We start from the raw sequence: 230686 nt of genomic DNA on the forward strand, positions 1-230686 counted from the left end.
TTCGAGAGACCGCTGGAATGCATGCGCGGGAGCGGAGCGCAGTACGCCCGCGGCAGCCGCCACACCACCCAAGGCGAGCCCCTGGACGAAACGCCGCCGCGACATAACTGCCGCAGACGACGAATAAAGCGAATTCATGGGACAACTCCATGCGAAATGAAGCGGCCCGAATGAGCGCAGGCGCGCTTCATCCGGCGGACAAATCAAGCGGAGCCGTCAGACCGACGGTGGTCGCAGTGGAGGAATGGGATCGCGCGTAGGCGCTTCGCTGCGGGGCAGCGACGCATAGTGGGTACCGGCTGGCGAAGAGGTACGCGCGGCGAAAGGCACCGACGGCAACAACGCGGCACCGCACATCTCATCGCAATGACAAACACCATGGCTCGATTTACCGCAACAACCGTCGTCATCGTGGCCGTGAGCGACCGCCTGGCCGCTGACATGGTGCCCGGCCATGAATGCCTCACCCGCCGCTGGGCTCGTGTGGTTCACGTCGAGGGCGTTACCGGCTGATGTTGCATAAGCGGGCAACACCATCAGCAGCCACGCAAACCATGCCAGCACACGAACGCTTCGCGCGGCATATCGCTTGTGCGTGGAAGGCTGCGAACTCATGCAGCAAGCTTATCCTTGACATGCCGGGCAACTCAACATCCGAAAGTCACTTCACGACGGTCGCCATGCTGTAAGCCATGTAGAGGCCGATTTTGTCCCCGGCCTTCAGATTCGCCATCGAAGCCGGGGGAAAATGCACGCGTAAAGCCATGCCTTCGGTCGTCACGTCGACGATCCCTGTCTTGGAGTCGGCATGAGTAACCGTTGCCGGCATGGTGTGCATGCCTTGCATGTTGACCAGCGCATCAGTCTTGGGCGTATGTGTCATGTGTATGCCAGGCGCCTGTCCTGCGCTGGGCAGCGAACCGGGTGGCGTCGTGTCTTGAGCCGACGCCTGGACAACCGCCAGACATGCCGCAGCCAGCACAGAGACGAAATTCCTGATCGAAGACGCAATCATTACGACGACCTCCCCGCATGAAGACGGCTACCAGTGTCCGCATTATGCGGACCGGGATGTTCAGTTGTCCTGAAATGCGCGGTAACAAGGCGGGAATTCACCGGCCTCAATTCACTTCCGAATAGCGCTGCAGAAGCATGCGCATCTGCACTTCAAAATCGCGCAGCATGCCGGATGCCGCATCGATGCCCGAAGCGTCAACAACTTTTTCCATGGTTGCGCTTTGCGCAGCGATATCCTGTTCGCCCAACATAAGCAACGCACCTTTCAACGAATGAAGGCGCGCCAACATCGTTTCTTCGTCGTTAACATGTGCCGCGTCGAGAATGGCCTGCAGATCCCGAGTGCCTGATTCGACGAATACGCGGCATACCTTTTCCGGAAACTTGGCTGCCCAGGCGGGCTTGACCGGCGCCAATACCGGTTGAGCGACACTCGCAAGGTGGCGCGTCAAGGCTTCTTCAAGACGTTCAAGCGATAGCGGTTTGAGCAGAAGATCGTCGATACCCGCGTCTTTGCAACGCGCTTTTTCGCTGGCCAAAGCGGTTGCGGTGATCGCAAGAATGGGAACCGACGCACCGCGCTGGCGCAGTTCCTGCGTCAACTCGTAGCCGTTCATATGGGGCATATTGATGTCCGTGAGCACGACGCCATAACGACCGTCCTGCCACAGGCGCAACGCCACCGTCCCGTCTTCAGCGGCGTCGACGACATAACCCAGCGTCTCGAGCTGCTGCTGGATCAGTTCGCGATTGACGGGATTGTCGTCGACAAGCAACACCCTGGCACGTTGTTCGACGGCGTGCGCCTTCTGCGGGCCCTGTGCGACCGTTTCGCGCTCCGCGACATGATCGGAATGGGCTTCGAGTATGGCGGCTTGCAGTGCGGCACTCGAATAACAAGATATATACCAGGACCCATCGCGTAACTCAGGCAGCAATGGACCATCCGTCGTTGCGCGCACAACCCGCCCGGCGCGATCGATCAACGCTTTTTCATCATCGTCGGACCACGCACGCCATGCGCCGAAAATGACGAGTGCATCGGCGTTTGCAACGCCGTCAAGGTCAAGTTCGGAGGGCTGCGCGGCCACCACGACCTTTGCGCCCCACCCGGACAAAAGTGTTTCCACCTCGGTACGCCACTCGGCCGCCGCCGAAAGCAGCGCTATCTTGCGCTTGGCGAGCGGTCTGAGATCGGCAGGCGGGGCGCTGACATCTTCGATGACCGGCACTTCGAACGAGAAAACACTGCCCACCGCTGGCGTGCTTTGTACTTCGATATGGCCGCCCATCAGTTCGCTGATCTGTTGGCACAAAGTCAAACCCAAGCCGCTTCCACCGAAACGCCTGGAAATGCTGGCATCGGCCTGCGAGAACGGCTGGAAAATCTGTTGGCATTGCTCATCGGTCATCCCGATGCCCGAGTCGATGATCTCGAACCGCAAGCGCATGGTTTCGCCGGATGCTTCCACGGCGCGCCGCACGCGCAATACGATGCGACCGGACTCGGTAAATTTGACCGCGTTGCTGACCAGGTTGTTGAGTACCTGACGAATACGGTGCGCATCGGCCACATACGCCGGCGCCAAACCCGCTTCGACTCCGTAATAGAGCCGCAATCCCTTGCGCTGGGCAACGGGCGCATAAAGCAGTGCTGTCTGCTCCATCAGCGGGCGTAATTCGAACCGTATGGGGTCAATGTCGAGCTGCCCGGCTTCGATGCGCGAGAAGTCGAGTACGTCGCTGATGATCGCGAGCAGCGTATCCGCGGAAAGACGGATTCGATCGAGCCTTTCGTGCTGAGAGGGTTCCAGCTGCGAGCGACTCAGCAATTCAAGGTGTCCGAGAATGCCGTTGAGAGGGGTGCGGATTTCGTGGCTCATCATCGCCACGAACGACGATTTGGCCCGGCTTGCCGATTCCGCCGCCTGCCTGGCCGACTCGGAATCCTGCCTGGCCCGACGCAGATTTTCTTCCAGCTCGGTGCGCGCCGTCACGTCGCGAAGCACGCAGAACAGTGCCTGTTGATCCTGATAGATGATCGGCAGCGCGGCCACCAACAAATGTCGGCGCCCTTCCCCATTGCCGCTTGCCAGCGTATAGCCGAACTCCCGCGCCTCCGGCCGGCCATCCAGCGGGTGTTCCGCTTCGGCATAATCCTGCAGAAGTTGCCGGTAGAACGTTGTATCCGGATCGGGGATCTTGACCGCGTATCCGCGCACCAGATCGTTTTGAAGCAGCGGCGCCGCACTATCTTTGGCGATCACGCACAATCCAACCGGCGATGTTTCGATCATCGTCCGATTGAGCAACTCGCTCTGATAAACACGTTTGGCGCGCGCAAGCGCGGGAGCAAATACGCTTCGGTCTTGACGAATCAGCAACATCCACAATGCAATCAGCAGCACCACGGCTATGATGCAAGCCGTGAGCATGGACAGGCTTTCGTTGCGGAGAATGTCCATCCATGTGTACGAGCGAACGAGCGTCCATTGGGTACCGCTGACACGTTCCGCGATAAAGAAACGACCGTTCGATCGATACCGTACAGCGGTATTTTCAGCCCGCCGTATCCCGAGCCATGGTTTGAACGCGACCGCAACTTCCCGGCTATCTGCGGGCGGCCGGGTACTGAGGACAACCTGGCCATCCTCTGCGATCACGGTAAAGTCGTTTTGTGCAGCTTTGCGCAATTGGCTGATGAATCGCTCCAACGGCTCGTAGATCACGATGGCGCCGATCGGCGTATCGCCATCCATCGCAACCAGTGATCCGATGATCGACGGCTGACCATTCGACGGATTTTTCCCATATGACGAGAGCACCTGCGGCATGCCCACACCATAGAAGGGAAGCGTTGGGTTGCCCTGTCGCAAATCACGCAGAGCCTGGAGGTTGTCGAAATCGATATTCGGTGCCTTGAGCTTCGAAAAAAGAGCCGCTCGATCGGTTTGTTCCGCGGCCGCATGCAGCTGCGGACCGTTCAATCCGCTGCCAAAGGCAAACAGCGCTTCGCTGGGGTCGTAGAAATAACCCAGTGTTCCCGGTTCCTTGGCGCGCTCGGTGATCGAGATGCCGCTTATGACCGACAACTCATGGACAAGCCCCAGATAGCGTTCGACCTTGTCTTGCGGCCACGCATTGAGGGCGCTACCCAGAACCAACCATGGCATGGCTTCGTGGCTGGCTTGCACAACCGCCTGGTCGTCGTGTGCGGCAAAGCTCTGATAATCCGCCTGCCCTTTGGCGACCAGCTCGGCCGACCTGTTTCGCCAGACATACTCGATCATGTTCAGTGTGCGGATATACCCCGTATCGCGCTGTATGAACGCAGAATCGAGTGCCAGCTTGGCCTTGCGAAAATCGTCCAGCTGATCGGACTTGTAGTCGTTGATGCTGAGCAGAATCCACGCCAGCAGGACCAACAGGATGAGGAGCGACAGGACCGCCCCGCCACCGTATAGCAGTCGCTGCTGATGTCTCTCCAGCTCAGCAATATCCTGCTGACCTGTCGGAGTATGGGTGTAAACAGGCTCAGACATCGTTATCTCATCAGTCCGATGATTCGCTGGTAAGGCATTCAGTTCGATGCCTTGTGAAGAAAATGAAATGCAGCGAGACGGCAGAAACATCGACGCCATGGCATTCTAGACCCCTCCACAGGCCTGAGATGGCGCCCGGATGCTGAGACTGCCTGACGCGACGGTTCGCTGCCCGCCATCAGGAAAGCCCTCAATCCCCGCCGGCCGAAGCTAACTCCTTGGGAGAGGGCAACGCCGACAAGCGGATCGTAAGAGTCGTCCTACCGCAGAAATATCGGACTCGCCTTAAAAGCGAACACCAAAATGGCGACACGGTAGTTTGGAACGATCTATATTCCGACCTTTCCCATTCGTACGACCTCATGGCAATCCAAGGCATTTTTACGATCGACACTGGCTTCGTAAGGCCCCGGTTCGATGCGGCCTATCTGGTCGTCCAGGACGGACATGGCGCTTTCATCGATTGCGGCACCAATCACTCGGTACCCGCCCTCCTGAAGGCACTTGCCGAGGCGGATCTCTCGGCATCCCAGGTCGATTGGCTCATCCTCACGCATGTTCACCTGGACCACGCAGGTGGCGCAGGCGAGTTGATGGCGCAACTGCCGAATGCACGCCTGGTCGTTCATCCTCGCGGCGCACGGCACATGATCGACCCGTCGCAACTATGGGCCGGCGCCATGGCGGTGTACGGCGAGGAAGTGATGGAAAAAGCCTATGGACGTCTCCGGCCTGTGCCACAGGCACGCGTCGTGGAGGCACCCGATGGTCACGTCGTGGATCTGCACGGCCGGTCTTTGCGATGCATCGATACGCCCGGTCACGCCAAGCACCATATGGCCCTCTACGACAGTCGGGCGAATGTCTGCTTTACAGGCGACACCTTCGGTTTGTCCTACCGTGAATTCGATACGGATAACGGGCCATTCATCCTGCCCACCACCACACCCGTGCAGTTCGACCCGGACGCCTTGCACGATTCGATCAATCGCCTGCTCAAGTTGAAGCCCGCGGCGATGTACCTCACGCACTTTGGCCGCGTCGAAGACGTAGAGCGTCTGGCGATCAAGCTGCATGAAATGATCGATGCGATGGTCGACGTCGCCAGGCACAACGCCGACGCCACCGATCGGCATGCACAACTCACGCAAGGCCTGACCGAGCTCTATGCAGCGCGCACTGCCAAGCATGGCTGGCGCGGTGACCGCGATGAACTTCTGCATTGGCTAGGCACGGATATCGAACTCAATGCGCAAGGACTGGGTGTCTGGTTGGATCGAGAGCGCGGCTAAGAGTCGCTAACAAAACCACTGCGCGGCCGTCGGGCGGGATGCGTTTGATCTTTTCATGCGAGCCTGGTTCCGTTTGGCACTGGCCGTTCGACGGCGGTAATCACTACACCCTGCTCGGTGTGGAATCCCGTCAGCAGAAACTGCGACCGAAACGGACCTATCTGTTTTTCCGGAAAGTTGATGACGCCGACGATCTGCCGTCCGACCAGCGACTCCGGTGCATAGAGCGCGGCGATCTGCGCGCTCGTCTTGCGTTCGCCATAGGGGCCGAAGTCCGCCCATACCTTCAATGCGGGTTTGCGCGCTTCCGGAAAAGGTTCCACGCGTGTCACGGTGCCCGCGACGATCAACACCTTTTCAAAATCGGCCCAGGTGATTTCCTGCGCGGCTACTGCTTGTTCGCTCATCCTTCCAGACTCGTCTTGAACCAATCGTTGAATTCCTGCCACCAGTAACTGGCCTGTGCACCCAGGAAACCAAACGGTTTGTAGGCGCGGGCCAGACCGTAGTCGGCAAATTGCTTCCAACCCGTGTCGCCTTCGGCAATGGCCGACGCGAGCAACTCCCCGGCCACGCAGGTGGGGGCCAAACCATGGCCGCCGAACGCTTGTGCCCACCACAACCCATCGCCGCTGCTGCCGATCTGCGGCATCTGGTGGCGTGCATAGCTCATCAGGCCGGACCATGCGTAATCGATGCGTACACCCTTCAGCGAAGGAAAAACGCGCAGCAGATCGCGGGTCAACACGCGCTGCACCGCCGACGGTGAACGATTGCGGATGGAAATTCGTCCGCCCCACAATATTCGTTTGTCCGGCAGGGGACGGTAGTAGTCGAAGGCGAATCGCGTGTCGTAAACCGCAGCGCGCGTCTGAAGGCAATCGTCGAGCCGGTCGCCCAAAGGTTCGGTCACCATCACGTAGGTGGCAATGGGGAGCACCGAGCGATCGATCTGTTTGCGCAGCCCCGCGAGATAGCCACCACAGGCAAGCACGACGTGCTCAGCCTGCAATTCGCCCTGCGGCGTGCTTACCAGCCAGTGCTGGTTTTCCCGCCGTAAGCGCCACACATCGGTGTTTTCATGAAAGCGCACGCCCTGCTGTGCTGCCGCGCCGGCCAATCCGATCGCGTAATTAAGTGGGTGCAGGTGCAAGGCATTGCGTTCGTAGAGACCGTCGTAATAGCGCTGGCTGCGTACGCGTTCGCGCAGTTCTTCCTGCGGCATCCAATCCCAGTGCACGCCATAGTGGTCGGCGAGCAGGTGTTGCCGCCGGCGCAAAACGTCCGGATCGCGAAACCAATTGGCCCAGATGATGCCCTGGTCGACGATGTCGCAGGGAATCGCGTAACGCGCAACGCGTTCGCGTATGCGCTGTACTGCCGCGGTGGTCAACTGAAATACGTCGCGCGCACGCTGGTCGCCAAGCTGCTCGCGCAACGCCGTTTCGCCCAATGAGTAACCGCCGAATACGAACCCGCCGTTGCGTCCGGATGCACCGAAGCCAATCTGTTCGCGTTCCAGCACAACCACATCGCGGACGCCGCGCTCAGCCAGACTCAGCGCGGCGTTCAATCCGGCAAAACCGCCTCCAATGATGGCCACGCGCGCCTCTTGCCGCCCCTGCAGCGGTGCATAGGGCTGGTAAGGCGTCGCGGTGGCACGGTAGTAGGACGGAACTGAGGGTTGCTTCATGCCTGTGAATAAGCGGATGGACCGGGGCGGTTTGGATGCCGAGCATAACGCGGCTGCGCCCACTGCTGTCATTCGACCAGGGTGATGTCCAGCAGCCGTTGGTCCGCGCGGCCGTGATCGTCGACGACGCGAACGTTGTATTGACCTACGCTGCGCGGCTGCCAGTACAGCAATTCGTTGGGTGCGCTGCGCCCGATATAGGCGTCATCCACAAACCAATAGAGCGCATGCACGCCCGCGTCGCTGGTGGCCGTGAAGGGTATGCGCTCGTCAGCCAGCTGCTTCAGGCGCAACGCGTAGGTGCTCCCGCGCAGGGGGGACGTAATGCTTGGCGGCGTTCCGTCCACGCGTTCGTTGCCGCACGAGGGATTGGTCGGCGGTTTGCGCCGGGGCATGCCCGCCTGTTGAAACACCCGCTGAAGATCCGAGGGCCAGAATTCATACACCTCGACGTGCGTACGTTTTCCCTCGAAGGGCGGGCACGCCGCCGTTCCCGTGGCATCGTCGATCACGACCGGCCGGTAGATGTCGTCCACCCGGATCGGCGACTTGCCGGGGATGAACCAGGTGAATCCCTTTTGCGGGCACCACTGCGTGGGCAGGTTGCCGCTGGCAAGGCAAATCTGCACGCGCTTGAGGTTGGCCGGCATATGGCGGATGGGCTCATCCATGGGCACGTGCTCGGCGTGCAGGGCATCGATGATCTGGAAGAACAACGGCGCCGCTGCTTCCACGCCCACAAAGGCGGGATTGCCGCTGCCATCGAAGTTGCCGACCCACACCACCAGCACATAAGGCCCGACGCTGCCCGCCGTCCAGGCGTCGCGGAAAGCCCATGACGTTCCGGTCTTCCAATACACCGGCATGCGCATCGACTGCATGCCCAACGCGTCGTCGGGGCGAGGATTCTGCCGCAGGATGTCCATCGCCATGAAACTGGCTTCTTCACTCAGCAGACGCGTGCCCTGAACCTGCGGATCCGTGGCCCGCAACCGCAGTGGCCGCAGCACGCCCTGATTGGCGAGCATGGCGTAGAGCCCGGCGAGTTCCTGCATGGTGACTTCGCCACCGCCGAGTACCAGTGACAGGCCGTAGTGCTGCTCGCTGGCCATCCTGCTGACGCCGGCCTGCTGCAGAAAATCGTAGAGACTGGGCTGGTGCAACTGCGAGGCGACCCATACCGCCGGAATGTTCCGGCTGCGAATCAAGGCCTGCGTGGCGGTAATCGGCCCGAGGAAGTTTCCATCGAAGTTTTCCGGCGTATACGGGCCGAACGCGGTCGGCACATCACGCAACACGGTCTGCGGCTGTAACACGCCCTGGTCGAAACCCAAGGCGTAGATGAAGGGCTTGAGTGTCGATCCGGGCGAGCGCTTGGCCAGCGTTCCATTCACCTGTCCCTGGATGGATGCGTCGCGATAATCGGCGGAACCGACCATGGCCTTGATCCCCATGTCGCGCGTGTCGACGAGGATGGCGGCCGCATTGCGAATGCCGCGTGAGGCATTGCGCTTGACGTACAAGGCAAGCTGTCGCTCCAGGCTGTGCTGCAAGTCCAGATCGATGGTGGTGGACAGCACCGCGCTGCTGTCATCGGCATCCATCGATGAGCTTGCCAGTACCTGCTCCACGGCATGTGGTGCTTCGAAAGGCATGCGGTTCAGCGGTCTGAGCGTCAACGGCAACGCGAAGAGCGGCTTCAGCGATGCATCGCGCGGATGTGATGCAAGCCATTGCGCATACAAACGATTGCGCGCATTCGCCAGCCCGCTGCTGATGAGCGTGTTGGCGCCCTGCCCGTCTTGCAGGCGCCGCGATGGATCCTGCGGAATGACCGCCAGCGTCAACGCCTCCGGCAGCGTGAGCTGTTTGGCGGGCTTGCCGAAATAGATCAGGCTGGCGGCGCCCACGCCCTGCACGTTGGCGCCATACGGCGCGTCGTTGAGGTACGCCTCCAGAATCTGATGCTTGGAATAGAACAACTCCAACTGCTCGGCGCGCGCGATCTGCCGCAACTTGCCCAAGGGCGTGCGCGTATTGAGTCCCCACAACAGGCGCGCCAGTTGCATGGTGATGGTCGAACCGCCTTGAGGCGAACCGTGCCGCACGTAGGTGACCCAGGCGCCGCGCAACAACCCGTAAGGATTGACGCCGGGATGCCAGCGGTACCAGCGGTCCTCGTGCAACAGGACGCCATCGACGAGCTGCGGAGAAATATCCTTCAGCGGAACCCACAGGCGATACTGCTGATCGCTGGCCAACGTCAGCCGCAGCAGATGTCCTTTGTCGTCGTATACGGCCGTCGACGACGGCAGCCAGCCGCGCAGTGACGGATGGGGCCAGAGCCGGCAACCCGCCAGCACGGCGATGATCAACGCGGCAGCCACAAGCCAGTTCTGCCAGCGCCATATCCAGTGCGCCAACGTTTTCAAGATGGTTCGGATGAAAGCCGGCATATCTGTTAGGCGATGCCCTCTCGTCGATGACGAGAGGGCATCCGTACACCTCAAGGCTTGTCTGTCACGGTAAGCACGCTACCGCCCGGTGACCGTGCCTGGACGGCGCGGTCGTACATCGACTCCGCATACGCCGGCGGTATCGCGAACTTGCCCGCATTCGTGGCGCGGATGCGGTAGACAAACTCGTGCACATCCGGCGTCGCTGTGCCGTAGATCACCACGCGGTCCTCGCGGATATCGGCGTATTCCAGTTGCCATGTGGACTGCGACAAGCCGATCGGCGAACGCCATGCCGGCGTGGCGGGTTGGTTGTCATTGCCGCTGGACGAATTGTCGTCGCCGCTTCCGTTGCCACTATCGCCGCTGCCGCTATTGCTGTCAGATGCATTTGCGACCGGCGGAGGCTGGATCACCGGCTCGAAACCGCCCGGCAGCAGATCGACCACGGCAACGTTGCCGATACCCTGGTCGCCCGTCGCACGGATGCGGACGTGCACGTCGATCTCCTGCCCAAGGGTGACGGTATCGACAGGTTTGCCCTGCGCATCGGTGTAGTCGCGTACGACTTCGATGCCGTTCTTGATTGCAGTCGTCGGTTGCACGCGGTCGTAACCGCCCTGACTCGCCACATGCCACGCCGGCAGGCTGCTCTGGTTGATAAAGCGCAGCTTGCTGGCTGCCGCACTCCAGCTGCCGGCCTGCAGCAGATCGCCCTGGATGCTGGCAATGGGCTTGACGCTGCCATCCGCATGGACTTCCTGGATGCTCAGCTTGTCGAGCTGACTCGCATTCTGGTTGGCGTAGCTGTCGAGCGCCAGGATGGTCATGGCGGAAGACAACGTGTTGAAGTCCTCATGCCCGAGCGGCCATGCGATGTTTTCGAACACGCGCGGCGGCAATGCGTTCGCGCGCTCGGGGAAATGCTTGGCGAGCAGGTAAAGGACGGTCGCGTCGCGAACCAGCGGATCGTAGTAGTACCCGTAAATGAAATCCTCGCGCGCTTCCGAACGCGCCAACTGTTTTTCCGGGCCCGCTATCAGGCGATTGGCTTCATCATCCTGCTTCAGCAACTTGTAGGACGCCGCCAGCCATGCCGCAGCCAGGTCGTTTTTCCAGTCCTTCGGATAGGCATCCTGCAGGCGCTTCTGGATCGACGCCAGGGCATTGGTGGTGACGTTGCCCTGGCGCGTCAACAAATACGCCGCATAGGCACGCTGACGCAGCAAGTCGAGCGAATCCATGCCGTCGTTGCTGGCAAGCTGCTGCAGATACTTGTTGCCGGCATCGAGCATGTCCTGCGGCACGGAAGTACCGCGATCGCGCGCTTCGAGCAGGAAGTTCATCGCATAGTTGGAAACGAATGGCTCCGAATCGGGCGTTGCAGCCCACAAACCGAAGCCGCCCTCGCTGTTCTGCCGCGCATGCAGCACATCCAGCAATTTCGCCATCGCCTCGGCGTTGCTGATCTTCTTGTCGCCTTCATCGCCGAAGGCGGGCTGCAAGGCATGCGCGAACACCGGCACCTGCGGCCACTTGGCCACGATCAGGCGCGGCATCAGCATGCTGACGACCTGCTCGCTGCAATAGTTCTGGTAGTTGACCAGATAACTGGTGATGCCTTGCGCGAGCACCAACGGAAGCGGCGAAATGGCCGCATCGCGCGACGCGTACGCATCGAACATCGGGCGCAGCGGCGACAAATCGACCTGACTGCGTGTAGCCACTTGCCCCACGTCGACCTGCGTTCGATATGCGGCAGCAGGACGCACGGAGACATCCACCGCCTGGCTGGCCGACTTGCCGTTGTACGCCGCGGTAAAGGCCAAGTGGCCCGAACCGAGCTGTTCGGTAGCCTTGAGGTGGAAACGCACCACGCCTTCGCGCATCTCACCGAGGTTCAAGCTTTGCGTGGCCGATCCGACGACCTGCAGTTGCGGTCCCGTCTTCAACGTGACCGCCACCGGCACCTGCTTGCCGCCCAGGCCGGTGAGGTTGTTGGCCACGCCCACACTCACGTCGACTTCGTCACCGGGCGCCAGCGTCGTCGGCGCATTGGGCGAGAGCACGAAATCGCCGCGCACCGTCGTACTGCCTTCATAAGTACCGACACGATCCGGCGATACAGCCACCGCCATGACGCGCAACTTGCCGTTGAAGTAATCCGGCACCGTATAGGTGAAATCCTTCTCGCCATCGACATCTACGATGCCCGACCAGAACACCACGGGCTTGTCGCGTTTGCGCTTGAACGGATTGAGCTGGCGGCTGATGGCCGCATCCGCGTCACCGCCCGGCGCCGCGGTGGAAGCCATGAGTTTCTCGAAGTCCGGCAGGATCAGATCGAGAATCTGCGAGGTCTGTACTTCCAGCATCTTCTTGCGGAAGAAGAAGCCCAGCGGATCGCCCAGCTTGTAGCGCGCGACCTGCAGTATGCCCTCGTCCACCGCAAAGACCACCGCCTTGGCTGGATGATCCGCGTGCAGCTTGAAGGTAACGGTTTCACCAGGTTTGACCAAAGCCGGCGACTCAACGGTGACCGGATCGCGACGCGCATCCAGGTTCACCGAGAACGGCACGACGCCGTAGCTCAACGGACTCATGAAGATTTCATCCGACGACGGATCGCGGACGAACTGCACGTTGATGTAGCCGTTGCCTTCGAAGTCCTTGGGTAGGGTGATCTGCTGCACCGAGCTGGTGGTGTCCGCATGGAACCACGCATGCGCGTAGACCTTGTCGCGTTCGATCGTGATCAGGCCACTGCCGGCATAAGGCGCATGGATCGAAATATTGACCGTATCGCCCGGCTTGTAATCGGACTGCTGCAGGCTCAGCTGCAGCTCTGCATTACGATCCAGCGAACGCGACAAGTTGGCGGCACCCGCTACCGAGTACGTGACGCGGTTGACCTCGACGCGATCGCTGCCGCGCAGGACCACCAGCGCATAGTTGCCCGGCTTGTCGGTCGGCAAGGTGACATCGAGACCGCCGGCGGGAATCAGCAGCGGCTGCTCATTGATGGGAATTTCCTTGAGCTTGGATTCGTATTTGTAGACACCCGAATTCTGCTTGGTGAGCACGGAGACGTAGCGGCGTTCGATCAGCTGTGCTTTGAGACCATCCAGCTTGATCGACTTCGCCTGTGGATCGATCGCCACCAGATGCACTTTGCGAACGGCGTTGCGGTCCACGTAGTCGAGGTTGTCCTCGCTGCGGTAACCGACCAGCCATTCGTTGCTGGAGACCAGCGTCTGTGCGGCTGCCGCGACGGTGCGTCCGCTGTCGGCCTCATGCGCCTTGACCAGGAAATACAGCTGATAAGTGGCATCGGCGTATTTTTTCAGATCGAGGTCGAACTCGGCATGGCCTTTATCGTCGGTCTTGCCATCTTGCAAAGCTTCCTCGTAACCGTCCTTCGCGCGATGGACGTCGTAGAAGTGGTAATCGGACCAGCTGCGGAACGCGGGCCATGCGGGACGCAGCGTCAGCGACGCTTCCACGCGCCGATCCGCCGCCGGCGTGCCAAACAGGTTCTGCACATCCACCAGTCCTTTGAGACCATCGGGCTTGACCCAGCCCTCGGCCACCTGACTGGACAGCTTGGCCTCGACCTTCATGCGATCGGGCAGGAATTCCTTCACCTGCACCGTGGTGTTGCCGATCTGCGTATCGGCTTTGCCATCGCGCACTATGTACAAGTTCACCGCCCATGTACCGGTGGGCGAGGTTTCAGAGGTGGTGTAAGCGAGTTCGCCGAAGCCGGAGTCGTCCATCTTCAGCGGCACCTGCTTCACGGTGACGCCGCGCGGATCGACGATGTCGGCTTCGAGCGGAATGCCGGCGACATCGCGCGTCCAGCTCGCCGCCCTGACGATCAGGCCGATGTGAATCTCATCGCCAGGACGGTAGATGCCACGATCGGAGAACAGGTAACCCGAAAGCGTGCCCGGATTGACTGAGCTGGCTTCTCCGCCGATATCGAAACGCGAGTAGTCGAGCTGGCGGTCGTAGCCGCCGACAGGCAGGAACGAAAGATCTTCGCCCTTGCTGACAATGTAGAGCGCGGGACGTTTCTCGCGGTCCAATCCTTTGAACGTCGGGAAATGCACCACGCCATCAGCACCGGTGGTTTGCGTGTACAGCGTCTGACCGTTTACTGCCAACACCGATACGCTGGCATCCGTCACCGGTTGTCCATTGCGGATGGACTGCACGAATACATCCTGGCTGCCATCGAGCGCGCGCTTGACGAGCATGCCCAGATCGGTCACCACGATCAGACGGCTGTCTTCCGCTGCGTCGTTGTCATCGGCATTGGCGTTCGAGTCGTCGCTGGACGTATCGGAATCTGCCGGAGCGCCCGACGGTGGCGGTGCGATGCCTTGCTGTGCACGCGCTTTCGCCTTGGCGGCTTCTTCGGCCTGTTTTTTTGCCTCCGCAGGATCGAATGCATACAGATGGAGCAGAAATACGCCGCGCTTGTTGCCTTGCAGGTACTGGCTGAGATCGACGCCCTCGTAATGCGCATGCGCAGGATCGTCGGTCGGGAACGCGCGTTTGACCTGATAGCGCTCGACGATGTGCTCCTCGCCAAAACCTTCCACCAATTGCGGATGGCTGTAGTCGCCCTGGTTGAGGCTCACCAGATGCTGCAACTGATCCGGCAACACGCGCCCCACCTCCAGGCGCATACCGGCCATGTTGCGCGAAACGATAGAGATGCGCTTGCTGCCGCTCAGCGACAGCAGCGATCCGCTGGCCATGAAGTGCAGCAGCTTCGGATAGTCGGGCACGGTGATCACGTCTGCCACCGGCCTGCCAAGTACGTAGCCGCCGAAGGACTTCAAGCCCTTGTCGACGCGCACATAAATGCGCTGCCCAGGATTGGCGTGGAACTTGAAACTTTGCAGGGGCTGGTAGTCGTTTTCGGTAGGTACGACTTCAAGCGGGATCTGTTGCGATTTGCGCAAGGTGTCGTTGCCGACTTCGCCCGCACTCCAGTCGTAGTTGACGTCCTGCGCGTTATCCGCGTCCGATTCCTGAGTATTGTTCACGCCAGGCTTTTGCGCCGGCAGCACCCACGCATGGACCAGACTTGCCAGATCGCTATCGCGCACAGCCCCACTCAGGTTGATCACCATCACCTGTTCGGGTTCGTATTTGTCGTTGTCCACGAGTGTGGGACTGATGTCTTGCACGGCGAGGCTGTAGAGGCCTGGCACACGCACACTCGTGTTGAGCTCGTTCTGCGTTCCCTCGCCCCCGCGCGAGCTGCGTAGGCCGTTGTCTATCTTGACCGCTACGGAACCATCGTCACGCGGCAGATCCAACGGTTGGGAATGAATCCATGCATGGAGCTTGTACTGATCATAGGTGACGCTGAATTTCAACGGCGTGCCCGCGCTATCGCCCTTCCCGGCCAGCGTCAGCGCAATAAGCTTTTCAAACTGTGCCGTGTCGACCGGATAGTTGAAATTGACTGGAACGATGGTTTTCTTGGCGGTGGGATCCTGCGGATCCTGATAGAACTCACCCGCGCCAAAGGTTGCCGCGAACTTTTGCGTGTCGAACTCAAAGTGATCGTTGGCCATGAGCACGTGGCGCGCAAAGGCCTGCGGCACATCGAAACGCACCTTGTAATGCTGGCCGACCGGCCAGTCGGCGGCAGGCGTGAAACGCAGGGTGCGATCATCCACCCAGGTCCACTGCCCCTTGGTATCAGGCTGCATGGTGATGCCGGTCGTCACCGGCTTGCCGACGAGTTCAATCGGCGCGGCGGAGCCGGAAAAATCCAGCTCCAGCGGATGAATGACCAGCGGAAGCTTGCTGTAGTCGGTGATGTCGGGCGTGTTGACCTGCCAGGTAATCTTCACCGGCTCCTGCGGACGTGGGCGGTGCTTGTACCACTGCCATCCAAACCATCCGCCTGAAGCAACCAGCGCCGTCACCAGAACGACGGCAGCCGACTGCAGGGGGCGGCGGCGCACGACATGCATCCAGGCGGGCGCGGACCAACTGACCTGGCCTACCAACGGTGTGAACATCCACGCCAGGGCACTGAGAAGACCGGTTACCAGCCGTACCGGCAGCAAAAGCAGAAAGCGCAGCAAATCCATAATGCCTTCCGATGTTCAATCCGTGTGTGACCACGGCGTTTTGCGCGTCGTGGCGTTCTTTCACCTATGGGGAAGGGTCACGCCTGCCGGCATGACCGCATTACGAACACGATTCCCCATGCACATGCTGCTCGCGAAAAATGGCAGCTTGCGGTCACGATTCTGACACGCCCGGCACGCCTGGGGCAGCAGAATGACAAAAGGCGCCGGTTGCCCGGCGCCTTCGGAATAATTCAGCGTTTCAAGCTTAGAGTTGCGCGGTGAACTCGCGAACGGTCTGAGCCAATACCGAATCCTGCATGGCCATGTGCATGGTCGCCCGGACCAGGCCGGCCTTGTTACCGCAGTCGAAACGAGTGCCTTCAAACCGGTAGGCGAGCACCTTGCCCTGCTCCATCAGCAGAGCCTCGATGGCATCGGTCAGCTGGATTTCGCCGCCGGCGCCGGGCTTGGTCTGTTCAAGGAGCTGGAAGATGCGCCCTGGCAACACGTAGCGCCCCACCACAGCCAGATTCGACGGCGCGTCGGCAGGCTTGGGCTTCTCGACCATGAAACGGATGCGGGCACTGCGGGCATCGATCGTTTCGGCGTCGACGATGCCGTATTTGTCGGTTTGGTCGTGCGGCACTTCTTCCACGGCGATGACGCCGGCGTTCTCAGCCTGGCTCAGCTCAGCCATCTGGCGAAGCGCACCCTTGCCGCGGTTCCAGATCAGGTCGTCCGGGAGTACTACGCCGAACGGTTCGTCGCCCACGACCGGCTTGGCACACAGCACCGCATGACCAAGGCCAAGCGCCTCGGGCTGCGTGACGAAGATCGCGCGCACGTTGCGAGGCAGCGTTCCCTGAACCAGCGCCAGCAATTCGTCCTTGCCCTTTTCCTGCAGCTTCGATTCAAGCTCGTAGGCTTTGTCGAAGTAATCGGCGATAGCGTGCTTGTAGCGATTGGTGACGAACACCAGGGTGTCTGCACCGGCATCGACTGCTTCGTCGACGGCGTATTGAATGAGCGGCTTATCCAGAACAGGCAACATTTCCTTGGCGACAACCTTGGTGGCCGGCAGGAAGCGCGTACCGAGTCCCGCCACAGGGAACACCACCTTACGCAATGGCTTGCTCACTCACTTTTCTCCGATTTCGTTACGGCGAATTGAAACGACATTGTCAGGCTGGGGTGCATCGGTCCAGCAGAACGACGGAAGCAGGTTGGAAACGCAGCGCCGCAATTCATCTTCGTCAAAATTGCGAACCGCTTCACCGGCCTTGGCGATCTGGGCCTGCAACAGTTCCCAGGACACAGGACGATGCTGTGCAAGGAAGATCTTGTTGTGTTGGGTAGCGCTGTAGTTTTCCAGCGGGTGGAAAAGCTCTTCGAACAGTTTCTCGCCCGAACGCAACCCTGTGTAGACGATCGGAATCTCCGTGCCCGGCTTCTTTCCCGCAAGCCGGATCATCTGTTCTGCCAGGTCGCGGATCTTGACGGGCTCACCCATATCGAGCGCGAAGATCTCGCCGCCCTTGCCCAGTGCAGCCGCTTGCAGGATCAGCTGGGTAGCTTCGGGAATGGTCATGAAATAACGCGAGATTTCCGGGTGCGTTACGGTGACCGGACCACCTGCCTGGATCTGCTGGCGGAACAGCGGCACCACCGAACCCGCGGAGTCCAGCACGTTACCGAATCGCACCGTGATGAAATGCGTTTTCGAATGCGCGTTGAGATTCTGGCACCAGATCTCGGCAATGCGCTTGCATGCGCCCATCACGCTGGTGGGATTGACAGCCTTGTCGGTGGAGATGAGTACGAAACACTCCACCCGGACTTCGCTGGCAAGATCGGCCACCGTACGCGTAGCCAACACGTTGTTGCGTACAGCCGTACGCAACTGGCCCTGCAACATCGGCACGTGCTTATACGCTGCGGCATGGAAAACCACCTGCGGCATGGTCTCCGTGAACAAACGGCGCATGGCAATCGGATCGCCGCAATCGGCAAGCACACTGTTGAGCAGCAACTCCGGATACGCGGCGCGCAACTCTTGCGAAATCTGATAAAGGTTGTATTCGCACGACTCCACGATGGTGAGCGCGTGCACACCCAACCGCGCCACCTGACGGCACAACTCGGAACCGATCGAACCGCCGCCGCCCGTGATCAACACGCGACGACCTGTCAGCGTTTCGCGAATTTGTGTCCAGTCCAGCTCCACCGCATCGCGACCAAGCAGGTCTTCGATGGATACTTCCTTGATCTGATTGAATTGCGCGCGGCCGGCGACGACGTCTTCCAATTTGGGAACGGTGCGATACGGAAGACCGGTGCGATCGCAAAGTTCGACCACTTGCCTCATCTGTCGCGCACTCGCACCGGGCAGCGCAATGAGCAGCATCTGCACTGCGGCTTCCCTTGCGACATCAGGAAGCTGATCGAGCGTGCCGAGCACAGGCTTGCCATTGATGCGCGCACCGCGCAGGGATCGCTGGTCGTCCACGAACCCGACAACGACGTAGCTGCTGTCGCGGTGCAAATCGCGCGAGAGCGCCTCGCCGGCACGATTTGCGCCCACGATCAGCACACGCTGCGTCTTCGCCTGCATGAAAAGATCGATGCGACTGTCCTTCCAGAAGCGGTAGGCCAGCCGCGGCGTCCCCAGGAACAGCGCGAGGACGAACGGATAGAGCAACAAGACCGAGCGCGGCACACCTTCCAGACGGCCATATAGAAACAGCGCTACGCCTATGGCTACCGTGCCGACGATGGCGGCGCGCAGGATGTTCCAGAGGTCGGGCAGGCTGGCAAAACGCCATACGCCCTTGTAAAGCCCGGTCCACGCATAGACCAGGCCCTGGATCAGCAACACGATCGGAAATTCGAGAAAACCGAATGTCACAGGCAGTTGCGGATCGAGCGCGTAGCGCAGTTCCTTGGCCACCCACCAGGCAAGCGCCGTGACCAGCAGGTCGTGCAAGACCACTGCCACGCGTGGATGAACTATCCCGACCCATTTACGTATGGACATAACGAACCTTGTATCGATCTCGTCGGATCAAGCGACGTTTGGCCAATAGCCAGACAATCGCTGCGATCGCATAAGTGACGATGCAGGCAACCAGCCCCATCCCTGGCCTCTTGAATGCCATCGCCGTTAACGGCGCTGCCACCAGCAGGTTCCACCCTACATACCAAGCCGATCCCGCAGCATGCGTACAGCCCCTCCGCACGATCCATTGATACAGATGTTCGCGGTGGGCAGTGTACCAGCGGCGTCCTCGCAACATACGGTTGAGCAGAGTAAGGCTCGCATCCGTCACAAATGCTGAACTGAGGATCAGGGCCGGCCACAGCAGCCGCTCATCGACCCGCCAAAGCATGGCGCTGAGGGCGAAAATCAACAGGCCGACGCTCCCGCTACCCACGTCCCCCATGAAGATTCGAGCCGGCGGACGGTTGTAGCACCAGAACCCCAGGCAGGCCGCTGCGACGCACGCCGACGCGCCGGCCAACGCTACCTGCCCCACGCACCAGGCAAGCACTGCGAGACCACAGGCCACGAAAATCCCCTGCTGTGCAAGCAAGCCATCGATGCCATCCATGAAGTTGTGCAGATTGATGCTCCAGGCGCCTGCAAGCACCAGCAAGGGCAACCAGAACCAGCCCTGGCCATGGATCAAAAGTGCAACGGAAAAGAAGGCCACCGCCAGCACCTGGACCCCGAAGCGGGGAAGCACCGGTAGCGAACTGTGATCGTCCCACCACCCGATCAAGGCAACGAGAACCGTCGCAACCAACAACGTGACGGTGATGTGAAGAGTCCAGGAAGGCTGCACATACGCCAAGCACGCTGGCACGGTCGGCAATGCGGCAGCGATGATGCCAATACCGCCGCCGCGTGGCGTGGGCAGCTTGTGCGAGCGTCGCTGCCCGGGTTGGTCGAACATCCCACGGCGATGTGCATAGGCAATCGCCGCACGCACCACCCCAAAGGCAATGAAGAAAGCAATCAGGGCAGCGAACGCAATCGGGGCAACCGTAGCCACGACAGCATCACTCATTGGCGACACCGTGAATCGGCCTGATGGTGCTCCAGCCTTTGCAACTGGGACATTGCCAGTGATGCGCCTTGGTACCGAAGCCGCAATGACTGCAACGGTACATGGCCTGTCCTTCGAGCAACTTTTTCGTGAGATCGCGCAGGATCAGGAAATTCTCACGCGCCTCGCCTTCGATCTTGTCCATCGTGGCGTCGATCAGCGCCATGAGGCCGCGCACCGACGGACGCTGACGCAACTGTGATGTCAGGAATTCGATGGCCGGTTTTTCACCGTCGCGTTTTTCATAGAGATGCGTCAACGCAAGCACCGGCGATATGCCGTGATAGCGTGCCAGGATATCGCGCAGAAAACCCTCTGCGCGCTCCATTTGACCCGAGCGCGCATAGCTGTCGAGCAACGGCGGCAGAATTTCGGGCACAAAGGCGATATCCGCGTCCACTGCACGCTCATAGGTATCCACCGCTTCGGCGTGATTACCCTCTTCCGCGTGCAGTCGCCCGGTAAGCATGAAGGCACGCACGCAATCGGGCTGACAAGCGAAGGCCTGCTCAAGGTATTCGCGCGCTTCGGCGCGTGCACCATGCTGGCGGGACTGTTCCGCGAGCTCGCAATAGAACTGCGCGATGGTGGTTTCTTCCTCTTCGCCCGTCATGGTTTCCAGGCGGCGCGCATGCTCGATCGCCTTGTGCCAATCGCGCTCGTGCTGATAGATGGCAATCAGATGGCGCAAGGCCGACGGCGCATGCGCATTCATCGCCACCAGATCCGAGAACAGCGCCTCGGCGCGATCGAGCAGACCGGCGCGCATGTAGTCTTCGCCCAGCTCCAGCAACGCCACGGTCTTCATGCCTTCGGACAGACCGGGCCTGGAGACCAAATGTTGATGCAGACGGATAGCTCGATCCACTTCGCCGCGACGCCTGAAAAGGTTGCCTAACGCTAAGTGCGTTTCCACGGTGTCTCGGTTGTATTCGGCGAGCTTGAGGAACACCTCGATAGCTTTGTCCTGCTCTTCATTGAGCAGGTAGTTCAGGCCACGGAAGTAATCGGAGGACAGTTCGCTGACCTGCTCGCCAGAACGTCGAACACCTGCACGACGAGCAGTCCACCAGCCACTTAGGAAGGCCGCCGGTATGAGCAAAGCCAGCAGCGAGTAGAAAATGCTCATGATGTCTTCGAAGCTTTCGCGCCCTGGGTTTTCGCATGGCGCCGCACTTCGCGGCGATGCCGGGTGGTGACACCCAGCCACGCAGTGAGGCCGCCGAGAATCCAGCCTACCGCCAGCATGGCGAGCAAGGCGGCCCCTTTCGGGACCTGGACGCGTGCAAAGGCCAGGTCGTAGCCAACGAGGTCCGCATTGAGCGCCCCGAGCACCACTCCCCCGGCGATGAACAACAGCAATAGCAGCATCACGATCAGTCGCATCGTGCGACTTTAACCGATTGGCTGTAGGCGGCACAGACATCGATAAAGATCGATTCAGTTCCAGTCATCGTTCGCCTGCCGTGAAAAAAAGAAAGGCAGGGTCGGCCATCGGCCGCCTGCCTGTCGGAATAAGGATTGAGCAGTAAACGATCAGCCGTCGTTCTGTTCCAGATGCATGTTGACACGCTCGCGCAGCTCCTTGCCGGGCTTGAAGTGCGGAACGTGCTTGCCGGGCAATGCAACGGCATCGCCGGTCTTGGGATTGCGGCCCATACGCGGTGGGCGGTAGTGCAAGGCGAAACTGCCGAAACCGCGCACTTCAATGCGCTCGCCGGTGGACAAGGCCTGACTCATCTGTTCGATGACGTTCTTGACCGCCAGCTCGACGTCGCCAAACGCAAGATGGGTCTGGCGCCTTGCCAGCGCCTCAATCAGCTCGGATTTGGTCATGGGTCCCCAATGTCCGTGACGTGGAACGAGTTGGGGCGGCGTTCCCGCCGCCCCACTGCAAGCACTGCTTAGTCAGCCTTGTTGAGCTGCTCTTTGAGCAGCGCACCAAGCTTGGTCGTGCCACCGGACGCGGACGAGTATTCCGCCATCGCGTCTTGCAGCTCTTCCTCGTCCTTGGCGCGGATCGACAGCGACAACTGGCGACCCTTACGGTCCATGCCCGTGAACTTGGCTTCCACCTTGTCGCCCAGCTTCAGATGTTGCGTGGCATCGTCGATGCGCTCCTTGGCGATATCGCTGGCGCGCAGGTAACCCTCGACGCCATCGCCCAGATCGATCACGGCGCCCTTGGCATCGACTTCCTTCACGGTGCCGTTGACGATGGTGCCTCGCGGATGGACGGCCATGAAGTGACCGAACGGATCCTGCTCCATCTGCTTGATGCCGAGCGAGATACGCTCGCGCTCCGGATCCACGGCCAGCACCACGGCTTCGATCTCGTCGCCCTTCTTGAAGTTGCGAACGAGGTCTTCGCCCGACGCCTGCCAGGAGATATCGGACAGATGCACGAGACCATCGATGCCGCCGTCCAGACCGATGAAGATGCCGAAGTCGGTGATCGACTTGATCTGACCGGACACCTTGTCGTTCTTCTTGTGCATCGCTGCGAAGGCTTCCCACGGGTTCGAGCGGGTCTGCTTGATACCCAGCGAGATGCGGCGACGCTCTTCATCCACGTCCAGCACCATCACTTCGGTTTCGTCGCCGACCTGCACGACCTTGGCCGGATTGACGTTCTTGTTGGTCCAATCCATTTCGGAAACGTGGACCAGACCTTCGACGCCCGGCTCGATCTCGACGAAGCAGCCGTAATCGGTGACGTTGGAAACCTTGCCGAACAGACGGCTGCCGACCGGGTAACGACGCGAGATAGCAACCCACGGATCGTCGCCCAGCTGCTTCAGGCCCAGCGATACGCGGTTGCGCTCGCGGTCGTACTTCAGCACGCGGACGTCCAACTCGTCGCCGACGTTGACGACTTCGGACGGATGACGCACGCGCTTCCACGCCATGTCGGTGATGTGCAGCAGGCCGTCGATACCGCCCAGATCCACGAACGCGCCGTAGTCGGTGAGGTTCTTGACGGTACCCTTGACCACAGCGCCTTCGGTCAGACGTTCCAGCAGCTTCTCGCGCTCTTCGGAGAACTCGGTCTCGACGACGGCGCGGCGGCTGACGACAACGTTGTTGCGCTTGCGGTCCAGCTTGATGATCTTGAACTCGAGCGCCTTGCCCTCGAGGTAAACCGGATCGCGCACGGGACGCACATCAACGAGCGAGCCCGGCAGGAATGCGCGGACATCCTTGATGTCGACCGTGAAGCCACCCTTGACCTTGCCGGAGATCATGCCGGTGATGGTCTCTTCCTTGTCGAACGCCTGCTCCAGGTCGTCCCACACCATCGAACGCTTGGCTTTCTCGCGCGACAGCTTGGTCTCGCCGAAACCGTCTTCGAGTGCATCGAGGGCAACCTTCACCTCGTCACCCACCTGCACTTCCAACTCGCCCTTCTCGTCCTTGAACTGCTCGATCGGGACGATGCCTTCGCTCTTCAGGCCAGCGTTGATCACAACGACGTCGTTGCGGATTTCCACAACGATACCGGTGACGATCGCGCCCGGCTTCAGCTTGGAGATGGCCTGTTGGCTCTGTTCAAACAGTTCGGCAAAACTTTCAGTCATGTTGATTCCAGAAATAAGAAAAGGCCCGTAACCCTATGCGCGCCGTCGGATGTTTGCGCACGGGCGAGGCCCACCGGTTGTGGGTGTCTTTGGGATCGCTCCCTCGGCACCGTTGACCAAAACCCCATGCCGCGACATGGAGCACCAAAGCCGCCGCAACCGTGGTTACGGTTTGACGACGGCTAAAACCTTAGCGACCACATCCTCGATCCCCATGCCAGTGGTATCCACCAACACTGCATCGCGGGCGGGCTTGAGCGGCGCGACGGCTCGCGAGGCATCGCGGGCGTCACGCGCTTCAATTTCGCTCTGAAGGGATGAGAGTGTAACGCTTAGTCCCTTTTCCTTCAACTGCTTATAGCGTCTTTTCGCCCTTTCGGCGGCGCTGGCGGTCAGGAAGACCTTGTACGACGCATCGGGAAATATCACCGTTCCCATGTCGCGCCCGTCGGCCACCAGACCCGGCGCCTTGCGGAACCCGAGCTGCAGCGCGACCAAGGCCTGCCGTACGGAAGGCACCGAGGCGATGGCGGAGGCCGCCGCACCGGCCGTTTCGGTGCGAAGCTCGTCGGTGGCGTCGTGACCGTTTACAATGACCCGGGTTTCGCCGCCGTCCGGTGCGGCGCGAAACTGGATCTTGGTGCTCGCCGCACAGCGGGTCACCGCGTCCGTGTCGGACAGATCCAACCCGGCCATGCCTGCCGCATAGCCGACCGCCCGGTAAAGCGCGCCTGAGTCCAGGAGTCGCCAGCCCAGATGCTCGGCGACCAGCCGGCTGATCGTGCCTTTGCCCGACCCGGAAGGTCCGTCGATGGTGAGAACGGGCACAGGCGGACTCGTTGGCATGGACTGACCTGATGGCACGGGAAGTGCTTAGCTTAACGTGTTTCAAGGGGTTTCAGGCTCATGCTTACCAGCTCTCCATCCGTCACATCGCCGTACCAGCCACCAGCCATGAACGACCTCCAACGCGAGTTCGAGCAAGCCGCCACGGACATCAAGCAGCTTGGCGAACGTCCCGACAACGACACTCTGCTCCGCCTCTACGCGCTCTACAAACAAGGCCTCGACGGCGATGTCCACGGCGCGCAACCCGGCTTTTTCGATTTCATCGGCACCGCTAAGCAGGAAGCCTGGACGCTGCTCAAGGGCATGTCGCAGGACGAGGCGATGCGGCAATACATTTCACTGGTACGACAATTGCTGCCCTGAGGGTCACCTGCCCTGCCTGGGCCACTTGCGCCCACAGGGACTAGTCAGGCACATTCATACGATCGTTTGAAGACGGTCGCCACATGAACTATCCGCACCTGTTCGCCCCGCTTCAGCTGGGCCACGTCACGCTGCCCAATCGCATCCTGATGGGCTCGATGCATACCGGGCTCGAGGACAAAGCGTCCGACTTCGACAAGCTCGCTGCCTATTTCGCCGAACGCGCCCGCGGCGGGGTCGGCCTGATGGTGACCGGCGGCATCGCACCCAGCATCGAAGGATGGCTAAAACCCTTCGGCGGCCGGTTGACCTTGCCATGGCATAAGCCCCGGCACCGCAAAATCACGCGCGCCGTGCACGCGGAAGGCGGGCGCATCTGCATGCAGATTCTGCATGCGGGCCGCTACGGCTATCACCCGCTCTCGGTCGCGCCGTCGCGCATCAAATCTCCGATCACGCCTTTCACCCCGCGCGAACTCAGCACGCGTGGCGTGGAGCGCACCATCCATGACTTCGTACGCTGCGCAAGGCTGGCCCAGGATGCCGGTTACGACGGCGTCGAGGTGATGGGTTCGGAGGGATATCTGATCAATCAATTCATCGCGGCGCGCACCAATCAACGCCAGGACGATTGGGGCGGCGATGCAGACCGTCGCATGCGGTTCCCGGTGGAAATCGTGCGACGCATGCGCGAAGCCGTCGGTCCCGATTTCATCATCATCTACCGTCTGTCGATGCTCGACCTGGTGGAAGACGGGCAGGACTGGCAGGAAATCGTGACGCTGGCGAAAGCCATCGAACAAGCCGGCGCCAGCATCATCAACACCGGCATCGGCTGGCACGAAGCGCGTGTACCGACCATCGTCACCAGCGTGCCGCGCGCGGGTTTTGCGTGGGTGACGAAGAAGCTCCGTGGCGAAGTGTCGATCCCGTTGATCACGACCAATCGCATCAACATGCCTGAAATCGCCGAACAGATTCTCGCAAGCGGCGAAGCCGACATGGTGTCGATGGCGCGGCCGCTGCTGGCCGATCCGGATTGGGCGCAAAAAGCGAAGACAGGCAACAGCGAACGCATCAACACGTGTATTGCGTGCAATCAAGCCTGCCTCGATCACGTGTTCCAGAACCGGCGCGCAAGTTGCATGGTCAATCCGCGTGCCTGCCATGAAACGGAACTGCAGATTGTTCAGGCCAAGACGCGCAAGCGGGTTGCCGTGGTTGGCGCAGGCCCTGCAGGCATGGCATGCGCAACCACACTCGCCGAACGTGGCCATGACGTCACGTTGATCGATAGCGCGGGCGAAGTCGGAGGTCAGTTCAACTACGCCAAGCGCATTCCGGGCAAGGAAGAATTCCACGAGACGCTGCGTTACTTCCGCCATCGCCTGAGCGATCTCGGCGTGCGTCTACGATTGGGAGAAACTGCCGATGCCGCATCCATCACGGCGCAAGGCTATGACGATGTCGTGGTGGCAACAGGCATCACGCCACGCAAGGTGAGTTTTCCGGGCAGCAATCATCCGCGCGTTCTCAGCTATCTGGACATCCTTGCGCATAACCAACTGGTGGGACATCGCGTAGCCGTTATCGGAGCCGGCGGCATCGGCTTCGACGTCGCCGAGTTTCTTATCGAACACACGCCCTCACCGACCACCGACGTGGCGCGATGGACGCGCGAATGGGGTGTCGACATGCAACTGGAACAACGCGGTGGTCTGAAACAGGCGCATCCCGAACCTGCCGCACGACAAGTCTGGCTGTTGCAGCGCACGGAAGGTCGGCCGGGAGCGCGACTGAACAAGACCACGGGCTGGGTCCATCGCGCGACATTGAAAAACAAGAAAGTCACCATGCTCGGCGGCGTCAGCTACGACCGCTTCGACGATCAAGGACTGCACATCACCGTCGAGGGCCAGTCGCAGGTGCTGCCGGTCGACCACGTCGTGGTCTGTGCAGGCCAGGAACCCAACCGAAGCCTGGCCGACGCGCTTCTCTCGCAAGGACAGCGCGTTCATGTGATCGGGGGCGCCGATGTGGCGGCGGAACTCGACGCAAAACGCGCCATCGCTCAAGGCACACGGCTTGCTACAGAACTCTAAAAGAGTTCTGTAAGCCATTCTTTCGGAAGCAGAAAAGGAAGCGCCCCGCTAGCGACGCGTCGGTAGTGGCTCTGGGGAGGGAGACCGAATACCGCGGGGGTAGCGTCGCTGCGGGGCGAGGGTCAGCGGCACTCGGGGGGAGGGGGTCAGTGCCGCGACAGGGACTATATTATGATCGACGCGATACAGAATCAAATATATATTTGAAGCCCCATTTATACGAAAGTCATATATGTTTGATTTTCGCCAGCTGCGCTACTTCATTGCCGTCGCCGAGGAGCTCAGCTTCACCCGGGCGGCACAACGGCTGCACCTTTCCCAGCCTCCCCTTTCGCAACAGATCCAGGCGCTGGAACAGGATCTGGGCATCCGGCTGTTGGAACGCGACAAGCGCAACGTCGCGCTCACCGCCCCGGGCCAACTATTCCTCGAGCAGGCACGCAGGATCCTCGCGCTGGCCGACGAAACCCGTACCCGGGTGACCGAGGCCGCAGCAGGTTTCAGTGGGCACCTGAAGCTTGCCTACACCGTATCGGTGTCGTTCCACCCGGCCATGCCGCAAACCCTGCTCTTGCTAGGACAAAATGCACCCAACATTCGAGTCTGGCTCAGCGAGATGTACACCGAGCCCCAGTTCGCCGCCCTGCGCGCCGGCCAGATCGACGTGGGTTTTGTACGTGACGAGCCCAGCCATGAAGACGATGTCCGCGCCTTGCGGCTGGACGTCATCGACCGTGAACCGCTCATGCTAGCCCTGCCCTCCGGCCACCGCCTCGCGGACCGCGAGAGCCTCGAGTTGGGAGAAGTGGAAGGCGAACCCTTTGTGATCCAGCCGCGCGAACTGGCGGCGACCTTGTACGACCGGCTCGTGCTGCTGGCGGCTAAATCCGGATTCCATCCGGTGGTGAAGCAGCAGGCTCAGCAAATCAACGGCCTGATCGCCCTGGTCGCCGCGGGCATCGGCATGGCCCTGGTTCCCGCCAGCATGAAGGCGGTGAGGCTTGCGGGGGTGAGCTACGTACCGTTGGCCGATCCGGATGCCTATCTCCTCCTGGCGGTCGCCAGCCGCCTGGAAAACCCGTCTCCGGTGGTGCATCAGTTCCTGGAGACGGCATCCGAGGCCAAGACCGTGCTGGGCTTGTGATAAGTGGTTCAAATAGATATACTTACGCGCTTTCTTCGACCCATTTCGTTCCAGGAGCCTGCCGTGAAGGTGCTTTCCTCTTTGAAGACCGCCAAGCAGCGGCACCGTGACTGCAAGGTTGTGCGCCGTCGCGGCAAAGTGTTCGTGATCTGCAAGAGCAACCCGCGCTTCAAGGCGCGTCAGCGTTGATCTGCATCGCGAACGCATAAAAAAGCCGCTGCATAGCGGCTTTTTTTATGGCTGAATGACAACGCTACTTAGCGACCACCACTGACGTCGAGTAGCGAACCGGTGATGTACGACGCAGCATCGCTCAACAGCCACACGATAGCTTCCGCAACTTCATCGGCGGTTCCCGGACGACCAAGCGGCGTTTGCGCTCCAAGTAAGACGGCGCGATCCGGGCGCCCGCCACTTGCGTGAATCTCGGTATCGATGAGTCCAGGGCGAACAGCGTTTACGCGCACGCCTTGCCCTGCGAGTTCCTTGGCAAGACCGAGTGTCATCGTATCGATGGCGCCTTTCGACCCTGCATAGTCCACGTACTCGTGAGGCGAACCGAGTCGTGACGCCGCGGACGACACGTTGACGATCGAGCCACCATTGCCGCCGCGATCCTTGGACATGCGCCGCGCCGCTTCGCGTGCGCATAAATAGGCACCTAATACGTTGACGTCGAACACGCGCTTCAGTCGTTCTGCGCTCATGTCGGCCAATGGCATGGACGGAGCGACAATGCCTGCATTGTTGACGAAGGCGTTGATGCGGCCGAATGTTGACTCGACCGTATCGAACATGGCCATGACATCCGATTCGTCAGCGACATTGCCGCGAATCGCGCACGCCTTGCCGCCGGCCTGCTCTACTTCGGCAACGGCCTCCTGCGCGGCGTGCTCGTTTTGCGCGTAGTTGATGCCGACCGACCAACCGCGCGCACCGAGAAGCTTTGCGGTCGCTCGGCCAATGCCACGACTTGCGCCGGTGATCAAAACAACGTCTGCCATGTCAGATCCCCGCGTCCACAACAAGCGCGGGCATCACGCGACGACGCGGATGCCCGGCTTGGCTCACTGATAACTGACGCCGGTAATTTCGTAGCGCTTCACGCCGTTCGGCGCCTTGAACTCGAAGCTGTCGCCCGCGCTTTTGCCGATCAGCGCGCGAGCGATGGGCGACGACACCGCGATCAGGCGTTGCTTGATGTCCGCTTCGAGATCGCCAACGATCTGATACGTCACCGATTCGCCGCTGTCTTCGTCTTCCAGATCAACCGTGGCGCCGAACACCACCTTGTTGCCGGCGCTGAGACGCGACACGTCGATCACTTCCGCCGTGGACAATGCCGCTTCCAACTCGGCGATGCGACCTTCGATGAAGCTCTGCTGCTCGCGCGCCGCGTGATACTCGGCGTTTTCCTTCAGATCGCCGTGTGCGCGTGCCTCGGCAATCGCCGCGATGATCTTGGGACGCTCGGCCGATTTCAGGCGATCGAGTTCGCCGCGCAGTCGTTCCGAACCGACCTTGGTGATGGGGGCGCGACTCATGCGCTCAGCTCCTTGTGAAGTTCCTGCAGGCTATGCACTTCGCCGGTATCGTGGAAATCCAGCGAATGCACCAGCGCACGCGCGCCTGCGACGGTGGTGGAGTACGTAACACGATGTTGCAGCGCCTCGCGCCGGATCGAGAACGAGTCAGCGATGGCCTGCTTGCCCTCGGTCGTGTTGACGATATAGACGATCTCGCCGTTCTTGATCAGGTCGACGATATGCGGACGGCCTTCGAGCACCTTGTTGATGCGCTCGCAAACCACGCCGTGGCCCGTCAGATAGGTAGCGGTGCCGGAGGTCGCGACAAGGCTGAAACCACGCGCGGCAATATCCTTGGCGACCGTCAGCAAGCGATCCTTGTCGGCATCGCGCACCGACACGAACACCTTGCCCTTCGGCGGCGTCTTGATCCCGGCGGCATCGTGGCCGCGCGCGAAGGCGGCGCCGAAGCTCCGCCCCACGCCCATCACTTCGCCGGTGGAGCGCATTTCCGGGCCGAGGATCGGATCAACGTTCTGGAACTTCAGGAACGGGAAGATCGCTTCCTTCACCGAGTAGTAACCTGGAATGACTTCGCGCGTCGTGCCCTGCTCGATCAGGCTGCGGCCCGCCATGCAGCGCGCCGCGATCTTGGCCAGCGAAACGCCGGTGGCCTTGGAAACGAACGGCACCGTGCGCGAGGCGCGCGGGTTCACTTCCAGAATGAACACCGTGTCGCCCTGGATGGCGAACTGCGTGTTCATCAGGCCAATGACCTTCAACTCCTTCGCCATCAGCGCGACCTGGCGGCGCAATTCGTCCTGGATAGCAGGCGACAGCGAATACGGCGGCAGCGAGCAGGACGAATCGCCCGAGTGCACGCCCGCTTCCTCGATATGCTCCATGATGCCGCCGACCAGCACGTTGCCGGTCGTGTCGGCGATGATGTCGACGTCCACCTCGACCGCATGATCGAGGAAGCGATCCAGCAGCACCGGCGAATCATTCGATACCTGCACGGCTTCGCGGATGTAACGCGACAGATCCGCATCGTCGTACACCACTTCCATCGCGCGGCCACCCAGCACGTAACTGGGACGAACGACCAGCGGATAACCGATCTCGCGTGCCAGCGCCAAGGCTTCGTCGGCGTTGCGCGCAGTGCGATTCGGCGGCTGGGTGAGACCCAGCTTGGTGATCATTTGCTGGAAACGTTCACGGTCTTCGGCAAGATCGATCGAATCGGGCGACGTGCCGATGATCGGTGCGCCAGCCGCTTCGAGTGCACGAGCAAGCTTGAGCGGCGTCTGGCCGCCGTACTGCACGATCACGCCCTTGGGCTTCTCGAGATCGACGATTTCGAGCACGTCTTCCAGCGTCAGTGGCTCGAAGTACAGGCGATCGGACGTGTCGTAGTCGGTCGACACGGTTTCCGGGTTGCAGTTGACCATGATGGTCTCGAACCCGTCTTCGCGCAGCGCCAGCGCTGCGTGCACGCAGCAGTAGTCGAATTCGATGCCCTGCCCGATGCGGTTCGGGCCACCACCCAACACGATGATCTTGTCGCGATTGGTGGGGTTGGCTTCGCACTCTTCCTCGTAGGTCGAGTACATGTACGCCGTGGTCGTCGCGAACTCCGCCGCGCAGGAATCCACGCGCTTGTACACGGGGCGCACGCCAAGCGTGCGGCGCAGGTGGCGGATGGCCGCTTCGTCCGTGCAGGTGAGTTCGGCCAGGCGCGCATCGGAAAAGCCAAGACGCTTCAGCTCACGCATGCGAGGCGCATCGAGCGCGGTGAGACCTTGCTCGCGCACGTCTTTCTCGGTGAGCACGATGTCTTCGAACGCCGCCAGGAACCAGGGATCGACGCGGCTCAAGTCATGCACTTCTTCCAGCGTCAAACCCGCACGGAATGCATCGGCCAAATGGAAGACGCGATCCGGACGCGGTTCGCGCAATTCGCGCTTGAGCGTGGCCAGGCCGTCCTCGGTGCCAATGTCCAGACCCGTCGGATTGAGACCGGTCTTGCCGATCTCCAGCCCGCGCAGCGCCTTTTGCAGCGACTCGTGGAAGCTGCGGCCCATCGCCATCACCTCGCCCACCGACTTCATCTGCGTGGTAAGGCGCGCGTCGGCCTGCGGGAATTTCTCGAAGGCGAAGCGTGGAATCTTGGTGACGACGTAGTCGATGGTCGGCTCGAACGATGCCGGGGTAAGACCGCCGGTGATGTCGTTCTTGAGTTCATCCAGCGTGTAGCCCACAGCAAGCTTCGCCGCGATCTTGGCGATCGGGAAGCCGGTGGCCTTCGAAGCCAGCGCGGACGAACGCGACACGCGCGGGTTCATTTCGATCACGACCACGCGGCCCGTTTCCGCATTCACGCCGAACTGCACGTTGGAGCCGCCGGTGTCCACGCCGATCTTGCGCAACACCGCAATGGAGGCATCGCGCAGGCGCTGGTATTCCTTGTCGGTGAGCGTCTGTGCGGGCGCCACGGTGATCGAGTCGCCGGTGTGCACACCCATCGGGTCGAGGTTTTCGATCGAGCACACGATGATGCAGTTGTCCGCCTTGTCGCGGACCACTTCCATCTCGAATTCCTTCCAGCCGAGCACGGATTCTTCCACCAGCACTTCATGCACCGGTGAGAGTTCAAGACCACGCTTGACGATCTCTTCGAATTCTTCACGGTTGTACGCGATGCCGCCGCCCGAACCGCCGAGCGTGAAGCTGGGACGGATAATGGTCGGGTAACCGACAGTCGCCTGAATGTCCACCGCTTGCTCAAACGAACGCGCAACGGCGGCCTTCGGGCATTCCAGGCCGATCTCGGACATCGCGACACGGAACAGCTCGCGGTCTTCGGCCATGCGGATCGCTTCGCGCGACGCGCCAATCAATTCCACGTTGTACTTTTCGAGTACGCCATGGTCGGCGAGATCGAGTGCGCAGTTGAGGCCGGTCTGTCCACCCATGGTCGGCAGCACGGCATCAGGGCGTTCCTTGGCGATGATGCGTTCCACCGTCTGCCAGTTGATCGGCTCGATGTAGACGGCGTCGGCCGTCTCCGGATCGGTCATGATCGTGGCGGGATTGGAGTTCACCAGGATGACGCGGTAGCCCTCTTCCTTCAGCGCCTTGCATGCCTGCGCGCCGGAGTAGTCGAACTCGCAGGCCTGGCCGATGACGATCGGGCCGGCGCCGATGATGAGGATGCTCTTGATGTCGGTACGTTTGGCCATCTCAGCGGGCCTCCTGCATCAGCTTGGCAAAGCGGTCGAAGAGATAACCGATGTCGTGCGGTCCCGGACTCGCTTCTGGGTGGCCCTGGAAGCAGAACGCCGGACGATCGGTGAGTGCGAAACCCTGCAGCGAACCATCGAACAGCGAGGTGTGCGTGACGCGCACGTTGGCGGGCAGCGTTGCGCCATCCACCGCGAAGCCGTGATTCTGCGACGTGATCAGCACGCGGCCGTCGTCGTGATCTTTCACCGGGTGGTTGGCGCCGTGATGGCCGAACTTCATCTTCAGCGTCTTCGCACCGACCGCCGCGCCCATGATCTGGTGACCGAGGCAGATGCCGAAGAGCGGAATCTTCGCAGCGAGGAATTCGCGCGTGGCGGCAATCGCGTAATCGCAGGCCGCCGGATCGCCGGGGCCATTGGAGAGGAACACACCGTCGGGCTTCATGGCCAGCACATCGGCGGCAGGCGTCTGCGCCGGCACCACCGTGATCTCGCAACCGGCCTCGGCAAGCAGACGCAGAATGTTGCGTTTCACGCCGAAGTCGTAGGCCACCACCTTGAAACGCTTGGCAGGCTGATTGAAGGCCGTGTGATCGAGGTCGTACACGCCTTCGTTCCAGCCGTAAGGCTTGTCGACGGTGACTACTTTGGCCAGATCCATGCCGTTTAGGCCCGGGAACGCACGCGCCTTGGCGAGCGCTGCATCGGCATCCACCGATTCACCGGCCACGATGCAGCCGTTCAGCGCACCCTTGTCGCGCAGGATGCGCGTAAGGCGGCGCGTGTCGATGCCGGCAATGGCAACGATGCCATGACGCTTGAGATAGTCGGGCAGGCTTTCCGTGCTGCGCCAGTTGCTGGCCCGGCGCGGCACGTCGCGCACGATCAGGCCGGCGGTATGCACGGTGGTGGATTCGGCGTCTTCGGCGTTGCAGCCTGTGTTGCCGATATGGGGATAGGTCAGGGTAACGATCTGGCGGGCATAGGAAGGATCGGTGAGGATCTCCTGATAGCCCGTCATCGCCGTGTTGAAAACAACCTCGCCAACAGTTTCGCCAGTCGCACCCACGGCGTGGCCGTGGAACACGCTGCCGTCTTCGAGGGCAAGCAGAGCGGGAATGGGCATGGGGGCCGCCTTTTAGGTGCAGCAAGGTCCGCAAGCCGCTACGAAGCAGGCTTGTGGACCTTGGGTCAAGGAAAGTCTCGGGCGGGTTGAAATGATAGGCGGCAAGGCGCTTTCTGTCCACTCAAAACCGATACTGAAAAGCGAAACTGCTACACGGCACGTTTAGCACGCTCGCGCTAGACTGACAGCCACTTAGCTCGGGAACCTGCCAAACTTCATGAATGCGACCGTCCTGCTGGATCCCATCCGACTCGACCGTCCAGACACGGACGTACGGGAGAAACCCTTCCCGTTCATGATCGCGCACGGCCAATTGCCCGACGAGGCACGCGGCGAGCTGGAGCGCGATTTTCCCAAGTACGCCAGCGCCGGTTTCTTCCCCTACGACCCCGTCGACTGCGGGCCGTCGGTCAATGCTCTGGTCGCGCAGATGACCACGCCGCAATTTGCCCGCGCGATCGGCCGCTACCTAGGCATCGAGAACCTGGGCCAGTACCCCACGCTCGTCACGCTGTGCCGCGCACTGAACAAACGCCACGGGACCATCCACACCGACAGCCGTTCCAAGGTCGCCACGGCGCTGCTCTATCTGAACACGCAGTGGCCGGATACCAGCGACGGCTGCCTGCGCTTTCTCAACCGCATCGACAACATCGACGATCTGGTCGCGCCGGAACTCAAGCCGCTGTACGGCGAATTCGCCGTGTTCAAACGCTGCGACAACTCCTTCCACGGGCACCTCCCGTACGAAGGCGAGCGTCGCGTAATCCAGGTGGCCTGGCTCACCAGCGAAGAAGAAAAGCTGCGCAAGACCAAGCGCGGCAAATTCTCCCGGGCCTTCAAGAAACTATTCGGCGTGCTGGATCGCAAGCTGGGTGCGGATCGCGATCGCAACGCGTCGCATCGGGATTGATCGTCCGCCTCCCAAGCCTTCCACCCATGACGTAACATCGTCGCCTTGATCGCTTCGGGGGAAGCCATGTCTTTCGTGTTCCTGCTGTCTCTGGCCTTGCAGATCGCCTGCGCCGTGCACGTGGTCCGCAGCGGACGCCCGTTGTACTGGATATGGTTGATCCTGATCGGCTCCTACCTGGCGGTGCTGGTCTATGTGGTCATTGCGGTCATTCCCGACCTGCGTCACAACCCGGGAGGCCGCAGGGTCGCCAGCAAAGCCATGAACGTGATCGATCCGCAGCGTCGCCGGCGCGAACTCATGCAGCAGCTTGAGCTGAGCAATACCGTGGACAATCGCCGCAGGCTCGCCGGGGAATGTCTCCAGCAGGGCGACTACGCCAACGCGCAAGAGCTGTATCAGGAACTGCTGACCGGCATGTACGCCACGGATCCGGACTTCATGCTGGGACTAGCCCAGGCACAGGCCGGCAACGAACGCTATGCCGACGCGCGTCGGACGCTGGATGCATTGATGAACGCCAATCCGAACTACAAATCCAGCGAAGGACACCTGCTCTACGCACGCTGCCTGGAAGAACTCGGCGAAACCGAAGCCGCGCTGGAAGAGTACCGCGTGCTGGCCGACAGCTACCCTGGCGAAGAAGGTCGCTTCCGCTACGGCCGCCTGCTCGGCCGCAACCAGCGCCTGGACGAAGCGCGCAACGTGCTGCAGGGGCAGCTCAAACGCGCCAAATTGATGCCCGGCTACTATCGTCGCAAGGAACGAACCTGGCTCAAGGCCGCGCAGCTGGAACTATCCCGACTGGGCCAGCCTTGAGTTCGCATGGTGTGCCGCGACGCGCTGCCGCGTGCGGCCCTCGAGGAGCCTGAGTCCAGATCAGCTGTCACGCCACGTGCCAAAACACATACGCCGCGAATAGACCGTACAACCCGCCTACAGGCAGCAGCCAGCGCGCGTCGACCTTGCCGCGCCGAAACAACCGCCACAGATAAATAATCGCGACTGTTGTCACCACGCCGGCGACAATCAACGGCGTGTCGAACATCCACGGCGTCGCGAACAGCGCCAGCGCACTGGGAATGGTGGCCTGGATCATCATCGCACCGGAAATGTTGGCCAGCGCCAGCCGCTCCTTGCCCTGACGCACCCAGATAAGCGCATTCATGGTTTCCGGAAGTTCCGTCGCTATCGGGCTCAGCACCAGCGCTACCAGGTGCGGAGGCAGATGCAGGGCAATGCCGATCGTCTCGATTTGCGATACGAATACATGCGAGGCATAGGCGATGACCAGCAACGCCAATGTCGTTTGCACCAACACGGCCAATAGCGACGGTTTCGTCGCGCGTGGCTGAAATTTCAGTGGTTCGAGCAATTCTTCCGTCGGACTGGTGTCGCCATCCTGCAACTCCCGCCACACGTAAAAAGCGTAGGCGAGCAGAAACAACACGCCCAGCCACGGCTTGAAGGCGAAGGCGATCAGACCAAGCCCGCACTTCACAACAAAAATGGAAAGAAACCAGAACTGATCGCGCGAAAGTCGCGCATCGTCGACACGCACACGCGTGTCCGCACGCGCCAGTTTCCGCCGATTGCTCCATAGCGCCACGCCGACCACCGCATAGGCAATCGTGGCCAGCACCAGCGGTCCGCCCAACGCGGCGCCAACGCCGATATCGCGCACTTCCGGCGTGCGCCCGAGGATCACGGCGACGAAAGTAACCGCACTTTCCGGCAACGCCGTTCCGAATGCCGCCAACACCGTACCCGTGGCCGTCGCGCCAAGATTGAGCTTCTGCCCCAGCCACTCAATGCCGTTGACGAAATACTCGCACGCCAGATAGATGGCCCCGGCAGCCAGCAGGAACAGCGATATCGTGACTAGCATGAAGATTCCTGGCCGGGCGAGCGAAAACCGATGGCTCACGCACGCAGCTCGCCCGGCGGGGTGAGTCGTGTGTGGCCAAAGGTCTCGCCGGACCATCGCAGACAGGCATGCCTGCGATAACCATCCGTGCCATGAAGCGAGCGCTTCAAGTGTGTTGACACGGATTCCCTGACATACGAGCGATAGCTGCGCTCGATGACAGGAATGGCTACTCCCCAATGGGCAATGCGAGGAATGGTACATGCGGGTCGGCAGTGGAACAACCAGTGCCGGCCCAGACGGGATTACGGGACGGCTCTTGCCCGCCGCTCCAATAACATGTCGTCGATGCCATAGGCGCCCGGCTTGCGTCCGACCAGCCACGCGGCAGCTTCCAGCGCGCCACGCGCGAAGATGGAACGGTCGGTCGCGCGATGGCTCAATTCGACGCGCTCGCCCTGCCCCAGCAGCAACGCGGTGTGCTCGCCCACCACATCGCCACCGCGCACCACTGCGAAACCGATGCTGCCATGGCGACGCGCACCGGGACGTCCTTCGCGCACATAAACGCCATCCTTCGCGAGCGTGGTTCCGCGTGCTTCGGCAGCGGCATGTCCCAACGCGAGCGCGGTGCCGGAAGGTGCATCTTCCTTGCGGCCATGATGCGCTTCGACGATCTCCAGATCCCAATCCGGCAAGGCCGCGGCGGCTTCGCGCAGCAGGCGGGCAAGTACCGCCACTCCGAGGCTGAAGTTTGCGGCACGCAACACTGGGATGCGTTTTTCAGCGTCGGCGATACGCGCTTCCAGCGCCTCGTCGATGCCTGTGGTACCGGTCACCAGCGCGACGCCCCGTTCCGTGCAGTAAGCGAGCGCGGCAGAAAGTCCCTCCGGTCCGCTGAAATCGACGACAACGTCGACAGCCGGCGCGGCATCCCAGCCGTGCGCGTAGCGCAGTGATGTGGACAGCTCGCCGAATACGGGCGTGCCGTCGTGCGTAGATCCTGCCGATACGACGGCATGCACCAGCTCAAAGCGACGATCCTGGCGCACCAGTGCGAGCAGAGCATGCCCCATGCGGCCCGAGGCGCCGTTGATGGCAAGACGGATGGCTGATGTCATACGAATGTTCCCTCAATCATGGGAAACAGGTTAACGCGTTTGCCAGACCTGGCAACCAAAGCAGCGGCGCTTTTTTCCGATGAATTGACTGGCCGCGCGATCACTTCCCTCTCCCCGGGGGAGAGGGCGCATAGCGTTCCGAACAATCTTTGCGGCAAACCCGGTCGCCGAAAGGCCTTATGACGTGACGCGCGACCAGAACTGCTTGACGCCGTCCACCCAGGTTCTGGCACGCGGCGTGTGCGTATCGGCATCGTCGTCGGCGAACGTTGCGTCGAGCTGTTCCAGAAGTTCTCGCTGCTCGCGCGTCAACTTCACCGGTGTTTCCACCACCACGCGGCAGATCAGGTCGCCCATGCGACCGCCGCGGACGGACTTGACGCCGCGACCGCGCAACGTGAACTGCTGTCCGGTTTGCGTCTCGGGCGGGATCACGATAGGTACTTCGCCATCCAGGGTGGGAACCTGCAGCTCCGCACCCAGCGCTGCCTGGCCAAAGCGAATCGGCAGCTCGCAATACAGGTTGCTGCCGTCGCGCTGGAAGATCGCGTGCTCGCGCACATGCACTTCCACGTACAGATCGCCCGGCTCGGTGCCTGCGGGACCCGCTTCGCCCTGACCTGTCAAACGAATGCGGTCACCGTTGTCGACACCTGCGGGGATGCGCACGGACAGCGTGCGTGTTTCTTCCAGACGACCTTCACCATGGCACTGCTTGCACGGCTTTTCGATCGCGCGTCCGCTGCCGGCACAGTGCGGACACGTCTGCTGGATGGAGAAAATGCCGTTCTGTATGCGCACCCGGCCGTGCCCATGACAGGTCTTGCATTGCACGGTCTTGCCGTCGTCCGACCCCGAGCCGTTGCAATGATGGCAATTGACCTGGGTCGGGATATCGAACTTCTTCTCGATGCCGAACACGGCTTCCTCGAGATCCAGCTCCATGATGTAGCGCAGATCGGAGCCACGACGCGAACGTCCACGGCCGCCGCCGCCGAAAATATCGCCAAAGATATCGCCGAAGATGTCGCCCATGTCGCCGAAACCGGCGCCGCCGCGACCGCCCATGCCGCCTTCGAAGGCCGCGTGGCCGTATTGGTCGTACATCGAGCGCTTTTGCGCGTCGGCCAGGACTTCGTAGGCTTCCTTGGCCTCTTTGAATTTTTCCTGTGCGTGCGGATCGTCCGGGCAACGGTCGGGGTGATACTTCATCGCCAGGCGACGAAAGGATTTTTTCAGATCCCCTTCGGTAACCGTTCGTTCGACGCCCAGAATTTCGTAGTAATCACGCTTGCTCATTTCAAGATCCGCGATTCGATGCGCCGATCGGGAATGAACCAGATCGCAGCCACCGTGGCATAAAGTAAACACGACACCCACGGCGCCACGAGCGCCAGCAGGATGCCCAAAAGGTACATGGTGACGGCGAGCTTGCCTTTCCAGTCACCGCCGACCGCCTGCGCCAGCAGGGATTCCCGGCCGCCGTTGGCGGCGATCAGGTAGTACTGCAAGGGTCGCCACGCGATCGCGCACATCAACAGCACAAAACCGTACACCTGCACCGGCAGGCGGGCGAAATGATTCTCGCCCATCCAACCTGTCGTCACCGGCATCAGCGACAGCCAGAACAACAGGTTGAGGTTGGCCCACAGCACACTGCCGTTAATCTTTTCGGCGGCGTGCAGGAAGTGATGGTGGTTGTTCCAGTAAATGCCGACGTAAACGAAACTCAGCACGTAGCTCAGGAACACCGGCCACTGCTGGAATAGAACGTCCCAGCCGTCGCCGTGCGGCACCTTCAGTTCCAGCACCATGATGGTAATGATGATGGCGAGTACGCCATCGCTGAAGGCTTCGAGCCGCCCTTTTTCCATCGCCTCCCCTCCAAAGGCAACGAGCGCCTCGAAAGGCGCTCGTTTTCACAACCATACAACGGATCAGGACGACTTGCCGTCGTTCTTCACTTCCGTGAATTCGGCGTCGACCACGTCGTCGGAGTGCGCGGCCGCGCCCGGACCCGGGCCTTGCTGCTGCGCGCCGGCATCGGCGTGACCGCCCTGCGCGGCAGCGTAGAGCGACTGCGCCACCTGTTCGAGCTTGGAGATCTTCGACTCGATGGCCGCCTTGTCATCGCCGTCCTTGACCTTTTCCAGCTCCGACAGCGCGCCTTCGATTTCGCTGAGCTGAGCGGGTACCTTGCCGCCGTGCTCCTTCAGCGCGCTGCGCGTGGCGTGCACCAGCTGATCGGCCTTGTTGCGCGTGCTGACCAGCTCCTGGAACTTCTTGTCTTCTTCCTTGTTCGCTTCGGCGTCGGCCACCATGCGCTGGATCTCGTCGTCGGTCAGGCCCGAACCCGCCTTGATCTCGATGCGCTGTTCCTTGCCGGTTTTCTTGTCCTTGGCCGACACGTGCAGGATGCCGTTCGCGTCGATGTCGAAGGTCACTTCGATCTGCGGCTGACCACGCGGCGCGGCATCGATGCCGGCGAGATCGAACTTGCCCAGCGACTTGTTCGCACTGGCGCGCTCGCGCTCGCCCTGCAGCACATGCACGGTCACGGCGGTCTGGTTGTCGTCGGCCGTGGAGAACACTTGCGAGGCCTTGGTCGGCACCGTGGTGTTCTTCTCGATCAGCTTGGTCATCACGCCGCCCATGGTTTCGATACCGAGAGACAGCGGGGTGACATCGAGCAGCAGCACGTCCTTCACCGAACCGCCCAGCACGCCGCCCTGGATGGCAGCGCCGACGGCCACGGCTTCGTCCGGGTTCACGTCCTTGCGCGGTTCCTTGCCGAAGAAGTCCTTCACCGACTCCTGCACTTTCGGCATGCGGGTCTGGCCGCCGACGAGGATCACTTCGTCGATGTCGGACACGCGCAGGCCAGCGTCGTTCAACGCGGTGCGGCAGGGTTCGATGGTCTTCTTCACCAGGTCTTCCACCAGCGCTTCGAGCTTGGCGCGGGTGAGCTTGATGTTGAGGTGCTTCGGACCGGACGCATCGGCCGTGACGTACGGCAGATTCACTTCGGTCTGGTGCGAGGACGACAGCTCGATCTTCGCGCGCTCGGCGGCGTCCTTCAGACGCTGCAGCGCCAGCGGGTCCTTGCGCAGGTCGATGCCCTGGTCCTTCTTGAATTCCTCGATCAGGTAATCGATGACGCGCATGTCGAAGTCTTCGCCGCCCAGGAACGTATCGCCGTTCGTGGCCAGCACTTCGAACTGCTTCTCGCCGTCGACTTCGGCGATTTCGATGATCGACACGTCGAACGTGCCGCCGCCGAGGTCGTACACCGCGATCTTGCGGTCGCCGCCCTTCTTGTCCAGGCCATAGGCCAGCGCAGCCGCGGTCGGCTCGTTGATGATGCGCTTCACTTCAAGGCCCGCGATGCGACCGGCGTCCTTGGTCGCCTGGCGCTGGCTGTCGTTGAAGTAGGCCGGCACGGTGATCACGGCTTCGGTCACCGTCTCGCCGAGATAATCTTCGGCGGTCTTCTTCATCTTCATCAGCACTTTCGCGGAGATTTCCTGCGGTGCCATCTTCTTGCCGTCGGCCGTCTGCACCCACGCGTCGCCGTTGTCGTGCGCGATGATGCCGTACGGAACGATGTGCAGGTCTTTCTGCACTTCGGCGTCGGTGAACTTGCGGCCGATCAGGCGCTTCACCGCATAGAAAGTGTTCTTCGGATTGGTGACGCTCTGGCGCTTGGCAGGCGCGCCGACCAGCACTTCGCCGTCTTTGGTGAACGCCACGATCGACGGCGTGGTGCGATCGCCTTCGGCGTTCTCAATCACTTTGGTGGTACTGCCATCCATGATGGCGACGCACGAATTGGTCGTGCCCAGGTCAATGCCAATGATCTTGCCCATGTGTGTGCTCCGGAATCTCGTGTGGCGGCCCCTCAGCCGCGAATGGTGAGGAGATGGGGTTGCGCCGAAAAGCGTTCAATATCAGCTAAACCCTGCAGTACTGGAATTACAGGTGCCGTTCAGTCGTCCTTGGCCACGGCTACCAGTGCCGGACGCAGCAATCGATCGTTCAAAACATAGCCTTTCTGCAACACGGTGACGACGGTGCCCGGCGCCTTGCCCGGGGCCTCGACCATGCTCACGGCGTGGTGACGCTCCGGATCGAGCGGCTGGTCGACGGGATCGACCTGCACCAAGCCGTTATTGCCCGCAATGCGCAGCAATTCCTTCAGCGTGAGGTTCATGCCCTCGCGCACCGTATTCACGTCGCCGCCTTCGACCGCCAGGCCACGTTCCAGGCCGTCATACACGGGCAGCAGGTCGTTCAGCAGCTTCTCGTTGGCGAAGCGGCGGGCCTGTTCCAGGTCGCGATGCAGGCGGCGACGCTGGTTTTCCAGCTCGGCCTTTTCGCGCAGCACGGTGTCGCGCAGCTCTTTGTTGTTCGCCTCAAGCTCCGCGATCCTGGCCTTGAGCGCATCGAGATCTTGGCCCGATGACGCGTTTTGTGCGCTGTTTTCTGGCATTTCAGTCGGCGACGGTGAATCGCTGTTATGCATGAATAACTCCAAACATCGTCCAGGCCGGCACGTAGTGCCGACCATCTAAAACATGCGGGTAAATCCCGCCTCCCGAGGGGTTTATAAGGCCGTAGCGGCCCTATTCAAGGCTTCGCTCAACAACCCGGCGGTGGCCTGCACCACGGGAATCACCCGCTCGTACGCCATCCGTGTCGGGCCGATCACGCCCACCGCACCCAGCAATCTACCCTGGGCACCGTAACTGGCTGTGACGACGCTGCAACCATCCAGCGCGGCAAAACCCGACTCCTCACCGATGAATAATCGCACGCCGGGAGCCTTGGCGCAGATTTCCATGAGCTGAAGCAGCTCGTTTTTCTTCTGGAACGCCTCGAAAAGCTCGCGCAGGCGGTCCAGGTTGGCCAGTTCCGAATAGGCCATCAGGTTGGTCTGGCCGCTGATCAGCACGTCCTCGCCCTGCGGCGCGAACGATGCGGCCGCCAGCTCGACCGCGCTGGACAACATCTTGTGCAGCTCGCTGCTGGCTTCGCGCAATTCGCGCAACAGGTGCGAACGGATATCGTCCACGCGCAGGCCGACGAAGTGCTCGTTGATGTAGTTCGCCGCCTGCTCCAGCTCGCGGCCGTCCAGCGGCTTGGCAAGCTGGATCACGCGGTTTTGAACCTGATTGTCCGAAAACACCAGGATGACCAGCACCCGCGCATCGGGCAACGGCACGAAATCGATGTGGCGGAGCGGAAAATCGGTCTGTCGCGGCACCGTGACCACGCCCGCGAAATGCGTCATCGCAGACAGCAGCACGGAGGCATTGCCGACCAGATCGCGCACCGTGGCGGGACCCGGCGGAAGCTCGCGCTGCAGGCGTACCATTTCGTCCTGCGGCAGCGGCTGCAGTTCGATCAGGCTGTCGACGAACAGGCGCAGGCCGCGCGGTGTCGGGATGCGTCCGGCGGAGGTATGCGGCGATGCCACCAGCCCCGCTTCTTCCAGGTCGGCCATGATGTTGCGGATCGTCGCCGGGCTTACGTCCAGACCCGACGAGCGCGACAGCGTGCGCGACCCCACCGGCTCGCCATCGGCCAAATATTGCGCAATCAGCGTGCGCAGCAAACGCCGCGCGCGGATGTCAAGGTCGTGGCTGTGGTGACTGGGCATGCGCTGTGGCAATCCGTGAGACGCTAAAGAAATAAGGTTTAGCACGGGAGATTGCAAGAAAGCGGAAATAGTTGGCGGCTTCCATAGCCACCTCGCTACTCACCGCCTGCCCCTCCCCTTACAATCCCGCGAACCACTGCCGCCTGCACACATGCTTACCTCCCTCTACGTCCGCCATCTCGCAGTCGTCGAAGAAGCCGACATCACCTTCGGCCCAGGCTTGACCGTGGTCAGCGGGGAAACCGGCGCCGGCAAGTCGTTGCTGGTCGACGCCTTGATGCTGCTGGCCGGCGCGCGTGCCGACAGCAATATCGTACGTGCCGGCAGCGATCGTGCCGAACTGGTGGCGGAGTTCGACCTGAAAGGGCTGCCCGAGGCCCAGGGCTGGCTCAAGCGCGAAGAACTGGACGAAGACGGCGCCTGCCAGTTGCGCCGCGTGATCCGCGCCGAAGGCAGCTCCCGCGCCTGGATCAACGGCCGTCCGGCCACCATCGGCCAGATGGCCGACCTGGCGGCACTGCTGGTCGAGATTCACGGACAACACGAACACCAGGCCCTGCTGGAACGCTCGCATCAGCTGAATTTGCTCGATGCCTATGCCGAAAACGAAACGCGCGTCGAACAAGTGCGCGAATTTGCGCAGCAGTGGCGCGATCTGGGCGCACGCATCCGCAAGCTGAGCGGCGGCGACGATCGCGGCCATCGGCTCGAATTGCTGCGCCATGAACTGAGCGAATTGGAGAAATGGGCGCTTGCACCCGCCCAGCTCGCGGAACTGGAAGCCAGCCACAAGCGCCTGGCCAATGCCAGCAAGCTTACGGAAGGCATCACCGGCGTCGTCGAATTGCTCGACGGCGACAGCGAATTGGCGCTACGCCAGTCGCTGGGACGTGCGCACGCCGAACTCGGTCGACTCGCTGCACTCGACGATCGGCTGGTGCCGATGCTCGAATTGCTCGACAACGCGCAGATCCAGCTCAACGAAGCCGTCGACGGACTCGAACACTATGCGCAGGATGTCGATCTCGACCCCGAGCGCTACGCCGAAGTCGACACCCACCTCACCCGCCTGCACGAACTCTCCCGCAAACACCGCGTCCCCGTCGCCGAACTCGACGACAAACGGATCGCGCTGCAAACCGAATTGAACGAACTGGAAAACGCCGGCGAAGCGCTCGAACGACTGGCCTCGCAACGCGACCAACTCCAGCGCGATTACGCCCAGGTCGCCGAAGCCCTGAGCAAGACACGCCAGACAGCCGCCAAACGCCTGGGCAAGGAAGTCAGCGCACTGATGGGCGAACTGGGCATGGCCGGCGGCGTGCTGCAAGTCGCGTTGGAATCTGCGGAAGGAAACGACCCGGACCCGCAAGGCCGCGAGCGCTGCGAGTTGCTGGTAAGCGCCAACCCCGGCCAGCCGCCGCGCGCATTGCGCAAGGTAGCCTCCGGCGGCGAACTCGCGCGCATCAGCCTCGCGATCGAAGTTGCCACCCTGGGCAAGGACACCATCGGCTGCATGGTCTTCGACGAAGTCGATACCGGAATCGGCGGTGCCGTGGCCGAAGTGGTAGGACAGAAATTGCGCGCACTCGGTACGCGCTGCCAGGTTCTGTGCGTGACGCATCTGCCGCAGGTTGCGGCGCAAGGACATGCGCACCTGCGCGTGAGCAAGCACAGCGAAGGCCATTCCACGCAGACGCGCATCGAGTCGTTGAATACCGAAGGACGTCGCGACGAGTTGGCCCGCATGCTGGGTGGCGTGGAGATCACGCGCGAAACGCGGGCACATGCGAAGAAGATGTTGGAGCAGGCGCAGACAGCTTGAGCGTTCTGCGAAGAGCTTCGTTGGAAACCCTCTACCTCTGGCGATATTGCCGACTTCTACCTCACCGTCATTCCGGCGCAGGCCGAGGCGCTTTTCAACAGCGAAGCTGGTCAATCCAGTGTCAATATTGCATCCGAAGGACACTAAATCTTTTGGGGGTTCAGAGTGCTTCGCACTACGTATTAAAACTGGATTCCGGCCTGCGCCGGAATGACGGTGAGGCTAGATCAGGGCTCGCTGTTCAACAAACTCACCCGCGATTCGGCAACAGCCCCCGCTCACTGGCAATCCGATACAAATCCAATTCCGACCCCGCCCCCAGCTTGCCCATCAAACTGGCGCGGTGGATGTAAACCGTCTTCTGACCAATCCCGAGCTCCGCCGCCACCTGCTTCGGAGCACGCCCCGCCGCAAGCAGCAAAAACACCTCGTGCTCGCGCGCGGTAAGACGATCGATAGGGTCCAACGTATCGTTCGGACGCTCAGCGCGCCGCTGGCGCAGATCGGAACTCAAAAACTGCTCGCCGCGCATCACCGCACGCAGCCCCGCCACCAATTCCTCCGGCGCGGCTCCCTTGGTGACATAACCGCTGGCACCGCGCCGCAGGGCTTCCGATACGTAAGGCTCCCCGTCGTGCATGCTCAACACCACGATGCGCGTGCCCGTGGCGACGCTGCGCAAATGCTCGATCAGCGGCAGACCGCTGCCATCGGGAAGCGACAGGTCGAGCGCCACCAGATCCGGGCGCCGCTGGCTGATCGCCTCGACCGCGTCGTCGGCGTTGCGGCATTCGGCCACGACCTCGAGATCCGGCTCCATCTCGATGAGCCGCTTGAACCCCTCGCGAACAATGGCGTGATCGTCGACCAGAACAATGCTGTGCATGGGTGCACTGTATCAGTCTGAGCGACGGGTGGAAGCGGGCGACGTGTACCATTTGCCCATGCGACTCAAATCCGCCCTTACCTTCACTTCCGGCCCGCTCCTCGGCCTGGGTTACGCCATCCTGTGGGCCTTGCTCTGGCCCACCACGCAACCGGACTGGACACTGCAATTCGGCCTGCGCTTTGGCGTACTGCTGCTCTCGCCGGTGAGTTACTGGGGTTGGCTGATTGGCGGCGAACTGATGGCCGCCGGGCTGATCGATTATCTGCACGGCTACTCGCTGGGCTGGCGCATCTTCCTCTACGGCGACCTGCCCCAGCCGATCGTGGTCGCCATCTGCATGGCGCTGCTGCGCCGAGCCAACCTGCGGCCCAGCCTGCGCGATCCGGAAGAAGTCTCCCGCCTGCTGCTGTCGGCCGGCTTCACCGTGGTGGCCGCAACCGCCACCGACGCGATGATGATGGCGCTGATCCATCAATTGCCGCCCGCCGGACTACTGCACGCGCTGGGCGACGAACTGCTAGGCAACTATGTGGGCATGCTGCTGCTAGTACCGCCACTTATCCTGGTGTGGCGCGCACGACCATCGAAGCAGGAAATGTCGGAGCTGTTGATGGACGGCTTGCTGGTGATGCTGCCGGCCTTGATCATTCTGTTGATCCTCACCGAACAGGCCGCGCCGCAACGCGAATTCGCCCGCATCCTGTCGCTGGCCCCGGTGATGTTTTTTGCGTTCCGCCATGGTTGGCGCGGCGCGAGCTTGTCGATGCTGGTATCGAGCCTGGGCATGGCGCTCGTCGATCGCGTGTTTACGCACTCGGTTCCCGGCGCGTCTTCGCACATGTTTCTTGCGGTGGCAGGCACGGGGGCGTTGATGCTCGGTTCGGCCACCGATGCGCTTCGTCGCAGCAGCGCGCGCGTGGCCGAACAGAATGTCTATCTCGCGGCAGTGAATCGACGACTGGATCATCTCGCACGCCAGTTGCGCGACGCCGCGCGCGGCAACATGCAGGCGGAAGAAAATCAGCGCCGTCATCTCGCCGCCGAATTGCACGACGAACTGGGCCAGAACCTCACGGCCATCCAAACACACGTGAAGCTCGCTCAGAGCCGCTTGCAACACGCGGGCATGGAAGATATCAGCACATCGATCAACAGCATCCTCAGCCACATGCGTCGCGCATTGCATCGGCTGCTCGACGACCTTCGTCCCGCGGTACTCGATGAATTCGGCCTGATGCGTGCACTGGACGAAGGCCCGATCCGCGACCTGATGGCCACCGCCGGCATGACTTACCACACCGATCTGCACGGCGATCCGCGCATGCTGGAAGAAGACATCCGCACCGCGATTTACCGTCTTGCGCAGGAAAGCGCCACCAACGCCGTCAAACACGCGCAGGCCAGCGAATTCCGGCTGCGCCTGCGCATCGGCGAACGGGCGGGCTCGGCCCTGGCCCTGATGGATATTCGCGACAACGGCGTGGGCCTGCCCGAGCGCGTGCCACGCGGCGGACGCGGTCTGCAGGGCATGCGCGACCGGGTTACCTCGCTGGGTGGCCTTTTTCGCCTACGACCCGACCAGCAGGGCGTTCACCTGCGCATTTTGCTGCGTAGCACCATTTCACGTCGCGAATCCAGTGACTTGTGACACTGTAACTAGGAAATTTTCTAATACCGGACTCGTAAAAGGTTCGTTAGGATCGTTCAATCGATGTGGGGGAGCCGCCATCGCAAGATGGTGAGCACGGGTCAGCCGTGGGGACGGCGGGCCCGAAGAATGGCAGGACGCCATTCCGCCGGAGTCTGGACAAACGCACGTATCGCGAGCAACTCGGATACATAGCAGGTCAAGAGACAACGGTAAGCCGTAGGGTGGACAGGAGTCCTCCCGCGGCTTTTTTTATGCCCGGCGTTTGAACCCTGCCCGAGACGCAAACGGCCCCATGCGGGGCCGTGTCGCTGAACAAGGTGTCAAGGCAGCTTATTTCGTGCGCTTGGGGCGCACGTAAAGCACCAGGCTGTGATCCTGGATCTCGTAGCCATGCCTGGAGGCGATCTCGCGCTGCAGGCGCTCGATCTCCTCGCTGACGAACTCGATGACCTTTCCGCTGTCCACATCAATCATGTGGTCGTGGTGCTGACCGCGATCCAGCTCATAGACCGCCTGCCCGCCCTCGAAATTGTGCTTGCTGAGGATGCCGGCGGCCTCGAACTGGGTCAGAACGCGATACACCGTGGCCAGGCCGATATCTTCCTGGTAGGCCAGCAACTTCTTGTAGACGTCTTCGGCGGTGAGGTGCCGAACCCCGTCTTCTTCGAAGATCTGGAGGATGCGCATCCGGGGGTGGGTAACCTTCAACCCGGCTTTGCGGAGTTCTTGAGTTTCCTGCTCCATCGCAAGCTCCCGATACACGGTGGAATCAAGCGAGTAGTGTATCATTTGACCTCTTAACGATCCGGACGGACGCAATACGAATGCAAAAGCTGATTCGCACGCTGGGCTTCGCCACGCTGGTCATGTCTTTGGCCGGCTGCCATATCGTGTATACCCCCGACGTGGCCCAGGGCAATCTGTTCGATAAGACGATCGACAAGAACCTTGCCGATCAGCTCAAGCCGGGTCTGACCAAGCGCCAGGTGCTGGTGCTGATGGGTACGCCTTCCGTCGCCACCCCGTTCGACCAGAGTCGCTGGGATTACGTGTCCACCTATTCGCATCGCGGCGAGAAGATGAAGGTGAACACGATGAGCTTGTACTTCAACAACGACGTGCTCGTGCGCACCGAAGGCAACATCTACTTCCAGGACGCGCAGAAGCTGGTCCAGCAGAGCAGCAAGTTCAAGACCAACTACAACGTCAACGACACCTCGGGCGACAAGAATCCGGGCGCCGGCGACAGCAGCGGCGGCGATAGCGGTGGTGATAGCGGTAGCGACAACGGCGGCCACTGATCCTCGCCAGCCACGTTTCTACGGAAACGTGGCGAACGCCCCACCCTAACCTGCGCGACGACGACGCGCGTCCTTCGGATCCAAGATCAGCGGCCGGTAGATTTCCACCCGGTCGCCATCGTGCAAAAGATCATCCGGCGCCACGCGCCGGGAAAAAATGCCTAGCCGCGACGGATCGTAAGCAAGCTCGGGCATCTCCTTCAAAATGCCCGATTGCTCGACCGCCTCGCTGACCCGGCTGCCAACGGGCAAGGTCACCTGACGCAGCAACTGTCGTTCCGGCGTGGCGCAGACCACCTCCACGGTGATGCGATCAGCCATAGACGCGTTCCGCCTCGCGGCAGAAATCGTCGACCATCCGGTTGGCCAGCCCCTGGAAGCCCAGTTTCAGCGCCGCGCCACCGAGGCGTCCGGCATAATCGAAATCCAGCTCCAAAGCGACCTTGCAACCATCCGTTCCCAGCGGGATGAAATCCCAGAAACCATCCAGGCTGCGGAACGGCCCATTCACCAGACTCACCTGCAGGCGGCGCGGATGATCGATGGTATTGCGCGTGGTGAAGCTGTGATGGAAGCCTGCAAACTTGAGATCGAGCCGCGCTACCAGCATGTTCTCCCCGCGCTCGATCACCTCGGCGCTGGCACACCAGTGGAAGCGCTTTGGGTATGCTTCGACCTCATTCACCAGGTCGAACATTTGCGCCGGCGAGTATTTCACCAGGGCGCTGCGGCGGATTTCGATCACGGCAGCCTCTTTACATGACTAGGTTTGGCCCAGGCGGTCAAACCTGCAAGGGCTATAAGCCCGAAGTTTAACGGACATGGCAAAAGCGAAGGACAAAGAAAAAAAGAATGCCGGCGGCACCATCGCGCTCAACAAGCGCGCCCGGCATGAATACCACATCGACCAGCGCTACGAGGCGGGCATCGCCCTGCAAGGCTGGGAGCTGAAGGCATTGCGCGCCGGCCGTATCAATTTCGGCGACGGCTATGCCGTGGTGTTGAAGGGTGAGATCTTCCTGGTCGGCACCTCCATCCCGCCCTTGATCAGCGCGTCCACCCACGTGGTCGCGGTCGACCGCCGCACCCGCAAACTGCTCCTGCACAAGCAGGAAATCGATCAGCTCATCGGTGCCGTCGAACGCAAGGGCTACACCCTGGTGCCCATCGCCATGTACTGGAAAGGCAACAAGGTCAAAGTGGAAATCGGCCTGGCGCGCGGCAAACAGGAACACGACAAGCGTCACACCGAAAAAGAGCGCGACTGGCAGCGCGAAAAACAACGCACCATGCGTTCGCACAATCGCAGCGCTTGAATGAATCGGCCCTGCCCGCTTGATATCGCCAACGGCGGGCAACATATATACTTGTAACGCTTAAGCCATCTTTTCCCCGGGGGTGTCCTGGCTTCGACGGGGGTAGTGAGATAGCTTGGTGCATGCCGAGGGGGCAGCTTTCCTCGTAAATCCAGCCGCAAACTTATAGTTGCCAACGACGACAACTACGCTCTGGCCGCTTAAGGCCTAGCCCCGAACCCACGTGTGCCTGTGCTAGTGGATGTAGGGTCATTATCACGGGATCGCCCAAAGCTGCCGCCTGTCGGTCAGGGTTAAATCAAGCAGGCTGGTCCTTCGATGCGCCTCGCACACTGTGCTGTCGCGGGACAAGATTCAACAGTGAGCTAAGCATGTAGTACCGGGCGTCAAGCGCCTTCGGACGCGGGTTCGACTCCCGCCACCTCCACCAACAAAGCAAAACGCCCGGCGAGAAATCGTCGGGCGTTTTGCATTTGGGACTAGATTTCATCTGCTGCACTTGGCACTAGCGCCATTGCACGTCTCCGAATCAGTCACCCTGGTCCCGTTCCTTGCTCACTCTTTGCGAATCGCGGGAATCGGAGGTTCGAACACCGATCAGCGCATCGTCACCAACAAGATCGACACGGCGCAAGTCCAGTTGGGCGAGCTCAATCATCGATCGAAGACGGACGGCAACGTAGTTCTCATGGTTGCCTATCATCTAGAATTCCGCGCGAGCTTTGATGCTCAGGTGCAATTCCTTCCTTGCAGTGACATCGAGCGTAGCTGTGCGCCAAAATCGTTTTGATTCTTTGAGAAAACTTGGAAATGCAAAGGCACCAACCGTGAGAATGACGGCGCTCGTGGCATTTTTGTCTGTCACCGCCTTTATTCTAAGGTTCCATTTTACGGGCATTGCGTATAACCACTCGGATGAGCCAATCGCCGTCGGTGTGGTATCTGGCTTATTGCAACGTCATACCGTTGATACCAATTGGGCGCATTTCGACCTTCCGGCAAAATTTCATTACGCACAATTCAACTTTTCTTCGTACTATCTTGCGCTGGCGTTCTTTTGCGAATTGGCAAGGGACCATTCGATCAAAAGCATGCGACTTCTTAGCGCGTTGTTGGGCGCACTGTGTGTACCGCTCTCATTTTTACTAGGAAAGCGCTTACATAGTGCCAGGACTGGTTTTTTTGCGGCATTGATGACCGCATTCAGCCCTCAGCTATTCTTTGACAGCCTCTTCGCACGCCCGGATTCATTTTTTGCGCTAATTTATTTGATCGCAATTCTCGTGGCCATTTCCTCGCCAAGAAATGGGACCCGAATATTCATCAGCAGCTTGTTGTTCGGAATCCTGGCGGCATGCAAGATATCTGCACTTTTCGTTGCACCCATTCCGCTTCTTCTGTTCCTCGTCAACCGAGAGGCCTCTGATCGGTACTGGAGAATGTTGGCGCTGTCAGCGGCAGGAGTGATCGCGGGCTTTGCAGCGGGAGCACCTTATGCCCTATTAAATCCGGTTGATTTCGTCAATGGTGTTTTGTTTCTAATGGGGCGCTACGCGAGCGGCGGAGGTCCGCTGGGCTTGGGCGATGCCCCCTTATACGAACGGCTATGGTATCTAGCGAAATTCATCATTGCCTCTATTGGACCAATAGCCGTCCTTACATCCCTTTACGCGTATCGCCGTTTGTCAAAAGAAGTCCTCGTAATTGGCAGCCTTTCGATCATTTCCGTGTTGTATCTCGGCTCGCGAGGATGGTTTTACGAGCGCAATTTCGACCATTGTTTGCCAGTGATTTATATCCTGGCATGGATAGGGATCAGTCAATTAACAGAGTTGTTTTCGTCGGCTCACCGAGGCGTCATATTCGCCACGCTGAGTACGCTTGCATTAGTACCAACTGCGTATTTTAGCTATCAGCTGCAATATCAGATTCTTTCCGGGCGATACGAAAAGCGAGTTGAGTCCTACCTTGCGCGGCAGAGTGCAGCAGGTGCGAATGCGTTGGTTTGGCCCAGCATCGTATACGGCGATCCACTTAATGCTATTCGCACTTACATGAAAGATAAGCCGCTACCCATGACCGTTTCGTTTGCTTGGAGCGATGATCAGCACGCGGCCAAGAACATTAGCGAGTTTCTCAACGGCTATCACGCGATAAAGGTGGACGAAATCCACGATCCATTCTGGCTAATGCCGCCTTGCTCCATTCAAGCTTACGTGTCGATGTCGTACGTAACTTATAGGCTATCGGCTCGCAGATAAACACAATCAAAATTTGGAGCTGCTAACGGTATTTCATTCTTAAGCTGCCAGGCGGCCGGAGGATCCCGGAGCAGCGACTGGCGCAGCGCAGGAAGGCTGCGCGGATCGGTGAAGTTCATGTCGGTGCGCCTCAGGTCACGAAAAGCGCGCGGCTGGATGCGTTGCCAAGAAAACGGTACCAGGTTGACTTATGAGTGCTTCCAGTCAGTGAATGTGCGCTCGCATCTCGACGAGTCGATTGGAAACTCAACCCGGCACCGTTCTCACACGCAAAACATGTGCCCGGAGCAACGTTGATGCCACGTCACCGCCGGCATATCCAAAAAAAAAAGTCCAAATCTTCACCGCCCCCACACACCGCCCTGCCTACACTTGCATCACTAGGGGAAAACGCGGGTGCGTTTAGCAAAGGGGGGCGTATGCCGTACGCTTCGAACAACAACGCCGTTCTCATCGACGGCTGCGAGAACCTGCAGAATTTATCAGTCCTGCTTGAGGTTACCGAGGATATCGCGACCACCAACGGAGGGGGTTGGAGTCTTCAGCTCAATTGCTTTCCGCCACCGGGCGAGTACTGCCAGACCAGTCAGTTGAACTGGTTCCAATACGTTATATACGTCGAGGGCGGAAACCTCATCTACCAGATTCAGTACTGGTCGAACGGTACGTCCACGTGGCCCTCTGGTTACACGCCGGAGTCGCAGACGACGCCGTGGCTGCCCTGCTGGGCCAACGACTTCTCGAATCCCTTCACCACCTTCGCCAGCATCAGCGGCGACACGGTGCCACGCCAGTCGAAACTCCAGATCGCGCTAACCACCAACGATGCCGGCGGCGTCACCAGCGTTACGTTTACCTATACCGATCCGAACGGCAACGACCATCCCGCCGTGTACAAGCTGCCTGTCGTGCATCCGATCGTCGCCTGCACGTTGAACTTGGTTGGACCTGGCGGTCTCGCCAACGCCAACTTCACACAAGGGCTCACGAATTCTCGCGCCATCATCTACTACAGCGTCTCTTCGGGGCAGCTCGCCGTTCAAAACGGCGGGATCGGCGCCGCCTGCGGCGAGGCCGGCCCGCCCACTGGTGAGACGTCAAACATGACGTACTCCGACATCAACGGTGCGCCTGCCAGTACCGTCACGCAAATACTTCAGCAGCCCATATCGTGCGCGATCAACAACCTCTTCCAGGGTGAAGAGGTGAAACTTGGCGACATGCGGCAGGTTCGCGACTTGCATGTCGCTCGATATCCCGCAGGGCAATGGCTAATCGAAGTGCTTGATCGTCATGCCGCCGACCTCGCGATGCTTGCCTTGTCCAGCGACATCAGCCACGTGCGAACGGCGCGCCACCTTCTCACGGAAGCGACGCGCATTGCACGCGAGGGGCGAATCTTCGAAAGCGCCACCATCGACGAAGCCCAAAAACTGCTTCAGCACGTGTCGTGCAAACTGCCGCCGTCCATGATCGGAGCGAGTCAAGCCGGCACCACCGTGCTCGAATCACTACGGGGTCGAACGCTGGAGGACGGACTCAAGGCGGCTAGCAGGACGATCCGCCCACGCTTCCTGGCACCTTCTCAGCAGCCGTGTCAAAAGTGCTACGAGCGCTTGGCCCAGCGCGTGGCCGAGCTGGAAAAACGCGTCAAGCATCTGGAGTCGCGATGATCGGAGCACGCGTGGCGTGTTGACGCCGGTGAACGACATTCACCAACGCATCGGCCAAACAAAATGGTGCCAACAAAACGGCACCATTTTGACTAATGAGTGCTCTTGTGCGCGGATGCACGCCCGAATCTTGGCAAGCTCACAGAAAACTCAACCTGTTACCGTTTCTCGAAGGCGCAAGCTCGGCACCCCCGCCGTTTCCACTGTTTCCAACTCAGGAGCTAGCCAAGGCTGCCACTCGTCGTCAGTGCGCGCGCTATGGCATCTGGTGCAAGATCTGGTGCGATCGCAATTTGACTTTGACGCTTTAAGTCACGGATTGAAACAACGCCAGCTGCCAATTCGTCAGGACCAGCAATCACCACCATCTGCGCTCCGCTATCAATCGCGTACTTTAGTTGTTTCTTCAGTTTTCCACCCTCAAAAAAGACGTGCGTGCTGATATCCCGTGAGCGCAGCTTGGCGGCGATATCCAGTTGGACGTCTGTCGTTTGTTCATCAAGGCATACGATGAGAACCCGAGCCCCCGAATGGGCGTTGCAGGTGTATCCAATGTCTCGAAGCTGCCAAAAAAGCCGACTCAAACCTATCGATATACCGACACCTGGCAAGTGCTCCTTCGTGTACTGCTGCGCCAGGTTGTCGTAGCGTCCTCCAGAACAAATGGAGCCCAGCGCCGGATGTGCATCAATGAAGGTTTCATACACAGTGCCGGTGTAATAGTCCAAGCCTCGCATGACCGAGAAGTCAAGCGAGATGAACTCGCCGGGCACACCCATTTTTTCGATGGCCTTAAGAACGGCTCGAAGCTCGGACCTTCCAGCATGCAGATCCGGTGCGTTGCCTTCTAAGCCATCAAGAAGCGCATTCGCGCCCTGATAAGACCTTGAACTTCGTTGCGCGAAGCCAATGACCTGATTTACCACTGACTCGCCGAGGCCAAGCTCACTTGCCAAGACCCCCTTGACGTAGTCGGTGCCACGCTTAGCGAGTTTGTCTATCTCGCGTAAGACTAGTGCTTGTAGTTCCACAGGGAGACCAAGGCCATCGAGAAAGCCCCTAATGAGTTTTCTGTTGTTGATGTGAATCGTGAACTTGCCTATGCCAAGCTCTTCGAATATCCCGTAAATCGCGACCGGTAGCTCAGCATCATAGGCAATGGGCAAAACGTTATGACCGACGACGTCAATGTCGCACTGGTAGAACTCACGGAACCGCCCTCTCTGAGCGCGCTCCCCCCGATAGACCTTTTGAACCTGAAAGCGCTTGAAGGGAAAGCTAAGCTCGGAAAAATGTTCTGAGACGTATCTAGCCAACGGTACGGTCAAATCAAATCTTAGTGCCAGGTCTGACGAGGCATTGTTGGCCAAGCCGCCGGTAGATTGCACGAAATACACCTGCTTGGCCGTCTCACCCCCTTCTTTGGACAGCAATACCTCCGACAATTCAATGGCAGGCGTATCGATGTTGGTGAAGCCGTGCCGAATGAAGTGCTTTTCGATGACCCTCCGGACATGGTCGAACTTGGCCTGGTCTTTCGGCAGGAGCTCCAAGACACCAGACATTGTTCTCGGCTTAACAAGCATGAACGGCCTCAGGGTTGAGAATTTTGGTTACGGTATCGCGGCGTCAACCCTTATATGAGAGGGCTCCAGTCACAGTTGCAATTTAGTAATTCGATCGAGGCCTATCTGTAGGCATTATTCTTAGCTTTTTGTGCGGCTATATTGGGGCCTGACGTCCTCATGAAACGTTTTCGTTGACCGGCCGATGTTCTGTGAATTCAAGAGCGGACGCGGCGAATTTTACGATCAGAAGACATACAAGGGTCGAACCATCATGGTTCGCCAGGTCTTGTCGGACATCACTCTGACGTCACATCGTTTTGAACAGGTGTTTTCGGATGACGGTGGCAAGACCTTGGAGACCAATTTCAGGGCAACGCTTACGCGGGTGCAGTGAGTGCAGAGAAAAAGGTCTTAGTACTCTGTCAAAGAAAAAACGAAAATCGTACAAAATTGACTTTTGAGTGCTCTCCGTTAGTGGATGTGTGCTCGAATCTCGATGAGTCGATTGGAAACTCTACCTGATACCGTTTCTGTACCATTTCTGCGCACGCTGCGCTGTCGCGGGACGAGATCCAACAGAGAGCTAAGCATGTAGTGCCGGGCGTCAAGCGCCTTCGAACGCGAGTTCGACTCCCGCCACCTCCACGATCAAAGCAAAGCGCCCGACGATGGTTCGTCGGGCGCTTTGCTTTGTTGAAATTTTGTCAGCCGAGCTTGGCTATCAACGTGGCTGCCCTAAAGCATCTGAAAACAAGTCAACTTGGCACCGTTCTTGGTCCAACGCCTTGCGTGCCCGACATACGCTCCATCCATAACGAAGTCAGCGAACACTGTCACGCTCAGATGTATTCCCTCGCTAAGCTGAGTGACAACAGCCGATTCATAGAGACTAAAAGTAAAGCGCACTCTCATTTCGCCTGCCGGTGCCTAGCGATAGCACATCGCGATCAAACACGCAGGGGACTTCCATACATCATTCGAATGTGGGGCTGAAAATGAAGAGACGCTTTTATTGATTTCGAACCCATGGACTTTTACTGGGCCGAGGTGGGTTGCCTGTAAATCAATACAAAGGGTGAGCATTCAGCGCTCGCGCTTCAGGAAATCATGAAGGGACTCTATAGCAAGCGCACGCATTCTTGGCTCACGATGGGTGAAGGCCGGTTTTTTCCTAATATTGGCCGCGTATCAAGCCATACACTACCAAACACCAGCGTCTTATCTATTCGCTGCTGGCTGCCTGTGTATGGCATGGACCGACGCGTTCAGAAGGTATCCGCCGCCGGCGACACTAAACTCCACCATTGGGGGTATCTACCGAGGGTTTAGAAGCCCCGAGTATCGTCCAGAACCCATGATCCTCATCGTTGGCATCCTTGGCTTGATACTTTGGATTGTCAGCTTTGTGATGTGGTTGCGAGCCTTATTTAGCTAAGCTTGCTTAATAACGGTGTCAGGGTGGAGTAGTCCAACCTGACACCGTTATTGACCCCGTTATTGCCATTTTACCAATTCGAATCACCGGTCGACGCAGCCGCCTTCGATGCCTGGGCCTGTTTCGCGCGTGAAGAGTGCATGGCTTTGGCCGGCGACGAACCCGTAGGCGGCGTACTCAGCGCGAGCTGGCCACGGAGTTCAAGGCTTCCTGGCGTGTAAGGATTACCCAACTGCACATTATCTTCGACGATGTGACCGTAGGAGAGGTTTGGCGTCACCCGATCGATGGTGATGCTGCAGCAAGGCGTTTCCGTCGGACCGAGCGACTGACCAGACTGGGGGTCAACAACCGGCTTGCCAAGGGACACTGCTTGGTAAGTTGCTCCGTCCTGCACGGCCTCGCCACCCTGATTGATCACGACGTTACGCCCTTGCACTTGCAGAACCGAAAGCGGATACGTGCTTTGCAAGATGGATGCGACGATATTGCGATCTACGGCATCCATCATGTTGGACGCCAGGGTATTGCCATCGACGGAAATGCCCAACGTGGTGGGGCTGGTGGAGGGGAAGTCGTACTTGAAAGACTGAGACATCACCATCTGCCCCGTCGCTGCGTTGACCACCCGGAACGACACCTCACCGCCACCCGAATAGGAGACCAGTGTGCGGTTAGCCAAACGCAGAGGCTGTTCGTGGCGAACGTACTCGAAGCGATTGACCGTGGGAATCACGATCAGATCGGCAGCCAGTTGTTGACCGAGACGTGCCGTATCGGCAGCGGTCGCATTGCCCGACTGGATGAGGCCGATTTCCTGATCGATTTGTGCATTGGCTGTGCGATCGAGCACCGTAAAACGATGCGTTTGCGTGAGGGCCTCCGAGACCTTGGCCTGGATGGCAGAAGCGATGCCTTCTGACGGGATCGCGTTATCGCCCACTTGATACGTCTGTGTGCTGACTTGCGGTAACGCCACCACAACGCGTGTCAATTTGGCACTGGCGGCCTCACGATAAGTGGCCACATCGGCGCCAATGCGTACCTCCCACCGCGAGGCGTAATCGGTGTGTTTGCTTTGGTAGTCGACCTGAGTAGCTCCCTGGTGCTGATCCCAATTGCCCTTCACGCCTTCGCTGGTACTCGCCGAAGCGTCGCCGGCTGCGGCCGACGCATTGGCAGAGGCATCGACGCTACCTTTGTTCCAGCTGGCACCCTGGCTTGCTTTGAGGCTTTCCTCATCGGTGCGGGTGGGGACATTGACCTGCTTTTGCGAGATCAGTTGAAAGTGGCTCACCGCGCCGGACGTGACGCTCGCTACCCAGTTTGCATACGCGCTTGATGTCACGTCGACGCCCTGCCCGTCGGCGGCCACGGTCATGCCGGCATTCATTTGCAGGCTACCTGCATCGATCTTTTTGCCGTTCACCTGCTCGATCGCAAGTCGAATGGCGTTGTCGACGGCATTTTCAAGCGTGGTGCCGGTGGCCGTCACCTCAACGTGCTGGGTCGTGACGCCACCGAAATCAGGATTCGTGCGTAACGGCTGCGCAGCAGATGGAGCCGGCTTCGCTGATGTTGCCGACGCCACTGTGGCTGAGTGCGCTGGCGTCGATGCCGAATCATCGCTCTTTTGATGGCAGCCCGTCATGGACAGGGCTACCAGCAAGCTGCCACCAAGGAGTACGTATCGTGAGTGGACGCTCATAGTCATCCGCCGATTCAGAGGCCAGCCAGCGCTTGGGTCGCGTCGCTTGGCACTTTGACGCCGTTGTTCTGGCTGATCGTCATGGTCTTGCGGAAAACATCAAAGAGATTTTTGGAGTATGACGGTGTCGACTTCGCGACGAAGGCGCCGGCCTTGAGCTTCGTTAAACCGGTCGTCAAGCCGGACATGCCGGTCATCGAACCTTTCGCCGTCGCCGTGAACTTCTCGGCCTGCATGACGACATCACGCGTGCCCAGTACGCCCTTGGCAAAGTGTGGCAGGCTCTGCGCGTAGTATTCCTTTTCTTCGGCCGTCAGCGTCGTTTGCTTGGCCTGCTGTTCGGCAATCGCCTCGTTTGCACTATTGGACACATCCACTGTCTTCTGCAGCGCATTGGTGTCGGTACCTGTGCTTTGCAATGCCTTCTGCTGCGCATCACAGGCGGCCGCCTGGTCTTTCAGGCCATATGCTTGAGCCAGCAACGACTGCGCGTTCAACACTTCACTTTGCGATGCAATAAAAGACTTAACCAGCTGATCCTGAGCCGCCAACGCATCGGAAGATGAATTGGTTGTGCTTGCCGTACCCAGCGATGGCAAGTGGAACTGCGCATTCGCGGCGGATGCAGCGAAGAGAGCCGACACGATGCAAGCGGTGAGAGCTAATTTCGTACCTTTCATGCTATTCCCCTGTTCTGATTAGTGCTTAGTAGGCAAAAGAGTGACGATCAGCGAATACCTTTATTGCTGAGCTCGTCCACCATTTGGTGGGCGGCCTGACTGGCCGCTTCCTTCAGTGCATTGGTTCGTGCGACGGTGGCGTCCGGTCCCAGACCGGCGTACTGCACGGGTCCGATCGAGACCAGGGTGCGCGCAAAGCGCCCTTGGACATTGAGTACCTTGCCGGTGACAGTCACAAAGACGCGCACATTGCCGCTGACCGGGTCTTTGTCGGCCATGCCTACATCCAACGTGCCGAAGGCGAAGTAGCCGATACCCGCACGCTGCACGCCCTGGGTCGTGCTGTACATGATGTTCGAGGGAAGATCATTGCCGTGGCTATAGGCGTCGCGAATGTTCGCAATATTCACCATGCCACCGCTGGCCCCTTCTACCTGATCGGCTTCCACGACGTCATAGCCCGCGTCGGAAAAGATACCGGTCATCGCCGTATCGACTTCACTGGCGTTGGTCACCGACCAATCCACCTTGTCCGCTTTGCGCGTGACGCTTCCACCGCTAGTTGTCGCCTGGCTGGAGTGTTGTTGGGTCGAGTCCGACGTTCCGATGTTGTGCGCCTGAACGGACTCGCCCTCGTTGGTCGAGCTCGTCATCGAGCTGTCGGCGTCTGTGCGCTTGTAGACCTTGTCGTCGAAGCTTTGAACGCTCGACTGGCTACGTGCCACAAAGAGAAACGTCATCGTGTTGTGGCCAGCGGAGGCTACGTCCGTCGCAGATGACGCGCCCGTACCCAGATCGTTCATGAGCCGCGTGCTGTTGATGTCTGCACGAATCACGACCGAATAGGTTTTCGCTTGTTTGTCCTGATTTTCGGATAAAACGGTACTACCCAGGATGTAGTCGTCGATGTGAGCTGTAAACTGATCCTGCTTGGACTCGAAAATGCGCGAGCGTGCCGCATTGGTATCGGCGATGTAGCGCTCCAATGCATTCACTTCGGCCTTCTTCAACGCATCCTGTCGCTGGGGTGCACTCAACGACCAGCCTGTGTAAGGCACCGTTGCCATCCCCTTTTCCGAGACGGTTTGAGCGTTTACCGGTACAGCAAGCAACGCGAAGATACCGGCGATGGCGCCATAGCCCCAATGCTTCATCGACATGATTGAATTAACTCCCCTAGAGATTGGAACTGGCTCTGTGCCTGGGCGTCGCTGGGAAGCCCAGACTTCAGCCATGGGTTATGCGGATCCGACAGCGAACTGGTGAAATTGAAAAAGAGCGTTTTGAGCGTGTCATATGCAGGCGACCAGTCATCCACATTTGTCTGCGCAGTCGGCACCGTTTTGGTTTGGCCTTGCTTGATACGCTGTGAGAAATACACGTGATTGGAAAGCGGTTCTAAAACTGTCAGATCGACGAAAGCGCCGTAGAGATAGACCGTCGCCACGCTGGAACTCGACTGGTTAATCTTCTTGAAACCCGCCACGTTGATGCGAATGTCGTAGTCGGCCTCAGGAATTTTTAGGTCGTAGGACTCGCCCTCGATGAAACGAGCAGCCATGGACGATCCCAGTGCCTGATTGCTGCTGTAAGGCAGTACCGATAGACGCTGGTTGGATGCCAGATACGTTCCAAACGCCTGGGCGACTTGCTGGGGTATCGCCGCCGCATCGACTTGTGGCGCGTATTGATGAAGGTAGTCGACAGCCTTGGTATCCAGCGTGGACGATGTCACGCGCAAGTGTTTGCTGGATGCCAGCGGTACTTGTGCGCGGCTCAGCGTTTTGACGAATTCGCCCGTTAAGGAGTGCATGCCATCCGTGCCGAAAAGAAGGCCTTCAAATGCCTTTTGAATGTCGGCATCCGTCGGAGGCGTCGGACTCACCGTGATGAAATCGATGATGAAGGGAAAGCCCCCCAGCACCTGCTTTTCTTTGAAGTCAAAAAAGAGTGCCTCCGCAGAAACCTCTACGCGAAGCTTGTAGACATCGCCGATGTGTTCGACCGATGCCGACTCCGCATCCAGGCCGAGCGCAAGCGCGACGGACTTCGAGGCATCCTTGACGGAGCCTAACGAATCGAACGAAATGGTTTCCGGGAGTGACTGTCCTTGAATCGAACTACGGACACTGTTATCGAGCGTGGTGTTTCCGCCACTCGCTAAGGCTTTGGAAACATGGGGGAATGTCTGCTCGACATTTGAAGCATTGGAGGTGTACGCAATGCCCGCGAAATAGACCGTGCTTGTGGGCAGCGCCGTCGCAATGGTCGACTTTAAGAACAAGCCAACAGCAAGTACTGCGACGCCAAAACCCTTGCCGAGGAAACGTACGTGACCCGTGTACCCTGTATCAGAGAGAAGCATTCCAATTGCCCCTTAAATTCGCTTGATCTTGTCGGCTGTACTGTCCTTCATAAGCTCTTCAAGAAGGACGTTGCCTCCTCGATGAGCAACCTGAAGCTATGCCACTCAGTACGTCATGAGCGACAGCGGCAACAAAAGCAGGATCTGTGCCTACTTGGCGGCTATGTCGCTTACTGGCTGTTGTTCGATAGACAAAGGGTTCTTCAAGTCCCCTTTAATCAACCAGTTGGTCAAATATTTAGCAGGGGTGCGAGCGCCGCGATCGCAAGATCTTTCTAGCAGGTGAAACGATACCACCCTCCATTTTGTGACGTGGTTCGTCATATTTGGAAACAAGTGGAGCACCGGCTATTTGGCTGGAAAGAGTAAAAAAAGCGCAGGGCGAGCTGATCGGCAAACGAACCGGAGGTAGTTAATTCACTTATAACTACCTCCGGTTCGTTTTTTCGGTTCGTTTTTTCGCCCCCCAAAAGCAAACGCACATCCAAACTTACACCCGCTCCCGCAACGGTAACGAGCGACTTTTCGTTCGGCATATGACGCGGCACTCCTTATGATGTGCAACAAAGGGATTTGACAGTGTGAAAAGTGGCAAATGACCTGCCTCGGCCTAAAGCGTATTCGGTGCCGCCTCACCCGAAGAGACAATAGACCCGTGAAAAAATGATCAGTGCCCAAATGTCTGGCGGGGGGTGGCTCAGTCATTGTGACGGCTTGATCACGATCTCCGGAGTAGCCTCGACCGGCTCGTTGTGCGATCGCGGGTACCGCCATCACTTGAACTAATATCGGAGGCAACTATGAAACGCAGTGCGTTTGGCTTGTCGTTGTTAGTTGGCATTCCACTGCTAATTCCTGCCATGGGAATAGCGGGTTCACCGATGGATCAGCACCAAGATGCTCCAACAGGCATTCGAGACAACCTTATAAAAGCGCTGATGGATGGCAAATTTTGCGCTGTTTTCATCAACAAAGACGCGAAGGATGCACAACATCTGAGCGTGCAGCCTGGATCTTTGTACGGTGTCCAATACTTTCATGCCACGAATACCTGGGTGGCAATTGGACCCACTCCGCATAATCCCTCATTTCCATATGCGCATCCGTGGGACGCGTACAGCCAAGTACGCAATGGTCTCCCGCCTAATAAGGGTACGGGCCTCGTATATCTCATCGCTGAAGTCTTTGTGATTGACGAACACGGCTGGATATGGGATGCGGTAAGCAATGGCTACTCAGGGACTAGATATGACGTCAATGGGCGGCTGTATTGCGGCGACGATATTTACTATCCAAATCCAGTTCCGAAGCCGCCATCCGATAGCGAATCCAAAGCCGCAGTTCGTATAATCGAAAGTACCAGCCATTAACTTCGGCGCGTGACGACGACCAGCCACCCACAATTCGGGTGGCTGACCAAAATTAAGTCAACCAGGCACCGTTCTTGTTGGACTTCTCCAATTGTCAAAAGGGAAAAGGCATGAGCTTTCAAGGTCGTAGTGTCGCGGACCTCAGGGCGATTGCCTCCGCAGCGGCAGCTGGCAACGCGCGACTCGTATTTGCTGGCATCGCAGCTCTCCCATTGGCAGATCTTCGAGCTATCTCTTCAGCTGGAAACGGTGTTGTCTTTTTTGAGAGCCAATAGTCACTTTCTGGTCAAGCACAACCCTCAAACCGTTGGCGTATCTCAAAAAATGCGGACTCGACTCCAGCCACCTTCACCATCAAAGCAAAACGCCTGACGAGAAATCGTCGGGCGTTTTGCTTTGGTGCGATTTTATCGGCCAAGCTTGACTATCCACGTGGTTACGCTACTGAAAATAAGTCAACCTAGTACGGAGGCAGATGTCCAGCCTTTATCCGCGCAATCCGTAAAGAAGCACACTTAGGGGGAGCAGTCTAAAGTTTTGAGTTGCTGAGATAAGGGAGTCACCACACACAGGGGAGCACATGAGCAACCACGAGTTAGAAGGTAACGGTGAGGGTCCTGAAAAAAAGCAGGAATTATCCAAGGAGGAGAAGCTTGCGAAAGAAAAAGCCAAATTCCTGGAAAAGTTTGCGGCTGGCGACACCAACCATTTGCAAACGCGAGTTGCTTGGGTACTCAACCGTTACCCTTCGGCCAGAGACTCCGATGTCACCCTACAGGTTCAATACTGGCGAACGTTTAATCGAGATCTTCTATCTGGCCCAAACACGGTGACATTGGAAAATCTCTACCAACTCACCCGCTTGACGGACCTTGCAAGGGCACGAGCCAAGATACAAAACGAATATCACTTGTTCCAAGCCTCCGAAGGCATTCGCAAACGACGGGGGATCAAGGAAGGTGAAGAGAGGGCTCGCCAAATTGATGACCAACCACCACTTTCAACATTGACTGTCTACTCAGATGAAAGTGGTAAAACTGACAACTTTCTCATTGTCGGCAGTGTTTGGTTCCTCATAGGTGAAGACGTCTACAATGTGGATAACGCACTAAAAGAATGGCGAGAGCGCACTGGTTTCAAGGAAGAACTTCACTTTACAAAAATCAGTGACCGCAATGCTGACCGCTACATGGAGGTCATCAACATTCTTGACGCCTTTGCCGCAACCATTAGTTTCCGTGCCATTACGATTGAACGAAGAGGACATGGTGACATTCCTAGAGTCCTCGATGACTTGCTGCTTCACCTTCTTGTACGTGGCGTCCGTCATGAACATGAAAGTGGCCGAGCCCCACTACCCCGTTCCATAAGTATCTTCAAGGACGCCGAAGAAGAAGCACGTGACAAACTCTCTGTTGCGAACCTAGAACTCGCCTTGGAAAATGTTTCTAAAGCACAGTTTAACAACCAACTTCACGTATCGCTCGTCCATGCTATTGATTCGAAGACGCTTATCCCGATTCAGCTAGCTGACTTATTCATTGGAAGCCTCAATCGAACCCTGAATGCGGCACAAAACGGCAACCATGCAAAAGATAGATTTGCAAGTGCGTTCCTCGCGAGATTTGCCGGAGCGGGAGAGCAACAACGTTACGAACAAGGTGGCGACATGACCGTCATTGACCAAGTTTAAGTGACTTCCATCTCCGCCCTTATTCTAGGGAACGCCCCGAGCGCGGCGAGAAATATTACCTGCAAAGCTGACACATACCATGGTCGTGAAGACGCGAAGTATTCGCAGAGGCGTTGGCAGATGCAACGCTCGCTCACTAATCCCGTTCAAAAAATAGACCATAGGCTGAAGGTCATCCATTGAAAGCGAAAAGTTTACGCGATGGCTTATCTTATTTCTCAAAGAATTCATGTGCTTCAGCGCAGGGATGGAGTCATGTTTATCGTCACTCACCCACATCGTAGTGAGCAAATCAATTTTCTGTGCAAACGATAGCTTAGCCTTTTTCCATTTTAGATTTGGATAGAAGCTCTTTAAGAAACTATCTAAGTAGTGCTCGATAATGAGATGGCACGACAAAAAATAGCCGAGCAACTCAAAATCTATTGCCTCTAGGCTAACCCACTCAATATTTCCTTCACCAATTTTTCCAACCATGGGCGGAAGTGCAAACGACTCATCGTCACCTTCGTCAATTTCGTTCATCTCGCCTCCTTGAAAATGGGTGCCATAACGGTGTCCTGGACTGAGTCAGGAAAGGCAAGCCCGCAATAGTCCCGCATCTCTTTCCCTCTAGCCTTAGTTTCCTATAGGTGCAAAACCTATCTTCTCCAAAGATTTCGACAACGGCCCGGGCGCCGACGAAAGCGGGATGGAGGTAGTTAACCCACTTAACTACCACCATTACTTTTCGCAACGGACACCAGCCGCTCAACACCAAGATGTATGGCGGGAATACTGAGTCCGCCAAAACGCAGCAGCAAACCGTCGTCATCGGCAGGTTTATGGCGATAGGAATTCAGTAAGTGCACCTCTAGGCCACTGGCCTCCGCCGTGCGTTGCACTTGCCGTGCATTGGGGTGGCGCAACAGGATTTGCAGTCCCGCCGTGCCTTTCTCCCAAGTCCAGCCGTGGTTGGCGAGCGGCTTTAGGCCTTCGGTCAGGACGGCGGCTTTTTCGGCATAGACGTTACGCATATGCCGTACATGGGTGGAGAAATGGCCTTCGTCCATGAATCGGCTCATGGCCAGTTGTATCAATGGCGCATTGAAGGCATCGAGTTGGGTGCGGATGTTTGCGAGCTGTTCCACCATCGCTTCCGGCACTACGGCGAAAGCGAGTCTCAGCGACACGAACATGGATTTGCTGAGCGTGCCGAGATAAAGCACTCGTGCATGTTGATCCAGCGAATGCAGCGGCGTAGCCGGTTGGCGCGCATGACCGAACTCGCCGTCGTAGTCATCTTCCAAGATCCAGGCTTCGTGTTTCTGCGCCCACTCCAGTAGCGCGATACGGCGCTCCGCGCTCATGGCGAAGCCGCAGGGAAACTGGTGCGATGGTGTCACGCAGGCGAGCCGAGCATGGGGTGCGCGTCGTAACCCTTCTTCTACTTGCAAACCCTGCCGGTCGACAGGTACATGCACGATGGCGGCCCCGGCAAGTTCCAGCGCTGCTCGCGTACCGGGATAGCCGGGATCTTCCACCCATGCTGCATCGCCCGGGTTCGTCAGCAACAACGCCAACAAGTACGAGGCTTGCTGGATGCTGTTGAAGATGATCACCTGCTCCGGCACACAGCGCACGCCACGCAGTTGTGCAAGGTGATGAGCCAGCGACTGGCGCAGCGCAGGAAGGCCGCGCGGATCGGTGAAGTTCATGTCGGCGCGTCTCAGGTCGCGAACAGCGCGCGCCTGGATGCGTTGCCAGATCTGCCAGGGAAATGCCGTGGTGTCCGCCACGCCGGCGTTGAAAGGCTTGAACTCATGCGTGAAGCGACACGCGAGATTGCCGGCAAGTTTGAGCCCGCGCGTCGAGATGGACGACACGCGCTGTGGTGCTTTTCCGTTTACGGCGGGATCTGTTCTCTTCACTGCCCGTTCGGCAATGAATGTGCCACGCCCAACGACGCGTTCCAGTAAACCTTCATCCACCAGCTGGGCATACACCTCCTCCATCAAACCACGGGACACGCCATAGTCGGTCGCGGCTTTACGGCTGGATGGCATCCGTTCTCCGCGCGCAAGCGTTCCTTGCAGCACGGCGTCGCGCAGGGCGAGGTAGACATCGGCGCGTCGTGGATGACTATTGGCTAACGGCGGTAGCAATACGCCTTGGGAGCTGCGTGGCATAAGTCCCCTGATATCGGTCCGATTTAGCCATCCAATACGGTACTGGAACGCCGTGCACGCCACAGTAGCATGGCCCTCGACTCTCCCAATCCCCAAGGTGCCGCATGTCTTTCAAAACGTCTTCTGCATGTACGCTGATTGTTGCAGTGCTAGTCGGCTTGACGGCCGCCACGCTTCCGCTTTGCTCGAGTGCCCAGTCGCCTGCACAACAGGACGGACAGCACGATTTCGATTTCCATCTCGGCACCTGGACCAGCGATATATCAAAGCTCCAGCATCCGCTGACCGGCTCCACCACGTGGGTCAGCTGCCAAGGCAAGCTGGTGGCGCGCAAGGTTTGGGATGGGCGTGCCCAGATGGAAGAATTGGAAGCCGATTGCCCGACAGGTCATATGGAAGATCTGCTGCTTTTTCTCTACAACCCGGAAACGCATCAGTGGAGCCTCAATGCGGCAGCCGTCGGCGACGGCGTCATCGGTCGGCCGATGTTCGGTGAATTCAAGAGCGGGCGCGGCGAATTTTACCATCAGGAGACCTACAAGGGTCGAACCATCATGGTTCGCCAGGTCTGGTCGGACATCACCCCGACGTCACATCGTTTCGAACAGTCGTTCTCGGATGACGGCGGCAAGACCTGGGAGACCAATTTCAGGGCAACGCTTACGCGGGTGCAGTGAGCGTAAAAAAAGGGTCGTAGTGCTTTGTTGAAGAAAAAACCACTTCGGCCCTTTTTCGCCCTCAAGGCTGCGCGGCGAGCTTACGGATTCGGATTCGGTGGGACGGGTTGGGCACCGCGAACTTTCGCCCTTTGCAACAGCTTTTCGCGCACGAATTGCTCAACCCCCTCTACGGCCTTTTTCATCTCTACCGTGTGGGGATTGTCGTCACCCTCGGCGCCATCGGACATGATCTCCTGCTCATAGTCGTAGAGCTGGCTGTCGAACTTGCGGACGGATTGCTCAAGCCTTTCGGGTGATGCCGATGAGGCGTAGATGTGCAAGGTAACTTCCATGGCCGTCTGCAATTTGCGGCAACACACAAGTACGTGCCTGATGCGTGTTACCACTTCGGTGCCCCAAAGCGCTTCCGCCTCGCAGTTCAACGTCTGCAACTCGACGCAGCTCTCCTGCACCGGTTTGAATCGGCTGTTGAACATGTGCATATAGGCATCGTGTTTCTCTTGCCCCGTAGCGTTCAGGTCGAAGCCTTTGGGAAGTTCCCCGGGCATGATCACCGGGCGGCGGGCAGCCGCGTACCAATCGCGGGTGCGAAACACCACCGTCAGGAGGCGTCGCGCAAGTTCAAAGTCAGCCTTTCCCAACTCCACGTCTCGCCATGTGGAGAAAGCGCGGCATGCCAGCACCACAATGATAACCGTAGCCAACGCGACAACCAGATCGAGTACAAATGTCATCGTACCCGGCCAATCGATCACACAGCTGACGTCTGGCATGCTTCCCTCCTTCCGGTGCCTTGGGTAACAGCGACTGAGGTTAGCTTAGACGAACAAGAGCAAAAAAAAGGGTAAATAAAGGAGTCAAAAAGGAGGTAAGGGTGCTTTTGGAGAATATCCCAGATAAGTACCCTGCCCCTCCCTTTTGGTTCAACAGGAAAGCGGTCGGCTCTTCCGACATTCCGCTAGGGCAAAACCGAATAGCCGGATAGATGGAGATACGCCCCGCCTTCTTTGGCATTTTCGGTCCCCGGCAGAAAGCGGATCGTATGATGGCCCGCCTTGGGCCAGCGCCAGGCGAACAAAATGGCGTTTGGCACGTGCCGGCCGTTGCTGGATTTGTTCTGCCAGATGCCGCTTTGGTCGAAGGTTTCTACGCCGTCGACGATGACACGCGCATGTCCGGCTTCGCAGCAGTTGTCGCCGATGGTACCGATCAACGCGATGGCCGAACCGTCGAACGCAATCGGCTCCGACGTCAGGCTGACGTCGCGCGCCGTGAAATGCGCACCCGACCAATCGTTGGTCGTTGAAACCGTCGTCTTCGGCGCGACTGCCGCCGCCGCGACTTCCAGCGCGAATCCGCCGTTGCTTTGCCAGACGCTGGTCACTGCGGTGGGAGCCGGGCCGTCGAAGAAACGCCCGAACGAACCATCTTGCGCGCGGGCTGACCACGCCACCGCCGCGTTACGCAGCAACCACTGCTGCGCTGTCTGCACATGGCGTTCGGTGGCGAGTTCGTAGAACGCTTCGACCAGGGGCTCGACGATGTCGTTTTCGGCCTGAAGATCCGCGAAGATGCCACGCGAGTCGGACAGGTGTTCGTCGATGGCGCGCGCCGTGGCGAGCGATTGTTGCAAATACGCGTCATCATGCGTGGCGCGATAGAGATGCAATCCATTCCAGATCATGTCGCCGTTCACCGAGGCGAAAAAGCGATGCGGCACCTGCTCGCACGCCGTGCCGTTATCGAAGACGTACACGCTGTAAAGCGGCACTTTCGGGTCGAGGTAATACTTGCGTATCGCCGCATAACGCGCCGATGCCGCCGTAAGGTAGCGCTGCTCGTGCGTGGTCTCGTAAAGCAGGATTGCGGCCTTCACCCCATTCGCATCGGTTTCAAGGGTTTTGAGGTGATTGGTTCCGCCGTCGGCGAGTTGGTAGTTGATCGCCGGGCACGCGCCGCGTGCAAAAACTTGCGCATGTTCTACAAAATCGAAAGCCGCACGGGCTTTTTGCAAGGCGACCGGATCGTGCGTAATTTCGTATTCGCGTGACGCCGCGATCGAATCCCACTCCGGAACGTCGCTCCACGAACTGCACTTCACACCCTCGGTGCAAGGCTCGGGATAGGACGGCGCCGTTTTCACCAGCGCATCCATGATGGGCACAACCTTCGGATCTTGGGTCGTTTTCCAATGCAGCCAGAGCGTGTAGGTCATCGAGTCGACGCCCCAGTCCTGATTGGACGCATGACAATCCGCAGTGGCGCATTCCCGCCACGTTCCGTCTCCGGTGTAGAAGACATGCACCATGGCGTCGACTGCATCCGCGCCTGCTTGATGAAAGGTTATCGGCGTGGCGCCCACTGCGAGCAAGGCCAAAGCGGCCAGTAGCAATCTAGTCACAGGTATCCTTTATGCACTCGACGGGTTCGGCGGAACATACCAAATCGGCGCGAAATGGGTGCCAAATTCACTTCCAAATTCAAGAAACTCAACTTGGCATCGCGTCCGCACCGCAAAGCGGGTGCAACCGAGTCAACAGCGGCGATGGGGTTTGCATAGCAAAAAATGGCGCGTAGGCAGACAACGTATCGGCTTTACCGCCAACACCAAATCCGCGTGCACTGACAGAAACCGCGTCGCAGGTATGCGATGGTCCACTCGTCGGGCGTGCCCATCCACCTAGATGAGCCCGGCACGCCCGACATGAGTGAAGTAGCGCGGATCGCCTGGGTACCAGCCAAACGATCCGCTGGCCACAACCAACTAGGGAACAGTTGACCATGGTTATGTTCGATCATACGGCACGCACGCATACGCGTGACCCCGCCAAGCCGATATTTGTACTGCTTCACCGCCGCTCATACTGCGCGGCGTCGGGCCACAATGGGCACACGTAGAAAACGGTACCGGAAAGTTCCAACACTACGTGCAGGATTTTTCCTGTAGCCCTTCGCGCCACGCGCAATACGTGGCGCGACCTACGGTAATGGACTAGGCCCATGAACAACCCCATCCACACCCTGTTCAACGCGGAAAGCTACGAGCTGTCCCAAGATCACTACGACGATCTATGCATGATTCGCGACAAGCTGCTTTTGATGGCGCAACTCGCCGGCACCGCCACCACGAACGGCGATCACGACACCATGCTTTTCATCCGCCGCAGCTTGATCGGACAGCTCTTCGCCGATCTGAGCTTTCAGATGGGCGACGTGTTGGACACTGTTAAACACACCACGACCGGCGTGGATCATGTACAGGCGCATTGAAGGCAGCCAAAGATAAGGCACGTCTCAGCCAGGTCGCTGATAATTTCCGAAAGTCGTCACCCGTATCGGAGAGAGGCATGATTCATCGATGCATCCCCAACCACGCCCCGGCATTGTCCGCGCTGGCTTCACTGCTGCTGCTTGCTTCGCCTGCAGCCTGTAGCGACACCGCCAAGGGGCATTTGCCGCTGACGACGGTGGCCGATGCGCCCCTGACAGGCCGAACCACACGCTGGGATTACGCAAGTCTGGATCCTGCCGCGCACCGCCTTTATCTGGCGCACCTGGGCGACAGCGTAGTCACGGTATTCGACACACAAACCCGGAAGGTCGTGGCGGATGTGTCCGACGTCAGTCATGTGCATGGCGTGTTGTTCGTGCCGGAGTTGGGGCGCGTCTATGCTTCGGCCACGGGCACGGATGAAGTCGTGGCGATTGATCCGGCCACCCTGAAGATCACGGCACGCGTGCCCGCCGGCGACTACCCGGATGGCATGGCCTATGCCCCCGAGGTCCACAAGCTCTATGTGTCGGACGAACATGGCGGCACGGACACCGTCATCGATGTGCGCACGAACACTCGGGTAGCGACGATCCCGTTGGGTGGCGAAGTGGGCAACACGCAATACGATCCAGTGTCGAAGCACATCTTCGCCAATGTGCAGACGCGCAAGCAGTTGGTGGAGATCGACCCCGCGACGGACAAAGTGATCGGCCACATCGATCTGCCCGGCGCGGAAGGCAACCATGGTCTCTACATCGATCCCGCCACGCATCTCGCCTTCATCGCTTGCGAGGACAACGACAAGCTGATCGTGGTGGATCTGTCGAACAAGCGTGTGCTGTCCACGTTCGATGTCGCCAAAGATCCGGATGTATTGGCCTTCGATCGCAGCCTGGGTTGGTTGTACGTGGCTGGCGAGTCCGGCGAGGTTTCTTTGTTCCATCTCCAGGGACAGGTGCTCACTCCCGTGGCTACGGCGGTGCTTGGGCCTAACGCCCATGTGGTGGCGGTGGACGAGACCACCCATCGCGCCTATTTCCCGCTTAAGTCGCTTGCGGGAAAACCTCAGTTGCGAATCACCGAACCGCAGCGGTGATGCAAGCCCGTGGGACCGACGTTGGCGCCTGTCCGGAGCGCCTCGCAGCTTGCGGCCATCGCTCACTTGTAAATCTATATTTCATAAGTGCACACTAGCTGGAGATCCGCTTTCCAACGGATCGGCTAGGCGATCCGACCTCACCGGAGCTGCAAATGCATATGAAATCCCGCTTGGCCCGATACGCCGTCGCCTGCTCGATCGCCGCAGCCTTGGCCGGCACGCAGGCACAGGCCGGCGCACCGCCGACGCCACATCCGGTTGCGGCCATCCAGGACACGGAGACCCCTGCGCAACGCGATGCGCGCATGGCCTGGTGGCGCGAGGCGCGGTTCGGCATGTTCATCCACTGGGGCATCTATGCGGTGCCGGCCGGCTTCTGGCAGGGCAAGCCTGTCGACGATGCCGGCGAGTGGATCATGAATGCCGGCAAGATCCCGGTCGCCGACTACAAGAAGTTCGCGCCGCAGTTCAACCCGACGCAATTCGATGCGCATACATGGGTGTCGCTCGCCAAGGCAGCGGGCATGAAGTACATCGTGATCACGTCCAAGCACCACGACGGCTTTGCGATGTATCCCTCGAAGGCGAACCCCTTCAACATCGCCGACGCCACGCCGTTCAAGCGCGATCCGTTGCGCGAACTGGCCGACGAGGCCCGGCGGCAAGGTTTGAAGTTCGGCCTCTACTATTCGCAGGCGCAAGACTGGACCGCGCCGGGCGGCGCGGCCATGGGCGGCCACTGGGATAAAGCGCAAGACGGCGACTTTGCCCACTACCTGCACACGAAGGCGATTCCGCAGCTGAAGGAAATACTGGCGACTTACCATCCGGACGTGCTCTGGTTCGATACGCCCACCGCCGCGATGACACCGCAGCTTTCCTCGGAAATCGTGAGCCTGCTCAATCAATATCCGCAGCTCATCTGGAACAACCGCCTTGGCGGCGGCTACCCGGGCGACACGGAGACACCGGAGCAGCACATCCCGCCGCAGGGCTTTTCCGGCAAGGATTGGGAAACCTGCATGACGATCAACGATACGTGGGGCTACAAGTCGAACGACACGCATTTCAAATCGACGAAGGTGCTGCTGCAGAACCTGGTCGATATCGCGAGCAAGGGCGGCAACTATCTGCTCAATGTCGGACCGGATGCGCACGGCGTGATCCCGGCGCCCGAAGCGGAACGCCTGCAGCAGATCGGTCACTGGCTCGACGTCAACGGCGAATCGATCTATGGCACGAGCCCGACACCGTTCGCCGATGCGCATGGCAGCTTTTCGTCGAGTGAAAAGGATCAGGACGGCAAGCCGCGCTGGATTCCGGTCTGGGATTGGCGCGCCACCAGCAAGCCGGGCAAGGTTTATGTCCACCTGTTCCAGTGGCCCAGCAAGTCGTTCCATGTGGATGACGCCGACATCCAGGCCACGGGCGCGTACCTGCTGGCCGATCCGCATCACACACCGCTCAAAGTGACGCAACACGGCAAGCAGCTCGACGTGCAGTTGCCCGCCAAGCCGCTTGATTCGATCGATACCGTGTTGGTGATTCAGACCAAGAGCTGAGAAAGGCCTCCGCCTAGGCCGTCATTCCGGCGCAGGCCGGAATGACGAGCAAAAGCTATAGCTGCCGCAGCTTGATATTCCTGAACCACAGGCGGATCGGAAGCTCTCCCTTGTCTTCCGTCCCCTGCAACGAAATATGCCCCGTCTTGAAAGTGCCGAAATCAGGCCACTGCGCAAACTTGGTGCGCGCGACCAGCTTTCGCCAGTCGTCATTCCAGAAATAGGTATCGACCACCTTGTACCCGTTCTGGAAAAACTGGATATGCCCGTGATCCGCGATGATCTCGAACTGGTTCCAGTTGCCGGCTTCATGCACGCGCTCGACATCCGATGAAATGAGATCGAAGAGATCGCCGGAACGTTCGTACAGAACTTGGCTGTCGGGCTTCGTGCAGACAAGGTCGGCAATCTGCATTTCGGGGCCGGTTTCGTAGGTTTCCCGATATTTCGGCGATTCGTGCACGTAGAACATCACGCCGCTATCCGCGCACGGCGTCATCTTCCATTCCAGCTTCAGGTCGAAATTGCTGTATTCGGCATCCGTGACGAGATCGGCAAAATCCTTTTCGTCGCCGGTGCGGGAACGCTCCAGCATGATGGCGCCGTCCTCGATTTTCCAATCCTTGGCGGGGCCCTTCTGGAGATAGGAGTGCCAGCCGTCGAGATTCTTTCCGTTGAACAACAGCTGCCAACCCTGGGCCTTTTCCTGGGCGGTCAGCGTGTTGGCCTGTTGTGCATGAGCAAGCGATGGAATCGCGCCACCTGCCATGACGGCAGCGATCGCGGTTGCAAACAACGTTTTGAGCATGAGGTCATTCCCATTAATGAAAATAAAGGGTCCAGCGTGTTTTGGAGGAAAGTGAAACTCATCCGGTTTTTTGAGTTGCAGGCAGTGCATGGCCGCCCGCTATCCGGAAAAACTATCGCGCGATAAAAGCCATCGATCCAGCAAACCGTCATCTTCGGAATCGCGCTCTCCGATAAGCGTGAAACCGACTTTCTGCACCACGCGTCGCGAGGCGATATTGTCGATGCCGGTTTCCGCTAAAACCTCGTCGACATCCGGATGCGCAAACGCGTATGCCGCCATCAAGCGCACGCCCATCGTTGCGTAACCGCATCCCGCATAGTCGTGAGCGACGCCGTAGCCGATTTCAATGCGACCGTTGACCGGCTCGCCTTTGAACGTTGCACTGCCTACCGCAATGGGCGGATAGCCGAGCAGGAACAAGCGAGGTTGCCACCATTGCGGCAGCTGTCCTCGTTTCAGCGCGGCGGAGGCCATGGCGAGGACGGCGTGCGGAACGACATCCTCCGTCAGGTGCAGGCCATTGACCGTTTCCGTTCCCATCAGTCGCGCGTCGATCTGCGGCAACGTTAACGGTTGTAGACGAATCAGCATCGATGGCCAACGTTCGACAAAATGGTGCGGAGTGTCTTTCTGGGAAGCGAGAGCCACCCCGCTTTGCGGATGATCAGGCCGTGACAGTGTCGTAATCGAGTGGCTCAGCCGGCCACAGCGGCACCACCAGCCACAGGACAAGATAGATCAATCCACCGATGCCGGCACCCAAAAACAATACCAACCATAGCGCCCGGATCACCCACGTCGGCACACCAAGGGCGTAGGCCAGGCCCGCGCATACGCCACCGAGCCAGGCGGCCTTCTTTACGCGTTTAAATGGACGGTCCATGAGCGGCGCTCCTCGTGCATAGGTGATTTCGATCCTACGTCGAGCGGGCTTCCCCACCAGTGCGGAAAGTCCTGAGTCGCCGAACCCGCATGGCGCGAGTTCTTGCACGTGCGCTGAAATAGAAAGGCCCCCTTTCGGGGGCCACGAGCTTCATCCTAGGGGGTCGATGAAGCTCAAAGGGTCGCTAACCGCCGGATGCACAGAGGAATGGCTATCCAGCCGCTATAGAGTGCACCTGGGCGTCACTCTGGGAAATCAGCGCAGGACCTTACTGGTTGTCGGATTAGGACTACAGACCATAATGAAGTGGTGCGGCCATCCCAGCCGACCGGAAGCTGTCTTCACGTTCAATTGACCACTGGCTCCACGGCGGGCCGGCTTACGCCAATCGCAGCACCTGCGGACGCTGCGACGATGGCCGTAATGGCCAGCCACTGCAGCGTTTCCAATCGCTCGCCCAGGAACACCACGCCAGCCAGCGCGGCAATCGCCGGTTCCAGGCTGAGCAATACGCTGAACGTGCGCGCCGGCAGACGAGTCAGCGCGACCATCTCCAGCGAATACGGCAGCACCGAACTCAACACAGCCACGCCCAGGCCAAGCGGCAGCCATGCCGGCGAGAGCAGCGCCGTGCCGGCATGAGCGACACCCACAGGCACCGCCACCAATGCACCGATAGCGATGCCCAGCGTTACGGCATCCCCGCCGTGGGTCGCACCGGCCTTCTGCCCGAACAGGATATACAGCGCCCAACCTACGCCGGCAGCCAGCGCGTACAGCACGCCTGCCGGGTCGAGCGCGTGCACCTGCCCGCGCAATGGCAATAACAACAGCAATCCGATCACCGCCAGCACGATCCAGGCGAAATCCACCACGCGGCGCGAGCTGAACAGCGCGATGGCCAGAGGTCCCGTGAATTCCAGCGCCACCGCAATACCCAGCGGAATCGTGCGCAGCGCCATGTAGAACACCATGTTCATCACGCCCATCGACAGGCCGTAACCCCACAGCGCACGCCAATCGGCATCGCGCCGCACGGTGCGCCATGGGCGCCGTACCGCCAGAAGCATCAGCGCGCTCAACCCCAATCGAAACGCGGTAGCTCCCTGCGCGCCTATGTGCGGAAACAGCTGCTTGGCCAACGCCGCACCGCACTGGTACGAGGACATGGCGATCAGCAGTGCACCAATCGCCAGAAGCGTCGGCGCGAAAGAGCGATGGGAAGACATGCAAACGTCGCAAGCAGCTGTGTGGAAGTGTCTATGATGCCTAGTCGCGGACGCGAAAGCTCATCCTCGCCGCGACGCTGCTGACATGGGGTGGCAGCAGGTTAATCGTCATCCTTCATGCAAGAGAGTATCGATCGCGTCGCGCACCAGCCTGGTATCGTCGGCCCATTGCTTGACGATGCCCGCCAGCCTCTCAAGGGCCTTGACCTGCTCCGGCGTCGTGCATTCGCCGCACCAGCGTTTCAGTTGTTCGCGGCACATGTCCACTTGCTGGGCAGTGTCTTCGTAAACCAGCCGCATGCGCGTCAGTTCCATGCGGTCGATCAGGTCGGGCTGGTCGATCGCCAGGCGCATATTTTCCGCCTGGGTGTGAGCCGTCTCGGCTGCGCTGCCGATAGCGAATTTGAAAGCCGGCATCAGTGAAATCGGACGCCAGCGTTGCCGTGGCTTCGTCATATCGTTTTTGCCCGCTACAAGGCCAGGACGCCCGCGCAGGCTACTGACCCGATGACCATCCCTGTGGCCTTTAGCCTGCTCTTCTTGCCGCCGTGGGTCTACTGGCGCCCCTTTCCGGGGCAGCTATCGCTGCCTCAGGTACCCGATCCGGTGCCGCTATGTCCGACGGCGCGCACGGCGCGAAAATAGCCTTCTACAGCTCTAAACGGCAATGCTGCCGAAAGATAGTGGCCCTGCAGGCCATCGCATCCCATCTCCGCCAGAAGCACCGCCTGCTCCTTGGTTTCCACGCCTTCGGCGGCGACTTCCATATCCAGCTGATGGGCGAGCATCACGATGGTGCGGACGATGGCGGCGTCCCTGGTTTCACCCGGCAGGTGACTGACAAAGCTCTGGTCCATCTTCAATTTGTCGATCGGAAACAGACGCAGATACGAAAGACTGGAATACCCCGTGCCGAAGTCGTCCAACGACAACCGCGTGCCAAGATTCTTGAGGCTGGCCAGCGTGTGCCTGGCGCGCGTCACGTTTTCCATGACGGAGCTCTCGGTCATTTCGATTTCCAGCATCGACGCCGGCACGCCGTGTCGTTGCAACGCTTCGCTCACGCGCTCCGCGAGACCGGAACGTTTGAGCTGCTGTGCCGATACGTTGATGGCAACGATGAAATTGCCATGCCCCTGATCGAGCCATTTGCGCATCTGCTGGCAGGCGGCGTTCAACACCCAATTGCCGATCTCCGGCATGAGTCCAAGCGCTTCGGCAATGGGGATAAATCGCCCCGGCAGCAGGAACCCAAGCCGAGGACTGTTCCAGCGCAGCAACGCCTCGAAACCCGTCAATTCCAGATCGGTGGCTCGATGTTGCGGCTGGTAATAGAGTTCCAGCTCGCCGCGCTTTACCGCATCGCGCAGATGAGAGCCGAGCGTCACGCGATCTTCCAGTTCGATCATCTGCGCACGGGTGAGCTCTGTAACCTGATCCCGTCCTTCGCGCTTGGCCTGGATCATCGCCGCTTCGGCGCGACGCAGCAGTTCTTCCGGCGTGCGTCCATGATCGGGAAAACGACTGATGCCCACGCTGGCCGTAAGCAACAATCGATAGTTCTCGCCTTCAAGCGGTTCAGCGATGACAGTGCGTAGTTTTTCTGCCATGGCACGCGCGCTCGCGGCGTCGAGTCCCACGACGGCGATAACGAACTGGTCGCCTGCAAAACGCGCCACGTGTCCAAGATCGTGCACGACGCCTTCGAGACGCACCGCGAGGCACTTGAGTACATCATCGGCGGCCAGATGGCCCACCGATTCGTTGACGACGCGAAAGCGATCCAGCCCGATGGCGAAGACCGAAACAGGCGGAGCCCCGTCGTGCAGGATCTTTCCCAGTTCCTGCTCGAACAACGGGTGATTCGGAAGCCCCGTGATGGCGTCGTGCGACGAGGCATAGGCGAGGCTGGCCTCCATCTGGCGTCGCTCGGTGATGTCGCGCGCCACGGCGTAGACCAGCCCGTCCGGCGCAGCGAAGGACACCCACTCCAGCACGCGTTCATGGCTGCCCTTGCATGCACAACCCGTCACGAACTCGTGGATGCTCTGCCCTGCTTCGTTGAATGACTGTTCGCGCCGCTCGGCGGGAAATATCTCGCGATAGCTTCGGCCGGCAAGCTCGTCGATGGAATACCCCGTGAGGCGCTGCAAAAACGGATTGAACTGGACCAATCGCTCCGTCGCCGGATCGATGATGCAGAACAATTCCAGCGACATTTCGAAAAAGCTGTCGCGCACGCGAAGGCGGTTGACCAGGCGCGCGCTTTCTATCGCGACACCGGCCACCGGCACCATCCGATCGATGCTCTCAAGCTCTTCCGGCCGCGGTTCGCGCGGCTCGCGGTAATACACCGCGAAGGTGCCGAGCACTTGCCCGCCGCTGCCGAAGATCGGCGTGGACCAGCACGCTTTGAGTCCATGCGCCAGAGCCAGCCCACTGAATCCTTCCCAAAAGGGATGCGTTGCAATGTCCGCCACCACGACGCGTTCGCGGCGCCAGACTGCCGTTCCGCAAGAACCGCGCTTGTCGCCGATGGCCAGGCCGTTCAAGGCAGCGTTATAGGCGGTGGGCAGACTCGGCGCAGTGCCGTGAAGCACGTAGCTCCCGGTGTCATCCAACAACAAAATGGAGCACAGCGCGCCGGGATTGAGTTCTTCGTGCAGGCGCGCGATCCGTTCCAAACTGTCCGTGAGCGGATGTTGCGCGGCCACGCCTACCAGAATGTCGTGCTGCCCGACGGCAAGCCGTTGCGCACGCTTGCGGTCGGTGATGTCCTGGCAGGTACCAAGCATGCGAACCGGCTGCCCGAGGTCGTCCACCTGAACCACCCCGCGGCTGAACAACGTGCGCTCGACGCCGTCAGGGTGAACGATGCGCTCTTCGAATTCGTAGGGCTGATGATCGGCAAGCGCCTGCTTGATGATGCCCATGACACGCGCGCGATCGTCTTCATGCACGCGCGCCAGATAACCTTCGAACGTTGCCTCGTGTTCGCCGGGAGAGATTCCGTAGATGCGATAAAGCTCGTCGGACCAAATCACCTGATTGGTGGCGACGTCCCACTCCCAGCTGCCGAGGTGCGCAATCTCCTGCGCGCGGGCATAAACCTGCTGATCATGCAGCTGCGTTTGAGCGGCCTGCTTTTGTTCGGTGACGTCCCGGAAATAAATCGTCGTGCCATTGCCGGCCGGATAAATGCGGTATTCGAGCCAACGTTGGCGCGAAGGAACCAGGATGCTCAGCGATACCGCCATCTGGTTCTTCACGGCCTTTTCACATGCCTGGCAGATGGTCTGGCCGATGCCATCCGGAAACTCGGTTCCTACGCGCTTGCCGATAAGTTCCGAGGCATCGCGCCCCAGCAGCGCGCAGGCCTGAGTATTCAAATAGGTATAACGCCACTGCTCGTCGACCGCCGCGAGCGCCTCGGAAATGCGTTCAAAGACCTGGATAGGGTCGAAACCGCAGGATGAGGTGCTCATAGCACGATGGCGTTCCGCCCTGAAGGTTCGGGTTTATGGGTTCAGATTACGCTTGCGACAACAAGGGTCGCAATGCCCGCGCTGTCATATTTCCCAGGATTTCCCCATCATTCGGCGTCGATTCTTGCACACCGTTTGATATGCCGTGGCGCCAGCTGGAGTTCGGCTGACGTCATGGAGAGTTTATCGTCCGCCACGAAGCATTCTTTAAGCGTAAAGACGTCCATTGAGATCGGTCTAAAGCGCTTCGGCGGTAGATCGGTCCGCAACATGCGTTTGCAGATACATGACGGGTGCAGTTATCCGATCGCAGAGGGTTATTGCCCGATCCTCCGGACGCACAGGCGGGCTCTTGCAATCCCGGATCGCGATGACAAATGTAGCGGGATCGATTCCCCTCCCCACCATCCATCACGAGGATTGCTTGCATGGAATATCGACATCTCGGTGCCTCCGGTTTCAAGGTACCCGTACTTAGTTTCGGAACCGGAACATTCGGCGGCAAAGGCGAGTTTTTCGGCGCGTGGGGCAATACCGAGGCAGCCGAAGCGCGTCGCCTGGTCGACATCTGCCTCGATGCCGGCCTCACCATGTTCGACAGCGCGGATATTTATTCGTCCGGTGCCGCCGAATCGGTGCTGGCCGAGGCCATCAAGGGCCGTCGCGACAAGGTATTGATTTCCACCAAAGCCACGTTCCGCTTCGACGACGAACCCAACAACGTCGGCTCCTCGCGCTATCACCTGCTTCGTTCCGTCGACGGATCGCTCAAGCGCCTCGGCACGGACTACATCGATCTGTTCCAGTTGCACGGCTTCGATGCGAAGACACCCGTGGAAGAAACGCTTTCGACACTCGACGACCTGGTGCGCGCCGGCAAGATCCGCTACCTCGGCGTGTCGAACTTTTCCGGCTGGCATTTGATGAAATCGCTGGCCGTGGCCGATCGCTACGGCTACACGCGCTATGTCGCGAACCAAACCTACTATTCGCTGATCGGACGCGATTACGAATGGGAGCTGATGCCGCTTGGATTGGATCAAGGCGTCGGCGCGGTGGTCTGGAGTCCGCTGGGATGGGGACGCCTTACCGGCAAGATCCGTCGCGGTCAGCCGCTTCCCGCTGTCAGTCGCCTCCACAAAACCGGCGACGTGGGACCGCAGGTAAGCGACGAGTACTTGTATGGCGTCATCGATGCGCTCGACGAAGTCGCGAAGGAAACCGGCAAGACGATTCCGCAGGTCGCGCTCAACTGGTTGCTGCAGCGTCCCACGGTTTCGACCGTGGTGATCGGTGCGCGCAATGAAGAACAGCTGCGACAGAATCTGGGTTCCATCGGCTGGAACCTGACCACCGAGCAAGTCGCCAAGCTCGATGCCGCCAGCGAGATCGCGCCGGTCTACCCGTACTGGCACCAGCGCGGTTTCGGCGAGCGCAATCCGCCGCCGGTTTGAAGGCAGGCCATCATGGCTGCGGACGATCGCGTCCGCAGCCAACGTCGTAACGGAATCACCTGGCAAGTACCGACGTTGCCGAACATGGTTACGTGCGCATCAGGCATGTTGCCGATGCGTGAGTCGGCATGAATAAAAAGCCCGCTCGAAAGCGGGCTTTTTATCGACATGCGCATGGCACCGGCCGATCCTGGTGCCTGTTCGCATATCCTCAACGACCCGATGTTCCGCGAGAAACATCCCCCTGCTGCATATTTCCCAGATCGCTGGGCATTTTATTGTCGTCCTGGGTTTTCGAACTCGACCAGGAACGCAGGAAATGACCCGACTGATCGAACGCCAGCATGGTGGAAACCGTCGTCGTGGCGCGCTTGGGAATGACAGAACCTGTCGTCGCCATACTGTCCGCCGCCATGTTCTGCACTTTGCTCACGTACTGCAATTGCTGCGTACCGTCGGGCATCCGCAGGGTTTGAAACGGCTGACCCAATGCGGCCTCCACCTGTGCCACGGTGGTCACTCCCGGTTGAAACGATGCGATCGTGGTGGAATCGACTTTGTTTGTCGTGGTAGCGCATCCTGCAAGAAGCACTGCAATACCTGCTGAAACCAACAAGCCCCTTTTCATACGTACCTCTCCTTTTGAACAAATCCATAGTTCAGTGCGCGGGAATGCTCCGCCCAGGAGCGCCGCGAGGGCGCATGCCTGAAGTCATGCAAAGGAGCCAAGGCCCCGTTTTTTATTACGGCACATGACGGGTGGTCGGGAGCCAGCGCTGCTTCCCCCGTGCACGCACCATTGGGCTTTCCCCCTCCGGCTTCCTTGCCGCAGCCCCCTGTAACAAGTCGTTCAGACCACGCTATGCTGCGGTGAAGCCCCCTCGGGATGACGCATCAAGCAATCGGCCAAATAACCGATATATTGGCCATGTACCTAGACGTTCAGCCCACGTACTCAATATTTCACGCTGTTTGGACTGCAGTTAACCGCTGATAGGTACCAAAACGGTAATCGGGTGATCATGAGCCGAACGCTTCCCTTTCCCGCAGGAACCAAGCACGAGTCGGAATACACGGCTTGGCTGGGTCGCCTGATCGAGGCTTCCAGTCCGGAAGACGTGGGCTTGCTCATCGAAGAACTGGTCCGGACGCAACGCGACTGCGATCGGGCGGAAGTCCTGTGGCTGGATCCGTCGAAAGGCCGATGTCAGGCCAAGGCGGGACGCGATCCCGCCGAGCTGTCCCTGGCGCAATCGGCGCTGGCCGCACCCAATGGCGCCCAGTCGTCCCCCGATGGACGGCAGTACGCTCTCGCCCTGTTGCGTGAGGAACAGGTCGTCCTGATCCTGAGCGTGGCTGCCGAAAAAGGCGCCAAAACCGTGCTAGCCAGCGTCGGGCCCTATTTGCAGCTTGGCGTGCGCCAGCTTCACCACGCGATCAAGCTGGCCGACCTCTACGATTCGCACACCCAGCTCGAGCATTCGGAAAACCTGCAACGCGCGCTGTTCGCGATTTCGGATCTCGCAGGATCGAATCTCGAGATGCCGGACATGCTGCACGAGATCCATCGCGTCGTCAGCGGGCTGATGTACGCCGAAAACTTCTTCATCGTGCGCTATCACCCCGAACGCAGCACGCTGCGCTTCTTGTACTACGCAGACAGCGAGGACAAGGATCAGCCCGACACCACGCGCGAAATCGCGCTGGAGGAGCGGCAGCACACCCTCACCTGGTACCTACTCACCCAGGGCAAGCCGCTGATGGGCAGCAACGAACAACTGCACCAGCAGGTGGACGGGCCGGTGATCCTTTCGGGTCCGGACAGCGAAGACTGGCTGGGCGTGCCGATGCTGCACGATGGCAAAGTGGAAGGCGCCGTCGTGGTGCAGAGCTATCGCAGCGGCAATGTCTACACGCGCGACGATCTTTCCCTGCTTGAGTTCGTCGGCCACCACATTCTTACCGCGCTGGAACGCAAGGAGAGCAAGGACGAGCTCGAGCGTCGGGTGCGCCTCCGCACGGAAGAACTCGCGGAGGTCAACCGCGGCCTTCGACAGGAAGTGCGCGAACGCCTGCGCGCGGAGCGCCTGCAGGAAGCGCTGTTCAAAGTGGCGCAGCTTGCGACCGCCGACATCGATGAAAACACCTTCTACCAGCGCGTCCATGCCGTCGTGGGCGGACTGCTGGACGCGAGGAATTTCTTCATCGCCCTGCTCACCGACGACCGCGCCAACCTGGATTTTCCCTATTACATCGATGCCGGCATCCATCGCCCGCAAACGCGCCCGCTCGGCCAGGGCTTGAGCGAATACGTGATGCGACACGGCCGGCCGTGGTCGGGAAGTCGCGAGGATATCGTTGCACTCGCCAACACGGGCGAGGTGGTACCGCGCTACGTGGGCGAGCCCGCGGCGTGCTGGCTGGGCGTGCCGCTTAAGGTGGACGAAGCGGTGATCGGCATCGTGGTGGTGCAAAGCTACGATCCGAATGGCAGTTACAGCGTCGCCGACCAGGAGTTGTTGAGCTTCGTCGCGCTGCAGATCGCCAACAGCATTTATCGACGGCGGTCCGCCGCCGCCTTGCATCAGGCCAACGTGCGGCTGGAGCATCGCGTCGAAGAACGCACGCGGGAATTGCGCGCCGAAATCGTGCGTCGCGAACAAATGCAGCAGCAGCTGCATCATCAGGTAATGCACGACCCGCTCACCGGCCTGCCCAATCGCGGCTACCTGCGCGAGCGGCTCGACAACGTGCTCCATCTTATCCAGCACGAGCCGAACCGCCGCTGCGCACTGCTTTATCTGGATATCGACCGCTTCAAAGTAATCAACGACAGCCTGGGGCATCTGGCCGGCGACGAGTTTCTCAAGTCGATCGGGATGCGGCTGCTGACCCATGTTCGCGAACCGGACATGGTGGCGCGGCTTTCGGGCGACGAATTCGCCATCCTGCTTGAAGACATCGACACCACGACCACCGCGACCGCCGTGGCCACTCGCGTCTTGCAAGCCGTGTCTGTCCCCTTGCGCATATCCGGCAAAGAACTGGAACCTTCGATAAGCGTGGGCATTGCCTACGGCGATTCGAGCTACCTGGATGCCGATGAACTGATCCGCGACGCAGACATCGCGCTTTATCAAGCCAAGCAGCTAGGACGCAAACGCTTTACGGTATTCGACGAAGCGCTGGCCAAGGGCATGGTCGATGTGCTGGCCATGGAGAGCGAACTGCGCAAGGCGTTGCGGCAGAGCGAATTCGAGCCGTATTTCCAGCCCATCTTTCGGCTTGGCGATAACCAGGTCGTCGGCTATGAGGCCTTGATTCGCTGGAATCACCCGCAACGCGGACTTCTAAAACCGTCGGAGTTCGTAAAAATCGCCGAAGACAGCGGCCTGATCGAAGCCATCGACTGGCGCCTGTTCGAACTGAGCTGCCGTCTGCTCGTGGAACATATCCCGGGCAACCCGTTCATCACGTTCAATGTGTCGGCCTTGCACCTGCGTCACATGGACTTCGACATGCGCATCCTCAAGATGCTCGAACGCATCGGCCTGTCGCCGTCGCGGCTGATCACCGAAGTCACCGAAGGCGCATTGCTGGACAATCCCGAAAGTGTGCGCGCCATGCTCGATCGCCTGCGCACGGCGGGTGTCGGCGCCGCCCTCGACGATTTCGGGACGGGCTATTCCTCGCTGAGCTATCTGCACTCGCTGCCCTTCCGCATGCTGAAAATCGACCGGGCGTTCGTGAGCGAGCTCGACAAGTCGGATCGCGGCAATAGCACCACCGTGGTCGCCGCGATTCTCGCGCTGGCCCACGCGCTGAATATTCAGGTGATCGCCGAAGGCATAGAAACGCAGTCGCAGTACGACACCTTGCTGCGCATGGGATGCGAAATGGGACAAGGCTATCTGCTGGGCAGTCCCGCGCCGATCGAGCGCTGGCAGAAATAACCCGTCGAGCGGACATACAAAAAGAACGGCACGCGCTGCGAAGCGCAAAGCATGCCGTTCTTCACCGAAGGAAAATCAGTTTCGACTAGCTGTGATGGCTCACAAAGCCCGGATCTTGCACAGGCGGGTTTTGGTTGTGCTTTTCCTTGACTTCGCGCAGCAACTCCAGCACATGCGCGCGCTGTTCCTTGCGTTTTCGATCCTGCGCAGCAAGCAACTCCTGTCGCCGTGTCATGCGCACCGGCGCTTGTCGAAGCGTGGTTTTTACCGTCGGGTGAACCATGCGCGCGATGTAATCGGACCATGCGCGGAAATGCCATGACGAATGGGACGAGCCTGGGGTATTCATGAATCGGCCTCCACCACGTTGACGGTTGCCCGCGGCAGATGAAATAGCTGCCCGGACAGTCAATGTGCACCAAGGCTCGTTAGGCATTTGTAACGACAAAGGCACCGATTCGGTGATGCGGAAAATCAATGACATGGAGCGAGAACATTTCATTGCACCGCTATATTGTTCAGCGATGCGATGGTTAGCTTCACGTTATCGCCCGGCCGCCGCCAGCGCCTTCGTCTCGCCATGCGTGGCATGAATCGCCGCGGCAATCAGCGCCAGATCGTCCTCCATGCCAAAGCTGTCGCCCTGCGAATAGCCGAAACGCACGATCACCAGTTGTTCCGATGGAATGATGTAGATGCGCTGGCCCAGGAAGCCGCTCGCATAAAAACCATCTTTGGGAAAACCCTGCGCGACTCGCCACGCGGCCACCTTGCTCGGTCCGTCGTTGGTCCAGAAACCTGCGCCATAGGGCGAGCCCAAGGTGGAGCGCCGCGACCAATCCACCCACCCTTCCGGCAGGATGCGTTGTCCGTTGGGCGCCACGCCATCGTGCAGGTAAAGCTCGCCGAAACGCGCATAAGTACGCGCAGGCGCGTAGACGTAAGACGCGCCCATGAAAACGCCGCTGCCGTCGAATTCCATCGTCACACCGCTCAGGCGCGCAGGCTCAAGCAATTGCTGCTCCGCGAAGGTACGCATGCCTGATGCGCCACCGCCGACGGTTTGTCCAAGCAGCCGATCCAGAATCAGCGTGTTGCCGGATGTGTAATCCCACTCGCTACCGATCGGCCTGCTTAGCGAATACTGCGCGGCGTAGGCCGCCATGTCGTTCTTCAGGTATTCCATGCGCGCCACCGGGCTGAAGCCATCGGCGCTTTCTTCCACGCTGAGGCCACTGCGCATGCGCAGGAGATCCTCGATGGTCAGACGACCGCGCGAATCGTCCGCGGCCGACCATTCCGGCGCGCCAACTCGTTGGTCCACATGCAGACGCCCTTGCTTCACCAGAATGCCGAGCAGCGCATTGGTGAACGATTTCGCCACCGAATAACTCAACAGCGGCGTATGCGCGTCAAAACCTTTTGCATAACGCTCCGCGATGACGTGGCCGTCTTTCACGATCACCACGGCTTTGACGTCTTTGGTGGGCTCCCCGGCTTGTTCGTCGAATACCCGGTCGAGCGCGGTAGTAATCACAGGATCGCTGCTGGTCACCGTTCCCGCCGGCGCGAATCCATCGTCGACGGGTGCCGGCAAAAGCGGACGCGATGCCGGCGATGGCGGCGTATCGGCGTATTCGAGGCGGCATCCGTAGCCCGGCGTGAAATCGGCCTTGGCGTGAAACAAGCCGGCAAACGTAGCCTCCACACTTTGATGGGCGCGATCCACCCGATAACTGGCCAGGCGATCCAGCGGGTGGCCGATGATGGGTTTCACCAGTTCCTGAAATGTCGCTTCCGGGTCCAGCCCCGCCACGTACGTCGCCGAGCACAGGTTATGCGCCGCCATGCCGGCAGCCACTTTCGCCGCGCTTCCTAACCGGGACATCCCAACGCCCGCCAACGCCGCCACCAGCACGACGCCACCTGTCCATATCCACACTCGCCTTGCCATAACCCTGCCCTCAAGCCGTGCCGTGATGGGCGCCAGCATGCGCTTTGCCGCGCCTCGTAAACGGGGATGTGGGACGAATGCCGGCATGACGGGGACGAGTCACGGCCCGCGCTTTACAAACGCGTGAGCAATCCCGGCGGCAGGCTGTCCAGGTAGCGGCGGGTCCAGGTAAGGCGCGCGCCGTCGTCGAGCAGCAGCCGATACTCCCCTTCCGGCCAGGGAAGCACTTCGCGTATGGCTTCCAGGCGCACCAGGGCCGATCGATTCACGCGCGCGAACCGCAACGGGTTGAGCCGCGACAGCATGTTCTCCAGCGTGCCGCGCAGCCGATAGCTGCGCCCTTCCGCATAAACATCGAGGTAATTGCGGCTCGATTCGATGCGGCTGATGCGGTCGGCACGAATCAGTTGCGCACTCTCGTCGGACTGCACCAGCACGTGCTCGATGTAATGCGCCGGTGGCGGCAATGTCTCGAGCAAGCCGTCGATGCGACGACTCATGTCCATGCCCGGCATCAGGCGCTCGCGCAACCGTTGGATCAGTCGATCGAATCGTTCCGGGCTCACCGGCTTGAGAAGGTAATCGAATGCATGCACTTCGAAGGCCTGCAAGGCACGGTCGTCATGCGCGGTCACGAAGACGATTTCCGCAGGCAGCGGATCGCCCAAGGCCTGCAGCACCGAAAAACCGTCCATGTCCGGCATGCTGATATCGAGGAAGACCACGTCGGGACGCACTTTGTTGATCAGCGTCAGCGCATCGCGCCCGTTACCCGCTTCGCCCACCAGCAAGATGCCGTCGGACATGGCGAGATAGCGCTTCAGCTTATCGCGCGCCGGCGCTTCGTCGTCGACAATGACCGCGCGCAACGTCATGCGGGCCGGCTCTCGGCATACGGCAGCCAGAGCGAAACGCACGTGCCTTGTCCTTCGATACGCTCCAGCCGCAAGCCTGCGGCGTCGCCGTAAAGGTGCTTGAGCCTGGCTTCGATATTGCTCAGGCCGATACCGTGACCGCGATGCGTGCTGTCGCCTTGGCCTTGGCCTGCATCGCGAACCGACAATTCCAGCTGCTGGTCGCGATGTACCGCCTTCACATCGACAAGCCTGACATCGCTCCCGCCGCCATGCTCGATGGCGTTCTCGACAATCGGCTGCAATACGAGAAACGGCACGCGCGCCGCGCCCAGCGACGCTTCCGATTCGATATGCACGACCAGCTGCTCGCCGAAACGCGCTTTCTGGATATCCAGGTACAGCTCCAGCAGCTTCCACTCCTCCGCCAATGCGTGTTCCTGCTCGCGGGCCCCGAGTGTGGCGCGCAACAGCTCGCCGATGCGGGCCAGCATTTCGTCGGCCACGCGCGGCCGCTCGTACATGATGGACGAGACGGCATTGAGCGTGTTGAACAGGAAATGCGGATTGAGCTGCAAGCGCAACGCATCCAGCCGCGCCTCCGACAACGCCGACTCCAATTGCACGGCGCGCAATTCGCGCTTCTGCGCCTGGCGATAGCGATCAGCCAGCCACAGCACAAAGGCCAGCAACAGGTAATAGAAAACGTCGCTGGGGAACTCCATCAGATAGCGCCACGACATCACGCCGTAGTCGTAGTCGCCATAGCCAAACAGATGGAAGAGTGCGGTGCGCGAGCCCCACATGAAGCTGGTGTGCAGCACCGACACCACACAGAGCAACACGACATGGCTCGCCAAGCGCTGCCAGCGCTCGGGCAATCCGCGAATACCCCGCAATGCCGCCACCAGCAACGGCACCAGCACGCCGAAGCTCAGGCTTCCCGTCATTTCCTCGACGAGCTTGGGTCCAAAAGCTGACGGTATGCGATCGGCCACATCATTGAGGTAGCGATGCAGCGCATCCAGAAGACCGATCAGCACGACCACGCCAAACCACATCGCCAGCCAGAATCGGATGCGACGGGGCGCGCCGATATCGTCGATCCGGATGGTTTCCGAAGGTTTCAGCATGGCAGGTTGAATAAGGTGGTGCCGCCGTTTTACCACGCGGTCTGAGCATTGACCTAGTCAGTTCCCATGTGTGCCTGGATTAAACTGGCCGCAGGCACCTGAGCGAGAGCAGTGACGCAATGCAGATCCTTCCTGGCGACCTCGGCGATTCACGCATCATTGCCTTGCTCCACACGCACGTCACCACCGCACGCGCGGAAACCGCCCGAGGCAGCGCGCATGCCCTGGACGTGACCGCACTGCAATCGCCCGATATCAGTTTCTGGGCCATCTGGGACCGCGATGAATTGCTGGGTGTCGGTGCATTGCGACGACTTACGCCGGATCATGGCGAAATCAAATCGATGCACACGTCGCAATCCGCGCGCAAGCGTGGCGCAGGGAGCGCCATGCTGCGCCATCTCATCGATACGGCCCGTGCCGATGGCCTATCGCGTGTCAGCCTTGAAACAGGGGCGTGGGATTATTTCATCCCCGCCCGCACGTTCTACAAACGTCATGGCTTCGTGGAATGTCCGCCGTTCGGCGACTACAGGGCGGACCCCCACAGCGTTTTCATGACGCTGGATTTAACCGACCACTCTGCTCATTTTCCGGAGCCGACGTAATCCACGCGCCAGACCGAATTGGAACCGTCGTCCGTCACCAGCAGCGAACCGTCCGGCGCGACCGTCACACTTACCGGACGCCCCCAGACTTGTCCGTTCGGCAGCACGAAGCCGGTGAGAAAATCCTCGTATTCTCCGCTGGCCTTGTCGGTGTGATGACGGGGAACGCGAATCACCTCATACCCGACGCGCGTCGCCTTGTTCCACGATCCGTGCTCGGCGCCGAACAAGTCTCCGTCGTATTCCTCCGGAAACCGGCTCGCTTCGTAAAACGCGATTTGCAGTGCCGCGTTGTGCGGCTGCAGGATCACATCCGGCGTGATGACCTTGTCCTTCAATTCCGGATGCTTGCCGACATGGCGCGGGTCCTGGTGCGAGCCCATGTACCACCACGGCCATCCATAAAAACCGCCCTCGCGCACCGAGGTGATGTAGTCGGGAACGAGGTTGTCGCCCAGCCCGTCGCGCTCGTTCACCGTGGTCCATAGCTGTCCGTTCTTCGGATCGATGGCGATGCCGGAGGGATTGCGTATGCCCCACGCATAGACGCGCTTGTTCGATCCGTCGGGATTGAACGCCAGGATGTCCGCGCGATCCTTTTCCGCGGGCGTAACATCCGGATCGTCCACATTGGAAGCCGATCCCACCGCGACGAACAGGGTCTTGTTGTCGCGCGAAAACGCGACATCGCGCGTCCAGTGGCCGTCGCCATGCGGCAGGTCGACGATATGCTCCGCCTTCCCGCGCGCCTTCAGATCGCCGTTGCGATACGGAAAGCGGACCACTTCATCGGTATCGCCCACGTATACCCATTGTGGATTGGGCCCCGCCGGATAGAACGCGATGCCATACGGTTGATGCAGGTGCGTGGCGAACACTTCGGTTTGCGCGGGCTTGCCATCCGCCGACAAACCACGGAAAACGCGGATCTGACCGCTGCCGCTTTCGGCAAGAAAAATGTCGCCGTTCGGCGCGGTGCGAATCACGCGCGGCGTACCCAGCGACTCGGCGTAGAGATTCACCTTGAAGCCGGCCGGTGCCTTGGGCCACGCGTCGGCAGGGCGCGGCACCAACGTCGGCCCATTGCCCGCCGAGGCGGTGGCATAAGGAGCTGGCAGGTCGGCCAGCGTAATCTTGCGGGACTTGCCCGGCGCCTCGTAACGGAAATCGGTAAAGGGCGGTGTCGGCGGTGGCGTCGTAATGGACGACGCGACCGATGCAATTTGTGCCGCTTGCACGGGCTTCGCCGTCGGCAACGTCTTCAGGTACGAAACGATCTGCCAGCGCTGCTGCTCCGGCAGGGCTGCCCATGACGGCATGCCGTTGTTCACCGCACCCTGGGTGATGAACCAGAACAGCGCGCCATCCGTCGCCTGTTGCGCGGCGCCATGCGCCAGCGCCGGAATATTGCCGGCGCCCTGCCCGCCAAGGCCGTGGCAACTCGCGCAATTCTTGGCATAGAGATCGCGCCCCGCGTTTACGGCGGAAATTTGACCGGCGTAGGGATTGGCCACGGATGACGCTGCGCCGGGAGCGCCATGGAAGCTCGACGTATCCGCAGCGGCGCAGGACGCCGCCACGAACAAACCAAGACAACCGCCCACCAACGTGAAAAAGGTCAACGACGAAAAAGATGACGACACAAAAGATTGCCTGGCCAAAATCTGTCTCCACTCGCCTGAGGTCAAGACCAAATGCATGCACTCCCTGCCGTCGACAACATCCCCGCAATACCCTCGCGGCACGGAGCACCGCGTTGTCGAGCCGGACACACAGAATCTCTATAACAGCGCATCTTCATGCGATGTGAAGCCGTGTGACCTGGTAGCCCGCGACATTGTGGCTCCAGCTCAAAACGGCCGGGTGCTCGATGCTGCGAAATCGTTGCCTGATGATCTATAGCAAAACCGGCCGCAAGACCCGCACCCTATCGCGACAACGACGCAGGATCGACCAAGACACGCGTGCGTGAATGTGCCGAAGGTTAGGGAACCCTCATCGCAGGGTGCCAGATCGGCACCGACGGGCCCACGAGCGTGGTCACGGGAGAGCGACCGCGACCAGGCCGTTCAAAAAGTTGCCGCACTCGGCAATTTTGTGACGTGAAATGCATCGATCCGATGATCGGCCACCGACACACTGACCACCGCGCAGCCCACGCCGATCAGGGAAAGCGCCAGCCCGGACGGCATCTGGTAAAGCAGATGCATCACCCTGGCCACGCCATACCAGGAGTGCGGATTGTTCACGAACGAGCACGCTCCCGGGCAAAAGTCCCGCATCCATGACATGACGGTGGGCTGGTTTGTCCAATAGCCGTCGTGAAGCCACTTCAAGACCTGAAATCCCAGCCAGACAAACGCCGCCATATTCAGGATGACGCCGGCGAGCCACAGGGCGAACCCCACGGCTTCCCGAGTCATTTGGTCCATACGCGCCAGTGTCATATCCACTACTCCGCCATCGTGCCGACGTCATCGGAGTTATTCATGCATATCCCATGCCGATGGCGCCGCACGCAGCGTCCGCACGTTGTTTTTCACTGGCTGATTTCGTCGCGCCCTGCAGCGCGTCTTGCCATGAATTACTTCAGGACCGCACGCTCCAGTAACGCGGCTATCCACATCAAGATCACACCTGCACTCACTCCCAACGCTGGCGCGAGCCGCTGGCGGCTTTTGGTGGCATTGGCCCACAGCGCGGGAATGAGGTCGCCACAGGCCAGATAAAGGGTGGTACCCGCGGCAAGCACAAGGCTTTCCGCCAGAAACGCAGCGGGTGCCAGACCCGCCATAAGCAACGCACCGAACGGAGTGGCTCCGCAGGTGGCGAAGGTGAGGATGAACGCTGCGTCGCGATCGTATCCGCCTGCGATCAGGACTCCGGCGTTGCTGACCTCACGCGGCAGTTCGTGCAACATGATGGCCAGTGCGACCAACCATCCGACGGCTGGATTGACCGTAAAGCTGGCACCTATCACCACGCCATCCACCAGGTGGTGCAACGCGTCGCCCACGATATTCATGTGCGCAAACGTCGCCGTCGTCCCCGGTGTGCGAAGCGCGCGCAACACGCATTCGACGGTAAAGAGGGCAAGCATGCCCATCAATATGTGCGGCCCTACTCGTCCGATGGATTCGCCCTGCGCCAGCGCATCGGGAACCATGTGCAGCAGCGCATCGCCCATCAGCAGGCCGGCGGCCAGGGACTGCAGCCACGGCAGGATGCGAATCAATTGAGGCGGGGGTAACCAGACGAGCAGTCGCGCCGTGAGCGCCACGGATGCGACGAGCGTCGCTGCTAATAACGACCAGGGCATGAAAATCCAAAAAGAGCAGTAGTGAAGAACCGATGCGAACCCGCGCTTCCTTCGGCGTTCGGCCATCGCGAATGAATACGAGCTGCGTGAGCAGCTTCGTTACGGCGGGTGTTGGGCTATCGCGCACGTCGTGTCTTGCAGTTCCTCGGCATGCGCACGATCGCCCGTTGCGGTGTCCGCACGACCGCTCAATAAAACGAAGCCAGGTGCACCGGATGGGGAGTACGCCCCCATGACCAGCAAGCTATGCGTGGCAAGGGTATCGTTGCGCGGTAATGCGCTGGCGAGATCCTTGAGCGGATTGTCGCGAAGGTTCTCGCCGCTCACCCATTTGGCCGCGTAGCGATGTCCAAACGGCGGCAGACCTTCCGGCAGCGGGCGCCAATCCGGTGTGATCCTCGGAAGCCAACGATGGATGGCGTCCTGTACATCGCCGCGAACGCAGTCGATATGGATATGCAGTTGATCCTGGGAGCGACCGAGGCTCGAATTGATCGCCAGACTCACCACGCCTCGCGGTTGCGAGGCGTGCAACGACGCGTCGACGTAAAGGCGGGCCTTCCACGCCGCGGCAAAATAGTTGGCGGCATCGGGAGCGAGCAGCGCCGGGCTTTCGATGCCCGTGATCCGCGCAAGCGGCAAGAGCAAGTACTGATAAGGCCCGTCGCGATCCTTGAAGATGGCATAGCCGCCTTGGCCGAGTTCGACGTCGGTGCAAGGCGCTGGCGGAAAAATCCGGCGTTCCGCCTTGGATACGCAGCGCTGATGAACCAGCGTCCAAAGTATGTTTCGGTCCTCGAACGACCGTGTCGTTGTTGGCGTCGGCGTGCTTTCCACATTGGACTGCGCATGCGCATGCAGAGGCGCAGTCATCGCCCACGCGGCGATACCCAACAGCACTAGACATACGCGGACGATCCATCGCTTGTCATGCACGACAGCGAAGCGTGGCGCACCGCCGGTCGAGGGGATTGTTCGCATGGTGGAGCCCTGCGCTGCCTGATACGTAATGTTATATCATTTCATCTTGGCAAGATGAAGTGTCAAACCGCAGGCGTTCCTGGTCGCGCCTGTTTTTGAAGTACATGACGGATCAAACGAATGCCGGTGAGCGCTCAAGAAGCGCCAACGCGCCGATGCTCCGGGCAGTTAGAGCTGCACCGTATGCTGCTTGCGGTACTCGGCAGGCGTGACGCCGACGTGCTTCTGAAATGCACGGCGTAGCGTGTCGGCGTTGGCAAAGCCGCATTTGGAAGCCACCAGCTTCGGCGTGTCGTGCCCGTTCTCCAGCAACATCCGCGCTGCGGTGACACGCGTGGTCTCCACCCATGCAGCAGGCGTGATACCTACTTCCGTGTGGAACAGCCGCGCGAAATGCCGAGCGCTCAGTCCTGCGTGCTTGGCCATGCTGGCGATGCTGTGCTCCAAATCCGGATTCGCAGCGACCCAGCGCTGGACTTCCTGCAGCACCGAACGCCCCATGGGCCGGGTTTCGCCTTTTCGGCTGAACTGCAATTGCCCGCCTGGGCGCTTGAAGTACATGACCAGTTGCCCGGCGACACGCTTGGCGATATCGCGGCCCAGATCTTCTTCCACCAGCGCCAACGCGAGATCCAAACCCGCCGTGACGCCTGCGGCAGTACGCAACTTCCTGTCGCGGACATACAGCGCATCCTCGTCGATGTGGACCTTGGGAAACGCGCGGGCCAGATCGTCGACCGCCGCCCAGTGCGTGGTGACGTGGTGCCCATCCAGCAAACCCGTTGCCGCGAGCACGAAGGCGCCCGTGCAAATCGAACCATAGCGCCGGCTGCGCGTGGCCGTCGTTCGCAGCCATTTCAAGACATGCGGCGACAGCGCGGTCTTTGCGGCGTTCGGGGCTCCGGCAACCAGCAAGGTATCGATGCGCTCGCTGCCTTCGCCCGCGATCGCGTCCGGCAGCAGGCGTACTCCGGACGAACTGCAAATAGGGCCGCGTTGGGAAGCGATGACCTTCAGCGCGTAGAACTCCTTGCCCATTTCGATATTCGCCTGCGCGAACACATCCAGCGGGCCGGAAACGTCGAGCAACTGGACGCCCGGCAAGGCAACGACAGCAACCGTCTTGGCCATTTTCCACCAACCTCCCGCGCGTCCGCATTACGCGCGAAATGGCAGTATACGACGTATCACGCCTATTGAGGACACGCATGGGCGTAGGGACAATTGATTCACCCACCCTATGGAGATCCATCATGTCCCTGAACGTCAATGGCGTTTTCGTCCCCGACAGCCAACTGGCCCGCGAGATCACTGAAGTGGTTCGCGACACGGTCACGCCGCTGCTGTTCCATCATTCCAGCCGCGTGTACTACTTCGGCGCCTTGGCCGGCAAACGTCGCGGATTGAAGTTCGACCCGGAGCTGCTTTATTGCGGGGCGATGTTCCACGACATGGGCCTGATGCCCAAGCACAGCAGTCCCAACGAGCGTTTCGAAGTCGACGGCGCCAATACCGCACGCGACTTCCTGAAAAGCCACGGCATCGCTCAGCAAGACATCGACACTGTTTGGACGGCCATCGCGCTGCACACCACGCCCGGCATCCCGCAACACATGCATCCCTTGATCGCGCTGGTGACGGCAGGCGTGGAAATGGATGTGCTCGGTTTGGCCTACGACCAGTACAGCGATGGCGAACGCGAAGCCGTGGTGCGCGCGCATCCGCGCGGAAACCAGTTCAAGGAAGACATCCTCCAGACGTTCTACAACGGCATCAAGCACAAGCCCGACACCACGTTCGGCAACGTCAAGGCCAATGTGATCGCCGACAAGGAACCGCACTTCCACGCCGGAAATTTCTGCAGCGTGATCCGCTGTTCGGCCTGGGCTGCGTAAGGCTATTCGTGTTGACGAGCGACTTCGCCATACGGCGAAGTTGCTTGAGAAGTGAGCCCGACCTGTTTTCGACGAAACCGCGATCCATAGCTTTCATCAATGCTTTCGAAACTAATTTTCAATTTCTCGTACAAGCCATCGCTCGCTAGGATCGACTCACTGCTAACGAATAGCGAGTCAGGATCATTGTTCGACTTTGGCTGCGTATAGCCATTCTTTTTGACGAACGATCTCGCTCAAGCGGGCGAATCAGCGCCGGTCGTGAAACGGCGCCCACTCATTCTTTGAGAACACTGCCATGAACGACACATCGAAATTCCCCCACCTGACCCACGCAACGGGCGCGCCCGTCAGCGACAACGTAAACATTCAGACCGCAGGCCCGCGCGGCCCTGCCCTTTTGCAAGACGTGTGGCTGATCGAAAAGCTGGCGCATTTCGATCGCGAAGTGATCCCGGAACGGCGCATGCACGCCAAGGGTGCGGGCGCACACGGCACGTTTACCGTGACGCACGACGTCACGCGCTACACCAAGGCCAGGATCTTCTCGGAAATCGGCAAGAAAACCCCCATGTTCGCCCGTTTCTCGACGGTGGCCGGCGAGCGCGGCGCGGCCGATGCCGAACGCGACATTCGCGGGTTCGCACTGAAGTTCTACACCGAGGAAGGCAACTGGGACGTGGTCGGCAACAACACGCCGGTGTTCTTCTTCCGCGACCCGCTGCGCTTCCCCGACCTGAACCACGCGATCAAGCGCGATCCTCGCACGGGCATGCGCAGTGCCGACAGCAACTGGGACTTCTGGAGTCTGCTGCCGGAGGCACTGCACCAGGTCACCATCGTCATGAGCGAACGCGGGCTTCCGCGCACGTTCCGCCACATGCACGGCTACGGCAGCCACACTTACAGCTTCATCAACGCGGCCAATGAACGCACCTGGGTGAAGTTCCACTTCCGCACGCAACAAGGCGTCCAGAATATGACGGATGCGGAAGCGGAAACGCTGGTAGGCAAGGATCGCGAAACGCATCAGCGCGACCTTTACGACAGCATCGAGCGTGGCGACTTTCCGCGCTGGACGCTGTTCGTCCAGGTCATGACCGACGCGCAGGCCAAGGCCTTTCCGTTCAACCCCTTCGATCTCACGAAGATCTGGCCGCAAGGCGACTTCCCGTTGATCGAAGTCGGTTATTTCGAGCTGAACCGCAATCCGGACAACTTCTTCGCCGAGACCGAACAGTCGGCCTTTTCGCCGGCGAACATCGTGCCCGGCATCAGCTACTCGCCGGACAAGATGCTGCAAGCGCGCCTGTTCTCGTATGCCGATGCGCAGCGCTACAGGCTCGGGGTGAACTTCAACCACATCCCCGTCAACGCGCCCAAGTGTCCGTTCCACAGCTATCACCGCGATGGCGCGATGCGCACCGACGGCAACCTCGGCGGCACGCCGTCGTACTTTCCCAACAGCAAGGGCGTGTGGACCGATCAGCCCCAGCTCAACGAACCGCCGCTGGAAATCTCCGGTGCCGCAGCACATTGGGACCACCGCGTCGATGACGACTACTACCAGCAACCCGGCGACCTGTTCCGCAAGATGAACCCGGCTCAGCGCCAGGCCCTTTTCGACAACACCGCGCGCGCGATGGGCGATGCACGAGACGAAGTGAAGCAACGCCACATCGACAACTGCACGAAGGCCGATCCCGCCTACGGGGCCGGTGTCGCAGCCGCCGTCGCCCGGCTCGCCGCCGAAGCGCGCCGCTAAACCTCTGGAGATACACGATGGATATGTACATGACCAAGACGCCCAGCCAGCCGATGTCGCTGGCGACGACGCCGGCCGGCCTGAGCACCATTGCCGTTTCCGACATTTCAACCAGCCTCAATGCCACCCTGGCCGACATGTTCGCCTTGTTTTTCAAGACGAAGAACTTTCACTGGCACATGACCGGGCCGCACTTCCGCGACTACCACCTGTTGCTCGACGAACAAAGCGCGCAGATTTTCGCGGCGATAGACCCCATGGCGGAGCGCGTCCGCAAGCTCGGCGGAACCACGTTGCGATCGATGGTGCACGCTTCCAGGCTGCAGCGCACCGCCAACAACGACGAGGACGGCGTGACACCGATCGACATGCTGGCCGAGCTGCTGGACGACAATCAGCAACTCGCCGTCAGCCTGAGAGAGGCCCATGCCTTGTGCGACATACACGGCGACGTCGCATCGGCCAGCCTCATCGAGAACTGGATCGACGAAGCGGAAGGCCGGGCGTGGTTCCTCGCCGAGACGATCTCGTAACGAAACCTTCCATGCAAAAAATGGCGGAGGGGCGCGCACCCATGCCCCTCCGTTTTCAGGCGCTTGATGTCTTAAGGAGAAAGCAACCACCCGGAGCGCAAGATATTCACTCTTCCGTGCGCCACCAAGACCCTGCTGAAAAGGAGTTAGCTCTTATGATCTCGATCGTCCTCTTGATCAATCCAGGTTCTTCAAAGATTGAAAAGCTCGAGGAAGCTCCTGAGCTTCTTGAGCGGGATGGCATCGTTTTCTCTCTGCGCGGTGGGCCACGCACTCCACAGCCGACCGGCGATCGGGTGTGGGATCCCGTTGCCGTCTATGCTCCCGATGAACTGACCGAAGAAGAATTCCAGCAGTTATTCGAAGCCAGCAGGGGCCGCGTTCAGGAACTAAATCTCAAGTACTGACTACTAAGAGTTCTTGGAACTCAAGCAGCGCCATTGAGGTACAGTGATCCGCCGACAGATACCCTGCTCATCGCCAAAAAACCAGAAACAGGACATATCGCCGGCCTGTATGCAGAACATTCTTTTCCGGCTGTTTGTAGTCGGAACTGGAATCAACGCGACGCTTGAGCAAGTTTTGTGTCGTGCTTGTACGTCGTCAGCCTCTCATTCCCCCAACGATCCCCATCGACATGATTGAATCCATGCCCGACTCCGAACGCATCGCCATTTTCGATCTGGACGGCACACTCATCGATGCCGTGCCGGACATCGTGCCTGCCATCAATCAGGTGATGGACATCTACCATCTGGCGCCAGTAACCCACGCCGAAGCGGCGTCGCTGATGGGAGACGGCCTGCACCAGTTCGCACTGCGCGCGTTCCAACGGCGCGGCGCTATGGCAAGCGAAGACGATATCGCGATGTTCGCCGACCACTACGGCCGCCATCCCGTCACACACACGCGACTCTACCCCGGCGTACCCAATACGCTACAGGCGCTTGTCGATACCGGCTGGCGCTTGATCGTATGCAGCAACAAGAGCGAAGCCATCGCCGACCACATCCTCCGCGAGCTTGGCGTGCGGTCCTATTTCGCGGTCGTGTGCGGCGGGGATACGGTCGTCGCGCGCAAGCCCGATCCGCGTCATCTATCGGAGGCCTTGTCCCGTGCTGGCGCCTCGGCGGATCAGGCAGTGATGATCGGCGATTATCAGGCCGACGTATGGGCGGCGCGCATGCTCGGCGTTCCCAGCATTTTTGCGGCTTGGGGTTATGGACACCGGGACATGGGAAGCCAGGCCACGCGTATCGCCAAGCAGTTCAGCGATCTGCCGGCCTTGCTGGACGAAGTGCTTCCCGGCGCGATGGCTCCCTATTAGCCACACCTAAAACCTTACGTCGGCATCATATTCGTGTTGCGCAGCAACTCGAAAAAGACGCGAGGAGCATGGTCCACCGGCATCGGCTCCTCGCTGTGATCGCCCACATAGGCCACGACGAGTTCCCAGCACAGCTCGGGTCCGGCCAGTTCCGCCATGCCGATCGCCGGCAGGCGCGTTCTTGCAGCAGCTTCCGGCAGCAGCGCCACACCTAATCCGCGACGCACCAGTTCGACCAGCGTGTCCAGGTCGCTGACTTCGAACGCGATGTGCCGGTCGATGCCGGCTTCCAAAAATCCGCGGTCGATGAGTTTGCGCGTTCCCCAGTCCTGTTCGAAATCGACGAAGGGCTGACCGCGCAGCGCGCTCCATGGCACATCGGTGCGGCCTGTCAGGGGATGGTTCGGCGCGCAAGCCAGCACCAGCGCGTCGCACGCGATCATGGTCGTGTGCACGTCCGCAGGCGGTTCGGACAAGGGAAGAACCGCCAGATCCAGTTTTCCGCTGCGCACCTTCTCCAGCAATGCCGATGCACTGCCCTGGCACAAGCGCACTTCGACATCCGGATGCCGCACGTGAAACTGTTCGATCAACGACGGCAGGTCGAGAAAAGCGGGAAGGCTCTGCACCGTGCCGATGCTCAGCGTGCCGTGTTTCAAACCCTGGATGGCCGCGACTGTTTCGCGCGCATCGTTGATCGCTTCCAGCGCTGCCTTGGCCTTGTTGAGAAAGATTTTGCCGACCGTGGTCAGGCGCACCTGGCGCGTGTTGCGCACGACCAGCTGCGCATCCAGCTCGGCTTCAAGCTGGCGGATCGAGGTGGACAACGCCGATTGCACGATGTTGACCCGGCGCGCCGCGCGCGTGAAATGCTGCTCTTCGGCGAGCACCACGAAATGTTGCAGTTGGCGAAGTTCCACGTCGTGCCTCGCATCTTATTCATGAAACAGATCAATTGTATCAAAATATTCCATTTGAATGATTAGCGGATGGGAACTACTTTCGTGTTACCCCTCTCCCCCCGAGACAAACACCATGGCTGCTAATCCTTCCGCACTCATTGCGCCAAGCACCCCGCTACCCACGCGCCGGCTTGGTCTTACCGACATGCACATCACCCGCGTTGGCTTCGGTGCCTGGGCCATCGGCGGCCCGGACTGGGCTTTCAGCTGGGGCGAGCAGGACGACAACGAATCGATTGCCGCGATCCGCCACGCGATCGATCGCGGCATCAACTGGATCGACACGGCCGCGATCTACGGCCTTGGCCGTTCCGAGGAAGTCGTGCGCCGCGCGCTGGCGGACATTCCACAGAACGAGCGCCCTTACGTGTTCACCAAGTGCGGATTGGTGTGGGATGAAGCCGATCGCCAGCTGACGCCGCGCCAGATCGGGGCACCCGCAAGCATCCGGCGCGAAGTGGAAGCATCGCTTCGACGGTTGAAGGTGGAACGCATCGATCTCTATCAGATGCACTGGCCGGCCGAAGATGGCACGCCGCTGGAAGCGTATTGGCAGACGCTGCTGGACCTGAAACATGAAGGCAAGGTACGCGCGGTCGGCCTTTCCAATCACAACACCGAGCAGCTTGAATTCGCCGAAGGCTTCGGCCATGTCGATACCTTGCAGCCGCCGTTCTCGCCGATCCGCCGCACTGTCGCCGCCGCGGAACTGCCGTGGTGCCACGAACATCAGACCGGCGTGATCGTCTATAGCCCGATGCAATCCGGCTTGCTGAGCGGCCGTTTCAGCGTCGAACGCGCCAAGGCATTGCCCAAGGACGACTGGCGTTCGCGCAACGCGGAATTCAACGGCGAGAAACTGCTTGCCAACCTCAAGCTGGCGGAAGCACTGGAGCCCATCGCCGAACACTATGGCGTGACGGTCGCGGCCGTAGCGGTAGCGTGGACGCTCGCATGGCCCGGCGTCACGGGTGCGATCGTCGGCGCGCGCAGTCCCGCACAAGTGGATGGCTGGTTGGCGGCGGCGAGCCTTCAGTTGACGCAGCACGACATGAGCTGGATTGCACAAGCGATTCTTGCCACGGGCGCGGGCAGTGGACCTGATGTTCCGTAAGCCTGATGCGCATGCTCCCTGCCCCGCCACGCGCGGGGCGGAAGCCACCGCCGCTTTGCTTCAAGGAATCACGCCTATGTCCATGACACACAAGCGCAGCTTTGCTGCGCTCATCGTTTTTCTCATTCCGCTTTTGACGCCCGTGCATGCACAAACGGTTTCCTCCGCGCACGCCGACATACTCGTCAAAAGCGATAGCTCCTGGAACGGCAAGCCCTATACCGCTTACCCCCAAGGCAGGCCGCAGCTGACCTTGCTGAAAATGACGATCCCCGCGCACACGGCCTTGCCCTGGCACGTCCACCCCATGCCCAACGCGGGTTACGTGTTGTCCGGCCAGCTGACGATCGAAGACCGAGCCACCGGCAAGAAGCAGACCTTCCAGGCCGGCCAGGCGTTTACCGAATCGGTGAACGATGTGCATCGCGGCGTCAGCGGCGATCAACCGACCGTTCTGCTCATCACATACTCGGGAACGCCGGGCCTGCCAACATCCGAGCCGCTGAAAGGCGAAAAGCCCGAGTACTAGCAAGCTTTGGAAAAAAACGGCACGTTGAATTTTGTCATCGACGCCAAATCTTCCCAATGGGTGTTCAATGGGCAGCCATGTGCAGCGCCATGGCATATCGCCATGACAGCCGGCATCCATTCCGCACAGCCGCTACGCCGCACTTCACGCATCACGAGGACAAAACAGCCATGACGCTACCAACACGAAAGCTCGGCAACCAGGGGCTCACCGTTTCGACCATCGGCCTGGGCTGCATGGGCATGAGCCAATCCTACGGCCCGGCGGACGAAGCCGAATCCATCGCCACGCTGCATCGCTCGATCGAACTCGGCTGCACCTTCCTCGATACCGCGGAAGTCTATGGACCGTTCGTCAACGAGGAACTGCTCGGCCGCGCCCTCGCAGGCAAGCGAGACCAGGTCGTGCTCGCCACCAAGTTCGGTTTCAAGATCGAGGACGGCAAGACCCTCGGCACGGACAGCCGCCCCGAGCACATCCGCGACGTGGTGGATGCATCGCTCAGGCGCCTGCGCACCGACCACATCGACCTGCTCTACCAACACCGCGTCGATCGCAACGTGCCGATCGAAGACGTGGCCGGCACCGTCGGCGATCTGGTGAAACAGGGCAAAGTGCGCTTCCTTGGACTTTCCGAAGCAGGCGCCGACACCGTTCGCCGTGCGCATGCCGTGCATCCCGTCTCGGCGTTGCAAAGCGAGTATTCGTTGTGGGAGCGCAACCTCGAACAGGACATCGTTCCCCTGCTGCGCCAGCTTGGTATCGGCCTGGTGGCCTTCTCGCCGCTGGGGCGCGGTTTTCTTACCGGCGAAGTAAAGCGCGCGGAGGAATATCCGGAAAACGATTTCCGCCGCAATGACCCTCGCTACCAAGGCAAGAACTACGACGCCAACGTGCAGGCCGCGCAGATCGTGCGCGATATCGCCACGAACTTGCATGCCAAGCCCGGCCAGATCGCGCTGGCCTGGCTACTGCGCAAAGGCCAAAACATCGTGCCGATTCCCGGCACCAAGCGTCGCACCTATCTGGAAGAAAACATCGCAGCGGCCACCCTGTCTCTTAACGAAGCACAGATGAAAGCGCTGGATGATGCGTTGGCACCGGGCAAGATTTCCGGGCCACGTTACAACGAAAAGATGATGGCACTGGTGGATCGCTGAGGCAGCCGGGGAAAAAGCGTGAGAGTGCTTCTTGCATAAAAAGCACTCTGACCCTGAGGTTTCTAACCCTGAGGTTTCGAGGTTTCCACGTTTTTGCTCGTCATCCCGGCGCAGGCCGGAGGCGCTTCACAACAGCGAAGCTGGTCATCCAGTGAAATACGCGTGCGCAGCACACTGAATAGCTTTTTAGTTGTTAGGCGCTCTGCCATCGGTTGCGACTTCAGGCGCTGAACGCAACACCCCTTCCGCCTGCGCGTCTATAACGTGTTGCGTTCACCGGCTTAAGTCGCAGTCGAAAGCGGACATTGCATCTGTGCCAATCTCTCCGTATGACGAAACATCGAGCGTTTTCGCCATTTCGGTGGTGCCGTTCCAGCCTAACCCCTGATATAGCGGCCTGCCTTTCTCCGTTGCATGCAGAACGGCATAGCAAACCCCGCGCCTCGCGAACTCCGCTTCCGCCAGGTTCATCAGTTCGCGGGCCAATCCGCGATTTCTGTAGTCGGGTTCGACAAAGACATTCAGGACATATCCGCGTTTGTCCTGCGCCGGATGCTCGGGGTGCGGTGGCCAGTCGATGAGCATCAGGCCGATTCCGGCAACGGGAACACCATCGTCCAACATGACATAGCCAAAATAGGATCCATCCCGGATTCGTGGTCCGACCCATTCGCGGAAATGCTCGGTCATGGGCATCAACACATCATCGCTTCTACCCGCGTCCCGAAACATTTCTTCGCGGTGCCTGCAAACGAGCTCAAGATCACTTGCACGGAGTGTTCGAATGTCCATAAAGATTCCGAAGTGACAAGGTCAAACCGTAATGTGCGCCCATCCGCTGCAATGATCATCTGAATCCGCAGTCCGCGAACAGGCCCTAGTAAAACGGCCGAATCTCGATGTCGCTCGGCCCTGGCATGGGATTGGGGCAGCGCTTCAGCCAGGCGACCGCCTCGTCCATATCCTTGACCTCCCAGATCCAGAAGCCGGCGATCAACTCCTTGGTCTCGGCGAATGGCCCGTCGATCACCGTGCGGCGGGGACCATCGAACGCGATACGCTTGGCCTGCGAAGTAGGCTTGAGGCCCTCGGCCATGAGCAGGACGCCCGCGTGGCGCAGCTCGTCGTTGAACTTGCCCATCGCCTTCATCATCTCGGCCGTCCACTCGGGCGTGGCACTCTCTCTTTCGCTGTGCTCCGTCGCTTTCACCAATACGATCATACGCATCGCCTGCCTCCTTGTTCGAGCCGGTCTCGTCGGCCCTGCATGGGAACGACGAACCGGATTTTCGAAAATCGACATCGCCTTGCAGTTTTTCGATGGCTCCATCAAAAAGGATAAGAGTGCTTTTTCCAATCCGTATGGACGATGCAGCGCCTGTCTTCAACGTTCCGCCCACGTTGAAGCGGCGGAACAGACTGCGGCCCTGGCGCCTTACCGGCTCTTCAACCACCCAATGACGCGTCGTATCCATGCGCCTGCCTGGGCCGGGTTCCACACGAAGGTCGCCACGCTTTCCGGCGGCATCGTGTACTCGAAACGAGCCTGGCCCTCCGCGACTGATACGCTGCGCGCAACCGTGTTGCTGTTCACCACCACCAGGACGATCGATCCGTCAGAAGCATTCTGGAATGCCACATTGTCGATGCCCTCCTTGTCGGTGGCGGTGGATCCCACCCGAACGTCGCCGGGCAAGACGAATTTGCTGAAGTGCGCCAGTGCGTAGTATTCGTCGTTGCGACTCACCGCGCCCGTGTGCGAGTCGATCGTGACCAGGCCCTTGCAGGCGTCGCACCCGCCGAAATGCGGGCCGTGTTGCTCGTCGAGCGCCAGGTTCCAGTACACGACGCCGCGCGCCCACTGCCTGATCCCGGTGACTAGCAGGTCACGCGTAAACCAGAGCAGTTCGCCGTTTGCGCTCGACGCCCAATCGCCTCCGGAACACTCGGTGATGTAAACATCCTTTTGGGGATAGGCACGATGTACGCGGCCCTGCGCATACTGGCTGCCTTCGTAGCAATGCCAGGCAACGCCATTGATATAGGGCGCGGCATTGGGATCTGCCAGCACGCTCAATGGCTGCTCGGGCTGGCTCCAGTTGTGATCCCACTCCAGTATCTGTGTTTTTTGCCTGCGGCTCGCCAACTTCGGGCCGAGATATTGCGCGACGATGCGCGCCCGCGTGTCCGCAGGCATTTCCATGCCAGGATAAGTGACAGGTATGAAGCCGGGCTCGTTTTGCAGGGTCAAAGCGAAGATGGGGATGCCATAGCCGCGGTACGTGTCGAGATACTTCACGAGATAGTCCGCATACGCGCTTTCGTACTGCGGCAGCAACTCTCCGCCAATCAGGTTCTGGCTGGTCTTCATCCAGGCCGGCGCGCTCCACGGCGACGCGACGATGCGCAGATCCGCATCGAAGGAAAGGGCATCGCGCACCGTCGGTATCACGTCAAGCAAATTGGGCGTGACATTGAAATGCACCAGTTGCGGGTCGACCTGGCCAAAGGGAACATCGTCCAGGGTATACGGCTTCAACGAAAAATCCGAAGCGCCAATGGTCAGGCGCATCATGTTCAGGCCGAGGTTGGGAGGTTGACCGTACAGCTCGTGCATCAAGGCATGGCGCTGCAACAGATTCATCTTGTTCTGGAGCAACCACGCCGACGAATCCGTCATCGCCGCGCCGAAACCGACCATGGTCTGATATTTCTTCTGGACGTCGATGATCACATCGGCGGGCAACGTACCGCGGACGCTCATCTCAATGTCGGGCTGCTGCACCAGCTTCAATCGGCGATCCGCCGTGCTCAACCACAGCCGGACGGTGGGCGTGACCGGCCGCGTCGAAGAGGCAACTTTGGGCTTTACCGTGCGATGCGTGAAGCCTGGCGCATACAGAGCAGCCAGCGTAAGCAGGACGATCAGGGCGATGAGAACGGCGACCGCCCGACTGGAATCCGACCTGCGCTCACTCATGGCACGCGAATAGCCCGTCGCTTACGTTGCAGTTTGCTTGAATCACAACGCTCCCGGGCTTGGTCAGATAAGGGCGGAGTGCTTTTTCGACAGAAGAAACGCACCATGATCCCTTTTTTCTCTCCTCGATGACGCACAAGATTGCATACGAACGTACCAAAGACGATACAACACGCCTAGTATTGACTAATGCGTCATGGTTCCAGCCATCGGCCAGGCTTCGCTCTGGGTTGCGAATTCGGCGGATATAGGCACAGACAGGCGAAATTCGCCCCTCTTCTTCGAACAACAAGAGAGGCCCCATGCCGATGTGGGGCTCAGTAATCGCGAATATCCAGCGCGATAAAACAACGCGCGCTGTATCCTTTCTCCGTTGACGGCCAGATCAACTGGCCCAGCAGGCGATCGCCGCCCGGCCAGGGCTGGTTATCCAGCAACGCTTCGGCGAGCACCGAGCCGTCGTCGGCACGGCGATGGAACAGGCGAACCCAGTGCAGTTCGCCGCTCAATGATTCGTTGCGCAGGGCATCGTGCAAGGCCGGCAACAAGCCTTCCGGCGCGGCCAGGCCATCACAGCTGAACGTCAGCGGGCCGACGAATACATCCCAGTTCCGCACGCCAAGATCCCAGCTCTGCAGTTGGATGCGTCGATCGTCGGTGACGTACCAGCATGCGGCCAACAGCACGTACAGGACATTGTGCTCGAACGCTTTCAGCGCGTCGCGCGCACCGGCGTCGCCACTTCCATTGCCGGCAAAGCTTTCCTCGATGTGGCGTTCTTCGCTGATCACCACGTCCACATCCAGCCGACCCGGCGCACCTTCCGAGCCCTCGCGCCAACTCGCGCGCACAGCGGGGAAATCGCCATCGGTTACCAACCACTCTTCATCCCGTTCCAGCTCCACGTCATGGCGCTCGAAGAGGCGAAGCAAGTCAGCTTGCAGGGCATTGTCGTTCATCGGAATAACTCGTGTGCAGTAAGCCGCGATAGCCTCTCACAAATGCGCAGCCACTCCCAGCCCGCAGGTTGGAATCGAACTGGTCACTTTTGAACGTTCCTGCCCGTTCGCGCGCGGCGATGATGATGGCCGCATAGGTCGAAAACAGACGCCTCGATCAACGATTCTTAGAAACCACTCGATCAGGATATCGGCGTGGTGATATAGCGGCGCTCTCGCTGAGCCCACATTCGGCGTACCGGCTCACGCAGCCGCAAGCATGGACGTTCCACTGAATAGTGAAGTGCCGCGCCGGCAGCGAGAACCGCTGTCATATAGATCAGCACCGTCCAAACGCCATGTCCATCCACCCATGGGGCGAAACGTCCATGCAGTTGTCCGTAGACCATCTTGTGACTCAGGTAGAGACTATAAGATGCGGCCGCAAACCATCCTGCGCCTGGAACTTTCATGCCGGCCAACACACCGCGCTCGCTCGCCGCTCCCGCCACGAGTGCCGTCATGGCCAAGGCGAGCACCGGATAGCCGAACACGTTCGCGGCCAGGTCATACCGCTGCTGTCCGCTGAAACCCCACATGCATAAGCCGGTAAGCAATACGCCAATCAGCGAAACCGCATTCGCGTTGCGCTCGATCCAGGCCCAGCCGCGCGTGCGATAGCTGCGTGCGGCGGCTAACGCGACACCACCGAGCAGATCGTCAAGACGGGCATACGTGGGGTAGTACAGCAAGCGCAGGTACGCATCGCCGGCTTCGCTGCCGTCCGCTTGAACCGGTTGAACGAAGTGCGTCCAGAGCCAAGCGCGACATGCCATCCCGCACAGGACCAACGCCGCGATAACGACGGCGCCGCGCGCCAGTCGACCTGTGCATGCCAGCAAGAGTGCAAGCAGCGGAAACAAAAGATAGAACTGTTCTTCCACACACAACGACCACGCATGCGAAAACGCGCCGCGGTTCGGGTCAATGAACAGATTGAGTGTGTAGGTAAGGAATTGCCACAACGGCATCATGCCGGGTTCTTCGCGCATCGACGGCCATGCGGCATAGATACCCAAAACCACGAAGTAGGCAGGCAACGTTCGAAAGCCCCGGCGGAGATAGAAGTCGACAAAATCCACGCCGCCCCGGGAGATGAGCGCATTGAAAACTTGCGAGCCGATCAGGAAGCCTGACAGCGCAAAGAACAAGTCCACGCCCATCCAGCCGCTCCAGCGCCATACGCCTCCTCCCATGTATCCGGCTATATAGCTGTGAAATGGCATCACCCACAGGATGGCAGCCGCCCGTAACAGGTCGAGCCCAGGTTTTCGTTCCATGTTCCCCTATCGGGCAGACTGGCTGCCTGTGATGCGAAATGCGGCACTCTCCACGCTGCAGCGCCCACTTACGCAGCAGCCGCTCCAGCTTGCTTGGCATTTCTAGCATTACTCAGGCACGAAGGCAGCCAAAACATGGCGTGTAGTGTTCGACGAGACAGCAGGGCGTGCAGGTTCGTAGTCTTCGGCCACCACACCGCAGCCAAACGCTGCTGATTACTTGCCATATGCCTTGGCGACTTGACCCACGAGCACAGCCCACGGCATGTCCATGGCGCCGTATACGGGTCCTGCTTCCGGGCGCGCATTGTCTTTGAGTATCTCGACCATCAGCGTGCCGTAATCGGAAAGGATCACACCCGCCTGCTGCATGCGAAGAAGGCCTGCCTGGCGCTTGGTTTCACTGAACGTTCCGGATGCATCGACCGCCACATACGATTCGTAGCCCTTGCTTATGGCCGTCATCGCCGGAAATGCCGCGCAAACCTCCAGTGAAATACCGGCGAAGATCAATTTTTTGCGCCCGGTCGCTTCGATGGCTGCGGCAACGCGAGGATCGTCCCATGCATTCACGGAAGAACGATCGATGATTTGAACACCCGGCAGTGCTTCGACCAGTTCCGGGAAAGTAGGGCCCCACATGCTGTCGCGCGCAGTGGTGGTGACGACGATGGGGAGATTCAGGATACGGGCGGCCTTGGCCAGCGCGACGACGTTGTGCTTCAGTTCGCCCGTCGAATAGTCGCGCACGCCGGTCATCAGGCCCACTTGGTGGTCGACCAGGATCAGGGCGGCGTTGTCCTGCGTAAGCGGGGTATAGGGCATGAATGGATTGGGCATGGTCGTTCCTGCTTTTGCTCTGATGGGAATGGGATCGCGGCGGCCGTGATGGGGGGCGCGACGGCCCGGCCTCGGCCGTTGCAGCGCTTTTCGACACACCCAAGCTAAATCGCGCAAGATCGTCTGAGAAGTTGGTCTGGCTCGGACATATCATCCGAATAACCGGACGATGGAGGCGCCATGCTCGATCTGAATGATTTTTACTATTTCGTCCAAGTCGTCGACCGCGGGGGATTCACGTCGGCCAGCCGCACGCTGGGCATACCCAAGTCGACACTGAGCGGCCGGCTTCAGCGGCTCGAAAGTGATCTGGGTGTCCGCCTTTTGAATCGAACGTCGCGACAGTTCTGCATGACGAATGCCGGCCAGGAGTTCTACCGACACGCCGTCGATACGCTCCAGCGCGCGGAGCACGCCGAAAATGCCATCCGGCAGCGCTTATCCGAGCCAACCGGCACCGTGCGTTTCACCGCCGGGGTGATCACGGCGCAATTCGCGATGCGAAAAATGGTCAGCGATTTCATCGCCAAGTACCCGAAGGTGAGTCTTGTCGAGCACGCTACCGATCGTTACGTCGACATCGTCGGCGAGAATTTCGACGTGGCCATCCGCGCTCATTCCGAACCCTTGCCGAACTCCAGTCTCGTGCAGCGCACTCTCGCCCCCGCGCCTTGGTACCTTTTCGCGGGCACGGATTACCTGAGCCATGTCGACGTCCCGACGACGCCTCAGGACCTATCCCAGCACCCTTCCCTGTTCATGATGCGCAGCGGCGTCGCACCCGCATGGCATCTAAGCCGCCCTGTTCGCGGCGCACGGGAAACGCTGACCCTTCCACTCACGCCGCGTCTCCTTAGCGATGACATCATTTCACTTAAACAAGCCGCGCTTGCCGGCCTCGGCATCGTTGCGCTGCCCGGGTACACCTGCTGCGAGGAACTGCGCTCCGGCGAGATGACGCGTTTACTTCCGGAATGGCAGGCGGGCGATTCCACGATCACCGCACTGATTCCCGACCGCCACGGTCTTTTGCCAGCCGTCCGCGCGTTTGTCGATCATCTGGTCCTGGAATTTCCCAAGGCTGTGGAAATCTAATATCGGCGCACCACGACAGTCGTCGTATCCGCCGCTACTCACCGGATACGCCAGAACAGAACAGCACTACAAAACGGGAAACAACCAGAACGCCAGGCCGACGAGAGAAATGAACGCCCCGCTCAACACCTCGCCGTAGCGCTCGACCTTGCCGAATGTGACGCGCTGAAGCGATGCGGTCGAATAGACGCAAAGCACCACGTAGGTAAGGATGGTGCTCGCTGCAAACACGAGCGCCATGATGATGATCAGACCCAACCCATACTTGCCGGCAGCAAAGAACGCCGGGATTCCCTCGACCATCGGCGACGAACCAAGAATCAGCAGAAGTGCCGTGCGCGACGAGGTTTTCTGCGTTGCTCCGTGGTCGTGGTCATGATGGTGGTCGTGACCGTGATGCTCAGGGTCATCATGATGATGTTCATGCTCCGCGAACGCCGCCTGGTAAGCATGGGCGTGATCGTCATGCGCCACCGTCAGGTCGACCTCGAATCCATGCGGCTCGGGAATGTCGTCAAGGGATTCCCAATACTCGCTATGCCGGGCGAACGCGAATGTCTGGCGGCGGCCGTCATCGCGACGCGTTTCGACCGTGACGGTTTCCACCAGGTCGGGCTCTGTCGACGTGAAGCGAAAGCGTGGCGGTTGACCAAGCTCGTAAATGGAAAGTTCGAGAATGCCATGCTCGCCGTACATCCGTTGCAACTCGGGACCATGAATCCCATTGGCAAGGCCTTTCGCACCCGTCAGATGGGAAAAATCATGCGTGTGCCCATGCGGGCCATGACTATGCCCATGGCCCTCGCCCGAACGCAGATCCAGCCACGATGAAATCGCAATCCACAGTCCGAATGCAATGAGTGCCACGCTGGAAATCGTGTCGACCCAATGACCGAATTTCGCCGCCACGGCGACGCCGGCAAGCCAGACGAGCGCGGCCAGGACGAGTGTTGTGACGATATGTCCCGTTCCGGCCTGAAGCGCGGCTCGCGCAGTCTGGGCCCGGCTCCAACCCCTTTGTCGGGCAATCAGCGTGATGGGCACCCAGTGGTCGGGAACGATGGTATGCAGCACACCCACCACAAGCACCGCAACAACGAGCAGCGTCGCCGACCCTGAATTCAGTTGCTCAAACGAAAAAAAGCCCATGACTTCGCCTAGAGATATTTGCTGATTTCCTTGAATTCCACGAGCGCAGCCTTGGCCGATTTGGCATCGGTTCCGGCTTGCGCTTCGAGACAGTGGTCCACGTGGTCGTGGATGAGCGCCTTTTTCGCACTGCCTATGGCCTTCTCAATGGCATGAAGCTGCTGGGCAAGCTCGACACAGTTCCGACCAGTTTCAATCATCGCGATCGTGCTGCGCAGATGCCCTTCAGCGCGCTTTAGTCGCTGAACAATACCCGGATGCGTGGAGTGGGTAGCTGTCTTGCTCATCGCTAAATCCTATCCCCCTGGATAGGATATGTAAAGACAAGTCGGCGAGCGCGCTCAAGGCCTCGCAGCACAACAAAAGAAGTGACAAGGATTGGATCCAAAAAGCAGGGTCAGGCCGGGCTACTCCAATCCACCCATTTTTCTCGACGGCTTTGAAGCCGCCGCAATCTTCGTGCCAGTCTGCAAATCAACGGCCCGAAAAATTCGTATTCGATACGTCGAACCCGCAAGAGCATTCAACCGGATGCCGAATCGTCCAATCCTCGGCTTCCACTACTGACTAGTCTGTTATAGTCAGCGCGACAGGGCCTCCGATCACCGATTGGACAATACGCGCGCCAAAGGCGACGCCTATGAAGACAGTCGACTGTTGTACCGATATCGAGTACTGCAACGGCCGTGGTCTCCATCGAATACTGATGGCAGTCGCCTTGTGCGTGATGGCGTTCCAGGCCCATGCGCAAAGCAGCAGCACCTACCCGCTGCCCGACACGATCGACTCCCGCATCCAGGCCTGTACGGCCTGTCATGGCGTGCAGGGCCAGGGCACCCGCGACGATTACTTCCCTCGCCTGGCCGGCAAGCCGGCAGGATACCTGTACAACCAGCTGATCGCTTTTCGGGATGGTCAGCGCAAGTATCCGCCGATGAATTACTTGCTCGCTTATTTGCCGGACACGTATCTGCAGGAAATCGCCGGCTACTTCGCAGCTCAGCGAACGCCCTTCCCCGCGCTGCCCAAACCCGATGTCTCGCCGCAAGTGCTGGCTCTGGGTAAACAATTGGTATTCAAGGGCGACAATGCACGGCACATTCCGGCATGCAGTGCATGCCATGGCGCGTCATTGACCGGCGTATCACCGGATATTCCAGGTTTGCTCGGCTTGCATAGCAAGTACATCAGCGCGCAACTTGGGGCAACGCGGTACGGAACGCGAGTCGGAGGCAAGACCAATTGCATGCGGTCTTTGACAACTAAGCTGTCAGAGGCCGATATCACTGCCGTTTCCGCGTATCTGTCGTCGCTCCCTGCCCCCCTGGATCCCGCTCCGGCCCCTGCCGGATCGCTGAAGCTGGCACTTACCTGCGAAGGGGCCGAGACGAAATGAGCAAGCCGTCTACAGAACACCGTCGGCAACGCATTGCTGCGTCACGGTCGATACTTTGTCTCGCGTTCGGCCTGTTCGCCGTCGCGCAAGGCGCGCACGGCCAGGAGGCATCGACGATCGCAGAAGGTCAGTACCTGGCTCGTGCGGGCGATTGCATCGCTTGCCATAGCGATCCCGGCGGCAAACCGTTTGGCGGCGCCAGAGCGATGGCCACGCCATTCGGCACGCTGTATTCGTCGAACATATCGTCCGACCGGCAAACCGGCCTGGGCGATTGGACTGCCAACGACTTCTACGCCGTGATGCACGACGGCCACACGCGTTCCGGCGCGATTCTTTATCCGGCCATGCCGTATGCGGCCTACACCAAAGTCACGCGCGCCGATTCCGACGCGATCTTTGCGTATCTGCAATCCGTCGCGCCGGTACATCAACCAAATCACGATCAGGACCTGCGCTTCCCCTACAACAACCGTCAGCTGTTGGTGGGCTGGCGCACGCTGTATTTCAAGGAAGGCGAATATCAACCCGATCCGTCGAAATCCGCCGAGTGGAATCGCGGTGCGTATCTGGTCGAAGGCCTGGGTCATTGTTCCATGTGCCACACCGCCATCAATGCACTGGGCGGCAGCTCGGAGTCGGCCAAATTCCAGGGTGGCTTGATCCCCATGCAGGATTGGTACGCACCGTCGCTCACCTCCAATCGCGAAGCGGGATTGGGTGACTGGAGCATCAAGGACATCACCGACCTGCTGCAGGCGGGCGTATCGGCGCGGGGCGCCGTGTACGGCCCCATGGCCGAGGTCGTCTACAACAGCCTGCAGTATCTGTCCGACGCGGACGTCCAGGCGATGGCCGTGTATCTGAAAAGCCTTCCGCCAAGCGGCGATACCAGCGCACCGACCGTCACGCAGACCGAGGAAAAAAATCGCCTTTATCCGCTCGGCAGCAAAATCTACGCCGCGGAGTGCGCCATGTGTCATGGCCCCCATGGCGAAGGCAAAGGGTGGGACTTCCCGCCGCTCGCGGGCAACCAATCCATTCAAATGACATCGTCGGTGAATCCTATCCGCATGGTTCTCAACGGCGGCTATCCGCCCGGAACCGGGCGTAATCCGCGGCCCTACGGCATGCCGCCCTTCGCGCAATCGCTTTCCGATGAAGAAGTCGCCGCCGTGGTGACGTTTATCCGCACCGCATGGAACAACCACGGCACCGCCATTACGGCGAAAGACATCAGCGCACTTCGCACTGCGCCGCTTAACTGAGAACCGTGTCATGACTGAATCCAAATCCGGGCAACAAACGGAGCTGACCGAGGACGAGCGCATCGACCAGATCGTGCGCGAGGGTCCACGCGGCGCGCTGGTATTGGTAAGCATCGCCACCGTCATTGTCGTGACGCTCTGGTTCGCCTTCTTTTTCCTAGTGTTTTTGCCACGCGGCCTGATCCAGTAAAGGGCAAACCATGTCATCCTCGTCCGCCTACGACCCTCACGAAAGCGCCAAGGTTGCCGCGCGCATCGAACAACGATGGGCCTTGGTCGTTGTCGGTATCGTCGCCGTGCTGGTTGCGATGGTGATCTTCACGGGCCTGCACTGGGCGATGATGCCCCCTTCGCGCGTGGAGACCATCGATCCCACGACCTTGCATGTGTCCGGCGAATTCGTCGAAAGCAACCTCGGCAGCACGGTGGAACAGGACGGCTCGGTCACCGTGCGACTCGTCGCCCAGCAATACTCGTTCACACCGCAATGCATCGTCGTGCCGGCCAAGACGCCGATCATCTTTCGCGCAACCAGTGCCGATGTCGTTCACGGCATGCTGATCACCGACACGAACATCAACTCCATGCTGGAGCCGGGTTACATCTCGACGTTCAAGACGCGCTTCGACAAGCCAGGCAATCATCTGATGCCCTGTCACGAATTCTGCGGGCTCGGTCATGAGGCCATGTGGGCCAACGTGAAAGTCGTCGACCAGGACACGTTCTTCAAGATGGCGGCGAAGACGAGGAGACTGAGCTGTGTTAACCCATAAGCGACTCATCCTTGCCCACTTCTGGCTCGCCTTCGCCGTGTTCGGGCTCGCGATTCTGCTGGGCGAATGGCAGATGTACATTCGCAGCCCGCTGCACGCGTGGCTGCGCAATCCGGACCTGTACTACCGTTCGGTCACGGCGCACGGCACGGTGATGGGTTATGTGTTCCCGACGCTGATCGCCATGGGCTTTGGTTACGCCATTACCGAACTCGCTCTCAAGCAATCGCTGATCGGCGTGAAGTGGGCGTGGGCCGGTTTCTGGCTGATCGTGGTCGGATCGATCACCGCCGTGATACCTGTCGCGATGGGCCTGTCTTCCGTGCTCTACACGTTCTATCCCCCGATGATCGGCAACGCGTTCTACTACATCGGCGTGGTGCTCGTCGTCGTGGGCTCGTGGATCTGGGTCGCGCTGATGGGCATCAACATGAATGCGTGGAAGCGCGCGAATCCCGGGCGCGCTGTGCCGCTTGCGATGTTTGCGAATGTGGCGGGTTCGTACCTGTGGGCCTGGACCGCGGTGGGTGCCGCACTGGAGCTGCTGTTCCAGATACTGCCGGCGGCGCTTGGCTGGACCACGACGATCAACGCCGGTCTATCGCGCGTGCTTTTCTCGTGGACACTGCACGCCATCGTCTACTTCTGGCTGATGCCGGCCTATATCGCGTTTTACACCATCGTGCCGCGTGCGATCGGCGGAAGGCTGTACAGCGACACCATGGCGCGCATTGCCTTCGCCATGTTTCTGGTGTTTGCGATGCCCATCGGCATTCACCATCTGTTTGCCGATCCGGAAGTCGGTTCCGGCTTCAAGTTCGTCCACTCGGTATTCACCGCGATGGTCTCGGCACCCACGCTGCTTACCGTATTCACCATCTGCGCCTCGGTGGAGATCGCCGCGAGGTTGCGCGGCGGCAAGGGTGCGTTTGGCTGGCTCAAGGCGCTGCCCTGGGACAATCCGCAGATGCTGGCGCTGGCCTTCTCCTTCGTGATGCTCGGTTTCGGCGGTGCCGGCGGCCTCATCAACATGAGCTACCAGCTCGACGCGACCATCCACAACACGCAGTGGATTACGGGTCACTTTCATCTGATTTTCGCCGGAGCGATCGTGATCATGTACTTCGCGATCGCCTACGACCTCTGGCCGCATCTGACCGGCCGTGCGATGAACGATCTGCGCCTGATGCGCACGCAGTTGTGGCTATGGTTCATTGGCATGATCGTGTTGACCTTCCCCTGGCACTACGCGGGGATTCTCGGCATGCCGCGCCGCATGGCTTATTACGACTACAGCAATCCGGGCATTGCATCGCAGGCGTCGACCGTGATCCTGTCCGTGATCGGCGGCGCGATACTGGTTATCTCGGCCATGCTTTTCATCACGATACTCGTGCGCAACCATCGGGCACCGCGCGTCACGCCTGCACCGTTCAGCTTCAGCCAGGCGGTCCACGAGCCGGAGTCTGTTCCAGTGGCCCTCAATGGATTTGGATTGTGGGTCGGGCTCATGATCGCCCTGACCGTCACCAACTACGGCTACCCGATCGCCCAGATCATTACCCAACAGCACGCGCAGGTGCCTGCGATCTATATCGGGGCAAAACGATGAACGGACAACGACTCGTCTCATGGCGCAATCCATGGTTCGTCGCGAGTGTCGGCGGAACGTTTGCCGTGCTCGTGTTTTCCGCCTTTGTCGGCTTCGTCTGGTTGCCTTCGGCGCAGGATGACGAACTTTTCAAAGGACTTTTGAACGCCATCTGCAGCGCCGCCGGCGTGCCGCGCTCGTGGCTCGCGAATGCCTCGCCGCCTGTTCCGCCCAGCAGCCCGGTGTCGAATGTGGCATTGACGCCGACCATGCTGAGCAAACCCAGCGATGCATCGACCGGCCGCGGCGCAACGCTCGCGCTACGCTGCACCATGTGCCACGGCGCGCGCGGCGTCAGTGCCGCCAATACCCCGAACCTGGCGGGCCAATACGCGCCTTCCGTCTATAAAGAGCTACGCGATTTCCAGAACGGTGCCCGTGTAAGCGCCATCATGGCGCCGATGGTCGTCGGCCTGAGCGATCAGGACATGCGCGACCTCGCGGCGTATTACGCCTTTCTGCCGCGTCTATCGGTAAAGACCTCGCACGGAAACGCGGAAGCGCCCGATGTCGTTGCCACCGGCGCACCGATGCGCAACATCGCCCCGTGCGCCTCGTGCCACGGCGGGCTTACCGACAAGGTGGGCGCGCCCTGGCTCAACGGCCAGCCGCTGACTTATCTGACGTCCCAGCTGAATGCGTTTGCGACGGGAAAGCGCCGCAATGACATCAGCGAGCAGATGCGCAACGTAGCGCGCCAGATGACTCCGAATGAGATCGACGAAGCCGCCAAGTATTACGCGGCGCAGTGATCATCCTTTTTGCGGCATGTCCAGCGCACGGACACATCAGCTTTATCGCCGGCACGAATCCGCATCCCCTGACAGATCGCCATGCCGCATTGTGCGATGGTCCGGCAGTCGGGCGTGCCCATCCGGCTTTGATGAGTCCGGCACGCCCGACATGAGTGAAGTAGCGCGGATCGCCTGGGCTGGAACCCAAACGATCCGCTGGCCACAACCAACCTGAGATGTTGATCATGGTTATGCTCGATCATACGGCACGCACGCTCACGCGTGACCCCGCCAAGCCGATTTTTCCCCTGCTTCACCGCCGCTCATACTGGACGGCGTCGGGCCACAATGGGCACACGTAGAAAACGGTACCGGAAAGTTCCACCACTACGTGCAGGATTTTTCCTGTAGCCCTTCGCGCCACGCGCAATACGTGGCGCGACCTACGGTAATGGACGAGGCCCATGAACAACCCCACCCACAACCTGTTCGAAGCGGGAAGCTACGAGCTGTCCCAAGATCACTACGACGATCTATGTATGATTCGCGACAAGCTGCTTTTGATGGCGCAACTCGCCGGCACCGCTACTACGAACGGCGATCACGACACCATGCTTTTCATCCGCCGCAGCTTGATCGGACAGCTCTTCGCCGATCTGAGCTTTCAGATGGGCGATGTGCTGGAGACTGTTAAACACACCACGACCGGCGTGGATCTTGCGCAAGCGCATTGAGCAACGCGTTTGCTCATCATCCCGGCGCAGGCCGGAGGCGCTTCACAACAGCGAAGCTGGTCATCCGGTTTGAATAACAGTGCGAAGCACTCAACAACTAAAAAGCTATTCAGTGTGCTGCGCACGCGTACCTCACTGGATCCCGGCCTGCGCCGGGATGACGAGCAAAAAATTGTGGCATGAACCCCATTGCTACAGGTGAGCACCATCCTGTGGCTGGCTCACCCATGGCGGTTGCGGTGTTGCGGGAGTCTTGGACGTCGAACTCTTGCTCGCGTTCTGCAAGGGGCCCACCGTAACGGTAGCGTTCCAAAAACTGTCGGTCGCCTTGAAGTACTTGGATGAGTTCCAGCGATTGCCGGCCCAAAAATCTCCGCAACCGGTGATGGCGCCGCCTTCGACCGTGCCGAGGTCGCATCGAGGAAGCGGGTCTCCGGCATCAAGCCCAGCCGCACCGATACCCGATATGTCCCGATTACGGGGAGTGGAGCCGCTGACGCCTAAATTGAGAGAGAACTGTGCAAGGCTGACTGCCGCTACGTTGTTGTCAAAGCCAGCGAGCGAACCGGTCATGTGAAGCTTTGCTTGTTGCAATTGGGCGATCATGCGCGGCTTCGCAACAGCATCTCCATATTCGGTGGTGAGTTGCTTGAGAATCTCATTCGCCTTTTCCCGCTGCTCGGGATTGATCTGCGCCCATACGTCATCGCGCGTGGCGACAAACTTCGGATAGTTGCGTTCCGCGGAGAGCGCCATCCATGCATAGGCCGTAGCGGGATCTTTGGCAACGCCCTGACCGTAGAAATACATCATGCCAATGCACATCTGCGACACCTTGTCCGCATAGCGGGCGCCCACCAGGAAGTACTTCATCGCCCCGGCGTAATCGCCCTTTTCGTAACGGATAAGGCCACCAAATTGGCCATGCAGATCAGGATGCCCCTCGGTCGAGCTTTCGCTCATCGACTCCAGCGCGTGTAGCACCTGCTTGTCGGTTACAAGATGGGTTTGATTGCCGTCGAAGGCACCCACCGTGCACGGACATAATCCAATCGCAATGCAACAGACGAATCCGCGACATAGAGCGTTCATGACGCCTCCTAACCCAGGGTAAAAGGCAAGTCGAACAAGCAGTACGGATGGCGGGAAAATGCCCCCGGAAGTCCCAAAAAGCGCTCAGATTCCAGTTTTATCCTAGTGCGTCAGGTCGGCCATAAACACGACCAATTCGCCGAAAAAAGCGCCCTACCCTCTTTTCATTTGTGATGCAGGCAAACTTTATTTAGACGGGCTGTGCAAATAAAACCCCACCTCGAATTTGCTCGGGTTTTCAAAAGTCATAAGTGTGCCTATTTGCTAGGAAATATTCTTAGTACTTCTGTGCCAGAAGTCATTTGCAGAAGATTTTTCTGTTTTGTAAACATCATTTCGGTTGCGGGAATATCTGGGAGGGTACCCGCAAAACAACACCATCAACTGCAGGCTTGGCTGAGAGGGAGCCATCTTTAAGCAGCTTGATTGGGGTCGGGTTGGAAGTAGGCGTTTGGGGCGCGCCTGGATCTATGGGGCACGCGTTTTTCTGGGAGACGGGGCGCTCTTTCCGCTGGGAAAAAGGTGTCTTCCGTAAAACTTGATTACCGCTAGGGGAATTCAATGTTGAAGTCGAAACTTGCCGCGGCCGTCGTGGCTGCTTTGGCGTTCGGTTGCGCGAACGCTTATGCGGGCAATACCTCACCGAGTGATCCGGCCAATGCGCCGCAGGATGCTCAATCCAATAGCCAGTCCGCTCCCAGCACAACTGCGGACGATGCAAGCAAGAAGGCCAAGAAGCTGCAAGAGGTCATAGTTACAGGGTCGCTGATTCCACAGGTCGATGTTGAAACCAGCAAGCCGCTCATAACGATCACGGCGCAACAGCTGAAGGATCGCGGCTTTACCAGCGTTGCCGATGCACTGCAGGCGGGTACCTTTGCGACTGGCAGCGTGCAAGGTTCAAATAATTCGGCTGGCTTCACCCAGTCGGCGAAAACGCTCAGTTTCTTCGGCCTCGATCCCAGCTACACCAAGTACCTGATCGATGGCCTGCCGATGGGCGACTTCCCCGCGCTGTACAACGGCAGCGAAGCGTTCAACAACCTGGCCAGCATTCCGATCGAGATGATCGATCACATCGACATCCTGCCGGGTGGCCAGTCGTCCATTTACGGTTCGGATGCCATCGCGGGTGTCATCAACATCGTGCTGAAGAAGACGCTCGACGCGCCTGTCGTCGATGCGCGCTTCGGCTGGCACACGGGTGGCGGCGGCGCCGATCGGCGCGTGTATGCGGCCGATGGTTTTACCTGGGGCAATCTCAACTTCGTTGGCGGCATCCAGGTGGAGAGCATCGAGCCGATCTGGGGTTTCGATCGCAGCTTGACCCGCCAGTATTTTACGCAGGGCACCACGCCCGCCACCGCGTCGCGCGACTATCTTGTGCTGAGCGAAACGCAACTGGTCAACGCGTACTACAGCCCCAATCAGTTGAATCCGGGTATTGGATGCTCAGCCGTCACCGGTCAATTCGGCGGCACGGAGCAACTTCAGAACCGTGCGAATCACGGCCAGTACTGCGGTTCGCAAGACAGTGCCGGTTATGTCACCGAAACCAATAAACAAAATACGGTGAACCTTTACACGCACGCCACGTACGATCTAAACAGCAACGTGCAGCTCTACCAAACGTTGCTGTACACCTATGACCAACAGAAATTCTCGGCAGGTTCCAACTTCCTGTTCTGGCAAAGCCCGATCTACTACGACGCCAACCTGGGCGACTTCGTCCTGGCGCAGCATGCGTTCAGCCCGGAAGAAGCCGGCGGTTACCAGAACATTCTGGATAACAATGTAGAAAACTCGGTGTATCTGAGCCTGGGTGCGAAGGGTGGCTTCGGTCAATCGAACTGGGATTACGACCTGACCTTCAATCACTCCGAAGATCATCTGCAGGAGCGCACCTTCCAGCGCTGGACCACCGCGATCAACAATTATTTCGGCAACATACTCGGCCCGAATCTGGGGCCCGATCCGCTCGGATTCGGTTACCCGACCTACACGCCGAACTATCAGGCTTTCTACACGCCTGTTCCGAATTCGGCGTTCCGCGCATTTACCGGATACAGCGAAACGTATGCCAAGACCTGGGACAACATGCTCCGTGGTCAGGTCACCAATTCATCGCTGTTCTCTCTGCCCGGTGGCGACGCCGGCCTGGCGACGGTGATCGAAGGTGGCAACCAGGGCTGGAACTACTCCCCCGATCCGCGCACGCTCGACGGCGAAACGTATGAGTTCACCGATGTGTCGGGCGCGGGCCATCGCTCGCGTTATGCCGGCACAGTGGAATTCAACGCACCGCTGTTCAAGATGCTGACCGTGGACATGTCCGGCCGTTACGACGATTACAACGTCGCCGGCGGCACCGTGAGCCACGCGACCTACAACCTCGGTGTCGAATTCCGTCCGTTCGGCGACCTTCTCCTGCTGCGCGGTACGTACGGCACGGCTTTCAAAGCGCCGACGTTGCCGGATGAGTTCCAAGGCCCGAGCGGGTACTACAGCAGCGTGGTCGACTACTACAACTGCGCAAAACTCGGTTACACCGGCGGCAATGTCGCCAACTGCCCGGGACAGCTGAGCGGCGAACAATTCTTTGGCCAACAGTCGGGTAACCCGAAACTGCAGCCGATCGTTGCCAAGACGTTCAACCTGGGCTTTGTGCTGTCACCGTTCGAAGGCTTCAGCCTGAAGTCGGATTACTACCACTACAACATCCGCAACGAAGTCGAAGTGCAAAGCTCCGACTTCCTGGCGCAGACCGAATCCAATTGCCGTTTGGGCATCTTCGACATCAACTCGCCGACCTGCCAGGACGCATTGGCCAAGGTGATTCGTTCCGGTACACCGCTGGCACCAGGACTGCTGCCTCCGATCACCGAGATCCTTACGCCGAAGGTCAACGTAGCGCGTGAATATCTCAATGCCGTTATCACCGAGGCCAACTACAGCCACGTCATTGGTCCCTACGGCAGCATCGACGTAAAGACGTCCTGGAGCGATATCATGACGCACAGGCAGCAGCTGCTGCCGGGCGATCCTTTCATCAACCTGCTGCGTGAACCGTATTACAGCACCGAGTTCAAGAGCAGGGTCGATGGTTCCGTCGGCTGGCTCTCCCCGACGCAAACATGGGGCGTGACGCTCTACGGCATTCGCGATGGCGCCTCGCCGAACTACCTGGCCACCCTCGACAATAACTACTACTCCCCGGGTGCGGGCAAGCTGGCCCCGTGGATCCGCTACAACCTTACCGCGAGCTACAGCCCGATCAAGAACCTGGCGCTCACACTCGATATCGTCAACGTCTTGAACAAGATGCCGCCGCTCGACCGCAGCTATCCCGGCACGGAATCGCAGCCGTTCAACCAGTTGAACTACGACGTCAACGGTCGCGAATTCTTTGTCGAGGCGACCTACAAGTTCGGCAACGCCAAGTAAGCAAGAGCTCGCGCGAACAGAAAAAAGCCCCGCCGACTGGCGGGGCTTTTTTATCGCATGACGCGGAGTAACTCTGTCGACTCCCCCTGCTTCAGTGCCAAACTAAATCAGGGGTTGCCATTGACCTCAGACACAAGGCGTGTCTCTCGGTGGAAGTATCGCTCAGCCTTCGCCAAGCCATAATGATGGGCGTTCTCCTGCGCCTCCGATTCGGTGCGGTAGAACCGCGGCGCATAGCCCTGCTCCATGACGTTTCCGTTCTTGACGACGCGATACCAGCCGCCCCACATCCCATCATCAAGCCTGATTCCGTAGCCTTCAACTGAATTGCTTAGCATTTGAAAACCAAACCATCCCTGCAGTCGATCACAAAGTAGTAAATCTCTCCAATATTGCCATACGTTGACAATAAGAAAGAATCCTAGATACGTCTCGATGCAGCCCTTCCAACCGTTGTGTTGGCATCATCCTTGCGTCTGCCTTACGTTTTCTTCGTGCGTCAAATTAATGACGCTAAATCGGGTCCCGTGGAAACTGAGTTTGTGAAGGCACCATTCGCCAAAGTCTCGACTCAGTTGATCGTGCATGAGCCTTCTCAGCCACAACTCGCATGACTCAATACGTTGCCTACCCTGCTACGGGTCTTCCCGCAGAGACCCGAACATCAACGGCCTTCCTTCATACGCGCGCGATGTGGGGAGGTTGCCAATGCATTAGTTTGACGGATGTGTGAGAGTGATTTGGAGTGTTCCTTGATAAGGCCCGCCTGATTTCTCATTGGTGATCAGAGTGAGCAGCAAATGAGACTTGCTGGCCGGAACTTCAATCAGCCGCACCTTGCCGATGCGAGTGCCGAAAGGCCCCTGCTGCACTTTGTCTGGAAGCGGTGTCGTAACGGAAAATTTTTGAGCGTAGCCGGCGATCAACATGCTATAGATCTGGCCTAGTGCCGCTGGATCAAGCGGTTCCGCATAAACAGCGCAACCACCCGTCTTGCTGCGGATGGCCAAAACCAGTTCGGTGTTCTCGTCATGAATGTGCCACGCCACGCCATCCGGCCCGTCGCCAACGAAGACGGCGCGTCCCTTTGGATTGTTGACCTCCGGAAGATGATGGCCGGTCGCCCATGCACGGATACGCTCGGGATTGGTGAGGTTGTCCGCTCGGCAAACTTGCATAAATAGGTTTGCTGCGGCGTTTGCAGCAGGATCCGCAGACGCCGGTTGGATACAAAGAAACAGCGCCAATGCAGCTGATCCCAAGCAGAAGGTTTTGGACATTTGAATGGGATCCTCTGTGCCAGCTAATTAGTGGACGGATATCGAAGCCGACGTTTCCAGTCCTTTCCTTTGATCATCGAAAGAACAGAAGCCAAAGCGCGAATAGGGCGACAACGCCATTGATAACAATGCCAATCCAATAGAGTCCCGGATCCTCGGACTTCTTGTACGTTTGGTAAGTAATGCTCGACTCGCCAGTCCTAAGACCCTTTACTACGCAATATGCGAGGAAGAAGAAGGCGATGGCGAGGACCCACCCATGATTTAGCCAATCGCTAGTCTTCATATCCCTCATCCAACCTATAGAGTGCCGGCACCAACTAACAGTACTGCCATAGCTTCACAAAAATTACTCAAGTCGGCAGAGGCCTGCTTTGGATCGGGAGCGGACACTCCCGGCCCCGTCAAGCGTCAACGATAGTTGTGCCAGGCCGTGGTCAACTAGTGCCGAATCCTTCACCGTCTGCTCAGAATCGATGGGAGGAGATAGGCCGCGGTCACTTCTTGGCTGGCCATCCATAGATTTGGCTGAGAGCTCCATTCGCCACCTCGTCCATAAAGCGGTCCGGCGATCCAGACACGAACGTGAACCCGGTAGCTGTTCTTTTATCGACCCGAAGCTGACGCTTTTACGGTATTGCAATAGTAGATGATGAGTCCATTTCCACCGGGAACTCAATCAATGAAGCGTTCCATTCGACTCGTGAAGCTCGTCATTCTTATGGTTAGTATCGCTTGGGCGATCTACGCCACCTACGCCTCATGGGCTTTTGCTGCTTTATTTAAGGCGTTGTCCAAGAATTATCCGGGTTCGGCTCATGGCGTCACGCAAGGTGCTACTGGCCTTGCAGGTGTCCTCGCCGATGCGCAACTGTGCGCGGTGGTATTTGGTCCGGCAATAATCGCCCTAGTTTTGTTCGTATGGGGCTGGCCAGAGAGGAAGTTTGCACAGCAAAAGCAGGACATTCAGATAGTGAGCCAACAAAGGTAATGTCCGCTTGGGGTGAAAGCGGACACTTTCAATCCAAGCAAGCCAAAACCGGGGTCAAGACCTGGGTCGGAGTGTACTTTCCAAGTCGGCGCACAAGCTGAAAAGTGCACTCCGACCCCGATTTCCGCCAGACATGCCCCCAAAGCTCGGGTACTACCCAGAGAGATTAACGCCGCAAAGTACCCTCACTGAGACAACTCGCTGTGCAAACGAATGAGCGTGTAATACGTGCGCGACGGCATTCCTCGACGAGCAACAGTTCGCACAGAAAACTCAGCCCGCCATTTTTTCCCAATGGGATTAGAAATTTGTCCAATTAGCTGCTCATTTACCGCCCTACTCGCATCCGACGCCACGGCTCCAGAAATCATTTCGCCAGATGACAACTGAAACTCAAAACGCCTGTGCTGGGGCAATAAACCAAGTAGTAGACCCGTCAAAATTACTCCGGGATTTTCTTCAATTTCGAGAAATTCAGTTCTCCGTCGCCCGCGTTCAACTTCAGCACGCCCGAGGTTGACCTCCCGATCACCTTCAACTAGCCGCATAGTCGCTTCTGCGTTCGACAACGTGCCAAATAACTTTTTCGACGCACTAATCAGGCGGGAATCTATAGACGCTATCCGCTCAGCGAATGCATCCTCGTCGGAAGTTGCTATTTCATCGATTAGAGATGCGACGTTGTCCACAACTACTGTGAGCGAGGTAGCAAATGCTTCTGACTGGTCACTAAGCTCCTCCAACACAAAACCGAATGACCCTCTGGCAACTCCGGTCACCATTAAATTTGTTTCCGCCCTGAATGGAACTGGCCCCCTAGATCCAATATCTCCGATTTCCATAGCTGTGAACGACTTTGACACCATGTCTTGAAAGTTTCCAATGACGCTTGAAGCAAAATCGGCGTCAATACCATGCATCCCAATGACCTTTGGACCTCCGAAGTACATGGCGACTGCCGCTCTGGTGATGTTTAGGGAGGCCAACTCATTCAGTTCGCGGTCGATTTCCGCGAGCCTAGATTCAAATTGCATGACACCAACGATGTCATTCACACCCCTCGCCTCACCTAAAAGATGCGAGATGGTGGCCCGCTCAGCGGTTAGGCTCTCTTTGTGCAATTTACGAAGAGTCATGGGAGCTTCCCCAGAGCATCTACCGCCACTGAGTCATCTTCAGTGATATCCAGTTGGAGCAGTCCTTTCCACAACGCCGTGTCTCTTTGATGTGAAAAAAGGCCAGACCAATAGGTTGCTCGTCGAATCAAAATTTCAACCGGAAGGTTTAGGTCCACATAGTACGCGTCCAGTTTGCCAATCGGCGGCTGAAACAGACCAACGTTGGCTGAAATTAATGCTCCCCATTGAGCGTCAGTTTGAGCATGCTGCGGTCGCGGAGCAAAAGTGACGAGGTCGATATCCTTAGGGGGGCGACCCCGGATGGTTTCAACATCTTCCAGAAAGCTACCGTCAAGCCACTGGAACCCAGCGACGATACCTAAAGCCCGCAAGTCCGCTCGGTACTGAAATAGCTCTCTTAAGAGATTATTACGCGCCACACTAGTCGCAAAGGCTGCGACTAGGTCCGCCGAACTGACGGGATACGGAGAACATCCGGCTATTTGAGCGGGATTTGCGCCCACAAACGGGGGCAGAACCCCCGAGTGAGTAAACTGCGGAATCACGACTCCCCCTTATCAAGCATCCCTGCAGCATGATTAAGACTACGCTTACCGCGCTTTTCGGCCAACCCTGCTGACTTAGAGGGGTTTTGGCGTGGCAGGCAACCGACTCCATGCAAAGCAACCAACCCCGTCGCCAGTATAGCCACACCATACCCAAACCGGACATCATAACGCCGACAGCCATGGCTTCAGGGGACCGCACGGTGGCCGACTGCGAACAAGGTAAAACTACGCCTTTGTATGAAGCGATTGAGGAGCGGTATTTCTCCGCTCACCACATGCTGTTGCGGGCAGCGGGAGAGGCTTTATATGAGGCCCAACGCATTGGCCCTGTTAGCCTTCGAGAAGAACGATTATTGACATCCATGGTAATGAGTTCCCTTGCAATAGAGGCGCTCTGCAACGCCGTTGGATATCGCGTTGTTCCTGGCTGGGAAGACTATGAACAGATATCACCGTGGGCAAAGATTCGACTATTGTGTACAACACTCGGTATTTATTATGACCGTGGGGCTCACCCGTGGCAGCGCCTTCGATCACTTCTAAACTTTCGAAATCAAATTGCACATGGCAAACCTGAGCACGTGCGGACGCGTCGTGTTCTTACTTCGCAAGAGCTTGATGCAGTTATGAGCAATAACGCCATGAACCAGCCGTCGTCAAAGTTCGAGGCAAATCTGACTGCGGAAAATGCGCGTATTGCGTTCGCCACAGTAAGAGAAATTGAAGGTCTTCTAACAGAGAACATCACCCAAGAATTGAAGCTTGGGATTACTGTCGAAGGATGGACTCATAGGTCTCGGCAGCTTAGCGAAAGTGAAGTCAGCGCTGAAGTGATAAATTCAGCGACGCCACCCACTAAAAGCGGTAGCTCCATTTTATGAGCCAAGGCAACACCTGCCAACACCTGCTCTCAAACAAAAGTTGAAGGTGCCTCATATAAAAAGTTCCGCACCAGACAAAGGATAGTCCATGGCAATTCTTTCTGAAGCATCCCTAGATTTTGCAAAAGCCCACATTGAAAAGTATTACGACTCAGACTTCTTCCCTAAAGCATTTGAATTTGAAGCACTCTGGCATCACTGGGCTCAAGTAAAGCAAGAACTTCAAAGCAAAAACATCTCAAAATTCTTGGTATCGCTTCCGTATAACGCGACAATAATGAAAGCGCGCGGCGGATACCGAGTCGTGCATCAATTGGAGCCACTGGAGGCCATCGCGTATACCGCGATGGCTTTTGAAATAGGTACTTCTATTGAACTTAAAAGAGCACCTGTGGCCGACCGTGTTGCGTGTTCTTATAGAATCAACATTGCAAACGGCAGCTTCTTTGATGGCGGATCGGGTTGGAATGACTTTAAGACCAAGAGCCAGGAGTTAGCCAATGTCAATGAATACACTGCTATCACAGATATCTCCGACTATTACAATCAAATTTATTTGCACCGGCTTCAAAATGCCATCGAAGACTCCGACGTCGCACACAAGTCTTTAGCCTCTGACATCGAGGATTTCCTACTGGCGCTGAATAACAAGGCTTCCCAAGGAGTTCCAGTTGGCCCAGCGGCCAGCATTGTGATGGCAGAGGCCGTGATGATTGATATCGACGCATTTGTTTCACAATGCGGAATTGCGCACACGAGATATGTCGATGATATAAGGATGTTCAGCGACTCCAAGGAAAAGCTATCCGAAGCACTCGAGAAGCTAACGCTTTACCTATATGAAAATCATCGTCTAACGCTTGCTACGGAGAAAACGAAGATCCTTTCATCCGAAGAATTTATTGAAAAGCATCTTCATAACCCATACCTAGATGATAAAGATGAACTCATGGAAGAGCTTGACAATATAAGCCCTTATGGCGGCGAAGATGACTTCAATGATGACTTCGTTGACTATCTCGAAGACGACGAACCAGAAGAGGACGACGTAGGAGAAACCCTGGTCAGTGCTTTGGAGAAGATATTAGAGTTCGACTATATCGACCTAGGGTTAGCGCGAAGCATCATTCGTACTGCGCGTCGAAATGGAATACCGGATCTAATCACACCACTGCTTGATAATTTCCCATACTTTGCACCGGTAGCGCCGGACTTATTTTTATATTTAAACGAGGTCATAGACGGCGCAACCGTTTCCGATATCAAATCCGGCCTGGAAATCGCTTGCAAATTACCCGAAGCGAACTGCACTCTGGTTAGATATTGGATGGAACATTTTATTTCGTCACACCCTGGCTTGTTGGCAAGCAAAAAGCTCAAGAATTTTGTGATGCTTGGTCAAAATATCGACAACAAAGCGAGAGCCGCTATCACATTACACGATATTGCTTGGGTCAGAACTCACAAGGCACAGATTTACAACGTAGGATCACGAGCGCGCCGTGCAATCATAAATTCAGCTCGAGTGCTTCCTAGCGATGAGCGAAACCCTTGGCTCGGCCTAGTCGCACAGAATGCAGCACTACCGCTAGAGAGATGGTTGGCAACCTGGGTAAAAGCGTCTGCTTGATATGCGCACCCTGGCTCTGCTGCTCACTTGGTCAGTAACCAACAAGTATCGCGCTCCAATTGCGGAAATCGGTGCGGAAATCGGGGTCGGAGTGCACTTTTCAGCTTGTGCGCCGACTTGGAAAGTACACTCTGACCCCGGTTTTGCAGGTGGGCATCTTCGCACCATCGCAAAGATCCCAGGTCCGACTCTGACGAATTGTCAGGCTTTCTCTAGCACTACGGTAGTTTGAACTTGCGAATGGCGCGTAGCGGCCAGATTGATGTGAAGCTGTTCCCGCCGACCACGCGGAAGGCGGCTGACATGCCGTTCAGAACGCCCAATTCTTCCAGAACATCTTTTGCGCGCCGAAAGGAAAGTCGCGGGTCAGACGCGAGCATGAAAAGATTGATCTCTTTTGGACCGACATCGTAGCCCTCCAATTCGACCGCAGCGCCCAATGCCTCCTTCAACTTGCCCTCAACCGCCGTGAGAAAGACTTCGTCGGCCAGAGACTTGCGCCAGAACTTGATGACAAGTTGATATTCCATTGGGCGATTGTAGGCCCAACTGGCCTATTGGGCGGCCCCGGCGGATGCCGCCCGTATGGTCTGCGGGTAGATATGTAGGTAGGCCCTTGACCCAGCCGGAGGTTCCAGCGTCCGGCTTGCAGTTGCGGGTATTGCCGTTAGAAAGTAAAGCAAATAAACAACGCCGGTAATCCTGGCCCTGGGACGCGGAAAAGCTTCTGCAATCCGTTCCAACATGTCAGCCATCTTCGTCTTAGCGTGCTGCCCTTCGGGCTTTGGATTCCTACGATGAGCTGAGTCGCGGCAAACTGATTGGCACGGCTGGGATACTTCTTCCCAAAAAGCTGCCGCTCAAGCTTCGCGATGTTTTCAGCATCCGTGTCCGGCTTCAGATGCAAAAGCGGGTGCCTTCCGACACCAAGACAGATGGTCGCCTACTTTCGAGTGAGCATGATTTCCAACATTCCCACGAGCGTCTCAGTAATTAAGGCGGTGGATACGTCAGTGAGCTGGAGGTTCTTCTTAATTGCCGTTTCGCTAGGCTTTTCACGCTGAGGCGCCCACTCCGCTGCAACAACCAATCGGTCTACTAGACACTCAAAAGCCAAGTGTCCCCAGCCGAGATTTGCGTGCTTGCCAATGTCGATTTGAATACGCGCGTTTTTCAGCATCTCTCGCCGGTCAGCGACCACAGCGTCCTGGGAGTTAATGCCCGCATTGAGGTCATACTTTCGAATCTCATTGGCAAAGTCTTCAAATGCAGGCTTTATGACCTCAGTGCGCAGCTTCAGAAAGTCCTGAAGGAACCGCGCCCGCTTTTGAGCCTCGCCTTGCTCTTCTAGCTTTTTGCTCGCATCGGCCCTAGCCGCGCTCTCGATCAGCTCCTTTATGCGATCCGCTGATTGCTTATCCATGGATTGTCGTCCGACTTGGATTCTTTGGAGATTAACTCCAGCCAAAATCCCGCGCCAGGGTAGCCGCCTTACCTCGGAGCCCGAGGTAAGGCGGGACGGACGATCTCTTTATTGCGGGCGGTCTACCCGCATGCGATCCGGAACGACGGGAATTCAGTGAACCGCAGCGGCCACGATGCTCGCGATCACACCGGAGGTCACCGCCACCAGCAGGAAATCGCCATTGTCGCTGCGCACCCAGTGGTAGCCGCGCGGCGGCTGACGCAAGTGCTCGGCGTGCCAGTTGCTCACAACGTAATCGCCACCGCGATAGTTCTCCGGCACATGACCGCCTTTCTTGTACCAGCCATCGTGCACGCCTTCGTCATGAAGGCTGTGACGATCCCCCGACTGCGGGCCGTCGTGCCGATGATCGTCCTGGGCAAAGGCCAGCGACGAGGAGAGCAACATGGCACTGCAAATAGCAATGACTCCCAACTGTTTCTTCATAACAAAGCTCCATGGCTTCATGTGGTGGCGGGATCGCCAAAAACGACAAGACCAGCCCCGAAGGGTCGGCCTTCGCAACATCAGCTGACAAAATGGATCAGGACTGCGAATCGTCGGCTTGCGAATCGGCATCGCTTGATTCGGCCTCGGCCTCCGTCTCTCCCTTCTTTTTTGCGATCGCCGACTCCAGTGCACCTGCACCCTCGAAGCCAGCTACAGAAGCAGCGGCTTCAGTCAGCAGGCCCGCGTTCGGATCAAGCTTCTTGGCGCCTTCGATTGCGGCCACGGCACCGGCGACTTCACCCAAGGTATCCAGAATTCCCATGACGACCTCCACGTTGTTAGCGAAACGAGAATGCGGTCCACGCTATCAACAAAAAGTGACAGTGAGAGCCGGAAGATTCCTAAAGAGAACGCGAGAAGTTGTCAGAGTGCTTTTTTGCGAGAGGCGCCGCGATTTGCGCAAACCTAAACCACCTCACAATTTCAGGCACAAAAAAACCCGCCGATAGGCGGGTTTCTTTTCCTGCCTCGAGAATCCCTCATGGGAAATCCGAAGCTTTCGATTGGTGCCCAAGGGGGGACTCGAACCCCCACGACTTGCGTCGCTACCACCTCAAGGTAGTGCGTCTACCAATTCCGCCACCTGGGCAGGTGTTCTTTCGTTTTAGTGCTTGCTGGTCGATGCCGCCGCCGGAGCCGTGGCCGCCGGGACTTCGCCCTGCTGCGCCTTGGCCGGGGCCGGTTGCGCGGCCGGCACATCGCCATTGCCCGCAGCGGGAGCGACCGGCGCCGGAACGGCTGCCTGCGGCTGGGCCGGAGCGGCGGGATGCGCATTTTGCGCGGCGGCAGGCTTGTTGCCAAGACTTGCCATCACGCCCAGATCGTTGTTGGCGGTCTGCTGACGGATCGTGCTGCCGTTGAACTTGAGGTACATGCCCATGCCGATGCTGAGCGCGAAGAAGAGCGCAGCCAGCACGGCGGTGGAACGCGACAGGAAGTTGGCCGAACCGCGCGCACCGAAGACCGTCGCCGAGGCGCCGGCGCCGAAGCCGGAACCTGCGTCAGCGCCTGCACCGCGCTGCATGAGGATCAGCACGATCATGGCCGCAGCGATCAGGATGTAGAACACACTGAAGATGACGAACATGGTGTCTCGCGTAGGATTCGGTATGGCTTAGTGAGCGGCGTTGCAGATGGCCAGGAAATCGGCCGCCACGAGCGAGGCGCCTCCGATCAAACCACCATCCACGTCCGGCTGCGCAAAAAGCTCTGCAGCATTGGCCGCCTTGACGCTGCCGCCATAAAGCAGCCGGGTCAGACAGGCAATCATAGCATCCCCCTGCGCAAGTTGGCTACGGATGAATGCGTGGACATCCTGCGCCTGCTGCGGGGTGGCGGTGTGCCCCGTGCCGATGGCCCAGACGGGTTCGTAGGCGATCACGGCGGTGTCGAAACTGGCGACCCCATTCATGGCCAGAACGGTCTGCAGCTGGCGGGCGATCACCGCTTCGGTTTCGCCTGCCTGGCGCTGGGCCAGGGTTTCGCCCAGGCAGAGAATCGGGGTGAGCCCGGCGGCGCGGGCGGCGGCGAATTTACGGGCCACCAGCTCGTTGCTTTCGCCGTGGTACTGGCGGCGCTCGGAGTGACCCACCAAGGTCCATTGGGCGCCCACGTCCGCGACCATCGCGGCGGCCACTTCGCCGGTATAGGCGCCCTGCCCCTCGTGCTCGCTCACATCCTGCGCGCCAAAACCAAGCCCCGAGCCTGCGTGCGCCGCAGTCAGGCTCGCGAGATAGGGAAAGGGAGGAAAGACCAGCACATCGATATCCGACGGCTTGGCTTGCACGATCTCCCGAACCAGGCCCTCCGCCATGGAGCGGCTGCCGTGCATTTTCCAATTACCCGCCACGAGTTTTTTGCGCATAGCAGCACCCGCCCCTGAGAAAACGCGCAAGCTTAACTACCCCGGCACCGCGCAGCAACGTTGCTTTTTCCGGGAAATTTGTCGGTATTCAGCCGCTTGGTGGAACAGGTAAAGCACGCCTGCCCTTGTTAGCGTTAACCATGCGGAACGCATTTTAGGTGCGGCGCGTATACGATCCGCCAAGATGCATGGCCTGCCATCGACACCGAGAACACGGCCAACTTGAAGAAATGCGGCGGTCACGTAGTGTGATCACCTCTCACCTTATGCCATTGCGGGAAACCCTTCCATGACCCAAGCCCGTCCGCTCAGCCTGATTACCGGCGCTTCCGCAGGCATCGGCTCTGCCTTTGCCCGTGCGCTCGCGGCGCAAGGTCACGATGTCGTGTTGACCGCGCGACGCACCGACCGGCTGGAATCGCTGGCTGCCGAACTGCGCGCTTCGCACGGCATCCAGGCAACGGTGCTCACCAGCGATCTGGCCGACCCGCATGCCGCCGAGCAGCTTTGCGCGACATTGGATCAACGCGGATTGAAAGTGGATTGGCTGATCAATAACGCGGGCTACGGCGTGCCTGGACGATTCGAAGCGAGCGACTGGGCGACGCACGCGGATTTCCTGCGCGTGCTGGTGACCGCCCCCACCGAACTGGCGTGGCGACTGATTGGCAGCATGCGCGAACGCGGCTACGGACGCATCGTGAATGTGGCATCGCTGGCCGGACATGTGCCAGGTTCGGCGGGACACACGCTGTATGCGGCGAGCAAGGCGTACATGATCAAGTTCTCGCAGTCGCTGGCGCTGGAGAATCAGACGACTGGCATCCACGTTTGCGCGCTATGTCCCGGCTTCACGCGTTCGGAATTTCACGACGTCACGGGAACGCGTCCGCTGGTGAACAAGATGCCGGGTTTCATGTGGCAAAGCGCGGAGGATGTCGTGCAGGAAGGCATCAAGGCCGTGGAGCGTGGCGATGCGGTTTATGTGACGGGCCGCTTCAACCGCACCGTCAAGAGCGTATTCAAGCTGATGCCGGACAAGATGGCGCTGCGCATGTCGGCAAAGCAATCCCGGCGTTATCGCACGCAGGATTGATCGTCACACGCCGGGTCGGCGCGAATCAGCCGCCGATCCAGCGTGCGAGCAGAAACGCCGCAGCCGACGCGAGACCGCCCACCAGCATCGTCTGCACCGCGCCGCGCAACATGCCGATGCCGGTGAAACGGCTCTTGGCGGCACCGAACAATGCCAATGCGATCAGCGTGCAGATGACGGACATGCGCAACGCCGGCTGCAGACCATTGATCAACATGTACGGCGCCAACGGCACCAGGCCGCCGACAATGTAAGCACCGCCGATGGTCAATGCACTGCGCAGCGCGCGGCCGGGCTCGGGTTTTTCCAGACCCAGTTCGAAGCGCATCATGAAATCCACCCAGGCTTCGTGGTCCTGGTGGAAATGCGCCAGCACCGGCTTGCAGGCTTCGCGATCAAGGCCGTATTGGGCGAAGATCTGCACGATCTCGCGTTCCTCCTCGCGTGCCAGTTCGCGTACTTCATGCACTTCGCGGCGACGCTCGGCGTCGTAGTGATCGGCATCGCCGCGCGCGGCGAGATAGCCGCCCAATCCCATGGCGATGGCACCCGCGGCGATCTCCGCCACACCCGCCACCACCACTACGCGGCTGGCAACGGCGGCACCGGAAAGGCCTGCTGCGAGTGCGAACGGCACGGTGAGACCGTCGGCCATGCCGATGACCAGGTCGCGCACGACGTCGGATGCGGTGAAGTGTCGTTCGGTGTGATGGTGGTGCTTGGTGGCCATGGCAACTCCTTGCAATGCGCGCCACTTTAGCGGCAAGTGTCTTGGGATGTTGCAATGAGAAGTACACGCATTGGCTTTTGCAATGTGCGGGGTTGCGTAACCACGCCTCCGCGTTTACGCAGCTTTCTCGCGAGGCTGTCCCCTCACCCCAGCCCTCTCCTCGCTCCTCAAAACCGGGCACATCCATGTGCCCTCTCCGCGTGCCCCGAAGGGGAGAGGGAGTCGGGGCGCGTTAGATCAGTTTGATCTCGCGCAAGCGCTGCATGAGGTATTCGTGCGAGCTGATCGAGGTGTCGTAGCGACGGGGATTGTCTGCCGTAATGCATTGCGGCAGCGGATCGAGGATCACGTCGGGGTTGGGGTGCAGGAAGTACGGCACCGAATAGCGCGGCTTGCGCGCATTGGCATTTTGCGGATTCACCACGCGATGCGTCGTGGACGGGTACACATGGTTGGACAGGCGCTGCAACATGTCGCCGATGTTCACCACGATGGCGTCGTCTTCGGTCGTGATCGGCAGCCAGTTGCCCTCGCGCGTGAGCACTTCCAGGCCCTCCGCGCTGGCACCGACAAGCAGCGTGATGAAGTTGATGTCTTCATGCGCACCGGCACGCACGTTCGGAATGTTTTCTTCGACGATCGGCGGGTAATGGATCGGACGCAGGATGGAATTGCCCTGGTCGATCTTGTCGTCGAAGTAGTCTTCCGGCAGGTCGACATGCAGGGCCAGCGCACGCAGTACGCGATTGCCGAGGAAATCCAGCGCCTGGTAAAGCTCGTAGCCGTACTCGTGGAAACCGGGTACTTCCGCCGGCCAGATATTCGGCGGCATCTCGTTGGCGAACCGCGAGTCGCGCGAGATCTCGCGGCCGATGTGCCAGAACTCTTTCAAGTCCGGATAGCGGCTGTCTTTCGCCGTTTCGATCTTGAACGGGGTGTAGCCGCGCGCACCGCCGGTGCCGGGCATGTGGTATTTCATCTTGGTTTCGGTGGGCAGCGCGAAGAAGCGCTGGAAGGCGTCGTACGCGCCGTCGATCAGTTGCGGCGTGATGCCATGGCCGCTGATGCAGCAGAAACCGAATTCGCGATACGCCACGCCGAGTTCGGCGACAAACGCCGCACGGTCGGTGTCGTAACGACGGATATCGAGGGTCGGAACCTTCTTGGCGGATGTGTCCATGTTTTTTTCCACAGGTTGGCGTGCGGTCGATTTGTGTCCCGCCACCGCAGGGGCGATGCACGTCGGGCCTGTTCCTTGGCGACCTGGGTGCAGAGCCGAACCTTGTGAAAGGCCGGCTCCGCTGGTTCACGAGCGTTCGGCTGTGGATTTTACGACGTCTGCGAGTCGCTGGGCCAACGCTTTGACTTCGGCCGCATCGGCAGCCTCCACGGTGACGCGCACCACCGGTTCGGTGCCCGAGGCGCGCAGCACCACGCGACCTCGGCCATGCAGCGCCTGCTCGGTGTCGGCCAGCGCCTTGCGCACCGCGTCGCTGTCGAGCGCCTCGCGTGCGCCGTTGGCGCGTACGTTGATCATCACCTGCGGCATCTTGTGCAAGCCCTGGCGTGCGGTGGCCAGATCCTGGCCTGCGAGCTTCAGGGCTTCGAGCACCGCCAGCGCAGCAACGATGCCATCGCCCGTGGTCGCGCGATCGAGGCAAAGCACGTGTCCGGAGGTTTCTCCGCCCAACACCCCATCGTGCTCTTTCAGTTTCTGGAGAACGAAGCGGTCGCCCACGTTGGCGCGAATCAGCTCGATCCCCTGGTCGCCCAGCGCCTTCTGCAAGCCGAAGTTGCTCATCGACGTGCCGACGACGGGCCCTTTGAGCACGCCACGCGCATGCCAGCTGCGGGCCAGCACGTAGAGAATATCGTCGCCGTCACCCAGCTCGCCGTTGCGATCGACCATCTGCAAGCGATCGCCATCGCCGTCGAAGGCGAAACCGATGTCGGCCTTGTGCTCCAACACGGCACGCTGCAGCGCCTGCGGATGCATCGAGCCGATGTTGTGATTGATGTTGAAGCCGTCCGGGCGATCGCCGATGACGTGCATTTCCGCGCCGAGCTCGGCGAACACCTTGGGAGCCGCCTGATAGGTGGCGCCGTGCGCGCAGTCCAGCACGATTTTCATGCCTGCGAGGCTGAAATCTTCAGGCACGGTGGATTTGCAGAATTCGGCGTAGCGGGTCACCGCATCGGTGACGCGCACCACCTTGCCGAGGTTTTCCGAATCGACGGTGGTGAACTCGGCATCGGTTTCGCGCTCGATGGCCAGTTCGATGTCATCGGAGAGTTTTTCGCCGTCCGCAGAGAAGAACTTGATGCCGTTGTCGCAATGCGGGTTGTGCGATGCGCTGATCACGATGCCTGCATCCGCGCGCAGGCTGCGCGTGAGATAGGCGACGGCAGGCGTGGGCATCGGACCGAACAGGCGAACGTCAGCGCCCGCCGCAGCCAGGCCTGCTTCCAGCGCCGATTCGAACATGTAGCCGGAAACGCGCGTGTCCTTGCCGATCAGCACCAACGGACGGCCCGGCGACTTCTTCTGCTGACGCAATACCACGCCCAATGCGCGTCCGAGACGCAGCATGAAATCCGCGCTGATCGGCCACTGCCCCACCCGGCCGCGGATGCCATCGGTACCAAAGTATTTGCGTTGATTCATCGAACATCCTGCTTCAAAACTGTTTTCCTGCTCCCTGCCCTGTTTACGGGGAGGGTTGGGGTGGGGTCGATCATTCTTGCCGAAAAGCCTGGACAGCTTTACCCCCTCCCGACCTCTCCCTGCAAGCAGGGAGAGGAGAAAGAGCGCTTAATCGTCGTCGGGCCAGCGGGGGACCTTGGGCGTATCGCGTCGTTCCGGCTTGTCGCCCGATTGCACGACATGCCACACCTTCAAGGCGTCCACGGTGGCGGCGACATCATGGGCGCGCACCATGCGCGCGCCACGCTGAACCGCGATTAGCGCGGCTGCCACCGAACCGGCGGCGCGATCGGCGGGATGCGTGTGCCCGGTGATCGTGCCGATCATCGATTTGCGCGAGAGCCCGACATAGACGCCACTGCCAAGATCGGCGAAGCGTTCCACGCGTCGCAAAAGCGCGAGGTTGTGTTCCAGGTCCTTGCCGAAGCCGAAACCGGGGTCGACCATCACCTTGCGCCGGTCGATGCCCGCCAGTTCGCACGCGAACAGGCGATCGGTGAGAAAACGATGCACTTCGCCGACCACATCGTCGTAGTGCGGCGCATCCTGCATGCCGCGCGGTTCGCCCTGCATGTGCATCAGGCAGATCGGCACGCGCAGTTCCGCTGCCGCATCCATCGCGCCTTCGCGGCGCAGCGCATAGACGTCGTTGATCATGCCCGCGCCGGCAGCCACCGCCGCGCGCATCACTTCCGGCTTCGACGTATCCACGGCGACGGGAAGCGACGTGCGCGCAACCAGTTGCTCGATGACCGGCAACACACGGCGCAGTTCTTCTTCGGCGGAAACATCCTCGGCGCCCGGCCGCGTGGATTCGCCGCCGATATCGAGCATGTCCGCGCCTTCTTCCACCAGGCGCAGCCCATGCGCCACGGCGGCATCGACATTCGCGAACTGGCCGCCGTCGGAAAACGAATCGGGCGTGACGTTGACGATGCCGACGACGCGCGGACGATCCAGCGTCAACGGACGGCCGTTGCAATCGAGCACGGTAGCGAACAGATCCGTCGACATGCTGCTTACTCCGCGCCGCCCAGCGGCCCCATATAGCGGCGGTAATAGCGCAATTCGTCGATGGAGTCACGAATATCCGACAACGCGGTATGCGCCGACTCCTTGTTGAAACCGCGACCGATCATAGGGGCCCAACGCCGCGCCAGCTCCTTGAGCGTGGACACGTCGAGGTTGCGGTAGTGGAAAAACCGCTCCAGCTGCGGCATCTGCCGATGCAGGAAGCGACGGTCCTGGCAGATGGAGTTGCCGCACATGGGCGATTTGCTGGGAACCACCCAGGGCTTGAGGAATTCCAGCGTGGCCCGTTCCGCTGCGGCGTGGTCCACGGTGGAGTTGATCACCTGGTCCCACAAACCCGAACGACGGTGCTGGTTGCGGTTCCAGGTGTCCATGGTCTCCAGCCGTTCCGCGTCGTGGCGGATGGCGAAGACAGGCCCCTCGGCCAGAATGGTGAGGTCCTTGTCGGTGACGATGGTGGCTATTTCGAGGACCGAATCGTTGTCGGTATCCAGACCCGTCATTTCGAGGTCGATCCAGATGAGATTGTCTTCGTTGACTTGGCTCATGCGCCCTCCGTCCGACCAGTCTACCAGCACATCATGCGATGATCCGGTGATGCAGACCCTTCTCTGGCACGACTACGAAACCTTCGGTACCGACTCCCGCCGCGACCGACCGATCCAGTTCGCCGGCATCCGCACCAACATGGAGCTGGAAATCGTCGACGAGCCGGTGATGTTCTTCGCCAAGCCCCCGCGCGACATGCCCCCGTCGCCGGAGTCCTGCCTGATCACCGGGATCACCCCGCAACAGGCCGAACGGGATGGTGTCAGCGAAGCCGATTTTGCGGCCCGCGTGCACGAGCAACTGGCCGCCCCGGGCACCTGCAGCGTGGGCTACAACTCCTTGCGCTTCGACGACGAATTTACGCGCCAGCTGCTCTACCGCAACTTCTATGAGCCGTATGCGCGCGAATGGGAAAACGGCAATTCACGCTGGGACCTGATCGACCTGGTGCGCATGTGCGCGGCGCTGCGCCCCGAAGTCATCGTGTGGCCGACGCGCGACGACGGCATGCCCAGCTTCAAGCTGGAACATCTGGCCAGCGCCAATCATCTGCAACAGGAGCGTGCGCACGATGCCTTGTCGGACGTGCATGCGCTGATCGACCTGGCCCGCCTGATTCGGGTGCGCCAGCCGCGCCTGTGGGACTGGCATTACGGGCTGAGGCGCAAACAGCGCGTGTTCGAATTGCTCGACGTGACCAACATGACGCCGCTGGTGCATGTCTCTTCGCGCTATCCCGCGAGCCGTCATTGCCTGGCGGTGATCATTCCGCTGGCCGTGCATCCGAATCGGGCCGGCGAAATCATCGTGTACGACCTCGCGCAGGATCCGGCGGATCTTCTGGCGCTCGATGCCGGCGACATTGCCGATCGCATGTTCACGGCACGCGCCGATCTGCCCGAGGACGTTGCGCGCATTCCCTTGCGTACCGTTCACGCCAATCGCTCGCCGGCGCTGGCGCCTTTGTCGGTGCTCAAGGGCGCGGATATGCAGCGCCTTCAGCTGGATCTGGATCGCTGTCTTGCGCATGCCGAGCAACTGCGTGCTGCGACAGGATTGCGCGACAAATTGCGCGAGGTATTCCAGCAAGCCAGCGATTTGCCACCACCGGAAGATCCGGAATTGGCCTTGTACAGCGGCTTTCTGCCGGACTCCGACAAGCGACTGCTGCGCGACGTACGCACCACCCCGCCAGATCAGCTTGGACGGCGCGCCTTCGATTTTCGCGACGCACGCTATCCGGAACTGCTGTTCCGCTACCGCGCGCGGAACTGGCCCGAGACGCTGAGTACGGAAGAACGAGAACGTTGGGAAACCTTCCGGCTCCATCGACTCACCCGACCGACCGCTCTGACGTTGCTGACGCTTTCCGATTACTTCGCCCAATTGTCCGTCTTGCGCAGTAACTCGGCAGACGCCGAAAAATCCGCAATACTTGATCAGTTGCAAGCCTGGGGCGAGCAACTTGCCATCGAAGCCGGCATCACAGCCTGACCCTCGGAACTCCGACACCATGCCACGCGCTTATTTCACGCCAGCCACCTTCAAGTTTCTTCGCGCACTGAGCCGCAACAACCATCGCGAATGGTTCCTTGCGCACAAGGCCGATTACGAAAAAGACGTGCGCGATCCGTTTCTGGCATTGATTACCGATCTGCAGGCGCCGCTGGCCAAGATCAGCGGACACTTTCGCGCCGATCCGCGCAAGAACGGCGGTTCTTTGTTTCGCATTTATCGCGACACGCGCTTCTCGGGCGACAAGGAACCGTACAAGCCTTGGGCAAGCGCTCGTTTCTTCCATGAGCGGCGCCATGAAATTCCCGCGCCATCGTTCTACCTGCACATTCAGCCAGGCGACTGCTTTATCGGCGGTGGCATGTGGCATCCGGAAGCGGATGCCTTGAAGCGGCTTCGTGCCTTTATTGCCGACAATCCGGCGGCGTGGAAGCGTGCCACGCAAAGCAAGACTTTCAGTGATCACTTCACGTTCTGGGGCGAATCGTTGACGCGGCCGCCGCGTGGTTTCGATCCGGAGCATGAGCTGATCGAGGATCTGAAGCGAAAGGATTTTGCTGCGGGTGAAAACTTTGAAGAGTCGCTCGCCTGCTCGTCGGAGCTGCTGCCTTATATGGTGGCAAGCTACAAACGGATCGCGCCGATGATTGATTATTTGTGCGCTTCGCAAGAGCTGGATTTCTAGCCCATTCGCGTCACTACCCTCTCGTCATTGACCAGCTTCGCTGTTGAAAAGCACTTCGGCGCAGGCCGGAATCCAGTGTCGGAAAGCCATGATTGTGCGATGACTGACATGTTCTCTCGTCACTGGATTCCGGCCTGCGCCGAAGTGCTTTTCAACAGCGAAGCTGGTCAATGACGGCCATATAGGTGCTTGTTTGACTCAAGCTTCGGGCCGCATATACGGAAACAGCAACACATCGCGAATCGACGACGAATTGGTCAGCAGCATCACCAATCGGTCGATGCCAACACCCAGGCCACCCGTCGGCGGCAAACCCACTTCCAACGCACGGATATAGTCCGCATCGAAGTGCATGGCTTCGTCGTCGCCGGAATCCTTGGCGTCGGCCTGTGCCTGGAAACGCGCCGCCTGGTCTTCCGAATCGTTCAACTCGGAGAAGCCGTTGGCGAGCTCCTTGCCGTTGATGAACAGTTCGAAGCGATCGGTGATGCCCTTGTCGACATCGTTCTCGCGCGCGAGCGGCGACACTTCCACCGGATGGTCGATGATGAAGGTGGGTTGCACCAGGGTGTGCTCCACCGTCTTCTCGAAGATTTCCAGCAGCAGCTTGCCCCAGCCGTAACCGGGCTTTACCTGCGCGCCTAGTCGCTTGGCGTGCGCAGCCATGGCATCGCGATTGCGCAGTTCCTCGCGCTTGATCTCGGGATTGAGCTCAAGCACGGCGTCTTCCATGCGCCAGCGACGGAACGCCGGGCCGACGTCGATCTCGGCGCCTTCCCAGGTCAGCTTCGTGGTGCCCAACACCTTTTGCGCCGTGTCACGAATCACCGACTCGGTGAGGTCCATGATCTCGTGGTACGTCGCATAGGCCTGGTACAGCTCCAGCATCGTGAACTCGGGGTTGTGCCGCGTGGACACGCCCTCGTTGCGGAAGTTGCGATTGATCTCGTACACGCGGTCGAAACCGCCCACCACGAGGCGCTTGAGATACAGCTCCGGCGCCACGCGCAGGAACAGATCGATATCCAGCGCGTTGTGATGCGTGATGAACGGGCGCGCCGTGGCACCGCCGGGAATGATGTGCATCATCGGCGTTTCCACTTCCATGAAGCGGCGCGGCTCGGCTTCCAGCCACTGGCGCATGAAGCCGATGATCTTCGAGCGCAGCGCGAAGGTACGGCGCGCCTCTTCGGTGACGATCAGGTCGACATAGCGCTGGCGATAGCGCTGCTCGACGTCGGACAGGCCATGGAACTTGTCGGGCAACGGACGCAGGCTCTTGGTCAGGAGGCGAAGCACATGCACCTTGACCGACAGCTCGCCGGTCTTCGTGCGCATCAGCACGCCTTCGGCGCCGACGATGTCGCCTGCATCCCAACTCTTGAAGGCCTTGTAGGTTTCCTCGCCGACCGTACCCTGATGGATGAACAGCTGGATACGCCCGCTGAAATCCTGCATCTGTACGAACGCGACCTTGCCCTGGTCGCGCTTGAGCATGATGCGACCTGCAACTTTCACTCGCCGCGCCAAGGCTTCGATGGCTTCGGCGGTATGCGTTTCCTTGTCGGCAAACTCCGATTGCAGATCGCCGGCGAATGCATCGACCTTGAAGTCGTTCGGAAACGCGATGCCGCTCTCTCGCAGCGCACGCAGTTTTTCGCGGCGTTCGGCGATCAGCTTGTTTTCGTCGACGATCGGGGTGTCGGTGGATTCAGTCATGGATGGTCCGTTTTGTGCCGACGCTCGCTCAGGGCGTCGAATGTTTCTTTATATATCGTTTGATGACCCGGCAACGCGGCTCGGCTTTCTTGCGGTACAAGACTGGCCGTCAATCGCCTTTGTGAAACACCTGCTTGACCGCGTGCTTGGTCGCATCCCAACCCTCACGCGTGCCATGCGCAATGCCGCGCCCCGCATCCGCCGCGCCATGCCCGATCGACTTCGCCACATGGGCCGTCCCGTGTCCGACGGTCTTGGCGACATGCGCGGTGCCGTGCCCAATGTCGCGGGCACCGTTGCCGATGCCGTGTCCGACCGTCTTCGCATCCTGCTTGAAGCCTTGGCCGAAGGCACTCGTCGTGCCGGCCGCCAACAGCGCACAGGCGAGCAGTATTCCGGAGATCTTCCTGCCGTTCATGCGGTGACTCCGTATTCGGTGATCAGGCACTTTCGTATATCACGCATCGAGGCGCTTGGCGCCGGCGTCCAGGCCGGATTTCAAGCTGGCTTCCACGAATTCGTCGAGATCGCCGTCGAGCACTTTCTGCGTATCGGTGCGTTCGATGCCGGTACGCAGGTCCTTGATGCGGCTCTGGTCCAGCACATAGTTGCGAATCTGGCTGCCCCAGCCGATGTCCGATTTGGAAGCCTCCAACGCGTTCTTTTCCGCGTTACGCTTCTGGATCTCGATCTCGTACAGCTTCGCGGCCAGCATCTTCATGGCGCGATCGCGGTTGGCGTGCTGGCTGCGCTCGGTCTGGCACGCCACCACGACACCGCTGGGTACGTGCGTGATACGCACGGCCGATTCGGTCTTGTTGACGTGCTGGCCGCCGGCGCCGGACGAACGATACACGTCGGTCTTCAAATCGGCCGGATTGATCTCGATGTCGATGTCGTCGTCGACTTCGGGCGAGACGAACACCGAGGTGAAGCTGGTGTGGCGTCGGTTGTCGGAATCGAACGGGCTTTTGCGCACCAGGCGATGCACGCCGATTTCGGTTTTCAGCCAGCCATAGGCGTAATCGCCTTCCACGCGGAAGGTGGCGGATTTGATGCCGGCGACTTCGCCCGCGCTCACTTCCATCAATTCGGTTTTCCAGCCGCGCCACTCGCACCAGCGCAGGTACATGCGCAGCAGCATTTCGGCCCAGTCCTGCGCCTCGGTGCCGCCGGCACCGGCCTGGATATCGACGAAGGCATTGGCCGAATCCATCTTGCCGGAGAACATGCGCTGGAATTCCAGCTTGCCGACCTGGCCTTCGAGCTGGCCGACGTCGGTGACCACGGATTGCACCGTGGCCTCGTCGCCGTCGGCAGCGGCCATTTCCAGCAATTCGCCGGCGTCGGCGAGACCGGAGGTAATGCGGTCGATGCCGCTGACGATGGTGTCGAGACGGGCGCGTTCGCGGCCCAGTTCCTGCGCGCGCGGCGGATCGTCCCAGACGTTGGGGCTTTCCAGTTCGCGGCTTACTTCTTCGAGACGTTCACGCTTGGTGTCGTAGTCAAAGATACCCCCTAAGCGATTCGATGCGGCCCTTGAGGTCCGCGATCTGCGCGAGGATCGGATTGGTTTCGATCATGTCGGATTGAACCTGATGTGGCGGCGCCATTAGGGCGCGAATCAAACGGTTATCGTAGCAAACCGGGCGCGAATGCGCCTAGCGCTCCGCCCTGGAGCGCCGGCCGGGACCGGCGCTATCGCGGTTTTCAACCGCGTCCCAGCGCTGCGAGGCCGCCCCGGTCGAAGTCGGCCATCGCTTCAACCGTCGCGCGGCATTCAACTCAAGGTATCGAGCGCGTGACTGTGTACGCCCTTCACGGCACGCCCTGACGGATCGGCCATGTTGGCAAATGTCGGGTCCCATGCGAGTGCCGCGGGCGACGAGCACGCAATCGATTTGCCGCCCGGCACCGTCGCCGCGCAGGCTTCGCCCGGAAAGTGCTTCTCGAAAATGCGGCGGTAGAGATAGGCCTCTTTGGTCGCCGGCGTGTTGAACGGATAGCGCGACGCGGCGGCCGCAAATTCACGATCGCTGATCGCCTGCTCGGCGTGGGCTTTCAGTCCATCGATCCAGCCATAGCCGACGCCATCGCTGAACTGTTCTTTCTGCCGCCACAGGATCGACTCGGGCAACGCGCCCTGGAACGCCTCGCGCAGCACGGCTTTTTCGATGCGTCCCTTGCCCGCCATCTTGCGCGCCGCATCCATGCCCATGGCCACTTCCATGAATTCCAGATCGAGGAACGGCACGCGCGCTTCCACGCCCCAGGCCATCATCGATTTGTTGGCGCGCAGACAGTCGTAACTGTGCAGCGCATCGATCTTGCGCACGGTTTCTTCATGGAAGGCTTCCGCGGACGGTGCTTTGTGGAAGTAGAGATAGCCGCCGAAAATTTCATCCGCGCCTTCGCCCGACAGCACCATCTTCACGCCCATCGCCTTGATGCGTCGTGCGAGCAGATACATCGGCGTGGATGCGCGAATGGTCGTGACGTCGTAGGTCTCGATATGGCGGATCACTTCCGGCAATGCATCCAGGCCTTCCCAGAAGGTGTAGACGAATCCGTGATGCACCGTGCCCAGGGCATCGGCCACGACTTTCGCTGCCGCCAGATCGGGCGAGCCCGTCAGGCCGATCGCGAAGGAGTGCAGTCGCGGCCACCAGGCTTCGCTGCGATCGTCGTCCTCGATGCGTTCGCGTGCGTAGCGGGCGGCGCACGCTGCAACCAGCGACGAATCCAGTCCGCCTGACAACAGCACGCCATAGGGCACGTCCGTCATCAACTGGCGATGCACCGCCTGTTCGAAAGCTTGCCGCAGCTTGGCCGGCGTGGGCGATTTGTCTTTCGTCTCGGCGTAATCGCGCCACGGGCGATGGTAGTAACGCTGCAACGCGCCGGTCGTGCTGTCGTAGACATGTCCCGGCGGAAACGGTGCCACATCGGCACACACGCCTACCAAGGCTTTCATTTCCGAGGCCACGCACAGCCTGCCGTGCGAATCGTGGCCCCAGTAGAGAGGACATACACCGATTGGATCGCGTGCAATCAGATAGCGCTGCGCATCGCCATCCCAAAGGGCGAACGCGAAAATGCCGTTGAGCTTGCCGAGAAAATCGGCACCGTGTTCCAGGTAGAGCGCATTGATCACTTCGCAATCCGACCCGGTCGTGAAGTCGTAATCGCTCTTGGCGCGCAGCTCGCGGTGGTTGTAGATCTCGCCGTTCACCGCCAAGGCCAGCTTTCCATCACGCGAGCGCAGCGGCTGCGCGCCGCTGGCCGGGTCGACGATGGCCAGGCGCTCGTGCACCAGGATCACCCCGGCGTCCACGAACACCCCGCTCCAGTCCGGCCCGCGATGGCGCTGACGCTGCGACAGCTCCAGGGCCGACAGGCGTAATGCAGCGAGGTCGTCGCCGGGCTGCAGGTCGAACATTCCGAAAATGGCACACATGACAGTTTTCCCTTTGCTCGGTGGTGAAGCGTAAAAACAAAAGGGCCCGCACTTGGCGGGCCCTTTTGCGTGTGTAGGTTGGTTGCTTCGTCTACACGCCGGCCCGCCCGTGATTACGGGTATTGTTATTGGCGTTATTATTCAGGCCGTTCGCAGCCACGACCGCGTTCGCCGGCAGAATGGCGGCGGTAAAGGCGATGTGGCGGACGACGAAAGCGTTCATGGCCACGACTACATCACAAGGCGTAGCGGCGCGCAAGCTGTAACACGCCCGATACAACCACCCGGCGGAACCCCTTCACACGGGCTTATCGTCCATGTTGCTCATACTTCTCCCAAACGGCCTGCTCCAGGCTGATGCCCTGTCCAAGGGCCTTCGGGGACAACGCAAGTCATCGCGCCATATCGCACTTTGCATCGTCTGACGATTCGTCTTTCGGATCTTCCGCTCATTCGAATAAGGAGCGAACGATGGAACGGCTAAAAGGCATGACCGGTTTGCTGATGTTGATCGCCCTCTCGCCAGCGTTCGCGCAGGACGATACCCACAAGCTGCAAAAGGAAGTGGACGACCTGCAGGCCACCGTGAAAGAGCTGCAGGCGGAAGTAAAGGAACTGAAAGCCGAACAGGCGAAACCAGCACAAGCGGCCACACCGCCATCGGCAACTTACACATCAGCGCCACCCGCGACGGCGACACCTGCCGCCGCGCTGACCCAGGTGCCGGGTAACCAAGTGGATGTCATTCAACTTGGGGAGGCGGCACACACGCCGCTGCCCGCCCAGCAAAGCGTTTCGGAAAACGCGGATTCGGCCTCGCGCATCGACAACGAGGCACCGCCCACCGACCCCGGTCTCAAAGGATTCGTGCAGATTCCCGGCACCGAAACAGTCATAAAGCTGGACGGCTACGCCAAGCTCGACACGATCTACGACATCCACAGCATCGGCACGCCGGATTTCTTCGCCACCTCGGCGATCCCCGTTCCGGCGCCGCACGACAACAACGGCAACTTCAACATGCAGGCGCGCCAGACCCGTTTCAGCCTGGATATACGGCGCCCAGCGGTTTTCGATGAAAGCATGCGCTTTTACGTCGAAACCGACCTCTATGGCGGTGGCAACGGCAGCTACGGATTCAGGTTGCGCCAGGCCTACGGTCAGCTCGGCAATACCTATGCGGGTTTTGGCTGGTCGGCGTATACGGACACCGACGCCCTGCCCGACACGTTGGACTTCGCCGGCCCCGGCGGTGCGATTGCGCCGCGACAGGCGGGCATCCACCAATTTTTCCGCCTGGGTGAAACAAGCAGCCTGACCCTTGCCGCCGAACAGCCTTCATCGGAAGTCAGTGTGTACCCGCAGGTCGCACCCGATATCGTCGTCAACAACCTGCATGGCACGCAACACGCACCCGACGTCATCGTCGCGGTCCGCACCGAGCACAACTGGGGTCATCTGCAGTTGGGCGGCGTAGTGCGACAGCTGGGTTATACCGACGGCGAACAAAGCAGGCGTGTGATCGCAGGCGGCGCGTCATTGACCGGTTCGTTCAAGGTGGGAACGTTCGCCGCCTACAGCGACCTGCTGATGTTCGGCAGCAACTGGGGCAAAGGCATTGCACGCTACATCGCCGATACCGGGGGGCTCGGCCTCGATGCCGTGGTCGGTCCCGATGGCAAGCTGTACACACTCACGGGTTGGGGTGCCTATGCCGCCTATACGCACTACTGGAGCAGCAACTGGCGCAGCAATCTGGTCTACGGCGTTGCGCGCATCCAGCACTCGCCCTGGCTGGCGCCCAACGACTATCACGATACCAACTATGGCGCCGCCAATCTGATCTGGACGCCGGCGCCCATGCTTACCGTGGGCCTTGAAGTGCTGCATGGCCGACTGTTGGAGCAGGACACCCGCTACAACGATGACACGCGCATCCAGGGTTCGCTGCAATACAGCTTCATCAAATAACGCTACGCAGTCGTTAACTCAAACCGTGCGCGACATGGACGCCGCTCTATGCGTCCCTTGGATGCCCTGATTAAATCTGTGCAACCCAGTGCAGTGCGTCATCGAGTTCGTCATTCGTGAACAGCCGGAACTGGGTAGGCATGGCGAAACCGAACATGCTGGACATCACGCGCACCCAACCCACATCGGTGACCAGTCCGGTGCGCTCCCAACCGGAGATGTGGCGAAAACCGAGCTTGACGTCGTCCCACATCGCGCCCGGCGCGAAGCCGGTGAAGTCGTCGCCGATATGGATCAACAGGCGCAGCTTGCGGTTGAGCGCGAAGGCTGCCTCGATATCGGGAACCATCACGCTTTCATAGTCGTTGGCGGTGACGAGGCCGCTCATCCGAAAACCGAGTATGCCGGCGGGAAGGCTGGGGATCTGCTCGATCATGGCTGCGCTCCTTCATGCTCGCTCCCCTACTATCCAAGCGCTATTTGCGCCGGCGCACAAGCGCCGGAGTGTGAACGAACGAAAGTGCGTCGAGGATTCGCGGCTAGGCAGGCTCGATATGCCGTAGCAGCAAACGCGGCGATTCCCGACCCTGCCAGTCATTGATGGTCAGCTCGTAGGCCGCGCGCAGCATGGTCGGTGGCGGCTGGCCGTCGTAGGCGTTGAACATCACGGCATCGTAGAGCGCATCGTCGCGTGGGTCGCGCAAACTCAAGCGCAGATGACGTTCGCCCATCTGGCGCCAGTTGAAGCATTCGAAGCGATTGTCGAACAAAGGCTCGGGGAACGCCTGCCCCCAGGGGCCTGCGAAACGCAGCATGCGTGCCATATCCAGGGTGAACATGCCGGCGGGCAGCTCGCCATCCGTATAGAGCACGGCCTGTAGCTGCTCTTCGTTCAACCATTCGCGGGCCACGGCATCGAACGCTGCGGCAAAACGCGAATAGTCCTGAGCGCGGAGACTGAGTCCAGCGGCCATCGCGTGGCCACCGAAGCGTTCGATCAGGCCGGGATGACGCGCATCGACGGCCGCCAGCGCATCGCGGATATGGAATCCGGAAATAGAACGCGCCGAACCACGCAATAGCTCGGGCGCATCCTCCCCTGCGGGAGCGAAGGCGATCACTGGACGATGCAGACGCTCTTTCAACTTGGATGCAACCAGACCCACCACGCCAGCGTGCCAGCTCGGTTCGAACAAGGTCACGCCGACGGACTGCGTGTCGATGCCGGCAGCGCTGGCCACCATCGCTTCGGCTTCGGCCACCATCGCCGCTTGCAGATCGCGACGCTCCTGATTGATCGAACTCAACAACTCGGCGTAACGGCGCGCCTGCACTGGATCGTCGGTAAGCAAACTCTCCACGCCAAGCCGCATGTCTTCCAGGCGGCCGGCAGCATTCAAACGCGGCCCGACGGCATAACCCAGGTCGCTGGTGCATAAAGTCGAAACGCTACGCTGGCTGGCTTCGATCAACGCGGTGATGCCTGCACAGGCGCGATGGCTGCGTATGCGCTTCATCCCCGCTTCGACCAGCACGCGGTTGTTGAAATCCAGCGGCACCAGGTCGGCGACGGTGCCGAGCGCCACCAGATCCAGCAGCGTGGACAGGTCCGGCTCCGCGTTCGCGGCGAAACGGCCCAGCTCTCTCAAGTGCGCACGCAAGGCGAGCAGCACGTAGAACATCACGCCCACACCAGCCAGCGACTTGCTGGGAAAGTCATCGCCATGCACGTTGGGATTGACGATGGCGTCGGCGGCAGGCAGGCGCTCACCGGGCAAGTGATGGTCGGTCACGATCACGCGAATGCCTCGCGCCTGCGCCGCCGCGACACCTGCCAGACTCGCAATGCCGTTGTCCACGGTGACGACGAGTTGCGCATGCGTCGGCAGCGAAGCAACAAGTTCAGGCGTGAGGCCGTAACCATGCACAAAGCGGTTCGGCACGACGTAATCCACGCGACGCGCACCCAGCATGCGCAACCCGCGAACGGCGACGGCAGTACCTGTCGCGCCGTCGCAGTCGTAATCGCCGGCGATGATGATCGACGCGTCGTCGTGGATCGCCTGCGCAAGCAGCGCCACCACCTCGGACATACCGCCGAGCTGCTGCGGCGACAGCAGGCGCGTCAGGCGATGCTCGGCCTGTTCGGGCCCGAACACGCCGCGCGCCGCGTAGATGCGCTGCAAAATGATCGGTACCGCATCACTCCAGCCGGTGGGTTCGCCCAGCAAAGGGCGCCGTTCCAGTTTGACGCGACTCATGAGGCGTTTCGTCGCCAGAAGCGCATGCGGTGCCATGGTCGATGCAGCCATCGTTCGCCGCTGGCAAACGCGAGCACTAACGCTTCGCGCTTTGACAACGCCTGCAGCGAAGGCACCCAGGCTTTCGCAATGTCGTCGACGTTTTGATCCTGCAAGTCGATCAGCCAGCCGACCTTGGCCGCCGTCATCGATGATTCACTGCGATGCTGCGTCGTTATGCCTGCATGCTGCGCCAGCGCGAGCAGAAGCAAGTCTTCGCCGATGACACCTTTGAGCGTAGTCGACACGTGCGAAGGCAACGCTCCGCCACCCCACAGCCACACGCTGTTGACCGGCGGTAACCCGCGCGCGCGGCGTTGCGCGTTGGCCGGATGCTGGTGCAGCATGACCTGCACTTCGTTGAATAACACGCGCCAGCGCCGCCCTTCCGGTCCGTGAGGAAGGTGGTTGTACAGATCCTCCCCCAGCGCCTGCTCCGGCGCCGCGAACTCCGGTAGTTCGTTTTGCGATGGAAGACGAACGTGCCAGCGATCCGGCGACGAAACTTCCAGGCTCATGCCGGCATCGGCAAATATCGGCTTCAACGGCTCGGCAAGCGATCGAGCTTCATCCATGCTCAGCTGCATTTGACCGCATGCCAGCAGTCGCGCGCCGCTGAGATCGGGCTGCACCCAGGCCGGATCGGCACTGAGCCATGCGGGCGCCTCCGCGGCATCACCCGCGAGATGGTCGCGCGTCAGTGCCGCCGCGGGCATGCCGTCACCACATTGAAAATACGCGGCGAGGCCATTCAGATAACCTTGCGCGCCGTTATCCAGGCGATCGGCCTTGGCCAGCAACCTGCGCAAGGGATGCGCCGGCTCGAAGCGCTCCAGGTTGGGCAACCAGCACTCGACGGCGTGAAAAGAAGTATCCGTCATGGGATCAGGCTTCGAGCAACTCGTAGAGTTCCAGCCACTCCGCTTCCAACGTTTCCTTTTCCTTGCGCAATTCGGTCTGGCGCTGGCCGAGTTTCATCAGTTCCGCCGTGGAACCGTTGTAGGTTTCCGGATCGGCAAGCTTCTGCTCGATGGCGGTCAGATCCTGATCGATGATCGCCATGCGCGTTTCGATCTTTTTCACGCGCTGACGCGTGGCTTTTTCGTTTTCGCGCTGCGCAGCCGCCGCGCGGCGTCGATCTGCCGCCGATTCGATCGGCGCAACCACGGATTCCGCATTCTTCTTCGGCGCATTGCCGCGCGCGCGCAGCCAGCGTGCGTAGTCGTCCAGGTCGCCATCGAACGATTCGGCCTTGCCATCGGCAACACGCCAGAAGCTGTCGCAGACCATGCCGAGCAAATGACGATCATGCGAGACCAGCACCAGCGCGCCGTCGAAATCGGCGAGTGCATCGGCCAAGGCCTCGCGCATGTCCAGGTCGAGATGGTTGGTCGGTTCGTCGAGCAGCAGCAGGTTGGGTTTGTCCCACGCGATGAGCGCAAGCGCGAGGCGCGCGCGTTCGCCGCCGGAAAAGCCATCGACCGATTCGAACGCGCGATCGCCCGCAAAATTCCAACCACCGAGAAAATCGCGCAGCACCTGCGCGGCAACGCCAGGTGCCTTGTCTTGCAGATGATCGAACGGACTGGCGCCTTCCTGCAGGCTTTCCACCGTGTGTTGTGCGAAGTAACCGATCTTCAGATCCTTGTGCGCCTTGCGCTCGCCGCCGAGTGGTGCAAGCTCGCCCACCAAGGTTTTTACCAACGTGGATTTGCCCGCGCCGTTGGGACCGAGCAGGCCGATGCGTTCGCCTGCTTCCAGACGAAAGCGGACGTTGTGAAGAATCGTGGCGGGCGGCTGTCCGGCCTCGCCGGGATAACCTGCCGCGACATCTTCAAGCTGCAGCATGGAATCGGGCAGACGGTCGGGCACGGCGAACTGGAATCGGAACGGACGTTCCGCGCGCACCGCTTCGGTACCCGCCATCTTTTCCAGCCGCTTCATGCGCGACTGCGCCTGCTTGGCCTTGCTGGCCTTGGCCTTGAAACGGTCAATGAAGGATTGCAGATGCGCGCGCTCAAACTGCTCGCGTTCGTGGGCGATCTGCTGCAGGCGCAATTGTTCGGCACGCTGCTGTTCGAACGCGCTGTAGTTGCCGGCGTAGAGCTTCGCCCTGCCCTCGTTGAGGTGCAGCGTATGAGTGATGACGCCGTCGAGGAATTCGCGGTCGTGCGAAATCACAAGCAGCGTGCCCTGATAGCGGCGCAGCCATTCTTCCAGCCATAGCACGGCGTCGAGATCGAGGTGGTTGGTGGGCTCGTCGAGCAGCAGCAATTCCGATGGCGCCATCAGCGCACGCGCCAGGTTCAACCGCACGCGCCAGCCACCGGAAAATTCGCGCACGGCCCGCTCGTGAGTGTCGGAACTGAAGCCCAGCCCATGGAGCAGCCGTCCGGCACGAGCCCTCGCGTCGTAACCGTGCAGTTCTTCGATACGGTGATGCGCGCGCGCCATCGCCTCGGTATCGCCGCGCGCCTGGGCATCGAGCTCGTCGCGCAGCGCCATGGACAGTTCCACGTCGCCGCCCATCACGTATTCGATGGCCGGATCCGGCAGTGCGGGCGTTTCCTGAGCCACGGAGGCCAGCCGTAGCTTGGCGGGCATATCCAGCTCGCCGCTGTCGGCCTCCAGCTGCCCCTGCAGGGCGGCGAACAGGCTCGACTTGCCGCAGCCGTTGCGGCCGACCACGCCCAGGCGCCAGCCGGACTGGATCACCAGGTCGATATCGGAAAGCAGCAGCCGGCTGCCGCGGCGCAGGGCGAAATGGCGAAACGCGATCATGAATACTCAACAAAAAAGGGGGCGGCCAGCGCCCGCAACGGTGCATGATAGCGGTCGGGGGCGCCTACGCCGAATGGATCAGAGCGTCTCTGCGTCACATCTGCCTATTTTGCTCATGGCATGGCGCAAACAGTTCTGCTACAACGACGCGGCAACGCTTCACGCGGAGAGGGGACCCATGTTCAAGCACCGTACCAACCTGCCCTTGCTGGCGGCCATCGTCATCGGCGCAGGCCTTGTCGTAGCGCAGACGGCCCACGCCCAGCAAACGCTGACCCAGCGCGTGCAGGAAGAGAAAAGCATGAATCTGCCTGCGCGGGGCTTGTCCATGGCCCAGGTGGAGAAGCAATACGGCCAGCCCCTGCACAAGCTTTCCCCGCGCGGTGGCGATTCGGCCAAGCATCCGACGATCAATCGTTGGGAGTATTCCAACTTCATCGTCTATTTCGAAAACAGCCGGGTGATTCACTCGGTGCTCAATACGCCGGCGGGCAACAATCAGAATCCTGGCGCGGTGAACTGATTCGTCAGAGCCTGTAAACTTGTGCACTTGCCGCGCCCGGCCATGTTCCGGGCGCTTTCCTATGCGCGAGTGCCGTCCCCATGACCGATTCCAACTTGCGCCTGCCGGCCGAATGGGAGCCGCAGGCCGCCGTCCTGATTGCCTGGCCGCATGCCGGCACCGACTGGGCCGAACGGCTCGATGCGGTGGAGTCCACCTACGTGGCGCTCGCAGCGGCGGTCACGCGCTTTCAGGCGCTGATCATCGTCGTGGCCGACGGAGCGCTTCAGCAACACGTTGTTTCGAAGCTGCAGGATGCCGGCGCCGATCTCGCGCGGATTCGTTTCGTGCAACTGCCCTATGACGACACATGGCTGCGCGATTCCGGCCCGATCACCTTGCGTGATGGCAACCGTTTCCAGCTCACCGATTTCCGCTTCACAGGCTGGGGCGGCAAGTTCGGTGCGGAGCAAGACGATGCCTTGATTCGTGGATTGGTCGACGCGGGCGTGTTCGGCTCGGCGGTGCACAAGCGCATCGATTGGGCGCTCGAAGGCGGCGGCATCGAGAGCGACGGCCACGGCACGATCCTTACCACCTGGCGATGCCTGGTACAGCGTCATCCCGAACAATCGCGCGAGGAGATGAGCGCGATCCTGCGCGACAGTCTGCATGCCGAACGCGTGCTGTGGCTCGACTACGGCTACCTCGAAGGCGACGACACCGACGCGCATATCGATACGCTGGCGCGTTTTGCGCCCGGCGATCGCATCGTCTTCCAGGCCTGCAGCGACGCGGCAGACGTGCACCATGACGAACTGCAGCGCATGGGCGACGAACTGGCCGCGCTGCGCACCGTGGATGGCAAGCCGTACACGCTGCATCCGCTGCCCTGGGCAGAACCGGTCATCGACGAAGGTCGTCGCCTCGCGGCGTCCTATGCGAACTATCTGATCGTGAACGGCGCGGTGCTGGTTCCGGCATATGGCGATGCGGTGGATGACCATGCCGCTCGTGTCATCGGCGAGGCACATCCGGGGCGTACGGTGGTGCAGGTGCCATGCCGTCCGCTGATCTGGCAGAACGGCAGCCTGCACTGCATCACCATGCAGCTTCCGGCCGGCCTCATCTAACCATCCGTTCAAAACCCGTCCATTAGAATGGTACGGTTTTGTAGTCGTCGTCAGGACATGCCCATGACCCGCAAGCTTCTTAAAGTTGCCCTGCTGCAGGAAACCCACCGCGGTAGCCGCGATGCGAATCTCGATGCCATCGAGACCGGTTTGCGCGAAGCGGCCGCGGCGGGCGCCGAACTGGTGCTGCTGCAGGAGCTGCACAACGGGCCGTATTTCTGCCAGCACGAGTCGGTGAACGAGTTCGACCTCGCCGAGAGCATTCCCGGCCACAGCACGGCGCGCATCGGCAAGCTCGCCGAAGAGATGAAACTGGTGGTGGTCGCCTCCTTGTTCGAGAAGCGCGCGGCGGGTCTGTATCACAACACCGCGGTCGTGTTCGATCGCTCCACCAACATCGCCGGCAAGTATCGAAAGATGCATATCCCCGACGATCCGGCGTTCTACGAGAAATTCTATTTCACGCCCGGTGACCTGGGTTTCGATCCCATCGACACGTCGGTAGGCCGCCTGGGCGTGCTGGTGTGCTGGGACCAGTGGTATCCCGAGGCGGCGCGACTGATGGCGCTGGCGGGCGCGGAACTGCTGCTCTATCCCACCGCCATCGGCTGGGATCCGAACGACGGACAGGCCGAGAAGGATCGCCAGCGCGACGCATGGATCACCGTGCAGCGCGGCCATGCGGTGGCGAACGGCGTGCCTTTGCTCTCCTGCAACCGTACCGGCTTCGAGGCCGATCCCTCGGGCGTGGGCGCCGGCATTCAATTCTGGGGCAGCAGCTTTGTGGCGGGTCCGCAAGGCGAGTTCCTGGGTCAGGCGGGCACTGACGGACGCCAGTTGCTGGTGGTCGAGATCGACATGGCGCGCAGCGAGCATGTGCGGCGCATATGGCCGTTCCTGCGCGATCGCCGTATCGACGCTTATGGCGATCTTTTGCGCCGTTTTCGAGATTGATCGACACCTGGGACTCGCGGCTAGTCCCTGTTCACGCTCCAGCTTGCACTGTTCGCACCAAGTCCCCATGCTGGGCATCGTCCTCCCCCTCCCTGCATCCATGGCATGAGCGTTACCGAAACCGATTTTCTCGCCCCGATGGATCTGCACGACCAGCCGATTGAACGCGTGCAACGCGATGGCGTGGAATACGTGGCACTGGGTACCGCGCACGTATCGCGCAGCAGTGTCGAGGCCGTGCAAACGTTGCTGGCGAGCGAATCGTTTGACGCCGTGGCGGTGGAACTGTGCGAAAGCCGCGCGCAGGGCATGCGCGATCCGGAAGCGTTCAAGCAGATGGATCTGTTCCGGGTGATTCGCCAGGGCAAGGCCGGCATGGTCGCGGCGAGCCTGGTGCTCTCCACCTTCCAGAAGCGATTGGCCGATCAATATGGCATCCAGCCCGGCGCCGAGATGAAGGCCGCGATGGACGGTGCCGACGAACGGCATGTTCCCGTGTGGCTGGTCGATCGCGAAGTGGGCACCACGCTCAAGCGCGCCTGGCACAGCGTCGGTTTCTGGCAGCGCTTCGGCCTGCTCGGCGGACTGCTCGCCAGCGTGTTCGAGCGCGAAACGATCGACGAGAAGGAAATCGAGAAGCTCAAGCAGGGCGACATGCTCGAGAGCGCGTTCAGCGAATTCGCCAACGAATCGGAACCGCTCTTTCGCAGCCTGATCGCCGAGCGCGATGCTTTCATGGCGGCGCGCCTGCGCGAAGAAGCCGCCAAGTCGGCTACCACCGAACCACGCAAAGTGCTCGTCGTGATCGGTGCCGGACATCTCAAAGGCATGTGCGAGAACTTGCGCACGCAGCAGACGAATCCCGCCGCAACCGCGTCCGAGCTCTCGCAAACGCCACCCAAGGCGCAATGGCCGAAGTGGCTGGCGATCGGCCTGGTGCTGCTGGTGTTCGTCGCGATCGGCTACGCCTTCCATCGCAACGCCGCGCTGGGCGCGCAGGCACTGCGCGACTGGGTGCTGTTCACCGGCGGTTTCTCGGTGCTCGGTGCGCTGATTGCGCGCGCGCATCCGCTAAGCGTTCTGGCCGCTTTCATAGCGGCGCCGATCAAACCGTTTCGTCCTGGCATTCCTTCCGGCGGGATCAGCGCGATGGTCGAGGCGTGGGTGCGGCGTCCGCGCGTGGCGGATTTCGAAAGCCTGCGCGACGACATCGTGCACTGGAGCGGCTGGTGGACCAACCGCGTCGCGCGCACGCTGCTCAACTTTTTCCTCGTCAGTCTCGGCACCATCGTCGGCGAATACGCCGCCGGCATCCACATCCTCAAGAGCCTGTTCTGACGCTGGAGCGAATCGGATCACGGAATCCGGACTCGTTATGGGGAGCGGCTTTTTGTCGCTCCCCCCACCCCTTCCCCGCCCATTGTGACGTCTCCCGAGCAACCTCTATACTCGGGCGAATACGTTGCATGCGTCCGCTGGAACCGTGGGGATCCTCTTGATGACTCGATTGCAATTGTTTGGCCTGGCTGCTGCTACCGCTGTGCTTTTCTCGGGCTCCGCCCATGCCACTGGCGACAAAGCCAGTGGCCGCACTCTCGTCTATACCTGCAATGGCTGCCACGGCGTCCCTGGCACCAACAACGCGTATCCGCAGTATCCGGTGCCGAAGATCGCCGGTCAGAACGCGCAGTACATCATCGCCGCGTTGCACGAATACAAATCAGGCGATCGTACTCATCCGACGATGATGGCCCAGGCGCAAAGCCTCTCCGACCAGGAGATCGAGGACATCGCCGCCTATCTTTCCAGCATCGCTGCGAAGTAATCAGCTGAGGATTCCACCTGCATGAAACGTGCGCTTACGCTGCTTTCGTTCGGTATTGCCCTTGCGTTTGCTTCGGCCCCGCTGCTGGCCAGCGGCAATAGCGAAAACGGCAAGACCAAGGCCGCTGCCTGTGTCGCCTGCCACGGTGCCGACGGCAATGCGGTTGATCCGCAATATCCCCGCCTTGCCGGTCAGTACAACGAGTACATCCAGGAGGCGCTGCACGAATACAAGGACGGCCGCCGCAACAATCCGATCATGAAGGGTTTTGCAGGTACGCTTTCCGATCAGGACATCCAGGATATCGCTGCCTATTTCTCCTCGATGCCGACCAAGATGGATACGCTGAAAGGCCATGTCCAGGGCGACTGAGCCTAACCAAGCGACATACGCAGAAAAGCCCGCAACTCACGTTGCGGGCTTTTTGGTATCCGTGCCGGATCAACCCATCGCGGATTGCCCTTCCTTCTTGCGATAGTACGGATTGTTGCCGCCCGAGTGATCCGTCGCGTCGCGCACTTCGGTAATTTCCGGCACGCGCTCGCGCAAGGTTTTTTCCACGCCGTGCTTGAGCGTGACATCCACCATGCCGCAACCGTGGCAACCGCCGCCGAATTGCAGCAACACTACGCCGTTGGCGTCGATCTCAAGCAAGCTCACACGTCCGCCGTGCGCGGCGATGCGCGGATTCACTTCGGCGTCGAGCACATAGCGAACCCGCTCGACCAGTCCGGCTTCCATGCCCGGCAGTTCGCCCTTGATCTTCGGGGCGCGGATATTCAACTGCCCGCCCGTCTGATTGGGTTCGAAGTCGATGTTGGCGCCTTCCAGCCATGGTGCGCTATCGCCTTCGATATGGAAGTCGAAGCCCTTGCATTCGATCGTCCATTCGTTGCCGGTAAGCTCCTGCGGCTCGCAGAACTCGAGTTCGCAGTCGGCCGCGGGTGTGCCGGGTGAGGTGACGCGCAGGCGAATGCCCGCCCCTTCGATGCCCTGCTGGGAAAGAAGGCGCAGGAAGTGCTGCTGCGCGCGTTCGGAAATCTCGATCATGCCTGCTCCGGAACTACCATCGGCGCCCGCCATGGACGGGCCATACCGCACCATTTTAGTCCTGTTTCATCCGAAAATGCCCGGCTGGCGTTTTTTCGCGTACAGTTTCGGCGCTTTAGTGTTTGAACCCTGGAGATCGCCATGACCACCCCTCCGCTTTCCGCCCAACACTGCCAGCCCCGCAAGGGCAAGGAACACGCGCTGGACGAAGCGGCCATCTCCGCGCTGCTGCCGCTGGTGCATGGCTGGAAACTCGCGGAGCAAGGCGACGCGCTGGTGAAGGACTATCGTTTCGAAAACTTCCATCACACGCTTGGCTTTATCAACGCCGTCGGCTTCATGGCCAATCAAGAAGACCATCATCCCGATATCGAGGCAGGCTACGGCCATTGCAAGCTGCGCTGGTCCACGCACGATGTGGGCGGCCTGTCGCTGAACGATTTCATCTGCGCCGCGCGCGCCGACGCCCTGCTCGCCCGTTGAACGAAACAAGGCACCCTCGCGCAACGTGGGCCTATGCAGGATATCTGTTGGCTGCGGTCGTCATTTACGTTGCGCTGGGTTGGCTGGCGGCGCGGATCACTGGCGCACATTTGCTCGATCAGGCGCAGTCGCAACTGGCCCGTGTCGAAAACCACGAACCGCTTTGGGAATGGCGCTTGCGCAAACCGCGCGATCTGATCGCAAGCCGCGCTTTCGGAAACGCCAAAGTGGTGAGCGATGACGATGCGCTGCGCATCGCCAGCGTCGATGGCACGCCGTTTGAACTCGGCTTGCCGATTGCGTGGTCGCTGGACCTGGCGCATTGGCCAGTTCTTCAATTGGAGTTGCAAAGCAGCGCTCCCGGTACGCTCGGACTTGTTTGGCAAGGCCCTGACAACTCGCCTGCATGCCTGGCGCTCGCGGCCAGTCCGCTGACGCCGGACACCCGAGCCCTGCGTATCGATTTGCGCGATCTTGTGTGGCACGCGGCAGACGATGGCCGTTGTCCGGCACCCGGCATTGCGCAGTTGTTACGGCTGCGCGTGCAGATTCCCCGCGACGCCACGCTGCGCGTGAGTTCGGCTTCCTTGGCAACGACTCAGGCATTGCCGCCTCTCCAAGACACCAGCATCGATCTGCCGGCGCACGCGACCGGGGGTGAACTGGAGCGCGCCGTAACCCCCGCTCAAAACTGGGCGATGCCCCTGTTCCGCCTGCCTGACGGCATCCGTGCCGAAACGATGCTTAAGTGGCGCGATCAATTGCGTCAGCGTTGGCCAGCGGCATTGATCGTGCCTTTCGGCGCCACGCCACAGCCCGTACCCGACCATTCGTATCGCGCGCTGGCATGGCTTGCCTGCGTCCTTTATCTCGTGGCGCTGACATGGCTGGTGCTGAAACCGGTCAAAGGCCGGCTGCGGCCCTGGCTCGACATCGTCGGTTGCCTGCTTGGGCCGCTTTGGTTGGTGGCAGGCCTGCATTGGGGCTTGTATCCAACTCCCTTGGGGGTGACGGCGTTCGCCGGCGGGCTCCTCTTCGCGTTGGTCGTCGAGCGCCACCATCTGCCGCGCCTCTGGCGCTGGCCTGAAACCCGACATGCGTGGCTATGGCCCTTGGCGCCGGTGCCGGTTGCGCTGCTGTTGATCGTTCTTTTCGGCCATACGCCTCATGCATTGCTGCTCGGACACGTGGTCACGTATTTCGGCTGGGCCTGGCTGCAGCAGTGGTTGATGCTGGTAGTGCTTCTGCGACGCTTCGAGCAGGTTATGCCGAGACCTGGATGGGCCATGCTGGCCGTCGCCACGCTATTTGGACTGTTCCACACACCCAACGGGCTGGTGATGCAAGTGTGCTTCGCGGCTGAACTCTGGTGGGTGTGGTGCTTCCGGCGTTCACATAGCGTGCTGCCCATTGGCGTGGCGCACGCGGTGTGCGCCCTGCTGGTCGAGGCGAGCTTGAGCGGCGGCTGGATGCGTTCGCTCGAAGTCAGCGGCCGCTTCTTCCTCTAGTCGCCGCAAGCGCATCGAGGAAACTTTTGAGGTCCCCGGGCAGCGGGGCCGAGAATCCGTAGGCGCGCCCGTCCAACTCGAACGACATGTGCGAAGCGTGCAAGAAAAGGCGGCTGAGGCCTAGGTCTCGAAACCGCTTGTTGGCCTCACGATCGCCGTACTTGGTATCGCCGGCAAGCGGATGGCCGATGTGGGCGGCATGCACGCGGATCTGGTGCGTGCGGCCCGTGCCCAGCGTGGCCTGCATGAGTCGCGCACCCGGGTACTGTTCCATCTCCCGGAAGAAGGTGAGCGAGGGCTTGCCACCTTCCGATACCCGGACCATGCGCTCGCCACCCTGGAGAATGGACTTCTGCAAGGGCGCGTTCACGTCAAAACGGGCCTTGGACGGGTGACCCACCATCAGGCACAGGTACTGCTTCGTCACCTCGCCCGCGCGGATGGCCGCCTGAAGTCCCGTCAAGCCGGCGCGCGTACGGGCGAAGACGAGCACGCCGCTGGTGTCGCGGTCCAGGCGATGAACCAGTTCCAGGTGTTCTTTGGGGCGGGCCTGCCTCAGCAGCTCGATCGCCCCGTGGCTGACCCCGCTCCCGCCGTGACTGGCCATGCCGGAGGGCTTGTCGATGACCAGGAAGTGCTTGTCCTCGAAGATCACCGCCTCGGCAGCCGCCGCGATGGCCCCCTGGGAAGCGCCCTGCTCGGCAGGCCGTTCAGCCACCCTCACAGGCGGGATGCGCAGCATATCGCCCTGGCTGAGACGGGTATCCGGCTTGGCGCGCTTGCCGTTCACACGCACCTGTCCGGTGCGCAACAGCCGGTAAATCATGCTCTTTGGCACCCCCTTGAGCAGGGTCATCAGCGCGTTGTCGATGCGCTGGCCGTCCCGCTCCGGACCGACCTCGACTTGACGCACCCCGTGAGGAAGATCGGGGGAAGTTACCGTCTGCATTGAAAAAAACCCGGGTAGAGAGGATACTCGCACAGCGCTTAGCCCGGTCCACCGATACAGTTAGTAAGGACCAGGCGCCCGCCTGTTACGTAGGCGAGGTTTGAGTCGGCCACCCTCGTGGTGACCGGTTGCAAACACCCTTTCATCGTAACGGTTCGGGTAGCCGCTTGTCCGGTCTCAATGTGCAGACAGACAAGTCGGCGTGCGTGCCACGAATCACCCCGGTATCGGGAACGTTACCGTTTATTTGCCGCTTTACCGCAGCGGCGCGATCCCCGGACAGGCCGCCACACCAGGCGCCACCGCGGCGCGCGACGCGCGGCCAAGCCGAGGAATTACAATGAAAAGAATGTTGATTAACGCAACTCAGCGTGAAGAGTTGCGTGTGGCCATCGTAGATGGTCAGGCTCTTTACGATCTCGATATCGAAATCCCCTCTCGCGAGCAGAAAAAAGCCAATATCTACAAAGGCCGCATCACTCGCGTCGAACAATCCCTCGAAGCCTGCTTTGTCGATTACGGCGCCGAACGCCACGGCTTTCTGCCGCTGAAGGAAATCGCGCGCGAGTACTTCACTCAGGGTCTCGATCCCTACAAGTCGAACATCCGCGAACTGATCAAGGAAGGTCAGGAAATCGTCGTCCAGGTCGAGAAGGAAGAGCGTGGCAACAAGGGCGCGGCCCTTACCACCTTCATCAGCCTCGCCGGCCGCTACATGGTGCTGATGCCGAACAACCCGAAGGCTGGCGGCGTCTCCCGTCGCATCGAAGGTGAAGATCGGCAGGCGCTCAAGGAAGCACTGGAGCATCTCACCGTTCCGGACGACATGGGTCTCATCGTGCGTACCGCCGGCATGGGCCGTGACGCCGAAGAACTGCAGTGGGACCTCGATTACCTCCTCCAGCTCTGGAAAGCGATCTCCGGCGCCGCCCAGGCGCAGAAGGCGCCGTTCCTGATCTACCAGGAATCGAAGCTGTTCATCCGCGCCTTGCGCGACTACCTGCGCAACGACATCGGCGAGATCCTGATCGACGAGGAGTCGCTGTATCAGGACGCGCGCGACTTCATGCAGCAGGTGATGCCCAACGCCCTGCGCAAGCTCAAGCTCTACAAGGACGACACCCCGCTGTTCTCGCGCTACCAGATCGAAACGCAGATCGAGAGCGCGTTCGACCGCAGCGTGCGCCTGCCTTCCGGCGGTTCGATCGTGATCGACCAGACCGAGGCGCTCACCGCCATCGACATCAACTCCTCCAAGGCCACCAAGGGTGGCGACATCGAGGAGACCGCGTTCAATACCAATCTGGAAGCGGCCAGCGAGATCGCCCGCCAGCTGCGTATTCGCGACGCCGGCGGCCTGATCGTGATCGACTTCATCGACATGGACAGTCCCAAGCACCAGCGCGAGGTCGAGGAACGCCTCAAGGAAGCGCTGAAGCTGGATCGCGCCCGCGTGCAGATCGCCCGCATCTCGCGCTTCGGCCTGCTGGAAATGTCGCGTCAACGCCTGCGCCCGTCGCTGGGCGAAGCCACGCAGGTCGTCTGCCCGCGTTGCGAGGGGCACGGCCACATCCGCGGTGTCGAATCGCTGTCGCTGTCGACGTTGCGATTGATCGAAGAGCACGCCATGAAGGACAACACCGGCCAGGTGCTAGTGCAGGCGCCGCCGAGCGTGGCCAACTTCATGCTCAACGAAAAGCGCGCCAGCGTGGTCGATATCGAACTGCGCAACAAGGTGCACGTGGTCATCGTGGCGGACGACAAGCTCGAAACGCCGCATATCGAAATCCAACGCATCCGCGAGGCGGACATGGGCGAGCACAGCAAGCCCAGCTACGAGCGCCTCACTGCACAGGAAGAGACGCCGACGCCGAAGATGGGCCAAATGCTAGGCAGCAGCGAGCAGCCGGCGGTTAGCGGCATCATGCCGTCGAGCCCCGCTCCCGTGCGCGAGGAAGAGCCCGTTGCCCCGGCACCCGCACCTGCTGCAGCGGCGGCAACGAAGCGCCCATCCACCCCCGCCGCTCATCCGGCTGCGAAGGCGAATGGCGGTTTCTTCTCCCGCTTGTTCGGCTGGTTCGGCAGCAATGGCTCCGCCGCTGCAGCTCCCGCCCCTGCTCCCGCACCGGCTTCCTCGCGCCAGGAGTCGTCTCGCGGCAAGCCGCAAGACAATCGTCGCAATGACCGCGCGCGCGCGGACGGCCAGGCACAGCGCCAGGGCCAACAGCGCGGCGAAGCGCAGCAGGGTGGTGCACGCGGCGGCGCGCAGCAGCAGAGCAAGAATCCGAATCAAAACCAGAATCAGCGCCAGCGCGGCAACGAACAACAGCAGGCACCGGCGCGTCAGCAGCAAGGCGGCAAGCAGCAGCAAGAACAGCGTCAGCAGAAGCCGGCACAGCCGAACGACGCCGCAGCGGCCGAGCGCAACAAGCAAAACGCTCCTGCCGCCAAGCAGCAGGAACGCCAGCAACGTGCCCCGCAGGGTGAACGGCCGCCGCAGAGCAACGTCGCCGCAGTCGTGCCCAAGCCTGCCGAACCCGCAAAACCTGTTGCCGAGGCATCGACTGTCACCGCCGCCGTCAACATTGCACCCGAGGTGGCTGCCGAATCCGCAGACGCCGCAGGTCAGTCGCGCCGCCGCCGTGGCCGGCGCGGCGGTCGCCGCCGTCGTCGCCACGAAGGTGCGGTGGCCGGCGCGGCGCCGAACGAACAAATCACGGCCTTGGACGACGAGGATCGGGACGAAGACGCCGCAACCGACGTCGAACACGCTTCAGCGCAAGCCGAGCGCGAGCCGGTGACTGTACATGCCGCACCGACAGTGGAGGCCGCAACATTGACACCCGCGCCGGAAACCTCCGAGCCTGTGGTGTCGACGTCGTTCGACAGGGCATGGGAACACCAGCCTGCCGAATCACTGGCAGAAACCAAACCCATCGTCGTTACCGTGGATCACCACGTCGAGATCGTAAACACCACCACCGAGGAAATCGTGGCGCCGCTAATCGTCGCGCCTGCCCCCGTGACTGCATCATTCAATTTGCCGGTGCTGCCGCCGATCCCCGTTCGTAACGAAATCGAAGAAGTGCGGGACGAAGCAGCAGCCGAGATGCACGCGGAAACGGTGACAGTCACGGTGCCTCACGACGCCGCACCTGCGGCAAACGAAGCACATCTGACGGCCCCGCTCGAATCGTTCGTAGTAACGCCTGAACCGGCCGCGCCAACCGTTGAATTGACGAGTGGGCCAGTCGCTCCGGAACCTGTGGTGGTTTCGCCCACACCCCTGTTCCACCAGCCGGAACAGGGCGACCTGTTGTCCGCGCCGCTGCGCCAGCATGCTTCGTCGACGTCGGTCGACCATGCATCGGACGAGACGAATGCGCCCTCGTCCGAAGAGGACGAAACTCATGCAGGACAGCGAGACAACAAGCTCTCCTGACAGGCGAAATGCTCAGCCACCTGAGTCAAAGAAAAAGGCCGGACGATGTCCGGCCTTTTTTCATGCATGTTCCGCGGAAACTCAGTTGCCAACTTGATTGTTGTGCGTATCCAGCAAGCCATGCACCGTCATCAGATGCGCAAGGCTGATGACATGGTCCACCTGCAGCTTTTCCATCAGACGTTGCTTGTAGGTAGAAACCGTCTTGGGGCTCAGATTCAGCTGCTCGCCGATGGCTGTCAGCGCCTTGCCGCGCACCAGCATCATGGCCACTTCAAGCTCACGGCTGGAAAGCACATCGAAGGGCGAACCCTCCCCATCCAGCGTGGCCAATGCCAGCTGCTGGGCTACGGCGGGCGCCAGATACCGACGCCCAGTTGCCACCTGGCGCACGGCATTGAGCAATTCGTCGGCCGCGCAGCTCTTGGTCAAATAGCCATGCGCGCCGGCATCCAATAAACGCTTGGGAAAACGGGCATCGTCCACCACGGTCACGACGATCACACGCGTGGGCAGGTTCGCGCGCGCTACGCGCTCCGTCAGCTCGATGCCACTCATGCCAGGCATATGGACATCGACCAGCGCAATATGCGGCTTGGTCGCCCGGATCAGGCGCAGCCCCTCCTCGGCCGTGCCCGCTTCACCGCAGATACGTATGTCCGGCTGTTGCAGGATCATCCTGAAGCCGGTTCGAACCAGCTCGTGATCATCCACGAGTACAACGTCAATCATCGTCTGCCCTCCCTGGATAGGAATCGTGCTTAGGCAAAGTAGGCGCCTCACTGACACATTGCAAGCCCGTAACCCCTCGTCCGGAAAGGATTTTCCATATAGCTCCAATACCCACTGAATAAATAGGAAATCACCTACATACTCGTCCTAAAATCAGTGTCATTATTCGTTTTGTAGGACCTGCACGTAGTTCGTATCGCACACCCCAGCAAGGCTAGTCAGCACTAACCCGAATGGAGCGTAACGATGGTGATCTACTCGCTCAGACAATCCCCTGACGGGGATTGGAGCATCCGCCGCGACTCGGCAACGTTATTCAGCCAACTTAGGCTAGGCCCAGCCATCCAACTGGCGCGCGAAGCCGCTCGCGACGAACACAACCGTTCCGGTCGTAGCACCTGCGTCGAAATGCCGGGACCGGCATCCACCATTCGCCTGGCGCAATACGCAAAGCCCGGCATGCCGATTGAAAGCGCCGTGGCCTGATTCGCGTCTCACATTGGCGCTCCCCTCGGTTCCCGAGCGCCCCCATGTTACGATCGCGCGCCTGCAGCCGGTCGCCCGGCAGCTGTCCCCGCCCGGATGGCGAAACAGGTAGACGCAAGAGACTTAAAATCTCTCGACCGCAAGGTCATGCCGGTTCGATTCCGGCTCCGGGCACCAAATAATTATCAAAGCGCCTTGATTGTTCGAAGCTTTTCTACAAAGCGAACTCGAACTATCCGAACTTCTACCCACAGCAAATCGCGCGACGAAGTTTCGTGTGGGTAATGCGTATCCATGATTCAACGCAGAGCACGCTCGGCCTACGATAACGACCGATAACAAACGCTATCAGGCGTTTTCAACGTGTCGCCCTTTCATCAAGGGACGCGCGCATGAACTTTGAATCGCAGCAGGGCACGCTGGAAAACACCGCCAATCTCGACCTGCTCGGATCTCCATTCGCTGGGAACGCGCTGGCGACAGCGCCAACTATTCGGTGATCGACACCGGCTACTGCATCCCCGCCGATCATCTGGCGCGCCTCACCGAGCGCTTCTACCACGTGTCGTCCAGTGGCTCGCGCGACAGCGGCGGCACCGGCCTGGGGCTTTCCATCGTCAAGCACGTGCTGGGTCTGCATCAGGCGCGGCTGGATATTCGCAGCACGCCCGCCCAGGGCTCCACCTTCACCTGCGGCTTCGGACACGAACGCTTGCTGGCGCCGGAAACGCACGATACCCACGCCGCCGGATAAGGCGGCGTGGGCTGATTGCAAATCGCGGCCTGAGGCCTAGCACTCGTGTTGCTACGGCGTCCGCACGAATCCGTTCACGACACCCGCGGAGTTAACATAGAGTCCCACGATGACACCGCTAGGGTTGATCCCTGTTGCCTCAGTGAACGAGGCTCCGGGGTAATCGAACGACGTGTAAGCGCCATTGAACAGAAAACCGTGGCTGACGCCCGAAGCATCGGTGTAAACCCCCACCACGTCACCTGGAGCGTTGGCGCCGCCAGCAAACGTAAACGAGGCGCCTGGATAGTTGATGGTGGCATACGATCCGTGGAACAGCAGGTACCCTTGGCACTGTGTGGAACATGTCGTTCCACTTAGGTGCGTGTAAGCACCAACGACTGCGCCAGATGGGATCACCACACTGCTGGTACTACTGGCCGCACCCGGTGGGTCGAAGGTCGCCGAGAAGTCGCCCTTCTTGGACACCAGGAAACTGTGGGTAACGTTGGTGTTGCCTGTGACGCCGCAGGCAGCGTCGGAACAAGTAGCGCCTGACAATTCGCCTGAAGGGTTAATGCTACTGAGCTCTGTACCAGCCGCACCTGGGTAGTCAACCGTTGTGTAAGACCCATCGCTTAAAATGAAACCGTGGCTGACGCCAGCGACGTCGACGTAGGCGCCAACAATATCTCCCCGCGGATTGATAAAGTTGGCAGTCGTAAACGTGGAGCCCGGGGGGTCGAACGGCGTAAATTCCCCTCCCGTCAGCGTAAAACCGTGCAAGGCTCCACCCGCCGTGAGGGTGTAACCGCCGACGCTCGTACCCTGGGGATTGGGGCCGCCAACAAGTTCAGTGAGTACTGCGCCCGGATAATGGACCGACGTATAGGTCTGCGCCAACGCGAACGACGGCACTGCAATGGCCGCACCGATCGTACACATTGCGATGAACCGAGATACCTTAGTCATAAGATCTTCTCCTGATTCTCGTGTGAAGTTACGGGCCAAAGGACTGATGGAGCCTAGGGCTCCATCCACGTATCCCACAAAGGAGATTGCGCGCTGAACGATTCCTTACGAACGCATAGGCGTAGCGGTCGCTTATGAGTAAAAATGAACGGATGCCTTCCCAAATTTACCAAATCTGTTGTTATCGAAACGTCCCTGCCCGAGCTATTTCTGAGCCGGGAGCTGGCGACCCTCGAATTCAATTTCCGCGTACTGGCGCATGCGCGCGACACCAGCATTCCGCTGCTCGAACGCCTGCGTTATCTGAGCATCGTCGCCAACAACCTCGACGAGTTCTTCGAGGTGCGCGTGGCCGGCTCCGGGCACCAAGCACTTACGCTACTTCCTGGTTCCCAGATTTTTTCCGCAATCGCGGAATTTTCCTGTATTCCTGAGGTTGAGCTTGCAAAGCAGCCATCGAATCGGTACCCCCAAGGCCATCAAGCCTGCAACGGCAATCGCCGTATCGCCGGCGTCGATCTAAGCCAGCGATAAGTGAGCGCAGGCAAGCTTGGAGCACTTCATCCACGAGACTCTCCCATGCGTCGATCTCTGACAATCGTCCTGCTCGCTTCTCTGGCCGGTGCCGCTGCCATGCCTGGCGTGGCGGCGGATACGGCTCCGACTGCCGTCAAAGTGATCAACCAGCTGAAACTGGGTGGCACCGGCGGCTGGGATTACCTCAGCTTCGACGCGCAGCGTCGGCACCTGTTCGTCAGCCGCGGCGATCGTGTGCTGGTGATCGATGTGGATAGCGACAAGCAAATCGGCACGATCCCCAATACCAACGGTGTTCACGGCATTGCCGTTGCACAGGATCTGCACCGCGGATTCACCAGCAACGGCAAAAGCAATTCGGTGACGGTGTTCGATCTGGATACGCTCAAAACCGTTTCCACCATCGCCGGCACGGGAGAGAAGCCGGACGCCATTCTTTACGATAGCGCGTCGCACCACGTTTTCACTTTCAACGGCAAGAGCGGCACGGCCAGCGTCATCGATCCGGCGAAGAATGCCGTGGCAGCTACGATCGCCCTGCCTGGCAAACCCGAATTCTCCGCAACGGATGACAGCGGCCATGTCTTCGTCAACATTGAAGACAAATCGGAATTGGCGGAAATCGACAGCAGCACCAACAAGGTATTGCACGTCTGGTCACTGGCACCTTGCGAGTCGCCGAGCGGTCTTGCGATGGACGTTGCGCACAAGCGCCTGTTCTCGGTCTGCGACAATCGCACGATGACCGTTCTGGATGCGAACAATGGCCACCGTGTTGCCACCGTAGCCATCGGCGATGGTCCGGATGCGGTGACGTTCGATGCAGGCGATAACACGGTGTACAGCTCCAATGGCGAGAGCGGCACGCTCACCGTTGTGCACGAAGATGATCCCGATCACTACACCGTAGTGGCCAACGTGCCCACGCTGGTCAGCGCTCGCACGCAAGCGCTGGATCCGCAAAAGCATCGCATCTATCTGTCGTCGGCGCAGATCGGCACCGGCAAGGAAGCGAATGGCCGGCCCAAGTACGTGCCGGACAGCTTTGCCATCCTGACAGTCGGCAAACCCTGAAATCTGACGCTGCCTGTGTCCTCTCCCTCCTGTGGGGAGAGGACAAAGCGGCGCTTTATGTCGACGTAGTTTCTGTGACGGGCATCGTTACGCGAACGCGCAATCCTTTGCCCAAAGGCGAATCGAGCAATTCGATCGATGCGCCATGCAGCTCTGCCGCACGCTGCACGATGGAGAGGCCCAGACCATAGCCGTCGCCACTGCTGCTGGCCTCACGGTGGAAACGCGCAAATACACTGGCGCGCCGCTCGGCAGGAATACCGGGACCGTTGTCGATCACATCGATCACGGTTGCCTTCACGGTTCGGCTCATCGACAACTGCACCTGCCCACCCGACGGCACGTGATGCATGGCATTCTCGATCAGGTTGCGCAGCAGCGCCGCAAGTGCGGCTTCATAACCGAGCACCTTCAAGCTTTCGTCATGTTCGATGAATGCGAACTCGACACCGCTTTCGCCGAGCAAAGGTGCTAATTCGTCGATGACATTCATGGCGACCGACACCAGGTCGATTTCGTGTCGCTGCCCCGCCGCCACGCCAGCCTCCAAACGTGCCAAGGCCAGCAGTTGTTCAATGCGTCGAGCCAGTCGCGCAAGACCTGATTGGGCACTGGACAGCGCAACCTTGGTATCGGGAAGAATCTGCGTGGATAGCGCGTTATCGAGATGAATCATGGTGGAAGCAAGCGGTGTTCGCAGTTCGTGAGCGACGTCTGCACTGAAACGGCGTTCGCGCTCCAGCGCGTCCTCCAATCGTTCCAACTGAGCGTTAAGTGCGCCTACGACGGGCTGCAGCTCCTGTGGCGCACGTTCCAGTTTGATCGGCTGACGACTTCCTGGGGCGCGCGATCCCAATGCCTCAGTCAGTCGCTGCAACGGGAGCAGTCCGCGTTTTACCGCCCATCCCACCAATAAGGCCAGCAGCGGCAAGCCGAGCAGCGTCGGCAGGCCGAGGTCGAGCCACATGGCGTGCGTGATATCGCGTCGACTGTCATCACGTTCGCCCATGCGGATCAGTACGCCGCCGGCATCGTCGACCAGCGTAAACACACGCCATCCAAAACCATCGAAGTAATAATTTTTGAAACCGGATTCCGGTGCGGCCGGCAACGGCAGCTGCGCAAAATTGGCCGTCGTCAGGCGCAGGCGACGATGCATGTCAAACACCTGGTAGCCCACCTCCGTTTCATACGTGCGCCCGTGCATCAGTTGCTCTTCAGCCTTGCGCTCGAGGATCGGCACGACCAGCAATCCCTCTTCCGGCTTGTGCAAGGCGTCGATGCTTGCGCGTTGAATCAACACGTCCAGCGTGCGCGCCGACTGCGCCAGACGACCGTCCAGCAATTCGTGGGTTTCCTTCAACGTGCGCCAGTAGCTGTACAGGCCCAGTGGCAAAAGCACAGCCACCATTACCACGACGATCATCCAGCGCAGACGTCCGCTTAGACTCAACGGCCTCACGTTGGATCCCTGGGAATCATGTAGCCCACGCCACGGATGGTTCGGATCGCATCAAAGCTCAGTTTTCGACGCAATGCGTGGATTTGTACTTCCAGTGCGCTGCTGCCGACGGAGTTGTCCAGGCCGTAAAGGGAGTTCTCCAGATGCTCGCGACGCACGATGCGACCGGCACGCTCCATCAGGATGCGCAGCAGCGAAAATTCGCGGCGCGTGAGCTCGACCCGCATTCCGCGGTATTCGGCCTCGGAGGTTCCGATGTCCAGGCTTAGCACGCCCACGTCGATACGGTTTGCAGCAAGCCCCTGGGCACGACGCGTCAGCGAACGGATGCGCGCGCTGAGCTCTTCGACGTGAAATGGCTTGACCAGATAGTCGTCGGCCCCCGCATCCAGGCCACGTACGCGCGCCTCCAGGGCATCGCGCGCCGTCATGACGATCACCGGCGTGTTCACGTGGGCACGGCGGGCTTCCGCAAGCACCTCCAGACCATCCTTGTTGGGAAGCCCCAGGTCGAGCAGAACCAGATCAGCAGTCTGGTCGCGCAGCGCGGCCAATGCCTCACGCCCATCGCGCAACCATGTCACCGCGTAGGAGAGCTTTTCCAGCGCGTGCTGGATGGCCGTCCCCAATTGCAGGTCGTCTTCGACAAGGATGATATGCATACGGCCTACCTTTCGCCCGGCCGCACCCGAACCCACGGCCTCAATGTCTCATTATGCAGAGATTAGCTTAGGACGGTCTTATCCTGACCATCACGCCAGGTAAACGCTTTTTTTGGCCGTTTTCCTGTCATCCGCTTGCCGCACAGCTCGGCGCTGCACGGATACGTGTCGTGGCGCACACAACGGAAAAGATGAAGCTCGCTTGCAGATCCGGTTCACGCACGTTGCACGGCTGCGTCGAGACATTACGCCGGCTTTGAACGTCAAAGCACGAGCCATGGAGACTTGGCCGGGGAGTCGCCTTTCATCGGGTTATGTTTTCGCTGCGCTTTGAGGGGTAACGCCCTTCGTTTGCGATGGACCGCTTTGTCATCACTTTGATAGGAGTGCGCGATCTATGAAACCGTTTGCCATCAAGCGTGCATCGCGGTTGGGTACGTGGGTGCTCGCCGCGTTATCGCTGGCAGGTCTGGTCAGCATTGCACACGCTGCGGATGATGCGAAACCACAACCTGCCCCCACCGCCGTCAGTTCGCTCTCGCCGGACATGCGACCGCAAAACGTTCCCTTGGACTATGTCATTACGCCCAACGGCTATTTCGCCGTGTCCTGCGTACAAGCTGTGCGCGAGGGTGAAAAAGTCCATGCCGATGGCAGCATCGAAGCTCGGGACGGCACGATGCGCAAACCTGCCGCTTGTACACAGCCGCACTACACGCAGAGCGGCATGCGGATCGATCCGAACGGCGCAACGTCGCAGCCCGCCAGCAACAAGCGACCGGCATCGGGCTATAGCGGCTGGTTCCTCACGGCGTACTACACCACCTCCACGGGCGTCGGCAGCATTTCCGCCAATTGGGTGGTGCCTTCCTCGCCCAGCAGGACGACTGACCAGGTCGACTATTTCTTCCCGGGCCTTGAGCAATCGGAATCCAATGCAGAATCCATTCTGCAGCCGGTACTGGGCTACAACGCGTTCAGCGGCTCAGGCGTGAGTTTGTGGACGTTGTCCAGCTGGAACTGTTGCGTCAGCGGCACGACGTATTACAGCGGACCAGTGAACACGGCTGCCGGCGACCAGATCCAAGGCATCGTCACGTCGACCTGCAACGGTGGAAGCGATTGCGCGACCATTACCTCCACCGACGAGACCAACGGCCACTCCACGACGCTGCAAACCAATCCCTATGCAGCACTGACGTGGGTGTTCGGCGGGACACTGGAGGCATACAACATCTCCAGCTGCAGCCTGCTTCCCGCAAGCAAATCCGTGGTCTATACCGGCATCCAGGTCAAAGACATGAGTGGCAACACGATCAGCCAGTCGTGGACGCCATGGAACATCATTGGCTCATCGAGCCCGCAATGTAACTACGGCATTTCCACCACCACGAGCAGTGTCACGCTGGATTATTGAAGCAACGCTTGAACCGCAGCAGATTGATACCTCACCCAACGCCAGGCACCTTGCAACAACGAGGGTGCCTGGTCTTCGCAAGGCAACGACGGCGGTCATCCCGCCTGCCATGGCGATAAGCTATCCAGCCATGACACGCGCCACACCGCCACGCCTCGATGTTCGAATGCCTTTGGCCGTGTCTCGCCTCATCGGTCTCCTAAACTAGCCACGGGCCAACCTCATCATCTTGGGCGAGATTCCATGAAAGCTCTGCAATTCTCACGCCATGGCAAGCCGGACGTTCTGGAATATACCGACGTCGCCACACCCGATATCGACAACGGCACGGCGCTGGTAAAGATCCACGCCGCGTCCGTCAACCCCAGCGACGTGAAAAATGTCGCCGGCGCTTTTTCGCACACGGTGTTGCCCCGTATTCCCGGACGCGACTTCAGCGGTGTAGTGGAGCAAGGCCCCGCTGACTGGCTGGGAGCGGAAGTTTGGGGTACGGGTGGCGATGTCGGCTTTTCGCGCGATGGCACGCATGCCGAATACATCAAGGTGCCCATCGCAGCCCTGGCGCGCAAACCCGCTGCGCTCAGCCACGAGCAGGCGTCGGCGATCGGCGTCAATTTCGTTGTGGCATGGCTTGGCACCATGGATTACGCGCAACTGCGCGAAGGCGAAACCATCGCCGTGATCGGTGCGGGTGGTGGCGTTGGCGGCGCAGTGACGCAGATTGCCAAGTCGCTGGGCTGTCGTGTCATCGGCATCAATGAGAAACCGGTCGACCCTCAATCGCCCGCTGGCAGACGGATCGATGCTTTTGTGACGTTCGACGAGCACACCATTGCCAACGTGCGCGATATCGATGGGCTGGGCAACGGTGTCGACGTCGTTTATGACTGCGTGGGCGGCATCGCCTTCGAAACAGCCCTGGGCCTGGCAAAAAGGCGGGGACGGGTCGTGGAAATCAGCGCAGTCGGCCATCGTCGCGTGGAATTCGACCTTATCGACTTCTATCACAACGAAACCCAGTTGCTCGGTGCCGACAGTGCAAAGCTTGGCGTCGCGGAATCCGCGCCGCTGATGCAGGCCATTACGCAGAGTTTCGATCGCGGTTACTTCGAGGCGCCTGTCATCGCGCATCGCTATACGCTGGCGCAGGGCCAGGCGGCTTACGAGGCAGTGGCCCGAGGCACTTCCGGCCGTGTCGTCATCGTGCCCTGACCTCTTCTCTTCAAATCCAAGGAATCGCCGTGAAGGCTTATCGCGTATCCCTGGCCGTCGGGGCCATCGTTGGCGTGATTTATGGCTTGTTGCGCGTCAAATCGCCCGCACCGCCAACGGTCGCCCTGGTCGGGCTATTCGGGATGCTTGCGGGCGAGCAGCTTATCGCCTTGATTCGCAATTTGTTGCGCCAGCTCCCGCGAGGCTACTTATCCGCCTTGGGTTTGCGTCCGCGGCGCGGCTTGGCTTCTGCCTGCGCAATCAGCCCCTGCAGGTAGGCAATCCCCTCCTCTTCCGGAAAGAACGACACCACGTCGGCAATGGACAGCTTGTAGTGCGCCTGGAGCGCCAGAAATTCCTGACGCGCTCTCTCCATGGCAGACATAGCGGCCTGCTTTGCCGTTTTTTTCTTTGTCGATCGATCTTCGATTTGCTTGTCTAGAGCCGCGAGTTCTTCCTGAAAGCGGCGGAAGGCATCTTTGGGGAGGGTCATGGTGACTTGGGGTATTGCGGGGGCGTCGATTATCTCACATCAAAGCAAGGCGCCCGGAACCGGATTCGCCTATCGCCAATGCGCCAAATGACGACCTGAACACGTAACGGCAACGCCAGATCAACCGCCTACGGACGGAATCGCCTTATTCCTTCTCCCGGGGCTACAGCCTTCACGTTTTGAAGTACGCCGATGCGTATCATGGCTACCTCATATGGCCCACAGACCCATCGGTGCTTGCAAGAGGTCAAAACCGGTGAAGGTGGCACACTTTAAGCTTTGTGCGTAGCGTCATTGGAATAAAGCGCCCAGGGAAGACATCAAACGCGGTTATCTCGAGTCAGGGGTGGCATAGATGCTGAAATCACTAGCCGATAACAAATGGCTGCGGCAGCTAGCTGTCATCGTCGGCTATGCGGTTGCCTACGAATTGATACGGCCGTATTCGGATGCCATCTGGGCGGTCACGGCCGGTTTGCGCCTGGGCTGTTTGCTGTTGTTGCCCTATCGCTACTGGCCCGCCATGGTCGTGGGTGAGCTCATTCCTCTCACTCATGACAATTATCTGTGCCTCAGCCAATTCGGCCCTGCCTGGGTCGTCATCAATTCCGTACCGCCCATCCTTTTGGCCATGCCCATCGTCTGGTGGGGCCGGCGCGAGCTTTCGTTGTTTCCATCCAAGCGACTCGTGAAAGTCAACGCACTTCTCGCGTGCATCGTGCTCGTCTCGGCGGTCTGGACGATCGTGAACGTCATCGCGCTGATGTCCATCGTCGAACCATCCACCGTGGCGAACCCGTACCATTTCCACAAATTGCAAACGGTGCAGCTGTTCCTGGGTAAATACGCGGGAATTTTGACGCTGGTACCGATCGCGCTCGCCATCAAACTGCACAAACCGGCACCCTGGCGGGTGTATGCGACCAACTGGGCCAAGAGCCGGCTTACGTTGGAAACCGCCGTACTGCTGCTTCCAACGCTGGCAGTGCTCGTGTGGATGAATCACCGCGCATCCGCCGATGCGCAGCAGGTCATTCGCATGGCAATGTTCCTGCCTGTCGCGTGGCTCACCATGAAACACGGGTGGCGCGCCGCTGCCGTGGGCACGGCTGCCGTGATGGTGTGCATTTTCATCAGCATGGAATCGCGTCCGGACGCCCTGGATATCGCAGGCGCACAAGCGTTCATAACGTTCTCGGCCACATGCCTGTTCGTGCTCGGCGCGCGTATCACCGCGCAAAATGCCACCGAAGAACAAGAACGGCTCGATGCCAAGGCCGCCGTAAAGCTCGCTCAGCAGGGTCTGTACCTGTGCGAGATACGCATGCGCCAAACTGCGCAGGCGCTCGAACAGGTGGGCGGCACGTTGCAGTTGACGCACACCCGTCTGCTCAACCGCTTCAAGCACATGCTGCCGATGGGCGAGGGTCAGACCTATTACAAGCAAGCTGCCGCAACGCAAAGCCAGGTCTACCGCCTCGCAGAATCCATGCACCCTACGGCCTGGCGCGAACGCGGGTTGCCAGCCGCTCTTCGCGAAACCATCGCCCGCACGCTGGATGAAGCAGGCCTGGCTTATCGCTTCGAATTGAAAGGCCGTGGATTGAGCCAACTGTCGCTCGGCGTCCACGCGGCCATTTATCGCCTGGCCTGCGAAGCAGTGGTCTACATCTGCGAACAACAGGCATGGTCGACCGTCTCGATATCGCTACGCGGCGGTTTGACCCATGGTCAGCGGTGGGCTGTCTTGCGCGTGGAAGGTCTCGCGAACCATGACGGCATCAACGACCCCGTTTACAAGAAATACGAAAGCCAGCAACTGGCATCGAAGCTTGGTGCGAATGGGCTCGGCATCAGCGCCATGAGGGATCATGTTCGCCTTTACGACGGCGAACTTCATGTCCGCACGTCGCAGGACAAACTTCAGATCACCGCATTGATGCAGGATGCGAACAAAAAACTGCGGGAATCGCCCGTGGCCACTCCCGCAGCCTATATCCGCTGATCAACGACAGACGCCGATCAATGCACCGGAGAAGCGGTCACGCTGCCGCCTGTGCAATTGAAAGCCGTACATGTATTGCTGCTATCCATCGGCGTGACAAGCAGCTGAACGGCGCCGGTGCTTTGAGGTGTCGCGTCGATCTGTATGGAACTGTCGTGGTAAACCGTTTCGCCAGTGGATACGCTAGGAACCTGGGTATTAGTTTGCGAAGCTGAGGTCACCACTGACGATGCATCCACACCCACCGGCAATACCAGAACGACATGATCCGCCACCGCGATAGCACCGCGTACCGTGCCGTTCAAATCATTGACCTGGATGTAACGAATGCCATCACGTACAAAAATGTAGACGTGATAGTGCGGACTGACACTGACATCCGTCGCGTTCGGCCACGCTTGCCCTAAACCCGTAGCAGGAGGCTGGCTTGCAAATGCCGAAGCGGATAGAACCATAGCAAGCAGGGTCGAAAAAACAGCATTACGCGAAGCGAACCTGAGTGATTCACGGAACATAAAACCCCCTATCTCTTGACTGCGGCACCAGTTGCCCTGTCTGAATGTAACATCGGGAAGTGTTTACAAAATGCAAAAATACCCAAGCATCATCGCGCCAATGAAGCGATCGATTAAGGGTATGTTCGCTCTTTAAGGGGTCACGAACTCATTCCATCGAAAGAGTCCGGCTCCAGGCTTTGTGCTGCCGAAATTCGGAAACCAACGCCGACTTTGACTGACGCGATGATGTAATGATTGCTGCGTTAGGTAGATCAGCAAGATATCAAGGCCGCTTAAAACTCGACCGCCCTGTTCCGGCCCATAAAAAAACGCCCCAAGGGGCGCTCTTTTATTCTGGCGGAGAGAGTGGGATTCGAACCCACGGTAGGCTTACACCTACGGCAGTTTTCAAGACTGCTGCCTTAAACCACTCGGCCATCTCTCCGATTCAAGTTTGCCTGCGTCCCGGTGTGTCGGTTTGCTTATCGGCAAGGGTGGCAATCGTATCAGGAACCGTGCGTTCTCGGGCCATTGGGGCCTTTGCGGGAAAGCGAAACAAGGGCCCAGATCATGATCGCCACCGGAATCAACCCTCCCAGCAGCGGGAACAGTGTTGCCGGGTATCGCAACACCATCGGCACCAGTTGCGTCGCGGCAGCGAAGGCGATGATCCATAGTCGCCAGGATCGACGCTTTCGCGCCATCCAGAAACTGGCGACGACGAGTATCAACGCGACGATGCTGAACACCAGGTCGATCGTAGGCAATGCCCACACGGAGGCGAAAGCCAGGCGCGTGCCGATCACGGAGGCGAGCACGAACATGAGGAAGTAGCTCGTGTAGAACTCCACCTTGTCCCAGGACGTGCGCGCCGGAGTGTTCATGCGATCGTCTCAGCTCCAGCCATATAGGGACGCAACGCTTCGGGCACGGTCATCGAGCCGTCGGCGTTTTGATAATTCTCCATCACCGCAATCAACGTGCGTCCCACCGCCAGACCCGAACCGTTGAGCGTATGCACGAGTTCCGGCTTGTGGGTTTCAGCATTGCGAACGCGTGCCTGCATGCGACGCGCCTGGAAATCCTCGCAGTTGGAACAGCTCGAAATTTCGCGATACGCACTTTGACTCGGCAGCCATACTTCCAGGTCGTAGGTCTTGGCAGAACCAAAGCCCATGTCGCCCGTGCACAGCAGCAGCTTCCGATACGGCAGCCCCAGCTTTTGCAGCACCTTCTCCGCGTGGCCCACCATTTCTTCCAACTGCGCATACGAGTCGCCCGCGCGTGCAATCTGCACCATTTCCACTTTTTCGAACTGGTGCTGGCGAATCATGCCGCGTACGTCGCGGCCATAGCTGCCGGCTTCCGCGCGGAAGCACGGCGTATGCGCCGTCAGGCGCAGCGGCAACGCGTCGGCGTCCTGGATCGTATCGCGCACCAGGTTGGTCAGCGACACTTCGGCCGTGGGGATCAGATAGCGCTTTGCATCGCCGACCTGCGTGGCGAACAGATCTTCCTCGAACTTGGGCAACTGACCGGTGCCTTGCATGGTGTCGGCGTTGACCAGCAGCGGAACATTGCACTCCAGATAACCATGTTCGCGCGTATGCAGGTCGAGCATGAATTGCGCAAGCGCGCGATGCAGCTGCGCCAACTGGCCGCGAAGCACCGTGAAGCGCGCGCCGGAAAGCTTGGCGCCAGACTCGCCATCCAGCCAGCCGTGACGCTCGCCCAGATCGACATGGTCCTTCACCGCAAAGTCGAACTGGCGCGGCGTGCCCCAGCGGCTTACTTCATGGTTATCGTTTTCATCCTTGCCGATCGGCACGGATTCGTGGGGAATATTGGGAATGCCCAGCGCGATGTCGGCCAGCTTGGCCTGCACCTCGGCCAGCGCCTGTTCGTTCGCCTTGAGCTTGTCGCCGATGCCGGCGACCTCCGCCATCAGCGGCGCGACGTCCTCCCCCTTGGCCTTGGCCTGACCAATGGCCTTGGAGCGGGTGTTGCGCAGGTTCTGCAGTTCCTGCGTTTCGGTGGACAGCTGCTTGCGTTGGCCTTCCAGCGTTTCCACGGCGGCGATATCGAGCGTGAAGCCGCGGGTTTCCTTCAGGCGCGCGGCCGTTTCGGCCAGGCGCGAACGCAGCAATGCGGGGTCCAGCATGATGAGATCCGAATGGATGACAAGGATCGGGGATTATCGCTGCGGGGCCGGCGCTGCCGCAACGCGGCGGCGCCCCGCGTATCAGGCCCGGGGAAGTTCTCAGCCGGTGGCTTTGCGCTCCCCTCGCCCCAGCCACCATGCCATGACCGCGCCAGCCAGCAACCATCCGATCACCTGCTCCACCAGCGCCGCCAGCGCCAGCGCTTCCGGAAAGCGGTACCAGTTCCAGTAAGGCACCAGCACACTGAGCCAGGCGAACAGAGACGCCGCCAGGGCGATGGCGATGCGCTTGGTGAAGCCGAAGGCGGCCAAGCCCATCAACGCCGCCAGCATCAGCGCAGAAAGGGTGTCCGACGCCCACTCCCGCGGCAACTGGCGGTTCATGTTGGTCATGTCCTGGCCCTGGGGCATGTAGACCACCCAGGCGTACGGCGAGGTCGAGGATTTCTGTGCATAGGCAGCCCGGGCCGCCTTGTCGTTCCACATGTTCGGGTCGAACGAGGGCAGGATGTAGACGCCCGATTGTGTGCCAAGCCCTTCATGCAAGCTGCTGATGACTACGTCTTCGTGTGCAGGCTGGTAAATGCCCGGGTTGCCCAGTCCCAGCACCATGTGGGCCACGAAACCCCACAGAAACATGACGATGCCGCCGAATATCGCTGCAACCAATACGCGCATGGATCCGCCCTCCCCGGCTGGATGGTGGATCGCAATCTAGGCTGGCGCGATGGCCGCCGCAAGGGTATGCGGCCTGCCTCGCTTACTTCTTTCGGGCTTGCCGGCGCATATCGCGCAACGACTGCAGCTTCTCGCGCAATTTCACTTCCAGGCCACGGTCCACCGGCTGATAGAACTCCGTGCCTTCCAACGCATCGGGCAGGCACTGCTGGCTGAGTGCGATACCGCCTTCGGTGTCGTGATCGTATTGATAGCCCTTGCCGTAACCGAGGCCCTTCATGAGCTTGGTCGGCGCATTGCGCAGATGCATGGGCACTTCCAGCGTTCCCGTTTCGCTTACGACACCGCGCGCCTGGTTGTAGGCCATATAGGCCGCATTGCTCTTCGGCGCGATGGCGAGCCAGATGGCCAATTGCGCCAACCCCAGCTCGCCCTCCGGGCTGCCAAGGCGTTCATAGGTATCCCAGGCATCCAATGCCATGCGCCACGCGCGCGGTTCGGCCAGACCGACATCTTCCACCGCCATGCGCGTCATGCGACGCGCGAGATAAAGCGGATCGCAGCCGCCGTCCAGCATGCGAACCAGCCAATACACCGCAGCGTCGGGATCGGAGGAGCGCACCGATTTATGCAACGCGGAGATCTGGTCGTAGAACTGCTCGCCGCCCTTGTCGAAACGACGCGTGCGATCGGCGAGCACTTGTTCGAGCGTGGCGCTCTCGATGACCTGGCCATCCGCCACCTCGGCGGCGATTTCCAGCAAAGTGAGCGCACGTCGCACATCACCGTCGGCGGCCTGTGCGATCAAGCGCAAAGCGTCGTCGCCAACCTGCAGTTTCAAGGCACCCAGCCCGCGTTCTTCGTCGACGAGTGCACGACGCAAGGCGGCAACGATATCGTCGGCGGAGACGGCGTCGAGCACGTGCACGCGACAACGCGACAACAACGCCGAGTTCAGTTCGAACGAAGGGTTTTCGGTCGTGGCGCCAATGAAGATGATCACGCCACGTTCGATATGCGGCAAGAAAGCATCCTGCTGCGCCTTGTTGAAGCGATGCACCTCATCGACGAACAACACGGTGCGTCGGCCTTGCGCAAAGTTGGCTTCCGCTTCGGCCAATGCCTTGCGCACATCCGGCAACCCGGAAAGCACGGCGGAAATGGCTCGAAAATCCGCATCGGCGTAGCGTGCCACCAGCAACGCCAGCGTGGTCTTGCCGCAGCCGGGCGGCCCCCAAAGCACCATCGAGTGCACACGACCGGCTTCGAGGGCGCGCCGCAGCGCCTTGCCTGAAGCCATAAGCCGATGCTGCCCCACGATCTCGTCGAGGCTTTGCGGGCGCATGCGCTCGGCGAGCGGCTTGAGTTCTTCCGAATCAGTCGCAAACAATTCCGGGGCGTGGTGCATGTCGCGTCGTTCCATCCGGCGATGATAGGACATCCCAGGCAAAGCCCCATCGCGACCATGCACGTCGCTCAAGCTTCCTGCCTTTCGAAAATGCCTGCCGCCTTGAAAAGAAACGATTATTGCGGCAATCGTTCATTGCTTAGGTTATGCTTAATGAATCCATTAATTCGTGCATTTATATATTTCACTTCTCATTCAATTCTTAGATAAGCCTTAGCGCATTTTCTTTCGTGTCAAAAGGAATATCGATTTAATATATTTGTTATGTAAGTGTCATGTGGCATCTCTACGGTGTCGGCCTTTCTACAACCCTGCCGATACCGGAAAAAAACAATGACGCCATCGACACATGCGCTGTACCGCCGCTCGCCGGTTTATCTTGCTCTGTGCCTTGCATTGACCAGCGCTCTGCCGATTCACGCCCAGGACACCGCCCAAAGCGGCAACACTGCGGCAGCGGGTCCCAATTCAACCAATAACACCGACAGCAGCACGTCATCGAAAAATGCGAAAACCCTCGCTGGCATGCAGGTGACGGCCAATTCCAGCGCAGTAAGCGCCGTGGCCCCCACGCAAGGCTCGATGGTTGCCACGCAGCCGCAATCGATCATCGGCAGCAAGTACATCCAGGAAAACGTTCCGCCCACCGGCGACTACACCGACATCGCCTCCATCGCACCGAGCGTGTACACCGTGACGCCGAACGGCTCCGGCTTGATGGAAGCGCCGGTCGTTTCCATTCGCGGCTTCCAGGACGGTCAGTACAACGTGACCTTCGATGGCATTCCGTGGATGGACTCCAACGACTTCACGCACCACTCCACTTCGTACTTCACCAATCAGGAAACCAGCAGCGTTGTGGTCGATCGCGGCCCGGGTACGGCCAGCACGCTGGGTAATGCCACCTTCGGCGGCACCATTTCGGTGGATTCCATCAGCCCGAAGAACGAGTTCAACGTCAACCCGTATGTCAGCCTCGGCAGCTGGGACACCGCCGTGGAAGGTGCCCGCATCGACACCGGCCGCTTCACCAGCAGCGGCACCAGCGCCGTGATCAACCTGCAGAACAGCACTTCGGACGGCTACCTCAGCTACGCCGGTCAGCGCCGCCAGAGCGTGTTCGCCAAGGTCGTGCAGCCCGTGGGCGAAAACACCACGCTGACCTTCGCCGCCATGTGGAACAACCTCGACCAGTACGTGCCGTTCGGCGCCACCAAGGCGCAGATCGCACAGTACGGCGTGAACTATGCGCTGAACAACGATTCGGCCAGCCAAGCCTACTACCGTTACAACCAGGATCAGATCAACACCAACTTTGCCTATATCGGTGTGCAATCGGAATTCGCCGGTTGGACGATCGACAACAAGACGTACACCTACGGCTACAACCACTTCGGCTTCAACGGCGAAGATCCGAACGGCGAAACTCCGAACGGCACCGCCTATAGCCCCACCGACGTGCCCGGCCAGCACATGCGCAACACGAACCGTTCGTGGGGCGACATCTTCCGTTTAGCCAAGGAAATCGGCCCGGGTGAAGCGCGCACCGGCGTGTGGTACGACCATCAGGACGACATCCGCTGGCTCTACGAATTCGACGACACGACCAACCAGCTCAATCCCGTGATCAATCCCGGTGCACCGACGCTGCAGTTGGCTGCGGCCGATCGCCGAATGAACGACTCGCTGGTCACGATCCAGCCGTTTATCGAATACCAGTGGAACATCACCGACAACGCCTACTTCGTCGGCGGCGTGAAGTACAACTACTTCAAGCGCGACATCGACGCCCCGGTGAACCAGAAGACGGAACTCCCGCTGACCTATTCCAAGGACTGGAACGCCACCCTGCCATCGGCCGCGTTCCACTATACGTTCACCTCGAACTGGACGGCCTATGCGCAGTGGGCCAAGGGCTACCTGGCACCCAACCTCAACCTGCTCTACGTGCCCAATCCGGCGGTTTCCGATAGCGCCGTGGCGCCGGAAAAGACCACCAACATCCAGCTCGGCACAACCTGGACCAACGACCGCCTGACGCTGTCCGGCGACGTCTACAAGATCAACTTCAACAACTTCGTGCAAAGCCAAAAGGTCGGCGGCATCACCGAGTTCTACAACGGCGGCGGCGTGCATTACAAAGGCGTCGAGCTGGAAGGCGCCTATCTGCTGGGTGCAGGTTTCAGCGTTTACGCCAACGGCTCGATCAACCGTGCCATCCAGACCAGCGACAACACGTGGAATCCGAACACCCCGCACAAGACCGCTGCGCTGGGCTTCATTTTCAACAACGGCCCCGTTTACGCATCGCTGGTCGAAAAGTTTGTGGGCAAGACGTATTACACCGCCAATGCCAACGACGACACGCCGATCGGCGGCTATGCGGTGACCAACTTCGCCGCCAGCTACACGTTCGATCCGCACATCACCGACGTGAAGGACTTCAAGATCGGTTTCCAGATCAACAACCTGTTCAACAACACGACCATCAACGCCCTGGCCGGCACCACGGCCGCGGATAGCACGCCGCTGTTCTTCACCATCCCGGCGCGCAACTTCAACTTCACCATTTCGGCAGATCTGTTCTGATGAAACGCAGTGCACTGCTGTTGTCCTTGCTTCTGATCGGCCAGCCCGCACTGGCCGACGGTGGTGGCATTCATCCGGCCACCATCGAACTGTCGAACCTGTTGCCGCCTCCGCCGGCAGCAGGTTCGGCTGCGGCCCAGCACGATCTTCAGGTCGTTCTGGAAACGCAAAAGACGCGTACGGACACCGACATGGCGGCCGCGAAAGCGGACACGGATCGCTCCGTGTTTCGCTTCGCCGACGCATTGGGTTTGTCCGTGCAGGCTTCCGCACTACCGAAGACGGCCGCGTTCTTCACACGCACCGCCGAGCTCGACAAGCAGCTCGTGAAAGATGCGAAAAACTACTGGCAGCATCCTCGCCCCGCCGTGGTTTCCAGTGAGGTGCATCCATTGGCCAAGGAAAAGCCGAACGACTGGAGCTATCCCAGCGGCCATTCGACCTTCGGCTACACCACGGCGGTGCTGCTGGCCAACATGGTGCCGGAAAAGCGAGCGGCCATCTTTGCGCGCGCCGATGTGTATGCAGAGCATCGCATCGTGATGGGGGCTCACTTTCCGAGCGACGTGGAAGCCGGCCATCTCGCCGGTACCGTCATCGCCACCGAAATCATGCAGGACCCGAGCTGGCAGCAGGATTACGCGGCAGCGCGCGTGGAATTGCGCAAGGCGTTGGGGCTACCAGCTGTTTCGTCGATGATCGTGTCAGATCAGAAGAAGGCCACGGCTTCATCGCAGCACTAAAGCAGTCGTCCGAGAACCATCGGCGCATGGCACCCGTCACGGGGCCATGCGCCGACAGCGTCACTCATATCTGCTGCTTACGCAGAAAAAGCTGGCGGTAAACGGCGTAACCAAGCCCCACCGCGCCCACGAGCGCAGCCGGGATCATCAGCACACGCTCCTGCAGATGCGCGTAACCGATGGCTCCGAGCGTTGCGCCAAGAATGAAGTGTCCGGCCACCAACAGGCAGACGTGGATGCGCAACATGTCCACCTCGAGCCCACGCAAACGCTGGCCCAGATAAATACCCAGATCGGTGAAGATACCCGAGAGATGGGTCGTGCGCAGTGTCGCACCGCTGTAGGTGCTGACCATCGCGTTCTGCAGACCGCACGCGGCGGAGGCGACATACAATCCGAGATCGTTCGCGTCGTGGATCATCGGCGCAGCCATGAACAGAAGCACCGATTCGAGCATCAACACGAAGCCATAGCGGCGACCGAGCTGAAGCGACCCCTGCTTGACGATGAACCCACTGACCATGGCGCCGACGACGAAGGAGACGATCGTCAGTCCCCAATGCAGGTCGCCTGCGATGTCTCCGTCCGCAAGCGCGATACCGAACTGCGTACTGGTGCCGGTGAGATGCGTGATCGGCTGATGCCGAAAGCACAAATAGCCTACGGCATTGATGCAACCGGCCACCAACGCCAACAATCCAGCACCGATCCATGCCCAACGCGGCAGCCGGCGGATCATCGCGCGCCGATCAGTTCTTCAGCGGCTGCGTGGTGATGACCGGCAGATCGCCGATCACGTCCGCACCTTTCGGCGGCGTGAAATTGAAATCCCGCGGTGGAATGTCCGGATTGCGCTGCCAGTTCGAAAAGCGGATGTCGGTGGTGGAACCGAGCTGATCCTTGAACTGCATGCGCGCAAGACCGTTGGCATCGAAACCAAGATCCGCATATTCGAATTGCGGGTCTTTCGACGTGGACGTAAGCCGCAGCCAGACCAGGCCGTCGCGCTCGCCCTGCTCGGTGACTTTGAAGTCATTGTCCAACTGCTTGAGATCGGTCAGCACGGTGAGCGGGCTATGCGCTTCTTCCGTGTCCTGCTTGCGCACGGTGACCTGCTCAAGCTCGGGGTCGTACATCCACACGCGGCTGCCGTCGGCGACGATGGTCTGTTTGTAGGGTGCCAACGTATCCCAGCGGAATTGACGAGGCGCCTCCAGCACCAGGGTGCCATGGCTGGTTTGTCCCGGTTGGCCGTCCGCGTTGGTGAGCGTCTGGGTGAAGTTTCCGGAGATCGCATGCAGCCCTTGGGCGAAAGCGTCGAGCCGCGTGCGGGCCGGGCCGGCAGCCTGCACCACGTTGCACACCAGCAGCGCCAGCGAGGCGACAAGAGCAGCGAAGCGGAAGCGTTTCATGGGTCCTGTTCCTGATGAGCCGAATGTGCCAAGTGTGCGGCGGGGATGCTTAATGGTGGGTGCTTTGAAGAGCTTTACCCCCTCCCCCGCTTGCAGGGGAGGAATGCCCTTCCACATCAATGCTTCGGGGGCGGTGGCGCCAGCACTTCGCGGTTGCCATTGTGCTGCGGGGCACTGACGACCCCCTCCTGCTCCATCTGTTCGATCAAGCGTGCGGCACGGTTGTAACCAATGCGCAGGTGTCGCTGCACACCGGAGATCGACGCACGCCGCGTCTCGGTCACGATGCGGACGGCGCGGTCGTACAACTGCGCATCGGCATCGCCGCCTTCTTCGCCATCCTGCGGAAGGCCCGCGTCGTTGATGAACTTGCCGTCGCTGGTCGCCTGCACTTCTTCCAGCACGCCCTCGATGTATTGCGGCGAGCCTTGTGCCCTCAGCCAGTTCACCACGTTATGCACTTCGTGATCGTCGACGAAGGCTCCGTGCACACGATCCGGCGTGGCGGTGCCGGGCGGCAGATAAAGCATGTCGCCATGGCCGAGCAGGGTTTCGGCACCGGACTGATCCAGGATCGTGCGCGAGTCGATCTTGCTGGACACCTGGAACGCAATGCGCGTCGGGATGTTCGCCTTGATCAAGCCGGTGATCACATCGACCGACGGACGCTGCGTGGCCAGCACCAGGTGCACGCCGGCGGCACGCGCTTTTTGCGCCAGGCGCGCAATGAGTTCTTCCACCTTCTTGCCGACGATCATCATCATGTCGGCGAATTCGTCGATGATGACGACGATGTACGGCAACGGCTCCAGCGGCTCCGCGGCCAGGTTCGGCATCTCGGGATTCGGCCGGAACAACGGATCCAGCAACGGCTGGCCGGCATTCTCGGCGTCCCTCACTTTCTTGTTGAAGCCGGCGAGATTGCGCACGCCCACCGCCGCCATCACCTTGTAGCGGCGTTCCATCTCGGCCACGCACCAGCGCAGCGCGTTGGCGGCCTCCTTCATGTCGGTGACGACCGGCGCCAGCAGATGCGGAATGCCCTCGTAGACCGAGAGCTCCAGCATCTTCGGGTCGATCATGATCATGCGTACGTCTTTCGCGCTGGCCTTGTACAACAAGCTCAGCACCATCGCGTTCACGGCGACGGACTTGCCCGAACCGGTGGTACCGGCCACCAGCAGATGCGGCATCTTGGCGAGGTCGGCCACCATCGCCCGGCCGCCGATGTCCTTGCCCAGCGCCAGCGTCAACGGCGATTTCTGCTGGTCGTACTTGTCGGAGCGCAGAATTTCCGAGAGATAGACGATCTGTTTCTTGGCGTTCGGAATTTCCAGGCCGATCACGTTCTTGCCCGGAATCACGTCGACCACGCGCACGCTGACCACCGAAAGGCCGCGCGCGATGTCCTTGTCCAGGCTCGACACCTGGCTGCCGCGCACGCCTGCAGCCGGCTCCAGCTCGAAACGAGTGATCACCGGGCCGGGATAGACGCCGACGACTTTCGCTTCGATGCGGAAATCCTTGAGCTTGAGCTCGACCTGGCGCGAGAGCACTTCCAGCGTCTCTTCCGAGTAGCCGGGCCCCTGCTCCGGCGCTTCGTCGAGCAGCGACAACGGCGGCAATTCGCCCGGCTGCGCGGCGCCGACGAACAGCGGAATCTGCGTCTCCACCCGCGCACGTTCGCTCTTCACCACCGGCGCCGGCGCCGCTTCGATACGAACGGGTTCGCGCTTGGCCTGCTTGATCGCTTCGGTCTTCTTCACGACCTCGCGCTCGGCGCGCGCCTGATGCGCCGCAATCACCTCCGGCGCTTCACGCAGCTTGTTGCCGAACCAGCCGAAAAGCCTCATCACGCCCTGCCCGGTCAGGTCCATCACCTTGAACCAGGACAAACCCGTCGCCAGCGTCACCGCGATCAAAAAGATCGCCAGCAGCAACAGCGGCGCGCCTTTCTCGCCGAACGCGCGTACCAGACCGTGGCCGACGGCACGGCCGATCACGCCGCCAGCACCTTCCGGCCCCATCGTGCTGTCAGGGAAATTCAGCCAGCACAGGCCCGGCGCGGTGATGAAGAAAAACACCGACCCGATCAGGCGCAGCGAGGGTTCCCACGGTTGCACGCTACGCATGCCATGGTTGCGCAGCACCTGCACGCCAAGGAACAGCAACAGCAGCGGGAAGAAGTAAGCCACGCCGCCGAACAAATAACGCAACAAATCAGCGATGTAGGCGCCAACGGTTCCACCCAGGTTGTGCACGTGCCCGCTGGTGTCGGCATGCGACCAGCCTGGGTCGGAGGCGTCGTAGCTGAACAGGCAGACCAGCAGATACAGGGCCAATGGCAACAGCAGCAAGGCGCCGGCCTCGCGCAGGCGGCGCTTGAGCTCTTCGCTCAGGCCGGCCTTTTCCTTTTCTTTTCGAACATTCGCGCTACGCGCCACCGGGATAGTTTTCCTTGCAGTTTTCATGAAATCCCGGGAGCGCCGGGTTGCGCGAGGCAGTTTAACAAGGGGCAGCCTTTTGGTGAGGGCCTGCTCGCACTCTTCGCGTAGCCCGGGTTGTCGTTGAGTGGTCGTCAGGTGGTAGTGCGTGGCGCAGGCTTGGCTGGCTGCCAAGTCAAGCCGCGCGCTGCCGCATGGCGACCACTCAACGGCAACCCGAAGGGCCGGGTCTGTTTGCCCGCCATCCGGCGTCATCGCTCAGTCGTGTACGGACGTACACTCCCTCACTCTTCCTTGGCTGGCGCGCAAACAGCTCCCGGCGCGAGCCACGCGAAGAGTGCGAGCAGGCCCCAGGGTACAGGTTCAAAAACTTGCGTAAACCCCGATTCGGCAATGATTTTGCTGATTCCGTGTTGCACTCGCCAGACACCGCCGTCGGCAGTCAGTCGGCGTAAAGCCTAGACATCACCTCCCGATATGCCTGCGACGCCTTTCGCGGGCCGGTGTCTTGAATAGATGGTGCGACTTCCCCATTCTTGCGGGCTTCCGGATCGATCGTGTCGCCCGGATGAAACCAAAGCCGGCGCACGAGCGAATAACCGAAAATCACGAGCAATTTCCAAGGATTAACGCAATGACCACCCCCAAACACAGCCGCCTGCTGATCCTCGGCTCCGGCCCCGCCGGCTACACGGCCGCCGTGTATGCGGCGCGCGCCAACCTCAAGCCGACCATGGTCACCGGCATTCAGCAGGGCGGTCAGCTGATGACCACCACGGACGTGGACAACTGGCCGGGCGACGTGAAGGGTGTGCAGGGTCCGGAGCTGATGCAGCGCATGGCCGAGCATGCCGAGCGTTTTGAGACGGAGATGGTGTACGACCACATTCACACCGCCGACCTCAAGCAGCGTCCGTTCCGCCTGAAAGGCGATTCGGGCGAATACACCTGCGATGCGCTGATCATCGCCACCGGCGCCACCGCCAAGTACTTGGGCATCGCCAGCGAAGAACACTACAAGGGCAAGGGCGTATCGGCCTGCGCCACCTGCGACGGTTTCTTCTTCCGCGAACAAGATGTGGTCGTGGTCGGCGGCGGCAACACGGCGGTGGAAGAAGCGCTGTACCTCTCCAACATCGGCCGCAAGGTGTACCTGGTGCATCGCCGCGACAAGCTGCGCGCCGAGAAAATCATGCAGGACAAACTGTTCGAGAAAGCCGCTGCCGGCAAGATCGAGCTGGTGTGGAATCACACCATCGACGAAGTGCTCGGCGACGAAACCGGCGTGACCGGCGTGCGCGTGAAGGACGTCAACGGCGGCGCCACCCGCGACATCGCCGCAACCGGCTTCTTCGTGGCGATCGGCCATACTCCGAACACTGGCATTTTCGAAGGCCAGTTGGACATGCACGACGGCTACATCAAGATCCGCACCGGCCTGGAAGGCATGTCCACCATGACCTCGATTCCCGGCGTGTTCGCGGCCGGCGACGTGGCCGATCATGTTTATCGCCAGGCTGTCACCTCTGCCGGTTTCGGCTGCATGGCTGCGCTGGACGCCGAGCGCTGGCTGGATCAAGGCAAGCCCGCCGCTTGAACTCGCATCAGTGTCGTTCTGGCCCGGTCCGGAACGGCACTTCTGATGGCATCATGCGCTTGTGATTGAGGCACGTTTCCACGACAGCATCGACGACATGGCAAGCGCGGACTGGGACGCGCTGCGTGCGGATGACAATCCGTTCCTCTCGCACGCTTTCCTCGCCGGCCTCGAACGCACCGGCTGTATCCGGCACGACTGGGGCTGGCAGGCGCATCACCTGGGTTTGTATCGCAACGGCGCGCTGATCGCCGCGGCGCCGCTGTACCTCAAGGGCAATTCGCACGGCGAATTCGTGTTCGACTGGAGCTGGGCCAGCGCGTGGGAACGCGCAGGCGGCGAGTACTATCCGAAACTTCTCAACGCCGTGCCCTACTCCCCGGTGCCGGGTACGCGCCTGCTCGCGGGCCGCGATCCGGTCCGCGCAGGCGAACTGAAAAAGCTGCTGGTGCAGGCGATGCAGCAGCAAGCTGAGCGCCTGCAGCTTTCTTCCATCCACGCCAACTTTCTCGATCAGGCAGACCTTTCCGCATTCGACGACGAATGGGTGGCGCGAAGCGACGTGCAGTTTCATTGGCACAATCGCGGCTACGCCGATTTCAATGCATTTCTCGCCGCGCTGAATCACAAGAAGCGAAAGAACATCCGGCACGAGCGTCAACGTGTCGCGGAACACGGCCTGCGCATTGGCATGTTTGGCGGCACCCAGCTGGATTCCAAAACCTGGCGTGACGTGCATGCGTTGTACACCGCCACCTTCGATGCCAAGGGCAATCACGCAGCACTCACCGAAGCGTTCTTCCAATACCTGCGCAGCGAACTCGGCGACGCCGTGCAACTGGCTCTTGCCTACGATGGCGACGACATCGTTGCCATGGCACTGTTCCTGCGCAGCGCGACCACGCTGTATGGCCGCTATTGGGGCGCACGGGCGGACGTGCCCGACCTGCATTTTGAGCTTTGCTACTACCAGGGCATCGAGTACGCGATTGCGCAAGGCCTGGAGAGCTTTCAGCCCGGCGCTCAAGGGGAACACAAGCTCGCACGCGGCTTCATGCCGGTGCGCACGCATTCGCGCCACTATGTACTGCATGAAGGATTCCGCTCGGCGGTGCGACGGGCGCTTGCGCACGAGCGCGAAGGCATGGACGCTTATGCCGAGGAACTCCTCGACCACTCGCCTTACGCCGAACGATGATTCGCCTACCATTGCTGGACGAACATGCCCCGGACCGCTTTCCCGATCCGCGCTCGGCGCTGATCGAACCCAACGGTTTGCTCGCATTCGGTGGTGACCTCTCGACACAACGGCTCCTGACAGCGTACGCCCGCGGTATCTTTCCTTGGTTCAACGAAGGCGAACCGATTCTTTGGTGGTCACCCGATCCTCGCTGTGTGTTTCACACCGACACGTTGCTACCCAACCGCAGCCTGCGCCGCACGGTGGCGAACGCCGCGTGGCAAGTCACGATCAACCGGGCATTCAGAGAAGTCATGCGAGCGTGCGCCGCGCCACGACCAGGCCAAGCGGGCACATGGATCAGTCCCGTCATGATCGATGCCTACGGCACGTTGCACGACATGGGCTATGCGCACAGTGTGGAAGTATGGTCCGAGGATCGTCTGATCGGCGGCGTCTACGGCGTAGCCATCGGGCATCTTTTCTGCGGCGAATCGATGTTCAGTGCATGTAGCGGCAGTTCGAAACTGGCGCTGTGCGCGCTTGCGGCGCTGCTGCGCGAGTGGGATTTTCCGCTGATCGATGCGCAGGTGAGCAATCCCCATTTGCTGAGCCTCGGTGCAGTCGAAACGCCCCGCCAGGTGTTTCTGCACCATGTCGCCGAACTGAGCTCTCGGCCTTTTGATCAGCACCGTTGGCAAAACGTGCCCGCCATGCCAGCCACACGATTGCTGCATGCAGAAGCCGTCAGGTGGTCGGATTGAGCGCGAGCGTTTTCAACAGCGCGTAGTTGTCCAGGAACAACTGGACTAGCCTGGGGTCGAGCTGGCTTCCGGCCGCGCCTTTCAAATAACTCAATACGTCCGGCTCCGGCCAGGCCGGTTTGTAGACGCGGGGAAAGCTCAACGCATCCCATACGTCCACAACACTGAAGATGCGCGCTGCGAGCGGAATATCCTCGCCCTCCAGACCCTGCGGATAGCCTGTACCGTCCCAGCGCTCGTGATGGCTGTACGGGATGGCACTGGCCCCACGCAGAAAATCGATCCGTTGCAGCATGTCGTAGCCGATGTGCGGATGCGTGCGCATCAGGCGCGTTTCGTCTTCATCCAATTTGCCGGGCTTGATCAGGATGGCGTCAGGCAACGCCAGCTTGCCGATGTCGTGCAGCAAGGCGCCGAACTTTATATCGCGCAACGCGTCGCCTTCGAGCCCGGCCAATCGCGCAAGCCCCAAGGCCATGCGAACGACACGCTCGGAGTGATCGCTGGTTTCCTTATGGCGGGCATCCATCGCCTCCACCAGCACGTGCAAGGCTTGTTCGTGACCATCGAGCAACCGCTGGCTCGCATCCTCCAGATGCCGCACCGTGCGACCGATCAACCAATAAAGCAGCAGGCCGGTGCCCAGCACAAAGAACCAGCCCTTGAAAATCTGGTATTGGATGATTCGATGCGGATCATGCACCAGGTTTCCCAGCAGATGGCCGGAAAACCAGATCCATGCCGCGGAAACCACAATGTAGATGCCGGCGGTGCGCAACTGCGGGCTTAGGCTCACAACCTGCCCTCCCCCAGGGCGCGTCCGATATACACCAATTCTGCCATCGGCATGACAGTGCCCGATGTGCGGTTACGCGCAAATCATCCAGCATGTGGTGTGAAATTTCAGACAACGTATACACTGCGATAACGCGTCATGTGCGCACGTTTACCGTCATCGCAGCGCGCACGGCGCGGAGCGCGCGTCAAATTTTCGACGCGATCGCTAACGCCGCAACGCTGTCTGCAGCAGTCGACGCTGTAACCGGGCTGTCAAGGTGGCAGGCGCCTGCAGGTCCATGCGATCCAGCGCGGCGGGTTCCTCTGCGGTCGGCTCGCCAGAACGCAGCATGGCTTTGAGCAAACTCCAGCGCCCTTTCCAACTGGAACTGGACGACTTGAGCCATTCAAGCGCGGGCAACAGGCGCTGCTCGATCTCGGTGAAGTCGCTGCCGAAGGGAAATGTCAGCAGCACGCCCTTGCGCGCCAGCGGCTCCAGGGCCTCGTGCAGTGTCTCCGGGCGATGCAGACGCCAGGCGTCGGGGATCTTGAAGTCCGTCGCCAACTTGCCGCGCGATTTTGCTTCCGCGGCAAGGGCATCGATGAAACGCGCATCGCTGATGGCCAGCATGGCTTCGATGCATTCGCTGTCACTCTTGCCGCGCAAATCGGCCACGCCGTATTCGGTGATCACGATATCGCGCAAATGGCGCGGAATCGTGGTGTGGCCATAATTCCAGCGGATGTTCGTCTCCACACCGTTCTTGCCCTTGCGTGTGGCACGCAACATCAACGCGGAACGACCGTCCGGAAGCTCGTGCGCCATCGCCACGAAGTTGTATTGGCCGCCGACGCCGCTGACCACATGGCCGTTTTCCAATCCGTCGGAAACCGCGGAACCCAACAGGGTCGCCATCATGCAGGTGTTGAAGAAACGCGCCCCGCGCCGCTGCAACATGGCCAACGCCTGGTGGTCGCCATAGAGCTGGTTGACGTTGGACACGCGACACATGTCGATCGCATCCGGATCGCTGCCGGCAGTCACCTCCAGCCAGTCGTAAAGATCGCGCGATCCGAGGAAGAACGCTCCACGCAAGTAGTGACCGCCGGGCACATCGTCGGCGAGACGGCCCGTGGCGGCTGCGCGCTCCAACGCGAGATTGTCCCAGCAGCGCCGTTTGAGAATGCCGGCCTTGGCCAGGTGCATGAAGCCATCCATCACCATTTCGCTGCAGCCATACAGGCCGGTCTTGAATGTGCCCAGCCCGCCCATGCGACCGGCAAGCGCATGCGTGGCGCCGCGGGGATCAAGCGCGACCAGCGCCTTGCGCCAGGTCACGTTGTCCTGATGCCTCAACAACAACGCTTTGACCAATGCATCCGATAGCGAGCCAATACCGATCTGCAGGCAACCCGCATCCTTCACCAGCGCGCTGGCATGGAATCCCAGCGCGTATTCCACTAGATCGATGGGCAATCGCGGCATCGCGAACAGCCGTGGCGAGGACGATGGTGTCAGCTCGATATCAAAGAAATTCTCCGGCACCTCCGCATGACCACCGATATACGGCAAGGCCGGGTGCACCACCGCCACGCACAGGGGACGCGCTTTTCCGGCAGCCTTGACCCGCTCGAGAAATTCCAGCGTCAGGTCGGGATTGCACGACAGACTGTAGTGCACACCTGCCGGCGTTTCATGACGGGACACCAGTTGGACTACAAGATTGATGTCCTGCACAACCAGATCGCGCGCGACGTGCGTGTAGTTTTGACTTATGTAGTTGCGTTGCGCGCTCAAGGAATTGAGCAAGGCACCGGACTGCATGTAGAACTCGTGCACGGCAACATTGGCCGGCAGGGCGTCGCGGGCCTCATCCAGCGAGTACTGGGGATCGATGAAATCGTCACCGAAATGGCGTGACAGAAACGGCCCGAGAAAACGCGCTTCCAGACCCGGCTTCGGTTGCGGACGGGTCAACGACAACGCGGTGTAGAGCGTCATCGACCGCCAGGTATCGGCCTGCATCAGCCGATACAACGCATTGAGCAAGCCATGCGGCTTGCCCAGGCCAAGTGGCGCGGCGACGCGCAGGTCCGCACCCAGCCGCTCGACTATCAGCTGCGCACAGGCGTCGGTATCCGTAAAACGCTGCTCTGGCAACATGGGCCGATCATGCCAGAACTGCGCACGGCTGAGCACACCCCTCCCATCGCGTCGTTTATCGATTCGACGGATAGGAAAAATCCAATCGATATACTCACCGCATGATCACCACTTCGCCTACGCCAAACCGGTTGCTGGCCGAACAGGCATTGAGCCGCGCTGCCGGCGCACCGCTGATCGGAGGCAATGCCGTCGATCTGTTGATCGACGCGCAGGCGCACTACACAGCATGGCTTGCGGCGATACGCGGTGCACAGCAGCGCGTGCTGCTGGAGAACTACATCATCCGCGACGACGAAGTTGGCCAGGCATTTCGCGATGCGCTGGTCGAGCGCGCACGCGACGGCGTCTTCGTTGCGGTCATCGTCGACTGGATGGGTTGCCTTGGTCAGTCGGGCTCCTCATTCTGGAAGCCCTTGCGCGAAGCTGGCGGGCACGTGCAGGTGTTCAATCCTCCGCAGTTCGGTCATTCGCTGGGATGGATGAGCCGCGACCATCGCAAACAATTGGTGGTCGATGGTCGAATGGGTTTTCTGTCCGGCGTGTGCATCAGCACGAAATGGCTCGGCAACGCATCGCGCCGGATATCGCCTTGGCGCGATACCGGCGTGGCGTTGCGCGGTCCCGCGGTTGCTGGACTGGAAGCTGCGTTTATCGATAGCTGGACAGCTTCCGGCGGAGCGCCGCTGCCCTTTGTGCCGACGCCCGGTCATGAAGCAGCGGGCGATATTTCTCTGCGTGTCATCGCCACGCAACCGGCCACGGCCGGCATGTATCGACTCGATCAAATGATCGCCGCCATGGCACGTCGCAGCCTGTGGCTGACCGACGCCTACTTCGTCGGCGTCGCGCCATATGTGCAGGCGCTTTCCGCGGCGGCGCGCGACGGTGTCGATGTGCGCCTGCTGGTACCCGGCACCAGCGATATTCCCGTCGTCGCCAGCATGTCCCGCTCGGGCTATCGACCGCTGTTGAAAGCGGGCATCCGTGTGTTCGAATGGAACGGTTCGATGCTGCACGCCAAGACCGCCGTAGCGGATGGCCAATGGGCGCGCGTGGGTTCGTCCAATCTCAATCTGGCCAGTTGGTTGAATAACCGCGAGATCGACGTGGCCGTCGAAGATGCGGGTTTTGCCGAGCAACTGGCCGATCAATACGAAAAGGACCTGGAAAACGCCACCGAGATCGTGCTGGCCCCACGTCGGTACCGACGCGGTGAGCGGGTGCTGAGCAGCGAAGCGCGTCCTCCACAGCGCAGACATATGGGCGGCAGCTCCAGCCGAGCCGCAGCGGGCGCTTTGCGTATCGCCAATTCGATGGGAGCCGCGCTGACCGAACGGCGCGTCCTGGGCGACACCGAAACGGGGACACTGACAGGCACCGCCCTGTTGCTCGCCGTGCTCGCTTTCGTGGCCATCCTTTGGCCGGCCGTTATGGGTTGGCCCATCGGAGCACTCGCGGCCTGGTTTGCGGTCAACACCGGCTTCCGTGCCTGGCAACTGCGTCAGCGCCGACTGCGGCGGATACGCGGCATCGACGAACCCGACTGAAGGCTTACAGCAACTTGCTAATTAAAGTCAGTAACTTATATAGCAATACATAGAAATAACCTGCGCATGCGCCGCCAATCGGATGTTCTCCAAGCCGTTCGTGCTAGTCTCCCGCCTCCATGCAAGAGCCAGACGACTTCAGCGACGGTGCCGGCGGTCAGCCGCCCAGGCACATCCTTACGCCCAGCACCCTCAACCGATTGGTGCGCGGCCTGCTGGAAGATGCGCTGCCGCTGGTGTGGATCGAAGGAGAGCTTTCCAATGTGGCGCGGCCCGCATCCGGCCACCTCTACTTCACCCTGAAAGACAGTGCGGCGCAGGTGCGCTGCGCCATGTTCAAACCCAAGACCAACTGGCTGCGCTTCAAGCCTGCCGACGGCATGCATGTATTGATGCGAGCGCGTGTCGGGCTGTACGAACCGCGCGGTGAATTCCAACTCGTCGCCGAACACATGGAACCGGCCGGCGAAGGCGCACTGCAACGCGAATTCGAACGGCTTAAGACGCAATTGGACGCCGAAGGCCTGTTCGCCACCGAACGCAAACGCCCCCTGCCCCGTTTTGCGCGCCGCATCGGCGTGATCACCTCCGCAACCGGCGCCGCCATTCGCGACGTGCTAAGCGTGCTCGGGCGTCGCTGGCCCCTGGTCGAAGTGGACGTACTGCCCGTGCCCGTGCAGGGACGCGAAGCGCCACCGGCGATCGTGTCGATGCTCCGCAAAGCGGCCGCGTCCAAACGCTACGATGTGCTGCTGCTTACACGCGGCGGCGGCTCGCTGGAGGACCTCTGGGCCTTCAACGACGAGCAAGTCGCGCGGGCCATACATGCCTGTCCGGTGCCCGTGGTCAGCGCGGTCGGACACGAGATCGATTTCAGCATCGCCGACTTTGTCGCCGACTTGCGCGCACCCACCCCATCGGCGGCCGCGGAATTATTGGTGCCCGATGCATTCGCCTTGCGGCGCCATCTGGATCAGTTGCGCCAGCGCGTCGTCGCGCTGCAGGAACGTCGTCTGCAAGCAAGCATCCAGCGCATCGATCACTTGTTGGCACGCTTGCAATCGCAGCGTCCGCAAGCGCGCCTGGCGCGCGATCGCGAACGCTTGCTGCAACTTCACCGTCGTCTTCTTGGTGCACGCCCGTCGCAATCCACGCAATGGAAGACGCGACTTGAACGTGCGCATACACGTCTGCTGGCGCAGCATCCGCGGCAACAGCTTGTGCTGCGGCGCCACCAGCTTGACCAACAATTCGTGCAGCTTCGCCGCTCGATCGAACACAGGCTGGAGCGCGACCGCCTCACGATGCAACAAACCGCACGCGCGCTGCACACGGTAAGTCCATTGGCCACGCTGGAGCGCGGTTACGCGATTCTGTTCGACGCACAAGGCAAGGTGCTGCGCTCGGCCCAACATGTCTCCGCTGGCACACCTCTGCGCGCGCGCCTGGCGGATGGCGAACTACCGCTGCAGGTTACCGACGATTGACGTTCGATTCCTTACACGAATTGAACGTTTCCACGCACGAATCGAGTATTGTTGTACATATAGCATCTGCTTATCTCCCCTTGGAGGCGATGCATGAAGGCCGCGACCTTGTTCGTGAAAGCGCTGGAAGCCGAAGGTGTGCACAGCATCTTCGGAGTACCGGGTGAAGAAAACCTGGATCTTGTCGAAGCACTGCGCGAATCGTCGATCCGATTGATCGTCACCCGCCACGAGCAAGCCGCGGGCTTCATGGCAGCGACGTGGGGACGACTGACGGGCGAAGCCGGCGTTGCACTCTCCACGCTCGGTCCGGGCGCGACCAATCTGGTGACTGCAGCGGCTTACGCACAGCTCGGCGCCATGCCCATGCTGATGATCACCGGCCAGAAACCGATCCGCACGCACAAGCAGGGTTTGTTTCAGCTGGTCGATGTCGTCGACATGATGCAACCCTTGACCAAATACACGCGGCAGGTGGTTTCCGCCGCGACCATTCCCGCCCGCATCCGCGAAGCCTTCCGGCGTGCGGAGGAAGAGCGCCCTGGCGCGGTGCATCTGGAGCTTCCCGAAGACATTGCCCGCGACGATGTCGACGACGCGATCCTGCTGCCCACCGAATACGCACGCCGTCCATCGCCCGACGACGCCGCGCTGGTGCAGGCGGCCGAAGCCATCACCAACGCCAAGCACCCCATTCTGATGATCGGCGCTGCCGCCAATCGCCAGCGCACCGCCGTGGCATTGCGTACGTTCATCGACAAGCTTGGCATTCCGTTCTTTACGACGCAGATGGGCAAGGGCGTGGTCGATGAAGACCACCCGCTGTGGCTGGGCAACGCCGCGCTGTCGGCCGGCGACTTCGTGCATCGCGCGATCGATGCGGCCGATGTGATCATCAACGCCGGCCACGATGTCGTGGAGAAGCCGCCCTTCTTCATGCATCGCGGACGGCGCACGGTCATTCACATCAACTTCTCGTCTGCCGAAGTGGATTCGGTGTACTTCCCGCAGATCGAGGTCGTCGGCGATATCGCGCACACCGTGGAACGCCTGACCGACGCACTCACCGCGCAACCTCACTGGGACTTCGCGTTCTTCGACAAAGTGCGGAAAGCTTTCCATACGCAACTTGGCCAGTATGCCGACGATGCCCGCTTTCCCATGCACCCCGTGCGCATCGTGGACGACACCCGCCAATACATGCCCGACGATGGTGTCCTTTGCCTCGACAACGGCATGTACAAACTCTGGTATGCGCGCTACTACAAGGCGCGCCAGCCCAACACGGTGCTGCTCGACAACGCACTGGCGACCATGGGTGCCGGCCTACCCTCGGCCATGGCGGCAAAAATGGTGTATCCGGATCGCAAGGTGCTCGCGATCTGCGGCGACGGCGGCTTCATGATGAATGCACAGGAGCTGGAAACGGCGGTGCGCCTGAAGCTCGACCTGGTGATCCTGCTGCTGCGCGACGACGCCTACGGCATGATCCGCTGGAAGCAGGCCGACATGGGTTACGCCGACTTCGGCATGCAATTCAGCAATCCCGATTTTGTGCGTTTCGTCGAAGCGCACGGCGCGCACGGTCATCGCCCGGAACGCGCCGATGAATTTCTCCCCACGTTGAAACGCGCCTTCGACGAAGGGGGTGTGCATCTGATCGACCTCGCCATCGACTATTCCGACAACCACCGCATTCTCGACGAAGAAATCCGCCGACTCAGCGCTGCCGTCTGATCTTCGGGAGTAACCATGCTCAACAAGACCTATCCCTACTACCTGGCCAACCAGGCGCAAACCTCCAAGACGATGATGGAGGTCTACGACAAGTACAGCGGCAAGGTTGCTACGCGCGTAGCCGTGCCCGATGCGGGCGCGACCGAGAAAGCGATCAAGGCGGCGGTCAAGGCGGCGGGCCCCATGAAGGATTTCCGTCCCTGGGCACGGCAGGCCGTGCTGCAGCATTGCGCCAAGCGCTTCGAGGAACGCAAAGACGAATTGGCGATGGCGCTATGCGTCGAAGCCGGCAAACCCATCAAGGATTCCGCAGGCGAAGTGACCCGCCTGATCGAGACCTTCCGCATCGCCGCCGAAGAAGCGGTACGCGTGAACGGCGAAACATTGAATCTTGAACTCGCGTCGCGCCTGGACGGCTATCACGGCTACACCAAGCGCGTGCCGTTGGGACCGGTGTCTTTCATCACGCCCTTCAATTTTCCGCTGAATCTCGTTGCGCACAAGGTCGCTCCGGCCATCGCGGCGGGTTGCCCCTTCGTGCTGAAGCCATCCGAGAAAACACCCATTGGCGCGTTGATCATCGGCGAGATCCTCGCCGAAACAGATCTGCCCAAAGGCGCGTTCTCCGTGCTGACGCTGGACGGCAAGCAAGCAGGGCCGCTGGTCGAAGATCCCCGCTTCAAACTGCTTTCGTTTACCGGCGGCCAAATCGGCTGGGACCTCAAAGCCAGGGCCGGCCATAAGAAAGTGACGCTCGAACTGGGCGGCAATGCGGCGTGCATCGTCGATGCCGATCAGAAATCGCGATTGGACAAAGTGATCGAGCGGCTGGTCTTCGGTGCGTTCTATCAATCCGGCCAAAGCTGCATCAGCGTGCAGCGCATTTATGCGCACGAGTCCCTTTACGATGAGCTGAAAAAACGACTGGTCGATGCCGTGAAGCAGCTCAAGGCCGGCGATCCCAAGAAGAAGGACGTTTTCCTCGGACCCATGATCGACGAAGCCGCCGCACAGCGTCTGCAAGGCTGGATCGACGAAGCGCAAAAAGCCGGCGGAAAAATCCTGTGCGGCGGCAAGCGCAAAGGCAACATGCTCGAAGCAACGTTGATGGAAAACGTGCCGAAGGACGCCAAGGCCAATCGCATGGAGGCCTTCGGCCCCTTCGCCTTGCTGGCACCGTTCAAGCGCATCGGCGACGCGATCGCGATGGTCAACGACTCCGACTACGGCCTGCAGGCTGGCATCTTCACCGATAGCCTGGATCACGCCATGCGCGCATGGAACGAACTGGAACAAGGCGGCGTGCTGGTCAACGACGTGCCGAGCTTCCGCGTCGACAACATGCCCTACGGCGGCGTAAAGCTTTCAGGTATTGGGCGCGAAGGTGTGCGCTACGCCATCGAGGACATGACCGAAATCCGATTGATGGTGATCCGCGATATCTAGTGCAGATCGACCGCGCCGCTCGCATCGCCGGCAACCTGTCGCAAGCGATTTACATCGCGCAACGGCGGTGCGCCGTGCTGGCGACTGTATTCGCGGCTGAATTGCGAAGGACTTTCGTAACCGACGCGGTGCGCCGCTGTCGCCACATCGCAACCCTCGGTCAACAGCAGCCGGCGCGCTTCGTGCAAGCGCAATAGCTTCTGATATTGCAGCGGACTCATCGCCGTGATTTCGCGGAAATGATGATGCAGCGACGAGGCGCTCATGTTCACCATGTTTGCCAGATCACTGATGCGCAACGGCTTGTTGTAGTGCTGCTTGAGCCATTGGATGGCGCGCGCGATGTGTTGTCCCTGACCGCCCACCACTGCGATCTGCGCCAATCGCGCACCCTGCTCGCCTGTAAGCAGGCGGTAGATCAACTCGCGCTCGATGAGCGGAGCAAGCAAGGACAGGTCGCGAGGCGAATCGAGCAGGCGCACCAGCCGCAATAGAGGATCAAGAAGCTCGGTATTCAGCGGGCTGAGCGCAAAACCGCGCGCTGTCGCCGCGGCGGGCTTGGGCAACTTCACTTCGGACAACCATTCGCCGATACGCACCGGATCGAGACGCAGGGTGATGCACAGGCAGGGTTCCTGGGGCGATGCGCGCATGACCTGGGCGGTGACTGGCACATCGATGGAGTTGATCAGGTAGTTCCCGTTTTCCTGCTCGAAGCGCTCGTCCCCCAGAAGAATGTGTTTGTTTCCCTGCAGCAACACCCCAAGACAGGGCTCGTACATCGCGCAACTGCGATCGCTGGGCGAGTCGGCTCGAAAGAACGAGAGCGAAGGCCAGGCAGTGGCCGTCACGCCCTCCACCTGAGCGTATTGTTCAACCAGGACTGTCAATTCCTCGCAATCAAGTTCCAGACGTGAGGCCGGCATGGCGGGCTTGAGTCGACTATTCATGAGAAAAAACGCCAAATGGGACTCCCATAGACTGCCTGTTCCTACGAGCCATGACGAGTACCTGAAACCAATTTTGCAGAATCGGGCAAGCATTTCGCAGAATCCGTCTACCTGCGCACCGCAGCACTGCGCATACTTGTCCGGCTGTTCACCCTCTTCCCCCAGGAGATCCGCATGTCTCTCAGCATCCGCGGCTACGCTGCACATTCACCCACCGCGCCGCTGGCCCCTTACCAGTTCGAGCGCCGCGACCCACGCCCGGATGATGTCGTGATCGACATCCTGTATTGCGGCGTCTGTCATTCCGACCTTCATCAGGCGCGCAACGAATGGGGCGGCACCAAATATCCGCTGGTGCCGGGCCACGAAATCATTGGCCGCGTCGCCTCGGTTGGCACCGACGTCACCGCGTTCAAGCCCGGAGACATGGTCGGCGTCGGCTGCATGGTGGATTCGTGCCGGCACTGCGAAGCCTGCGCACAAGGTCTGGAGCAGTACTGCAAGGAATTCCCCACGTTCACCTACAACAGCGTCGACCGCCACGATCAGCGGCCCAACTACGGCGGCTATTCCGAACGCATCCTGGTATCCGACAAGTTCGTGCTCCGCATTCCCGATGGGCTCGATCCGAAATCCGCCGCACCGCTGCTTTGCGCGGGTATCACCACGTGGTCGCCGCTGCGTCACTGGAAAATCGGCAAAGGCCAGAAAGTCGCCGTGATCGGCCTCGGCGGACTGGGCCATATGGGACTGAAATTCGCCAAGGCGATGGGCGCGGACGTCACCTTGTTCACCCGCACGCCCGGCAAGGAACAGGAAGCGCGTCGACTCGGTGCCGATCATGTCGTGCTGTCCACCGACTCGAAGCAGATGGAAGCCGTGGCCGGCCACTTCGATTTCATCCTTGATACCGTGCCCCACCCGCACGATCTCGGCCCCTATCTGGCGACGCTGAAATTGAACGGCGTGCATGTGCTGGTGGGACTGGTCGAACCGATCGAGCCGCCGGTGCACTCCGGAGCGCTCATTTTCGGTCGCCGCTCCATTTCCGGCTCATTGATCGGCGGCATTGAGGAAACGCAGGAAATGCTGGATTTCTGCGCAAAGCACGGCATCAGCGCGGACGTTGAAATGATCAACATGCAGGACATCAACGACGCCTATGCGCGCATGCTCAAGAGCGATGTGCGGTATCGCTTTGTGATCGACCTGGCATCGCTCAAAAACGAAACTTGAGTGCACCCTTTCGAGATCGGGTGCGCTCATGCGCATCCGATCCCGTCGATGACTATTTAAGGTGCTCCATTCCTGCTTGGCGGCGCGTTCCAACCCATTGCGTTGTACACCTGATAAGTGAGCAACCCTACGTACTCGTGCAGTGCGAGATCCGTCAGCGTCAAATTCAAACTATTGGGCATCCATGTCGGCCTTACATCGACATAGTCGCCGCGAACAGCTGTTGCGTTGATGCCAAAATGCGCGAAAAACATGCGCGCCCGATTCAGGTGCGTTGCTGAAGACACCAACACCACGCGCTGCGGAGCAAAGGCGTCGAGCAAAGGACGGACGAATTCTGCGTTCTGCCACGTGTTCATGCTGCGCGATTCCAGTTCCATGTCCGCGCTGTCCACGCCCAGCTCTTGCAGAACTTTTCCGTAGGAGACCGCCTCGGCGACGCCGTTGTGGTAGGCATCGCCACCGCTTACGACAACTTTGCAATCGCCACCGCTTTGCTTGCAGGAACGATAAAGCGCGTACGCTTCGAGCATGCGGCCGTTGGCAAAAATCGTGGGCTCGACCTGCGCGTTTTCCACGACACGCGCGGTCCCGGCTCCCAGCAGCACGATGGCGTTGCGTGATGCCCAGCTGATGTCTGGCCTTGTCGCATAGGGAGCTTGTAGACGATCCAGCAACCACGCGGGCAGAGGACCGCAGCCTGCCGACAGGAAGAGCAGGAGCGCCAGCCCATAGAAAAACCACTCGCAGCGTCGCCAACGCAGGCGGCCAAGCAGATAACCGGCCAGCCAAAGCACCAACAGCCAAATCGTCATGCGTATGTCCCCGTTAACCTGCCAAGCGTAACGCAAGCGACAATAGGCACCCCAGAGCCTCGCACCCTCCGATCCGCACGACATGAGCCCGCTGCTGCACACCCTTGTCGCTGCCTGCCGGCATAGCGAGGACATCCGCAAGAGCCGCTTTCTCGCCCAGGCTGCGCCGGTCCAAACGCCCCAGCAGGCGTTGGCGTATGTGCAGCAAGTCAGCGACCCTTCCGCGACACACAACTGCTGGGCCTATCGCATCGGCCAGGACTATCGCTTCAACGACGACGGCGAACCCGGCGGCACGGCAGGCCGCCCTATCCTGCAAGCCATCGAAGGCCAGAGCATTGACCGCGCCGTCGTCGTGGTGACCCGCTGGTACGGCGGCATCAAACTGGGAGCCGGTGGCTTGGCGCGTGCTTACGGCGGGACGGCCGCCGAATGCCTTCGGCTTGCCGAGCGTCTACCCATCGTGGCCATGGCACGGCTGGGCGTGCATTGCGATTTCGCCGATCTCGCGCGCATGAAGGCGCGCCTGAAAGATCTTGGCACGGAGATCGAACGGGAGCTGTTCGACACAGCTGGCGTGACCTTGCATTTGCGATTGCCGCAGGATCGGGTTAGCGAAGCCAGGATCCGCATCAGCGATATCAATCGTGGCCGGAACGAAGCCTATGCATTGGAATGAGCGGCCTGCCATGGCGATCCTGGCGGGCGGCGTTTGCTGCACGACACCGTAGAGCAGCCTTTTCTTTGCCTCACGGGGCGATTCAGAAGCGAGCCGGATAGGGGTTACGGGCAGCCGGGTCTCTTGGTCGGCTAACCTGCCGCAATTGAATCGCATGGGTCGAGCCCCATGTGGTTTCGGTCCGCCCTGCGACGAGAGCCTATGAGCACCACGCCAGCCAACGACCCCAAACCGCCACGCCGCCGCATTGGGTCCCTGCGCCTGCTCTGGCCGTTCATGAAGCCGCACCGCGCGCTGGCGGTGGGCTGGCTGGTGTTCCTGAGCATCTCCTCAAGCGCCACGCTGGTGCTGCCGATGGCGGTTCGGCACATGATCGACCACGGCTTCCGCAGCTCAAGTACCGCTGCGATCAACTCCAGCTTCCTGGCACTTTTCATGGTTGCGCTGGTGATGGCCTTCGCCACGGCGGCTCGCTTTTACTGCATCACGTTGCTGGGCGAACGCACACTCGCCGCGTTGCGCGCGAAACTCTATGCGCATGTGATTCGGCTGGATGTGAGCTTCTTCGAACGCAACCGCGTCGGCGAACTGATTTCGCGTCTGGGCACGGATACCGAAGTCGTGCAGGCCTTGGTCGGCTCCGGCATCTCGGTAGCGCTGCGCAGCGCCGTGATGTTGATGGGTGCGACTGCCGCCATGATCTGGACCAGCCCACGCCTGGCAGGCCTTACCGCACTGGTGATCCCTGCCGTGGTTCTTCCGATCCTGATATTCGGCCGCCGCGTTCAGAAGCTGTCGCGCGCCAGCCAGGATCGTCTGGCCGATGCGGCTGCCATCGCCAACGAAACGCTCAACGCTGCCCAGGCCGTCAAAGCCTACGCACGCGAAGGTATTGAAAGCGATCGCTATGGAAGCGCGATTGCGCGCGCATTGGCCACCGCGCGCAAGCGTATCGGCACGCGCACAGGACTTACCGCAGCGGTCATTACGCTGTTCTTTGGTGCGATCACACTGGTGCTCTGGGTAGGTGCTCGCGACGTGCTGGCAGGAACACTCGACGCCGGCGTGCTTGCCCAGTTCGTGGTGTACGCGATGCTCTCCGGCGGTTCGATGATGGGTCTGTCGGATGTCTGGGGCGACGTGTTGCGCGCTGCCGGCGCGATGGAGCGCATCGGCGAACTGTTCGGCGAAGAAGCCACCATCGCCGATCCGCCCCATCCCGTGGCGTTGCCTCGCCCGGTACGCGGAGCCTTGCGTTTCGAGGGTATCGATTTCCACTACCCCACCCGCCCCGACGCGCCGGCGCTGCACGACTTCAACCTGGATATCCGTCCCGGCGAAACGGTGGCGTTGGTGGGACCGTCGGGTGCCGGCAAGAGCACCGTCTTCGCGTTGCTTCTGCGCTTCTACGATCCGCAGCGCGGCCGCATCAGTTTCGACGGCGTCGATCTGCGCGCCATGACCTTGCCGGAACTGCGCGGCGCTATCGCACTGGTGCCGCAGGAAACCGTCTTGTTCGGCGGTACGGCCGCCGACAACATCCGTTTCGGCAGGCAGGATGCCAGCGACGAGGAAGTGCACGCCGCCGCGCGTGCCGCCGAAGCAAACGATTTCATCCAGATGCTGCAAGACGGCTACGCCGCGGAGTTGGGTGAGCGCGGCGTGCGCCTGTCCGGCGGTCAGCGGCAGCGCATTGCCATTGCGCGCGCGATTCTCCGCGACGCACCGCTGTTGTTGCTCGATGAGGCAACCTCGGCGCTGGATGCGCAGTCCGAAGCCGCCATCCAGCAGGCGCTGGAACGCCTGGAAAAAGGCCGCACTACGCTGGTGATTGCCCATCGGCTGGCAACGGTGCAGCGCGCGGATCGGATCGTGGTAATGGACGGCGGTCGCATCGTGGCGCAAGGCACGCACGCAAGCCTGCTGGCCGAGGACGGCCTCTACGCCGAATTGGCGCGACTGCAGTTTGTAGCCTGAAAACCGGGCGCAAAAAGAGAAAGCCTTGCGCGAGGCAAGGCTTTCCCGGGACTACATGACGACGCGTTGATCAGACTGCGAGTTCGACCCCGGAAGCCTGGGCCCCCTTCGGGCCCTGGGTCACTTCGAACTTCACACGCTGGCCTTCCTGCAGACTGCGGAAGCCCTTCGCATTGATCGCCGAGAAGTGGACAAACACGTCCTCCCCACCGTCCTCGGGCGCGATGAAGCCGAAACCCTTGGCGTCGTTGAACCACTTGACCGTACCGAAACGCATTGCGTGAACCTCTGAATCTAAGGACTGGATGCACCAAGTCGCTGCGAGAACCACCTCTACCCCTAGGTCCACCGCCCCCTGGCACGGGGAAAGTATCTGCATGTTTCAAGCAAAAGCGCAATATGCGCATGCGTTTGGTCATGCACAGAACCCGGCGGGTTGCTTAGCTTTTGAGCAGTCGGGCAAGTATCGGCGGCACTTCGGCGGTGGCTGCCGCCAGGTGGGCGAAGATTTCCTCGATGCTGATTTCAGCCTCGTCGCCGCAGCCGGCGGCGAAGTTGGCAACCAGCGCCAGGCAGGCGTAATCGAGCTCCAATTCACGGGCAAGGGCGGCTTCGGGCATGCCGGTCATGCCGACCAGATCGCAGCCGTCGCGTTTCATACGCGCGATCTCCGCGCGGGTTTCCAGGCGCGGCCCCTGGGTGGCACCGTAGCAGCCTCCATCGATCACTTCGATGCCGGCTTTTTGCGCTGCAGCGAGCAATGCCTGGCGTAGCGAGGCGGTGTAGGGTTCGCTGAAATCGATGTGTTTGACCTCGACACCCTCGACATCGCAAAAGCTTGTATAGCGCCCGTGGGTGTAATCGATGATCTGATCGGGTACCACGATGGCGCGCGGCCCCATATCGTCGCGAATGCCGCCCACCGCGTTGATGCCGATGACTCGACGCGCGCCCAGATGGTGCAGTGCCCACATGTTCGCGCGGTAATTCACGCGATGCGGCGGCAAGGTGTGGCTTTCGCCATGGCGCGCGAGAAAGGCAATGCGGCGACCGGCAAAATCGCCCATGACGACGTCGCCGGACGCCGGGCCATAAGGCGTATCGACGCTATGCCGCGAAGTGTTTTCCAGGCCCGGGAATTGGTAGAGGCCGCTGCCGCCGATCACGGCGAGATCGATCGAATGGGTCATGGATATGCCAAATGGTTGGAGCTTGAACTGGAAAAGAAAGAAAATGAAAAAGCCGATGAGCCTTATTCTTTCAGCGCATAGATGGCGGGAAGATTACGTCCCTGCTCGTGATAGTCCATGCCATAGCCGAAGACATAGCGATCGGGCAATTCAACGCCGTTGAAATCGCTTTCGATGCCTTCCACACGCCGATCGTGACGCTTGCAGCAGAGCGTCGCCACCAGCACGCGCTTGGCGCCACGGCGAAGACAATCATTGCGCACGGCTTTGAGGGTGTACCCTTCGTCGAGGATGTCATCCACCAGCAGCACGGTTCGCCCTTGCAGCGAAACCGCCGGCTCGCGCAACCAATGCAGATCGCTGCCCGAGGTTGCGCCGCGATAACGGGTGGCGTGGACGTAGTCGAATTCCAGGTCCGTACGTATCGCCAGCGCCAGCTGACCGCCGAACATCAGCGCGCCATTCATCACCGTGAGGAACACCGCACGCTCGCCGTCGAGCGCTGTGTCGATATCGCGCCCCATCGCGGTGATCACGGTATCCAGTGCTTCCCGCTCGAACAGGATGTCGGCGCGGACCAGCGCGTCAGCCAACGATGGAAGAGTCTGGCTCATGGTGATTCCTTAGTGATCCAAGGCAGTAACGCGAGCGACGAAGCGATCGCGCTGAGGATTGTCGAGCAAGCCGGCCCAGGTCGCGCCGATCGCACCGCGAAGCGTTGCCACGCGCTGCATGCTCGCTTCGGAGGGAGGGGGCATGGCTGCAATCGCCTCTTCCACGACGTCCGGGAAACAGGCAAGCACCAGGTCGCACCCGGCTGACAGATGTGCATGGACGCGCTGACTCACTCCGCCGGCCACACCCGCGGCAGCCATGCTGATGTCGTCGCTGATCACCGCGCCCCGAAAACCGAGCTCCGTGCGCAGGATGTCGTGAATCCAGCGACGCGAGTATCCGGCAGGCTGATCGTCCACGGCGGGATAGACGACGTGCGCCATCATCACCGCTTCCGCATGCGCGGAAAACGCCTCGACGAACGGGCGCAGATCGTTCTGGCGGATGTCATCCAGCGAGCGCGGATCGATCGCCTGCGCCTTATGGGTGTCCACCGCCACCGAGCCGTGTCCGGGAAAATGCTTGAGCACCGCCGCCATGCCGCCCAGGTGCATGCCGCGCACGTAGGCGTGAATCAGCTCGCCGGCCACCTGTGGATCGGCGTGGAAGGCACGCGAACCGATCGCCGCGTTACCGCGCGCAAGATCGGCAACCGGCGCGAAACTGAAATCGATACCACTGGCGCGAAGCTCGCTCGCCATCACCCAGGCATGTTCCTCCGCCAGTTGCACCGCCGCGGATGGGTCGTGGTCGTAGACTTCGCCGATCCTGGCCAATGCCGGCAATCGGGTGAACCCCTCGCGGAATCGCTGGACGGGGCCTCCTTCCTGATCGACAGCGATCAAGGCATGCTCACCTGCCGCATCCCGAATCGATTCCACCAGCGCCAGCAGCTGGTCGCGGTGGGTGTAATTGCGCGAAAACAGGATGACCCCCGCCACGCCGGGCGCAGCCAGCCATGTGCGTTCGTGCGGCAGAACGTCGATGCCGGCCAACCCGATAAGCAGCATCAGGAATTCCCTCGCTGGTTGGCCGCCGCATCGCTCCCGTCGCGCTCGGCAGCGCTCCAATCCGCAAAGGGATGCTCGAACAGATTGACGTTGTAGTAGCGCGGCAGATGGCTGACTTCGGCACCGAGCCAAGCCGGACGAGGAAACGACGCGTCAGCCGCCGGCAGCTCGATTTCCGCCACGATCAGCCCGCTGTTCTCGCCATGGAATTCGTCGATTTCGAATAACCATCCATCCACGGACACATGGTGGCGCGTCTTTTCCAATACACCATCGCACAGCGTACCGAGCATGGTCTGCGCATCGGCGAATGGGAGTGGTACCTCGTACTCCGCACGTGCAATACCCAGCTCGACGGATTTGATATTGAGCCAGGCCTGCTCGCCGCTGATGCGCACACGCACAGACGCACGCGCCGTACCGTCGCGCAAGGCGCGCACGCCGACCAGATAGCCCTGGGCAATAGGCATGCTGCCGGTAACAGCGGTACGCCAATCATCGTTGGCGACAAGGAATTTGCGTTCGATTTCGATACCCATCGCCAAATGTTACCTTCAGAGCCTGTTTACGGTCTCGGCGTAGCCCGCGTTGTCACGGTGCGGCCGCCAGGTGGTAGTGCGCGGCGCAGCGCTTGCCTGGCTGCGCTGCCGCATGACGGCCGCACCGTGACAACCCTTCGGGCCGGATCTGTTTGCCCGCCGGGCGGCGTCCTCACTCAGTTGTGTATCGACATACACGCCTTCGTTCCTCTTTGCCCGTCAGGCAAACAGATCCCGGCGCGGGCCACGCCGAGACCGTAAACAGGCTCTTAGCGTCGCTCGAACAGAGCGATGGACTCGACGTGCGCCGTATGCGGGAACATGTCCATCACTCCCGCCGACACCAGACGGAAACCATGCTGGTTCACCAGGATGCCCGCATCGCGTGCCAACGATGCCGGATGGCACGATACGTAAACGATGCGCCCCGTTTCTTTATGCGGCAGATAGTCCAGCACCTTGTCGGCACCTGCGCGCGGCGGATCGAGCAGCACCTTGTCCCAATGCTTGCGGGCCCAATCAGTGCCTCGCTGATCTTCAAACAGATTGGCGACCTGGAAGTTGGCGTTGGCGATCCCGTTGCGCTTCGCGTTTTCGGCGGCGCGCATCACCAACCCGTGCTCGCCTTCCACGCCAGTCACCTCGGCGACGCGACGTGCCAACGGCAAGGTGAAATTGCCTAGACCGCAGAACAGATCCAGCACGCGATCCTGCGGCTGCGGATCGAGCAACTCCAGCGTACGCGCCATCATGCGGCGATTCATGCCGGCATTGACCTGCACGAAGTCCAGCGGCTGGAATTCCAGCTCCACATCGTCCACGCCCTCGCCGGCTGGAATGCGAAACGCCAAGCGCGGATGCTCGGGCCACAGCGGATGCACGCTGCTAATGCCGCCCGGCTGCAGGTAGATGGCAAAACCGTGCTGCTGACCAAACGCCACCAGCGTTGTGCGATCGCGTTCGCTCAGAGGTTTCAGATGACGGAAGACCAGCGCAAGCGTGTCGTCGCCTGCAGCGAATTCGATTTGCGCGATATCGGCGGCGGCATCCATGCTGCCCACCAATTCTCCCAGCAGGCCGATCTTCGGACCAAGCGCGGGATGCACGACATCGCAGTGGAGAATGTCCGCGACAAAGCGCGGATTGCTCTCTTCGCGGAAGCCCACCAGCACGCGCCCTTTCTTGGCGACGGATCGAACCGACAAGCGTCCTTTGCGGCGATAGCCCCACGCTTCGTCGGTGAGCGGGGGCAGCCAGTTTTCCGGCTCCACCTTGCCAATGCGTGCGAAGTTATCGACCAGCACGCGCTGTTTGGCCTCGATCTGCGACACGGCATCGAGATGCTGCAATGAACACCCGCCGCACTGACCGAAATGACTGCAGCGCGGCTCGACCCGATGCGGCGATCGCGTGATGATCTCGATGGTTTCCGCTTCGTCGAAATTGCGATGGCGCTTGCGGATACGAAATCGCACCTGTTCGCCGAGCAAGGCGCCGCTGACAAATACGGTCTTGCCGTCGATGCGCGCAACGCCCCGGCCGTCGTGACTCACATCGGTAATGGGGGCTTCGAATTCGTTCATCAGCACTCTTGGAAAGCATGCCACCCGGGTGCGACGACCCAGGCGAAGGCAAGGGGGTGAAAGGGAGGGGACCAGCCACGAGGCGGTCCACGGCCTCCCATGATACCAGCCGGCTGATCAGCGTTCCGCCACGCTACCTTGGGAGGAGGCCTTGAGCCGGCGGACCAGGGTGGGCCAATCGACCTTGTCCTGCTCGCCGACCACGTGCACGAACGGCAAGCCGCTGCCCTCGACGATGGTGTAGCCATCCGCATCGCCATCCAGGCCGCCCAAAGCACACACCCCACCCTGCAGGCTGCCGTGGAGACCGATTCGCTTGTAGTTGAACGTCTTGAACAGTTTCAGCACGGCACCTTGCAGGCCGCTCGCCGCGCTTCCGCCGGTGATGATGGAAAGATTGTTGGCAGCCTTCAGGCTGATTCGCCCGCCGTCCTGGGCAAGCAGCGATGCCTTGAAAGCGACCGGGTTTCCGCCGACCAGCTGAAGGCCGTCGATCGAACCGTCCAGCCTTCCGCTGATGCTGCCGAAATTGAATGTATCGGTGAGCGAAGCCAAGTCCAGCTGATGCAAGGCGATATCCCCGAAGACAACCGGACTATCGCCCAACGGTTGTTGCACGGCGATGTGGTTGAGCACGGCCGTGCCGTTGAACGCCTTGAAGGTCAGCTCGCCATCCATGGCATAGCGATCGCCCGTCCACTGCATGGAAGAGATCGTGCCCCCCAGCGTTCCCGTGAAGGGCGTCCAGCCGAAAGTCTGGTTCAGCGTGGTCACATCCACACCTACCACGTTGGCGCTGAGATTCAGGCGCTGCGCCTTGCTGGCCGTTGGCCGCCAGTCCAGCGCCGTAACGTTGGCGTGTCCCTTGAAGATCGGAATATCCAGCGGTGACTGCAGACTCAGACTGCCATTGTGGCTCCGCCAATGCGACTGCGCAGCGCCTACCGCTACGCGGCGCAGAACCAGTTGATTCCAACCGAACGTGGTAGGCGATTTATCGGTTTGCGCAGACCAATCCACACCTCCATGCAAACCGTTGGCCTGCAATTGGCCAGCACTGTCAGCGACGTCCAACCCATCGGTGTGGAACGCGAAGCTGTGCCAGGTATCGCCGGCATAGTCGACATGCCCATCGAGCTGCCCGGCGATGTGCAGGTTCGGCGCTAACGCGCTGTCCAGCCAAGGCTGCCCGTAGCGGTCGTACGCTGCGGGAAATCGTCCCTGGAAGTGGTCAAGCTTGAGCTTCTGCACATTGCCTTTGGCGTCGACCGAAAGCGCGCCATCCAGGGCAAGCGCGTCGGAGTCGTCCAGGTGCAGATGGCTGACATCCAGCCCACCGTGCTCCGTGGAGGCGCCCATATCCAGCACAACCTCATGCGTGGGAAGCCTTGCGAGCACGGGGCCGAACTGCAATTGACCGCCGCGTATACCGCCGTTCAATGCCAACTGCGCAGGATGGCGGGTGGCGTCGAACTCGTAACGCGCATGCCCCGCCAATCCTTCGCCCGCCACATTGCCGGCCGGCGTGGCGTACTTGAGATCCGTAACGTTGAAGCTCCCTGACGACTCGAAGCCTTCATCGCGCAGGTCCAGTGCAAGATCCGCATCCAGTTTTCCGCCACCGATATGTCCCTGCCAGACCGTGGCAAACAATCCCTGCAGCCAACTCGCCGGAAGGTTTCTCAGGTTGATCTGCGCATGCGTGGGTTGATCCAGCGGAAACGCGGTGGCGATATGCGTAGCGCCCTGATTGGCGTCGACCTCGAGCGTGTTCGCGGTGGCATCCACGACGAGATTGAGCATGGCATTGCCAAGTGCCCCGCCAGGCGCACCGGCGAGCTGCACGGTGCCGTCGAACAACCAGCGCAGTTGGATATCGCGCTGGAGGCGGCCGTCCAACGTCAGCCCGATCCTTTTCCAGCCGAGTGCCGGGATATCGGCTTTGCCGGCATGCAGACGGATCCGGAGGCTATCCGGATCCGTGCCGGGGGCGACATCCATCCGCACGTCTTGCAGGCTGGCCCCGGGCAGATCAATCCTTTTGGCGACGACGACGGTGTCCGCCCACGAGGGCATCACCCAAAGCAGGCTAGAAAGGGCGCAAAGGCACGACAGAAGGCGGCTGAATGGACGGAACATTGAGCACCCATTCTGCCAAACTAAGCTGAACGAAATGGACTACAGCCATGGCGTACATGACGGACGATTCCCACACGCCTCCTGTTCAACCCTACGTGCTGGTGGCCGACGACGACGCAACCAGCCGTTGTTTTCTGGGAGACGGCCTGCGACAGCTGGGAGCAAGGGTAGCGCTCGGCATCGATGGCCACTCCGCACTGGAACAGGCGCGGAGTGAAGCATTCGACCTCCTGCTGCTCGATTGCCGCATGCCCGACACGGACGCCATCGGCGTGCTGACCGCCTTGCGCAACGATCCGACCGCCCGTTCGGCATGTAGCCCGGCCGTCGCGAGCAGTGCGGAATTGGACGCCAACGACCAACGCGCCTTGCTAGCGGCGGGATTCCACGGAGTGCTGCTCAAGCCGTGCTCGTTGCAGGACCTGCAGAACATCCTGAAGCTGGCAACCATCGATCGACAGCATGTGCCCGTGCTGGACGACGGCCTTGCGCTGAAAACCGCCGGCACGCCGGTCGTGGTTCAGGCCTTGCGCGGTCTTTTCCGGCAGGAACTGGCCGCGATCTATGAGCAACTGGACGATCTCAGCTCGGACGCAGGCGCCTTTGAGGCCAGGTTGCACAAGTTGCGCTCGTCGTGCGGATTCTGCGGCGCATCGTCGCTGGCCGAACACGTCATGTCGCTGCAGCAACATCTGAAGCTGGCCCATCAAGGGGCGATGCTGCCTTTGGCGGATTTTCGTCAATCGCTGCGCCAAACCATCGAAGCGCTCGAAGCGCGGTGACGACTTCAACGGCGAGCGAGCGCTCCACGCAATACGCGCCACGCCCGAAGCTCGACGCCGCCGAGATGGAACCGGATCAATTCGCGCATCATGCCGCGCAAGGCGTGCAATCCCTGCGCATCCGGCATGCGGTCTTCGTGCAGCGACAGCAGATCGCCGCCGCGTACGGCGTTGGGATCGTTCACGCTGCACCGTATCGGGCCGTGCTCCGGCCGATACACATAGAGTGCATCGCCGTGCAGCGGTTCACCGTTGTCCGCATCGTCGACCAATTGCAAGGCGTAACCGAGAGACCCCAGCAAATCGCGCTCAAAACGACGCAGCTGCCATCCTAGCGATTCGCCGATGGAGAGCCTGGAAAGTGCTTGTGAGTACGCCGTGTAAAGCGACGGATGCGGATCCTGCCGCTCGGTCAGACGGACAACCAGTTCGTTGAGGTAAAGGCCTGCAACCCCCGCATCCCCCGACAAGCGCAACGGCGCGCCCACGGATTCAGCGCTTCGCAGCGTGGCAAGCTCGCCGCGTAGCTGCAAATCCAGCGTCAGCGCCTGGAACGGCTCAAGCTGCGACCGCTGCAGTCGACCACGCTGGCTACGTACGCCACGCGCGACGACACCGATACGCCCATGATCGCGGGTGAGACATTCGAGCAGCAGCGAGGTTTCCCGATAGGGGCGCGTGTGAAGCACGTACGCCGGCTGCTGTTCGAGGAGCATGGCAAGTCAGCTCAGTCTGCCGCAATACGCATCAATCGGTGTAACCGAACTGCTTGAGCATGGCCTCGTCATCCACCCAACCTTCGCGCACTTTCACCCAGAGTCGCAGAAACACCTTGCGATCGAACATGCGCTCCATGTGACGGCGTGCGGAAGTACCGATGGCCTTCAGCTGTGCGCCGCCCTGCCCGATCACGATGGCTTTCTGCCCTTCGCGCTCGACCCAGATGACGGCATGGATTTCGGCCAGGCCATCCGGACGGTCCTTGAATTGTTCGATCTCGACGGTCGTGGCGTAAGGCAACTCCTCATCCAGACGCAACATCAATTGTTCGCGCACCATCTCGGCAGCGAGAAAGCGCTCACTTCGGTCGGTGATTTCGTCTTCGCCAAATACCGGCGCACGCACCGGCAGACGCGCCAGAATATCGCTGGTCAGCGCATCGAGACCTTTGCGCTTGAGGGCACTCACGTAATGCACCGACTCGAAGTGGTGCTTGCCGGTCAATTCGGCGACAAACGGCAGCAAGGCGGTCTTGTCCTTGCTCAGATCGACCTTGTTGATCACCAACAGGCGCGGAATCTTCTGCTCCGCCAACGCTTCGTAAAGCGCTTCGTCTTCATCCGTCCAACGACCGGCCTCGATAACCTGCGCGGCAAGCTCGACTTCGCTGATGGCCGAACGAACGGCTCGATTGAGGCTACGGTTCATCGCGCGCTTGGCGCCGCGATGCAAGCCCGGCGTATCCACGTACAGAATCTGCCCCGCTTCGCTGGTCGCAATGCCAAGAATGCGATGGCGCGTCGTCTGCGGCCGCGGGCTGACAATGGATAGCCGAAAGCCGATCAGCGCATTGAGCAAGGTCGACTTGCCGACATTCGGCCGGCCGGCCAAGGCCACGAATCCGCACCGGAAATCCGGATGGGGCAATTCGTTCTCGGCGATATCGTCGCCTTCGCGTTCGTCATTCATGGCAGACGGGTACTCTTCATAGACAGGTATAAGCATGGCGCCACGCGTTGACGAACGCCACTGGAAAAAGGCAGGCAACGGGTGGTGAGAAAGAGGTTAAAAGACGCCGCGACGACCTAAACGCGGACGCTCGTGCGTATATCAGGGCGCTTCCTTGGCATCCAGCAAACGAGCAAGCACGGTCTCGGCAGCATCTTGCTCGGCAAGCCGCCGGCTACTGCCGCGTCCCATGGCCGTGATGGCAAGCGGCTCCATGACGACGCAATTCACGTCGAAAATCCGTGCATGATCTTCACCCTGCGCCCCAACCAGTTCGTATTGGGGCAAGGGCCAGCCTTGCGCCTGCAGCCACTCCTGCAGCCGGGTCTTGGCGTCCTTGGAAGAGCGCGGCAAGGCCGCCACGCGATCGGCGAACAGCCCGCGCACCGTGTCCCTGCAGGCCTCGAAACCACCGTCCAGGTAAACCGCGGCGACTAGCGCTTCGAAGGCATCGGCGAGTATCGAATCGCGTCGAAATCCACCGCTTTTGAGTTCACCGGAGCCAAGCTTGAGGCGATCGCCGAGTTCCAGTTGGCGCGCTACGTCGGCGAGCGCCTGCCCGTTGACCAGCTGCGCGCGCAAACGCGACATCTCGCCCTCGGTGGCTTTCGGATGCGTTTCGTACAGCATCTCGGCAACGATCGCGCCGAGCAGGGCATCACCCAGGAACTCCATGCGCTCGTTGTTGGGCTTGCCCGCGCTGCGATGGGTCAAAGCGAGCGTGGCGAGCGTGGTATCGCGGAAACGGTAGATCAATTCCACTGTTACTGCGGAGGAGCGACATTGCCTTGTACGGGCACGCTCTTGTCGAAGTGGAGAAGGAAATCGATGTTGTACAAGAAGGGAACATCCTTGTCGTACGACACGTGCAATTCGTTGCCGCTGGCGCCTTGCTGGAAGTTGATATCGCTGGGATGAATCGTGGCGTCATCGACATATTGGAAGTTCAACTTGAACATCAGTTCGCGGCGAACGTCATCGAGCGTCTTGCCCTCGACCCCCTCGCTTCCGATCTGGTTCATTGCCTTTACGACACCAAAGTATTCGTTGTACGACGGCACCAGCTTCATAGCCATGAAGGCAAAAAAACCGACAACCGCCAATACGACCAGAAACCCGATAAGGGTGATGCCCGATTGCTTCGACTTCATAGTCCCCTCGCTATGCCGCAGATGCGGCCCCGCCCTGATTCAAACCCAACCGCCGGAGCATACTTTGCCCGCTCGCAGCGCTCATCGCCAGCGACATGTTCACGATTTCGCCGCCGTCAGCGTTCCAGCCCCTCAGCGGATGACCGTACCGATCCGGTGGAAATCCACCCCGCCGGTGTGCAGACCCTTCCAGCTGAGCCAGATCACGAAGGCCTTGCCCACAAGATTCTGCTCCGGCATGCACCCCCACCAGCGGCTGTCCTGGCTGTTTTCGCGGTCGTCGCCCATCACGATGTAGCAGTTCGGAGGCACCACGGAAGGCACACTCGGATTGGGAATGGACGGGGTCTGCAAGGATGGGATGCGCGCAATCTGGTGCGTGACCGACCCCAGTTGCTCGCTCCATACGGTACCGTTGTTGTACAGCAGGTAATTGTCTTCCGGCCGGCTCGGGTTGCCCTGGAACGGACCCAGCTCCGTATCCACAACCGGTTTGCCGTTGATGACGATCTGGCTGTTGTGCACCTCGATCGTGTCGCCAGGCAAGCCAATGATGCGCTTGATCCAATTCTGGCTCGGCACAGGTGCTTGCGGGTCGGCACAGGTCACATCGCCGCTGCGGACCGTATTGCCGTTCTGGTCCTGGCAAATGTATCCCGGGAAACGGAAAACGATCACGTCACCGCGCTTGGGCTCGCCGACGCTGAGGACCTTGTTGTTGAAAGCCGGCAGGCGCAGGCCATAGGCGAATTTGTTGACGAGGATGAAATCGCCGACATCCAGCGTCGGCATCATCGAGCCTGACGGAATGCGAAACGGCTCCGCCACGAACGAGCGAAGCAGCAGCACCACAAAAATCACCGGGAAGAGCGAACGCGCCCAGTCCACCGGAGCGGGATCGCGGTATTCCTCGCCCGACGCGGCAAAACGCGCCGCGCGCTTCTTGTAGAAAAACAAGCGATCAAGGCCCCACACCACACCGAACACAACGGTGAGTGCAAGCAGAATTGCTGAAAAATCAAAATCCATGCAATGACTCCAAAGCCTGCTTTTATTTATCTACTTTGAGCACGGCAAGGAAGGCTTCCTGCGGAATCTCAACCCGACCGACCTGCTTCATGCGCTTCTTGCCTTCTTTCTGCTTCTCCAGAAGCTTTTTCTTGCGCGAGACGTCGCCGCCATAGCACTTCGCCAGAACGTTCTTGCGCAATGCTTTCACCGTCGAACGCGCAATGACCTGCGCGCCGATCGCCGCCTGAATCGCGACATCGAACTGCTGGCGCGGAATGAGGTCCTTCATGCGCTCGACCAAGTCGCGTCCGCGACGATCGGCGTGACTGCGATGAACGATCAGGCTGAGCGCGTCGACGCGATCGCCGTTGATCAGCACATCGACACGCACAAACGGACCCGCCTCGAATCGTTCGAGGTGATAATCCATTGATGCATAGCCGCGCGAGACCGATTTCAGTTTATCGAAGAAATCGAGCACCACTTCAGCCAGCGGAAGCTCGTAGCTGATCTGCACCTGGGTGGCGAGATATTGGATCGAACGCTGCACGCCGCGCTTCTCTTCGCAGAGCGTGATGATGTTGCCGATGTAATCCGGCGGCGTGAGGATGCTGGCCACGATGATCGGCTCGCGGATCTCCTCGATTTGCGGCGATGGCGGAAGCCGCGCGGGATTATCCAGCTCCATGATCGTGCCGTCGGTCTTGAGGATCTCGTAGACCACGGTCGGCGCGGTGGTGATCAGGTTGAGATCGTATTCGCGCTCCAGGCGCTCCTGCACGATTTCCATGTGCAGCATGCCCAGGAAGCCGCAGCGAAAACCAAAGCCCATCGCCTCGGAACTTTCTGGCTCGAAGAAGAGCGCGGCGTCGTTGAGGCGCAGCTTGTCCAGCGCTTCGCGCAAGGCAGGGTAATCGTCGGCGGAAACCGGGAACAATCCCGCGAAAACGCGCGGCTGCATGGTCTGGAAGCCAGGCAGCGGATGCGGGGCGGGCTTGCCGGCGTGCGTCAGCGTGTCGCCTACGGGGGCGCCGTGCACATCCTTGATGGCCGCCGTGATCCAGCCCACTTCACCGGCGGCGAGCTTGTCGAGTTTTTTGCGCTTGGGCGTGAATACGCCCACTTCGCTCACTTCGTGGGCGCGGCCGGTGGACATCACCTGCAGTTTGTCGCCCGGCTTGATTTCGCCTTGCATGACGCGCACCAGCGACACCACGCCCAGGTAGTTGTCGAACCAGGAGTCGATGATCAAGGCCTGCAGGCGATCGGTATCGCGCGGCTTCGGCGGCGGAATGCGCGCGACGATGGCCTCGAGCACCTCGATCACGTTCTGACCGGTCTTGGCGCTGACCGCGACGGCATCCGTGGCATCGATACCGATCACCGCCTCGATCTCGCCCTTCACCTTTTCCGGATCGGCCGTGGGCAGATCGATCTTGTTGAGCACCGGCACCACTTCCAGCCCCTGCTCCACCGCCGTGTAGCAATTGGCCACGGACTGGGCTTCGACGCCCTGCGCCGCATCGACCACCAGCAGCGCACCTTCGCACGCGGCAAGCGAACGGCTCACTTCGTAGGAAAAGTCGACGTGACCCGGGGTATCGATGAAATTGAGCTGATAGGTCTTGCCGTTCCTCGCCGTGTACGGCAAAGACACCGACTGCGCCTTGATGGTGATGCCACGTTCGCGCTCGATCGGGTTGCTGTCCAGCACCTGGGCTTCCATCTCGCGCTCGGCCAAACCGCCGCAGATCTGGATGATGCGGTCCGCAAGTGTGGACTTGCCGTGATCGATGTGGGCGATGATGGAGAAATTGCGGATCAGTTCCATGGAGTACGCTGTCAGCTTCACCGCCTCGCGCGATGCAAAAGGCTGGCTATCGCCGGGATGGCGACATTAGCCGCTCATTATCGCATGGATTGAGAAACCACACTGTACGCACGAGTCCGCAAATTAAAGGCCTGCTTCCGGGAGCAGGCCTTTGAGCCGGCTCAGCCGTTCTGATCGGCAGTCGGAACCGTCAGGGCGATGAAATTGCTCGAATCGCCACGACGCACCAGCAATAGCAGGGTGTCGCCGGGCTTCACACCAGCTGTCGCAGCCCGGAACGCCTCAACACTGCCGACCTTCTTCTGATTCACCATCAGAATCACGTCGCCAGGCTGCAGCCCGGCTTGCGCCGCGACGGGGCCGGTCACATCGGCGACCCCTACGCCCTCGCCCGCCTGAAGGCCCATTTGACTGCGCGTCGCCTGATCCAGGTTCTGAACGCTCAATCCGAGGGCATCGGCACCCGAGCTCGGAGCAGGCTTGCTTCCGGGAGAAAGTGCCTTCCCGTCGCGCGGCATGGTGCCAATGGTCACCTGAATCGTCTTATCGCGGCCATCGCGCAGGATTTGCACCGGCACCGTCGTGCCGGGCTTGGTCATCGCGACCAGCGGTGGCAAGTCGGAACCTTGCTCGATCGGGCGATCATTGAAGGCCAGGATGATGTCACCAGACTGCAATCCCGCCTTCTGCGCCGCGCTGCCAGGCGAAACACTCACGACGATGGCACCCTTCGCGCTATCGAGCTTGAGTGCCTTGACCACATCGTCATCGACTGGCTTGATCATCACGCCCAGTTCGCCGCGCGTGACATAACCTTTCGTTTTGAGTTGATCGACGACGTTCATCGCCACATCGATGGGAATCGAGAACGCGACGCCCTGATAACCACCCGTATCCGAATAGATCTGCGAGTTGATGCCGACCACCTGGCCCTGCAGATTGAACAGCGGGCCACCGGAATTGCCGCGGTTGATCGGCACATCCGTCTGGATGAACGACGTGCTCGGCTGATCTCCCGCCCCGAGGCTGCGGCCCACGGCACTGACAATGCCTTGCGTGACGGTGTAATCGAATCCGAACGGCGAGCCGATTGCCAGCACCCACTGACCTGGCTTTAGCAAACGCGAATCGCCGATGCTCACCGTCGGCAGGTTGCCGCCCGCGCTAACTTTTAGGAGCGCGATGTCATAAGTCGGATCCGTGCCGACTACCTTGGCGGTCAGCGTGCGGCGGTCCTGCAAGCGCACGGTCACGGTATCGGCATGATCAACGACGTGGTTATTCGTAAGGATGTAGCCATCGCTGGAAATGATGAAGCCTGAACCCAGCGACGTGTGCGCCTGTTCTTCGGGCGACGGCATCATCGGCATGCCGAAGAAGCGGCGGAAGATTTCCATTTGATCCGCATCGGGGCCTTGCAGCGGCGTGGCACCAGCCCCCTTGGGACGGCGGCCGGTGTACTTGGCCTCCACATGGACAACAGCCGGGGCGTTCTTCTGCACGATGCCTGTGAAATCCGGCAAGGCAGCAGCAGCCGGGGCGGTCTGCGCCCACGCCATGCCGGGCCCTGCCAGCCCCATGGCGAGTGCGCAGCACAGAAGGCTGCTGACGAGACGGTGATGACTCATGGGTTCCTCCTCTCGGTTCTGGGCGCGCCTACTCCCGCCCAGGCTCATAAGATGGAACGGGAGAAGGCACAGTGAAGAAAACAGGAAGCGCTCGCGGCCGTGGGCCGGAGGTGGCGGAGCTCAGCGCCCCGCCGCTCCCTGATAGGCCGGAGCCTGGTATTGCGCCGCCGCGTTTGCCTGCGGGGTATCGATCAGCAGCAGGTAGCTGCCGTCGTGATTGTTCAATGTCCGGTAGCCATTCATGAAATAACGCTGGCTATCTGCCGGGTAGCGCTGGAACAACGGGTTGTCCGAAGGATCGCCCAAGGTGACCGAGGCGCGCTGGCTGAGTCCGGAGGCCGGGTACAAGCTCAGCGACGGCGGCACCGCCGCCAGCATGGTGCTGGTGCGAGCTTCGGCTGCAGCCACCGGAGTGTTGGATGCAGGAACAGCGCGCGGCGCCACTTTCGCAGTCAGCGATGCAGGCCGGCTGGGGTCGGTGGCCGTCGGTTGCGAAACCATCAGCGCGGCGACGGCAACGCTTGCAGCGATCGCACCGCCCACCGACAGGCGCAGCCAATCGCGGCGTTTCGGAATCGCCGCGGCAGCGGGCTGCTCGGCTTCGATCAGCTGCATCACGCGCGATGCGAAGCCGGCGCTGGCCATGGCGGGCAACTGGTGTCGCAGGCCGTCAGCACCGACGTGATAGCGAGTCCAGACTTGGAGCAAAGAGGCGTCGTGATCGAGCCTGCGCAGCAAAAAGCGCAGCTCTTCCCTCGACAACTCGCCGTCCATCGCAGCAGAGAGGGTTTCCATATTGGCTTCAGTCATGACATTCGATCCTCGCGGTCTGATAGCAGTGGCCGCAACTTCTCATCGATCGCCTCACGTGCCCGGAAGATGCGCGAACGCACCGTTCCGATCGGGCAGCCCATGGCTTCGGCAATCTCTTCATAGCTGAGGCCTTCCACTTCACGCAGCGTGATGGCTGTCCGCAGCTCCTCGGGCAAGGCTTGGACAGTGGCGAACACGGTTTGTTCAATTTCCTGGCGCATTAATTCGCGTTCGGGGGTGGCCCCCTCCTGCATGCGGTCGGCGCCTGGCACGAAAACCGCATCTTCCACGGAGATATCGTCCGTCGGGGGGCGCCGCCCCATCGCAACAAGGTGGTTCTTGGCCGTGTTCACCGCAATTTTGTACATCCAGGTATAGAAAGCACTCTCCCCGCGGAACGAGCCAATGGCCCGCCATGCGCGGATAAAGGCCTCCTGGGCCACGTCTTCGCACTCGGCTTGGTTGTGCACATAGCGGGAAATAAGGCCAATGACCTTGTGCTGGTATTTGCGAACCAGCAAGTCGAAAGCGCGCTTGTCCCCATTTTGTACACGCTCAACCAGCGCACTATCGAGTTCGTTATCGCCCATCCGGGCCGTCTCCTTCGTTGCCGCACCATTCCAGGAAGCCGTCCAGCGAATGGGTGATCTGCTCTGACCCGCGCGGTGTCGGCAAGTTCAGCACGAACACTGAGCCCATGGGACAATTTTAAGATAGGGACGCCCCGATGGGGCTCAAGCCTGCAATTTGTCCTGCACGCCAGACAGCAAGCGCTCACGCTCGGCCAGCAGGCGTTCGAAGCTCGCCTGGGGTAGCGGGCGGCAGAACAGATATCCCTGCAGCTCATCGCAGTGGTTGGCGCGCAGGAATTGCAAGTGCTGTTCGATTTCCACGCCTTCGGCCACCACGCCGCGCTTCAATCGATGCGCCATTTCGATGGTCGCGCGCACGATCGCTTCGTCGTCGGGGTCGACACCGATATTGCGCACGAAGCTCTGGTCGATCTTGATTCGATCGGCGGGCAGCTTGCGCAGGTAGTCGAGCGATGCGGCGCCCGTGCCAAAATCGTCGATGGCGATATGGCATCCCAGCCGATGCAGCTTCTGCATGTTTTCCATCAGGTTGGGGGCCGCCTTGATGCTGATGCTCTCGGTGACCTCCATTTCCAGCAACCCGGGATCGAGTCCCGTTTCTTCCAAAACGGAGGCCACGATTTCCGAAAGATCGGGCTGCATCAGCTGTACGGCCGAAAGGTTGACGCCCAGTCGCAAACCCAGGCCGAAGCGCTCTTCCCATGCCTTGGCTTGCTTGCATGCCGTGCGCAGCACCCATTCTCCGATCGAAACGATGAGGCCGGTTTCCTCCGCGAGCGGAATGAAAAAGCCGGGACCGATGTTGCCCAGTTCCGGGTGTTCCCATCGCAGCAACGCTTCCATGCCGACGATGTCTTCCGTTCCCGCGTTGATCTGCGGTTGATAGAAAACGCGCAATTCGCCGTTACCTTCCGCATGGCGAAGCCGCGCCTTCAACGCGGCGTTCTGCTGCTCCTGCGCAGGGCTGACGTCGTAGACACGGTAGTTGTTGCGCCCCAGACTCTTGGCCGCATACATCGCCTCGTCTGCATGCTTGAGCAAGGTTTCGGCATCCGGTGCGTCCTCCGGAAAGAAACTGATGCCGATGGATGCCGTCACCTGCAATTCCGGACCATCGTCCAGATGCAGCGGCGCATCCATCAGCTGCACGATCTTTTCCGCGACGCGCAACACGTCGTCGGTCTTCACGATATGCCTGAGCACGATCGTGAATTCGTCGCCGGCATAACGGGCCACGGTATCGGAGGCGCGCACGCTGCTGCGAAGTCGTTGCGTGACGGCCACCAAAACTTGGTCGCCGACGGCATGACCGAGCGTGTCGTTGATGAACTTGAAACGGTCGAGGTCCACGAACAGCACGGCGAATGTTTCGCCCGTGCGATTCGCTTCGCGGATGATGGTGTCGAGGCGATCGTTGAACAGCAGGCGATTGGGCAGCCCGGTAAGAGCGTCCAGCAGACCTTCTGCACGACCTTGCTCACGCGTGCGCCGCAACTCGAGCGTGTGCGCGAAATGCGCTGCCGCGCAGCGAAGCACGGGCTCGACGATCTCCGGCTCGCCGAATGGACTGCGACTACCCGCCAGCAACGCACCAAGCACGCTATAGCGCTCGTCAAGGAGCGGCAAGCCCACGAAGCCGCGCAAGCCAAGCTGGCCGATCAGCGGATCCACATCGGCAAGCCGCCGCGCATCGTGCGGATGCATCAAGGTGCGACCGCTCAGCACAAGGCGCAGCGAACTCTGCAACTGCGGCCCGGGCCAGACTTGCTCGTCACCGCGCCATCGCTGCACGACCTGTGTCGGCACGCTGCTTTCTTCCGGGCGTGCGGACCAGACAGCCAGATAATCCAGGCTCATTTCATCAAGCAGAAGCTGGGCCGCTTCCAAGACCCCTGCGTCGTCGTGCGTGCCACTGAACAAGCGCGCGAGCAGCATCAAGGCTACCGTTGGGCGTACCCCGGCGCGATTGCTGCGAAAATGTAGCGCAGCCAGATCGCGGCCGCCGTGATGCACGCGGCGAACACTCGCTTCACCCGTGTCGTGTCCACGGATCGACTTGCGCTGGCAGGCGAGCCAGTGTCGATCGCCATCTGCAAACGCCTTTTCCATGCTGACGCTTTCGAAAGAAAGCACTTCGTGTAACGTCAAGCTGGTCAACACGCTGTTAGCCAGGCCACTGTGTCGCATATAGGCCGGACTCGCCTCGATGACGCGTTCCGCATACGGATCGACGATCAGCCAATCGCCCTCGCCGTCTTCGAAAACGAAACGATAGTCGCCACCCGCTGCCGCAAGCGGCAACGCTTGGGATACGTTCGATATCTTTTCCGCATCTCTGGGCTTTTCGCCGCTTCGCAGTTGTTGCCAGCGTGCGATCAGCTCGGTACCGATCTGCGAGGCATAAAGCCAACCGCCGATCATGGGAGGCAGCTGCGTTGGCTTGATGGTCGCCTCGTCGACCAGTACGGCAATGACCGGCGCATCGGCGCACGGCGGGAGCAGCCTCAACTGTTCGCACAGCGTCAGGCTCGACCGCCCATCGCCTTCGACGACGAGCACGATCAACGCCAGTGGCTCGCGCCCCTCCAGCAAAATCGCCGCGTGCGTGGTGTCGCGCGCGGAGTGAATCGGCGGATGCCCTTCTTTGTCGAGCGTATCAAACAGCTCGCGCCGCAACTCGCGCTGGGACGCCACCAGCAAGATACCGGCTTGCAACGTCGAGGCCGTCACAACAGCCAGCGCCCGTCACGCAGCCGGGGACGCTGGGTCGCCGGCGCAAGACCGCTGAGGCGCACGGCAATATCGTCGAAGCTGGAGATTAATGCGGGGGCCGCATTCAGCAGGACGATACGGCGGACGTGTCCGGACGGCGCGCGCGCCAGTTGTCGCAACAATGCGCTATCCATCGCGGACAACGGCAAGGGAAACGGCGATATCAAGTAAATGCCGAAATGAATGCTCTGCTGGATATAGCGCAACGCATTACCCAGCCGCTGCGAGCCCGGAATGGCTGCGTGCGCCTCTCGCAGATTGCCCATGCCTTTTTCAGGCTCCCAGAGGTAAACCGACTGGCCGTTGTGCCGGGAAATCGTCCGAAACTGTTCGATCAACGGCTCGCTGTCGGTGTCTTCGAGCACGACCAGCCCACCGGGCGCAGTCAGGATGCGCTCGTAGATATCGCTGCCGGCAAGCGGCGCAGGAGCCATCAAGGGAGGCATAGCGGCCCGTGGGAAAGTCGTAGCGTGGGGCTAGAGTTACGCGCTGGCGCGGGAATCGCAATAGCCGGATTGCCGTGGCGTGACGCACGCTACACCCCGGTTGCCGCAATGCGGCATAAACGCCTTTTCTGGGCTGGGAGGCCGTCTTCATCGTCCACGTAACCGCGCTACCACCTGTCAGCCCTTCGGTCGCAACGCGGTTACGTGGACGATGAGGACAGGCTCTAAGGCGTCTCGCAATCGCGGCGGCGGGACGGTAAGGTGGGCGCTTCCCGACCATACCCCTATCCCCATGTTCGAAGGATTGCGCTTCAATCACTGGAAGACGAGCCTGGACGACAGTGGCATCGTCACGCTGACGCTCGACCGCGCCAACAGCAGTGTCAATGCGTTCTCGCGAGAAGTGCTCGACGAACTGGGCCAGATCGTCGAACGCCTGGCCATCGAAAAACCCAACGGCGTCATCATCCATTCGGCCAAATCCAACGGGTTCGCCGTCGGTGCGGACATCAAGGAATTTGTCGAATACGCCAAGCACGGCACCGTGCTGGAAAACATCGAAAACGGCCAGCGGGTCTTCGAAGCGCTGGCGCGCCTGCCCTGTCCCACGGTGGCGGCCGTGCATGGCGCATGCATGGGCGGCGGCACGGAACTCATCCTGGCGTGCAGTCAGCGCATCGCCGCTGACGACGACAAGACACGGATCGGCCTGCCCGAAGTGATGTTGGGCATTCACCCCGGCTGGGGTGGCTCGGCGCGCCTTCCACGCCTGATTGGCGCTCTGGAAGCGCTGCCCATCATGTTGACCGGCAAAGCCCTTTCGGCGCGTCGGGCGAAGAGCCTGGGTGTAGTCGATCGATTGGCGCGCCCTGAGGAGCTGATGGCTGAAGCGCGCGCGCTGTTGCGCCATCCGCATGCACGGCCCTTTGCACAGCGTGCCGGCGCCTGGGCAACCAATACGTGGCTGGCCAGGCAGCTGCTGGCCCCCATGGTCGTAAAGCAGACCGCGGCGAAGGTGCGCAAGGAGCACTATCCGGCGCCTTTTGCCCTGATCGATGTATGGAAGCGCGGCGGCAGCGATATCAACCAGCGCCTGAAGCTGGAAGCGCGTTCAGTAGCCAAGCTTGCGCAAACATCGACTGCGCAAAACCTCATTCGCATCTTCTTCCTGCAGGAACGCCTGAAGGGCCAGGGTGGCGGCGTGGATCCGGACATCCGTCGCGTGCATGTCGTCGGTGCGGGCGTGATGGGTGGAGATATCGCAGCTTGGGCCGCGTTCAAGGGTTACGACGTCACGCTGCAGGATCGCGAGATGAAATTCATCCAGCCTGCGCTGGATCGCGCTCGTGCGTTGTACGAGAAAAAACTCAAGACGCCGGAAAAAATCGAGGCAGCGAGCCGTCGCCTGCGCGCCGACGTGGAAGGGGCGGGCATCGCTAACGCAGACCTCGCCATCGAAGCGATCTTCGAGAATGCACAAGCCAAGGAATCGCTGTACGCGACTATCGAACCGCAGTTCCAGCACAACGAAATCCTCGCCACCAACACGTCGTCGATTCCGCTCGACGAATTGCGCAAGGGATTGAAAGCACCGCAGCGATTCCTTGGCCTGCACTTCTTCAATCCCGTCGCGCAGATGCCACTGGTAGAGGTGGTGCGTCATGAACAACTCGATCCGGCCATCGAAAAACGTGCGCTGGCGTTCTGCAAAGCCATCGGCAAATTGCCCGTGGCCGTCAAAGGTACGCCCGGCTTTTTGGTCAATCGCATCCTGATGCCCTACCTGCTCGAAGCACTGCGCCTCTACAACGAAGGCGTACCGGGTCCCGTGCTGGACAAGCAGGCCAAGAGCTTCGGCATGCCGATGGGACCGATCGAGCTGGCCGACACGGTAGGGTTGGACGTATGCGCCTCGGTCGGCCGGGAGCTTGCGCCATTTCTGGGACTGGAGCTTCCACCCGGCCTCGAGGACAGGCTCGAAGCCGGCAAGCGCGGCAAGAAAGATGGCCAGGGCCTGTACACCTGGCACGACGGCAAGCCGCAGAAACCCGAGGTCGATCCCGATTACACCCCACCGCCGGACCTGCAGGACCGCATGATTCTCGCCATGGTGAACGAAGCGGTGTCCTGCCTCGGCGACAACGTGGTGGACGATGCGGATCTGCTGGACGCGGGCGTGATCTTCGGCACCGGCTTCGCTCCTTTCCGGGGCGGTCCGATCCAGTACGTGCGCAGTGAAGGCGCGGAAAACATTCGCCAGAAACTCGAAACCTTGGCGAAGCGTTACGGCGAACGCTTCATGCCCAAGAACGGATGGGATCACCCCGCTTTGAAGCAGAGCGGATTCGAGCTTCCATCCGGCGCTTGATCACGCCACGCAACGCGAAGCTGCCGTCGGGCAACTTCGCGTTGCGCTTACCACATCAAGTCGTCCGGTACGCCGTCTTCGCCGAAGCCACCAGCTGAAGGATTTACCAGCAGCGCC

203 protein-coding genes, 3 tRNA genes, 1 other RNA gene, 3 pseudogenes and 1 riboswitch (2 of these 211 cut by a window edge) are annotated in these 230686 nt (G+C 60.3%); of the genes and pseudogenes, 79 read left to right on the forward strand and 131 right to left on the reverse strand.

Annotated features, from left to right (window positions below):
- The 4 genes from DWU99_RS03040 to DWU99_RS03055 all read right to left on the reverse strand — a co-directional run.
- Window positions 1-138 carry the 5' portion of a copper resistance system multicopper oxidase gene (locus DWU99_RS03040; RefSeq protein ID WP_115476504.1) on the reverse strand. Its footprint begins 1617 nt before the window's first position, so the window shows 138 of its 1755 coding nt (coding positions 1-138); its start codon is at window positions 136-138; the stop codon falls past the left edge of the window.
- Between the two features lie 78 nt (window positions 139-216).
- Window positions 217-615 carry a hypothetical protein gene (locus DWU99_RS03045; RefSeq protein ID WP_115476505.1) on the reverse strand — a complete coding sequence of 133 codons (399 nt, stop codon included), beginning with the start codon at window positions 613-615 and terminating at the stop codon, window positions 217-219.
- A gap of 46 nt (window positions 616-661) precedes the next feature.
- Entirely contained in the window at window positions 662-1015 is a 354-nt protein-coding gene (locus tag DWU99_RS21155) for a hypothetical protein (protein ID WP_233510838.1), read from the reverse strand.
- A gap of 106 nt (window positions 1016-1121) precedes the next feature.
- On the reverse strand, window positions 1122-4559 hold the full coding sequence (locus tag DWU99_RS03055) for a response regulator (protein ID WP_158543223.1): 3438 nt from the start codon (window positions 4557-4559) through the stop codon (window positions 1122-1124).
- Window positions 4560-4921: 362 nt separating this feature from the next.
- Here DWU99_RS03055 and DWU99_RS03060 point away from each other — a divergent pair, with 362 nt between their 5' ends.
- Window positions 4922-5851 carry an MBL fold metallo-hydrolase gene (locus DWU99_RS03060; protein WP_115476507.1) on the forward strand — a complete coding sequence of 310 codons (930 nt, stop codon included), beginning with the start codon at window positions 4922-4924 and terminating at the stop codon, window positions 5849-5851.
- 53 nt (window positions 5852-5904) lie between these two features.
- Here DWU99_RS03060 and DWU99_RS03065 read toward each other — a convergent pair whose 3' ends face one another.
- The 12 genes and pseudogenes from DWU99_RS03065 to cmk form a co-directional block, all read right to left on the reverse strand.
- A complete protein-coding gene (locus DWU99_RS03065; protein WP_115476508.1) occupies window positions 5905-6258 on the reverse strand; it encodes a tRNA-binding protein in 354 nt (117 codons plus the stop codon).
- Window positions 6255-7544 (reverse strand): NAD(P)/FAD-dependent oxidoreductase, encoded by a 1290-nt coding sequence (locus tag DWU99_RS03070; protein WP_115476509.1) that lies wholly within the window; start codon window positions 7542-7544, stop codon window positions 6255-6257. Before DWU99_RS03070 ends, DWU99_RS03065 begins: the two co-directional genes overlap by 4 nt.
- Window positions 7545-7612: 68 nt before the next feature.
- Window positions 7613-9976 (reverse strand): penicillin-binding protein 1C, encoded by a 2364-nt coding sequence (pbpC, locus tag DWU99_RS03075; RefSeq protein WP_233510839.1) that lies wholly within the window; start codon window positions 9974-9976, stop codon window positions 7613-7615.
- 74 nt (window positions 9977-10050) lie between these two features.
- Window positions 10051-16119, reverse strand: coding sequence for an alpha-2-macroglobulin (locus DWU99_RS03080; RefSeq protein ID WP_115476511.1), 6069 nt, complete (start codon window positions 16117-16119; stop codon window positions 10051-10053).
- Window positions 16120-16366: 247 nt separating this feature from the next.
- Entirely contained in the window at window positions 16367-17239 is an 873-nt protein-coding gene (galU, locus tag DWU99_RS03085) for a UTP--glucose-1-phosphate uridylyltransferase GalU (protein ID WP_115476512.1), read from the reverse strand.
- On the reverse strand, window positions 17240-19135 hold the full coding sequence (locus DWU99_RS03090) for a nucleoside-diphosphate sugar epimerase/dehydratase (protein ID WP_115476513.1): 1896 nt from the start codon (window positions 19133-19135) through the stop codon (window positions 17240-17242).
- Window positions 19122-20054 (reverse strand): MraY family glycosyltransferase, encoded by a 933-nt coding sequence (locus tag DWU99_RS03095; protein ID WP_233510842.1) that lies wholly within the window; start codon window positions 20052-20054, stop codon window positions 19122-19124. Before DWU99_RS03095 ends, DWU99_RS03090 begins: the two co-directional genes overlap by 14 nt.
- Before the next feature lie 106 nt (window positions 20055-20160).
- Window positions 20161-21336 (reverse strand): lipopolysaccharide assembly protein LapB, encoded by a 1176-nt coding sequence (gene lapB, locus DWU99_RS03100; RefSeq protein WP_115476515.1) that lies wholly within the window; start codon window positions 21334-21336, stop codon window positions 20161-20163.
- A complete protein-coding gene (locus DWU99_RS03105) occupies window positions 21333-21593 on the reverse strand; it encodes a LapA family protein (RefSeq protein WP_115476516.1) in 261 nt (86 codons plus the stop codon). The genes lapB and DWU99_RS03105 overlap by 4 nt, the downstream gene beginning before the upstream one ends.
- Before the next feature lie 150 nt (window positions 21594-21743).
- Window positions 21744-22076 (reverse strand): annotated as a pseudogene (locus DWU99_RS03110) (integration host factor subunit beta); the annotation flags it as partial.
- 35 nt (window positions 22077-22111) lie between these two features.
- Window positions 22112-23785, reverse strand: a complete 1674-nt coding sequence (gene rpsA, locus DWU99_RS03115) for a 30S ribosomal protein S1 (protein WP_115476518.1) — start codon at window positions 23783-23785, stop codon at window positions 22112-22114.
- A gap of 165 nt (window positions 23786-23950) precedes the next feature.
- A complete protein-coding gene (gene cmk, locus DWU99_RS03120) occupies window positions 23951-24631 on the reverse strand; it encodes a (d)CMP kinase (protein ID WP_199535689.1) in 681 nt (226 codons plus the stop codon).
- 108 nt (window positions 24632-24739) lie between these two features.
- On the opposite strand from cmk, the gene DWU99_RS03125 reads away from it, so the two are divergent.
- The 4 genes from DWU99_RS03125 (at window position 24740) to ykgO (ending at window position 28432) form a co-directional block, all read left to right on the forward strand.
- A complete protein-coding gene (locus DWU99_RS03125; RefSeq protein ID WP_115476519.1) occupies window positions 24740-24997 on the forward strand; it encodes an acyl-CoA-binding protein in 258 nt (85 codons plus the stop codon).
- Window positions 24998-25080: 83 nt separating this feature from the next.
- Window positions 25081-27099, forward strand: coding sequence for an NADPH-dependent 2,4-dienoyl-CoA reductase (locus DWU99_RS03130; RefSeq protein WP_115476520.1), 2019 nt, complete (start codon window positions 25081-25083; stop codon window positions 27097-27099).
- Between the two features lie 232 nt (window positions 27100-27331).
- Entirely contained in the window at window positions 27332-28243 is a 912-nt protein-coding gene (locus DWU99_RS03135) for a LysR substrate-binding domain-containing protein (protein ID WP_115476521.1), read from the forward strand.
- 63 nt (window positions 28244-28306) lie between these two features.
- Window positions 28307-28432, forward strand: coding sequence for a type B 50S ribosomal protein L36 (gene ykgO, locus DWU99_RS03140; RefSeq protein WP_115476522.1), 126 nt, complete (start codon window positions 28307-28309; stop codon window positions 28430-28432).
- A gap of 68 nt (window positions 28433-28500) precedes the next feature.
- Here ykgO and DWU99_RS03145 read toward each other — a convergent pair whose 3' ends face one another.
- The 4 genes from DWU99_RS03145 to carA form a co-directional block, all read right to left on the reverse strand.
- On the reverse strand, window positions 28501-29247 hold the full coding sequence (locus DWU99_RS03145; protein WP_115476523.1) for an SDR family oxidoreductase: 747 nt from the start codon (window positions 29245-29247) through the stop codon (window positions 28501-28503).
- A gap of 63 nt (window positions 29248-29310) precedes the next feature.
- Window positions 29311-29787, reverse strand: coding sequence for a transcription elongation factor GreA (gene greA / locus DWU99_RS03150; RefSeq protein ID WP_115476524.1), 477 nt, complete (start codon window positions 29785-29787; stop codon window positions 29311-29313).
- Window positions 29784-33011 carry a carbamoyl-phosphate synthase large subunit gene (gene carB / locus DWU99_RS03155; RefSeq protein ID WP_115476525.1) on the reverse strand — a complete coding sequence of 1076 codons (3228 nt, stop codon included), beginning with the start codon at window positions 33009-33011 and terminating at the stop codon, window positions 29784-29786. Before carB ends, greA begins: the two co-directional genes overlap by 4 nt.
- 1 nt (window position 33012) lies before the next feature.
- Complete coding sequence (carA, locus tag DWU99_RS03160) at window positions 33013-34140, reverse strand: glutamine-hydrolyzing carbamoyl-phosphate synthase small subunit (protein WP_115476526.1); 1128 nt, start codon at window positions 34138-34140, stop codon at window positions 33013-33015.
- Between the two features lie 217 nt (window positions 34141-34357).
- On the opposite strand from carA, the gene DWU99_RS03165 reads away from it, so the two are divergent.
- Both DWU99_RS03165 and DWU99_RS03170 read left to right on the forward strand, forming a co-directional pair.
- Window positions 34358-35053 (forward strand): 2OG-Fe(II) oxygenase, encoded by a 696-nt coding sequence (locus tag DWU99_RS03165; RefSeq protein WP_115476527.1) that lies wholly within the window; start codon window positions 34358-34360, stop codon window positions 35051-35053.
- Window positions 35054-35119: 66 nt separating this feature from the next.
- Window positions 35120-35872 carry a tetratricopeptide repeat protein gene (locus tag DWU99_RS03170; RefSeq protein ID WP_115476528.1) on the forward strand — a complete coding sequence of 251 codons (753 nt, stop codon included), beginning with the start codon at window positions 35120-35122 and terminating at the stop codon, window positions 35870-35872.
- Window positions 35873-35939: 67 nt separating this feature from the next.
- Here DWU99_RS03170 and DWU99_RS03175 read toward each other — a convergent pair whose 3' ends face one another.
- The 7 genes from DWU99_RS03175 to hrcA all read right to left on the reverse strand — a co-directional run bounded on the left by DWU99_RS03175 (window position 35940) and on the right by hrcA (window position 43700).
- The gene (locus tag DWU99_RS03175) at window positions 35940-36941 is read right to left on the reverse strand and encodes a sodium:calcium antiporter (protein ID WP_115476529.1); all 1002 of its coding nucleotides are present in this window, start codon (window positions 36939-36941) and stop codon (window positions 35940-35942) included.
- A gap of 1 nt (window position 36942) precedes the next feature.
- Window positions 36943-37170: riboswitch (yybP-ykoY riboswitch) on the reverse strand.
- Between the two features lie 55 nt (window positions 37171-37225).
- Window positions 37226-38041: a 4-hydroxy-tetrahydrodipicolinate reductase gene (gene dapB, locus DWU99_RS03180; RefSeq protein ID WP_115476530.1), complete on the reverse strand. Its 816-nt coding sequence runs from the start codon at window positions 38039-38041 to the stop codon at window positions 37226-37228.
- A gap of 177 nt (window positions 38042-38218) precedes the next feature.
- The gene (gene dnaJ / locus DWU99_RS03185; RefSeq protein WP_115476531.1) at window positions 38219-39340 is read right to left on the reverse strand and encodes a molecular chaperone DnaJ; all 1122 of its coding nucleotides are present in this window, start codon (window positions 39338-39340) and stop codon (window positions 38219-38221) included.
- Entirely contained in the window at window positions 39337-39915 is a 579-nt protein-coding gene (locus DWU99_RS03190; protein ID WP_115476532.1) for a TMEM175 family protein, read from the reverse strand. The genes dnaJ and DWU99_RS03190 overlap by 4 nt, the downstream gene beginning before the upstream one ends.
- A 63-nt stretch (window positions 39916-39978) precedes the next feature.
- A complete protein-coding gene (gene dnaK, locus DWU99_RS03195; RefSeq protein WP_115476533.1) occupies window positions 39979-41907 on the reverse strand; it encodes a molecular chaperone DnaK in 1929 nt (642 codons plus the stop codon).
- A 119-nt stretch (window positions 41908-42026) separates the two neighbouring features.
- Window positions 42027-42563: a nucleotide exchange factor GrpE gene (gene grpE / locus DWU99_RS03200; protein ID WP_115476534.1), complete on the reverse strand. Its 537-nt coding sequence runs from the start codon at window positions 42561-42563 to the stop codon at window positions 42027-42029.
- A gap of 81 nt (window positions 42564-42644) precedes the next feature.
- Entirely contained in the window at window positions 42645-43700 is a 1056-nt protein-coding gene (hrcA, locus tag DWU99_RS03205; protein WP_115476535.1) for a heat-inducible transcriptional repressor HrcA, read from the reverse strand.
- Window positions 43701-43851: 151 nt separating this feature from the next.
- Here hrcA and recN point away from each other — a divergent pair, with 151 nt between their 5' ends.
- The gene (gene recN, locus DWU99_RS03210; protein WP_115476536.1) at window positions 43852-45525 is read left to right on the forward strand and encodes a DNA repair protein RecN; all 1674 of its coding nucleotides are present in this window, start codon (window positions 43852-43854) and stop codon (window positions 45523-45525) included.
- Window positions 45526-45775: 250 nt separating this feature from the next.
- Here the strand turns inward: recN and DWU99_RS03215 are convergent, their stop codons facing one another.
- Window positions 45776-46411, reverse strand: coding sequence for a response regulator (locus tag DWU99_RS03215; RefSeq protein WP_115476537.1), 636 nt, complete (start codon window positions 46409-46411; stop codon window positions 45776-45778).
- A 58-nt stretch (window positions 46412-46469) separates the two neighbouring features.
- Between DWU99_RS03215 and DWU99_RS03220 the strand changes: the two genes are divergently transcribed.
- Window positions 46470-48062, forward strand: coding sequence for an MASE1 domain-containing sensor histidine kinase (locus DWU99_RS03220; RefSeq protein WP_115477164.1), 1593 nt, complete (start codon window positions 46470-46472; stop codon window positions 48060-48062).
- 333 nt (window positions 48063-48395) lie between these two features.
- On the opposite strand, the gene fur is transcribed toward DWU99_RS03220, so the two are convergent.
- The gene (gene fur / locus DWU99_RS03225; protein ID WP_115476538.1) at window positions 48396-48809 is read right to left on the reverse strand and encodes a ferric iron uptake transcriptional regulator; all 414 of its coding nucleotides are present in this window, start codon (window positions 48807-48809) and stop codon (window positions 48396-48398) included.
- A gap of 80 nt (window positions 48810-48889) precedes the next feature.
- Here fur and DWU99_RS03230 point away from each other — a divergent pair, with 80 nt between their 5' ends.
- Window positions 48890-49366 (forward strand): outer membrane protein assembly factor BamE, encoded by a 477-nt coding sequence (locus DWU99_RS03230; protein WP_115476539.1) that lies wholly within the window; start codon window positions 48890-48892, stop codon window positions 49364-49366.
- 45 nt (window positions 49367-49411) lie between these two features.
- Here DWU99_RS03230 and DWU99_RS03235 read toward each other — a convergent pair whose 3' ends face one another.
- Window positions 49412-49687, reverse strand: coding sequence for an RnfH family protein (locus DWU99_RS03235; protein ID WP_115476540.1), 276 nt, complete (start codon window positions 49685-49687; stop codon window positions 49412-49414).
- Window positions 49680-50111 (reverse strand): type II toxin-antitoxin system RatA family toxin, encoded by a 432-nt coding sequence (locus tag DWU99_RS03240; RefSeq protein ID WP_115476541.1) that lies wholly within the window; start codon window positions 50109-50111, stop codon window positions 49680-49682. The genes DWU99_RS03235 and DWU99_RS03240 overlap by 8 nt, the downstream gene beginning before the upstream one ends.
- A gap of 76 nt (window positions 50112-50187) precedes the next feature.
- Here DWU99_RS03240 and smpB point away from each other — a divergent pair, with 76 nt between their 5' ends.
- From smpB to DWU99_RS03260, 4 genes are all read left to right on the forward strand, one after another.
- Window positions 50188-50682, forward strand: coding sequence for an SsrA-binding protein SmpB (smpB, locus tag DWU99_RS03245; protein ID WP_115476542.1), 495 nt, complete (start codon window positions 50188-50190; stop codon window positions 50680-50682).
- Between the two features lie 78 nt (window positions 50683-50760).
- Window positions 50761-51112, forward strand: a transfer-messenger RNA (tmRNA) gene (gene ssrA / locus DWU99_RS03250).
- A gap of 340 nt (window positions 51113-51452) precedes the next feature.
- Complete coding sequence (locus DWU99_RS03255) at window positions 51453-52943, forward strand: ArnT family glycosyltransferase (RefSeq protein WP_158543224.1); 1491 nt, start codon at window positions 51453-51455, stop codon at window positions 52941-52943.
- 419 nt (window positions 52944-53362) lie between these two features.
- Complete coding sequence (locus DWU99_RS03260; RefSeq protein WP_115476544.1) at window positions 53363-54616, forward strand: hypothetical protein; 1254 nt, start codon at window positions 53363-53365, stop codon at window positions 54614-54616.
- 221 nt (window positions 54617-54837) lie between these two features.
- Here DWU99_RS03260 and hisS read toward each other — a convergent pair whose 3' ends face one another.
- The 5 genes from hisS to DWU99_RS03290 form a co-directional block, all read right to left on the reverse strand.
- Window positions 54838-56202 (reverse strand): histidine--tRNA ligase, encoded by a 1365-nt coding sequence (hisS, locus tag DWU99_RS03265; RefSeq protein WP_115476545.1) that lies wholly within the window; start codon window positions 56200-56202, stop codon window positions 54838-54840.
- Between the two features lie 1487 nt (window positions 56203-57689).
- The gene (locus DWU99_RS03275; RefSeq protein ID WP_158543225.1) at window positions 57690-59327 is read right to left on the reverse strand and encodes a CsgG/HfaB family protein; all 1638 of its coding nucleotides are present in this window, start codon (window positions 59325-59327) and stop codon (window positions 57690-57692) included.
- Between the two features lie 14 nt (window positions 59328-59341).
- Window positions 59342-60007 carry a hypothetical protein gene (locus DWU99_RS03280; RefSeq protein ID WP_115476548.1) on the reverse strand — a complete coding sequence of 222 codons (666 nt, stop codon included), beginning with the start codon at window positions 60005-60007 and terminating at the stop codon, window positions 59342-59344.
- A 47-nt stretch (window positions 60008-60054) separates the two neighbouring features.
- Window positions 60055-61167 carry a hypothetical protein gene (locus DWU99_RS03285; RefSeq protein ID WP_233510843.1) on the reverse strand — a complete coding sequence of 371 codons (1113 nt, stop codon included), beginning with the start codon at window positions 61165-61167 and terminating at the stop codon, window positions 60055-60057.
- Window positions 61158-62372, reverse strand: a complete 1215-nt coding sequence (locus tag DWU99_RS03290; protein ID WP_115476549.1) for a hypothetical protein — start codon at window positions 62370-62372, stop codon at window positions 61158-61160. Before DWU99_RS03290 ends, DWU99_RS03285 begins: the two co-directional genes overlap by 10 nt.
- An 800-nt stretch (window positions 62373-63172) precedes the next feature.
- Between DWU99_RS03290 and DWU99_RS20765 the strand changes: the two genes are divergently transcribed.
- Both DWU99_RS20765 and DWU99_RS03295 read left to right on the forward strand, forming a co-directional pair.
- Complete coding sequence (locus tag DWU99_RS20765) at window positions 63173-63742, forward strand: hypothetical protein (RefSeq protein WP_147292879.1); 570 nt, start codon at window positions 63173-63175, stop codon at window positions 63740-63742.
- 580 nt (window positions 63743-64322) lie between these two features.
- The gene (locus tag DWU99_RS03295) at window positions 64323-65435 is read left to right on the forward strand and encodes a DUF3800 domain-containing protein (protein WP_115476550.1); all 1113 of its coding nucleotides are present in this window, start codon (window positions 64323-64325) and stop codon (window positions 65433-65435) included.
- Between the two features lie 24 nt (window positions 65436-65459).
- On the opposite strand, the gene DWU99_RS03300 is transcribed toward DWU99_RS03295, so the two are convergent.
- Window positions 65460-65960: a hypothetical protein gene (locus DWU99_RS03300; protein WP_115476551.1), complete on the reverse strand. Its 501-nt coding sequence runs from the start codon at window positions 65958-65960 to the stop codon at window positions 65460-65462.
- A gap of 185 nt (window positions 65961-66145) precedes the next feature.
- On the reverse strand, window positions 66146-67603 hold the full coding sequence (gene pdxR / locus DWU99_RS03305; protein WP_115476552.1) for a MocR-like pyridoxine biosynthesis transcription factor PdxR: 1458 nt from the start codon (window positions 67601-67603) through the stop codon (window positions 66146-66148).
- Window positions 67604-67707: 104 nt separating this feature from the next.
- Between pdxR and DWU99_RS03310 the strand changes: the two genes are divergently transcribed.
- Window positions 67708-68280, forward strand: a complete 573-nt coding sequence (locus DWU99_RS03310) for a hypothetical protein (protein WP_115476553.1) — start codon at window positions 67708-67710, stop codon at window positions 68278-68280.
- Between the two features lie 80 nt (window positions 68281-68360).
- On the opposite strand, the gene DWU99_RS03315 is transcribed toward DWU99_RS03310, so the two are convergent.
- Window positions 68361-69056 carry a hypothetical protein gene (locus DWU99_RS03315; protein WP_115476554.1) on the reverse strand — a complete coding sequence of 232 codons (696 nt, stop codon included), beginning with the start codon at window positions 69054-69056 and terminating at the stop codon, window positions 68361-68363.
- A 185-nt stretch (window positions 69057-69241) separates the two neighbouring features.
- Entirely contained in the window at window positions 69242-70684 is a 1443-nt protein-coding gene (locus DWU99_RS03320) for a YyaL domain-containing protein (protein ID WP_147292880.1), read from the reverse strand.
- A 599-nt stretch (window positions 70685-71283) separates the two neighbouring features.
- Here DWU99_RS03320 and DWU99_RS03325 point away from each other — a divergent pair.
- The 3 genes from DWU99_RS03325 (at window position 71284) to DWU99_RS03335 (ending at window position 74218) form a co-directional block, all read left to right on the forward strand.
- Window positions 71284-71553 (forward strand): XAC0095 family protein, encoded by a 270-nt coding sequence (locus DWU99_RS03325; protein ID WP_115476557.1) that lies wholly within the window; start codon window positions 71284-71286, stop codon window positions 71551-71553.
- Window positions 71554-71630: 77 nt separating this feature from the next.
- Window positions 71631-72653: a YncE family protein gene (locus DWU99_RS03330; RefSeq protein WP_233510844.1), complete on the forward strand. Its 1023-nt coding sequence runs from the start codon at window positions 71631-71633 to the stop codon at window positions 72651-72653.
- Window positions 72654-72814: 161 nt separating this feature from the next.
- Window positions 72815-74218: an alpha-L-fucosidase gene (locus DWU99_RS03335; protein ID WP_158543226.1), complete on the forward strand. Its 1404-nt coding sequence runs from the start codon at window positions 72815-72817 to the stop codon at window positions 74216-74218.
- Window positions 74219-74273: 55 nt separating this feature from the next.
- Here the strand turns inward: DWU99_RS03335 and DWU99_RS03340 are convergent, their stop codons facing one another.
- The 6 genes from DWU99_RS03340 to DWU99_RS03365 all read right to left on the reverse strand — a co-directional run bounded on the left by DWU99_RS03340 (window position 74274) and on the right by DWU99_RS03365 (window position 80626).
- On the reverse strand, window positions 74274-75026 hold the full coding sequence (locus DWU99_RS03340) for a 3-keto-disaccharide hydrolase (protein ID WP_233510845.1): 753 nt from the start codon (window positions 75024-75026) through the stop codon (window positions 74274-74276).
- A gap of 99 nt (window positions 75027-75125) precedes the next feature.
- Window positions 75126-75620 (reverse strand): GNAT family N-acetyltransferase, encoded by a 495-nt coding sequence (locus DWU99_RS03345; RefSeq protein WP_115476561.1) that lies wholly within the window; start codon window positions 75618-75620, stop codon window positions 75126-75128.
- A 73-nt stretch (window positions 75621-75693) separates the two neighbouring features.
- The gene (locus DWU99_RS03350) at window positions 75694-75912 is read right to left on the reverse strand and encodes a PspC domain-containing protein (RefSeq protein ID WP_115476562.1); all 219 of its coding nucleotides are present in this window, start codon (window positions 75910-75912) and stop codon (window positions 75694-75696) included.
- A 347-nt stretch (window positions 75913-76259) separates the two neighbouring features.
- Complete coding sequence (gene rhtA, locus DWU99_RS03355) at window positions 76260-77141, reverse strand: threonine/homoserine exporter RhtA (RefSeq protein WP_115476563.1); 882 nt, start codon at window positions 77139-77141, stop codon at window positions 76260-76262.
- A gap of 108 nt (window positions 77142-77249) precedes the next feature.
- Window positions 77250-77495, reverse strand: coding sequence for a hypothetical protein (locus tag DWU99_RS03360; protein ID WP_158543227.1), 246 nt, complete (start codon window positions 77493-77495; stop codon window positions 77250-77252).
- Window positions 77496-77731: 236 nt separating this feature from the next.
- On the reverse strand, window positions 77732-80626 hold the full coding sequence (locus tag DWU99_RS03365; protein ID WP_115476566.1) for a sensor domain-containing protein: 2895 nt from the start codon (window positions 80624-80626) through the stop codon (window positions 77732-77734).
- 428 nt (window positions 80627-81054) lie between these two features.
- On the opposite strand from DWU99_RS03365, the gene DWU99_RS03370 reads away from it, so the two are divergent.
- A complete protein-coding gene (locus DWU99_RS03370; protein ID WP_115476567.1) occupies window positions 81055-82080 on the forward strand; it encodes an aldo/keto reductase in 1026 nt (341 codons plus the stop codon).
- Window positions 82081-82291: 211 nt separating this feature from the next.
- Here DWU99_RS03370 and DWU99_RS03375 read toward each other — a convergent pair whose 3' ends face one another.
- Window positions 82292-82708 (reverse strand): hypothetical protein, encoded by a 417-nt coding sequence (locus DWU99_RS03375; RefSeq protein WP_115476568.1) that lies wholly within the window; start codon window positions 82706-82708, stop codon window positions 82292-82294.
- Between the two features lie 394 nt (window positions 82709-83102).
- On the opposite strand from DWU99_RS03375, the gene DWU99_RS03380 reads away from it, so the two are divergent.
- Entirely contained in the window at window positions 83103-86033 is a 2931-nt protein-coding gene (locus DWU99_RS03380; RefSeq protein ID WP_115476569.1) for a bifunctional diguanylate cyclase/phosphodiesterase, read from the forward strand.
- Window positions 86034-86118: 85 nt separating this feature from the next.
- Here DWU99_RS03380 and DWU99_RS03385 read toward each other — a convergent pair whose 3' ends face one another.
- The 4 genes from DWU99_RS03385 to DWU99_RS03400 form a co-directional block, all read right to left on the reverse strand.
- The gene (locus DWU99_RS03385; protein WP_147292881.1) at window positions 86119-86517 is read right to left on the reverse strand and encodes a hypothetical protein; all 399 of its coding nucleotides are present in this window, start codon (window positions 86515-86517) and stop codon (window positions 86119-86121) included.
- A gap of 60 nt (window positions 86518-86577) precedes the next feature.
- Complete coding sequence (locus DWU99_RS03390; RefSeq protein WP_147292882.1) at window positions 86578-87987, reverse strand: serine hydrolase domain-containing protein; 1410 nt, start codon at window positions 87985-87987, stop codon at window positions 86578-86580.
- Between the two features lie 113 nt (window positions 87988-88100).
- Window positions 88101-88862, reverse strand: coding sequence for a LytR/AlgR family response regulator transcription factor (locus tag DWU99_RS03395; RefSeq protein WP_115476573.1), 762 nt, complete (start codon window positions 88860-88862; stop codon window positions 88101-88103).
- Entirely contained in the window at window positions 88859-89974 is a 1116-nt protein-coding gene (locus DWU99_RS03400) for a sensor histidine kinase (protein WP_115476574.1), read from the reverse strand. The genes DWU99_RS03395 and DWU99_RS03400 overlap by 4 nt, the downstream gene beginning before the upstream one ends.
- Window positions 89975-90093: 119 nt before the next feature.
- On the opposite strand from DWU99_RS03400, the gene DWU99_RS03405 reads away from it, so the two are divergent.
- A complete protein-coding gene (locus DWU99_RS03405) occupies window positions 90094-90582 on the forward strand; it encodes a GNAT family N-acetyltransferase (RefSeq protein WP_115476575.1) in 489 nt (162 codons plus the stop codon).
- Here DWU99_RS03405 and DWU99_RS03410 read toward each other — a convergent pair.
- The 5 genes from DWU99_RS03410 to DWU99_RS03430 form a co-directional block, all read right to left on the reverse strand.
- Complete coding sequence (locus tag DWU99_RS03410; RefSeq protein WP_233510846.1) at window positions 90561-92225, reverse strand: PQQ-dependent sugar dehydrogenase; 1665 nt, start codon at window positions 92223-92225, stop codon at window positions 90561-90563. The two genes, DWU99_RS03405 and DWU99_RS03410, sit on opposite strands and share 22 nt — an antisense overlap.
- Window positions 92226-92651: 426 nt before the next feature.
- Window positions 92652-93029: a hypothetical protein gene (locus tag DWU99_RS03415; RefSeq protein WP_115476577.1), complete on the reverse strand. Its 378-nt coding sequence runs from the start codon at window positions 93027-93029 to the stop codon at window positions 92652-92654.
- A gap of 137 nt (window positions 93030-93166) precedes the next feature.
- Window positions 93167-93901 (reverse strand): ZIP family metal transporter, encoded by a 735-nt coding sequence (locus DWU99_RS03420; RefSeq protein WP_158543228.1) that lies wholly within the window; start codon window positions 93899-93901, stop codon window positions 93167-93169.
- Between the two features lie 99 nt (window positions 93902-94000).
- Window positions 94001-94882 carry a CDP-diacylglycerol diphosphatase gene (locus DWU99_RS03425; RefSeq protein ID WP_115476580.1) on the reverse strand — a complete coding sequence of 294 codons (882 nt, stop codon included), beginning with the start codon at window positions 94880-94882 and terminating at the stop codon, window positions 94001-94003.
- A gap of 168 nt (window positions 94883-95050) precedes the next feature.
- Window positions 95051-96013, reverse strand: coding sequence for a GlxA family transcriptional regulator (locus DWU99_RS03430; RefSeq protein WP_115476581.1), 963 nt, complete (start codon window positions 96011-96013; stop codon window positions 95051-95053).
- Between the two features lie 122 nt (window positions 96014-96135).
- Between DWU99_RS03430 and DWU99_RS03435 the strand changes: the two genes are divergently transcribed.
- From DWU99_RS03435 to DWU99_RS03455, 5 genes are all read left to right on the forward strand, one after another.
- Window positions 96136-96777, forward strand: coding sequence for an HD domain-containing protein (locus DWU99_RS03435; protein ID WP_115476582.1), 642 nt, complete (start codon window positions 96136-96138; stop codon window positions 96775-96777).
- A gap of 298 nt (window positions 96778-97075) precedes the next feature.
- Complete coding sequence (locus tag DWU99_RS03440; protein WP_115476584.1) at window positions 97076-98542, forward strand: catalase; 1467 nt, start codon at window positions 97076-97078, stop codon at window positions 98540-98542.
- A gap of 29 nt (window positions 98543-98571) precedes the next feature.
- Complete coding sequence (locus DWU99_RS03445; protein ID WP_115477167.1) at window positions 98572-99075, forward strand: Dps family protein; 504 nt, start codon at window positions 98572-98574, stop codon at window positions 99073-99075.
- An 11-nt stretch (window positions 99076-99086) separates the two neighbouring features.
- Window positions 99087-99482, forward strand: coding sequence for a hypothetical protein (locus DWU99_RS21160; RefSeq protein WP_233510847.1), 396 nt, complete (start codon window positions 99087-99089; stop codon window positions 99480-99482).
- 242 nt (window positions 99483-99724) lie between these two features.
- Window positions 99725-100402: an HAD family hydrolase gene (locus DWU99_RS03455; protein ID WP_233510848.1), complete on the forward strand. Its 678-nt coding sequence runs from the start codon at window positions 99725-99727 to the stop codon at window positions 100400-100402.
- Between the two features lie 14 nt (window positions 100403-100416).
- On the opposite strand, the gene DWU99_RS03460 is transcribed toward DWU99_RS03455, so the two are convergent.
- A complete protein-coding gene (locus DWU99_RS03460) occupies window positions 100417-101322 on the reverse strand; it encodes a LysR substrate-binding domain-containing protein (RefSeq protein WP_115476586.1) in 906 nt (301 codons plus the stop codon).
- A 115-nt stretch (window positions 101323-101437) separates the two neighbouring features.
- Here DWU99_RS03460 and DWU99_RS03465 point away from each other — a divergent pair, with 115 nt between their 5' ends.
- The 3 genes from DWU99_RS03465 (at window position 101438) to DWU99_RS03475 (ending at window position 104167) form a co-directional block, all read left to right on the forward strand.
- On the forward strand, window positions 101438-102478 hold the full coding sequence (locus DWU99_RS03465) for an aldo/keto reductase (RefSeq protein ID WP_199535690.1): 1041 nt from the start codon (window positions 101438-101440) through the stop codon (window positions 102476-102478).
- 76 nt (window positions 102479-102554) lie between these two features.
- Entirely contained in the window at window positions 102555-103007 is a 453-nt protein-coding gene (locus DWU99_RS03470) for a cupin domain-containing protein (RefSeq protein WP_233510849.1), read from the forward strand.
- 170 nt (window positions 103008-103177) lie between these two features.
- A complete protein-coding gene (locus DWU99_RS03475; RefSeq protein ID WP_115477170.1) occupies window positions 103178-104167 on the forward strand; it encodes an aldo/keto reductase in 990 nt (329 codons plus the stop codon).
- Between the two features lie 273 nt (window positions 104168-104440).
- Here the strand turns inward: DWU99_RS03475 and DWU99_RS03480 are convergent, their stop codons facing one another.
- From DWU99_RS03480 to DWU99_RS03505, 6 genes are all read right to left on the reverse strand, one after another.
- Window positions 104441-104959: a GNAT family N-acetyltransferase gene (locus tag DWU99_RS03480; RefSeq protein WP_115476588.1), complete on the reverse strand. Its 519-nt coding sequence runs from the start codon at window positions 104957-104959 to the stop codon at window positions 104441-104443.
- Window positions 104960-105044: 85 nt separating this feature from the next.
- Window positions 105045-105389 carry a YciI family protein gene (locus tag DWU99_RS03485; RefSeq protein WP_233510851.1) on the reverse strand — a complete coding sequence of 115 codons (345 nt, stop codon included), beginning with the start codon at window positions 105387-105389 and terminating at the stop codon, window positions 105045-105047.
- A gap of 213 nt (window positions 105390-105602) precedes the next feature.
- Window positions 105603-107147 (reverse strand): glycoside hydrolase family 30 protein, encoded by a 1545-nt coding sequence (locus tag DWU99_RS03490; protein WP_115476591.1) that lies wholly within the window; start codon window positions 107145-107147, stop codon window positions 105603-105605.
- A 317-nt stretch (window positions 107148-107464) separates the two neighbouring features.
- The gene (locus DWU99_RS03495) at window positions 107465-108106 is read right to left on the reverse strand and encodes a DUF6348 family protein (RefSeq protein ID WP_115476592.1); all 642 of its coding nucleotides are present in this window, start codon (window positions 108104-108106) and stop codon (window positions 107465-107467) included.
- Between the two features lie 182 nt (window positions 108107-108288).
- Complete coding sequence (locus DWU99_RS03500; RefSeq protein ID WP_115476593.1) at window positions 108289-109425, reverse strand: acyltransferase family protein; 1137 nt, start codon at window positions 109423-109425, stop codon at window positions 108289-108291.
- Window positions 109426-109641: 216 nt separating this feature from the next.
- A complete protein-coding gene (locus DWU99_RS03505; RefSeq protein ID WP_199535691.1) occupies window positions 109642-110265 on the reverse strand; it encodes an isochorismatase family protein in 624 nt (207 codons plus the stop codon).
- 180 nt (window positions 110266-110445) lie between these two features.
- Between DWU99_RS03505 and DWU99_RS03510 the strand changes: the two genes are divergently transcribed.
- The gene (locus tag DWU99_RS03510; protein ID WP_115476594.1) at window positions 110446-111360 is read left to right on the forward strand and encodes a LysR substrate-binding domain-containing protein; all 915 of its coding nucleotides are present in this window, start codon (window positions 110446-110448) and stop codon (window positions 111358-111360) included.
- A 66-nt stretch (window positions 111361-111426) separates the two neighbouring features.
- Here DWU99_RS03510 and DWU99_RS03515 read toward each other — a convergent pair whose 3' ends face one another.
- Together DWU99_RS03515 and DWU99_RS03520 are read right to left on the reverse strand one after the other, a co-directional pair.
- Window positions 111427-112509 (reverse strand): hypothetical protein, encoded by a 1083-nt coding sequence (locus DWU99_RS03515; RefSeq protein ID WP_115476596.1) that lies wholly within the window; start codon window positions 112507-112509, stop codon window positions 111427-111429.
- A gap of 8 nt (window positions 112510-112517) precedes the next feature.
- Window positions 112518-112796: a metal-sensing transcriptional repressor gene (locus DWU99_RS03520; protein ID WP_115476597.1), complete on the reverse strand. Its 279-nt coding sequence runs from the start codon at window positions 112794-112796 to the stop codon at window positions 112518-112520.
- A gap of 353 nt (window positions 112797-113149) precedes the next feature.
- Here DWU99_RS03520 and DWU99_RS03525 point away from each other — a divergent pair, with 353 nt between their 5' ends.
- From DWU99_RS03525 to DWU99_RS03555, 7 genes are all read left to right on the forward strand, one after another.
- Window positions 113150-113905: a c-type cytochrome gene (locus tag DWU99_RS03525; protein ID WP_233510853.1), complete on the forward strand. Its 756-nt coding sequence runs from the start codon at window positions 113150-113152 to the stop codon at window positions 113903-113905.
- Window positions 113902-115173 carry a c-type cytochrome gene (locus DWU99_RS03530; RefSeq protein WP_115476599.1) on the forward strand — a complete coding sequence of 424 codons (1272 nt, stop codon included), beginning with the start codon at window positions 113902-113904 and terminating at the stop codon, window positions 115171-115173. The genes DWU99_RS03525 and DWU99_RS03530 overlap by 4 nt, the downstream gene beginning before the upstream one ends.
- A gap of 10 nt (window positions 115174-115183) precedes the next feature.
- Window positions 115184-115363 (forward strand): hypothetical protein, encoded by a 180-nt coding sequence (locus DWU99_RS03535; RefSeq protein ID WP_115476600.1) that lies wholly within the window; start codon window positions 115184-115186, stop codon window positions 115361-115363.
- Between the two features lie 10 nt (window positions 115364-115373).
- Window positions 115374-115946, forward strand: a complete 573-nt coding sequence (locus DWU99_RS03540) for a cupredoxin domain-containing protein (protein WP_115476601.1) — start codon at window positions 115374-115376, stop codon at window positions 115944-115946.
- The gene (locus tag DWU99_RS03545) at window positions 115933-117558 is read left to right on the forward strand and encodes a b(o/a)3-type cytochrome-c oxidase subunit 1 (protein ID WP_115476603.1); all 1626 of its coding nucleotides are present in this window, start codon (window positions 115933-115935) and stop codon (window positions 117556-117558) included. Before DWU99_RS03540 ends, DWU99_RS03545 begins: the two co-directional genes overlap by 14 nt.
- Entirely contained in the window at window positions 117555-118349 is a 795-nt protein-coding gene (locus tag DWU99_RS03550) for a c-type cytochrome (RefSeq protein ID WP_115476604.1), read from the forward strand. The genes DWU99_RS03545 and DWU99_RS03550 overlap by 4 nt, the downstream gene beginning before the upstream one ends.
- A gap of 446 nt (window positions 118350-118795) precedes the next feature.
- Complete coding sequence (locus tag DWU99_RS03555) at window positions 118796-119065, forward strand: XAC0095 family protein (protein ID WP_115476606.1); 270 nt, start codon at window positions 118796-118798, stop codon at window positions 119063-119065.
- 192 nt (window positions 119066-119257) lie between these two features.
- On the opposite strand, the gene DWU99_RS03560 is transcribed toward DWU99_RS03555, so the two are convergent.
- Entirely contained in the window at window positions 119258-120157 is a 900-nt protein-coding gene (locus DWU99_RS03560) for a tetratricopeptide repeat protein (RefSeq protein WP_147292884.1), read from the reverse strand.
- Between the two features lie 561 nt (window positions 120158-120718).
- On the opposite strand from DWU99_RS03560, the gene DWU99_RS03565 reads away from it, so the two are divergent.
- Window positions 120719-123601, forward strand: coding sequence for a TonB-dependent receptor plug domain-containing protein (locus DWU99_RS03565; RefSeq protein WP_115476609.1), 2883 nt, complete (start codon window positions 120719-120721; stop codon window positions 123599-123601).
- Window positions 123602-123708: 107 nt separating this feature from the next.
- On the opposite strand, the gene DWU99_RS03570 is transcribed toward DWU99_RS03565, so the two are convergent.
- The gene (locus DWU99_RS03570; RefSeq protein ID WP_115476610.1) at window positions 123709-123939 is read right to left on the reverse strand and encodes a hypothetical protein; all 231 of its coding nucleotides are present in this window, start codon (window positions 123937-123939) and stop codon (window positions 123709-123711) included.
- 375 nt (window positions 123940-124314) lie between these two features.
- Window positions 124315-124881, reverse strand: a complete 567-nt coding sequence (locus DWU99_RS03575) for an NMCC_0638 family (lipo)protein (RefSeq protein ID WP_147292885.1) — start codon at window positions 124879-124881, stop codon at window positions 124315-124317.
- Between the two features lie 682 nt (window positions 124882-125563).
- Between DWU99_RS03575 and DWU99_RS20955 the strand changes: the two genes are divergently transcribed.
- A complete protein-coding gene (locus DWU99_RS20955) occupies window positions 125564-125872 on the forward strand; it encodes a hypothetical protein (protein ID WP_158543229.1) in 309 nt (102 codons plus the stop codon).
- A gap of 185 nt (window positions 125873-126057) precedes the next feature.
- Here DWU99_RS20955 and DWU99_RS03590 read toward each other — a convergent pair whose 3' ends face one another.
- Window positions 126058-127008 carry a hypothetical protein gene (locus DWU99_RS03590; RefSeq protein ID WP_115476617.1) on the reverse strand — a complete coding sequence of 317 codons (951 nt, stop codon included), beginning with the start codon at window positions 127006-127008 and terminating at the stop codon, window positions 126058-126060.
- Window positions 127005-127556, reverse strand: a complete 552-nt coding sequence (locus tag DWU99_RS03595; RefSeq protein WP_115476619.1) for a DUF6932 family protein — start codon at window positions 127554-127556, stop codon at window positions 127005-127007. Before DWU99_RS03595 ends, DWU99_RS03590 begins: the two co-directional genes overlap by 4 nt.
- 110 nt (window positions 127557-127666) lie before the next feature.
- Between DWU99_RS03595 and DWU99_RS20770 the strand changes: the two genes are divergently transcribed.
- Window positions 127667-128440: a hypothetical protein gene (locus DWU99_RS20770; RefSeq protein ID WP_147292886.1), complete on the forward strand. Its 774-nt coding sequence runs from the start codon at window positions 127667-127669 to the stop codon at window positions 128438-128440.
- A gap of 88 nt (window positions 128441-128528) precedes the next feature.
- Window positions 128529-130070, forward strand: coding sequence for an RNA-directed DNA polymerase (locus tag DWU99_RS03600; protein ID WP_115476620.1), 1542 nt, complete (start codon window positions 128529-128531; stop codon window positions 130068-130070).
- Window positions 130071-130288: 218 nt separating this feature from the next.
- Here DWU99_RS03600 and DWU99_RS03605 read toward each other — a convergent pair whose 3' ends face one another.
- The 7 genes from DWU99_RS03605 to tpiA all read right to left on the reverse strand — a co-directional run bounded on the left by DWU99_RS03605 (window position 130289) and on the right by tpiA (window position 133909).
- Window positions 130289-130600, reverse strand: coding sequence for an OmpA family protein (locus tag DWU99_RS03605; protein WP_115476621.1), 312 nt, complete (start codon window positions 130598-130600; stop codon window positions 130289-130291).
- Window positions 130601-131013: 413 nt separating this feature from the next.
- Entirely contained in the window at window positions 131014-131493 is a 480-nt protein-coding gene (locus DWU99_RS03610) for a hypothetical protein (RefSeq protein WP_115476623.1), read from the reverse strand.
- Window positions 131494-131646: 153 nt separating this feature from the next.
- Window positions 131647-131982, reverse strand: coding sequence for an RcnB family protein (locus tag DWU99_RS03615; RefSeq protein ID WP_115476624.1), 336 nt, complete (start codon window positions 131980-131982; stop codon window positions 131647-131649).
- A 97-nt stretch (window positions 131983-132079) separates the two neighbouring features.
- A complete protein-coding gene (locus tag DWU99_RS03620) occupies window positions 132080-132307 on the reverse strand; it encodes a hypothetical protein (RefSeq protein WP_115476625.1) in 228 nt (75 codons plus the stop codon).
- A gap of 242 nt (window positions 132308-132549) precedes the next feature.
- Window positions 132550-132634, reverse strand: a tRNA-Leu gene (locus DWU99_RS03625).
- Between the two features lie 15 nt (window positions 132635-132649).
- Entirely contained in the window at window positions 132650-133132 is a 483-nt protein-coding gene (secG, locus tag DWU99_RS03630) for a preprotein translocase subunit SecG (RefSeq protein ID WP_115476626.1), read from the reverse strand.
- 27 nt (window positions 133133-133159) lie between these two features.
- Window positions 133160-133909 (reverse strand): triose-phosphate isomerase, encoded by a 750-nt coding sequence (tpiA, locus tag DWU99_RS03635; protein WP_115476627.1) that lies wholly within the window; start codon window positions 133907-133909, stop codon window positions 133160-133162.
- A 289-nt stretch (window positions 133910-134198) separates the two neighbouring features.
- On the opposite strand from tpiA, the gene DWU99_RS03640 reads away from it, so the two are divergent.
- A complete protein-coding gene (locus DWU99_RS03640) occupies window positions 134199-135005 on the forward strand; it encodes an SDR family NAD(P)-dependent oxidoreductase (protein ID WP_115476628.1) in 807 nt (268 codons plus the stop codon).
- A gap of 25 nt (window positions 135006-135030) precedes the next feature.
- Here DWU99_RS03640 and DWU99_RS03645 read toward each other — a convergent pair whose 3' ends face one another.
- From DWU99_RS03645 to orn, 5 genes are all read right to left on the reverse strand, one after another.
- Window positions 135031-135735 (reverse strand): VIT1/CCC1 transporter family protein, encoded by a 705-nt coding sequence (locus tag DWU99_RS03645; RefSeq protein ID WP_115476629.1) that lies wholly within the window; start codon window positions 135733-135735, stop codon window positions 135031-135033.
- Window positions 135736-135967: 232 nt separating this feature from the next.
- Window positions 135968-136915 carry an isopenicillin N synthase family dioxygenase gene (locus DWU99_RS03650; RefSeq protein WP_115476630.1) on the reverse strand — a complete coding sequence of 316 codons (948 nt, stop codon included), beginning with the start codon at window positions 136913-136915 and terminating at the stop codon, window positions 135968-135970.
- 126 nt (window positions 136916-137041) lie between these two features.
- The gene (gene glmM, locus DWU99_RS03655; RefSeq protein ID WP_115476631.1) at window positions 137042-138400 is read right to left on the reverse strand and encodes a phosphoglucosamine mutase; all 1359 of its coding nucleotides are present in this window, start codon (window positions 138398-138400) and stop codon (window positions 137042-137044) included.
- Between the two features lie 147 nt (window positions 138401-138547).
- Complete coding sequence (folP, locus tag DWU99_RS03660) at window positions 138548-139453, reverse strand: dihydropteroate synthase (RefSeq protein ID WP_115476632.1); 906 nt, start codon at window positions 139451-139453, stop codon at window positions 138548-138550.
- A 5-nt stretch (window positions 139454-139458) separates the two neighbouring features.
- Window positions 139459-140019, reverse strand: coding sequence for an oligoribonuclease (orn, locus tag DWU99_RS03665; protein WP_115476633.1), 561 nt, complete (start codon window positions 140017-140019; stop codon window positions 139459-139461).
- Between the two features lie 49 nt (window positions 140020-140068).
- Between orn and sbcB the strand changes: the two genes are divergently transcribed.
- Complete coding sequence (gene sbcB / locus DWU99_RS03670) at window positions 140069-141514, forward strand: exodeoxyribonuclease I (RefSeq protein WP_115476634.1); 1446 nt, start codon at window positions 140069-140071, stop codon at window positions 141512-141514.
- Between the two features lie 19 nt (window positions 141515-141533).
- Complete coding sequence (locus tag DWU99_RS03675) at window positions 141534-142220, forward strand: DUF2461 domain-containing protein (protein WP_115476635.1); 687 nt, start codon at window positions 141534-141536, stop codon at window positions 142218-142220.
- A 198-nt stretch (window positions 142221-142418) separates the two neighbouring features.
- On the opposite strand, the gene lysS is transcribed toward DWU99_RS03675, so the two are convergent.
- The 5 genes from lysS to DWU99_RS21315 all read right to left on the reverse strand — a co-directional run bounded on the left by lysS (window position 142419) and on the right by DWU99_RS21315 (window position 147619).
- Window positions 142419-143939, reverse strand: coding sequence for a lysine--tRNA ligase (gene lysS / locus DWU99_RS03680; RefSeq protein ID WP_115476636.1), 1521 nt, complete (start codon window positions 143937-143939; stop codon window positions 142419-142421).
- A 109-nt stretch (window positions 143940-144048) separates the two neighbouring features.
- Window positions 144049-144357 (reverse strand): hypothetical protein, encoded by a 309-nt coding sequence (locus tag DWU99_RS03685; RefSeq protein WP_115476637.1) that lies wholly within the window; start codon window positions 144355-144357, stop codon window positions 144049-144051.
- 39 nt (window positions 144358-144396) lie between these two features.
- Window positions 144397-145522 (reverse strand): peptide chain release factor 2 gene (prfB, locus tag DWU99_RS03690; protein ID WP_115477173.1). Its coding sequence is split into 2 segments (ribosomal slippage): window positions 144397-145446 and window positions 145448-145522, totalling 1125 coding nucleotides; the frame shifts between segments, so codons are not numbered across the junction.
- A 197-nt stretch (window positions 145523-145719) separates the two neighbouring features.
- Complete coding sequence (asnB, locus tag DWU99_RS03695) at window positions 145720-147396, reverse strand: asparagine synthase B (protein WP_115476638.1); 1677 nt, start codon at window positions 147394-147396, stop codon at window positions 145720-145722.
- A gap of 91 nt (window positions 147397-147487) precedes the next feature.
- On the reverse strand, window positions 147488-147619 hold the full coding sequence (locus DWU99_RS21315; protein WP_267897500.1) for a hypothetical protein: 132 nt from the start codon (window positions 147617-147619) through the stop codon (window positions 147488-147490).
- Window positions 147620-147867: 248 nt separating this feature from the next.
- Here DWU99_RS21315 and DWU99_RS03700 point away from each other — a divergent pair, with 248 nt between their 5' ends.
- Window positions 147868-149367, forward strand: coding sequence for a DcaP family trimeric outer membrane transporter (locus DWU99_RS03700; RefSeq protein ID WP_115476639.1), 1500 nt, complete (start codon window positions 147868-147870; stop codon window positions 149365-149367).
- A gap of 70 nt (window positions 149368-149437) precedes the next feature.
- Here the strand turns inward: DWU99_RS03700 and DWU99_RS03705 are convergent, their stop codons facing one another.
- The 4 genes from DWU99_RS03705 to DWU99_RS03720 form a co-directional block, all read right to left on the reverse strand.
- The gene (locus DWU99_RS03705) at window positions 149438-149803 is read right to left on the reverse strand and encodes a SpoIIAA family protein (protein WP_115476640.1); all 366 of its coding nucleotides are present in this window, start codon (window positions 149801-149803) and stop codon (window positions 149438-149440) included.
- A gap of 103 nt (window positions 149804-149906) precedes the next feature.
- Window positions 149907-151628, reverse strand: a complete 1722-nt coding sequence (recJ, locus tag DWU99_RS03710) for a single-stranded-DNA-specific exonuclease RecJ (RefSeq protein WP_115477174.1) — start codon at window positions 151626-151628, stop codon at window positions 149907-149909.
- Complete coding sequence (locus DWU99_RS03715) at window positions 151625-152548, reverse strand: phosphoglycerate mutase (protein WP_115476641.1); 924 nt, start codon at window positions 152546-152548, stop codon at window positions 151625-151627. Before DWU99_RS03715 ends, recJ begins: the two co-directional genes overlap by 4 nt.
- 4 nt (window positions 152549-152552) lie before the next feature.
- Window positions 152553-154448, reverse strand: a complete 1896-nt coding sequence (locus DWU99_RS03720; RefSeq protein WP_115476642.1) for an ABC-F family ATP-binding cassette domain-containing protein — start codon at window positions 154446-154448, stop codon at window positions 152553-152555.
- A 178-nt stretch (window positions 154449-154626) separates the two neighbouring features.
- Between DWU99_RS03720 and DWU99_RS03725 the strand changes: the two genes are divergently transcribed.
- From DWU99_RS03725 to DWU99_RS03750, 6 genes are all read left to right on the forward strand, one after another.
- Window positions 154627-154971, forward strand: coding sequence for a hypothetical protein (locus DWU99_RS03725; RefSeq protein WP_115477175.1), 345 nt, complete (start codon window positions 154627-154629; stop codon window positions 154969-154971).
- Window positions 154972-155051: 80 nt separating this feature from the next.
- Window positions 155052-156083, forward strand: a complete 1032-nt coding sequence (locus DWU99_RS03730) for an agmatine deiminase family protein (protein ID WP_115476643.1) — start codon at window positions 155052-155054, stop codon at window positions 156081-156083.
- 63 nt (window positions 156084-156146) lie between these two features.
- Window positions 156147-157037 (forward strand): carbon-nitrogen hydrolase, encoded by an 891-nt coding sequence (locus DWU99_RS03735; protein ID WP_115476644.1) that lies wholly within the window; start codon window positions 156147-156149, stop codon window positions 157035-157037.
- A 105-nt stretch (window positions 157038-157142) separates the two neighbouring features.
- On the forward strand, window positions 157143-158375 hold the full coding sequence (locus DWU99_RS03740; protein WP_115476645.1) for a TraB/GumN family protein: 1233 nt from the start codon (window positions 157143-157145) through the stop codon (window positions 158373-158375).
- Between the two features lie 160 nt (window positions 158376-158535).
- A complete protein-coding gene (locus DWU99_RS03745; protein WP_115476646.1) occupies window positions 158536-158862 on the forward strand; it encodes a c-type cytochrome in 327 nt (108 codons plus the stop codon).
- 21 nt (window positions 158863-158883) lie between these two features.
- Complete coding sequence (locus DWU99_RS03750; RefSeq protein WP_115476647.1) at window positions 158884-159234, forward strand: c-type cytochrome; 351 nt, start codon at window positions 158884-158886, stop codon at window positions 159232-159234.
- A 69-nt stretch (window positions 159235-159303) separates the two neighbouring features.
- On the opposite strand, the gene DWU99_RS03755 is transcribed toward DWU99_RS03750, so the two are convergent.
- A complete protein-coding gene (locus DWU99_RS03755) occupies window positions 159304-159912 on the reverse strand; it encodes an NfuA family Fe-S biogenesis protein (protein ID WP_115476648.1) in 609 nt (202 codons plus the stop codon).
- Between the two features lie 141 nt (window positions 159913-160053).
- Here DWU99_RS03755 and DWU99_RS03760 point away from each other — a divergent pair, with 141 nt between their 5' ends.
- Window positions 160054-160395 carry a 4a-hydroxytetrahydrobiopterin dehydratase gene (locus DWU99_RS03760; protein ID WP_115476649.1) on the forward strand — a complete coding sequence of 114 codons (342 nt, stop codon included), beginning with the start codon at window positions 160054-160056 and terminating at the stop codon, window positions 160393-160395.
- A 47-nt stretch (window positions 160396-160442) separates the two neighbouring features.
- Window positions 160443-161903: a CPBP family intramembrane glutamic endopeptidase gene (locus tag DWU99_RS03765; RefSeq protein ID WP_115476650.1), complete on the forward strand. Its 1461-nt coding sequence runs from the start codon at window positions 160443-160445 to the stop codon at window positions 161901-161903.
- Here the strand turns inward: DWU99_RS03765 and DWU99_RS03770 are convergent.
- Window positions 161881-162852: an RluA family pseudouridine synthase gene (locus DWU99_RS03770; protein WP_115476651.1), complete on the reverse strand. Its 972-nt coding sequence runs from the start codon at window positions 162850-162852 to the stop codon at window positions 161881-161883. The two genes, DWU99_RS03765 and DWU99_RS03770, sit on opposite strands and share 23 nt — an antisense overlap.
- Before the next feature lie 340 nt (window positions 162853-163192).
- Between DWU99_RS03770 and DWU99_RS03775 the strand changes: the two genes are divergently transcribed.
- On the forward strand, window positions 163193-166294 hold the full coding sequence (locus DWU99_RS03775) for an Rne/Rng family ribonuclease (RefSeq protein ID WP_115476652.1): 3102 nt from the start codon (window positions 163193-163195) through the stop codon (window positions 166292-166294).
- Between the two features lie 81 nt (window positions 166295-166375).
- Here DWU99_RS03775 and DWU99_RS03780 read toward each other — a convergent pair whose 3' ends face one another.
- Window positions 166376-167026 (reverse strand): response regulator, encoded by a 651-nt coding sequence (locus DWU99_RS03780; RefSeq protein ID WP_115476653.1) that lies wholly within the window; start codon window positions 167024-167026, stop codon window positions 166376-166378.
- A gap of 246 nt (window positions 167027-167272) precedes the next feature.
- Here DWU99_RS03780 and DWU99_RS03785 point away from each other — a divergent pair, with 246 nt between their 5' ends.
- The 3 genes and pseudogenes from DWU99_RS03785 to DWU99_RS03795 form a co-directional block, all read left to right on the forward strand.
- Window positions 167273-167512, forward strand: coding sequence for a hypothetical protein (locus tag DWU99_RS03785; RefSeq protein WP_115476654.1), 240 nt, complete (start codon window positions 167273-167275; stop codon window positions 167510-167512).
- A 90-nt stretch (window positions 167513-167602) separates the two neighbouring features.
- A tRNA-Leu gene (locus tag DWU99_RS03790) sits at window positions 167603-167689 on the forward strand.
- A 274-nt stretch (window positions 167690-167963) separates the two neighbouring features.
- A pseudogene (locus tag DWU99_RS03795) lies at window positions 167964-168266 on the forward strand (ATP-binding protein); the annotation flags it as partial.
- Between the two features lie 51 nt (window positions 168267-168317).
- Here DWU99_RS03795 and DWU99_RS03800 read toward each other — a convergent pair.
- Entirely contained in the window at window positions 168318-169217 is a 900-nt protein-coding gene (locus tag DWU99_RS03800) for a hypothetical protein (RefSeq protein ID WP_115476656.1), read from the reverse strand.
- Between the two features lie 144 nt (window positions 169218-169361).
- Between DWU99_RS03800 and DWU99_RS21425 the strand changes: the two are divergent.
- Window positions 169362-169583, forward strand: a pseudogene (locus DWU99_RS21425) (hypothetical protein); the annotation flags it as partial.
- A 213-nt stretch (window positions 169584-169796) separates the two neighbouring features.
- Window positions 169797-170828 (forward strand): YncE family protein, encoded by a 1032-nt coding sequence (locus tag DWU99_RS03810; RefSeq protein WP_115476658.1) that lies wholly within the window; start codon window positions 169797-169799, stop codon window positions 170826-170828.
- Window positions 170829-170883: 55 nt separating this feature from the next.
- Here the strand turns inward: DWU99_RS03810 and DWU99_RS03815 are convergent, their stop codons facing one another.
- Entirely contained in the window at window positions 170884-172290 is a 1407-nt protein-coding gene (locus DWU99_RS03815; protein WP_233510855.1) for a sensor histidine kinase, read from the reverse strand.
- Entirely contained in the window at window positions 172287-172952 is a 666-nt protein-coding gene (locus tag DWU99_RS03820) for a response regulator (RefSeq protein WP_115476660.1), read from the reverse strand. The genes DWU99_RS03815 and DWU99_RS03820 overlap by 4 nt, the downstream gene beginning before the upstream one ends.
- Before the next feature lie 397 nt (window positions 172953-173349).
- Between DWU99_RS03820 and DWU99_RS03825 the strand changes: the two genes are divergently transcribed.
- The 3 genes from DWU99_RS03825 (at window position 173350) to DWU99_RS03835 (ending at window position 175859) form a co-directional block, all read left to right on the forward strand.
- The gene (locus DWU99_RS03825; RefSeq protein ID WP_115476661.1) at window positions 173350-174369 is read left to right on the forward strand and encodes a hypothetical protein; all 1020 of its coding nucleotides are present in this window, start codon (window positions 173350-173352) and stop codon (window positions 174367-174369) included.
- Window positions 174370-174612: 243 nt separating this feature from the next.
- On the forward strand, window positions 174613-175581 hold the full coding sequence (locus tag DWU99_RS03830; RefSeq protein ID WP_115476662.1) for a quinone oxidoreductase family protein: 969 nt from the start codon (window positions 174613-174615) through the stop codon (window positions 175579-175581).
- Between the two features lie 29 nt (window positions 175582-175610).
- Window positions 175611-175859 (forward strand): DUF1427 family protein, encoded by a 249-nt coding sequence (locus DWU99_RS03835; RefSeq protein WP_115476663.1) that lies wholly within the window; start codon window positions 175611-175613, stop codon window positions 175857-175859.
- Here the strand turns inward: DWU99_RS03835 and DWU99_RS03840 are convergent.
- Window positions 175787-176074, reverse strand: coding sequence for a 2-hydroxyacyl-CoA dehydratase (locus tag DWU99_RS03840; protein ID WP_115476664.1), 288 nt, complete (start codon window positions 176072-176074; stop codon window positions 175787-175789). The genes DWU99_RS03835 and DWU99_RS03840 overlap by 73 nt on opposite strands.
- 355 nt (window positions 176075-176429) lie before the next feature.
- On the opposite strand from DWU99_RS03840, the gene DWU99_RS03845 reads away from it, so the two are divergent.
- Window positions 176430-178079, forward strand: a complete 1650-nt coding sequence (locus DWU99_RS03845) for an MASE1 domain-containing protein (RefSeq protein WP_115476665.1) — start codon at window positions 176430-176432, stop codon at window positions 178077-178079.
- Window positions 178080-178096: 17 nt separating this feature from the next.
- Here DWU99_RS03845 and DWU99_RS20775 read toward each other — a convergent pair whose 3' ends face one another.
- The 6 genes from DWU99_RS20775 to DWU99_RS03870 all read right to left on the reverse strand — a co-directional run bounded on the left by DWU99_RS20775 (window position 178097) and on the right by DWU99_RS03870 (window position 182823).
- The gene (locus DWU99_RS20775; RefSeq protein ID WP_147292887.1) at window positions 178097-178594 is read right to left on the reverse strand and encodes a hypothetical protein; all 498 of its coding nucleotides are present in this window, start codon (window positions 178592-178594) and stop codon (window positions 178097-178099) included.
- A gap of 337 nt (window positions 178595-178931) precedes the next feature.
- A tRNA-Ser gene (locus DWU99_RS03850) sits at window positions 178932-179021 on the reverse strand.
- A gap of 61 nt (window positions 179022-179082) precedes the next feature.
- On the reverse strand, window positions 179083-179460 hold the full coding sequence (locus DWU99_RS03855; RefSeq protein WP_115476666.1) for an LrgA: 378 nt from the start codon (window positions 179458-179460) through the stop codon (window positions 179083-179085).
- Window positions 179457-180737: a serine--tRNA ligase gene (gene serS / locus DWU99_RS03860; RefSeq protein WP_115476667.1), complete on the reverse strand. Its 1281-nt coding sequence runs from the start codon at window positions 180735-180737 to the stop codon at window positions 179457-179459. Before serS ends, DWU99_RS03855 begins: the two co-directional genes overlap by 4 nt.
- A 99-nt stretch (window positions 180738-180836) precedes the next feature.
- A complete protein-coding gene (locus DWU99_RS03865) occupies window positions 180837-181415 on the reverse strand; it encodes a hypothetical protein (protein ID WP_115476668.1) in 579 nt (192 codons plus the stop codon).
- An 82-nt stretch (window positions 181416-181497) separates the two neighbouring features.
- Window positions 181498-182823 (reverse strand): replication-associated recombination protein A, encoded by a 1326-nt coding sequence (locus DWU99_RS03870; protein ID WP_233510857.1) that lies wholly within the window; start codon window positions 182821-182823, stop codon window positions 181498-181500.
- A 333-nt stretch (window positions 182824-183156) separates the two neighbouring features.
- Between DWU99_RS03870 and DWU99_RS03875 the strand changes: the two genes are divergently transcribed.
- Both DWU99_RS03875 and DWU99_RS03880 read left to right on the forward strand, forming a co-directional pair.
- On the forward strand, window positions 183157-185412 hold the full coding sequence (locus DWU99_RS03875; protein ID WP_115476670.1) for a TonB-dependent receptor: 2256 nt from the start codon (window positions 183157-183159) through the stop codon (window positions 185410-185412).
- The gene (locus DWU99_RS03880; RefSeq protein WP_115476671.1) at window positions 185412-186155 is read left to right on the forward strand and encodes an acid phosphatase; all 744 of its coding nucleotides are present in this window, start codon (window positions 185412-185414) and stop codon (window positions 186153-186155) included. Before DWU99_RS03875 ends, DWU99_RS03880 begins: the two co-directional genes overlap by 1 nt.
- 64 nt (window positions 186156-186219) lie before the next feature.
- Here the strand turns inward: DWU99_RS03880 and DWU99_RS03885 are convergent, their stop codons facing one another.
- The 4 genes from DWU99_RS03885 to DWU99_RS20960 all read right to left on the reverse strand — a co-directional run bounded on the left by DWU99_RS03885 (window position 186220) and on the right by DWU99_RS20960 (window position 190621).
- The gene (locus DWU99_RS03885) at window positions 186220-186894 is read right to left on the reverse strand and encodes a YoaK family protein (protein WP_115476672.1); all 675 of its coding nucleotides are present in this window, start codon (window positions 186892-186894) and stop codon (window positions 186220-186222) included.
- Between the two features lie 10 nt (window positions 186895-186904).
- On the reverse strand, window positions 186905-187567 hold the full coding sequence (lolA, locus tag DWU99_RS03890) for an outer membrane lipoprotein periplasmic chaperone LolA (protein WP_115476673.1): 663 nt from the start codon (window positions 187565-187567) through the stop codon (window positions 186905-186907).
- A gap of 116 nt (window positions 187568-187683) precedes the next feature.
- Window positions 187684-190038, reverse strand: coding sequence for a DNA translocase FtsK (locus DWU99_RS03895; RefSeq protein WP_199535692.1), 2355 nt, complete (start codon window positions 190036-190038; stop codon window positions 187684-187686).
- 415 nt (window positions 190039-190453) lie between these two features.
- Window positions 190454-190621: a hypothetical protein gene (locus DWU99_RS20960; protein ID WP_158543230.1), complete on the reverse strand. Its 168-nt coding sequence runs from the start codon at window positions 190619-190621 to the stop codon at window positions 190454-190456.
- Between the two features lie 24 nt (window positions 190622-190645).
- On the opposite strand from DWU99_RS20960, the gene trxB reads away from it, so the two are divergent.
- The 3 genes from trxB to aat all read left to right on the forward strand — a co-directional run bounded on the left by trxB (window position 190646) and on the right by aat (window position 193552).
- A complete protein-coding gene (trxB, locus tag DWU99_RS03905; protein WP_115476675.1) occupies window positions 190646-191608 on the forward strand; it encodes a thioredoxin-disulfide reductase in 963 nt (320 codons plus the stop codon).
- A 61-nt stretch (window positions 191609-191669) separates the two neighbouring features.
- Window positions 191670-192806 (forward strand): GNAT family N-acetyltransferase, encoded by a 1137-nt coding sequence (locus DWU99_RS03910; RefSeq protein ID WP_115476676.1) that lies wholly within the window; start codon window positions 191670-191672, stop codon window positions 192804-192806.
- Window positions 192803-193552 (forward strand): leucyl/phenylalanyl-tRNA--protein transferase, encoded by a 750-nt coding sequence (gene aat, locus DWU99_RS03915; protein ID WP_115476677.1) that lies wholly within the window; start codon window positions 192803-192805, stop codon window positions 193550-193552. The genes DWU99_RS03910 and aat overlap by 4 nt, the downstream gene beginning before the upstream one ends.
- On the opposite strand, the gene DWU99_RS03920 is transcribed toward aat, so the two are convergent.
- Window positions 193536-194348, reverse strand: coding sequence for an HD-GYP domain-containing protein (locus DWU99_RS03920; RefSeq protein WP_115476678.1), 813 nt, complete (start codon window positions 194346-194348; stop codon window positions 193536-193538). The genes aat and DWU99_RS03920 overlap by 17 nt on opposite strands.
- Window positions 194349-194555: 207 nt before the next feature.
- Window positions 194556-196493 carry an acetyl-CoA hydrolase/transferase C-terminal domain-containing protein gene (locus tag DWU99_RS03925; RefSeq protein ID WP_115477176.1) on the reverse strand — a complete coding sequence of 646 codons (1938 nt, stop codon included), beginning with the start codon at window positions 196491-196493 and terminating at the stop codon, window positions 194556-194558.
- Window positions 196494-196594: 101 nt separating this feature from the next.
- Between DWU99_RS03925 and DWU99_RS03930 the strand changes: the two genes are divergently transcribed.
- The 4 genes from DWU99_RS03930 (at window position 196595) to DWU99_RS03945 (ending at window position 202713) form a co-directional block, all read left to right on the forward strand.
- Window positions 196595-198043, forward strand: a complete 1449-nt coding sequence (locus DWU99_RS03930) for a phospholipase D-like domain-containing protein (RefSeq protein WP_115476679.1) — start codon at window positions 196595-196597, stop codon at window positions 198041-198043.
- Between the two features lie 119 nt (window positions 198044-198162).
- Window positions 198163-199530, forward strand: a complete 1368-nt coding sequence (gene xseA, locus DWU99_RS03935) for an exodeoxyribonuclease VII large subunit (RefSeq protein WP_115476680.1) — start codon at window positions 198163-198165, stop codon at window positions 199528-199530.
- Window positions 199531-199623: 93 nt separating this feature from the next.
- Window positions 199624-201267, forward strand: coding sequence for an acetolactate synthase large subunit (locus DWU99_RS03940; protein ID WP_115476681.1), 1644 nt, complete (start codon window positions 199624-199626; stop codon window positions 201265-201267).
- 15 nt (window positions 201268-201282) lie between these two features.
- Complete coding sequence (locus tag DWU99_RS03945; protein WP_115476682.1) at window positions 201283-202713, forward strand: aldehyde dehydrogenase family protein; 1431 nt, start codon at window positions 201283-201285, stop codon at window positions 202711-202713.
- On the opposite strand, the gene DWU99_RS03950 is transcribed toward DWU99_RS03945, so the two are convergent.
- A complete protein-coding gene (locus DWU99_RS03950; RefSeq protein WP_199535693.1) occupies window positions 202710-203663 on the reverse strand; it encodes an AraC family transcriptional regulator in 954 nt (317 codons plus the stop codon). The genes DWU99_RS03945 and DWU99_RS03950 overlap by 4 nt on opposite strands.
- A gap of 174 nt (window positions 203664-203837) precedes the next feature.
- Between DWU99_RS03950 and DWU99_RS03955 the strand changes: the two genes are divergently transcribed.
- Entirely contained in the window at window positions 203838-204899 is a 1062-nt protein-coding gene (locus tag DWU99_RS03955) for an NAD(P)-dependent alcohol dehydrogenase (RefSeq protein WP_115476683.1), read from the forward strand.
- Between the two features lie 56 nt (window positions 204900-204955).
- Here the strand turns inward: DWU99_RS03955 and DWU99_RS03960 are convergent, their stop codons facing one another.
- Entirely contained in the window at window positions 204956-205714 is a 759-nt protein-coding gene (locus DWU99_RS03960; RefSeq protein ID WP_115476684.1) for a YdcF family protein, read from the reverse strand.
- Window positions 205715-205796: 82 nt separating this feature from the next.
- On the opposite strand from DWU99_RS03960, the gene DWU99_RS03965 reads away from it, so the two are divergent.
- Complete coding sequence (locus tag DWU99_RS03965) at window positions 205797-206393, forward strand: IMPACT family protein (RefSeq protein ID WP_115476685.1); 597 nt, start codon at window positions 205797-205799, stop codon at window positions 206391-206393.
- 201 nt (window positions 206394-206594) lie between these two features.
- Window positions 206595-208370, forward strand: coding sequence for an ABC transporter transmembrane domain-containing protein (locus DWU99_RS03970; RefSeq protein ID WP_115476686.1), 1776 nt, complete (start codon window positions 206595-206597; stop codon window positions 208368-208370).
- 70 nt (window positions 208371-208440) lie between these two features.
- Here the strand turns inward: DWU99_RS03970 and DWU99_RS03975 are convergent, their stop codons facing one another.
- From DWU99_RS03975 to DWU99_RS04005, 7 genes are all read right to left on the reverse strand, one after another.
- Window positions 208441-208647, reverse strand: a complete 207-nt coding sequence (locus tag DWU99_RS03975) for a cold-shock protein (protein ID WP_115477178.1) — start codon at window positions 208645-208647, stop codon at window positions 208441-208443.
- Between the two features lie 163 nt (window positions 208648-208810).
- Window positions 208811-209560 (reverse strand): S-methyl-5'-thioinosine phosphorylase, encoded by a 750-nt coding sequence (locus DWU99_RS03980; protein ID WP_115476687.1) that lies wholly within the window; start codon window positions 209558-209560, stop codon window positions 208811-208813.
- 62 nt (window positions 209561-209622) lie between these two features.
- Window positions 209623-210174, reverse strand: a complete 552-nt coding sequence (locus DWU99_RS03985; protein ID WP_115476688.1) for a hypoxanthine-guanine phosphoribosyltransferase — start codon at window positions 210172-210174, stop codon at window positions 209623-209625.
- A 9-nt stretch (window positions 210175-210183) separates the two neighbouring features.
- Window positions 210184-211185 (reverse strand): beta-N-acetylhexosaminidase, encoded by a 1002-nt coding sequence (gene nagZ, locus DWU99_RS03990; RefSeq protein WP_115476689.1) that lies wholly within the window; start codon window positions 211183-211185, stop codon window positions 210184-210186.
- Complete coding sequence (locus tag DWU99_RS03995; RefSeq protein WP_115476690.1) at window positions 211185-211724, reverse strand: CYTH domain-containing protein; 540 nt, start codon at window positions 211722-211724, stop codon at window positions 211185-211187. Before DWU99_RS03995 ends, nagZ begins: the two co-directional genes overlap by 1 nt.
- Before the next feature lie 269 nt (window positions 211725-211993).
- The gene (gene rlmD, locus DWU99_RS04000; RefSeq protein WP_115476691.1) at window positions 211994-213307 is read right to left on the reverse strand and encodes a 23S rRNA (uracil(1939)-C(5))-methyltransferase RlmD; all 1314 of its coding nucleotides are present in this window, start codon (window positions 213305-213307) and stop codon (window positions 211994-211996) included.
- A gap of 117 nt (window positions 213308-213424) precedes the next feature.
- The gene (locus tag DWU99_RS04005; RefSeq protein WP_233510860.1) at window positions 213425-215308 is read right to left on the reverse strand and encodes an AsmA-like C-terminal region-containing protein; all 1884 of its coding nucleotides are present in this window, start codon (window positions 215306-215308) and stop codon (window positions 213425-213427) included.
- A gap of 185 nt (window positions 215309-215493) precedes the next feature.
- On the opposite strand from DWU99_RS04005, the gene DWU99_RS04010 reads away from it, so the two are divergent.
- On the forward strand, window positions 215494-216228 hold the full coding sequence (locus tag DWU99_RS04010) for a response regulator (RefSeq protein ID WP_233510862.1): 735 nt from the start codon (window positions 215494-215496) through the stop codon (window positions 216226-216228).
- A 5-nt stretch (window positions 216229-216233) separates the two neighbouring features.
- On the opposite strand, the gene recO is transcribed toward DWU99_RS04010, so the two are convergent.
- The 11 genes from recO to DWU99_RS04065 all read right to left on the reverse strand — a co-directional run bounded on the left by recO (window position 216234) and on the right by DWU99_RS04065 (window position 228201).
- A complete protein-coding gene (gene recO, locus DWU99_RS04015) occupies window positions 216234-216944 on the reverse strand; it encodes a DNA repair protein RecO (protein ID WP_115476693.1) in 711 nt (236 codons plus the stop codon).
- A 31-nt stretch (window positions 216945-216975) separates the two neighbouring features.
- Window positions 216976-217917, reverse strand: coding sequence for a GTPase Era (gene era / locus DWU99_RS04020; RefSeq protein WP_115476694.1), 942 nt, complete (start codon window positions 217915-217917; stop codon window positions 216976-216978).
- A gap of 141 nt (window positions 217918-218058) precedes the next feature.
- Window positions 218059-218718 (reverse strand): ribonuclease III, encoded by a 660-nt coding sequence (gene rnc, locus DWU99_RS04025; protein WP_115476695.1) that lies wholly within the window; start codon window positions 218716-218718, stop codon window positions 218059-218061.
- A gap of 2 nt (window positions 218719-218720) precedes the next feature.
- On the reverse strand, window positions 218721-219107 hold the full coding sequence (locus tag DWU99_RS04030; RefSeq protein ID WP_115476696.1) for a DUF4845 domain-containing protein: 387 nt from the start codon (window positions 219105-219107) through the stop codon (window positions 218721-218723).
- Window positions 219108-219239: 132 nt separating this feature from the next.
- Complete coding sequence (gene lepB / locus DWU99_RS04035) at window positions 219240-220136, reverse strand: signal peptidase I (protein ID WP_115476697.1); 897 nt, start codon at window positions 220134-220136, stop codon at window positions 219240-219242.
- Window positions 220137-220158: 22 nt separating this feature from the next.
- On the reverse strand, window positions 220159-221949 hold the full coding sequence (gene lepA / locus DWU99_RS04040) for a translation elongation factor 4 (RefSeq protein WP_115476698.1): 1791 nt from the start codon (window positions 221947-221949) through the stop codon (window positions 220159-220161).
- A 161-nt stretch (window positions 221950-222110) separates the two neighbouring features.
- A complete protein-coding gene (locus DWU99_RS04045) occupies window positions 222111-223577 on the reverse strand; it encodes a DegQ family serine endoprotease (RefSeq protein WP_115476699.1) in 1467 nt (488 codons plus the stop codon).
- Window positions 223578-223697: 120 nt separating this feature from the next.
- Window positions 223698-224387, reverse strand: a complete 690-nt coding sequence (locus DWU99_RS04050; protein WP_115476700.1) for a sigma-E factor negative regulatory protein — start codon at window positions 224385-224387, stop codon at window positions 223698-223700.
- Entirely contained in the window at window positions 224384-224980 is a 597-nt protein-coding gene (gene rpoE / locus DWU99_RS04055) for an RNA polymerase sigma factor RpoE (protein ID WP_115476701.1), read from the reverse strand. The genes DWU99_RS04050 and rpoE overlap by 4 nt, the downstream gene beginning before the upstream one ends.
- A gap of 144 nt (window positions 224981-225124) precedes the next feature.
- Window positions 225125-227698: a putative bifunctional diguanylate cyclase/phosphodiesterase gene (locus DWU99_RS04060; RefSeq protein ID WP_115477180.1), complete on the reverse strand. Its 2574-nt coding sequence runs from the start codon at window positions 227696-227698 to the stop codon at window positions 225125-225127.
- A gap of 11 nt (window positions 227699-227709) precedes the next feature.
- Window positions 227710-228201 (reverse strand): hypothetical protein, encoded by a 492-nt coding sequence (locus DWU99_RS04065; RefSeq protein ID WP_115476702.1) that lies wholly within the window; start codon window positions 228199-228201, stop codon window positions 227710-227712.
- A gap of 292 nt (window positions 228202-228493) precedes the next feature.
- On the opposite strand from DWU99_RS04065, the gene DWU99_RS04070 reads away from it, so the two are divergent.
- Complete coding sequence (locus DWU99_RS04070; protein WP_115476703.1) at window positions 228494-230569, forward strand: 3-hydroxyacyl-CoA dehydrogenase NAD-binding domain-containing protein; 2076 nt, start codon at window positions 228494-228496, stop codon at window positions 230567-230569.
- 47 nt (window positions 230570-230616) lie between these two features.
- Here DWU99_RS04070 and DWU99_RS04075 read toward each other — a convergent pair whose 3' ends face one another.
- Window positions 230617-230686: the 3' end of a DUF2058 domain-containing protein gene (locus DWU99_RS04075; protein WP_115476704.1), read on the reverse strand. 491 nt of this gene lie beyond the right edge of the window; 70 of the gene's 561 nt are visible here — the last part of the coding sequence; its start codon lies beyond the right edge, outside the window — the gene reads right to left on this strand; the stop codon is at window positions 230617-230619.

The organism is Dyella psychrodurans (genome assembly GCF_003363265.1).
GTDB lineage: Bacteria > Pseudomonadota > Gammaproteobacteria > Xanthomonadales > Rhodanobacteraceae > Dyella_B > Dyella_B psychrodurans.

Excerpts from the sequence above, each read along its gene's own strand:
- DWU99_RS03045 (WP_115476505.1), bottom strand. The coding sequence starts at position 615 with ATGAGTTCGCAGCCTTCCACGCACAAGCGATATGCCGCGCGAAGCGTT.
- DWU99_RS21155 (WP_233510838.1), bottom strand. The coding sequence starts at position 1,015 with ATGATTGCGTCTTCGATCAGGAATTTCGTCTCTGTGCTGGCTGCGGCA.
- DWU99_RS03055 (WP_158543223.1), bottom strand. The coding sequence starts at position 4,559 with ATGTCTGAGCCTGTTTACACCCATACTCCGACAGGTCAGCAGGATATT.
- DWU99_RS03060 (WP_115476507.1), top strand. The coding sequence starts at position 4,922 with ATGGCAATCCAAGGCATTTTTACGATCGACACTGGCTTCGTAAGGCCC.
- DWU99_RS03065 (WP_115476508.1), bottom strand. The coding sequence starts at position 6,258 with ATGAGCGAACAAGCAGTAGCCGCGCAGGAAATCACCTGGGCCGATTTT.
- DWU99_RS03070 (WP_115476509.1), bottom strand. The coding sequence starts at position 7,544 with ATGAAGCAACCCTCAGTTCCGTCCTACTACCGTGCCACCGCGACGCCT.
- DWU99_RS03080 (WP_115476511.1), bottom strand. The coding sequence starts at position 16,119 with ATGGATTTGCTGCGCTTTCTGCTTTTGCTGCCGGTACGGCTGGTAACC.
- DWU99_RS03090 (WP_115476513.1), bottom strand. The coding sequence starts at position 19,135 with ATGTCCATACGTAAATGGGTCGGGATAGTTCATCCACGCGTGGCAGTG.
- DWU99_RS03095 (WP_233510842.1), bottom strand. The coding sequence starts at position 20,054 with ATGTTCGACCAACCCGGGCAGCGACGCTCGCACAAGCTGCCCACGCCA.
- lapB (WP_115476515.1), bottom strand. The coding sequence starts at position 21,336 with ATGAGCATTTTCTACTCGCTGCTGGCTTTGCTCATACCGGCGGCCTTC.
- DWU99_RS03105 (WP_115476516.1), bottom strand. The coding sequence starts at position 21,593 with ATGCGACTGATCGTGATGCTGCTATTGCTGTTGTTCATCGCCGGGGGA.
- rpsA (WP_115476518.1), bottom strand. The coding sequence starts at position 23,785 with ATGACTGAAAGTTTTGCCGAACTGTTTGAACAGAGCCAACAGGCCATC.
- cmk (WP_199535689.1), bottom strand. The coding sequence starts at position 24,631 with ATGCCAACGAGTCCGCCTGTGCCCGTTCTCACCATCGACGGACCTTCC.
- DWU99_RS03125 (WP_115476519.1), top strand. The coding sequence starts at position 24,740 with ATGAACGACCTCCAACGCGAGTTCGAGCAAGCCGCCACGGACATCAAG.
- DWU99_RS03130 (WP_115476520.1), top strand. The coding sequence starts at position 25,081 with ATGAACTATCCGCACCTGTTCGCCCCGCTTCAGCTGGGCCACGTCACG.
- DWU99_RS03135 (WP_115476521.1), top strand. The coding sequence starts at position 27,332 with ATGTTTGATTTTCGCCAGCTGCGCTACTTCATTGCCGTCGCCGAGGAG.
- DWU99_RS03145 (WP_115476523.1), bottom strand. The coding sequence starts at position 29,247 with ATGGCAGACGTTGTTTTGATCACCGGCGCAAGTCGTGGCATTGGCCGA.
- greA (WP_115476524.1), bottom strand. The coding sequence starts at position 29,787 with ATGAGTCGCGCCCCCATCACCAAGGTCGGTTCGGAACGACTGCGCGGC.
- carB (WP_115476525.1), bottom strand. The coding sequence starts at position 33,011 with ATGGCCAAACGTACCGACATCAAGAGCATCCTCATCATCGGCGCCGGC.
- carA (WP_115476526.1), bottom strand. The coding sequence starts at position 34,140 with ATGCCCATTCCCGCTCTGCTTGCCCTCGAAGACGGCAGCGTGTTCCAC.
- DWU99_RS03165 (WP_115476527.1), top strand. The coding sequence starts at position 34,358 with ATGAATGCGACCGTCCTGCTGGATCCCATCCGACTCGACCGTCCAGAC.
- DWU99_RS03170 (WP_115476528.1), top strand. The coding sequence starts at position 35,120 with ATGTCTTTCGTGTTCCTGCTGTCTCTGGCCTTGCAGATCGCCTGCGCC.
- DWU99_RS03175 (WP_115476529.1), bottom strand. The coding sequence starts at position 36,941 with ATGCTAGTCACGATATCGCTGTTCCTGCTGGCTGCCGGGGCCATCTAT.
- dapB (WP_115476530.1), bottom strand. The coding sequence starts at position 38,041 with ATGACATCAGCCATCCGTCTTGCCATCAACGGCGCCTCGGGCCGCATG.
- dnaJ (WP_115476531.1), bottom strand. The coding sequence starts at position 39,340 with ATGAGCAAGCGTGATTACTACGAAATTCTGGGCGTCGAACGAACGGTT.
- DWU99_RS03190 (WP_115476532.1), bottom strand. The coding sequence starts at position 39,915 with ATGGAAAAAGGGCGGCTCGAAGCCTTCAGCGATGGCGTACTCGCCATC.
- dnaK (WP_115476533.1), bottom strand. The coding sequence starts at position 41,907 with ATGGGCAAGATCATTGGCATTGACCTGGGCACGACCAATTCGTGCGTC.
- grpE (WP_115476534.1), bottom strand. The coding sequence starts at position 42,563 with ATGCATAACAGCGATTCACCGTCGCCGACTGAAATGCCAGAAAACAGC.
- hrcA (WP_115476535.1), bottom strand. The coding sequence starts at position 43,700 with ATGCCCAGTCACCACAGCCACGACCTTGACATCCGCGCGCGGCGTTTG.
- recN (WP_115476536.1), top strand. The coding sequence starts at position 43,852 with ATGCTTACCTCCCTCTACGTCCGCCATCTCGCAGTCGTCGAAGAAGCC.
- DWU99_RS03215 (WP_115476537.1), bottom strand. The coding sequence starts at position 46,411 with ATGCACAGCATTGTTCTGGTCGACGATCACGCCATTGTTCGCGAGGGG.
- DWU99_RS03220 (WP_115477164.1), top strand. The coding sequence starts at position 46,470 with ATGCGACTCAAATCCGCCCTTACCTTCACTTCCGGCCCGCTCCTCGGC.
- fur (WP_115476538.1), bottom strand. The coding sequence starts at position 48,809 with ATGGAGCAGGAAACTCAAGAACTCCGCAAAGCCGGGTTGAAGGTTACC.
- DWU99_RS03230 (WP_115476539.1), top strand. The coding sequence starts at position 48,890 with ATGCAAAAGCTGATTCGCACGCTGGGCTTCGCCACGCTGGTCATGTCT.
- DWU99_RS03235 (WP_115476540.1), bottom strand. The coding sequence starts at position 49,687 with ATGGCTGATCGCATCACCGTGGAGGTGGTCTGCGCCACGCCGGAACGA.
- smpB (WP_115476542.1), top strand. The coding sequence starts at position 50,188 with ATGGCAAAAGCGAAGGACAAAGAAAAAAAGAATGCCGGCGGCACCATC.
- DWU99_RS03260 (WP_115476544.1), top strand. The coding sequence starts at position 53,363 with ATGCCGTACGCTTCGAACAACAACGCCGTTCTCATCGACGGCTGCGAG.
- hisS (WP_115476545.1), bottom strand. The coding sequence starts at position 56,202 with ATGCTTGTTAAGCCGAGAACAATGTCTGGTGTCTTGGAGCTCCTGCCG.
- DWU99_RS03275 (WP_158543225.1), bottom strand. The coding sequence starts at position 59,327 with ATGAGCGTCCACTCACGATACGTACTCCTTGGTGGCAGCTTGCTGGTA.
- DWU99_RS03280 (WP_115476548.1), bottom strand. The coding sequence starts at position 60,007 with ATGAAAGGTACGAAATTAGCTCTCACCGCTTGCATCGTGTCGGCTCTC.
- DWU99_RS03285 (WP_233510843.1), bottom strand. The coding sequence starts at position 61,167 with ATGTCGATGAAGCATTGGGGCTATGGCGCCATCGCCGGTATCTTCGCG.
- DWU99_RS03290 (WP_115476549.1), bottom strand. The coding sequence starts at position 62,372 with ATGCTTCTCTCTGATACAGGGTACACGGGTCACGTACGTTTCCTCGGC.
- DWU99_RS20765 (WP_147292879.1), top strand. The coding sequence starts at position 63,173 with ATGAAACGCAGTGCGTTTGGCTTGTCGTTGTTAGTTGGCATTCCACTG.
- DWU99_RS03295 (WP_115476550.1), top strand. The coding sequence starts at position 64,323 with ATGAGCAACCACGAGTTAGAAGGTAACGGTGAGGGTCCTGAAAAAAAG.
- DWU99_RS03300 (WP_115476551.1), bottom strand. The coding sequence starts at position 65,960 with ATGAACGAAATTGACGAAGGTGACGATGAGTCGTTTGCACTTCCGCCC.
- pdxR (WP_115476552.1), bottom strand. The coding sequence starts at position 67,603 with ATGCCACGCAGCTCCCAAGGCGTATTGCTACCGCCGTTAGCCAATAGT.
- DWU99_RS03310 (WP_115476553.1), top strand. The coding sequence starts at position 67,708 with ATGTCTTTCAAAACGTCTTCTGCATGTACGCTGATTGTTGCAGTGCTA.
- DWU99_RS03315 (WP_115476554.1), bottom strand. The coding sequence starts at position 69,056 with ATGCCAGACGTCAGCTGTGTGATCGATTGGCCGGGTACGATGACATTT.
- DWU99_RS03325 (WP_115476557.1), top strand. The coding sequence starts at position 71,284 with ATGAACAACCCCATCCACACCCTGTTCAACGCGGAAAGCTACGAGCTG.
- DWU99_RS03330 (WP_233510844.1), top strand. The coding sequence starts at position 71,631 with ATGATTCATCGATGCATCCCCAACCACGCCCCGGCATTGTCCGCGCTG.
- DWU99_RS03335 (WP_158543226.1), top strand. The coding sequence starts at position 72,815 with ATGAAATCCCGCTTGGCCCGATACGCCGTCGCCTGCTCGATCGCCGCA.
- DWU99_RS03340 (WP_233510845.1), bottom strand. The coding sequence starts at position 75,026 with ATGCTCAAAACGTTGTTTGCAACCGCGATCGCTGCCGTCATGGCAGGT.
- DWU99_RS03345 (WP_115476561.1), bottom strand. The coding sequence starts at position 75,620 with ATGCTGATTCGTCTACAACCGTTAACGTTGCCGCAGATCGACGCGCGA.
- DWU99_RS03350 (WP_115476562.1), bottom strand. The coding sequence starts at position 75,912 with ATGGACCGTCCATTTAAACGCGTAAAGAAGGCCGCCTGGCTCGGTGGC.
- rhtA (WP_115476563.1), bottom strand. The coding sequence starts at position 77,141 with ATGTCTTCCCATCGCTCTTTCGCGCCGACGCTTCTGGCGATTGGTGCA.
- DWU99_RS03360 (WP_158543227.1), bottom strand. The coding sequence starts at position 77,495 with ATGCGCCTGGCGATCGACCAGCCCGACCTGATCGACCGCATGGAACTG.
- DWU99_RS03365 (WP_115476566.1), bottom strand. The coding sequence starts at position 80,626 with ATGAGCACCTCATCCTGCGGTTTCGACCCTATCCAGGTCTTTGAACGC.
- DWU99_RS03370 (WP_115476567.1), top strand. The coding sequence starts at position 81,055 with ATGGAATATCGACATCTCGGTGCCTCCGGTTTCAAGGTACCCGTACTT.
- DWU99_RS03375 (WP_115476568.1), bottom strand. The coding sequence starts at position 82,708 with ATGAAAAGGGGCTTGTTGGTTTCAGCAGGTATTGCAGTGCTTCTTGCA.
- DWU99_RS03380 (WP_115476569.1), top strand. The coding sequence starts at position 83,103 with ATGAGCCGAACGCTTCCCTTTCCCGCAGGAACCAAGCACGAGTCGGAA.
- DWU99_RS03385 (WP_147292881.1), bottom strand. The coding sequence starts at position 86,517 with ATGTCATTGATTTTCCGCATCACCGAATCGGTGCCTTTGTCGTTACAA.
- DWU99_RS03390 (WP_147292882.1), bottom strand. The coding sequence starts at position 87,987 with ATGGCAAGGCGAGTGTGGATATGGACAGGTGGCGTCGTGCTGGTGGCG.
- DWU99_RS03395 (WP_115476573.1), bottom strand. The coding sequence starts at position 88,862 with ATGACGTTGCGCGCGGTCATTGTCGACGACGAAGCGCCGGCGCGCGAT.
- DWU99_RS03400 (WP_115476574.1), bottom strand. The coding sequence starts at position 89,974 with ATGCTGAAACCTTCGGAAACCATCCGGATCGACGATATCGGCGCGCCC.
- DWU99_RS03405 (WP_115476575.1), top strand. The coding sequence starts at position 90,094 with ATGCAGATCCTTCCTGGCGACCTCGGCGATTCACGCATCATTGCCTTG.
- DWU99_RS03415 (WP_115476577.1), bottom strand. The coding sequence starts at position 93,029 with ATGACACTGGCGCGTATGGACCAAATGACTCGGGAAGCCGTGGGGTTC.
- DWU99_RS03420 (WP_158543228.1), bottom strand. The coding sequence starts at position 93,901 with ATGCCCTGGTCGTTATTAGCAGCGACGCTCGTCGCATCCGTGGCGCTC.
- DWU99_RS03425 (WP_115476580.1), bottom strand. The coding sequence starts at position 94,882 with ATGCGAACAATCCCCTCGACCGGCGGTGCGCCACGCTTCGCTGTCGTG.
- DWU99_RS03430 (WP_115476581.1), bottom strand. The coding sequence starts at position 96,013 with ATGGCCAAGACGGTTGCTGTCGTTGCCTTGCCGGGCGTCCAGTTGCTC.
- DWU99_RS03435 (WP_115476582.1), top strand. The coding sequence starts at position 96,136 with ATGTCCCTGAACGTCAATGGCGTTTTCGTCCCCGACAGCCAACTGGCC.
- DWU99_RS03440 (WP_115476584.1), top strand. The coding sequence starts at position 97,076 with ATGAACGACACATCGAAATTCCCCCACCTGACCCACGCAACGGGCGCG.
- DWU99_RS03445 (WP_115477167.1), top strand. The coding sequence starts at position 98,572 with ATGACCAAGACGCCCAGCCAGCCGATGTCGCTGGCGACGACGCCGGCC.
- DWU99_RS21160 (WP_233510847.1), top strand. The coding sequence starts at position 99,087 with ATGCAAAAAATGGCGGAGGGGCGCGCACCCATGCCCCTCCGTTTTCAG.
- DWU99_RS03455 (WP_233510848.1), top strand. The coding sequence starts at position 99,725 with ATGCCCGACTCCGAACGCATCGCCATTTTCGATCTGGACGGCACACTC.
- DWU99_RS03465 (WP_199535690.1), top strand. The coding sequence starts at position 101,438 with ATGGCTGCTAATCCTTCCGCACTCATTGCGCCAAGCACCCCGCTACCC.
- DWU99_RS03470 (WP_233510849.1), top strand. The coding sequence starts at position 102,555 with ATGTCCATGACACACAAGCGCAGCTTTGCTGCGCTCATCGTTTTTCTC.
- DWU99_RS03475 (WP_115477170.1), top strand. The coding sequence starts at position 103,178 with ATGACGCTACCAACACGAAAGCTCGGCAACCAGGGGCTCACCGTTTCG.
- DWU99_RS03480 (WP_115476588.1), bottom strand. The coding sequence starts at position 104,959 with ATGGACATTCGAACACTCCGTGCAAGTGATCTTGAGCTCGTTTGCAGG.
- DWU99_RS03485 (WP_233510851.1), bottom strand. The coding sequence starts at position 105,389 with ATGATCGTATTGGTGAAAGCGACGGAGCACAGCGAAAGAGAGAGTGCC.
- DWU99_RS03490 (WP_115476591.1), bottom strand. The coding sequence starts at position 107,147 with ATGAGTGAGCGCAGGTCGGATTCCAGTCGGGCGGTCGCCGTTCTCATC.
- DWU99_RS03495 (WP_115476592.1), bottom strand. The coding sequence starts at position 108,106 with ATGAACGACAATGCCCTGCAAGCTGACTTGCTTCGCCTCTTCGAGCGC.
- DWU99_RS03500 (WP_115476593.1), bottom strand. The coding sequence starts at position 109,425 with ATGGAACGAAAACCTGGGCTCGACCTGTTACGGGCGGCTGCCATCCTG.
- DWU99_RS03505 (WP_199535691.1), bottom strand. The coding sequence starts at position 110,265 with ATGCCCAATCCATTCATGCCCTATACCCCGCTTACGCAGGACAACGCC.
- DWU99_RS03510 (WP_115476594.1), top strand. The coding sequence starts at position 110,446 with ATGCTCGATCTGAATGATTTTTACTATTTCGTCCAAGTCGTCGACCGC.
- DWU99_RS03515 (WP_115476596.1), bottom strand. The coding sequence starts at position 112,509 with ATGGGCTTTTTTTCGTTTGAGCAACTGAATTCAGGGTCGGCGACGCTG.
- DWU99_RS03520 (WP_115476597.1), bottom strand. The coding sequence starts at position 112,796 with ATGAGCAAGACAGCTACCCACTCCACGCATCCGGGTATTGTTCAGCGA.
- DWU99_RS03525 (WP_233510853.1), top strand. The coding sequence starts at position 113,150 with ATGAAGACAGTCGACTGTTGTACCGATATCGAGTACTGCAACGGCCGT.
- DWU99_RS03530 (WP_115476599.1), top strand. The coding sequence starts at position 113,902 with ATGAGCAAGCCGTCTACAGAACACCGTCGGCAACGCATTGCTGCGTCA.
- DWU99_RS03535 (WP_115476600.1), top strand. The coding sequence starts at position 115,184 with ATGACTGAATCCAAATCCGGGCAACAAACGGAGCTGACCGAGGACGAG.
- DWU99_RS03540 (WP_115476601.1), top strand. The coding sequence starts at position 115,374 with ATGTCATCCTCGTCCGCCTACGACCCTCACGAAAGCGCCAAGGTTGCC.
- DWU99_RS03550 (WP_115476604.1), top strand. The coding sequence starts at position 117,555 with ATGAACGGACAACGACTCGTCTCATGGCGCAATCCATGGTTCGTCGCG.
- DWU99_RS03555 (WP_115476606.1), top strand. The coding sequence starts at position 118,796 with ATGAACAACCCCACCCACAACCTGTTCGAAGCGGGAAGCTACGAGCTG.
- DWU99_RS03560 (WP_147292884.1), bottom strand. The coding sequence starts at position 120,157 with ATGAACGCTCTATGTCGCGGATTCGTCTGTTGCATTGCGATTGGATTA.
- DWU99_RS03565 (WP_115476609.1), top strand. The coding sequence starts at position 120,719 with ATGTTGAAGTCGAAACTTGCCGCGGCCGTCGTGGCTGCTTTGGCGTTC.
- DWU99_RS03570 (WP_115476610.1), bottom strand. The coding sequence starts at position 123,939 with ATGCTAAGCAATTCAGTTGAAGGCTACGGAATCAGGCTTGATGATGGG.
- DWU99_RS03575 (WP_147292885.1), bottom strand. The coding sequence starts at position 124,881 with ATGTCCAAAACCTTCTGCTTGGGATCAGCTGCATTGGCGCTGTTTCTT.
- DWU99_RS20955 (WP_158543229.1), top strand. The coding sequence starts at position 125,564 with ATGAAGCGTTCCATTCGACTCGTGAAGCTCGTCATTCTTATGGTTAGT.
- DWU99_RS03590 (WP_115476617.1), bottom strand. The coding sequence starts at position 127,008 with ATGACTCTTCGTAAATTGCACAAAGAGAGCCTAACCGCTGAGCGGGCC.
- DWU99_RS20770 (WP_147292886.1), top strand. The coding sequence starts at position 127,667 with ATGCAAAGCAACCAACCCCGTCGCCAGTATAGCCACACCATACCCAAA.
- DWU99_RS03600 (WP_115476620.1), top strand. The coding sequence starts at position 128,529 with ATGGCAATTCTTTCTGAAGCATCCCTAGATTTTGCAAAAGCCCACATT.
- DWU99_RS03605 (WP_115476621.1), bottom strand. The coding sequence starts at position 130,600 with ATGGAATATCAACTTGTCATCAAGTTCTGGCGCAAGTCTCTGGCCGAC.
- DWU99_RS03610 (WP_115476623.1), bottom strand. The coding sequence starts at position 131,493 with ATGGATAAGCAATCAGCGGATCGCATAAAGGAGCTGATCGAGAGCGCG.
- DWU99_RS03615 (WP_115476624.1), bottom strand. The coding sequence starts at position 131,982 with ATGAAGAAACAGTTGGGAGTCATTGCTATTTGCAGTGCCATGTTGCTC.
- DWU99_RS03620 (WP_115476625.1), bottom strand. The coding sequence starts at position 132,307 with ATGGGAATTCTGGATACCTTGGGTGAAGTCGCCGGTGCCGTGGCCGCA.
- secG (WP_115476626.1), bottom strand. The coding sequence starts at position 133,132 with ATGTTCGTCATCTTCAGTGTGTTCTACATCCTGATCGCTGCGGCCATG.
- tpiA (WP_115476627.1), bottom strand. The coding sequence starts at position 133,909 with ATGCGCAAAAAACTCGTGGCGGGTAATTGGAAAATGCACGGCAGCCGC.
- DWU99_RS03640 (WP_115476628.1), top strand. The coding sequence starts at position 134,199 with ATGACCCAAGCCCGTCCGCTCAGCCTGATTACCGGCGCTTCCGCAGGC.
- DWU99_RS03645 (WP_115476629.1), bottom strand. The coding sequence starts at position 135,735 with ATGGCCACCAAGCACCACCATCACACCGAACGACACTTCACCGCATCC.
- DWU99_RS03650 (WP_115476630.1), bottom strand. The coding sequence starts at position 136,915 with ATGGACACATCCGCCAAGAAGGTTCCGACCCTCGATATCCGTCGTTAC.
- glmM (WP_115476631.1), bottom strand. The coding sequence starts at position 138,400 with ATGAATCAACGCAAATACTTTGGTACCGATGGCATCCGCGGCCGGGTG.
- folP (WP_115476632.1), bottom strand. The coding sequence starts at position 139,453 with ATGTCGACGGATCTGTTCGCTACCGTGCTCGATTGCAACGGCCGTCCG.
- orn (WP_115476633.1), bottom strand. The coding sequence starts at position 140,019 with ATGAGCCAAGTCAACGAAGACAATCTCATCTGGATCGACCTCGAAATG.
- sbcB (WP_115476634.1), top strand. The coding sequence starts at position 140,069 with ATGCAGACCCTTCTCTGGCACGACTACGAAACCTTCGGTACCGACTCC.
- DWU99_RS03675 (WP_115476635.1), top strand. The coding sequence starts at position 141,534 with ATGCCACGCGCTTATTTCACGCCAGCCACCTTCAAGTTTCTTCGCGCA.
- lysS (WP_115476636.1), bottom strand. The coding sequence starts at position 143,939 with ATGACTGAATCCACCGACACCCCGATCGTCGACGAAAACAAGCTGATC.
- DWU99_RS03685 (WP_115476637.1), bottom strand. The coding sequence starts at position 144,357 with ATGAACGGCAGGAAGATCTCCGGAATACTGCTCGCCTGTGCGCTGTTG.
- asnB (WP_115476638.1), bottom strand. The coding sequence starts at position 147,396 with ATGTGTGCCATTTTCGGAATGTTCGACCTGCAGCCCGGCGACGACCTC.
- DWU99_RS21315 (WP_267897500.1), bottom strand. The coding sequence starts at position 147,619 with ATGAACGCTTTCGTCGTCCGCCACATCGCCTTTACCGCCGCCATTCTG.
- DWU99_RS03700 (WP_115476639.1), top strand. The coding sequence starts at position 147,868 with ATGGAACGGCTAAAAGGCATGACCGGTTTGCTGATGTTGATCGCCCTC.
- DWU99_RS03705 (WP_115476640.1), bottom strand. The coding sequence starts at position 149,803 with ATGATCGAGCAGATCCCCAGCCTTCCCGCCGGCATACTCGGTTTTCGG.
- recJ (WP_115477174.1), bottom strand. The coding sequence starts at position 151,628 with ATGAGTCGCGTCAAACTGGAACGGCGCCCTTTGCTGGGCGAACCCACC.
- DWU99_RS03715 (WP_115476641.1), bottom strand. The coding sequence starts at position 152,548 with ATGACGGATACTTCTTTTCACGCCGTCGAGTGCTGGTTGCCCAACCTG.
- DWU99_RS03720 (WP_115476642.1), bottom strand. The coding sequence starts at position 154,448 with ATGATCGCGTTTCGCCATTTCGCCCTGCGCCGCGGCAGCCGGCTGCTG.
- DWU99_RS03725 (WP_115477175.1), top strand. The coding sequence starts at position 154,627 with ATGTTCAAGCACCGTACCAACCTGCCCTTGCTGGCGGCCATCGTCATC.
- DWU99_RS03730 (WP_115476643.1), top strand. The coding sequence starts at position 155,052 with ATGACCGATTCCAACTTGCGCCTGCCGGCCGAATGGGAGCCGCAGGCC.
- DWU99_RS03735 (WP_115476644.1), top strand. The coding sequence starts at position 156,147 with ATGACCCGCAAGCTTCTTAAAGTTGCCCTGCTGCAGGAAACCCACCGC.
- DWU99_RS03740 (WP_115476645.1), top strand. The coding sequence starts at position 157,143 with ATGAGCGTTACCGAAACCGATTTTCTCGCCCCGATGGATCTGCACGAC.
- DWU99_RS03745 (WP_115476646.1), top strand. The coding sequence starts at position 158,536 with ATGACTCGATTGCAATTGTTTGGCCTGGCTGCTGCTACCGCTGTGCTT.
- DWU99_RS03750 (WP_115476647.1), top strand. The coding sequence starts at position 158,884 with ATGAAACGTGCGCTTACGCTGCTTTCGTTCGGTATTGCCCTTGCGTTT.
- DWU99_RS03755 (WP_115476648.1), bottom strand. The coding sequence starts at position 159,912 with ATGATCGAGATTTCCGAACGCGCGCAGCAGCACTTCCTGCGCCTTCTT.
- DWU99_RS03760 (WP_115476649.1), top strand. The coding sequence starts at position 160,054 with ATGACCACCCCTCCGCTTTCCGCCCAACACTGCCAGCCCCGCAAGGGC.
- DWU99_RS03770 (WP_115476651.1), bottom strand. The coding sequence starts at position 162,852 with ATGCAGACGGTAACTTCCCCCGATCTTCCTCACGGGGTGCGTCAAGTC.
- DWU99_RS03775 (WP_115476652.1), top strand. The coding sequence starts at position 163,193 with ATGAAAAGAATGTTGATTAACGCAACTCAGCGTGAAGAGTTGCGTGTG.
- DWU99_RS03780 (WP_115476653.1), bottom strand. The coding sequence starts at position 167,026 with ATGATTGACGTTGTACTCGTGGATGATCACGAGCTGGTTCGAACCGGC.
- DWU99_RS03785 (WP_115476654.1), top strand. The coding sequence starts at position 167,273 with ATGGTGATCTACTCGCTCAGACAATCCCCTGACGGGGATTGGAGCATC.
- DWU99_RS03800 (WP_115476656.1), bottom strand. The coding sequence starts at position 169,217 with ATGACTAAGGTATCTCGGTTCATCGCAATGTGTACGATCGGTGCGGCC.
- DWU99_RS03810 (WP_115476658.1), top strand. The coding sequence starts at position 169,797 with ATGCGTCGATCTCTGACAATCGTCCTGCTCGCTTCTCTGGCCGGTGCC.
- DWU99_RS03820 (WP_115476660.1), bottom strand. The coding sequence starts at position 172,952 with ATGCATATCATCCTTGTCGAAGACGACCTGCAATTGGGGACGGCCATC.
- DWU99_RS03825 (WP_115476661.1), top strand. The coding sequence starts at position 173,350 with ATGAAACCGTTTGCCATCAAGCGTGCATCGCGGTTGGGTACGTGGGTG.
- DWU99_RS03830 (WP_115476662.1), top strand. The coding sequence starts at position 174,613 with ATGAAAGCTCTGCAATTCTCACGCCATGGCAAGCCGGACGTTCTGGAA.
- DWU99_RS03840 (WP_115476664.1), bottom strand. The coding sequence starts at position 176,074 with ATGACCCTCCCCAAAGATGCCTTCCGCCGCTTTCAGGAAGAACTCGCG.
- DWU99_RS03845 (WP_115476665.1), top strand. The coding sequence starts at position 176,430 with ATGCTGAAATCACTAGCCGATAACAAATGGCTGCGGCAGCTAGCTGTC.
- DWU99_RS20775 (WP_147292887.1), bottom strand. The coding sequence starts at position 178,594 with ATGTTCCGTGAATCACTCAGGTTCGCTTCGCGTAATGCTGTTTTTTCG.
- DWU99_RS03855 (WP_115476666.1), bottom strand. The coding sequence starts at position 179,460 with ATGAACACTCCGGCGCGCACGTCCTGGGACAAGGTGGAGTTCTACACG.
- serS (WP_115476667.1), bottom strand. The coding sequence starts at position 180,737 with ATGCTGGACCCCGCATTGCTGCGTTCGCGCCTGGCCGAAACGGCCGCG.
- DWU99_RS03865 (WP_115476668.1), bottom strand. The coding sequence starts at position 181,415 with ATGCGCGTATTGGTTGCAGCGATATTCGGCGGCATCGTCATGTTTCTG.
- DWU99_RS03870 (WP_233510857.1), bottom strand. The coding sequence starts at position 182,823 with ATGCACCACGCCCCGGAATTGTTTGCGACTGATTCGGAAGAACTCAAG.
- DWU99_RS03875 (WP_115476670.1), top strand. The coding sequence starts at position 183,157 with ATGACGCCATCGACACATGCGCTGTACCGCCGCTCGCCGGTTTATCTT.
- DWU99_RS03880 (WP_115476671.1), top strand. The coding sequence starts at position 185,412 with ATGAAACGCAGTGCACTGCTGTTGTCCTTGCTTCTGATCGGCCAGCCC.
- DWU99_RS03885 (WP_115476672.1), bottom strand. The coding sequence starts at position 186,894 with ATGATCCGCCGGCTGCCGCGTTGGGCATGGATCGGTGCTGGATTGTTG.
- lolA (WP_115476673.1), bottom strand. The coding sequence starts at position 187,567 with ATGAAACGCTTCCGCTTCGCTGCTCTTGTCGCCTCGCTGGCGCTGCTG.
- DWU99_RS03895 (WP_199535692.1), bottom strand. The coding sequence starts at position 190,038 with ATGAAAACTGCAAGGAAAACTATCCCGGTGGCGCGTAGCGCGAATGTT.
- trxB (WP_115476675.1), top strand. The coding sequence starts at position 190,646 with ATGACCACCCCCAAACACAGCCGCCTGCTGATCCTCGGCTCCGGCCCC.
- aat (WP_115476677.1), top strand. The coding sequence starts at position 192,803 with ATGATTCGCCTACCATTGCTGGACGAACATGCCCCGGACCGCTTTCCC.
- DWU99_RS03925 (WP_115477176.1), bottom strand. The coding sequence starts at position 196,493 with ATGTTGCCAGAGCAGCGTTTTACGGATACCGACGCCTGTGCGCAGCTG.
- DWU99_RS03930 (WP_115476679.1), top strand. The coding sequence starts at position 196,595 with ATGATCACCACTTCGCCTACGCCAAACCGGTTGCTGGCCGAACAGGCA.
- xseA (WP_115476680.1), top strand. The coding sequence starts at position 198,163 with ATGCAAGAGCCAGACGACTTCAGCGACGGTGCCGGCGGTCAGCCGCCC.
- DWU99_RS03940 (WP_115476681.1), top strand. The coding sequence starts at position 199,624 with ATGAAGGCCGCGACCTTGTTCGTGAAAGCGCTGGAAGCCGAAGGTGTG.
- DWU99_RS03945 (WP_115476682.1), top strand. The coding sequence starts at position 201,283 with ATGCTCAACAAGACCTATCCCTACTACCTGGCCAACCAGGCGCAAACC.
- DWU99_RS03950 (WP_199535693.1), bottom strand. The coding sequence starts at position 203,663 with ATGAATAGTCGACTCAAGCCCGCCATGCCGGCCTCACGTCTGGAACTT.
- DWU99_RS03955 (WP_115476683.1), top strand. The coding sequence starts at position 203,838 with ATGTCTCTCAGCATCCGCGGCTACGCTGCACATTCACCCACCGCGCCG.
- DWU99_RS03960 (WP_115476684.1), bottom strand. The coding sequence starts at position 205,714 with ATGACGATTTGGCTGTTGGTGCTTTGGCTGGCCGGTTATCTGCTTGGC.
- DWU99_RS03965 (WP_115476685.1), top strand. The coding sequence starts at position 205,797 with ATGAGCCCGCTGCTGCACACCCTTGTCGCTGCCTGCCGGCATAGCGAG.
- DWU99_RS03970 (WP_115476686.1), top strand. The coding sequence starts at position 206,595 with ATGAGCACCACGCCAGCCAACGACCCCAAACCGCCACGCCGCCGCATT.
- DWU99_RS03975 (WP_115477178.1), bottom strand. The coding sequence starts at position 208,647 with ATGCGTTTCGGTACGGTCAAGTGGTTCAACGACGCCAAGGGTTTCGGC.
- DWU99_RS03980 (WP_115476687.1), bottom strand. The coding sequence starts at position 209,560 with ATGACCCATTCGATCGATCTCGCCGTGATCGGCGGCAGCGGCCTCTAC.
- DWU99_RS03985 (WP_115476688.1), bottom strand. The coding sequence starts at position 210,174 with ATGAGCCAGACTCTTCCATCGTTGGCTGACGCGCTGGTCCGCGCCGAC.
- nagZ (WP_115476689.1), bottom strand. The coding sequence starts at position 211,185 with ATGCTGCTTATCGGGTTGGCCGGCATCGACGTTCTGCCGCACGAACGC.
- DWU99_RS03995 (WP_115476690.1), bottom strand. The coding sequence starts at position 211,724 with ATGGGTATCGAAATCGAACGCAAATTCCTTGTCGCCAACGATGATTGG.
- rlmD (WP_115476691.1), bottom strand. The coding sequence starts at position 213,307 with ATGAACGAATTCGAAGCCCCCATTACCGATGTGAGTCACGACGGCCGG.
- DWU99_RS04005 (WP_233510860.1), bottom strand. The coding sequence starts at position 215,308 with ATGGATGTCGCCCCCGGCACGGATCCGGATAGCCTCCGGATCCGTCTG.
- DWU99_RS04010 (WP_233510862.1), top strand. The coding sequence starts at position 215,494 with ATGGCGTACATGACGGACGATTCCCACACGCCTCCTGTTCAACCCTAC.
- recO (WP_115476693.1), bottom strand. The coding sequence starts at position 216,944 with ATGCTCCTCGAACAGCAGCCGGCGTACGTGCTTCACACGCGCCCCTAT.
- era (WP_115476694.1), bottom strand. The coding sequence starts at position 217,917 with ATGAATGACGAACGCGAAGGCGACGATATCGCCGAGAACGAATTGCCC.
- DWU99_RS04030 (WP_115476696.1), bottom strand. The coding sequence starts at position 219,107 with ATGAAGTCGAAGCAATCGGGCATCACCCTTATCGGGTTTCTGGTCGTA.
- lepB (WP_115476697.1), bottom strand. The coding sequence starts at position 220,136 with ATGGATTTTGATTTTTCAGCAATTCTGCTTGCACTCACCGTTGTGTTC.
- lepA (WP_115476698.1), bottom strand. The coding sequence starts at position 221,949 with ATGGAACTGATCCGCAATTTCTCCATCATCGCCCACATCGATCACGGC.
- DWU99_RS04045 (WP_115476699.1), bottom strand. The coding sequence starts at position 223,577 with ATGAGTCATCACCGTCTCGTCAGCAGCCTTCTGTGCTGCGCACTCGCC.
- DWU99_RS04050 (WP_115476700.1), bottom strand. The coding sequence starts at position 224,387 with ATGACTGAAGCCAATATGGAAACCCTCTCTGCTGCGATGGACGGCGAG.
- rpoE (WP_115476701.1), bottom strand. The coding sequence starts at position 224,980 with ATGGGCGATAACGAACTCGATAGTGCGCTGGTTGAGCGTGTACAAAAT.
- DWU99_RS04065 (WP_115476702.1), bottom strand. The coding sequence starts at position 228,201 with ATGCCTCCCTTGATGGCTCCTGCGCCGCTTGCCGGCAGCGATATCTAC.
- DWU99_RS04070 (WP_115476703.1), top strand. The coding sequence starts at position 228,494 with ATGTTCGAAGGATTGCGCTTCAATCACTGGAAGACGAGCCTGGACGAC.